Origin of the sequence: Flavobacterium salilacus subsp. salilacus, from assembly GCF_004634195.1 — a bacterium.
Classification (GTDB): domain Bacteria; phylum Bacteroidota; class Bacteroidia; order Flavobacteriales; family Flavobacteriaceae; genus Flavobacterium; species Flavobacterium salilacus.
Genome location: NZ_SKBP01000001.1, coordinates 346,028 through 576,713 on the forward strand (window position 1 = coordinate 346,028; position 230,686 = coordinate 576,713).

The window sequence follows — 230,686 nt, forward strand, 5'->3', positions numbered from 1 at the left end:
GAATATGCAGATAAACTTTACTTTGTGTACCTCAACCAAAAGCAGGACAGCCGTAAGGCAATAGTAACTTATCGTGAAAAGAAAGGTGATATTGCCGATGCTATTGGCAAAATAACCGTTATAACCGATGAAATATATCAGGCTAAAACCATTAATGATTTTTCTGTGCTACTGGAAGAACACGAAGCTGTAATGACCGAAATTTTGGGCATCCCTACAATAAAAAAATTGCTTTTCCCTGACTTTAAAGGCACACTTAAAAGCCTTGGGGCATGGGGCGGCGATTTTATTTTGGCTGTAGCCGAAGATAATCCTGCTGATTACTTTAAGAAAAAAGGATATGACACTGTTATTCCTTATAATGAAATGATACTATAAAACAAAAAATCCCGCCATGGCGGGATTTTTTATATACTGTCAGTACCTGAATTCATTAGTTAAACTCAGCTCTGTTATCTTCAATATCAGCTTTTTCTTTTAGTGCTGTAGTAAGTCGTGACTGTACTCCTGCTCTGCTTTGCGATTCTGTTCTGCTCATTATGGCATTATAGTTTGGCAGCTCAGCAGCTTTATTGATAGTTTTGGTTTTTACCATAAACACACCCATTTTACCCTCTATAAGTCCTGAAGTTTTATTATTGCCAAGAGCAAATGCTTTACCCACTACAGTAGGCTCAGAGCCTACACCTGTAATAAGCGGAGCAGCAAGCGAAACATCATTAGCCGTTGCAATACTGGAACCAACAGACTGTGCAACGCTTTCCAGCGTGTCACCTTTCATTTTCTCTTTTATCAGTACTGCTTTTTTCTCATTCATTAGTATTGCCGTTACAGTAGGCTTAGCTTCCTCTACAGGTTGTAATCCTTTTTCATTTCTGTTTTTAAGCTTTGCAACAACATGCCCTTGTGATACATCAAATTTCTTAACATCACCTTCTTTTGTATCGCTGTCAAATGCCCAACGAACAATTTCTCTCTGCGCTCCTAAACCTTGAATGTTTTCGTCATTAGCTCCCAGTTTGTTTGCCGGTTTAATTTCAGCACCTATTGCTTTAGCAAGGTCTTCAAATGGTTTTTCTTTTGCATCCATCTCCAGCTTAGTAGCTTTTGTAAACATGTCATCACTTGTTTTTTCAGAGGGTTGTATCTTTTTGGCAACTGTGGCAAGTTGTACAGCATCATATTTATCTAATACTTTTATAACGTGGTAACCAAATTCGGTTTCAACTACGCCTGTACTGCCTATACTGTTACCAAATAGAAACTTATCAAACTCAGGAACCATTTGCCCTTTAGATACATCATCATATATACCTCCGTTATTTTTAGATCCCGGATCATCACTGTTTTCTTTAGCTAAATCAGCAAAAGAACCCGGATTAGCTTTTACTTTGCCCAAAAGCTCATCAGCTTTGGCTTTGGCTTCTTCCTTCGTTCTTTTTATTTCTCCCGGAGATCTGCTGCCTTCATAAGCAATAAGTATATGGCTTACTTTTGCAGTACCTCCCGGTTTTCTATCGGTCATTTTACTAAGTTTGTAATACTCTCCGTCTTTATACGGACCGAAAACTTCTCCTTTTTGCAGGTTGAATAACTGCTCTGAATAGTCTGTAGGAAGATTCTTTTTAGCTACATAGGTAGTGTCATACGGAATATCAGAATTACTGTTTACATACTCCTGAATTTTAGCAATATCGCCTTTAAAACCGGGAATAGTATCGTTTGTTTTAGTCTGCTCGTTATATATTACTTTTGGTAAAAGCAGTGCGTTTATTTCTTCTCTTACATCAGCTTCGTCTTTTGCAGATGCGCTGTTTTCTATTAAAACATACTCAACATTAACAGTAGCTTCAGCTTTATATTTTTTTTCATTCTTCTTCATATAGGCTATAATTTCTTCATCCGAAACTTTTACCTCTTCATCATTAATGGTAGTATAAGGCACATATACATAATCAAAAGATGCTTTATCGTTCTCAAGACTGTATTTGGCTTTACCATCAAGTTTTGTAGTAACAAAACCTGCCTTTATCATGTTAATGTATAATTGCTTTTTGGCAGCATTTTCTGCCATTGGCGTACCTTTTTCAATGTTTGACCATCTTACAGGGTCGGTAACTTTTATATTTACCAGGTATTCATTGAATTTTGCTTTATCAAATTGACCAACAGCATTCTGGAACTGAGGGTTATTGGCAACAGAAGGGTCTTGAGACCACAGACTGTAAATGTGCTCACGACCTACACGTAAGCCTGCCGCTTCATAACGTGCCTCATAAAGTATGTTTTCTACTTCCTGATTCCAAACCATATTAGCAGCTTGTGTAGGGCTTATGCCTTGCTGCCTGCTTTGTGCATCACCTACTTTTTGCAAAAACTCCTGTACAGGAATATCTTTACCGTCAACGCTTCCTATATTTTTGGTAGTACCGAAACCTCCGTTACCTATCAAATCGGTGACGATGAAAGCAAGTAATGAAAAACCAATAACAAGTATAAGAAGTAGCGAACGCTGTCTAATTTTTGATAAAACTGCCATTTTATTGTTTATTAAATTTTATTTCAGTGGGCGAAAATACAATTATCTCTTTAATAATAAAAGTAGTGTACTTATATTTTCTAAACTTTTTTATTTCTCCTGCAATGGCTTCAATTTAATCAGTTCAATTTTTGTATGAGAAGCTGCTTCTATCACAATCTCAAAACTGTCTAACTTTATTTTTTCGCCCGTTTTAGGAATTTCTTTAGTATTATGCACTACAAAGCCTCCGAGTGTGGCATAAGAGTCGCCCTCAGGGAGTTCCAACCCATAGGTTTCGTTTATATATTCAACGTCAAGCCTTGCCGAAAACAGATATGCTCCGTTATCAAGTTTTTTTTCTATCAGTTCTTCCTCCGCATCGTGCTCGTCTTCTATTTCGCCAAAAAGCTGTTCTATTATATCCTCTACGGTTATAATACCCGAAGTACCGCCATACTCATCGAGCACTACAGCCATGCTTCGGTGCTTTCGGGTGAGTATATTAAGCAATTCTTTTATATAAATTGTTTCGGGTACATACTCAATAGGTATCATTACCTCTTTAATTGTTTTGGGTTTTTTAAACAACTCAAAAGAATGGATGTAGCCGATAATATTATCCAGTGTATCTTGATATACAATTACTTTTGAGTAGCCTGTTTCTACAAAAATTTCGCGCAATTCTTCTACCGTATCATTAAGCTCAACAGCCGAAATTTCGGTTCGGGGCGTCATTACCACGCGGGCTTTAAGGTCAGAAAACTCTAAAGCATTCTGAAACATTTGTATTTCGGAGTCCATCTCTTCCTGACTGTTCACTCCGTGCATTTGTTCGGTTATATAGTTACCAAGCTCTCCCCGTGTAAAATATGCCTGTTTGGTATCGCCTTTAGTGCGAAGGATTTTTAATAAAATAAAGTCGGAAATTTTTATAACAAAAAGTGATACCCAGTGAAAAAGAAAGCAAAAGACATAAGCAGGAAGCGCAAAAAACTTGATGAGTGTATTAGCATATATCTGAAAAAAAACTTTGGGTAAAAATTCAGCCGTCAGGAGTATAACAAACAGCGAAACTACTATTTGCAGCAATATGTTATAAAACACGTGTATGTGCCAGCCTGTAGCAGCAATCCAGCGCATTACTACATTGCCCATATTGTAGCCGTATATAACAAGTACTATACTGTTGCCTACCAGCATAGAGGTGATAAACTGTACAGGGTTTTCGGTAAGCTTGGTGAGTATTCTGGACATAAGGGTAGTTTGTTTTCGCTCTACCCCAAGATAAACTTTGTTGGAAGACACATAGGCTATCTCCATTCCCGAAAAAAATGCCGACAGGAAAAGACAGCTTATGATTACAATAACTTCCATAGTGTTTTAGTTTTCTTCTCTTTCCCTTCTGTCGCCAAATTTCTTTGCGTTACGCATCCTGAAGAAAAATAAAAATATTGATACAGCAGCAAAGAAAAACATTATAAAACTGTCTTCTCCCCTGTTTAGTGCCATAATGCCTTCATAAGTAAAAAAAGCGGCTACAGCCAGATATATATATGCTGTTATTTTAAGATAACCCATGATAAGTAATTTCTATTCCACATTATTAATTTCACCTGTATTACGCTGCATGTTAAAAACTTTAAAATCTTTACTAAAGTCTATGCCGGGTCCTTCCAGGTAACTTTCCTTCCCATCGGTAAATTTAAAGTTTTTTTCGGTATAAAACCATTCATTTTTTTGATCGTAGTATAACTGTGGGGCTTGAAGCTCTTTACCATCATAGGATGTTATCTTTACGTTGCCCTGCAAATCTATAATTTTAGTATCGTCATAACTTATGGCATAATCAGAAACTACATAGCTGCTCTTGCCTGCCTCATCAATAAGTGTAAGGTGTATTCCTTTCGGAAACTCGTTAAACTTGTATTTCATATTAGAATAATCGAGCATAAGCGGACTTACCAATATGGCTTTTACTTTACCGGAATCGGTATATTTCAAATTAATATTTTCAGATCGAGCGGCAGGCGCAAAAGATACTGTGTTTATACGCTGTACATCTTTTAAATTACTTTCGCAGCTTGAAAGGAAGCCCGAAAGGGTAATTATAACTAATGCCGCACCGCTCACAAATTGTTTCATCATTTACAATTTAGGGAGTTTAAGCGTTTCGTTTATCCAGCAGCCATAAACCACCTCATCGCCTTTACGGTAACCTGCATCCTTAGCTTCACTTTTAGTAGGCAAGCCTTTACTGTAACGCTCTGTTAAGGCAGCAACGGTAGGTTTATATTTAGGTTCGGCAACTTCTGCTTTTTTAACGGTTTCTATAGACAGAAAAAGTAATGCTTTGCGCTGAAAGTCGTTAAGACCGCACTCTCCCGTAACCGATGAATATAACTCGGCAAGCATAAGGTAGGGTTTTCCGAATTCAGGGTTAGCCTGTGTGGCTTTCAAGGCATACTCTTTGGTTGTAGCTTTATCTATATTTCTATATACAGAGGCTATTTCATAATATAAATTTGCTTTTTCCCTATTATCGGTTTCCATTGTTGCTGCCTTATCAAAATAGGCAATTGCTTCTTTTACATTCCCTCTACTCAACTCTATTTTGCCAAGCCTGTAGGTAGATTGTGTTGTAGGGTGTATTTTGTGCGCAGCGGCAGCTATAGTATAAAGCACATCACTGCTGTAGCATTTATTATTATACATTACATCGGCTACTGCTCCAAGCCATTCTGCATCTTCTTTATGGTCGTTGTAAACCTTACCATAGTATTCCGTGAGTATCTCGCACGAAAAATGCTTAGATGCCATGATATTTATATTATCTGCTACGGCATCCAAGGCATCTATAGCCGGTTCGGCATCGGCAAGAGCCTGTTTTTCTTCGTCAGTAAGTAACCCGGTTTCCTGTTTTTCCAGCAGAGCAGTTTTGTCGGCAGCAAATTTATTTTGTGCATAAGCCACTTGCGCTGCTATGGATGCGTATTTTTCTACAAACTCTTTTTGGGATATCCCTTTGTCTTCAGCTTCGTACTGCTCTAAGTATAGGGTAAAGTAAACCTGCAATGCATCATAATCGGTAAACTTTTTTTTGTGGGTTTTAAAAAAAGTATCCAGCATTTTATATACTTCGGCATCATCAGCCATTTCGTACTTTTTAAGCATCAGTGCTTTTCTTACTGTGCTGCCGTTACCGGGAAAGTTTTTTTCGTAATCGGCATAAAGCTCAAGGAGCACATCAATATTAGCCTGTTTGTCTTCGGGGTTGCGGGAAGCCTCTATTTTATAGTTATAAATTGCTTCGGCATAAGTATATAGTTTGGCATCATATTTCGGGCAGTCTTTTTTCAACACTTCCAAGAGGCTTTCGGCGTCGGCATAGTTGCGGGCTTTTACCTTCTCTTCATATATTTTAAATTGCTTTTCGCATTTATCTGTTTGGGCTACAGCAGTAACTGCAAACATATTTATGAGCATTGTTATTAAAAAGACAAGTTCCTTTTTCATAATCCAAAAATTTTAATTAGTCATACTTCCGCTTCACAAACCATCTGTCGTTTAGAGAAAGGCTGACATAGAAATTTACATAATTTTCCTGTATAAGGTTAGCATTCGTAGTACCCCTTTGCCCCCATTCAACACCTATATTCAGGCTGGATGCAGAGTAGTTTAACGGTAAACCCATACCCAATGAAAGACCATAATCGTTAATAGACTCATCATTAATTACAAGTCCTGTTTTTTCATACCTAAGTCCTGCTCTGTATGTTATTCTGCTGAAATAGCTGTTAAAAGAACGGTACTTTGGGGTATAATACCCACCTAAAGATATTTTATGAGCTGTTTCAAAACCGGCAGCCGTTATATCGTCAAAGCGGTTACCCAGTTCGTTACTTTCCTGAAATGTATATTCTAACCCTGCAAACCATTTGGTTTTTATGCCCAAGCCCGAACCTATTGTAAACTTGGAAGGAAGCTTTACATCGTTAGAAGAAACCAAAACATCTATTTCATCAACAATAAGCTCGTTTAGCCCGTTGCTAAAGGTAATGGTAGCTAACTGCCTCTCTGTTTCGCTGGACAATGTTGCCGAAGGCGCATAGGTAGCACTAGTGTACCAGTCATATTTTTCATTCAGTTTGGTTTGATATATCGCACCTATATTAAACGAAAAGCCTCTATAATCCGATTTATTTATTTCGCGTGTAGGGTACTGTATCGGTACACTTGGCAATGCAATTATCGATTTTGTTTCTATAGTACCAAAGTTGTACTGAATATCTGCCCCCAAACTCAGCTTTGGAGTAACTTTATAGGATGCTCCCGCAAAAACCCGGTTAAGCCCGCCTTCTCCGCTAAACTGAGTATATCGTTCAATATCATTATCTGTAACAGTATTCTCTACCCTGTATCCAACAGCCGAATAGGGCATTAACCCTACCGCAACACCAATTTTTTGGGAAACAGGAACTCCTATTGCAAGAAAATCAAGCGTGGTTCTGCTGGCATCACTCTCTTCTGAGTCTGTTTTTAAAGTTGTAGATGATGTACCGCCACCTATTGTAAAGGTAGTAAGAATAAGCGAACTGTATGAGGCCGGGTTTTGAAGATTAACATGCACACTATCAGGAATTATTCCTAAACCGCCCATAGACCGGTTCTCTGTAGTACCTTTAAACTTTACATCACCAATACCATAGTATGAATAGGGAGAGGAGTTATTTTGCTGCGAAAAAACCACTGCAGTACATAGTAGGCAGATGCTTACAATAAATCTTTTAATCATTTTCGATTTTTATAGTATATAAATATAATTTATTCAGACTTTCCAGCAGGAAATTTGAATTGGCAAATATGGTGTTTTTTAATCTTTTAGCCAAAAAATCAGTATCGCCCCCTGTCAATATTATCGACACGTTGCCATACTGCTCGATATACCGGCTGATAAACCCCTCAATTTCATAAAGTAAGCCGTTTACTGTTCCTGAATGCATAGCCTGTTTTGTGGTATTACCAATATAATCCGAAGGCATTTCCGGGTATAACAACGGAAGTTTTGCGGTAAAATTATGCATTGCCTCATACCTTAACCGCAGTCCGGGCGATATTGCCCCGCCAAGGTAGTGGTTATTGCTGTCAGTAAAATCATAAGTAACGCACGTTCCCGCATCAATAACGAGCCTGTTTGTATCAGGATATAACAGTACAGCTCCCGCCGAAAGCACCATTCTGTCTATACCCAGCGTTTCGGGGGTAGCATAACGGTTAACAAAAGGGAAATGCGAGGTGTGATTTATGAGGGTTAAACGGGTATGGTTTTTTAAAAGCGATAATAAACCGGCATCTTCTTTTGCTACTGATGATAGTATTGTTTGAGAAATACCGCTATGGGTTTCAAAAAGCTTTTTTATATTTTTTTCGGCATCGCTCCTGTCAAAAGTAAACCTGTCAATAAGGGCATGTTCCTCAAAAACAGCAGCTTTAATTTTTGTATTGCCAATATCTATAGCTAAAAGCATTTTCCCAGTATTAGTTGGGCAAAGATACAAATTGATTTTTTTTATATTTTGTTTTGGATAATATAAAAATGGTTCTATATTTGCACCCGCAATAACAGCAATACCAAACGGTACCTTAGCTCAGTTGGTAGAGCAATGGACTGAAAATCCATGTGTCCCTGGTTCGATTCCTGGAGGTACCACAAAAAACAAAATAAACCCTTGAATATCAAACGATTTTCAAGGGTTTTGTTTTGCATCACAAAAAACAACTTCTTGTAATTTGCACCTGCAAAATTTAATCTGTACAATTTACTGATTCAGATTTTTTTGAGTGCTGCATTTAACTAATTATATCTTTTGAGCTTTCCATAAAGTGTAAAACTTCTATTAAGGGTGCTGACTCCAACCCGCCGGCATCACGTTTTTCCTGAAAGGAAACAAATGAGCTTACACTTAACACTGCTTTTTGGATTTTTTCATCATTAAAATGTGACAAGTGTATAAATGTTTTCCTGTTTGAACTTCGATAAACATTATATTGGAAAAGAGAGGCATCTATACGCTTAAAATCGTTCATAAATGCTCTGATATTCTCTTGATTTTGAGATATAAAATCATCTGGCATGGTGTAGGTTACTTTATAAACTATCATAATTTTAAATTTTTTATTATACTGTATCTAAAACAATAAAGTATAATGAAACGTGACAAAAAAACTACCTAAAAGCAGGCATTGCATTAAGGCTTTTATTATATACTGTTTTGTTGTAATTAGTTTCTTAAATTTGAATACAAAACATACCTTTTACAAATGCATCTTAGGAAATATATATTCGCGCTGTTGTGCCTGCTGTTTGTTTGTAAACTTGGGGCACAGGAACTATTACCGTTTGTAAAAAACTTTTCAAAGTCTGAATATACGGGAGATAACCAAATATGGAGCATTACTCAGGCTGATGACAAGACCATGTATTTTGCCAATCACCATTATTTTTTGCGCTATAACGGGGTAAAGTGGGAAAAATATTCTTTACCGAATAAAACCATTATACGCTCGGTTTTTGCCGACGGTAACCGTATTTACTGCGGTTCTTATAAAGAGTTTGGCTATTGGGAGCGTGTAGGGGGCATTATGGTATATCAATCAATATCAAAAGATAAAGATCTTTTTACGGGCAATGCCGTGAACGAGGAAATATGGAAAATATTCAAACACAATAACACTATTTATTTTCAGTCTTTCAACCAAATATACCGTTACAACGGCAGCTCGGTAACTAAAATAGAGCTTCCTGCTCAAATTTCTTACTGCTATACGGTAGATGATGTAATTTATGCTGCCTCAGTAAGAAACGGGGTTTACAAAATGCACAACAGTACCTTTAGCTCAGTAGAAGAATGGGGCGAACTAAAGGATAATATTATACACGGCATTGTTAAGCACAATAATAAAATATATGTATTTACAAAAAGTAACGGCGTTTATGTAGGAGATAATAAAGGACTTAAACCTTGGAACAACCCTATAAATAAAATACTGAAAAACAATGTTATACTCTCTGTTAAGTTTGTAAACGACGGTATGCTGGCAGTAGGCACTTCGTTACAGGGGCTTTATCTTATAAATTTAAAAAACAATAGTTATAAAAATATAAACCGGCAAAATGCTTTAAGGAATAATGCGGTTTTATCTATAACATTAGACAGCGAGAAAAACCTATGGCTGGGGCTGGATAATGGGATCTCTCATGTGGAGGTTAACTCGCCAATATCCATATTTACAGACAATTCGGGGTTACTCGGCTCCGTCTATTCCTTAGCTGCCTTAAATAACAACAAAGGGTATGTATTAGGGTCTAACCATGGGGTTTTTACTTACAACGGACAACAACTGGAAGCCATACCCAACTCTCAGGGGCAGGTGTGGGATATATATCAGCATAAAAATGAATATATTATAGGTCATAACGACGGGACTTTTGTTTATCATGACAAGGGGCTAAATAAAATAAACAACATTAACGGTGGTTGGAATTTTTTAAACACGGGGTATGAAGATGCTTATTTTCAGGCAAATTATTCGGGCATTGTGGTTTATCCTGATATCAATAAACTGAGCCAATGGAAAATAATGGACAGTATTGCCAAGCCGATACGAAATATTGCGCAAAACAGAATAGGAGAATTATGGGCTGCCGATAGTTACAGGGGGCTTTACAGAATACTGTATGATGAAAACTTTGATGTTAAACAAGTAGATAACGTTTCTAAAAAAAATAATATAAACAATGACTACAGTGTAAAGTTGTTTAACTATAAAAATGAGATACTCTTTTTTATAGACAACATTTGGTACACGTATAACAAAATAGAGGATGATTTGGTAGAGAACAGTGTTTTTAATAAAGAGTTTAAAGACATTAACGATATTATACCTGTTAATAACGAGAGTTTTATAGTTATCAGAGAAGGATTTATATACTTAATAAATCAAACCGATAACAAGTTTTACTGGACATTACTTTCTGATAAATACTATCAAGGACGACTAATTGTTGAAAACACACAGGTATGTATAAAGGGCGACTGGTTATTAATAAATCTGGATGACGGCTTTTTAGCTTTTAACCCCAATAACAATACAAATAAAACTCCCGAAATAACTATAGAAGCGTTTTATAACGGGCAACTGATAACTGAAAGAACTCAGGTAAAATACAACCAGCCTATAGAAATAAATGTGATAAGCGGATATTATGGCTATAACCGACCGGATTTATTCTATAAATTGAATGACGGTAGTTTAGAACATATAATAGACGGAAAAACAATTCTTAACAACCTGAATAGCGGAACCCAACAACTTATATTGTATTACAACAAAGGCGGTAAGCAAATAGAAGCAGGCAGGTATGAGTTTAGTGTTGCTAAGCCCTGGTATTTTTCGACCCTTATGGTGATAGTATATATAGCCACAATAGCAGGTATTTTCTTTTTATACTACAGGTGGAATAAAATAAAATATTTACAAAAAATAAGACTTAATGAAGAAGAACTGAGACACCGGAGACAAATACTGGAGTTGGAGATGGAAGCCGAAAACAAACTGAGGGAACAGGAATATGAAAAGAAAAAACTTGAAGTCGAAATACAGACAAAAGCCTCTGAAGTAGCCGGAAAATCATTATCTATAGCAAAGCATAGTGAGATGATTGATAAGATACAGGAAGTTTTAAATAAAGAATCAGAAATAGACCAGCTTAAAACTAAAGTTAAAAAAGTTATCAGATCCAGCTCCATAAATAAAAATGAATGGCAAAGTTTTGAGAAAAACTTAATTAAAAGCCATGAAGATTTTGTAGGAAGACTTACCGAAAAATACCCGACTCTTACTCCTAAAGACATTAAGCTCTGCATTTACTTAAAGATGAATTTATCATCAAAAGAAATAGCTCCTTTAATGAATATTTCCTACAGAGGAGTTGAGCTTCACAGGTACAGACTTCGGAAAAAACTGAATATTTCGACAGATGAGAGTCTTTCCAAATTTATGATAATAATATAAAAATCTTTATTTTTTTATTAAAAAATCATTTATTTAGCTTATTCCTTTCCATTTTAAAATACATCATTACTACATCACAGCTATAATTTTTGATGTAATCATTTATCTTATAAAAAATTAAAAATCAACAATTTAAAAACTTTATTTTTTATTTTGATGTGGTTACGATAGGGTATATTATATGCTTCTATAACGTTTTAGTTGCTTACATTTGAAATACATTAATTTTATTTAAATACAATATGAGGAAAACATTACTCAATATTAGTTTTTGTTTAGTTGGCGCGGCAGCATTTGCCCAAGTGCCGCCAACACCTTTAGATTCCATTCCAAACGATTCTATCTTTTTTGAGAATCAAATGCAAGAAGTTATATTAATAGGATATGGTACAAAAAAAGCAGGAGCCATTACCGGTTCAGTAGCTCAGATAAAGGCTGATGATATTGTAAGAACTCCCGCACAATCGCCCATACAAGCAATACAGGGCAGAGCCGCAGGTGTAAATATTGTAACAAATGACGAACCCGGTGCAACTCCCACTATAAGGATAAGAGGCTTGGGCACACTTATAGGCGGTCGCGACCCGCTTTATGTGGTAGATGGTATAGAAACCTCAAACATTACAGGGTTAAACCCAAATGACATTGATAAAATAGATATTCTTAAAGACGCTTCTTCCTTAGCTATTTACGGACAAAAAGGGGCTAACGGTGTAGTGCTCATTACCACTAAAAAAGGTAAAAGAGGCGATGTAAAAATAAACTACTCCGGTTACTACGGTCAGAAATTTATACAAAGAGATGTAGAAATGGCCGATTCTTACCGATATGCCTATTATAACAATACCGCATTAGGGTCATCATCCTATTTTAGCTTCGACCAGCCCTATAATACGAACTGGCTGGACGAAATCACTGATACGGGAGAGGTTATGAACAATACCATTTCGATAGCCGGAGCAGGAGAAAACTCTTCCTATTACTTTAGTGCTTCGAATTATAAAGAAGAAGGTATTTTAAACGGATCAAAATATGAGCGAACCAACATCATCAGTAAAAATGAGTTCCGCATGCTGGATGATAAGTTAAAAATCTCCCCGTTCTTCAATCTTTCTTCAGCCAATACAACCCCAAAACCATTAAGTGCATTTACTAATGCCTACAAACAATCTCCCATTATGCCGGTAAGATATCCTAACGGCAGATGGGGCGCACCGTTAGTAAATGAAGACGGTGTTAACGACCTGACAGGCGACAGGTATAACAATGTGGCAAACCCTGCCGCTCAGTTATACTATTTTAACGAGAAAAATAAAAATGTAATGCTCATAGGATCGATAAAAGCCGAATTGGAGCTACTTGATTATTTGACAGTAACTTCAAATTTTGGGGCTACTTCCGAGTGGGCAAGAGGGTATAGCTTTACCCCTACCCGCGAGCTTTGGCTGGCTTCGAACCCAACAAGCACGGTTGAGGATTATATTGCCCAAAATCCTGAAAACCCGATTGTAAACACGCTGCAACAACGCAGAAGCACTAATTACAGATGGAACTGGGATAACTATATCACCTTTAGTAAATACTTTGGCGACCATAATGTAACAGCCGTGGCGGGTATGTCGCGAAGTACTTATAACATTTCAGAATATTTAAACGCCACAAGGTTTGACGTTCCTGAACAATCCAATTACTGGAATTTAAACCTTTCCAGTAATAATGTCGAAGTAGCACCCGGCTCTGTAGTGCAAAACAATTCAGGCACTCCTATTGTTTCTGTAGCCTACTTTGGTAGAGCGGAATATGAGTATAAAAGAAAATACCTGTTCTCCGCTTCGGTAAGAAGAGAAGGCATCAGTACTTTCCAGGGAGATAATAAATATGCCATTTTTCCTGCGGTTTCAGCAGGATGGGTTGTAACCGATGAAGATTTTATGAATAACGTAAAATTCTTAGACCATTTAAAAATAAGAGGTGGTTACGGAGAAGTTGGTAATGGTAACTCTTTAGCGCTAAATGCTATACTGTTCAATGTATCAAATTACCCGTTTGGTCCGGATCAGGTTATTAACCCCGGGCTTAATAATCCCGGACAAATAGACCGAAACCTGTCTTGGGAAACCATGAAAGAGTTTGATTTGGGTATTGATTTTGCCACATTACAAAACCGATTAACAGGAACAATAGATTTATACGATCGTAAAAATGAAGACATCATTCTGCCCATATCAGTACCTCCGGTACTGTCTCCTGAGCCCGTATTCCTTAATAGTGGTGTTGTTACCAATCAAGGTGTCGAGGTAAGCCTTAAATGGCAAGACCGCATAGGAGATAATATAAATTACTGGATAGGAGGAAACTTTTCATACAACAAAAACGAACTTAAAGAAGTATATAACCAAGAACTGTTTGGCGACTATATTGGTGGCGGACTGGGTAACGGACAGTACACAAAGCAAGTACTGGTAGGACAACCGCTGGGAAGTTTTTATGTATATGAAACCACAGGCTTTAACTCTGACGGTGCTTTTACCTATAGTGACCAGAGAGTTGTGGCAGGCTCTTATTTGCCTACTGCTACTTACGGTATCAACTTAGGGCTTACCTATAAAGGAATCGACTTTTCTGTTGATGCCTATGGTGTAGGAGGAAACAAGCTCTATAACGGTAAAAAAGCCCAACGCTTTGGGGGTGAAAATGTTGAATATGACATTTTAGACAGCTTCTATACGCCTTCAACCCCAAATGCCAGCAACCCAAAACCATCTAACGATGTACCTCGTGCCTCTACCTATTACGTAGAAAATGGTGATTACCTGAGAATCAACAACATTACTTTGGGCTATACAATACCATTAGACATTAAGGGTATAGACAGAGTAAGGCTATATGCAACAGCCATAAACCCGTTCCTGTTTACAAACTACAGCGGCTTCTCTCCCGAATTAAGCGGTAACAATAACGGAGACCCGCTGGGAACCGCAGGTATAGAGCTTGACGCCTACCCAACAAACAAGTCGTACTTGTTTGGGCTTAATATAGATTTCTAAAAAATTTTAAAAAGAAAAACAATTTGGTTATGAATAAAAAACTCAAATATGGAACAATAACAGGGATTCTTGCCCTGATGGCTTTCTTTATTACTTCATGTGACGATGATTTGAACGTTACCCCTCAGGATAACATAAGTGAAGAAGATTTGCTTAAAAACCCTGATAACGCAGTTCAGTTAGTAAATGGAGTGTACAGTAAAATGTTGAGTTTTAATATGTACTCATTCCCCTGGATAGGTATTACAAGCATTACATCAGATGATGCCGATAAAGGCTCAACACCCAGTGATACCGGTACCGATAAGCACAAAATGGATAACTTGACATTTGAAGCCTCCGATGTGTCTTTTAATGAAGTATGGAAAGGTCGTTATGACGGTATATACAGAGCCAACAATGCACTATACTACTTAGAGCAATTTCAGATAGATGAAAGCTTAAAAGCCAGACTTGTAGGAGAAGTGAAATTTTTAAGAGCCTTTTGGTATTTCGATTTGGTAAGATGTTTTGGCGGCGTGCCGCTTGTAGTGGGCAATATCGATTTAAACGATAATGAAACCATTAACAACCAAGTACTTACCAGAGCCACAAAAGAAGAAGTATATGCACAGATAGAAGCCGATTTGGATGAAGCTATAGCCATTCTGCCCTCAAAAACAGAATATTCACCGAACGATTTAGGTCGTGCTACACGAGGTGCTGCTCAGGCGCTTAAAGCAAAAGTACATTTATACCAGCAGGAATGGGACTTGGCATATAGCCTTGCAGGCGATGTAATGATGTCCGGGCAATATGACCTGATGGAAAATTATGCTGATGTGTGGCGCGAAGTAGGAGAAAACATGCAAGAATCGGTATTTGAAGTACAAGCCACACTTACCAATGGTTTAATACAATATACCGATGTACAGGGTCCTCGCGGAACACCCGACTTAGGGTGGGGCTTTAACACCCCTTCGCTTAACCTGACTAATTCTTATGAGGAAGGCGACCTTCGCAAAGAGGCTACAATCCTGTTCGTTCCCTCTACACTATGGGATGGTTTTGAAGCACCAACCACATGGAATAACCCTCGCTACAACTACAAAGCTTACCAAAGCAGTATAGCAGAGCCTTGGAATGGAAACAAAGCCGAAACAGCAAAAAACCTGAGACTTTTAAAATACAGCGATGTACTGCTTATAAGAGCCGAAGCAGCTTTTAAGATAGGAATGGTAAGCGAGGCAGAAGATATAATAAATCAACTAAGACTAAGAGCTGGGCTTGGCGAAATATCAGGAATAACATTACAGCAGATATATAATGAAAGACGCTGGGAAATGGCAATGGAACATGAAAGATGGTTTGACCTTGTAAGGACAGGACAAGCGCAGACAGCTATGGCAGCCGACGGAAAAACTTTTATACCGGGTACACACGAGGTATTCCCGATACCCGAACCGCAAATTACAGCCAGCGGAGGGAGATTAATTCAAAACAATGGATACTAATACTAACTTAAATTAAATTTTTTTACTATGAGAACAATCAAATTTGTTGCTTATTCCCTAATGATAACATCGGGAATATTATTAACTTCATGCGGAAGCGATGATGACGGAGGAAGCGAGCCACTACCACCAATAGGCGGTTATAACAGCGCTGACGAAGTGGGGGCTGATGATTTATTAGCTTACTTTCCTCTTAACGGAAACGGAGAAGAAGTAATTTCCGGCACAATGCCAAGTAATTCCTCAAATGTTAGCTATGTAGAGGCAATAAAAGGGGAGGGAGGAAGCTTTAATCAAGGATTTATAGCTTACCCATCAATTGCTGCTTTAAGTAATACCCTTAATGATTTTACTATTAGCACTTGGGCTAAAGTAACTAATAATGGAGAGTCTGGTTCTGTGTTTTTTACCTTATCAAGACCTAACGAATGGGCAGGTAATATCAACTTTTTAGCAGAAACAGGTTGGGGTCCTGCAACTTCAGATTCTATTACTGTAAAGGGTCAAATAGTTTCTAATAACGAACTTGCATGGCAGGATACAAGAAATACTATTAAATCTAGCCCGGAAGATATTGCAGATGGACACGTTCCTTTTCCTAACAAAGTTGGTGGGCAATGGATGCACGCTGTTTTAACATGGGAAGGGTCTACCAGAATGTTTAAAGTATATGTTAACGGTGTAAAAATCTCAAACCCTAAATGGGAAGAAAGAGGTACTGCTGAGTCACCTGCATTTATGTTTACAACACCAACTTTACCTGTAATAGGTGCTTTTGCCACTACAGCAAACGGTACAGCTACAGATGCTTGGGATAAAGGATTGACAGGGCAGCTTGATGAAATGAGAGTTTGGAAAAAAGCACTGAATGCAGCAGACATCAATGCATTATATGAACTGGAACTTGCCGGTAGGTAAATTTAAATTAATACAAGAGTGCTGTGATTACAGACAGCACTCTTCAATCTTATTCATTCAACAATTAATACATCCAATTTTATGAAATCTAAATTTTTAGTTTTTCTAGTTTTTTTTAATGTTTCTATAGTATTCTCACAATATCTTACATATAGCCCTACTAGTCAAACAGTTTCCGGAGAATCTGGACAGTTCATTACTGCTACAGTAGATATAGCTTGTCAAGGAGCATCAACACAATTTGCTTCCTATTTTTTAGGAGTATGTCAAGATGATGGGGGGTTTGATAGTATGAATTGGCAAAATGGCGATGTTTATGGAGGTACTTCTGTAACTGTAACATTCAAATTCAAAAAACCAGCGTCTACCACAGCATCCAGTTTTACATATAAATTTAAAAAAGATATTGGTTCAAATTGTAAAAGTGATTTAATATCAATTACAGTAAATTACCTTGCGGCAGAGTGTGCTTTACCATCACCAACCCTCTTAGCCCCGTCAACAACACCTACATCTTGTAGAGTTAATTGGATAAGAGACCCTAATGCAACATCATATGTTTTAAAATATAAGCCTAATAATACAGAAACTTGGTATACTATAAATGTCACTACAAATAATTCATTAGATCTTAATCAATATACGTTCTATAACTTACAACCATCTACTACTTATCTCTATACTTTAAAAGCAAAGTGCTCCAATGGAGTTGAAGGTCCATCTACAGGCTTACAATCGTTTAGAACTTCTGTATGTTCATCCAGCGCGCCAACAAATCTTAATGCTACTCCATGGAATTACAGTTATTATATATCATTTACTCCTGTTACTGGTACATCATCTTATATGCTCGAATGGGTAGATTTAGTTAACAATAACAACACTGGAACTACTACCATATATTATTCCTCTTCTCCTAACGAGGGCAATAATCTCGAATCTATACCCTCAGGGCACAGTTTTAAATTCAGATTACAAACACCTTGTTCCGGTGTTTGGTCTGATTGGAAAACTATTATAGTGGGTGATGTATGTACAGCATCTCCACCAACTACGATGAATTTGACAAATTATTGTAGTTATGGTACAGGAGGTCAATGTGGTTATGGAAAATTCACATGGAGTTCCGTTTCAGGAGCTGATAAATATGAAGTAGAGTATATTATATATACACTTACTCCCGGATATAACCCTATGACAGGAACATTTCAGGCAACAGGTACAACGTATGTTTATCCTACAGGTTATCCTCTTACAAGTGGAGGACAATGGTATGCTAAGTTTAGAATGAGATCTCGTTGTCCAAATGGTTCTTGGGGTAATTTTAGTGATTATACAACTCCTGTACCATGGTAAAATTATTTAAACATACAATTTTGGAATTAAAACAATAAACTGCACATATTTTAAATCCCGGCAGTTGATCCTGCCGGGATATTTTTCATTACATGATCATACCCCCCCTCTTTTAATACCGTCACACATATAAAATTTCGCATCAATCTAAAAAAACGTTTACAGTGAAAATATTACAATTACTTATCATTCTTACTTTTTGCATCTCGTGTTCTTCATGTGACTCGAAAGATGACAATGATAATATAATTACCGATGATAATCCGCCGATAACCGACCCTTTATCAGAAAATGAATTACTGGATCTTGTTCAAAAAGACGCTATAAAATATTTTTGGGATTACGCCGAAACTAATTCTAAACTGGCAAGAGAAAGATACCATACCGATGACCCGTCTAACGATGCCAACATTGTTACCACAGGAGGATCCGGATTTGGGCTTATGACGATACTTGCAGGGATAGACAGGGGCTTTATTCCCAGAGGAGAAGCAGTAGCAAGGCTACAAACAAACCTGAACTTTTTGGAAAATGCCGACCGTTTTCACGGCGCATGGCCACACTGGATGAATGGTACAAATGGCAATGTTATACCATTTGGCACTAAAGATAATGGCGGAGACCTCGTGGAAACCTCATTTATCTGTCAGGCACTCATCTGTATCAGAGAGTATTTTAAAGATGGTAATGACGAAGAACAGGCACTGGCACAACAAGCCGACGAGTTATGGAAAGGCGTAGAATGGGACTGGTACACAAAAGGTGGAGAACACGCTTTGTACTGGCACTGGTCGCCTGAATATGAGTGGGAAATGAACTTTAAACTCGAAGGTTATAACGAATGCCTTATTACCTATATAATGGCCGCGGCATCGCCAACCCACCCTGTAGGAGCAGAAGCTTACCACGAAGGATGGGCAAGAAACGGCAATATAGTAAATGGAGGACAACGCTATAACATTCCGGTTATATTCGATTATAACGGTGCAACGGGCAATGTAGGCCCTATGTTTTGGGCACATTACTCCTACTTAGGATTAGACCCCAGAGGGCTTACCGATATGTATGCCAATTATTGGGATTTAGTACATAACCATACCAAAATAATGTATGAATACTGTGTTGCCAACCCCTATCAGTACGAGGGTTATGGAGAGGACTGCTGGGGGCTAACCGCCAGCTATACCAGAAATAATGACGGAAGCACGGGCTATTCGGCACACCAGCCTAAAAATGACAGGGGCGTAATTTCGCCTACCGCAGCATTATCATCATACCCATATACACCGGAAGAATCGCTTAAGTTTTTAAGGTATTTATACGAACAAAATAAAGATAAACTGGTAGGCATAGCAGGTCCTTATGATGCCTTTTCGCCACACCATGACTGGGTAACACGCCGCTATTTAGCAATAGATCAGGGTACTATTGTTCCGATGATAGAAAATCACAGAACCGGGTTGCTTTGGAATTTGTTTATGCAAGCACCTGAAGTACAACAAGGATTATTAAATTTAGGCTTTAGTTCATCACAACATGGTTTTTAAATTTATGGAAAGAATTATTCTCACAGCAATTTTTTTGTTTTCATTACCGTCTTTCGCTCAAAAGGAGGAAGGCGGTTCTTTTGCTACCGAAATGACAGTCAAAAAACAACTGAACTACCTGCTTTATACCCCTGAAAGCACAAAGCAGCCAAAACCACTCATAATTTTCCTGCATGGTTCAGGAGAAAAGGGAGATGATTTGGAGAAGGTAAAGGCACACGGCCCTTTTAAATATTTAAAAAGCCATAAGCTCGATGCTTATGTATTAGCTCCACAATGCCCACAGGAGGAATATTGGGACGAAGAAGTACTGTACAGACTGATACAAAAGATAATTAAAGAAAATAAAATAGATACTGACAGAATATATCTTACAGGGCTAAGTATGGGAGCTTGGGGAGCCTGGAATTTGGCTTTTGCACATCCTGATACGTTTGCAGCATTAGTACCTATTGCAGGATTTGTGGACAGAGTACCTATGATAGAGAATTGTAAGATTAAAGACATTCCTACCCGTATTTTTCATGGACTGGTTGATGATGTGGTTGATGTGAGTTATTCCGTCAACATCTATAAAAAACTAAAAACATGCAGCGAGGATATTGAACTTACCATTTTTGATGATGCCAATCACGATAGTTGGACACGGGTATATGACGATCCTGCTATTTATGAATGGATGCTGCAACAAAAGAAGAAAAAATAAAAGAATTTCAGCTATTGCTGAAAAAACAAGCACAACAATAATTATAGAAATGAAGCATAATAAAGCACTGCTTTTACTGTTAGCCTGCTCTTTTAGCTTATATGCACAAAAAGGGAAGGACAAAAAAATAAAACCGCGTGATGAGTTTGTTCCCGAACTTATGGCAAAGATGACTATTGACGAAAAAATAGCACAATTGGTTCAATATACAGCCGATGGTACGGTAACAGGACCTAAAGCAGGAATTAATTACATAGAGGAGATAAAAAAAGGGAATGTAGGTTCGATACTTAACGCTACCTCAGTAAAATATACACAGGAACTACAGGAATTAAACCTGAAAAATTCAAGACTTAAAATTCCGTTGCTTTTTGGTTATGACGTAATTCACGGTTATAAAACCATTTTCCCGATAACACTGGGCGAAACGGCAAGCTGGGATTTAGAGGCTGCCGAACTTTCGGCACGCATAGCCGCAGAGGAAGCCTCAGCAAGCGGTGTGCACTGGACATTTGCCCCTATGGTTGATATCAGCCGTGACCCACGTTGGGGAAGGGTTTCCGAAGGTGCGGGAGAAGATACCTATTTAGGTTCTCAAATGGCAAAGGCAAGGGTAAAAGGATTTCAGGGAACAGACTTATCTTTAAACACTACCATTCTTGCCTGTACTAAGCATTTTGCGGCCTATGGCGCTGCCGAAGCCGGGCGCGACTATAATACCGTAGATATGAGCGAAAGAACGCTTAGAGAGGTTTATTTGCCCCCTTTTAAGGCTACTGTAGATGCAGGCGTAGGCACTTTCATGACATCGTTCAACGAAATTGCAGGTGTACCGGCAACAGGAAGTAAATTTTTACTTAGAGATATTTTAAAAAACGAATGGGGTTTTAATGGTTTTGTAGTTACCGATTATACGGCTATTAATGAACTTATACCACACGGTGTGGCTAAAGATTCTGCACAAGCAGGAGAACTTGCCATGCGCGCCGGAGTGGATATGGACATGGTGGGCGGTATCTATATGAAAAACCTTAAAAACCTGCTTAAAGAAGGTAAAGTAACCGAAGAACAGATAAACGATGCTTGTCGCAGAGTATTGGAAGCAAAGTATGACTTAGGGCTTTTCCATGACCCTTATCGATATAATGATAAAAAGAGGGAGAAAGAAGTGATCAATAAAAAAGAATACCTGGACGCTGCACTTGCTATCGCCAACAAATCGATGGTATTGCTGAAAAACGATAAAAATGTACTGCCGTTACGCAAAGAACAAAAAGTTGCTTTTGTAGGACCGTTAGTAAGTGACGAATGGAATATAATAGGCTCATGGGCTGCTTCGGGCGACCGATACGGTTATGCCGTAAGCGTTGAAGAAGGCATCAACAAAATAATATCCGATAAAAGTAAAGTAACTTTTGATAAAGGTGTTGAAATACTGAAGGATGACCGAAGCATGATGCAGGCAGCTATTAACAATGCCCGCAAAGCAGATGTTATTGTAGCCGTAATGGGAGAATTTGAAAATATGAGTGGCGAGGCTGCATCTCGTACTAATATTGACTTACCGGGAATACAAAAAGAGTTCTTAGCCGAACTTAAAAAACTGAACAAGCCTATTATACTGGTATTAATGAACGGAAGACCTTTAAACCTGACTTGGGAGAACGACAATATGGATGCTATTATTGAGGCTTGGTTCCCAGGGACTATGGGTGGCGATGCCATTGCACAAACCCTGTATGGTATGAATGTACCAAGCGGTAAACTGCCTATGACATTCCCGAGAAATGTAGGACAAGTGCCTATTTATTACAACCATAAAAACACAGGTCGTCCTTACTTAGGAGAAAAAGACCCAGAACAAAAATATAAGTCGCGTTACATAGATGTAGATAACAGTCCGTTATTTCCGTTTGGATATGGGTTGAGTTATACTACTTTCCAATATTCAAACCTGAAACTTTCTTCAAATACTATGAACATGAACGGCAGTATTAAGATAAGTGTCGATATAACCAATACAGGCAACTATGACGGAGAGGAAGTGGTACAGCTTTACGTTCAGGACAAAGTAGGCTCTGTTACACGCCCTGTTAAAGAGCTTAAAGGTTTTGAAAAAGTTATGATAAAGAAAGGGGAAAAGAAAACAGTAACGTTTACAATAACTCCCGAAAACCTTAAATTTTACAATATTGATATGATATTCACAGCAGAACCCGGCGATTTCGAAGTCACCGTTGGAAGCAATTCTGCCGATGGTTTACAAGATAAGTTTGTGTTAGTTAAGTGAGTTTTCATTTTTTGTGATCTTCGATCGAAAGACCCCGCCTATCGCGGGGTCTTTCATGTAAGCGAATTTAATTTCTTATTTTTACACTGTTCTCTGTATTCCTATCAATTAGAGCAACTTAACACCTGATAATGATGAAAAAATTTATACTGTTAGTTATAGCACTATCGCTTTTTACTGTGGCTTCGGCACAACAAAAAACGTACTGCAACCCCATTAATATTGATTACGGCTACTGCCCTATCCCTGACTTTGTAACCAAAGGAAAACACCGCACCACCGCCGACCCTGTAATTACTTACTTTAAAGACAAGTATTATTTATTCTCTACAAACCAATGGGGGTATTGGCATAGCGATGATATGCTTAACTGGAAGTTTATTTCGAGAAAATTTTTAAGACCTGAGCATAAGGTATATGATGAGCTTTGCGCCCCTTCCCTATCTTATGTAAATGATACGCTTTTGGTAATCGGTTCTACACACACTAAGGAATTCCCGATATGGATGAGTACCAACCCCGAAGTTGACAACTGGAAAGAACTCGTACACAAATCGGAAGCAGGGGCTTGGGACCCGCAGATATTTTGGGACGAAGATACCGATGAAGTTTACCTGTACTATGGTTCAAGTAATATGTACCCGCTATATGGCGTAAAACTGAACCGAAAAACATTTCAGCCGGAAGGCGAACCTATCCCCCTTTTAGCACTCAATGATTTTGAACACGGTTGGGAACGTTTTGGCGAGTATAATGACAATACCTTTTTACAACCCTTTCTTGAAGGGGCTTTTATGACAAAATACAAGGGTAAGTATTACCTGCAATATGCCGCGCCGGGCACAGAGTTTAGGGGATATGGCGATGGTGTGTATGTAAGCGAAAAACCTTTAGGCCCTTTCGAGTACCAGCCGTATAACCCGTTTTCGTATAAACCGGGTGGTTTTGCACGAGGTGCCGGGCATGGCGCTACCTATCAGGATGCTTATGGCAAGTATTGGCATGTATCAACTATAGGCATTTGCACTAAAAATAACTTTGAACGCCGTTTGGGTATATGGCCGGCAGGGTTTGATAAAGATGATGTATTGTATTCTAATACTGCCTATGGCGATTATCCTACCTATTTACCTTCTGAAAAGAAAAGCCACATGGATATGGGTTCTTTTACGGGGTGGATGTTGCTGAACTATAACAAATCTGTACAGGTTTCTTCGACATTAGGAGGGTTTCAGGCTAATTATGCGGTAGATGAGGATATAAAAACCTATTGGTCGGCTAAGACCGCTAATAAAGGTGAATATATTATTACCGACTTAGGAGAAAACAGTACCATAAATGCCATACAAATAAACTATGCCGACCAGGATGTGGAATTTATGGGCAAGCCGGAAACTACCACAGGGCACAAATACATCATATATACTTCGGATGATGGTAAAAAATGGCGTGTATTAATCGATAAAAGCAAAAATAGTAAAGATGTTCCTCACGATTATATAGAGCTTGATAAGCCTGCTAAAACACGTTATATTAAACTGGAAAACATACAAATGCCTACAGGCAAATTTGCCATAAGCGGATTGAGGATATTTGGTAAAGGCAGTGGTGAAAAGCCCGGAGCGGTTAACGATTTTGTTCCGTTACGCTCTGCTCCTAAAAAAGAAGGAGAAAGAAGAAATGTTTGGTTTAAATGGGCACAGGAAGCTAATGCCGATGGCTATGTTATCTATTTCGGCAAGTCGCCTGATAAACTATACGGTTCGATTATGGTGTATGGAAAAAGTGAATATTATTTTAACGGACTGGACAGAAGCGATGTGTACTACTTTCAGATAGAAGCATTTAACAATAACGGCATTGGTACTCGTTCAGAAATGAAAGAAGCTAAATAAAAGTTTATCATATAATTAAAATGGGCTGTCTCAAAAACGCTTAAACCGGCATTTTTGTCATTCTGACGTAGGAAGAATCTCTTGCTTATCTAATAAATTAGATTCTTCACTCCATTGCATTGCTTTCAGAATGACAATTTTGAGACAGCTCGTTTTTATTACCTATATTCAGGATTATCAAATCGCCATCGTTCGCCGTTATCCCAATCCTTTCGTGAGTTACCATAAGCAGGATAACCATTGTTGTTTTTCAGCATTTTGGCAAGATGTAGCAAGTTGTACGTCATAAAAGCAGTGTTACGATTGGTAAAATCGTTTTCCTTCGCATGCGATTCCTCGTCAAGATAGCTCGGTCCGGGTCCTGCCTCTCCTATCCAGCCGCAATCCGCCTGTGGCGGTATTGAGTAGCCAATATGCTGCAAAGCATATAGTATATCTCGGGCACAGTGTTTTATACCATCTTCATTACCTGTTATTACACAACCACCTACTCTGCCGTAATAGATGTACTGCCCTTTGTCATTCATCTCGCCACTAAGGCTGTACAAACGCTCTATCAGTTTTTGCGTGACTGACGATTTTTCGCCCAGCCATATTGGTGTACCTATTATAAGAATATCGGCGCCCAATACTTGTTTAGACAATGTTACCCAATCGTCTTTATCCCAACCTTTTTCGGTCATATCAGGATATACACCCGGCGGAACATCAAAATCTACAAAACGAATCATATCAACACTTACACCTTCCTTTTTCATTATATCCACAGAAAGTTGCATAAGCCCTTCGGTATGACTCAACTCCGGCGATTTTTTGAGTGTACAGTTTATATATAACGCTTTAAGTCCTTTAAAGTTGGTATCCATAAGGCGTATTACTTAGTAGACGGCAGGTTATCCAGTATTTCCTGAACCGAAGCACGCTCCCTGTAATTCGGGTTAAACTGTCGGTACACAATTTTACCGTCAGTATCTATGATATAAGTAGCCGGTACAGGCAGTACAGCCTCGCCCGAAGCATTGGTTTTGGCTACAGAGGCACTTAGTTTTTTCTCTATCATGTCCTGATAGTCGTTTCTTACTTTAAAATCCACATCAAAAGCATTCATGATTTTTCCGTCAGCATCAGATATTATGGTAAAATTAGCACCGGTGTCATCTTTTGTTTTAGCTACATTTTCATAGGTTTCCGGTGTTATGGCAACCAGTTTCACACCTTTATCTTCTATCTCCTTGGCTCTTTTTGCTAATTCCAATAGATGTTGGGTACATACCGGGCACCAGTATGCCCTGTAAAAAAGAACCACAACAGGTTGGTCTGAATACAAGTCTTTTAAATTCACTTCTTTGTTGTCGTCCGTCATCATTACCACATCCGGAACCTTATCTCCTACTTTCAGTCCTTGTGGCAAGTCGTCCTCTTCCATACCAAATCCTACATAATCAGGCTTTTCATCGGCAACTGCTACCTCTTCTTCCGCAACTATTGTCTCTTCTTCAGCCACTTTTTCTTTCTCCGATTTACAACTTGTAAATAATACTGCTGCGATGGCAAATACAAATATTGCTTTTTTCATGATATTAAGTTTTTATTAAAAAGTAAACTTAAAAAATAAATACCTCATCAATAGACCGATACCTTCTATTTTAACAAGAATTTAAAACAATATACATTATATACTGAAAATTAACCCAATAAAGAAGTTCTTTGTGCAAAGAAGATTAACAGGAATGTAACGGGTGTTACTATTGCCAACTTTATGCTTTTGAGTAACTTTACTTCTTTATAAAATTGATAAGATGAACGAGTTAAAACAGGAAACAAGCCCCTACCTGCTGCAACATGCCAATAACCCTATATACTGGAAGGCATGGAACGAAAACACACTGGCAACAGCCCGCCGTGAAAACAAACTTATGGTGCTTAGCGTGGGCTATTCTGCCTGCCACTGGTGCCACGTTATGGAGCACGAAAGTTTTGAAGATGAAGAAGTAGCACAGGTAATGAATGACCACTATATAGCCATAAAAGTAGATAGAGAAGAACGTCCCGATGTGGATGCCATATATATGAAAGCGGTACAGCTCATGACACGGCAGGGTGGCTGGCCCATGAATGTAGTTTTGCTGCCTGATGGCAGACCTGTATGGGGAGGCACTTATTTTAGAAAAGACGCATGGATATCAGCACTACAGCAACTACAACAATTATATACTACCGACCCGGCAAAAATGGAGGAGTATGCCGAGAAATTACATAGTGGTGTGGCAGCCATGAACCTAACGGCAGGGGAAAGTGAAGGCGCGCTGCCCGAACCCGGAAATATGAAGCCTATTGTAGAAAAATGGGCAACGAGTTTTGATGATGAATATGGGGGATATGCCCGCGCGCCGAAATTTATGATGCCGAATAACTATCTGTTTCTGCAACGATATGGCTATCAAACAAATAATACTGAATTACTGAATCATGTAGATTTAACATTAACACGCATGGCGTGGGGCGGGCTTTTTGATACTGTGGGCGGAGGTTTTTCGCGCTACTCGGTTGATATGAAATGGCACATACCGCATTTTGAGAAAATGCTGTACGACAACGGACAGCTTATGAGCCTGTATGCCGAAGCCTATAAGCGTACTAAAAATGTATTATATAAAGAAGTTATTGAAAAAACACATGCTTTTGTTGCCAAAGAACTCACTATGGATAACGGAGCTTTTTACAGCGCGCTGGATGCTGACAGCCTCGACGATAAAGGAAATCTGGAAGAAGGAGCTTTTTATGTATGGGAAAAAGAAGAGTTAAAATCGCTGTTGGGTAACGACTTAGAACTTTTTGCGGTGGTATATAACGTAAATGAGTTTGGATTTTGGGAAGATGGTAAATTTGTATTAATACAAAATAAGCCTCTGGAAGAACTGGCACATACAGCAGGTAGTACCCCCGAAGCATTACACCAAAAAAAACAGGAATGGGAGAGTCTGTTATATGAAGTAAGAGAGAAAAGAGAAAAACCCAGACTTGACGACAAAGTACTCACTTCATGGAATGCATTAATGCTTAAAGGTTATGTTGATGCCTATAAAGCACTCGGAGATAAAGTATATCTGGATGCTGCGCTAAAAAATGCTGAATTTATTACCAACACCATGTGGCATGAAAATGGGCACCTGTGGCGCACCTATAAAAACGGGGAAGCAAAAATTGCTGGCTTTCTGGAAGATTATGCGCTTACCGCCGATGCTTTTATTGCCCTTCACCAAGCTACTATGGATGAAAAGTGGCTACTGTATGCCAAACAACTTACGGATTACTGCCTTGATAATTTTTATGATGAAAAACAGCAGTTCTTCAGTTTTAATGCTGCCAACGGCGAACAGCTTATTGCACCCCATTTTGAAACAGAAGATAATGTAATACCCGCCTCCAACTCGGTAATGGGGAATGTGCTTTATACACTTAGCATACTATTCAATAATAATTACTATGAAGAAGTAGCATTACAAATGCTATATAACATTATACCAAGCCTTGATTATCCTTCGGCATTTTCTAATTGGCTTAACCTATGGTTAAGCTTATCTTCCGAAAACAGAGAACTTGCCGTATGTGGTATAAATGCAGAAAAAGCTGTTAAGGCTATAAACAGCGAGTACATGCCACACGTAATTATGGCGGGCTGTAAAGCGAAATCGGAGATACCTTTCCTCTCAAATCGTTTTGTTAAAGATGGTTTAATGTTTTATGTTTGTAGGAATAAGATTTGTAATTTGCCCACCTCTTCGGTAAATGAGGTACTTCATTCCCTCAAAATGTTTAATTCTTAAAAACCAATCATGAACGATTTTAATGACATTATTGACAAACTAAGCGATAGTCTGTTAAACTTTTTACCTAACGTAATAAAAGCTGTAGCTATTCTGGTTATAGGTCTCATTGCCATCAAATTTTTACGATGGCTGATGAAGCGTATTATGAACCGTAATCCCGATTCAGATCCTACTCTTATAAAGTTTGCCATGAATATTTTAACATGGGGGTTGCGTGTCATACTTATCGTAATGGTTGTTGGTGCATTAGGTATAGAAACATCCGCATTTGTAGCGGTGCTGGGTGCTGCAGGTTTGGCTATAGGGTTATCATTACAAGGCTCACTGTCTAATTTTGCGGGTGGTGTACTTATCATATTATTCAAGCCTTTCAGAGTTGGCGACTATATAGAAGCACAAGGCGAGGGTGGTACGGTAGTAGAGATACAAATTTTATATACCCAGTTAATAACACCTACCAACCAAGTTATCTATATACCGAACGGAGCCCTCTCTAACGGTAATATAACCAACTACTCTAAAGAGCCTATACGTAAAGCTGACCTTACCATAGGGGTAGCCTACGGCAGCGATATAAAACAAGTAAAAAATATACTTGCCCGTGTTATAGAAATGGATGAAAATATATTAAAAGAGCCTGCTCCGGTTATACGTGTAAGAGAGCTGGCTGATAGTGCTGTAAACTTCCAAATATTTGCGTGGGCAACTAATGAGACATATTGGCAAATGCTTTCTGACTTTAAAGAAAATGCTAAAATAGAACTTGATAAAGAGGGTATTGAGATACCATTCCCACAAAGAGATTTAAATGTTAAGTATCTTCCTGAAAAAAAATCATAGTACTTTACAATAATTTAACTGGCATACTGTTTGTTAAATAATAAAAGAAGTTAAATCATAAAAAATATTATTTATATTTTTGACCCTCTTAAAAAAACTATAAAATGAAATTTACAGGACTACTGGCATTTACTGCTTTATTAACAACAACATTTACAACTGCACAACAAACCTATGTAAATCAATCGGGACGTATGGATTTTGCATACACCAAAAAAGCTGCAAGCCAGCCGGCAGCAGGTACACAATATTTTATTGAATTGTTCAACCCTGCAAAAATAGATGACTCTAACGAGATTACGTTAGTGAGATATAATGCTTACTCTGACGAGATGGAGCTAAAAATACATGATGAAATTGTAGTGCTTGAGCCTAAAGAAGATATGATGATAAGGTTGGTTAACAAACAAGCTAATTATACTTTTACAAGATATACCAATAAAGAGGGAGTAGCCAGTCAAAACTACCTTGTCGTTATTAGTGATAACCCTAACCTAAAAATATTTAAGCGTGAGCGCATTTACTTACAGCCTGAGCAACAGCCGCAGGGTGGTTATGACAAATATAAAGCACCGCTATACAAAAAGCTAGACCCTGAGTATTATATTCAGATGAATGATGGTAGCATCGTGCCTATGTCTGACAGAAAAAAAGACATCATTGATCTTATAGCGGGTAAAGAAAAAGAAATTAAAAACTTTATAAAAGAGAATAGAATAAAAGTAAGTGATGATAAAGACTTACAATTATTAGGTAATTTTATGAGTACACTACTTTAAAAGTTAACTATCTGTTCATAACAAAATTTTTCAGATAAAAAGGTTCAAAATAAGCGACATCAACAGTGTCGCTTTTTTGATGCTTATCATAAGATAAAACAGCCATCTCTGCCGAAGAAGGAAAGGTAACATCACTATGATATACAAAATTACCCTCAGGCAATAATTCTCTGCATTTTTCAATACCATCGCCTGCCAAGTGGCATATACCGGTATATTCAGAAAAAGAATCTCCTGTGATAATCTCAGCCTTTGTATCCCTTACTTTGTTGTAATTGGCATCAAAAACAGCACTATATACCTCCATACGCCTTGCATCTATCATCGGGATAACAAAACCTTCGGTTATTTTTACCCTTCGGGCTAAAATCTCCAGCGTATCAATAGCCAATAACGGAATATGGAGTGCATAGCACAAACCCTTTGCTGCCGAAACTCCTATGCGAAGCCCTGTATAAGAACCGGGCCCCATACTAACGGCAACGGCATCGAGAGCCGAAAAAGTTGTTCCCGCCTCTTTAAGCACCTCTTCTATAAAAACGTGTAATTTTTCTGCATGACTATAGCCCTCGCCTGCAAATTCTTTTATTGCAACAACGTTCCCGGCTTGAGCCAACGAAACAGAGCAGTTTTTTGTTGCTGTTTCAATATTAAGAATAAATCCCATTAATGTTTACTTATCTCCTTTTCCTGTTACTCTTACTTTATCGTTTGCCGAAAGTTCTTTAGTAACGGTAGTATAAGGTCCTGTTATTACCTCTTCTCCCTTTTTAAGCCCCTTTATTACTTCAATATTAGTATCATCCTGTATTCCTGTAGTAATAGGTCGCAGTACGGCAACATCTCCTTTCTTCACAAAAACGCATTCAAATTTTTGATCGGCAGTACCCTCACCCTGCTGCTCTTTCTCTTGTTCTTCAAGCTCTTTTATAATATCTTTTTTAGTTGATGTGGTGTCTGATTTTACAACTACAGCACTAATAGGCACTGCTATGATATTTTCTTTTCTCTCAGTAATAATATCTACGGTAGCCGTCATTCCCGGTCTGAATGGCGAGTAGTTAGCAGGTTTACCCTCGGTCATATCTGCATATGAATCTTTGTTAATGCGTACTTTAACTTTAAAATTCGTTACCTGATCGGCTGTTAAATCGCTGCTTGCCGAATTGGATATACTGGTAACTTCTCCTTTAAACTTTCTTTTCAGGTAAGCATCCACCTCAATATCCGCTTGGTCGCCTATTTGGATTTTAACAATGTCGTTTTCATTTACCTCTACCTCTACTTCCATGTTGTTCAGGTTCGCTACCCTCAATATTTCGGTACCTGCCATTTGTTGTGTACCCACAACACGTTCGCCCAGTTCGGCATCAAGCTTAGAAATGGTGCCATCTACAGGTGAATATATAGTAGTCCGGTTCAGGTTATCCTGCGCCTCTGTAACATTTGCTCCCGCGCTTTGTACATTAAAGTATGCCGATTGTTTTGATGCTTGCGCCACTTCGTATGCAGAAACAATTTTATCCCACTCTGATTTTGATATTACGCCTTTTTCAAAAAGCGATTTATTACGGTTATAATTTGCTTTTGCTTCTTTAAGTTGTGCCTCTGCCTGGCTAAGTCCTGCTTTTGCTGTTGACAGCGACGCTGCTGTACGGCTAAGCCCCGATTCATAAAGATCTGGATTAATGCGTACTAAAAGTTGTCCCTTTTTAATAGCCTGTCCTTCTTTTATAGGCAACTCTATGATTTCGCCTGAAACTTCAGAAGATATTTTAACCTCTACTTCGGGTTGTATTTTTCCCGTAGCCGATACCGTTTCAGTAAGCGTTATGGTTTCTACCTTGGCTGTTTCTACCTCTTTGCCTTCCTCTTTATTTCCAATAGCTCCGCTTTTGGATAATACAACCAGTATTACGATTACTATTACTGCAATACCTATAATATAGTATAGTGTTTTCTTTGACATAACTGTTTTTGCTTATTGTTGTTGAATGATTGGAATACCGAAATAAAACTCAAGGATTTTAACCTTGAATATAAAGTCATATTTTGCTCTTATTACATCAGATTGTGCACTGACTGACAGTGCCTGTGCCTGATTAAAATCAAAGATATTAATGAGCCCTACATCATATCTTTCGCGGGCATATTCTAATGATTGTTCTCTGGCTTCTGCGGCAGCTACCGATGCGTCATATGCTTTTAATGAGCCCATTGCATCTGTATAAGCGGTATATATATTGCGCTCAAGATCAAGCTCCTGTTGTTCCAGAGTAAGTTTAGATCGCTCTACAGCTACTTTGGCACGTTCTACACTGTTTCTTACCGATAAACCGTTAAGTATGGGTATGGATAACTGGAAACCGAAGGAGTGCCCTTTGTTATCGGAAACCTGATTCCAAAAAGGAAGCGGTCCGGTAGTAACAATTACGGGTTGCTGTGTGTCAGGGTCTATTACCGGTTGCCCTGAATCATCAAATAAATAATTAGTATTATCGTTATGGCTTACTGAGCTATTAAGACTATAAAAACCTCGTAGTGAGGGCTGGTATGCGGAGCGGGCAACGGCAACATCCTGCATGGCAACTTCCAAATTGGCACGGGCAACTTTTATTACCGTTTGTTCCTCTTTGGCTTTGTTATAAATTGCTTCGGGGGTTTGGAGCAATACTTCACTTTCTTCCTTATTAAATTCTTCGTCTGCTATATCAAAATTCCTGAAATCTTCCAATTGCAGCAACTGTGCTAAACTCAATTTAGATATAAGCAACTGGTTCTCGGCTTCTATTATTCGTTGCTTGTCTGCAGCTACAGTTGCCTGTATGTCCAGCAGATCGCCACGCGGTATAAGCCCTCCTTCCAATAATTGTTCTGAACGCTCTTGCTGACTTTCGTCAGCCGCAAGTTGTTCTTTTTGTACTTTTAAGTTTTCGCGATTAAACAATATTTGCAAATAGGCTTCAGCAACATTTAACGCAATATCTTCCTGCATTTTTTTTATGTTGTACTGACTGGCAATGATATTTAGCTTGGCTCTGCGCATATTTTTTTGATTTCTGAGCCCGTTATAAATATCTATTCCCGAGCTTAGCCCTCCGTTGGTAAATTGCGAAGTAGTATTTTGTGCTGTATTGGTAATCGGGTTAACAACAAGACCTGTATTCCACGAATGGGTCGTACTAAAACTCACAGTAGGTAAAAAACTGCCAAAAGCATCTTTCTTGTCTATTTCAGACAATTTCATATCCAGTTCCGTTTGTCTTATCGATATATTATTTTCCAGTGCATACTCCACACACTCATTAAGTGTCCATTTTTTTACCTGAGCATTAGAAAGCGTAGTAAAAAGGGTAAAAGTAAATAAGAGTACTGCCGTTATTTTGCTTCTCATAATTGTAAGCTGATGGTTTTTACAAAGGTATTTAAATTATCTAAAGTAAGTAATTTATTATATATTCATTAGACCCTTGATGTTGTTTTTTGTTACAAATTAAATGCTAATTTTATCGCGATTTTTAATATCCCCACCTATGAAAAATAAATGCATACTATATGCAATAATCACCGTACTTCTTTTATCAGGATGCTCTACCACAAAAAGGATAGAGGCGCTGAAACCTGAACCGAGCAATGATGACCCTGTAGCTTTCGAAAATGCTACTTCGTTTATAAACCTCCCTGTTACTATTGGTATTGCCGATATTGAAACACAGGTAAACAAGCTGTTGAACGGTCTTATTTATGAAGATAAAGATATTAACGACGACAACATAACCATGAAGGTATGGAAAACAGCTCCTATAAAATTCAGCGAACAAAAAGGGAGGCTGCAAACCGTAGTACCTATTAAAATTACAGCTAAAGTGAGATACGGAGCATCTGCTTTGGGCGTAAGCCTGTATGATACCCGCGAGGTAAACATGAATGGTATTATAACTTTTAACAGTAAAATTGGACTTACCAATTGGAAAATGACTACCGTTACCAGTATAGAATCATTAGAATGGAAGGAAAACCCAAGTATAAATATTGGCGGGCAACAAATAAATGTAGGCTTTCTTATTAATCCTGCCGTAAAACTATTTAAATCTGAAATTGAGAGTGAGCTGGATAAAGCCATAAGCAAGACTACTGATTTTAAACCGCAGGTACTGGATGCTTTGGAAAAAATAAGCCAGCCTTTTCTTGCCAATGAGCAATATCAAACATGGTTTAAGCTAACCCCTATTGAACTATATGTAACCGATGCCCAGTTGTCTAAAAAACAAATAACAATGGAAATGGGACTAAAATGTACTATGCAAACGGTAGTGGGACAAAAGCCTGAAGGCATTTTTAAAAGGGAGGATGTTGTACTGAAACCCGTTAGCAAAATGCCTGATAAAATAAATGTTGTAGTCGCAGCAGTATCAACCTATGCAAGTGCTTCGGAAATAATTACAAAAAACTTTAAAGGACAGGAGTTTGGGAGCGGCAGTAAAAAAATAACCGTACAAAAAGTGGACTTGTGGAGCAAGGAAGGCAAAATGATTATAGCACTGGATATGACAGGCAGCATTAACGGTACTATATACCTATCGGGATACCCCAGTTATAATGCTGTAACTCATGAAATTTATTTTGACAAACTGGATTATGTTTTAAATACTAAAAGTGTACTGCTTAAAACCGCCAACTGGCTTGCCGAAGGTACTATACTGCGAAAAATACAGGAAAATTGCCGATACTCCATAAAAGAAAATCTTGATGAAGGCAAAAAGAACTTAATGCCCTATCTGGATAACTACTCCCCCATGCAGGGTATTTATGTAAACGGAACGCTGGATAGTTTTGAGTTTGACAAAATAACGCTTACTAATAAAGTTATTGTTGCCTTTATAAAAAGCTCAGGAAAAATGAACCTGAAAATAGATGGTATGAAATAATTACTCTGCTACCTCCGGCTCAGGTTTCTTTTTCCTCAATCGGTATATGGCATAACCTATCAAAGCCACAAGCAGGTACGGGAATATCATCAGGTAAACAATACCGTCATTAACCGCTTCGGGTTTTATACCGGTATCGCTACTCTCCAATGCCGCACGGCACATGGCACATTGTGCATTGGCAGCAACTACCGTAAAAAACACTATAAGTACATAAACAACATTTTTCATTATCACTTTATTTACAGCTTATTAATGCGCATAGTAAGGCGATATCATTAAATATACTATTACTCCTGTAACAGCTACATACAACCACAAGGGGTAAGTAATACGGGCTATCTTTTTATGTCTTTCAAATGAGTTTGTAATGGCTCGAACATAGGTTATCAATACAAATGGTATGATTACTACTGAAAGCATTATATGAGTAATAAGGATAAAATAGTATATATATTCTACTGCACCCTCTCCACCAAACTTTGTAGGGTCAGAAGTCATGTGATACGCTACATACATGGCAAGAAAAGCCACCGATAGCCCAATAGCAAACTTCATCAGGTTTTCGTGCAGCTTTCGCTTTCCGCTCTTTACTGCCCAAACAGCCGTTACCAGTACTATTGCCGTAAGCCCGTTTATGGTAGCATATATAGGGGGTAAAAAAGATAATGGTTCTACATCATACCCAAAGTCTTTTAGTTTAAAACCAAACAATAATGCTACAACCAACGGTATAGCTACAGATAGTATTACTATCCATTTGTTATATTTACTTTCGGCATTGCCGCTTTGTACTGTATTTTCCATTATTCTTCCAATAGTTTTTTAATATCTTCTTTTATTGCCTTGATACCTTCCTCTTCAAGCCCGTCATAATATAAAATAGGATTCCCGTATTTATCTTTCCTGCAACGGATTTTGCCGTCTTTATCAATTAATGCAAATAAGCCTGAATGCTCAAAACCGCCTGCTACATTTTTATTTTCACCGGCATACAGGTTAAAACCTTTTTGGGCAAGATTAAAAATATAATCTTTATCACCTGTAAGAAAATGCCAGTTATAATGCTTTACTCCCAAATGTTTGGCATGCGCTTTTAAAACTTGAGGTGTGTCATATTCAGGATTTATGGTAACGGATGCTATACCAAACTCAGGATTGCCATAAAACTCATCCTGAAGTTTTAACATATTTTGGTTCATGATAGGGCAAATGGTGGGACAGGTAGAAAAAAAGAACTCTACCACATATACCTTACCCAAGTAGTCTTTATCCGTAATTTTTTTCTCATTCTGATCCGTGAGTTCAAAAGACGGAACAGGTACTATTTCTACCAAATCAGATTTCTCAAATTTTGCAACGATTTTTGGCACTGCCCATATACCGAATATGAGTATAATAAAGGATATGCCTATGTAAGATTTGTTTTTCATTGAAATTTAAATTTGCCTTTTATTATTCTTTTTCAAGGCAAGGCGGTATTCGGCAAGGATTATTTTTACATCGTCTGACATTTCATTATGCAAATCAGCAGCCGATATCGTGTTATATCCTTCCTTATACTCCTCTTCTCCTTTTTTATTCTTGCCTTTCCTGCCACGCAGGTTTAAGTCCTTATCAATAATAAAAACATTCGGGGTACCATGTTTCTCATCCAGTTGCCCTACAAGTTGTAAGCCACCATAGTATTCCTGTATTTCCTGCGGCGATGCAAAAACAAAATGCCACCCGGACACATCTGTTATACGCCCCAGTTCTTCCAGCAATTCTTTTGCTTGGTTTTCTGTACCTATGGGAGCAACCATTACCATCTGGAAATCGGTAAACTCTTTATTTTTATTATAAATTTTCTGGTTCAGGTTAAAGGCATTGCCTTTATTGTATAAAACTCCCTCTCCCGGAAAACCGAGTATGGTTATTTTATCTTTCAATTTTATCTTCTCTCCCGAAAGCGATCTCCATTCCGGAAGTTCTTTAATCGTAGGAGTTACAATAGGCAGTTTAGCAAAAGTATTAATTCCTGAAGCAAAAAATAGGTAGGCTACAATGGGGAGGGCGAACAAAACAAAAAGTACAATCGTCTTTTTCATATCATGGTCTTTACAGTAGTGCAAAATTAAAAAAAGGCGGTTTAAAAAACCGCCTTTTTTATAATAATCTGTCTCTTAGAAAAGCCATTTATAATGAGAATCGTGAAATACTTCAAAAACGTAATTACCTTCCATAAGTAAAATGAATACTAAATAGATAATTAAGAATACCAATGGTGCTACAATAGACCATCTTAAGCTTCCTTTTTCTCCTTCAAGGTGCATAAAAGCCCACATAATATAGTATGCTTTTACTATTGTAAGTATAATGAACAGCCAGTTTAACAGGTTAAGTTTAAACAATTCTGTTCTGTATAATGCATCTGGTTTAAGAATACCGAATATAACCTCCACTATAGTTATTACCGACAGTATTCCGAAAACCACCCATATTCTTTTTGTATTGGATTCGTGTGAATGTGCCATGCTTTATATCGCTTTATTATTTTTATTAAACTAAGTAGAAGAATGTAAATACAAATACCCACACTAAATCTACAAAGTGCCAGTATAAACCAACTTTCTCAACCATTTCATAACTCTTTCTTTTCTCATAAGTACCTAAAAGTACATTGAAGAAAATAAGTATATTAATCATTACACCCGAGAATACGTGGAAACCGTGAAAGCCTGTAATAAAGAAAAAGAAGTTGGCAAATAACTTGTGCCCGTATTCATTTCTTATAAGGTTTGCACCTCTTACCACTATTGCAGCATCTTCAAGCCTTTTTATAGACTCTTCTCGAGATAATATCGTTTTTTGTTTGTCTTTATTTAAAACTTCTGTTCTTACCAAAAGATTTGGATTTGCTTTGAAGCCTTCTATTACTTCTTCTACAGAATATTCTCCAAGAGTGGCACCTTCTTCAAACCAAATACCGTTGCTTCTTGTTTTTTGTACCCTTTCGGTTGGCAGGGTAGCTGCAAACTCATCAAGGCTTACTCTTTTATGTTCCGGCGAAGCATCAACAAATTGCAGTATTGCACCACCTTTAGTTTCTACAGCGCCATATTCACCTTTTATAAAATTTTTCCATTCCCAAGCCTGTGACCCAAGGAATATAAAACCACCCACAATAGTAAGCAGCATATATATGGCTACCTTAGTTTTTTTCATCTGGTGCCCTGCATCAACTGCAAGTACCATTGTTACCGACGAAAATATAAGGATAAACGTCATTAATGCAACATAATACATAGGTGCATCCACACCATGCAAAAATGGAAAGTGGGTAAATACCTCATCGGCTATAGGCCATGTTTCAAGAAATTTAAATCGGGAAAAACCGTATGATGCAAGAAATCCTGAAAAGGTAAGAGCATCTGATACGATAAAGAACCACATCATCAATTTGCCATAACTCGCTCCCATAGGCTCGTTTCCTCCGCCCCAGGTCTTGCCTGTAGTAGCTGTTGTAGTAACTGTAGCTGCCATATAATGTTAAGTGTTAAAAAGTTCTCAAATTTACATTTTTTTTTATTAATAGAAATAGAAAAATAAAAACAAGTAAACCCACAAAATATCGAGAAAATGCCAAAACATTGCACCTAACTCTATTCCAAGGGTTTGAGAGGAACTGTATTTTTGTTTAAAATGATTATAAATTACAATAAGTAATACAATAATTCCTGCAAAAAGGTGTGCTAAGTGTACCACCGCAACTATATATAAAAACGATGTGGTTATGGTGCTCTCTGCACCTGTAAAATAAAACCCAGCTTCTATAACCTGAGAAAAACCATAAAACTGAGCTACTACAAACCCTATGCCCAAGGCAAGTGTAATTAACAATAATGATGTAGTAAGCGTTCTGTTATCTCTTTTCATGGCATTTTTAGCCATATGAAACGTTATACTGCTAAGTACAATAATAGCGGTACTTATCATAAAAGCATCGGGTAATACAAAATCATTAAGCCAGTCAGGACGTGAGGTACTTACCACATAGGCACTGGTAAGCCCTGCAAACATCATAAACATGCTTATCATACCAAACCATAAAAGCATCTTGTACGATTTGGCTTTTCTTTCATTATGCTCTTGTAGTGACATTCCCATTTCCATAACTTATCGGATAAATTTATCTAAAACATATATTACCTGCAACAATGAGATGTATGACACGCTTACAAGCATCAGCTTGCGTGCCGCTTTGGCATCCATTTGTTTATATAACTTTACGGCATATACCAACATCCATACCCCTAAGGCTAACACAATGCCGGCTGAAACGTAACTGAGTTGCAGCTTGCCTGTAAAACCGGTAACGGGCAGTAATGAGGCTATAATAAGCCATATTGTGTAAAGTATTGTTTGTAAAGCGGTTTTTTTATCTTTTTTACCCGTAGGCAACATAAAGAAACCTGCTTTTTTATAATCGTCGAACAAAAACCAGCCAATAGCCCAAAAATGGGGAAACTGCCAAAAGAATTGTATTAAAAACAGCGTTCCTGCCTCGATACCAAAATCATTGGTAGCTGCTACCCAACCCAACATAAAGGGTATAGCTCCGGGAAATGCTCCTACAAATACTGAAAGCGGAGTTATCCTTTTTAAAGGGGTGTATATACTGGTATATAAAAATATGGATATAGCGCCAAACATAGCCGTTTTGGGGTTAATGCCATATAATATAGCTATACCTGTAACGGTTAAACCCGAACCGAGCAAAAAGGCACTACGCACCGATATTTTACCCGAAGGTAACGGACGGTTTTTTGTCCTGTCCATAAGAGCATCGAGTTCTTTCTCTATAATCTGATTAAAAACATTGGATGCTCCCACCATACAATATCCACCAATGGTGAGCAGTATAAGTGTTGCCCAACTGAAAGGATAAAGCTCAGAAAAGCCTAAAAGGTATCCTGCAACAGATGAAAACACAACACTAACAGCAAGTCTGGCTTTAGTTATTGCAACAAAATCTGCAAAAATTGATTTTAGAGAAACCTTATTTTCTGTAGCGTTCAACGTAACTTTCATGGGTATTAAAAACTGGCGCAAAGATACTTTAAAAAAAACATTTCATCAACACGAATAATCTTAAAATGAACTCTTCTCAAAATATAATAAAAATATCTTCATCAACACGCAACCATTTTAAAAGCCATGCATCTTGTATATGTGACACTTTTTTTAAGTCGTTATAAAAAGAAAATTTGGGAAAATTGCTATGAAAGAGAGAACCTTCTTCGTTTTATGCGGGAAGGTTCTTTTGATTTTAATAGTATCAGTAATCATTTTTTCCGCTACCGCCTGTTACAATTGCTTTGGCTGATGACGTACCTATTCTTTTTACTCCGAGCATTATCATTTGTACAGCTTCGTCATACGTTCTTATACCTCCCGCAGCCTTTACCGGAAGCGGAAACGAATTTTCCAGCATTAATATAATAGCAGGAAGCGTTGCGCCATTAGACATCCCATCGTCAGTAACATAAAAGCCGGTAGATGATTTAACAAATACTTTTTGATAATTTTCTTCTTCAAAATTGGCAAGCACTACGTTTTTTATAAGAACACTCAATTGTACTATCTGCTGCTTGTTAAGTGCCGCAACCTCTATTATCCATTTTACAACTTTTTCGCTCTCCATACCCAACCGGGTACACTCCAGCACCTGTTGCTTCACTTCAGCAACTCTGCCTTCTTTAAATGCGGTATAATTCACAACAAAGTCAAGCTCATCAGCACCATCATTAATAGCGGTTTGGGCTTCCTGTAATTTTTCTTGGATTGTGCCCCTGCCTTCAGGAAAATCGATAACAGTACCTACTCCAACTTTTGAGCCGGCAGCTATTATCATCTCCTTTGCCATCGCTACCATTTCAGGTCGTATCATAACCAGTTTAAAATTTTCTTGTATGGCTTCGGCTACAACAGCCTTAACCTCCTCAAGGTTTTTAAGCTCTGTAAGTCCTGCCTGTACCGCAGTTTTTAAATAGGTAGAATCAAGATATTGTTTTAATTCCATAATAGTTTTAAAAAAAAATACCCCCCGCTATAAACGGAGGGGTAGTATATTATTTTTTGCTTTTTTGTATCAACCACATTCCTATTGCAGCGGTTATACTGCCAAGGGTATTAAACACAATGTCCATAACATCGGCTTCCCTGCCTTGTGTAAATAAGCCTTGAGATATTTCTACAAAAGTACCATATATAAAGGCTAAAGATATTGAAATAAGCCTTGCATGCTTAGCGCTGACAGTACTCCTGAAATTTAGGTAAGCATACCACAACAGGGTAAATATAAAATAGAATACAAAATGCCCGTATTTATCCTTATTCGGGAGTTCCACATCATTAACACCCCCTAATTTTTCTATGCTAACCAAGCATAAAACTGTTACAAACAGTGTCCATGCTATAGCAGCCCAGAAATAAATACTACGCACCAATAAGCTCTTTATATTGTTCGTCGCTCAGTAGCGCTGCTACTTCATCAGGGTTACTAATTTTTACTTTCACCATCCAACCATTACCATAAGGGTCGCTGTTTACATTTTCAGGTGTAGTTTCAAGTTCTTCGTTAAATTCGATAATTTCACCACTCAATGGCAAGAAAAGGTCAGACACTGTTTTTACAGCTTCAACTGTACCAAAAACCTCATCTTTATCAAGTGTTTGGTCCAGTGTTTCCACCTCTACATATACAATATCTCCAAGCTCTTTCTGTGCAAAGTCAGTAATACCAACTATTGCAACATCGCCATCAATTTTAACCCACTCGTGGTCTTTAGTGTACTTTAATTCTGCAGGTATATTCATGTTTTTGTTTGTTTTTAGCAAATGTATGTTTTAATACTATAATTTTAAAATGATTTTCTTCAAATTAATTTCCGAAATTATACCTCAATGTAAATCCTGTACGAATGTTGGTTAACGGATATGAAGTAGATATAACAGGCTTGGAGAATGAGTGATCATAATAGAATATAGCTGTGAGGTTTTTACTGAACGAATAATCTGCCGTAAACTTAATCGACCATATATTTTGCCCGCCGCCAAGCTGGTTATTATCATAATCCAGGTAGCGTACTATAGTTTCGTTTTTCCTTAAAGAAAAATCAGCTTTCAGGTTGATATCACTCTTAATTGTATTAGTAGGATTATCTGCCAAAGCCGAATTGATAGTAACATCTTTTATACGATAACCTAACCCTACTATATATTCATTGCCTTTTACCTCTGTAAGCAGGTTGTTATCAAAACTCATATTAAGCGTCCTGTCTTTTCTTACCTCTGCCAGTATCTTAATGGAGTTCTTCATTTCAAAATCTATCCTTATCAGCGGGTTAAACTGCTCGGTAAGGTTAATGTTCGATATAATATATTCAGAGTAATAATTTCCGGCACCATCATTATCCTGCCCCGAGGGATTTTGATCATACTCAAAATTAGATTGATAGGCGTTAATATTATATGTAGCTTGGTAACCATGTTGCAATGAGAATCTCCTGAATCTGTCTTTAAAGAACTTATAGCGCATAAGCCCTGTATATTTCACTATCCAGTTAGGCAGTGGTGTATCTCGAAACGGGCTTGTTGAAACCTTACCTGCATCCTGACCGGAATATGCCGCAAGGAAAGACGGTAAAAGTACACGCTGACTATTTTTACCAAAACCTACAGGATAGCCTGCATTAGCATCGGCAAAATCTCCTGTTGGCGTACCGGCACCCCCATCGCCATATCTGGCAAAATCAGTAGTGCCGTAAAAACTTTCGGCAAGCCTGTTGGCAATTACCAATCTGTTTTCCCTCATTTGGTCAAATGCTTCGGAGCCATTTACATCACTTGTGCTGAACGCTGTTTTTATAAGTATTGTTGATATCTGGAAATTACCATAATTATAGGGCGATCTTCCGTTATATATCCCGTCAGTAACATCATACTGCTCGGAATAATTATCCGATTGCATTTTATCGGCTTTAAGGTCTATTTTTAAATCTGGAAATAAATCTACAGAAGCAGTTATGTTAAGCAATTCGGTTTTAACCTGAGTAAAGTTTTGGTTATATTCAGGGTAGTTTGTAAGGTAGCCGTTTCTTGCGGCTTCATACCTCACATCGGCATCCTGACTACCTAAAATAAAACCTATTGAAGGTTTTGATGTTCCCAGGAAACCAATATTTGGCAAATAACCCGGCAGCACCGTCCCGTTCGTTTCGGTATAATTTACCTGAATGTTTTTTACACTTGTTACCACACCTATCAATCCATCTACAAATACATTGCCTCCCTGCGCAGCTGCCTGGTTTGATGTGATTTTTTCTCCCGGTTTCGGTGGTCCTTTCGGGGCAGCATTTTGAGCAGGCTTTTTCTTAACTCCAAGTCCTATATACTTGTAGAAAGTATCCATATTGAAAGTAGCATTCAGCTTATGCGAGTTTGAGTTTTGTATGGTGTTACCCAAATAATAACTTACATTATTTTCATCTACAACATATGCAAGCGCATCCGACGAGCGCTGCCAGTTGTATGTACCGGTATAGCTGTATGTCGATTTTATGAATTGAAGTGCCGGTATTTTGTTTATCGGCAAATCATAGTTAAATACATACTGCTGAGTATGTGTATTGGCTTCGCCTGTATCCCAGAAATCTTGCCATACATTATACTCATTTATAGGTACACCATCTTCATCAAGATAATTTCGCACTATATTGCTGGTTGATACGGTATAATTAAATTTAAGCGCTTTGGTAATATTATAATTAAGTCCGTACTGATAATTAAAGAAATAGTTTCGCCTGTATAACGGGTTTATAGGAATACCCTCTACATCTACATTTCTGTACTGTTGCTTGCTGTACTCCCTTACAATATTAGAGCTAAACGATATGTTTGACGGGAGATAGTTAAAGTTAAAATCGCGAAGCAGTTTCCAGTATTCGCTCTTTTTCATAAAGCCCGTGTTTTTAAGTGGCTCTATGGGTTTGTTAGTAAACGAATAGGTATAATCTGCACCAACCCTTACATTTTGCTGAAGCAAGTTTTCTATCTCATAATCATGGTGGTTTAATTGATTATAAGAGTAAGCCAATGTAACATTTTCAGGGTCATAAATATGTTTTTTCTGCTCGGGCGAACGCTCTTTTTTAACCCCTATAAAGTTAATACTCTTACGCTTGGTATAATCTATAGCTCTGGTACGCAGATTTTCTTTCTCATCTTCATCTTCCGTTTCATCTATAAGCTGATCGAGCCTCACATCCTGATAAAACGGATCGTACTCGGGCGTAATAATTTCTTCACCTACACTATAATTAAACGGAATATTAATAAGCCATTTGTTAGGGAGCAGTTTGCCAAGGTTAACATTGGTTACTACATCATACTGTTTGGAGTCTTCCCTGCTTCTTTCATTAGGGCTTTGCTCTACACTGCCAAAGCCTATAGTACTGATGCGCCCTGTTGCCGATATTGTTGCAAAATCTGCAAAGTTAGCATCCATATTACCCACAGCAGCCATACCGCCTTTATTATCCATATCCGAAAGGCGCAACTCGTTAAACCATACCTCTCCTCTAATGTTTTTTGCTCCGATTTCGCCCGGTTGATAACCGTTTTTAACTCCAAGCATTAATGTTCTTATATACCCAAAGTTAGGGTTACCCTTTATACCGATACGTATTCTGTTCTCTTCATCTGCTCCCGGACTGATATCATTAAGGTTTACATATACTATTCCAAACTCATCAGGTTCAGGAGCTACATTATTAAGTACATCTATTTTCAGGCTGGTAAGCGCATCAAGCGGCAGGAGTATATCATTTTCTTCAGGCCATACCTGTTCTGCCGTTCTTTCGTTTTGTCCTGTTACTTTCAGCCTGATCTCTACCTGATAAAAGTTATCTACAAAGTCATTACCAAATCGAAGAAAAGCTTTCATCTCATCATCTAACAGCGGACTGGTATCAGTAGGTAATGCTTCTGCATGCAAAAACATTCGCAGTTTTTTGTACTGACGCATATCCACATTTACATTTTTAAATACCGCACGCGAATCATCAGGTTCAAGCCCGCCGTCAGAAGCCCCGTCAGCCGAATATACTCGCAGAGATAATGACTGCTCATTTTGATTTATAATTGCGTTGTTGTTATACAATTGCTCTCTTTGTACGCCCGGTGGCGATACATAGGGAATGGGAGAACGGTCTCCGTTTTCCTGTATATTAAGTGCTACAACATCAAAACCGGTATTGTCAAGATCATTTTGGTCATTCGGCTCCTGAGGGTCTAATGTATTAGTATATCTTCTCCACTCTCCCCGAACAAGGTCTAAAGCACCAAAACGTAGTGTAATATCACGCTTAAAACCGGTAACAAACATTCTCATAAAACGAATGGAACGCACACTGCTTATACCTCCTACCTCTTCGCGAAGCGGACCATCAATAGGTACTTTGTACAATATCCATCTACCACTCGCGCTATCTCCGTTCGGCAGTTCCACATTGGTAAAAGGTCTTTCATCTACCACATAACCCTGACCAATAACGGCATTAGGCCCAATGGGTATTTGGTACCTGTAGTAGGCATCAATGGTATTCATGGTATTATCCCTGTTTATGTCTTCCGTATCAGGCAGGGTAGTATTACCCCTGTTGTTATCGCCTACATCTACAGGTGAGTTACCATCAACACCATTATAATTTTTATATCGGTTAAGTACGTCACCGTCAGCCCCCAAATAGAATTGATAGTTATCGGCAGAGGGGTCGGCAGGGTCAAAGCCCGGAAACTTAGCGGCTTCTTCCTCATCGGTAAGTCCGTCAAAACCCACATCCTGCACCGAACGGTTTCCTGTATTGGTGTCAAAAGCATATATTAACGATTGCGATACGGGCACATCTCCCCACACACTGCTAAACACAGGTTGGTTACCTGTGGCATCGGGCAAACCGTTTTCATACTGTTTTCTGTTATCTCTTAATATATCTTCTGAAATCTCACCAAGGTCAATTTCCAGCGTTCCCGTATTGTCTGGGTCTGCAGTACCCGGATTTCCGTCATAAGGATCTAATAGCCAAAATTGGATATACTCTACATTGGTTTGCTCAAAATTGGTAGAGTTTATAGAGCGCATTATACCTGCCCAGTTGGTTTCGGCTTCTGCCTCTGTAAAGGTATTGGTAGCCTGTGCCAGCGGGTTATAGTTATAAGGTCCGCGTTCCTGCGGATAGTATGTAAGGTCTAAAGTATTTACCACTGTGCTTTGCCCCACCACAACATCGGTATCAGGATAGAGTTCATCATAATAAACACGTCTTGTTCTGTTGGAAGAAAGGTCATTAGGACTAACTCCGTTCGGACGTTGATTACTGTAAAAAATAGGGTCTATACTATACCATGCAAGTTTTGCCCTTTTATAACCATACTCAAGGTCGTTAGTAGGCACAATATCATCTTGAAATAATGTAACAGGCGCACTGGAGAGTGTCCAGCCCTGAGAAGAACGCATATCGATATTGGTTTGAGAACCCTCAAAATCATCTACATAAGTAGTTGCTTCTCCGTTAAACTGGTCAGCCTTTGATGCTCCCGGTTTTAAAACGGCAACTTCTCCTCTGACAGATAGGTTAGATGGTACATCTGTATCTACATTGGGGAGTTTGTTTACTAATCGGGTAAAGAAGGGCACTTCTGTAGAATAGGCTGTATTTAACCCGAAAATGGTATTGTTTACGGATTCCTGCCCGTAATTCGTTTTTTGGGTAAATGGTCTTTCCGACATATTGATTAATGTACCACCCACTAAAAAATTCTCTGAAAATTTATGCTCGATATTAAATCCTGCAAAACGTCTTGTTTGTTGCCCGAAAGTTGAATTATTTTCTACCGAAACTTCTATAGGAGTGTTAGATGCCTGCAACGAAGGGTCAAGTATCTGCACCCTGCCCAACTGATAGTTTACGGTATAATCTACCCCTTCTACCAGTGTGCGTCCGCCGGCGGTTACCACAACAGAGCCCTGCGGAACGTTGAATGCGCCAAGCGATATACCATCGCCTCCTGTAGATTTAAAACGTCCTTTTAACTGAAATTTATTTTTTTGGCTATCTTGTAATGCATCAGCCTGTGTACTCTTGTACATGCTGCGATATACATATCGTTTTTGGTTTGCATTAAAGGTGTTTTCTTCTTCATCGTCTTGATAATCCTGTGAAGGGTCAGTAGTAAGTTTATCAAAAAGGTACTCACCGAAAGGCTCGGCAGTAGTAAATATTATTCGTCCGTATTGGGAGTCTACGGTAAGCCCCGGCACAAAATCAAAAAAACCATCGCCTCCTACCTGCGGATCATTAGTATAATTTAATCTATCTACATTAAACACGCGCAAAAGCGGTGTGTCGGCTACATCCTCCGGCAATGGCACGGCGGGGTTTCCAGGTGTAGCGGGTGCGGGTGTTATATAGTTTAACGGAGAGGGATCGGTATATAAGATATTAAATCTGAAATCTTCCTGCGATAGTTGATAGGCTCCGGGTATCTGATAAATGTTTTTCATCATAATATCCCAAACCGGCTCGTTTACATTAACCAAGTTACTTTTAAGCATTTTCAATATCAAACTTTGCGTTGCCACAGTTGCCTGTGTATCGGCATTTTCGCCTACTACAGTGGCATCAACCCCGTCTGTACCAAATTCACCCACTTGGTACACCTCGCTTCCTATGGTATATTGGTAAGCAACAGCTAATACTTCGTCGTTATTTAATCTTTGGTTAAGCGACACATATCCTAACTGCGGATGGTAGGTATATTCGCTTGGAGATAACTTTCGGGCGTTTTCCAGTTTGGAATAGTCTCTTCCTTCATTGGCATCAAGACCGTTGGTAAAACTTGCGTTGGATACTGTAACTATTTCCCTGATACTGGATGCAAGCCAACCGCCACCCGATGTTATTACTTCGGGGTTTAATTTGTTGTTTGCATTATCCGGAGGGCTATTGGGTTGTACATTAAAGAATCCTGAACCTGCAAAATTGGAAAAACCTACTGCTTCTTCGGTATAATCTTCTCCTGTATTACCATTAACAGTAAATTTTGTTAGCTGTGCTTCTCCTAAATCCTGAATGGCTATAATATTCCTTGAGTTATTTTCGGTGGCATTTATTCTGTTTTGCCTGTTAGTTACCCATACCTCAATACGCGTTATTTGCACCCTGCTGCTTATAAGGGGATAACTCCTCATAGCATAGTCATACTGGTTTCTGAAATATTGTGAAAGGAAAAAGTGCCTGTCGGCATCATAATCAAGGGCAAAAAGTTCAAAGTCCTGTATTGTACCGCCGCCTTCGGCAGTTACAGTTTTGGTTTGCGATTTTTGCTCGGAGAATATTCCCGTAAAGGTTGTCTTACCAAATTGAAGCTGCATCTTTACACCAAAAAGGCTCTGCGCACCTCTTATCAATGAGTTTGATAGCGGAAAGCTAACATTACCGACTTCTATTTTTTGAATAATATCATCCTCCGTAGGGGTATATTCCAGTTTAATTAAATTCTGGAAAGCAAAGGTAGATTCGGTATCATAATTGGCTGTTACGGCAAGTCTTGTACCTACTTTACCCTGAAGACTCATACTGATACGCTGGTCGAAATCAAATGTAAACGTTCGTCTGTTTCTTGGTGATAAGGAAGGATTATCCTGCTTAGTAAAACGCACGCCGAGATCCATTTCTACCGACCCTTGTGGTTTTATATCAATAGTATTACCTCCAAAGATTGTTTCAAAAAAGCTGGAATTAACGTAATAACGCGGTAAAAGGTTTTTCTTTTCTTCGTCGGTTCCTTTGCCGTCTATGGCATTGGATTTTTCCTGATAATATTCGCGCATTGCTTCTCTAAGCACCAACTCATCGTACTGCTCTGGAGTAAGTATAATGGGATAGGTTATATTAAAACCATCAAATGTACTGGTATATATATAACGATTGGTTACAGGATCGTAGGTATATGCATCTACAATACTTCTCGGATTATCAATTTCTACCTTACCGGTATTATAGCCTTTTATAGTATCTCGCGCCGCTTCTTCCTCTTCTTCAGTTATCTGTGCCTGCAATGTGACTCCAAAAAACATAAACATTGCATAAAGCGTAAATCTTAAGTTATTATAAAATTCTTTAGAGTATTCTGTTTTCAAGGATTATAAATTTTTTAATGCTTGTTTTATAATTGTCTCTACATTAGCATCAGGAGTTTCTTTAACAATCCTCTCCACCGCTTTCTCTGCTAATTTTTTGTTAAAGCCCAACACTTCTAAGGCAGATAACGCTTCATCTTTATTTGTATTGTAACCTGCAACAGAAACTTCCTCTAAATCGTATAGTTTTAACACTTTATCTTTTAAATCAAGTATTACACGCTGTGCTGTTTTTGTGCCTATACCTTTTATAGACTGAATAGTAACCACATCACCCGACCCGATAGCGTTTATAATTTGTTTTGGGTCTAACGAAGAAAGCATTGTTCTGGCTGTGCTTGCCCCTACGCCCGATACTGAAAGTAAAAGTTTAAAAAGCTCACGTTCCGCTTTTTCCACAAAACCAAAAAGTGTATGTGCATCTTCTTTAACCTGAAGAAAAGTAAACAGTTTTATATTTTCTGAATCAGGTAACATGGAAAATGTATGTAATGATATATTTACCTGATAACCTACCCCGTTACATTCTATTATCACTTCTGTAGGCAGTTTTTCTACCAGCCTTCCCTGAAGATGTGCTATCATATCTATTTTTTAAACTTTTCCAAAAATACTAAAATTCTTTAATCCTGTGCTATTATCTTGGTTTAGTTAATTTAAGGCGTTTTTCTTTTTCCTGAGCGTCCACAACCGCTACTGCCGCCATGTTTACCATCTCTTCAACACTCGCTCCTAATTGAAATATATGTACCGGTTTATCCATACCCAACATAATAGGTCCTATCGATACTACTTTGTCAAGTTCTTTCAACAGCTTGTATGTTATATTTGCTGCTTCAAGGTTAGGAAATATAAGTGTATTTACTTTTTTGCCTGCCAGTTTTGAGAATGGGAATTTATCTTTAAGCATTTCGGGGTTCAAAGCAAAATCTGCCTGTACCTCGCCATCCACAACCAAATCAGGATGATTTTTATGTAAAAATGCCACTGCTTCCCGCACCTTATTAGCACTTTTATCTGATGACGAACCAAAGTTGGAGAAAGACACCATTGCCAATACCGGCTCCATACCAAACATTCTTACGGTACGTGCTGTCATTAAGGCTATCTTGGCAAGGTCATCGGCAGTAGGTTCGGGGTTGATAGCGGTATCCGAAAGGAATATCGGACCACGTTTCGTCATCATCATATTGGTCGTAGCTATTCGTGTTACTCCCGGGGCTTTGCCTATAAGTTGCATAATTGGCTTTACTACCGACGGATAACTTCTTGAATATCCCGTAACCAAAGCATCGGCTTCGCCTTCGTTAACCATCATTGCTGCAAAATAGTTACGCTCACGCATCCACTTCTGAGCATCCAGCAGGGTTAATCCTCTGCGTTGTCTTGATCGCCAAAAGACATCGCTATAACGCTCACGCCTTTCTTTCTCATCATCTGTTTTGGGGTCTATAATAGTAATTCCGCAATCAGCAGCGTCAAAGTCAATTTCTTTCATCAACTCTTCTATAATCTCTTTGTTACCCAACAGTATAGGTTTACCTATTTGCTCTTCATATACTATTTGTGCTGCCTTAAGTACGTCCAGATGATCGGCTTCAGCAAAAACAATGCGCTTAGGGTCGGTCTTTGCCCTGTTGGTAAGCAAGCGTATCATTTTATTATCATTACCCAATCGCTCTAAAAGTTCCTCGATGTATTTATCCCAGTCGGTTATCGGGTTTTGTGCCACGCCACTATCCATGGCTGCCTTTGCTACAGCAGGCGGTACAACGGTAATAAGTCTCGGATCGAATGGTTTTGGTATGATATAATCTCTCCCAAAATTCAGTTTCGTTTCGCCATAGGCAATATTTACCTGCTCCGGCACATGGGCTTTGGCAAGTTCTGCAAGTGCTACCACAGCAGCCATTTTCATGGCTTCGTTAATTTTAGAAGCTCTTACATCGAGTGCTCCGCGAAATATATACGGAAATCCGAGTACATTATTTACCTGGTTAGGATGGTCAGACCTGCCCGTAGCCATAATAATATCATCGCGGGTAGCTATTGCAAGGTTATAATCTATTTCGGGAATAGGGTTTGCCATGGCAAACACTATAGGGTCGTTATTCATACTCAGGAGCATATCGGGAGTAAGTATATTACCTACTGAAAGACCGAGAAATACATCTGCGCCTTTTATCGCTTCTTCAAGCAATAGTGATTTGCTTTCTTTAGCATATTTTTGTTGTAATACAGAAAGGTCGGTACGGCTTTTTATCAGCATACCGTCTTTATCAAACATTACTATATTTTCGAGTTTTACACCCAATAGCAGGTATAAATTGGCACATGCCATTGCTGCCGATCCGGCACCGGAGACTACTACCTTTACTTCTTCTATTTTTTTATGGGCAAGTTCTACTGCGTTTAGCAATGCTGCCGAAGATATGATTGCTGTGCCGTGCTGGTCGTCATGCATTACAGGAATGTTAAGCTCTTCAACCAGTCTTCTTTCTATCTCAAAAGATTCGGGAGCTTTAATGTCCTCAAGGTTAATACCTCCAAATGTGGGTGCTATATTTTTTACGGTTTCTACAAACTTGTCAATGTCTTTGGTATCTACTTCTATATCAAAAACATCAATATCTGCAAATATTTTAAAAAGCAATCCTTTCCCTTCCATTACGGGTTTTGATGCTTCGGGACCAATATCGCCAAGCCCCAACACTGCTGTACCATTAGAGATTACTGCAACAAGGTTACCTTTTGCGGTATATTTATAAACGTTATTTACATCTTTGGCAATTTCCAAACAAGGTTCGGCAACACCCGGAGAGTAGGCAAGAGAGAGATCGCGCTGTGTAGCATATTTTTTGGTAGGTACTACCTGTATTTTCCCGGGTTGCGGTTTAGCATGATACAACAATGCTTCCCTGCGTTTACTATAGTGGTTCATGATTGTATTTTTTACTCGACTTACAAAGGTAACCTTATGAAGGAAATTTGGAAATTTTTAACGCTAATCTTTCAAAAAGTTTATATTGCGTTTTAATCCTTCAAATTTTGTTCTCTTTACAGCCGAATTTTTAAACACAGCCCGAAAAGTATCTTCGGTAATTTCTTCCCAGTCTTTCTTTGTCATCGCCAATAAATCGGGGTGCGGATTGAAGAGCGGTTCGTTATGCGATTTGGAAAAACGGTTCCAGGGGCATACATCCTGGCATACATCGCAGCCAAAAGCCCAGTCGTCAAACTTACCTTTCATTTCCTGCGGTAGGTTGTCTTTTAGCTCAATAGTAAAATAAGATATGCATTTACTGCCATCTACTACATAGGGTTCGACTATTGCCTGTGTGGGGCAGGCATCTATACAGGCGGTACAGGTACCGCAATGGTCGGTAGTAACAGTATCATACTCCAACTCAATATCCACAATTAATTCAGCAATAAAGAAGAAAGAGCCTACTTGTTTACTAAGCAGGTTACTGTGCTTACCCATCCAGCCCAGTCCGCTTTTGGCAGCCCAAGCCTTATCGAGCACGGGAGCAGAATCTACAAAAGCCCTGCCTCCTACTTCGCCAATGGTTTCCTGTATGGAGTATAGTAATTCTTTTAGTTTATGCTTTATTACAAAATGGTAGTCCTGCCCGTAGGCATATTTGGATATTTTATAGGTATTGTCAATCTGGGTTTGTTCGGGGTAATAATTAAGTAGCAGAGATATTACACTTTTAGCATCATCTACAAGCAGGGTTGGGTTAAGGCGTTTATCGAAATGGTTTTCCATATACTGCATCTGCCCGTGCTTGTTTTCATTAAGCCATTTTTCCAGTCGGGGAGCTTCTTCTTCCAGAAATCCGGCTTTGGATATTCCGCATGACAAAAAGCCGAGGCGTTTGGCTTCGGCTTTTATAAAGCTAGAATATTTTTTACTATATCCGACTTGCAATTTTTCGTAAATTTGAGTTAACTATTAATATTTTCTGCATTAGAAATCTTCAATATCAGCACCGAATTCCTGACAAATTGAATGTAGGTCATAACATATTTGAACAAATAATTCAGGAATAACCCATTCATCACATTCATTAATTGACACTTTGCCTTCCATCTCATCTAATCCTTGCATAATTCCATCTGTCATATCAGTAAATGAATCTAAAGCTATCATAAATATTTTTATTAAATCATAAATTGAAGGCTCAAAAGTAATTTGGTGGGCAAATTTATTCCTTACCTGATTTATTAATAGCAATGTTTCTTTCTGCCCTTCACTTATGTATTCCAGACCATAAACAAGATGAATTAGTTTAAAATGGTTTAATCCTTCTGCAAAATCTAGTAATTTTGGCTGAGCTAGTTCTATTATTTTTTTTAATAAAAATTCAACTGCTAAATGTCCTTTTACAAAGCTAGATAACAGAGTATTATCTCCTACTGTTTCTTCATAAAGGTCAGTAAAATTTTGGATTTTTGATTTATCTTTCATTAACTTCAAATTCTAGGTTTCTATTTAAATAAATATTATAAAAAATGTAAATACGAATGTAAGAATAGAAACTATTTCTAAAGTCAAATAGCTAATCAAAAAGACTTTGACCACCCGCTTTTATCTTACCTAAGTGTTTGTATGCTTTTTCGGTTACTTCTCTACCGCGTGGCGTACGCATTATAAAACCTTCCTGTATTAAAAAGGGTTCGTAAACTTCCTCTATTGTTTCACCACTTTCAGATACTGCTGTGGCAAGGGTTGAAAGCCCAACCGGCCCTCCCTTAAACTTATCTATAATGGTAGAGAGTATCTTGTTATCCATTTCATCAAGACCGTGCGCATCTACATGTAGTGCTTTTAGCGAATAGCGCGCTATTTCGATATCTATCTTGCCGTTGCCTTTTATTTGGGCAAAATCGCGCACTCGGCGTAACAGTGCATTAGCTATACGAGGCGTGCCCCTGCTGCGTCCTGCAATTTCTATGGCTGCCTCCATAGTAATGGGCATTTTTAATATTGCCGAGCTTCGCTGTACAATAGTAGTCAATAACTCGGTAGTATAATATTGTAACCTGCTGGAAATACCAAAACGCGCACGCATGGGTGCTGTTAGCAACCCTGATCGGGTGGTTGCCCCTACCAGCGTAAACGGGTTTAAATTTATTTGTACAGAACGTGCATTAGGTCCTGACTCTATCATAATGTCGATACGAAAATCCTCCATAGCCGAATACAGGTATTCTTCTACGATAGGACTAAGCCGATGAATTTCGTCTATAAACAAAATATCCCTGTCGTCAAGGTTGGTTAGCAATCCGGCAAGGTCACCGGGTTTGTCCAATACTGGTCCTGAGGTTATCTTGATACCCACACCAAGCTCATTGGCAAGAATATTTGCCAATGTGGTTTTACCCAAACCGGGAGGACCATGAAACAGCGTATGATCTAACGCTTCATCTCTTAAATTTGCCGCTTTTACAAATATCTGCAGGTTTTCGAGTACCTGATCTTGACCCGTAAAATCGTCAAACGAGAGCGGTCTGAGCTTTTTTTCAAGATCAAGTTCCTCCGCATTATAATTACTGTTAGTAGGATCTAAATTTTCGTTCATAGTGCAAATATACTTGAAAACGGGTAATTACATCTTGTAACCTTCGGTCAGTATGTCATACCATTCAGGATGGTTATTTATATACTTCCCCACATACGAACACAATGGTACTACGGCAAGGTTATTATCTTTAGCATACTGCATAGCCATCCCTACCAGCCTGGGTGCTGCACCTGTACCTCTCAATTCGTCAGGAGCTTCGGTATGGGTCATAAATATTTTATTGCCTTCCGTGTAATACTCTAAAAAAGCAATATGATCTCCTACTGCAAGTTCAAATTGATTTTGAGCTTCATTTACCGTAAAAACAGTTTCTGACTTATTATCCATATTTGTTTATCTTATCCTATAAAGATACTGTTTTGGTTGCAAATAAAAAGCCTCTCCGTTTTTGGAAAGGCTTTTTGATATTATGTAAAAGCGATTGTATTAATGATGTAATTGCTCTTCGCCATCTTTCATTGGTATATTTTGAGGTACAAAATCCTCATCATGTCCCGGTTTACTGTAGTCATAAGGCCATCTGTAAACTTCCGGTATTTCGCCCGGCCAGTTACCATGCATGTGTTCTACAGGAGCAGTCCACTCCAGTGTGTTAGACCTCCATGGGTTCATAGGAGCTTTTTTACCTCTAAAGATACTGTAGAAGAAATTCCACAGGAATACTAATTGGAATGCCGCACCTATAATGGCAAACATTGTAATCAGTACGTTTACGTCTTGTAAGTCATCAAACAGCGGGAATGCCGTGTTTGTATAATAACGCCTTGGTAAACCTGCCATACCTATAAAGTGCATCGGGAAGAAAACACCATAGGCACATACTGCTGTTACCCAGAAGTGAATATAACCAAGATTTTTATTCATCATTCTACCAAACATTCTTGGGAACCAGTGATAAATACCGGCAAACATACCGTATAATGCAGAGATACCCATTACTAAGTGGAAGTGAGCTACAACAAAGTAAGTATCGTGAACATTAATATCCAGCGTACTGTCGCCAAGTATAATACCTGTAAGACCTCCCGTTATGAATGTAGATACAAGACCTATAGAGAACAACATTGCAGGGTTAAGCTGCAGGTTACCCCTCCATAAGGTAGTGATATAGTTAAACGCTTTTACAGCCGACGGGATAGCAATTAATAATGTTGTAAAGGTAAATACTGAACCAAGGAACGGATTCATACCTGAGATAAACATGTGGTGACCCCAAACGATTGTAGAAAGGAATGCAATAGCTAATATGGAAGCAATCATGGCACGGTAACCAAAGATAGGCTTACGTGAATTGGTTGCAATAATTTCTGACGTGATACCCAATGCAGGAAGTAATACAATATATACTTCGGGGTGACCAAGGAACCAGAAAAGGTGTTCGAACAATACCGGCGAGCCTCCTTGATAATGCAATACCTCACCGGCAATGAATATATCTGAAAGGAAGAACGAGGTTCCGAAACTTCTGTCAAATATAAGCAGTAATGCTGCCGATAATAGTACAGGGAATGACAGGATACCTATTACCGCAGTAATAAAGAATGCCCATATTGTTAACGGTAGTCTTGTCATAGACATACCTTTTGTTCTCAGGTTAATAACTGTAACAACGTAGTTAAGAGAACCCATTAGTGACGAGGCAATGAATATTGCCATAGACACTAACCAAAGTGTCATACCCGCACCTGAACCTCCTATTGCCTGCGGCAATGCACTTAATGGCGGATAGATAGTCCATCCTGCAGATGCAGGACCTGCCTCAACAAAAAGCGATATTACCATTATTACTGATGATATGAAAAACAACCAGTAAGAAATCATATTCATAAAGCCGGATGCCATATCGCGTGCTCCAATTTGTAACGGAATAAGAAGGTTACTGAATGTACCGCTCAAACCTGCCGTTAGTACAAAGAATACCATTATGGTACCGTGTATGGTAACCAGCGCCAAATAAATATCATTACGCATAACCCCGTTAGGAGCAAAGTTATCACCCAAAAGAACCTTAAAAATTGTAAAAGATTCTTCGGGCCAAGCAAGTTGCATACGGAATAATATTGACATCATAATACCAATAATACCCATTATAATACCTGTAATAAGGTATTGCTTGGCAATCATCTTATGATCAATACTAAAGATATATTTTGTGATAAAAGTATCTTTATGGTGATGATCGTGAGCATCGTGATGATCGTGTTCTCCGTGTGTTTCGTGTCCTACTGCTGACATATTCTTTTAATTTGAAATATATTAAAAAAGATTATTTTCTTATCTGTTTTGTGCTACCGCTGTTGAATCTACGGTTGCTTTTATGGTGTCCTGATCTATATTATTTGCAGGATCAGCCATAGGTACTTCAACCTCGTGTGGCTCATCACCTGCTTGAGATTCTTTTACAGCAACACCAAGCGTTTTTTTCTCACTAAGCCACTTGTTAAAATCAGCTTCGTTATCTACAACTACTTTCATCTGCATATTGTAGTGCGATGCACCACATATTTTGTTGCATAACAGTAAATAATCAAAAGTATAAGGATCAAGTGCATTTCCTCCTTTTGCTATAAGATCGGCACTCTTTTTTGATCTGATATTGTTAATATTAGATACTTTATCCATAATAGCAGGATCTAATCGCATCTCGTCAGTTGTAATTGTAGGTGTAAAACCGAACTGTGTAACCATACCCGGCACAACATTCATTTGCGCTCTAAAGTGAGGGAAGTATGCAGAGTGCAATACATCCTGAGAGCGGAATTTAAATATAACTTTTTTGCCTTTTGGTAAGTGTAACTCAGTAGCAGTGATATCATCTTGTGCATTCGGGTCAGACATATCTACACCCATAGTATTAATACCCTCTATATACCTGATGTTAGCTTTACCAAGCACACCGTCTTCTCCGGCATAACGTACTTCCCAACCAAATTGCTTAGCATACACTTCAACATACAATGCTTCTTCTTTATCATCATCGATAAACATAATGTTAGTCCAAGCATATAATCCGTATAATATAAGACCCGCTAATACAACAACCGGTATAATAGTCCATATAAACTCAAGCTTATCATTATCTGCATAGTAATAGGCTGTATTGTCCTTTTTTCCTCTGTATTTGAAAGCAAAGTAATGTAACAGGAATTGTGTAATGGTTTGTACAATAAAAATAAGCCACATAGAGATAGCCATCAGGTTATCATATTGCGGACCATGTTCTGAAGCCGGAGTTCCTAAAACAAGGTGTCCCCACTTAACCATAGAATAAATTGTAAAAATATAGATGAAGCCCAAAAAGCCAAACATCAGATAACCATTAACATTATTATCTCTGTCATTAGCAACCTCTGTATTCTCTTCACGAACTGTAGCTCCTAACTGAGTAAGGTGGAATATTTTAGTTAATTGCCATATTGCAATGCCTAATAAAACTAAAACTGCAATTATCAATAAACTCGTCATTTGTTTATTTCTTTAAATATTAATAATGAAAATGCTTACTCTCTTCTATTAACGGATTACGTTTTGCTAAAAGAGGCGCTTTGGTTAAGGTTGTAAATACAACAAATATAAATAATCCTAAAAACAGCAATACAGATCCTATTTCGCCTGCACCAATAAACCATCTGTCACCCACCGTAGCCGGCATAATCATATTGAAGAAATCAATATAATGTCCGCACAGGATAACAATACCTGCCATAACTATAATCCAAGAAAGACGTTTAAAGTCAGTATTAATCAATATCAGTACAGGAAACAAAAAGTTCATGGCAAGCATCCCGAAAAACGGAAGATTATAATCCTCTATACGTGTTTTAAAATATACAACCTCTTCGGGTATATCAGCATACCACATAAGCATAAACTGAGAGAACCACAGGTACGTCCAGAAAATACTGATACCGAACATAAATTTTGCCAAATCGTGTATATGGCTTGTATTAACATACTCAAGGTAGCCTTTTCCTTTAAGGTAAACGGTTATTAAAGCAATAGCAGTAATACCGCTTACAAAGAAACTTGCAAATACATACCACCCGAATAGTGTACTGTACCAGTGCGGATCAACCGACATAATCCAGTCCCAAGACATAATGGATTCTGAAATAATAAAGAATACTAAGAATGTGGCAGATGCCTTAAAGTTTTTCTTATAGTGGGTATTATCATTGGCATCATCTTGCAATAATGAGTTTTTTCTTGAGTATTGACGATACCATATCCAGCCTCCCATAAAAATCGCTGCCCTTATAAGGAAGAAAGGTCCGTTTAAGTATCCCGATTTAGCTTGTATCAAATGATCGTGCGCTACAACATCTTCATCCATCCAGATGAATATGTGGTGCATATCCAAAACACCTAAAACCAACAATATAAATACTATAATTGCACCGGGCACTAAGTAACTGGAAATACTTTCCATAACCCTGAACAATACAGGAGACCATCCTGCCTGTGCAGCATTTTGTATTGCGTAGAACGTTAAAGCGCCAAGTGATATCAACATAAAGAACAAAGCTGCGATATATAGTGCTGACCAAGGCTTGTTTTGCAACTGATGCAACACATGCTCTAAATGCTCCTGGTGTTCATCATGAGCAGCATGAGCGTCATCTGCACCTGCATGATGGTCGGCTTCAGCGTGAGCATCATTACCGTGATTTGCATGAGAAGCTGCTGCTTCATCATGACTAACGGCATGATGACCATGCGCGTCTTCACCATGTGCATTACCGGCATCATGATGGGCTGCACCATGACCACCGTGTGCGTTTTCCGCCGCCAAAATTTTCTCTACGTCTTCAACGGTTTTTGGTGCAGTCAAAAAACTATAGCCTATACCAAGAATACCCAAGGCAATCAGGACAAAGGAAAAAGTTTTTAATCTACTTGAAAATGTGTACATATTATATGCTTTCAGTGTTCTACAATTATAATTCGCTCTTTAATTTCAGCACGTAGTGGGCAACTTGCCAACGCTCCTCTTGAGAAAGCTGATTAGCATGCGATCCCATTGAGTTTAAACCGTATGTTACTACATGATAAATACTACCTTCGGTAATTACCCTGTCTTTATAGTTAGGTACACCAAGAAACTTTTCTCTCTCTACAAGTTTTCCTTTACCGTCGCCTTTATCACCATGACAAATGGAACAGTATATCGTGTATAGCTCTGTAGCTCTTGGAAGATCTATAGATGCTGAATCAAGCGGCGATATCAGATTAGCCTTAGCAAGCTCATATCCCTCATTCGTATTTTCATATTCATAAGGCGTAAAACCTCTTGGTATAGAACCTTGCGCAGGAAACTGACCTTCTTTTCCATTTTGGAAAGCGGAAGACTCACCATACGTTTCATAAGATATTGGCTCATACATATCCGGGAAATACTGGTAATTAGGCTTCGACTTGTTAAAGCACGCGGTAAATACCGATGCTACAATTACCAATAATGCAATTTTATATAACGCTTTCATAATCTGTTAATGCTTTTCAATTACTTTTACTTCTACAGCTCCCGTATTCTCAAAGAATGAAATTAACTTATCTACATCTCCGTGAGCAGCAACTTCCATTAAGAAATGATCATCTGTGGTTCTTACATCAGGATTTTCGGCATCTTTAAATGGCCATAATTTACTTCTCAAATAAAAGGTAATAACCATTAAGTGAGCAGCAAAAAACACTGTCATCTCAAACATTACCGGTACAAAAGCCGGCATATTTTCTATATAACTAAAACTTGGTTTACCTCCAATATCCTGAGGCCAGTCTATAATCATCATGTAGCGCATCATTGTTGTTGCTACACTTAAACCAACCAAACCATATAAGAAAGAAGCAATAGCTATTCTTGTAGGTGCAAGCCCCATGGCTTTGTCCAATCCGTGTACAGGAAATGGGGTGTAAACCTCTTCAATGTGATGATGCGCAGCACGTGTTTGTTTTACTGCATCCATCAGGATATCATCATCATTGTATAAAACATGTATAACTTTATTACTCATGATCTCTTAATGATTATGTTCTGAATGTGAATGATTGTCGTTTCCGTGTTCTTGTTCTCTCTTCTTCTTATAGTTTTCGCTCGAAGTTTTCATTATCGACTTAACCTCTGCCTGTGCTATTACAGGGAAACTTCTTGAGTAAAGCAAGAACAACACAAAGAAGAAACCAATAGTACCAATAAAGAAACCGGCATCTACAAAAGTAGGCTGGAACATTGTCCATGATGATGGCAGGTAATCTCTGTGCAGCGAGGTAACGATAATTACAAAACGCTCAAACCACATACCTATGTTTACAACTATAGAGATAATAAACGAAGCCATAATACTGGTTCTGATTTTCTTAACCCACATTACCTGCGGAGAAACCACGTTACAAGTCATCATCAATAAATAGGACCACCAGTAAGGACCTGTTGCTCTGTTAAGGAAAGCATATTGTTCATACTCCACACCCGAATACCAAGCGATGAAAAGCTCTGTAATATAGGCACAGCCTACGATTGAACCTGTAATCATGATAATGATATTCATCAACTCTATATGTTGTACTGTAATGTAAGCCTCAAGGTGAGATACTTTTCTCATAATGATAAGCAGGGTGTTAACCATTGCAAATCCTGAGAAGATTGCTCCCGCAACAAAGTATGGCGGAAGAATTGTAGTGTGCCATCCCGGTATTACCGATGTGGCAAAGTCAAACGATACGATGGTATGTACAGAAAGTACCAGTGGCGTAGCTAAACCTGCAAGTACAAGAGATACCTCTTCAAAACGCTGCCAGTCTTTAGCTCTTCCGCTCCATCCGAAACTTAGTATAGAATAAACTCTTTTTGTAAAAGGAGTAATTGCTCTGTCGCGCAGCATTGCAAAGTCAGGAAGCAAACCTGTCCACCAAAACACTAACGATACCGAAAGATAGGTAGAGATTGCAAATACGTCCCAAAGCAGTGGTGAGTTGAAGTTTACCCAAAGCGAACCGAACTGGTTAGGTATTGGCATTACCCAGTAAGCTAACCAAGGACGCCCCATGTGGAATACAGGGAACATTGCTGCCTGTATTACCGAGAAAATTGTCATTGCTTCAGCGGAACGGTTAATTGCCATTCTCCATTTTTGGCGGAATAATAATAGTACGGCAGAGATTAGTGTACCTGCGTGACCGATACCTACCCACCAAACAAAGTTGGTAATATCCCATGCCCAACCTACAGTTTTATTAGATCCCCATGTTCCAATACCTGTTCCTACAGTATAGGCAACACAACCAACACCCCAAAGGAAAGCGGCAAGCGCAATAGAGAATGCAATCCACCATTGCCTGTTAGCCCTGCCTTCCACCGGTCTTGCAACATCAACTGTTACATCGTGATAATTTTTGTCACCTATAATTAAAGGTTTTCTAATGGGTGCTTCGTAATGAGACGACATATCCTTTATCTTGTTTCTTAATTAATATTAATTTTTAGGTATTCCTTACTTTAACTTGGTAGAATACATTTGGCTTAGTACCTATATGCTCCAGAAGGTGATACATTCTTTCATCTTCTTTAAGCTTAACGACTGTATCCTCTTCATTGTTAATATCTCCAAATACCATAGCTCCTGAGCCACATGCTTCGGTACAAGCTGTATAGAACTCGTCTTTTCTTACAGGACGACCCTCTCTCTTAGCGGTAAGTATAGTAGCCTGTGTCATTTGGATACATAGCGAACATTTCTCCATAACACCTCGTGAACGAACATTTACATCAGGGTTAAGCACCATACGTCCTAAATCATCGTTCATATGATAATCGAATTCCTCATTCTTGTTATATAAGAACCAGTTGAAACGACGCACTTTGTACGGACAGTTGTTAGCACAGTAACGAGTACCCACACAACGATTATAAGCCATATGGTTTTGTCCTTGACGGCTATGTGATGTTGCAGCTACCGGACAAACGGTTTCACATGGTGCATGGTTACAGTGCTGACAGAATACGGGCTGGAATGCTACCTGCGGATTCTCTGCCGGATCTTCCATTTGATCAAAAGTGCTGATTGAGTCTAAAAGACCCGAAGCGCTTTCTTTCAATTCAACATCTCCTGCAAAAGTATCCTCAGATGAGTAATACCTGTCAATACGCAACCAGTGCATATCACGGCTTCTTCTTACTTCTGATTTACCTACTACCGGTACATTATTCTCTGCATGACATGCTATAACACATGCCCCGCAACCTGTACAAGCGTTAAGGTCTATAGAAAGGTTAAAGTGATGCCCTGTAGTCCTGTCAAAAGATGTCCAAAGATCTACAGATGTAGCAGGAACTTCTTTATGATCTAAAGATACCACAGGCACTTCATTCCATACAGAAGCGTCTTTATCGTTAAATTCAGTAAGAGTAGTTTCTTTTATAATATCGCCTCTACCCATTAATGTTTTGTGTAGCTGTACACAGGCAAACTCATGATCGCCTGATGTTTTAGTAAGTTTTACTGACTGTAGCGAATTGAAGTTGTTGTATAATGTATATGCATTTACACCCACCTTCATTTCTTCTTTCATAGCAGCCGTACGACCGTATCCTAAAGAAAGTCCTACAGTACCTTTTGCCTGACCCGGCTGTACAATAACAGGAACATTCTCCAGTTTTTTACCATTTACTTCAAGTGTTACGATACTACCGTTCATACCACCATTAGCAACATTATAATTTTCAAGGTCAAGCCTTTCAGCATCCGCTTTAGAAACTGTCACATAGTTATCCCATGATACTCTTGTGATAGGATCCGGAAATTCTTGTAACCATGGGTTGTTAGCCTGCTGACCGTCACCCATACCAACTTTGGTATAAAGCACCAGTTCTAAATCGCCTGCTTTTTTAGCTCCTGCAAGTCTTGATGCCGCACCGCCAAAATCAGCAGGGGCAGCAGTAGCTACAGCGGTAGCAGCTTCATCACGGTGTACACCATCGTGCACCATCTGATTCCACGTTTTTCCTGTACCTTCAGAATTATGAGAGGCTTTAAGATAATCGTAATACGATTGTGGATTGCCAGACCATAGTAGTAATGAGTCTTGCAACTGTCTTGTTTTAAATAACGGACGTATAGTAGGCTGTGTAATACTATAATATCCTTTTGCCATGCTTACATCTCCCCAAGATTCTAAGTAATGGGGCGCAGCAGCAGCTATAGTAGTAAGGGAAGCCGTTTCATCTTCTTTCATAGAAAAGGCTACCGAGAATTTTACTTTTTTAAGTCCATCTACAAAATCAGCACTGTTTGGCAGTGTATATACCGGGTTAACACCACTCATTATAAGTGTATCAACCGTACCGGCTTTCATATCCTGTACCAGTTGCGCTACCGCTTTAGCATCACCCTTTCTTACAAGGCGTGCTCCGGCAGGATTAAATGCCTCTGATTGTAATGCATTGTTTATGGCTAATACTAATAATTGGGCATTTACATCATCAAGACCTGAAACTAAAACGCCTTTAGAACCGGCAGATTTTAATTGCTGTGCCGCTTTAGCAACTGCTTCTTTATTAGTAAATGCAGGTACACTTACCGACATACCCATTACAGCATTGTATAGCGTTACAAGCGCATATTTTTGTTCGGTTACTGTCATGGGGATACGCTTATCAGCGTTAGCACCACTTAGCGACATGTTAGATTCTATTTGTATATGCTTAGACATTTTACCGTTTTTTGGTATTCGTCCTTCTGCATATCCTGTATCGCAGCCACCGCCCTGCCAGTCGCCAAGAAAATCAGCTCCTACAGAAACGATAACATCCGCTTTAGAAAAATCATAATCAGCAAGTGCTCTTTCGCCATATACAGTTTCAAAAGCATCTAATGCTTCTGATGCAGAAACAGCATCATAAACTACATGCTTAAAGTTGCTGTAACGTGCTCCGAACTCAGCTATTATTTTATCTGTAGAGGGGCTAGCCATAGTGTTGGTTAACAATACTACCTGACCTCCCGAAGATGCAGCTTTAGCCAAGCCTGCTTTTACCTTAGCATCAACTTCTTCCCATGATGCAGGCTTACCCTGTACCATTGGCTCTTTTAAACGCATACTGTCATATAATGAAAGTACCGATGCATAAACCCTTGCATTAGGTTTTATTTTAGAACCGGGAAGGTTGTTATTCTCTACTTTAATAGGTCTTCCCTCGCGGGTTTTAACCAAAATATTTGCAAAATCGAAACCATCCGCTACAGTAGTTGCATAATAATCTGCAACTCCCGGAATAATTTCTTCCGGTTGAACTACATAAGGAATAGACTTAATAACCGGACCTTCGCAAGCTGCCAATGATGCAGCAGCAGTACTGAATCCAACATATTTTAAAAAGTCACGACGGCTTGTTGATGAAGACGACAAAGTTTCTTTATCACCAAGAAATTCATCAGTCGGAATCTCTTCAACAAACTCATTGTTTCTCAGCGTCTCAACAATAGAACTGTTTTCTTTCAGTTCCTCAACACTTTGCCAGTATTTTTTGTTTGATGCCATGTTATATATAGATATTAGCTTCTTAAAAATTTATTAATAGTGACATTTACCACACTCAGTACCGCCCATATTGGCAGCCGTAAGTTTAACTACGCCATACTTTTTAGCAAGCTCATCGTGGATTTTTTCGTAGTATTCGTTGCCCTCAACTTTAACATTGGTTTCGCGGTGACAGTTGATACACCAACCCATAGTTAAAGGAGCGTCTTGTTTCATAATTTCGAATGTTTCTACAGGACCGTGACATTTTTGACATTCGATACCTGCTACAGAAACGTGTTGCGAGTGATTGAAGTAAACAAAATCAGGAAGGTTGTGTATTCTTACCCATTTAACAGGTTTTTGTTTACCTGTATATGATTGGGTTGTTTTATCCCAACCTACTGCATCATATAGCTTTTGTATCTCGGCAGTATAGAATTCTTTAGAGTAATCTACATAGGTAGAGTCTTTAGAACCTTGGAATTCGGCAATGTTTTTATGACAGTTCATACATACATTAAGGGATGGAATACCCGAGTGTTTGCTTACTCTTGCAGAAGAGTGGCAGTATTTACAATCTACGCCGTTTTCGCCGGCATGTATTTTATGAGAGAAGTGTATTGGTTGTATTGGCTCATATCCTTTATCTACCCCTATCTGCATCAGATAGCCATATAAAAAGTATGAAGAAGACAATAATAACAATATTACTGTAACCAAAACCAAAAACTGATTTTTGGCATAAGCTTTCCATAAAGATACTGATGGCTCATTTTCAGCAACATCAATACCGTTTGCCTCAGCAACTTTTCTTAATGTTTTATTTACCAGAATAAGCATAACGATAAGCACCAGTAATACCAGTACAAGCGCACCAAGAACCAATGTATTGTTTACACCATTATCAGAACCCGCACCGGAAGCAGCAACATCACCTGATGGAGGTGGTGGCACATCTGCTTTTGGCTGTGAGGTATAAGCCAGAATATCATCAATATCTTTATCTGATAATTGCGGAAATGCTGTCATTACAGAATTGTTATACTCTGCAAATAATTTTACAGCATAAGGATCGCCTGATTTTATTACCTCGCTACTGTTTTTTATCCATTTGTACAGCCAGGCACGATCTTGCCTGTCTGCCACTCCTCTTAATGCAGGACCTGTAGCCCTTGCGTCAAGTTTGTGACATGCGGCACATAATGAGTTAAAAAGTTCTTTACCTTTTGCCGGATCACCCGCACCGGCATCGGGAGCCGCTACGTCAGCAGGAGCTGCAGCCGCAGTATCCTGCGCAAATGAAGTGAAGGAAAAAGACAGCGAGAACGCCAGGCAGAACAATAAAATTCTTGAAAACGAAGTATGGTTACCCACTTTTTTCATATTAAAAATGATTATCGACTATTTTTGGTATAGTTTTTAAAGTATCGCAATAAAACGTTATACTTTTTTAAAAACTCCCACAAAAATACGACTTATGAATTATTCTCAAACCTTAAATAAATGTTAAGAACCAATTTATAACAATTCTAAATAAATCTTAAAAGATAAGATAAAATAATATGTTGTATTTTTGTGCCAAACCCCGTTCATTATGAGAATTTTAAAGATGAAGCACATTTTATTTGTAGTACTTTTCCTTGCCCTTTCGACAGGTAAATCATTTGCACAAAATGAAAAAGTGAGTATTGAGCAAGATGAAAAATTTATGGAACTTTTAAATGAAAAACGAAGGATAAATTCTTCGATAGTTGTTAACGATCGTTATAAAATACAGATATTTTATGGCGAAAATGCCAAAGCGAGAAAAACTCTTGCTGAATTTAAAAAAGAATTTCCTGATTTAGACGGTACGATTGTATATGAAAGCCCTACGTATAAAGTATGGACAGGGAGCTTCGGGACACGTATTGATGCGGAGAGAATGCTGGAAAAAATAAGAGAAAAATATCCTTATGCATTATTGATAAAGCCCAATAAGTAGGCTTCTATATAGGTTTCGATTAAGATCCAAATTGTATAAAGCACAAAAAAAGCCCGTTTGTTATAACAAACGGGCTTTTTTATAGTGTATCAAACTTTTATTTAAGCTTCTTTTTAACTTCTACTTCCTGATACGCTTCAATTACATCAAGCTGTTGCAGGTCGTTATAGTTCTTAATCTGGATACCACAGTCATATCCTTTAGATACTTCTTTCACATCGTCTTTAAAACGTTTTAGGGCTGCAAGTTCTCCGGTATAAATTACTACACCTTCACGAATAAGTCTAATTTTAGACCCTCTGTATATTTTACCATCGGTAACCATACATCCGGCAATAGTACCCACTTTTGATATCTTAAACAGCTCTCTTACTTCGGCAGTACCGGTAATTTCTTCTTTTAACTCAGGAGATAACATACCCTCCATTGCATCTTTAAGGTCATCAATAGCATCGTATATAATAGAGTAGTTCCTGATATCAATTTCTTCTCGATCGGCAAGCTGTCTTGCCGAAGCCGACGGACGAACATTAAATCCTATAATAATAGCATCTGATGCCGAAGCAAGCAATACGTCAGATTCAGTAATTGCACCTACACCTTTATGTATAATGTTGATTTGAATTTCTTCGGTAGATAGTTTCGAGAACGAGTCGGATAATGCCTCAACAGATCCGTCCACATCACCTTTAAGAATGATATTAAGCTCTTTAAACTGACCAAGGGCAATTCTTCTGCCTATCTCATCAAGTGTAATATGGCGTTGTGTTCTTACCGATTGTTCGCGTATTAACTGTGTACGTTTTGCAGCAATTTGTTTTGCCTCTTTTTCATCTTCAAACACGGTAAATTTATCGCCGGCAGTTGGTGCACCATCAAGTCCCAATATGGATATTGGTGTAGATGGTCCTGCTATCTTAATATTATGACCGCGCTCGTCATGCATTGCCTTTACTTTACCATGGTGCTTACCGGCAAGTACATAATCGCCCAGCTTTAATGTACCGCCTTGTACTAATACTGTAGCAACATAACCACGACCTTTGTCCAGGAAAGCCTCTACTACAGTACCCATTGCATGTTTGTTAGGGTTGGCCTTCAAGTCTAATATCTCTGCTTCGAGTAATACTTTTTCCAAAAGGTCTTTTACACCCAAACCTGTTTTTGCAGAAATGTCGTGCGATTGTATTTTACCGCCCCAATCTTCTACCAAAAGGTTCATTCCTGCAAGCTTTTCTTTTATCTTCTCCGGATTTGCCGTTGGCTTATCCACTTTATTTATAGCAAATATAATAGGTACGCCCGCAGCTTGTGCGTGGTTGATAGCCTCTTTGGTTTGTGGCATGATGTCATCGTCTGCCGCTATTACAATAATAGCAATATCCGTTACTTGTGCACCACGCGCACGCATTGCGGTAAACGCCTCGTGACCCGGTGTATCTAAAAATGCTATTTTCTGACCGTTATCAAGCGTTACACCATAAGCACCTATGTGCTGTGTAATTCCTCCTGATTCTCCTGCAATTACATTTTCTTTACGGATATAATCCAGCAACGATGTTTTACCATGATCTACGTGTCCCATTACCGTAACAATGGGTGCTCTGAACATTAAATCTTCTTCTCTGTCTTCTACAACTTCCATCGATTCTTCGATATCAGTTGTTATAAATTCTACTTCATAGCCAAATTCGTCAGCAACTATACTAAGTGTTTCCGCATCCAGCCTTTGGTTCATGGTTACCATGATACCAAGCGACATACATGCCGATATAACTTTGGTAATCGGTACATCCATCATGGTAGCAATTTCACCTACGGTAACAAACTCGGTAACTTTAATAGTTTTACTGCCTTCAGTAAGCATACGCTGCTCATCGTCTGATTTTTGACGGTGGCTGTCTCGTTTATCTCTTCTGTATTTTGCCGCTTTGGATTTGCTTCCTTTACCTTGCAACTTCTCGAGCGTTTCACGGATTTGGTTTTTAACTTCTTCTTCTGTAGGCTCTACTTTAGCAACAATAGCGGGGCGCTTGCCTGGAGTTAGTTTACCTCCTCCTCCGGCAGGTCGGTTTCCTCCTTGTTGTTGCCCTCCGGGTCGGTTTCCTCCTTGTCCCTGTCCTTGAACTTTAGGAGTAATTCTTTTCCTTTTATTCTTGTTATTGTTGTTATTATTAGCGCCTTGATTGGGTCTTGCGGTATCGGCTTTTTTCGGTTCTTCTTTTTTCTTTTTCGGTTTTTGAAACTGAGAAAGATCTATAGTTTGACCTGTAAAAGTTGTTCCTGAAAGTTTTTGGTATTGTGTTTTTATTCTTTCATCCTGCTGCACCTGTTCTGGTGTAGGTTGCTGTTTAGGCTGTATTTTTGCATTAGGATTAGCAGCAGGGCGTATTAGTTTTGACTGTCTTGCTTCGGGCTGTACAGCATCCTTAGCGGTATTTTCATCTGCAGAGGCTGCTTTTGGCATTTCAGGTTTTTTATCCTCCGTTTCCGGTGCCTCTGCGGGTTTTGATTCCGGTGCCTTTGGTTCTTCCGCTTTTGGCGAAGCAGCTACTTTAGGCTCCTCGCTTTTTGGCTCTTCCGCTTTTGGGGCTTCTGTTTTTGTCTGTTCCGGTTTTTCAGGAGTATTATCTGATGAAGTCTCTTGAGCTTTTTTAGGATTAAGGTCTATTTTACCAACCGCTACCGGTCCTGACAGCGTAGTTTTGGCTTTGATAACTTCATGCCTTTGCTTTTCTTCCTCTTGCTTTCTTTTCTCCTCCATCTCGCGTTCTCTCACAATACGCAACGCTTCCTTCTCCTTCCTTTTCTCTTCACTCACCTCAAGAGATGCCTCTTTCTTACCTTTATCAGCAGAGAATTGATTGTAAAGGGCATTACGTTCATCGCCGGATATCTTGGCATTAGGGCTCGCATCTATAGTATAGCCCTTATCCTTAAGATATTCCACTGCTCTATCCAGCGAAATATTTAATTCCCTTAAAACTTTATTTATTCTTATCGCTCTTTCTTCAGACATACAATCTTTTTAATATTATCTTCTTTGTTGTGGTGTTTATATATTAAACTTATTCTTCAAATTCTTCTTTAAGTATTCTCATTACTTCAAGTACAGTTTCCTCTTCAAGATCGGTTCTTCTGACAAGATCCTGAACGTCCTGATTTAGTATACTTCTTGCTGTATCAAGTCCTATTTTTGCAAACTCCTCAATAATCCAGCTATCAATTTCATCCGAAAACTCTGTTAATTCAACATCCTCGTCTTCTACAGGGCTTCCTTCTCTGATAACGTCAAGCTCATAACCGGTTAAAAAACCTGCCAGTTTTATATTATGACCGCCCCTGCCTATGGCTTTGGAAACTTCTTCAAGTTTCAGGAATACTTCGGCTCTTTTGCTTTCTTCATCTATTTTAATCGATGATATTTTTGCAGGGCTTAAAGCTCTTGTTATATAGAGCTGTGTGTTTGATGTATAGTTGATAACATCTATATTTTCATTACCAAGCTCTCGTACTATACCATGAATACGCGATCCCTTCATACCAACACATGCTCCAACAGGATCTATCCTGTCATCATACGAATCTACAGCTACCTTTGCTTTTTCTCCGGGTATTCTTACTACTTTTTTAACGGTAATAAGACCATCAAACACCTCCGGTATTTCCTGTTCAAACAGTTTCTCAAGGAATAGTTCGGATGTTCTGGACATTATAATTTGTGGTTTATTACCCTTCAGTTCAACACTTTCTATAATACCTCGAACGTTATCGCCTTTCCTGAAAAAGTCTGACGGAATTTGCTTTTCTTTCGGCAATACAATTTCGTTGCCTTCATCATCCACCAAAATTACAGCTTTTGGGCGAACATGATGCACTTCAGCGGTATAAATATCGCCGATAATGTCTTTAAATTGCTTATAAAGGTTGGTGTTATCGTGCTCATGTATCTTAGATATAAGGTTTTGACGTAATGCTAATATAGCTCTTCGACCAAGTTGTATCAATTTTACTTCTTCCGATACATCTTCGCCTACTTCAAAATCGGGTTCTATCTTACGGGCTTCGGTTAAAGATATTTCCTGGTTAGGATCCTCAACTTCACCATCGGCAACTACTATCCTGTTTCTCCAAATCTCCATATCCCCTTTATCAGGGTTGATAATTATATCAAAATTATCGTCAGAGCCGTACTTCTTTTTTAAGGCATTCCTAAATACATCCTCAAGTATCGCCATAAGCGTAACACGATCTATTAGTTTATCATCCTTAAATTCCGAAAACGATTCGATTAATGCGATATTCTCCATACCAACTATCTTTTATTAAAATTTTATTACAACAACTGCTTCTTTTATATCATTATAAGGTATTTCGGCTCTTTTTTGCACTGTTTCCTTACCTTTTCCTATTTGTTTCGGCTCGCGGGCTTTCCACTCTAAAACAATAAACTCGTCATTTGTTTCGGTAAGCGTTGCTTCCAAATCCTGATTTTCGGTAACTATCTTTAGTGTTCTGCCAACATTTTTAGCATATTGCCTTTTGTTTGTAAGGGGCGTGGTAGCCCCTGCAGATGTTACTTCCAACGAGAAATCATGCTCCTCCCTGTCAAGATTGTGTTCTATAGCCCGACTTATGTCAATACAATCCTGCAGGTTCACTCCCTTATCGCCGTCCAGGGTTACCATGATTTTATTGGAATCTGTAATCTTCAGGTCAATAAGAAAGAGCGAAGGGCGTTCTTCCAGAGCCGCTTCAAGCAGGGTGCTTACTTTCTCTTTAAATGTCATATTCTTTATAAAAAGAGGGGACTATAGCCCCCTCATTATTTAGTTTTTCAATAAATAACCGCGCAAATATACTAATTATTTTTATATATTGAAAATCATTGGATAGTGTAAAATAAATTCTTACTTTTATAGTATTAAAACATTACACAAATTTGTCAATACTTTAAGATTTACTCCTAATTATTATGAAAAAAATCCTAGTCCCAACAGACTTTTCTGAACACGCCGAATATGCACTGAAAGTAGCTGCACAGATTGCCCGTAAAAATAACGGTGAAATTTTCTTACTGCACCTTCTTGAGCTTCCCAACCATGTAGCTGACGGTGTAGGCGAAAGCAACGCCGTAGGTGCAAGCGCAGGCATACCCGAGGTTATGTTCTTTATGAAAAAAGTACGTGAACGTTTCGAAGAGGTTGTAAATGCCCCATATTTACAAGGAATAAAAGTTGTTGAAGCAATACAATTTGAAAAAGCTTTTGACGGCATTATGAAACACAGCAAAGATCATGGCATAGACCTTATTGTAATGGGGTCGCACGGAGCGAGCGGTTTCAGAGAAATGTTTATAGGTTCTAATACTGAAAAAGTTGTAAGAACTTCTAATGTGCCTGTACTGGTTATCAAAAAAGATGAAGGAGAGTTTACACCGCAAAAATTTGTTTTTGCTTCTGATTTTTCTAAAGAAATAAAAGAGCCTTTTGCAAAAGTTGTTGAATTTGCAAACGCCTTCGATATGGAGTTGGATCTTGTTTATATTAACACTCCAAACGATTTTAAATCTACCCATGCAGCAGAGAAATTAATGCAGGAGTTTGTAGCCGGATTTAACATCAACAACCTTGATACTTACATTTATAATGATGTAAATGTAGAAAAAGGAATACTGCATTTTGCCAACAGCATTAATGCCGACATGATAGGCATGTGCACACACGGCAGACAGGGGCTTGCTCACTTTTTTAACGGAAGCATTAGCGAAGACCTTGTAAACCATGCGGTAAGACCGGTGGTTACCTTCAAAATATAAGCTACATATAGTGTAGAAACAAAAAAACCTCTCAAATTGAGAGGTTTTTTGTTGGCCTACTAGGACTCGAACCTAGAACGACTGAACCAAAATCAGCTGTGTTACCGATTACACCATAGGCCAATCTTCTTCATTGCGGGTGCAAATGTAGCATATAATTTTTTTATTGCAAATTTTTACATTAAAAAAAAGTAAAAAACTTATATATTACTGAGTATTAGGATGAAAAATCAGTATCGAATAACAGAACATTTAATGGCGTAAAACAAAAACACAATAAATACGTTAATGCCATAAACCATTACCATGTTTTTAACAAACAGGCATAAAAAACACACCGAACACCATTACCTTAAACAAAAAAATAGTTTCTTTGCAATACAAATAATCCGGTACAATTCATAATACATGATAACATTCAATTATAAGAAATGGAATACCCTGCTTGGCTGGTTCACTTTTGCCATAGCAATGATTGTCTATTCATTAACTGTTGAACCCACCCTTAGTTTTTGGGATTGTGGCGAGTATATTGCCACTGCTGCAAAGCTCGAAGTAGGTCACCCGCCGGGAGCGCCGCTTTTCCAGATGATGGGTGCTTTTTTTGCCATGTTTGCCATCAGTCCGGACAAAGTTGCCCTTATGGTCAATATGGTATCGGTAGTATCCAGTGCATTTACTATACTATTTCTGTTCTGGTCGGTTACCATTATTTTAAAAACCATGGTGTCCCGATTTTCAGAATTCAATAATAATAACGCTGTTGCCATACTGGGCAGTGCTTTTGTAGGTGCTTTGGCATTTACTTTTTCCGATAGTTTCTGGTTTAACGCCACCGAAGCCGAAGTATATGCTATGGCTTCACTCTTTATAGCGCTATTACTTTGGTTAGGATTACGCTGGGAGCAGGATATGCACACACCACGCGGCAACAAGTGGTTGCTTATCATATCACTTGTAGTAGGGTTATCCTTCGGGGTACACTTTATGGCATTGCTTGCCATACCTGCTATTGGATTTATCTATTTCTTTAAAAATTATGAAACCGTAACGGTTAAAAATTTCCTGATTGCCAATGTAGTTATTGTGGCGGTATTGCTTTTCATATTTAAACTGCTGTTACCCTATACCATGGCACTTTTCGGGAAAACCGAAATATTTATGGTGAATAGTTTGGGTATGCCTTTTAACTCCGGTACTATTTTTATAGCCTTACTTATTATAGCTTTCTTTTACTTCGGTCTTAAATATACCCACAAAAAGGGGCTTCCGCTATACAACACCATACTGCTTTGTACGCTATTTATCCTTATAGGTTTCTCTACATGGATGATGCTGCCCATACGCGCCAATGCCAATGTGGTAATTAATGAGAACCGCCCTTCGGATGCTGCCGAGGTGCTTGCCTATTATAACAGGGAGCAGTATGGAGAGCAAAAATTATTTTACGGCCCTATGTTCTCGGATACTTATGCAGGGCTTGATAAAAACAACCCGTATGAGGATGAAAAACCTAACTATCAAAGAGATTATAAAACAGGCAAATATGTAATTGTAAATAATTATAAAAATGCCAAGCAAAATACAGACGATAACCATAAAGGATTTATGCCGAGAATGTGGAGTACAGAGCATGCCGTTAACTATATGCGCTATACCAAACCTCTTGACTTCAGGCTCGACCCTGCTATTGATTATGAAAGAGAACTGCGTCAATATGGTATAGACCCCGAAATGATGAACGAGCAGGACTATGCAAACTATGTAAACGAAATAAGGGGCGAACTGGAAAATACTGTAAATAAATTTAAGGCAGATTATCGTTCAGGCAGAGCCGACCTGGAAGATTACAATAAATTCCTTAATTCATACGGGCAATATTTAATTATAGAAAAACCGTCGTTTTGGGATAATATGGATTACATGATAAACTACCAGTTTGGCTATATGTACGGCAGGTATTTTATGTGGAACTTTGCCGGAAGGCAAAATGATATACAAGGGCGTGGCGATAATATTGACGGTAACTGGATAAGCGGTATTAAACCGTTTGACGCCATGAGGCTTGGCTCCCAGGACAATATGACTTCTGACCAAAAAAATAACAAAGGGCGTAATATGTATTTCATGATTCCGCTTATATTAGGGTTTATTGGTGTAATCTATCATGCTTTTAAAGACCTGAAGAGTTTTTATGTACTGCTAATTTTATTCCTGTTTACAGGGCTTGCCTTAAAAGTATATCTTAACGAGCGTCCATTTGAACCACGCGAAAGGGATTATGCCCTTGTAGGTTCATTCTTTGTATTCTCTATGTGGATAGGATTTGGTGTATATGCTATATATGATAGTATTAAAAATTATCTGAAACCAAAAATTGCAGCACCACTGGTTATTGCAGTAACGTTGTTGGCAGCTCCTGTATTAATGGCATCGCAAAACTGGGACGACCACAACCGTTCAGGGCGTTACACCGCACTTGCCATGGCAAAAGCCTACCTGTCGTCCTGCGAGCCCAATGCTATATTGTTTACCATTGGAGATAACGATACCTTCCCGCTATGGTATGCACAGGAAGTAGAAGGTTTCCGTACCGATATCAGGATTGTGAATACCAGCTTGTTTATGACTGACTGGTATATTGACCAGATGAAAAGACAGGCATACGAATCGAAACCAATGCCTATTTCGTTTAAACACGAGCAGTATGTACAGGGAACAAGAGATTATATGCTGTACATACCTGAAACTGATGAACGATGGGATATTAAAACTTTCCTGACGTTTGTAGGCTCAGACGACCCCCGTGTTAAAAAGGAGCTTAATAACGGGCATATGGTAAACTATTACCGTACCAACAAAATAAGACTTACTATTGACAAGGAAAATATCATTAAAAACAAAGCGGTAAGCCCTGCACAATACGATTCTATTGTTCCTTATATAGATATCGACATTAAAGGTGACGCTTTGTACAAAAACCGTCTTATGATGCTGGATATACTGGCAAATAATAACTGGGAACGTCCTATATACTTTACCGGTGGCAGCTTTGGCGATGATGACTACCTGTGGATGAAGGACTACCTGCAACTGGATGGTATGGTATTTAAACTCGTACCCATACGCACCCCGATACCTGAAGATGGAAGCCCGTTGGATATGGGGTATATAGATGCCGATAAAATGTATGATATTGTAATGCAATGGGATTGGGGTAACAGCAACAGTCCTGATATATATCATGACCCTGAAACCCGTAAAAACAGTATTACTTTCCGTACTAACTTGGCAAGGTTGATGGAAAAACTGATTGAAGAGGGTAAAGAAGAAAAAGCGAAAAAGATAATAGACCTGGCAATGGAAAAAATGCCGTTAGAGTACTATGGCTATTACACCCTTTTAGAGCCTTTTGCTACCGGATATTACAAAACAGGCAATAAAGAAAAAGCGAGAGCAATGCTTGCTGAATTGATTAAGAAATATCAGGAAAACCTAACATTCTTTAAAGGACTCAAAATAAGCCAACAAGATGTTCATCATATTGATATTATTACAGATATTGAACGTTACAGAAGCCTACTGTGGATTATGAGAGAGCAAGGTGATACCGCACTTTACAATAAAGAAAAGCCTGCCTTTAATAAGTTTAACGAAATGTTTAAACGCTACGACAGGGATAACGAGTAATACTTTTAAAATAATATGTAATTTTGAGAGGCAGTATCATATAGATACTGCCTCTTTTACTTTACAAAAACACAGGGGCTATGAAAATGTATTGGGTAAAAACACGGTGGTTTATAAAGCGGATATTTTCGAGGTTTGTGTGGGATATTCCTAACTCAAACCAAACAATCTATCTTACTTTTGATGATGGCCCTACCCCCGAAATTACCGAATGGGTATTGGGCGTATTACGTCAACGCAATATTAAAGCTACCTTTTTTTGTATTGGTAATAATATAGAAAATCATCCGGACATCTTCAATACAATAGTTACCGAAGGGCATGCCATAGGCAACCATACCTACAACCATCTTAATGGCTGGCATACTAATGACAAGGTTTATATTGAAAATGCAGAGGCTGCGGAAACTTCTATCATTAAACGATATCCTGAATTTGAAAAGGTAAAATTGTTTCGTCCGCCTTATGGCAAAATGAGGCGAACACAAGCAAAACACGTGTGTAGTAAAGGCTACAGGATAATAATGTGGGATGTGCTGAGTGCTGATTTTGACAGGAATATAAGCCCTGAAAAATGCCTTAAAAATGTTATAGAAAACACACGCAACGGTAGTGTAATTATTTTTCACGACAGCATAAAAGCAGCTACCAATATGCAATATGCATTACCATTGGCAATAGACTACTTGACAGAAAAAGGATTCAGATTTGCAAAAATTAGCTCGCCTGTTCCTGTACCAATGCAATAATGGTATTAGCATCAAGCTCGCCTGATTGCCTCCATACCATTTGCCCGTCTTTATAAATCATAAGTGTAGGCAACCCTTTTATTCTAAGGGCATCGGCCAGTTCCTGATTTTTATCTACATCTATTTTTATAACCTTGGCTTTATCGCCCAATGCAGCCGCTACATCCCTCATTACAGGGTGCATGGATACTGATGGCTCATTCCATTCTGTATAAAAATCGATCAGTACTGGTACCGGGGAGTTAATAAGTTCTCCGAATTTTGACATAAATTAAAATTTAAACCGACCTAAAAGCTATTATAATTCCGCAAAAATTTACACAAATATAACAATTTTACTAATCTATGCTATCTTTTGACCCTTTTTTAGTTCCAAAACGGTAATTTCAGGCCATATCCCTACTCTGCCGGGATAGGCATGAAAACCAAAACCTCTGTTTACATAAACATAGCGACCCGCATTTTCATACAGCCCTGCCCATTGCTTATAGATATACTGTACAGGACTCCACTTTATAAAGCCCGGCACTTCTATCCCAAATTGCAGCCCGTGTGTATGCCCGCTCAGCGTAAGGTGGTAGTTATTATGATTGTCTTTCACCTCATATTCCCAGTGCGATGGGTCGTGGCTCATCAGTATTTTAAAATCTTCGGGAGTTAACCCTTCCGAAGCTTTAGGTAAATCGCCCGCTTTTTTAAAATTGTGTCCCCAGTTCTCTACTCCTACCAACGCTATTTGCTGTCCGTCCTTTTCAATTTTTACATTCGCGTTAAGTAATAGCTTGAAATCAATCTGACGGTGCAGGTCTTTTATTGCTTCAAAATTATCTTGTTTCTCCTTTTCAGTGTCCCAAGTAACATATTCGCCATAATCATGATTTCCTAACACCGAATATTTACCAAATGCGGGGGGAGCAATACGCTTAAAGGTCTCAACCCAGGGATGCATTTCAGTAGCGTGAGTATTTACAATATCGCCTGTAAAAAGTATAATGTCTGATTTTTGTTCATTAATAAGGTCAATAGCATGGCTTATTTCATCAGGATCGTCAAAACTACCGCTGTGCACATCAGATATTTGTGTGATGGTAAGCCCGTCAAAGTTATCCGGCAGGTCGGGAAAATAAATAGTTTTTTTTCTGACTTTAAAATTGTACTTCCCTTTAGTAACTCCGTACAGTAACGACAGAAACGGTATTGCTGCCAGCCCCAAGGCAACCTGACTCACAAACTTTCGCCTTTCGCTGAAAAAAGATTCGTTACTGTTGCCTAAAAATTCGCGCATCAATCCTGAAAAAATTCGGGTAACATCTTCCAAGAACATCATACTCGCTATAACTATTTTAGGAATAAATGTAATAAGCAGCAGCCCTATAGTAAACAGGCTTTGTTTATTTTGCCCCACACTCCTGTCAAACTGCGTAAATGAGTAGGCTATATATAATATGATAAAAAATGAAAGACCCTGATATGCCCACAACAACCAGCGGAGCTTGGTAACAGTGCGTAATGCCTGAAAGGCATAAATTTCTATCACTGCCACAAAAACGAATAATAATATCCAACGAAACATTTATATATAAATTTGATATACAAAGTAACGAATAATGAAGGTATTTGTTACAGAATAAATAACAGTTGCACAAATTAATCCTGATTAGCAGTAAGCCTCTTCCTATTCTGCATTGGTTTGTTTATTTTTACGGTCAAATCATTTTTTTATGTCACAGCAAAAACGACTTTTCCTGCTCGATGCCTACGCGCTCATCTTCCGTGGTTATTATGCCTTTATAAAAAATCCCCGAATCAACTCAAAAGGTATGGATACCTCTGCAATCATGGGGTTTATGAACTCATTACTGGATGTGATAAAGCGTGAAAAACCCGATCATCTTGCTGTAGCTTTTGATAAAGGCGGAAGCGTTGTGCGTACTGAAATGTTTACAGCATATAAAGCCAATCGTGATGAAACCCCCGAAGCCATAAAAATTGCCATCCCCTATATACACGATATACTAAAGGCAATGCACATACCCATAATAGAACTGGAAGGCTGCGAAGCCGACGACCTTATAGGTACTATAGCCAAGCAGGCGGAAAAAGAAAACTATCAGGTGTTTATGGTTACACCCGATAAAGATTTTGCACAATTAGTATCTGAAAATATATTTATCTACCGCCCTGCACGTATGGGCAACGGTATAGAGATATGGGGAGTGCCCGAAGTACTGGAACGTTTTGAAATAGAACGCCCCGAACAGATTGTTGATTTTTTAGGTATGATGGGCGATGCCATAGATAACATACCGGGACTGCCGGGTGTAGGCGAAAAAACAGCCAAAAAATTCCTGAAAGAATATGGTACTATGGAAAACCTGTTGGCGAATACCCATCAGCTAAAGGGAAAGATGAAAGAGAATATAGAGGCGAATAAGGAGAAAGGCATCATGTCGAAAATATTGGCTACTATCATGATCGACTGTGATGTAGTTTTTAATGAAACCGATTATGAGCTTTCCAAACCTGATACTGAAAAAGTAGAAGCACTATTTCAGGAATTGGAGTTCAGGAGGATGGCAGAGCAATTCCATAAAATATTTACGGAAGATGTGGATAGTACTGCACCTCCGCAAGGCATGCCCCCTTCAAAAAGTGTTGCAAAGCAAAAAGACGACTCACAGTTTTCGTTGTTTGGAGAACCGGCAGCAGGAGATGCCACAACTCCTCATACTGACTTTTATAAAAACCTTACTACTACCAACCACGTGTATCAAGCCATACAGGGCAGCATCGGTATAGGCCTGTTACTGCGCGATATGCTGCAACAAAGCACCGTATGCTTTGATACCGAAACCACAGGCATTGATGCCCTTACTGCCGAACTGGTAGGCATGTCTTTCTCTTGGGAAGCAGGAAAAGGCTTTTATGTGCCCGTACCCGAAAATCGTGAAGAAGCCCAGGAGTTAGTCAACAAGTTTGTTCCGTTTTTTGAAGATGAGAACATCGAAAAAGTAGGACAAAACTTAAAATATGATATAAAGGTGTTGGCTAATTACGGTATTACCGTAAAAGGAAAACTTTTTGATACCATGATTGCGCACTACCTCATTAACCCCGATATGCGACATGGTATGGATGTACTTGCCGAAACCTATCTGCAATACTCACCCATGCCTATAGAAAACCTCATCGGAAAGAAGGGTAAGAATCAGAAAAGTATGCGCACTGTGGAGCTCGACCTTATAAAGGAATATGCTACCGAGGATGCTGATATTACGCTACAACTAAAAGAAATTTTTGCACCGCAACTGGAAGCAACCGCTACCCGAAAATTATTTGACGAAATAGAAATACCCCTTATGCCTGTACTTGCCGCAATGGAGCGCGAAGGTATTAAGCTCGATACTGATTATTTAAAAAAATTATCAGAAGTACTGGCAAGCGACATAAAAGGTCTTGAACAAAAAATATACGAAACCGCAGGCGAATCGTTCAATCTTGCATCGCCAAAACAACTGGGCGATATATTGTTTGACAAACTAAAAATAGGTGGAGCAAAACAAAAGAAAACCAAAACAGGGCAGTATGCTACCGGTGAAGAGGTACTGTCGTACCTCGCAAAAGAACATCCCATAGTACAGGATATACTGGACTGGCGACAACTGGTAAAACTGCAAAATACCTATGTTGATGCGTTGCCGTTACAGGTATCTGAAAAAACAGGGCGTGTGCATACGGACTATATGCAAACGGTGGCTGCCACAGGACGCCTTAGCTCTAACAACCCTAACCTGCAAAACATACCGATACGTACCGAAAGAGGGCGACAGATACGTGCGGCATTTGTAGCGCGCGATGAAAATTACACCCTGCTTTCTGCTGACTACTCGCAGATAGAACTGCGCATTATTGCTGCACTAAGCGGTGACCCCGAAATGGTAAATGCCTTCAAAAACGGAGAGGATATTCACGCTTCTACCGCTGCCAAAGTGTTTAATGTGGCTCTGGAGAATGTAACCCGCGAACAGCGAAGCCATGCCAAAACGGTTAACTTTGGTATCATCTATGGTGTTTCGGCATTTGGGTTGAGTAACCAAACGTCGTTAAGCCGTTCGGAATCGAAAGAATTGATTGATGCCTATTACAAAACCTATCCTACACTAAAGCAATACATACAAGACCAAATAGAAATGGCGCGCGAACAGGGCTACGTACAAACCATACTGGGCAGAAGGCGTTACCTGAAAGACATTAACTCGCAAAACGCCGTAGTGCGTGGTGCTGCCGAGCGTAATGCCGTAAATGCCCCGATACAGGGCAGTGCTGCCGACATTATTAAAATTGCGATGATAAACATACAGCAAAAACTGGTTAGTGAAAACTGGAAAAGCAAAATGTTGCTGCAAGTGCATGATGAGCTTGTTTTTGACGTGCATAACAGCGAATTGGAAAAAATAAAGCCGATGATAAAACACGAAATGGAAAACGCCTTTAAGCTGGATATACCGTTAGATGTTGATATGGGTGCCGGTAAAAACTGGCTTGAAGCGCATTAATTGTAACAATTGTGTTTTATTACATACGTATTACTAAACCTAATTATTACTATGAAAAAATACTTTTTTATACTTCTTACACTAAGTGCTGCGCTAACTACTTATGCACAAAACGAACCTAAATTTCAAAAAATTGACAGTGTACTTAATTACTTTACTGCCAATGATAAGTTTATGGGATCGGTTACAATACGCGAAAAAGATATGGTTGTTTTTGAGAAAGCCTACGGGTATGCTGATGTTGAAAACAAGGTAAAAGCCAACGTTGACACTAAATATAAAATAGGCTCTATCACCAAGATGTTTACTTCGGCTATTATTTTTCAATTAATCGAAGAGAAAAAACTAACGCTTGATACTAAACTGGCAGAATATTTCCCACAAATAAAAAATGCCGACAGTATCAGCATAAAAAACCTTTTGAACCATAGCAGCGGTATCTACAATTTTACAAATGATAGCCTTTTTATGGATTATGCCGAGATACCGCAAACGCGTAAAGCCATGCTGCAACGCATTACCGATTATGGCTCGGTTTTTAACCCCAATGAAAAAGCAGATTACAGTAACAGTAATTACCTTTTATTAGGGTATATAATAGAGGACATTACTAAAAAACGTTATAAGGATGTGGTAGCGGAAAGAATTATAAAAAAAATCAATCTGAAAAATACCTACTATTATGGTAAAATAAACCCTAAGCGTAACGAGGCATACTCCTATTCATTTGACGGTACTGCCTGGGAGAAACAAGAAGAATGGCATGAGTCGGTTGCCTTTGCTGCGGGTGCGTTACAAAGTACTCCTACTGATTTAACTAAATTTATCAGGGCATTATTTGAAGGGGCTATTATAAAGAAAGAGTCACTTGAGGAAATGAAAATGATGGATTTCGGATACGGTAAAGGCATTTTTATATTCCCATTCGGCGAACGACGTTTTTACGGTCATGACGGCAGTATAGAAGGTTTTGCATCCATATTGGGTTATTACCCGAAAGATGAAATGAGTATTGCCATGACTATTAATGGCGAAAACTATGACTCTAACCAAATTTTAATTGGAGTATTAAGCAGTTACTACAAAGTGCCTTACCGCTTGCCAAATTTAAAAACAGCACAGGTAGCTACTGAAATACTTAAAAGTTATGAGGGTATTTATGCTTCGCCAACTATCCCGCTAAAAATAACTATTAAACTTGAAGATAATCAACTAATGGCACAAGCTACAGGGCAGGGTTCTTTCCCGTTAAACCCATTAAGCGATACTGAGTTTAACTTTGAACCGGCGGGTATTACCGTTAACTTTAAAGAAAATGGTTTTACCATACACCAGGGCGGTACTGTTAATGTGTTTACCAGAGAGTAATTTAATGTATATTCGTATTTTAAAACCATCCATTTATGAGAAAAAAATATGGTATAATTATATTTATGCTATTAAAATCATCTTAGCTCTATGTTTAAAATTACCCATTAATAGGTACTTTAATTTCTATTATTAATCATATATTCGCCATCGTTTTAGTCGACGAAAACAAATAAAAGTTTAATTTAAATTATTTAAAATCCAATGAAAAAATTTATTTTAGGTTCATTAGCCTTAGTTCTATTCAGCTCACAAATAAGTTGTGATTCTGACCAATCTAATCAGCAACTAGACGAAACAACTGTAAACTTTGGTGAGAATCACACTAAAAGTGCGTCAAACACACTAATGGATGCAGTATTAAAAGACCAAGAATTTAAAGACTTAATAGCAGATTATTATTCTTTTTTTAATCTGGAAAAAGATGTGGATAAACTTCATGTAATTTTAAACAAGTTTGAAACTAGTGATCCTAATTCAACAGCATCTCTTTCAGACAGAAATGATTTTGCTTTATCTTTAGGACTTAGCGATTTCAATGATTATGTTGAGTTTAATGATAAACAGCAAGAACGTATTAATTCACTTGACAGGCAATATGGCTTCAATAATTCTTTTACTGAAGGCGAAAAAATAGAACTTTTTATAATTGGTTTTGACCAGTTACTAGAGCCTACTGCCGATAACTGTAGAAGAAGACTTAGAAATTGCCGAAATACTGCTCATGCAGGAGCACTTGTAGCACATTTAGGATGCGGAACTCTCGATCTTACTGTTATTGCAGGACTTATCTGTCATGGTGCTGTTGCTGTAGGTCATTCTGCTGCGCTAGATGATTGCCAATTAGATTATGAAGAATGTATAAGTAAATAATAGCTTTATAATGAAATATAAAATTTAACATCTATTTAAATTTAGTCGGCTAATACGTATTAGTTGGCTAAATTTATTTAAAATAAGCACTAAAAATCCAATGAAAAAATTTATTTTAGGTTCATTAGCCTTAGTTCTATTCAGTTCACAAATAAGTTGTGATTCTGACCAATCTAATCAGCAATTAGACGAAACAACTGTAAACTTTGGTGAGAATCACACTAAAAGTGCGTCAAACACACTAATGGATGCAGTATTAAAAGACCAAGAATTTAAAGACTTAATAGCAGATTATTATTCTTTTTTTAATCTGGAAAAAGATGTGGATAAACTTCATGTAATTTTAAACAAGTTTGAAACTAGTGATCCTAATTCAACAGCATCTCTTTCAGACAGAAATGATTTTGCTTTATCTTTAGGACTTAGCGATTTCAATGATTATGTTGAGTTTAATGATAAACAGCAAGAACGTATTAATTCACTTGACAGGCAATATGGCTTCAATAATTCTTTTACTGAAGGCGAAAAAATAGAACTTTTTATAATTGGTTTTGACCAGTTACTAGAGCCTACTGCCGATAACTGTGAGGAAACCCTTAATGGCTGTTTAAATATAGCTAGTGCTACAGCTGTTATAGGAGGTTTAGGTTGTGGAATGGTAAGTAATGGCAATATTTCTGGTCTTAGTTGCTATAGCTTAGTAACGATTAATCATAATATCGCGATAAATTATTGCATTTCAGGATTTAATAGTTGTAAAGGGTAATAAATAATTTAATACTAAAATTGATGAAAAAAAATAAAAACAAATATGGTATAATGATACTCATACTTTTACTGGTATTTATATCATTTAGAAACAGGCTTATCGATTTAAGCACAAACGTTGTTTTGGTAATTACTATTAGTTTTGTTGCTCTAGTTTCTTTTATAGCTTATTTAAAGTTTAGAGAAGATAAAAAAGTTAGCACTGTAGATTATAGAAGAATAGCTATAGCCGGCATTTTTATAGCTTGGACTATAGGCTATGGTATATACAATTATGCAACATACCCATAATAATTGCCTTAAACACTATTAAGTAAAAATTAAAAACCGCTATATGCTTAAAAACATATAGCGGTTATTTTATTTATAGTTTTCTGGTCGATTCTCGTTGTCTCAACTCGGTTTTAATCACTTTAGTTACATATTCCGGTGCTTCCTCTTCTTTAGCTTCAAGACGATTAATAAGCATTTCGGCAGCAGCCTCGCCAATTTCAGGACCGTGCTGGCTCACTGTTGAAAGGCTTGGGGTGAGCCTCCTTGACCATACCCCATCGGCAAAGCCTATTATATTAAGCTCATCGGGTATTTTGATGCCTTTTTTTATAGCGTGTTTCATTGCCATTACTGAGGCATGCTCGTCAAGCGCGAAAATACCGTCTATATCATTCTCAAAAACAAATCCCAGCTTATTGTCAAATTCCTCTGTATTGTCGGTAAGGAGTATAATGTTTTCATCCACTTTATAATTGTTATCAGCAACCGCTTTCCTATACCCCTTAGCTCTTAACTTGCTCACACTTAGATTATCTATGGTAGAAAGTAACGCTATTCTTTTACAGTTTAGTTTTATCATGTGGTTTACAGCATGAACCGCCGAATCGAAATCATCTACAACAACTTTATCACAGCTTACTTCGTCGGATATCCTGTCGAACATCACAATCGGTATATCATCGGATATTGCTTCTTTAAAGTGCTTAAAATCCTGCTTAGTTTGCGTTTCTTCGGATATCGAGAGTATAAAACCATCTATAGTACCATTGCTCAGCATATCCATAGCATGAATTTCTTTTTGTAAAGATTCGTTAGAGATACAGGTTATTACATTATACCCTCTGTCGTTAGCGGCTTTCTCTATACCGCTGAATACTTTGGCAAAAAACGGGTTAAGTATATTAGGTATAATAACGCCTATAGTTTTGGTTCGTTTACTCTTTAGGTTTACAGCTATATTATTAGGCTTATAGTTTTTAAGCTTGGCAAACTCCTGAACTCTTATTTTGGTAGGTTCGCTAATTTCAGGACTGTTACTGAGCGCCTTGGACACTGTTGAAACGGAGACATTGAGTTCTTTGGCAATTTGCTTTAATGTAGCTTTCTGTTTCATATCCTGATAAATTTAAATTTAAGTAAAATAACGAAAAAAATACGAAAACTGTACACTCTACTTATTACTACTGCCAAAAAATATAAGAATTATCATGCTCAAAGTAACAATCAATACCTGCACAGCAGAGAAATAAGTATCCATACTGCTGTAATAAATTACTGTAAAAGTTAATGTTTTTACAAAATTTTAAACCAATAAGCAATGGGAATACAACCGTAAAATATCCTGTAATACTGCTTAAAGACTACAAGATACCTAAAAAAGATATGATTATATATTTTTCAAATTCTTATTAAACAAATCATAAAATTTAAAAATCTGTCAGATTGACTAAAAACCAACAGGAATAATACTGCGTAAATAAAGATACATCTGAAAAGCAGATTTGCCACACCTGTATATTATTAACCATAACGAATTAGTATTATGAACAAGAAAGTAGAAGTAAAAGAAGTAAGGAGCGGTCTTCATGACAGGCGAAGCTTCTTGAGGATTAGTGGTCTTGCAGTTGCAGGCACAGGTTTATTATTAGCCGGATGTAGTAGCGACGACGATGGCGGAACACCGCCGGTAGACAACCAGTTACCCGGTATAAGAAACGGCGTGTTCGACCTTGGTGGCGGCGATTTAGGGGTACTTACCTATGCGTATGCGCTTGAGCAACTTGAGGCTGATTTTTATACCAGAGTGGTAAACGGAAACGCTTTTGGATCAACTTTTAACAGCGAAGAACAACAAGTGCTTGAGGATCTGTACAATCACGAAGTGATACACAGAGAGTTTTTCAGAACAGCAATATCAGGGGCACTGGGCAATGATGCGCAGGACAGATTATTGCCGGATCTTCAGTTTGATTATGGTTCCCTGAACTTTAATAACCGAATGAGTGTACTTACTACTGCAAAAGCACTGGAAGATACCGGAGTATCGGCATATAACGGTGCGGGCAGGTACATTACTACGCCTGATTATCTTGTTATAGCAGGAAAAATCGTATCGGTTGAAGCCAGACATGCCGCTGCAATAAGGGATTTACTTAACCCGGGGTCTGCCGATTTTGCAGGCGATGATATTGTGGATGCCAATGGTTTGGACCCGGCACAGATGCCTTCACAAATATTGAGTGCGGTATCTAACCTCAACTTTATACAAACCAATTTTACGGCAATGTTCTTACCATAAATTAACCCTTTAAAAACGACATTATTATGAATATTATAAAATTTATAGAGTCATTTACAGATGATAATCTGTATAATGCTAAAGGCTCACGAAGAGAAAGTTTAAGCCAGTTTGGAAAAATAGGTGCTAACGCTGCAAAAGCGGCAATACCTTTCGGTTTAGCATCGGTATTGTTTTCACAAAAAGCCAATGCGGCAACTGCTGCCTCTATGGCGGCTGTGGCAGACACTCCAACATCGGCATTACAGTTAGCACTTACGCTAGAGTATCTTGAAGACGAGTTTTACGCTATGGCGCTTGATATGAACGGGCTAATTCCTGCTGAAGACAGAGCAATTTTTGAACAAATAGGACAGCATGAGTCGGCACACGTACAGTTCTTGATGTCAGCATTAGGAGATGCAGCTCCCGAAAAACCAAACTTTGATTTTACCGTAGGCGGTGCATTCAATACATTTGGCGACTACCCAACCTTTTTGGCACTATCACAAGCGTTTGAAGATACAGGAGTACGCGCCTACAAAGGTCAGGCAGGAAACCTTATTACCACCCCCGACTTGCTTACGGCTGCGTTACAAATACACTCTGTAGAAGCACGCCATGCATCGCAAGTAAGAAGATTAAGAGGATACAAAGGATGGATTGAAGGCAATAACCGCGATGGGCTTCCTGAAGCTGCACAACCGGTATATGACGGTGAAGAAAACATACTACAAGCAGGTTTTAATACCTCAACAGTAAATGGTATCCCATCGGGAGCAGGTTCTGAATCATTTGATGAAATACTGACAGGCGACCAGTCGGTAAGCATTGCAAGCCTGTTTATCGTATAAAAATATGATTGTCATGTTAAGTTAGGTTAGTCTTACTGCCCGCTGATAGTATCAGCGGGCAGTTTGTTTTTATATATACAGTACTATAAAAACAAATCCTTTTCACTATAATTTGGGTGACTTCGGGGTTCGAACCCTGTTTTCCTCATCCACAATGAGGTGTTTTACCACATAAACTAAAGCCACCATTTTAGAAGACCTGACAGGACTTGAACCTGTACTCCAAGAATCAAAATCTTGTATGCTAACCATTACATTACAGGTCTGTTTGTACTCCACCTCGGATTCGAACCAGGATTACACATGGTTTAAGCCTGATGCCTCTGCCTATTGAACCAGTGGAGCTTTTAGTACGGGAAGGGAGAGTCGAACTCCCAAAATCTTGGTTCTAAGCCAAGCGCGTCTGCCGGTTCCGCCATTCCCGCGTTTTAATTCATCCTGTAAACTAGTCTGGGAAGCAGGACTCGAACCTGCAACCTCCTGCATCCAAAGCAGGTAAACTTCCAATTGTTATATTCCCAGTTTTGCAGTACTGACGGGATTTGAACCCGCAACCTTCCGAGAGACAGTCGGGTGCACTAGCCGTTGTGCTACAGTACTCTATTTTAATATTGAGGCGAGGATGAGATTCGAACTCATGAATAACAGATTTGCAGTCTGCCGCCTTAACCATTCGGCCACCTCGTCTTTTTTGCGGAGAGCAAAGGAATTGAACCTTCATCACTTTGCAGTGAACTTGCTTAGCAGGCAAGCGTAACAAACCAATATTTACCTACTCTCCTTTTTCAATTTAAACCATAAAAAAAGCATCTCTTTGCGGGAGATGCTTATGAATACTATGGTATGCCTATACATTTAGGTCATTACATATATCATCTCCTTTTGGGTTGAAACAAGTTGCTCGTCACTACATAATAATGCCATGGGCTGCGGCAGACAGAGCTGCTGACTTATATATATACTATGTAGTATTTGATGTTTCATTTTTATAGTATTTGTTGTTGTTTTTACTGATGCAAATATTGAACGTTTTTTTGAATTACACAAGAAAAATTTTAATTTATTTTATTGACTATCAGGTATTTATGTTTAAATAAAGGCAATAAAATCCCTGTCCGTATTACACGGATATTTGTGATTTGCAACAATCGTCTGTCTCTCAATTGTTTTCTGTTCAATGCTTACTTTTTATGCTCTTGTTTACTCGGTTTCATATCGTTTAAAAAATTTCATAAAAAAAGCGCCCAATGTTACTTGGACGCTTAAATTGTATATAGATATTTTAGTTATTACCTCTAAAAATCATTTAAAATTACCACATAGCGTCCACCACGCTCAATATCTGAGCGAGAAATACAGAGACTTAGTCTCGGCTGTTGAATGCTATGTAATCTGTTTGAATTCATTTCGATTGCAAATATTATAATTTTTTTCAGTTATATTGCCTGATTATAAAATTTTTAAATCATTTTCTGTAAAAACTTTTATAAAGCTGTCTTTCTCTAAGTTATTTAAAGAAAAGTTATAATCAGCCTTGTCCTCTTCGGTAATTATTTCTCCACCTAATAATTCAATAATGTTATTAAACATTAAAGGGTTATGCCATTGCTGGTATAATGCCTGTGTGGCAAGTAAATACACTTCTGAATTACCGGAAACCCTCGCATTACCCGAACCAAAGTTCAACAATACAAAACTTTGTCGTTTACCTTCGGGTATTAGCATACCTAATACGGTTCCTCTTTCTACAGACTGGCATTTAACCTCTGCAAAAAGTTTATTAGGATCCATCATATAGTTATAGTTTACACTATCGCCCTTACCAACAACTATTTTATACTCACAATTACCGGAACCTGAAAACACATTACTCATAATAAGCGTTGGCATACTCAAGCCCTTATTAGCATACAGGTATTCTACCGCTCCATTAGGTGCACTGGTAATATCACCTGAATATAACAAATTGTTTGCTTGATTATAAGCTGAATTCCAGCCTACTTTTCCGCCAATATTTAAGCCTGATAAGTCTATATCATGAGCTCCCCATGCGTTTTCCCAATATACACCAACTGCCAGAGCATCGCCATAAAACTTAGTACCCGTAGGAATGTTTCCTATATACATTTTCTCAGAAGTTGGTAAAGCAAACTGTACATCATTTGGTATAAAAAATGTTTTACCTGCTATATCAAACCTTGTTTTTATATAATTTTCCAGGAATTGATAATTATTCCAAACGACATGCTTTGCGTCTCCTTTTTTAACGAAGGATTTACCATTTCTTATACGGTACAAAAATGCATCCTGACCATTCATCCTTGTATAACAGGCTGAAATAGCTTTGAACAATGCAAAAGGGGTGGCATTATCTAACCAATACATATCTGTTTTTGACAAGAGCATACTGGTAACATAGTTAAGCGGATTTACAACTAATGGTTTATGATGTGTTTTAGACAGCTTAGTTATTTTATTAATTGTTTTACCGCACTTAGGCTTAAACGCTAAAAACAAAGGTTTGAAACGGTTAAATATCTCTGCCATTTTTTCTAAACCAAACTGTTCTAACTGAACTGCCGGATTATAATTGGACGCTGCAATAGCTGTTATCGTTTCATCATTTTTAATCAATAATGATTCACCGGTAGCCCTGTAAATAATATAGCGGAAAAACTCCATCGTATCTGTAGGTAACACACCATACATATCGGCAAGTTTTATTACTGCCTCTTTATTTTTAATGTTCTCGTTACCTGTAAATTTAAAACCAAGTTCATCTACTAAAACAGATAAAATATCATTTACGGTTTCCTCTTTTAAAGCAATGCCCGACTGCAATAACGCTAAGCTTTTACTAGTCATTTCTGCTTTTGTGTAAGCTTTAACTACTTTAAAAGTAACTTTAAGTCCCGGTACGTTTAGTACCTCTTCCGGTATATAAATTTCACTTTGAAAGTTACTGCCGTAAGTAGAGACATAATGTGTTATTTGCTCCATTAACAAACTCTCACGAGAACTGAATAAAATTTTGCTCCAGGATTTATGAAATGTTTTGTTTAAGCCATAACCATCAAGCTTTTCATCCTTATAAAAGTTAATAATTTCTTTTTTAGCCCATAGCGCACTTGGTTCTATTATAAAACCTTGTTGAGATACAAACGGCTTTTGTGTTGATTCTTTAGCAACAACGGCATTGAATAATTTTAATGTTTTCATTTTTATAAAAAATAAGTGGGAAGTATGTCAAGTAAGAGTTGATAAATAGGAACTTCCTTTACCTATTTTAAAAAGACGAAGAGTAAAATCAACCACGACTCTTTCGAGCACTGGAGTCGAACCAGTATATAGGAACTCTTTCTGTCTTTTATTTATCAGCGGGAAGTAATCGTGGAAAATAAATAGGAACTTCCTTTGCCGATTTTTACTATGTTTTTTTAATTACACTTCAAAAGTATAGTTGTTGTGCGCGGTCATTTTGCGCAGTATAAAATTTTTTATTTATTTTTTCTTCTTTTTCTCTTCCAAGGAGCATTTTTTTCCCAGTCGCCTGCCATAATACAGCCGTAAGGCAATACCTCATCGATTACTTTCCCTAAACCGAATTCTTCCATTTGGTTTCTCACGGTTTCTGCATTTTTATACGCACTCGGTAATTCTGTAATATCAATCTCGTTTGAGAAGAATCGAACATCAAGCCCTTGTGTTTCCATTTCGAAAATTTCCTGAAATGTGCCTTCTTTACTCTTTCTATGCTGAGTACGGCTTATGTTTCTACCCGCACCATGAGGGGCAAAGCCAAGGTTACCTTCGGTTGTTTCACCTTCAACAATCAAAACGGGTTCAGACATATTTAAAGGAATCAATCGCGGTCCTGTAATATCGGGCATAAACTTCTTATCAAGCGGCGTAGCACCCTTAGCATGGTAAAACAAATCACCATCTTTAAACACAAAGTTATGCTCATTCCAAAACCTGTTTTGTTTATCGATACCTAATTTCTCCAGCGTAGCGTCATGAATGCACTCATGGTTCATCTTAGTCCATTTACGTACAATCTGCAATGCTTCCCAGTATTTCTCACCTTCTTCGGTATCAAAAGGAATCCATGCATTTTGCTTTAAAGTTTCAGGCGATAATTCTTTCCTAAAACGCTCTGCTACTTTCATACCCTTATCATATAAGTTAGCTCCGAAACCTCTGCTTCCGTGATGCGTAACCATCATAGTATTCCCTGTGTTTTTAGAGATTCCTATGAATAAGAAGTGATTTCCGTCACCCTGAGTTCCTAAATGTGACCTCGCTGCCGAGATACATTTCTGATCGTTTAAAAAGAAGTTAGCTTCAATCTCAGCAAGTAAATCCATCGGAAACCTGAATTGGTTTTCTCGTGAACGTCCGCCCGGACCGAAATGTGTAATACTATGTGCAGCATCTAAAACTGCTCTCGGGTCAGTTTTTCCAAAATCGGTTAACATTACAGAGCAGCAAATATCTGCACTGTGCATACCCGGATGGATTGCATTTTTTGCCACAGCTACCCCGCCCACAGGAATTGTACCTACAGAACCTGTAGGACAGGCATCGGGCATTATAGCTCCTTTTACTAATGTTGGAGTTCGCATCAAAGCATCCATAGTTTCAACCACACTATTTACATTAAATTCTTCCAATTCATTTTCAGGTTTAATATTAACCGAAAAAGGTATAGCTTCGCGGTGTAAATTTATTGGTGGAGGCGATTTAAACTGCTCTAAATAATTAGTTAATGCATCGTCTTCCAGTTGATTGGTATTAATATGTTCCAGAGCTTCTTTCATCCATTTTCCTGACCTGAAGCCCATCTCGATAAGTTCGTTTCCTGTAAGGTTTGTTTTGTTTTCCATTTTTTAATCCTTTTTGTGAAGCTCCGCCGACTCCCCGTTCGACGGAGCACTACTGTTTAATCTTTTGTATAGATTGTTTTGATTCCGATACAAATATTTTAACCCAACTGCGCATTCTTTTTGCGTAGTAAAAAATAATGTCTATTTTTCCTGAAATTTTATACTATGGCTCTTAATAAAAATGCTTTAATTCGCTATAAAACCATTGATAAATGCCTGCAAAACAATTACAGGGAATGGACTTTAGATGATTTGATTGAAGCCTGTTCCAATGCATTATACGAATATGAAGGCAGGGAGGTAAACGTGAGCAAACGTACCATTCAGCTAGACATACAAATGATGCGCAGTGACAAACTGGGCTATAATGCCCCTATTGTAGTGTATGATAAAAAATTTTACCAGTATGAAGACCCTGCTTATTCTATAACCGACATCCCCCTGAATGAAAATGACATGAGTGTGCTTACCGAAACGGTAGAAATGCTGAAACAGTTTAAAGATTTTTCGCTGTTTTCGGAATTGGGGGGTATCATTCAGCGACTGGAAGACAAAGTATATACCGAAAAAACAAAGCGGTCAGCAATAATACATCTCGACAAAAATGAAAATTTAAAAGGATTAGAACATCTTGATACGCTCTATCAGGCCATACTTAAAAAAATAGTATTACACATTACCTATAAATCATTTAAAGCGCGAAAGGCTTCAGAGGTGGTTTTTCATCCTTTTATTTTAAAAGAGTTTAATAACAGATGGTTTTTGGTGGGTAAAACTTCTGAAAAAAAACCAATTGCTACTTTTGCTTTAGACAGAATAGAGAAAGTAGATTATGATTTAAACATTCCCTACTTAGACATCGATTTTAATGGTGAAGAATACTATAAAAATACTATTGGAGTAACTGTATTAAACGAAGAACATGTACAGGAAATCCATTTAAAAGTAGATAAAAGCAATGCTCCTTATGTACTTACCAAACCTTTACACCACACTCAGGAAATTACAGAAAAGCTGAATGATGGAAGCATTATAATAAAACTGGATGTACATATAAATTTTGAACTGGAAAGAGTAATTTTAGGCTTTGGTGAATGTATCGAAGTTATCAAGCCCCGACTATTGCGAAAAAGAGTCAAAAAAAATCTGCAAAACGCTGTTAAGCTATACAAATAAAAAGGCCTCTGATTTTCAGAGGCTTTTTTTGTGCGGGTGATAGGACTCGAACCTACACACCGTGAGGCACCAGATCCTAAGTCTGGCGTGTCTACCAATTTCACCACACCCGCAGGTAATAACAAACTTGATATGTGTTTCATTATTGTGGGTGCAAATATACGCATAGTTTGATATAATGCAAGAAAAAAATTGAAAAAAATAATAAATATTTTTATGTAATTTTGACTGTAAACCTATATCATTAATTTTAAAATGGATAACATAAAAAGCTACGTAGCGGAGCATAAAGAGCGATTTATAAACGAGCTTATAGAATTATTAAAAATACCTTCGGTAAGTGCCGACAGCGCCTACTCTCAGGATGTAATAAATACTGCCGAAGCCGTAAAAGAAAGCCTTGAAAAAGCAGGCTGCGACTTAGTGGAGATTTGCGAAACTCCGGGCTACCCCATAGTATATGGCGAAAAAACAATAGATAAAAACCTGCCTACGGTTTTGGTTTACGGACACTATGATGTGCAACCTGCCGATCCGGTTGAGCTTTGGACATCGCCACCATTTGAGCCGGTTATTAAACCTACCGAGATTCATCCTGAAGGAGCTATTTTTGCGCGTGGTGCCTGTGACGATAAAGGACAAATGTATATGCACGTAAAGGCATTGGAATATATGGTTAAAAATAACACCCTGCCCTGTAATGTGAAATTTATGATTGAGGGTGAAGAAGAGGTAGGATCGCCAAGCCTTGGCTGGTTTGTAGAACGTAACCAGGAAAAACTTAAAAACGATGTGATATTAATTTCCGATACAGGAATGATATCTAACTCACAACCTTCTATCACCACAGGACTAAGAGGACTTAGCTATGTAGAAGTAGAGGTTACAGGTCCTAACCGCGACCTGCATTCAGGTTTATACGGAGGTGCAGTTGCCAATCCTATAAATATATTGGCAAAAATGATAGGGCAGCTTCATGACGAGAATAACCATATAACCATACCCGGATTTTATGATAAAGTAGAGGAGCTTTCGCGTGAAGAACGTGATGAAATGGCAAAAGCGCCTTTCTCGCTTGAAGCATATAAAAAAGCATTAAATATTGAGGACGTATATGGCGAAGCTACTTATACTACAAACGAGCGCAACTCTATCCGCCCAACGCTTGATGTAAACGGTATATGGGGCGGTTATATAGGCGAAGGAGCTAAAACTGTTATTGCCAGTAAGGCGTACGCCAAAATATCGATGCGTCTTGTTCCTGACCAGGACTGGAAAGAAGTTACTGAATTATTTACTAAACATTTTGAGAGTATTGCTCCTAAAGGCGTTAAAGTAAAAGTAACACCGCATCATGGTGGGCAGGCTTATGTTACCCCTATAGACAGCATTGGTTACCGGGCAGCAGCAAGTGCTTACGAAGAAAGCTTTGGTATTAAGCCAATACCGGTACGTTCAGGTGGTAGTATTCCTATTGTAGCATTGTTTGAAAAAGAACTCAAAAGCAAAACTATAATGATGGGCTTTGGGTTGGATAGCGATGCCATCCACTCCCCTAACGAGCATTTCGGGATATTCAATTACCTGAAAGGAATCGAAACCATCCCGTTATTCTATAAGTATTTTACTGAAATGATTAAATAAAAATATCGGCCTAAACCCTTTGTATTTGGGATTTTAAGATATAACATATTATAAAACAGTTAAATCCGCCTATAATAGGCGGATTTTTTTATTCCAAAAATTTGCACGTTTAAATTTTTATTCTACATTTGTAGAAACAAATCTATTTTTGTAGAAATGAAATTAACAAAAACCGAAGAACAGCTAATGCAATTACTGTGGAAACAGGAAAAAGCATTTATGAAAGATTTGCTCGAGTTATTCCCGGAGCCCAAGCCTGCCCCTTCTACCGTAGCTACATTACTGAAACGAATGGCAGACAAAGGCTTTGTAGGGTATAAAGAGTACGGCAATTCAAGGGAATACTACCCTTTGGTAGAAAAATCGGATTACTTCTCAAAAGAAGTAAACGGAATGATAAAAAGTTTCTTCAACAATTCGGCGGCACAGTTTGCTTCTTTCTTTACGCAGGAAACCAACATGACTGCAGCAGAACTGGAAGAACTGCGAAAAGTGATTGACAAAGAAATTCAAAAGAAAAAGCAATGATTGCATTTTTAATAAAATCAGCCATAAGTATGGGTGTACTACTGGGAGTATATCATCTTTTTTTGGAGCGCGAAAAAATGCACCGTTTCAACAGGTTCTATTTGTTGTTTAGTATTGCCTTCTCATTGGTGTTGCCCCTCATCATCATCCCGATATATGTAGAAGCGGAACCCATACAGGAAGTGATGTATAACACCATACCCGCTACGGGGGATACTGCTGCGCCTGTTGTACAGCCCATTAATTATTTACCTGCAATCCTCTGGTCATTATACGGACTTTTTACCGCTGCTTTTCTATTCAGATTTATAAGAAACTTATTGCTTTTTAAGCAGAAAATCAATTCCGGTAAAATAATTCGGTATGAGAATACCAATCTTGTATTGATAGCCGAAAAAACGTTACCCCACACTTTCCTGAACTATATTTTTATAAATGAACAGGATTACGAAGCAAAAAGTATAGAGAGTGAGCTTTTTACGCACGAACTTACTCACGTAAAACAAAAACATACACTTGATGTTTTATTTATAGAAACGCTTAAAACCATCTTTTGGTTTAACCCATTGTTGTACTTGTACGGGCAGTCCATCCGGCTTAACCACGAATTTTTGGCAGACGAAAAAGTAGTAGGCACAACACAAAATGTAATTTCCTATCAAACTATTTTACTACAAAAAACATCAGGGTTAATTCCCGCATTTGCCAGCAACCTGAATTTTTCTTTAACTAAAAAACGATTACTCATGATGACAAAAACCACCTCCCGAACCAAAGCATTGCTTTTGCAAATAGCAGTTACACCTGTTATGGCAATTCTATTAATGTTGCTTTGCACAGAAGAAATTATTGCACAGGAAACTAATTCCCTTAAAGACATCCCGGCGAATAACATTAGGGGTATAGAAATCAGAAAGGACATATCACAATTTCAAATCGACTCTTTAAAAAAAATTGACCCTGTAAAATACCGTAATTTAAACACAAAGGATTACTATATTATGAAAATAACCTATGTGGATGAAAATGGTAAAACTGCTGTAAAAAGAAGTTTTGAACCAAACCCTGCTCAGGCAGAACTGACAAAATTATCAGATTCGATTAAAGAGGCTAATACGATAGACCCGCTCAAAATAAGAAAAATAGAATATGTAACAATAGAAGGTGAAGAATTAGCCAAACTTAAACAAGATGTACCATTACTCTTTAAAGATCCTAATACTAAATATCGTAAAAAGATAATAACCTATGTTGCAGAAGACGGCTCTGTGAAAGTAAAAACAACTTTCGAAAATGTTAATGGCGAAACTACAACCCTGCCAATGAAACTGGGACCTCTACAGCCTCCCTTTGAAATAGAGCAAATCACAAATACAGAAGAGGATGTTGTTTACAATTCATCGAAATTAACAAAAATGTCGGAGTATAGCGAGGGAGGTATGAGTGGTTTTTATAACTACATCAATCAAAACTTTAAAATTCCTGAAACAAAAGAAGATATTACTGCCAGAATATATGTTTCCTTCATAGTTGAAAAAGATGGCTCTATGTCGAACATAAAAATACTGAGAGACCCCGGACATGGTTTGGGCGACGAAGCTCTGCGAGTGCTTAAAACAATGGATAAAAAATGGATTCCGGGAGAGATGGACGGTAAACCAGTACGTGCCAGCTATAACCTTCCTATAACCATAAATATTAAAAATTAAATTGCATAATTTGTTGTTTATAAAAGTCCGTCCCTTGTGGCGGACTTTTTCTATTAAAACCAGACGTATCAGCCATTTATAACATTGTAGCAAAAAACACGTTATCTTTGTAATCATCATCAATCAAATCAATCATCATGTTAAAACGTTTTTTCATTACCTGTTCAGGGGCAGACAAAGCCATCATCTACAGTTGCTCCAATGGTGAGCAAAACAAATATGCCGGCATCGGGGCTACTGTTTTCTTTACCGCCCTCCTGGCATGGATTGCTGCTTCATACGCACTTTATACCGTATTCGATACTATTTATGCCGCTGCCTTTTTCGGGCTGATATGGGGATTACTTATTTTTAACCTCGACCGTTTTATTGTATCTACCATCCGCAAGCGCGATCGTTTCAGTCAGGAATTATTACAGGCAACTCCGCGTATCGTTCTTGCCATTATAATTGCCATAGTAATATCAAAGCCTCTGGAAATTAAAATTTTTGAAAAGGAAATTGACACCGTACTGGTTAAAGAAAAAAATGAAATGGCGCTTGCCAATAAAAAACAGGTAGCCGACTATTATGCAGGCGACCTGAGCAAAAATAAGGCTTCGATAGACAGCTTAAAATCTGAAATTGCGCAGAAAGAAAAAGAAGTAAACGCCCTTTATGCCACTTACATTACCGAAGCCGAAGGGACAAGCGGTACACTAAAACTGGGCAAAGGCCCTGTATATAAAGAAAAGCGTGAAAAACACGATGCTGCACTGGCACAACTGGACACGCTGCGAAAAAACAATATGGCAAAAATTGCCGCGAAAGAGACAGCAGCAGCAGATTTACAAACAGATCTTGACAAAAAAATTGCCGATACCCAACCCGTAATTGACAACTTTGACGGACTTATGGCGCGCATCAACGCTTTGGGAAAATTACCTTTACTGCCATCGCTGTTCATCATGTTGCTGTTTTTGGCAATAGAAACCTCCCCCATTATAGCCAAATTGCTTTCGCCAAAAGGGGAATATGACTTTAAACTGGAGGAAGGCGAAATGGCGGTAAAAACCGGTCTTACCCAAAACAATTATCAGCGCGAACTGATGCGCACTACCGATGCAGCCATTTATGATGATGTATATGGCGAGATAAGACAAGATAAAGAACTGTACAATTACAAAAAGAAAAAAGCTATCGAACTGCTGGAAATGCAAGCCGACAGTTTCTCGAACAAACAGAAAAACGCTATGTAATTTCTGCCTGTATTTTCTTGGTAAGGCTTTTGAAAACCAATTCGTACGAATGGTCTATCAGCTCTTTTAAAAGCGATAGCGGTACATCGCTGTTTACTGATACGGTATTCCAATGCACTTTACTCATGTGATATCCGGGGGTTATGCCCTCATATTCCACGCGAAGTTCCATAGCTCTCTCCGGGTCGCATTTCAGGTTGATGGAAGGCTCGTTCTTTTCCCACTGCGAAAGCGAGGAAAGAGCAAACATTTTTCCGCCGACTTTAAATACCAGTGTGTCTTTCTAAATCAGGGGGTGTTGGTTCACCTTTGATTTTATTATTGATAGTATTAATATTATCCTTCTTCATTTTATGCTCCAAGCTAAAATCACTATTTTCATCTTCATTCAAACGATAATAAACAGCACCCTCGCTGCTGTGATGCTGAGCATAAATGTTACTTGGGATATCAATTGTATAATGTATCTCAATATAATACTCCTGCCAATGACTATCATACTCAACCATTATCTTCTTAATCATCTTAGTAATAATTGACCTCTTTTCCTCAAAAGATGTTTCCTCAGAAAACTTTTCAAACAAAGAAGTATATTGTTTTACCAAGTCAGTATTGCTTGTGATGAATGAGAGCATCTTTTCAGATTCATCCAAACTTTTCTTATACTTCTTAATCTTCCTGTCAATAGAAGCTAGCTGAACAGCAATATCATCTTCTGTTAATGTACCTTTAATTACAAGTGATATAGCCCTGCTTCTTTCTTTTTGAAGTGTTGCCAGTTCATCTTGCAATGTATCAACTTTGCATTCATATTTCTCAACTTCCTTTTGCTTATCCTCAAAAGCAAAGTGTTGTTCAATATTTTGTTTAAGACCATCATTTAAAAATAAATGTTCCCAAATAAAAGCATCAAGCTTACTAATATTGATTCCTTTATTATCACAGCCTTCTCCCTTATACCGTTTACTACTGCACAAATAACTATTCTCACTTTTTTTCTCATTACGCCTCCCATACATCCTACTAACCTTATTGCGTTGTACAGCACAACGATTACAATACAGCACATTTGAAAGCAGGAAACGATGTGATATTTTCTTACCGTCACTATTTGCATTGAGAGGTAAATGGTCATTAACCTGTTGCCAAACAATAGGGTCAATTATCGCAGGTACAACAAGTTTTTCACCGTTATAAATCCGCTCTCCTTTATAGAAAGTATTAACTATAAGATTTCTAATGCTGCTGGGTGACCATCTGTATTTATTATTAAGCCCCTTTTCTTTTGCTTTTCGGGAATAAACAGTTGGAATGTTATTTTCATTGAAGTAATGCGATATACCGTTGCATCCCATGCCATCATTGGATAACTGATAAGCCTTTTTTACATGGTGTGCTTCTTCTTCATTTATAATAATATACCCCTTATTATCCATCTTATAACCAAAAGGCAATGTACCCTTACCCTTACCCTCCTTGGCTCTCATGGTTAAAGCACTTTTCACCTTTATTTTGGTAGTGGTTACATGGTACTTATTTATAACAGAAAGCAAATCACCAAAGAACTCCTGCTGAGGGTCATGCAAATCAACCTGACCATCTAAATGCGTAAAGTATTTAATGTTATGCTTTTTAAATAGGTCTAATATCACAAATCTTATTTGCGGATTACGCTCAAAGCGTGATTGGTCATAAGCATACACATGGGTAAGTTTACCGATGCTCACATCAGCAATGAAACGTTGAAATTCTGGTCTGTCTTCAATCTTTTCACTTGCACCTGATAATCCCTCATCAATGTAAAGTTGATAGCTTAAACCCAAAGCTTTTGCTTTTGCCACCCCCTTTTGCTTTTGGTCTTCTATCGATAAATCGTTGCCATCTTTTATTCTGCTTATCCTGCAATATATACCAATCATAAATTCTATATTTTTTTACAAATATATAAATAATATTTAATAACAGTGTCTTTTTTTATGTGGGGGTAAATATTTTTATTTAATAATTTATTGATAGATTATAATACTATAAGTATATATACAATATTTTTATAACTATTTTCAATATTTATTTGCAATATAATTAAATAAGACATATATTTGCATCATCAAAATAATCAAATCTCTCATTATGACTTCATGCTTGGCAAAGGCATTGGAAGATGGTGAAGCTTTGATTATTTTTTTTATAAACATTTTAAAAGTATAAGTATATGAAGATTATTGATTTCAATTGGTTGTGTAACGGTGTAGATTACAAGTATTCTATAAGTATAGAAAATAGGGACACCCATTATAATTTAAATTTCCTAGCAGAGGATGAGAGTGTAATAGAAAGCTTCGAAGGTTCGGAACAGGAATGTACAGATAGTATTATGAAAATGCTAAGACATTTTCATGTACAACCTGAGAATTTGGTTATCACTGACATTGACCCAAAATTTATTGGATTTGAAAGTTTGATAGTAGCATTAGAAAATTGAAAATAAATTAGTCTTTTTTCATAGCTAGATATTTATATTAAACGCTGTTTCCGAAATGGGTAGCCTGGGATGGAATATTTCTAGGATGCCCCTAACAATTTTAAATTTTATACAAATGGAAACAAAAAAAATGATTGAGTTTTTTAAGAATAATAAAAATGCCATAAATACATATGAATGGGACTTTATTGGGTCACTAGTAGATTTCTTTGAAAAAAAGGGTTATCTAACTAGTAAACAAGAATATTACGCTCATTGTAATTTAACAAAAGTACAAGAAAGATTAGATTTTTTACTTGAAGAAAAGAATAAAACAAAAGAAGTAGATGGTTTTCTTCTTACAAATGATAATGTTACTTTCTTTGAAGATGAGGACGGTCTTACACCATGTTATACAACAAGGGTAAGGCATATAGCCACGGGTAAAGAGTACGTGTTCCAAACAAGAAAAATTTTCGATTTTGGTCATACTGTTAACCCAGCCTATTCTATTGCGGAGGGAATAGAAGGTGGTTTGTGCTATAAAAATAAAGACAATACATGGACATGGAAATCTTTCTCAGAAGATAATGGTTGGTATGAAGTAAGACCAATAAAAGATTTAGAGCTTGAATGTTATTTAATTGCTGAAAAACATTCCTTTAGTGATAAAGAAATGGTTATGTAATAATAAAAAAAGTATCCATAATGGATACTTTTTTGTTTTACAACATATTTATATATATGAACAATATAGAAACAATGTATTCCGATAGCGGAAAAGAAATATTTAAAATACTCTACAACAATAATCACCAAATAAAAAAGGTTTGGTTAAATGGTCAACTGGTTATGAGAATAGAATATAATGCCGATGGAAATATAATCAAATATGAAGATAGTAATGGTAATTGGTATGATGAGAAGTTTCTAGATTCCCCTTGCTACTACCCTATTGATATTATAATAGAAGGTTATAGACATGAAACTGATAAATTACTACGGAAAGAAACGGGAAGGAATGAACAATTAAATAGTTGGGGAATTGCTGAATAAATTACTATTCAGCTTTCACAGTAATAATTTCATTTATATTGGTGGTAAAGCGTTGACTTAAAAAATCCTGTTTCATCTTCCATTTTCTGCTCAAATCATTTCTACCAAACTTTATTTTTTCTCCCAGCATCTTTTTATTTACACTGTCAATTACATTCATCAATACCTTATGCTTGGGATTCTCATATTCAAACATACTAAGTTGTTTCGTTTCATCCTTGGTAATTCCCATCAGAATAACCCCAGCTTTCTTATAATGATACCCTTCTTTGAAAATCAATTTTAAGGCTTTCTGAGCGTGTTTGTTTAACTCAAATGTACTTGATGTAGGATAGGGTAATTTTATGCTGTAACCAGTATTATATTGAGCCAAATCGTGCCGATGTCTGTTGCTCCTAATAAACACATAAATCACCTCGCAATTGCTACCCTGCTTTCTCAACTTTGCTGCTACCGTAGTTGTAAATGTGCTTATACGTTCCTGCATTAATTCATACTCAGTAATCATATAATCGAATGAACGGGTGCAAGCAATATTTTGTTTGTCTTTTACTTCCTCTTGCTGTATTGTTGGTATTCCTCTAAGGTCATGCAATAGCCTTAAACCTACAACGCTAAAATATTTTCGGACATAATTATCATTGAGTTGGGTAAAATCATAAGCAGTATTAGCACCGATGCTCATCAGCTTCTTTGCATGCTGTCTGCCGATACCCCAAACATCTTCTATTTTAGTCCATTTAAGGGCTTTCACACGCTTATCTTCATTATCAATAATATAGTAGTTACCTGTATGTTCAGGGTACTTCTTAGCTATCCTATTAGCTATCTTTGAAAGTGCCTTTGTGGGTGCAAAACCAATACTTACGGGTACACCAACCCCTTTTAATAAATCTTGATGAATTTGTTTTCCTATATCATATAGTGAAAAATTATCGAACCCCTTAAAATACATAAATGCCTCATCGATACTGTAAACTTCAACATCGGGAGTATAATTTTCAAGCATAGTCATAAGCCTATTGCTCATATCAGCGTACAGCGTATAGTTGGAGGATAATACACGGATATTATGTTCTTTGATTTTATCTTTTATTAGGAAATAAGGTTCACCCATCTTTATACCCAAAGCTTTTGATTCATTGCTTCGGGCAATAACACAACCATCATTATTAGAGAGAACCACTACAGGAACATTTTGCAATTTAGGATTGAATACCCTTTCAAATGATGCGTAGCTATTATTACAGTCAACAAGAGCATACATTTTATCTTCTTTTTTTACGGTGATTCTTTAATGTATGTGTTACTATACCCCATATTTCAAAACCTTCATTATCATTAACCAAAATTGGTTTATAATTATCATTTTCAGGCATAAGTAAAACACAGTTTTTTTCAACTCTCAACCTTTTAAGAGTAAAATCATTATTAATAACAGCAACACATATATCACCATCTTGAGCTTTAAGTATTCTGTTGATGGCAATTATGTCACCATCTTCGATTCCTGCATTAATCATCGAATTTCCTGACACTTTCGCACAAAATATAGTGCTGGGTGAAGTCCCAAATACCTCCTCATCGAAACTAATTCTTGTTTCTTCAAAATCCTGTGCAGGTGAAGGGAAACCTGCACTAATAAAAACATCAAAAAATGGGGCTTTCGTAGTTGGATGGAGTTTTTCAAATTTAAAAAATTCCATACGTAAGATTATTTTCTACAAATATAGTAATATTTTCTAATATGAGGGAAAAAATATTATTACCGTTGGAATAGTTCATTCATATCAACATCCAAAGCTTCCGCTATTTTATATAGCTTATCAACACCCATAACGAAATCGCCATTCATGTATTTTCTAAGGGTACTTGGTTCAATATTCAATTCCCCAGCGATGATGCGAGTTTTTAAATCCTTCTCAGCGATAATACGTTTGATATTATTCCCAAGCAGTACAGCTATTTCATTCTTATTATCCATATAAGCAAAGGTAATTTCTGCATTATTGATAATCAACGATATATATTGCGCTCAAAATATTGCATTCAATATATATTTATTAGTATATTTGCACTATAACATATAAATACTTTACAATGAAAAAATTACTATTACTATTTATTGGAATGAGCTTATTATCATGCTCAAGCGATGATTCATCAACAGTTCAACCTCCAACTGAACAACAGTACATACCAGATAATATTTTATATTTCTATGCTGATGAAAATGCATTACATGGAAACTATAAAATGCAATTTAATGGAGCTGAAATTGATGGTTACTTAACCACAAGTACGACAGGCTTTTATAAAATAATCAATGCTGACCTCATTACTCATCTTGATATACAAGCGCACAATGATTCCCCGCTTTCAATGAAATTCAATCGTTCAAATATTAATGTTGAAGGAGGTATATATGCAGGTAAGCACTATCTAATAACATTTACAACAGACCAAGATGGTTATAAAATACTTGACCAAATAAACGAATTATAAAAAATGAATATGAGAAAAATAATACTATCACTTAGCTTGGCTCTAATGAGCCTATACGGTTGCTCAAATGATGATTCAGCAACATTAACAGAAAATAACAACATACCCAGTGAGGAAATAGTTGATACCGTACAACAGCCGATTGATTATAAAATGTGGTTGGATAGTAGCATAAATAGAGATGATTTGCTGGTAAGAAAAAAGACGGGTAATGAAAGCTGGATAGAAATAAACAGAAACCAATTAAGCCGTTATACTATTAAAAATAATGATAGCATTTGGATAACTGCCAATGTTACGGTACAAGGAAATAATTATGTTCGTGGTTATGTTCATAACAGGGCGCACTATTTACAAGGTGAACTTAATAACTATACATTTTATTATTCAGTTGGTAATAATAGGCTAGAATTCAAAAAGAAATTGGAATTTGAGGAAGTTGAAAATCCACCAAAATGGAATGAGGATGGCACACCCATCTTTGAATAAAGAAACAGGTTGGATGAAGTGAGTGAATTTTATTCACTCAAAATTAAGGATAGCTTTTATGCTATCCTTTTTTTATTTACATTAGCAGTCATTCAATTAATAACTAAAAAATTATGAACACAGTAACTACTATTACCTACGATGTATTAATTAAAGATACTCAAGAAGATAAAGAACAAACAATCCTAATCGAACTACCTTATCTTGGTAAGTATATTATTGAACTTAAATCTGAAAACTTAGACCGTATAGGAGTTAATTTAATTTTAGGAAGTGGAAATTATACCCAAACATTAAAGAGTATAAAAGAAGCCATCCAAAAAGATGGCTACGAAATAATAGAAATACGGGAAAGAGTTGACTCATACCCTTCTAAACATGACCCTGATTGGGTTAAAAAAATAAAAGAGCAAATCACCCCCCTAGAGAATGATTGAAATAACTCAACAAGATAGTTTATTGATGATAGTAAGAGTACATCAATACTATCGATGTAAGACTTCTTTTAACAACTTTGCAGAAGCAACAATACAACTTAATAGAAATCATAATACAGAATTACGTATAATTTGTTTTGAACATTATAGCAGTTTTTTATCTCATCTATATGAATACTATTTAAGCTTTATTGAGCAAAGTGACCAATTCAAAAGAAAAGGTAGGTATGTTGATTACCCAAGTGAAAAACCACATATCGTTTCAGATAGGATGTTTAATGAAGAAGTTAACAAGTTGTGTCGGAATCACAAAGCTTCCATTGAAAGAGGTGAAAAGTCTGCTCAGGGATATACAGCCGAATACTATGATTGTACAGTACCAGTAAATTTTGGTGAACATTTCAGAGCAATAAGAAATAGAACAAATCATACTAGTATAAAGAGAGTTTCCTCAACCGATATAAGTTTAAGCAAATTCTTTAAAGAGTATCATAAGTTCATACTAATATTATACTATCAAGCAGGTTATTTATGGAATGTTAATGTAGAGACATTCTGCTGGTTGGAAGTTAAAGATTTTGCTGATGAAGTAAATTCATATATAAATTCAAAAATCACTTAAACAATTTTATTACTCTAAGATTTTCTTTACCCTCTGTACGGTGCTAACTGAGACATCACAAAGCTTTGCAGTTTTCCTGATACTTGTACCACCCCTTAACTCCTTTACAACCGCCTTATGTTTGGATAAGAATTCATTATCTGACAATGTTGTACCCTTTGCCCTACCCTTAAACTTACCTTGTGCTTTAGCTATTTTAATGCCCTGCTCTTGAGATTCCCTTATACTATCCCTCTGCATTTCCGCTACATTTGCAAGTACTGCCGTAATCATTTTAAATGTGGGTGAGGGCTTTCCTCCTACTAAGCTTTCGATACCAAGATTATCAATCTTTAATATTACTCCCATCTTATTAAAGTACTCACAGGTCTCAATAATATTGAAACTATCACGTCCCAATCTATCCAGTTGCGAGGTGCTTATATAATCGATTTCCTTGGCTTCTACTGCATCAATTAATGCTTTGCCTTGCTCGCGTTCATTGAAGGGTACTGCACCGCTTACAACGTCTATAAATACCCTTTCATCGGGGTGTGCTTTTTCAAGCTGTCTAATGTTGTTTTGAGTTGCTGATGAAACTCTTATATACCTGGCTTTTTTCATAGTCTTAAAACGCTTTAAAATGAATATTATATTGATATAACCACCAGCACCAAAGCACTAGATTAGAACCGTTTGTTAATATTTAAAATTCGTAATTATCTAATTTCTCTATCTTATCATCAATGGCTTTTAAAAGCTGGTCAAAGTATAACCCTTTAATCTCATCTTTTATCTTTTCATCTTCAAATAAATACACATCGTAAAGGTCACTAAATGAAAGGCTAATCAATAGCCAGCCTGTATGCCTATGAGCATTGACTTTTAAAAGCAATCCCATATTCTTATAATTCAATTTCAATTCAACACCCCAACTCCAAAATATGGAAGGGGTTGGTTGATGAAGTAACATTAGTGTTTCCGCAACATCGAATGTTCGGCAACAAAGCGTATCCAAGTTTGGATAAATTTTTATTACATTTGTCATAACTAAATAGTATTAGAGGTTCGCTTCTAATGCTTTGGAAGGGATGTTGGTAGCATCCCTTTTTTTATTGGTGGTAATCTCAATATTTCAATGTACTTGTATTCCTTCTTTTGAACAAGACAAATATACAAAATAGTTTTAATGTATTCAAAATAAAGTATAGTTATTTTTGAATACAATTATAATTTTTTTCTTAACCTATTCATTGAGCTACAAGTGTATTCTTTAATGGGTGTCTAAAATGAATACATTAATCGGTACTGGTTTAATGTGAGGTTGTAAGATTGGTGGTTATCTTTGGGGTGAAATTGGGAGGTCTGTTTTGTTATAGTATTTATCTATAATAAATATTTTTATAATAAATAATATTGATTGTTTTTAGTGGGGATGTTTTTATGCGTGATTCATACTATTTGGACTATTTCGGATATTATTATGAAGATTATTTGGACTATTTCGAATATACTATTTGAAGATTATTTGATAATATTTATTGGATGAAATAAATAGTAATAATCTATATAAAAACATTAAACCATCAATATTATTGATGGTTTAATTATTAGGTAGTTACCCTGTTCATTTGGTATATTATCCTCTCTATTGTTTTTTCTGAAAGGTCAAATTCTTCACTCAATATAATATATTTTAGTTGGTTATTATTTACATCATCCAACTCATTATACCTTTCATATATACTTATATCTCTTATAGCTTGATAAGAGAGTATTCCGTTTTTTACGAATTGGAATATTATATCTTCATTGTTTTTTAGTAGTTGGTATCTATTCATTTCGCATTATTTATTCTTAGAGTAAATTCATCAACAGATAAATGTAAATAACTTATTAATTGGGATAATAAATTTGTTTGCCTTATAATAAACTTATCTTCGCTTACTCTTTGATAGTATTCATATTTATATACATTTTCATTCTTGTATAAAATATTATATTTATTATTTGTGAAGTATTTTTCGGTTAATAACACTTCATCTTTAAATTTATATTTCATTGTCTTTTTTCCCTCGGCTTTTGTTATTTTTTGATGAATGCCAGCATTATGGCTTATTAGCCAGCAATTTCTTTATTTTATTGAGAGCTTTATATTTCACTTGCCCTACCCTTTGTTTTGTTATCCCCAGCTTTTCAGCCAGTTCGAGCATTGTTAGCTTTTCCTTATCATCCAACTCATAAAAGTGTTCAATAATAGCCCTCTCATTCTTATTCAGATGTGGTAAGCATGCCTTTATCTTTTCCAATTGTTCTTCATCATAATTATAATCATCCTCATCGGCAGGATTGAAATATTCTGGAAATCTTTCTGTTGTTGTTTTATTAAAATAGTGTTGTACTTCATCCTCTGTAAATAGTCCCGATTCTACAACATCATCTTCACTTATTTCAGTCATCATTTCACCTTCCAACTGCTCTATAAGCTTGTGTATTTTGTAATCGCTTTGCATTTTATGAAACGGGCTTCTTATCAAGTTAACATTAGCTAGTATAAAGTCCATCAGGCTTCTTTTCATGGCGTGTGCTGCATAATATTTGAAAACTGTTCCCCTATCCTCATCATAGCTTTCAATTGCCTTTAGAAGCCCTGTATTAGCTGCTGATATAAGGTCATCCAGTTCAATCATTGGATGGTTCTGTAGGCTGTTGTAATACTTCCTAGCATAGTATCCAACAAGTGGCTGATAACTGATTACAAGGGTGTTTTTTGCCCTGTGTTTGCCCTGCTTATATTCATTTATAAGCAGGAGGGCTTGCTCGTTGGTAATCATTTAGATATGCGCCCATGTTTTTCTTCTTATTATGCTGCTGATGCTTGAAGCTGATACTTCAAACATTGCAGCTAATTTCTTTTGAGTACCAACATCATCCTTATGTTCTGCCAGTAAAGCCCTAATTAATTTGACCTTGGAATTTGATAGCTTTGATTTTGGATGAGCTTCACCCTTGTGTGAACGGTTCTCACTCTTTAAAACCCATCTAAGGTTATCGATAGTGTTATTTTTAGGGTCGTTATCGATATGGTCACACTCATATTCTGATGATGGTCTTTTACATTGGAATGTGAATAACACTAGGTGATGTACATATATCTTTACATCATTTATTATATAGAATAAATACTTTCTTTTACCTCCATTTGAGGATGGCTTAATTATTTTGGTATTACCATTTTTATAGGTATGTCTTAACCTTCCAAGGCTACTTATCTCATAGTTGTTATTCATCTTTACAGCTAGCCATATTTCATTTTTAAGTTGGTCTTCTGTAATGGCTAATTCTCTTTTTTCATTGTTTTTTGTTTTCATTTTTAATTTTCTTTTAACTACTCTTGTACTTTTCAGTACTTATTATTCTTCTTCCCCGCGCTTTCATCTTTTAGTGGCGGGTAATGTAATAGGCATTGTAGCCATGCGGGAAACGAGTTCTTTTTATTTAACTCCCTCAATGCTCGTTTCTTTAGTTGGTAACATTGGAAAAGGAAATCTGTTAGTTCCTCATCCAAATGTTCTTCTTTATTGTCTTTCATATTGTCCGTTTATTATAAATATCATCAAGTTTTGAAAAAGACCATTTTTATTGAAAAAAAATTGATATAAAATGAAAAACCCCAGCAATTGCTGGGGTTCTCATGTGAAAAAAAATAATATTAAAGTGATGCTCCTTCTACTATTCTGCTATTTGAAGCCTGAGCTGTAGTAATGTCATCTAATACAGTTATCGGTGCTGGCAGGTTGAGATTAGCTTTTCCAACGCTCTCTCCAATTTTTTCTGCTAATAAATCATAATCTATATTCCTATTCATATTATTGATGTTACTTATTGATGCTCCTACCAATCCACCGCCTGCGAAGCCTGGTACGCCAATGCTTCTAAAAAACCTGGCTCCACCTGCTCGTTGCTGTTGGTCTTTGTTAAGGATAACTTCACCCTGACCAACATACGCCAGCGTGTCGTCACCGTTTGAAAGCGGTATAGAAAGGTTAGCACCGTTGTTAATTATACCACTAGAAAGCCTTGGGATTTGCCCACCTTCTGCTGCTCGTGGAATAGATATACCAGTTATTTTTTTAACAGCACCAAGTCCACTTGCAATAACAACACCAGTATTCACACCCTTTGCAATAGTAGCAAATGGTTCGGGTAAAACACTTTCAGCAGCCCAAACTTGTGACACCCCTAGGAACGTATTTATCGTTGCTTGGGCAATCGCTGCTGCTTTTCCTGCTGCTGTGTTTTCACCAAGGAGTGTAGCTATATTTCCGAACATATTTGCATAAGCTGATAACTTAGCATTCAGATAAGCGTTTTCAATTTTCTCCTGATTCTTCTTATGTTTTTCTTCTATTAATGATAGGTCAGCCCCATTTTTTTCTGCTGCTTTTTTCTCAGCTTCATACCTATCATTTTCTCTTGACATCTGTAACTCAAAATCATTGGCAAACTTTTCCTCATCCAATATTTTTTTATTCTCAAGGTCAATTGCTTCCTGCTCTTTCTTTGCTTCATCCCTCCTTTTTTGGGCTTCCTCATTGGCTATCCTATTGGCATCATTCAGGGCATTTACAGCATCATTATACTGCTGTTGGTTGATAACTCCTTGCTCTTTTTGAAGTAGAGCAAAATCCAATTCCTTCTTTAAAAGAGCATCATTTTCAGCTACCTTATTATTTAGCTTTTCCTGAGTGAAAAATGAATCATCTGCTTTCTTTTGTTCAAGCGTTTTTTTATAATTTTCAAGTTCTGTTTCCGCAATGGCAACGGTGGCTTCTGCTTGTTTTTTTAAGTAAGTATTTGTTATATTATTTTTATCCGTTTCATATTCGGTGTTGCTCTTTTTCTTTTTTCTATATTCTAGTTCGTTAAGTGCCAACCTTTTTTCCATTATTTGTTTTTCAAAGGCAAGCTGGTCTTGGATACTTTTTTTCTTAAAATCTTGCTGGCTTATGAAAAGGTCAATTTCCTCTTGATGTTTTTTAATAAGGGCGTCAACAGCTTTAGCCTGTTTTTCCAGTGCTTTTTTTGTTTTCTCGGCAGCATTCGGGTCAACATCAGCTACAATATTTCTCTGCTCATTCGTTGTTGATGTATCAACATTTGTTGTTTTTGTACTGGCTTCAACCTCAACGCTTTTTGATTTAAGACTGTCAAGTGATTTATTAATGGCTTCGACATTACCACCAAAGAAATCAATCAATGGCGCAACATTTTCCAATACCGTTTTTATCCCGTCAATAATAGTATTCTTTATTTTCCCGAATACATCATTAACGATATTTAATAAGCCAACAAAACCGACTTTTAAAGCATCAATAGCACCTTGGAAGTCTCCCTCAAATATTTTTTTGAAGAAGTTAACAAATGTGCTGATAGTGTTTGTTATTATCTTAAACTGACCTGTGATAAATTGGAACACAACACCTATTGTTGTTTTGAGCTGAACCCAAGCATTTGCCAGCACAACGCCAACAAAATCAATTAGCGGTTCTAAATCTTCCTTAACCTCATTTATGTACTCAAGCATTGAAACTAATGCTTCGGTAGAAACGATTTTAATATTTGTCCATATATCTCCAAATTTCTCTACATCAAACAGTTCAGCTTGTGCTTTATTAAGTTTTTCTGTTGCTTCAACAAGTTCCAATTGTTTTTTGGCTGTATCATCCAACTGTTTATTACTTGCTTTATTAACAGCCTCAAAAATTTTCAAAGCCCCTCCAGCATCCTCACCAGCACCTTTAAATAAATCTGCCGTTAATTGCGCTTGTTGCTGCTGAGTAAGTTGGGCTTCTGTACTTTTTTGAGCTATTGCATTTAGGGCTTCACTCGTTGTTTTTTCTCCCGTTCTTACCTGTTTTAAAATTTCATTCGTGAATGTTGCACCGAAGGCATTTATAAGTGCATCCCTTGTTGCCTTCCCTTGTTCCTTTAATGCCAAATCAGCTTCTTTGATAGCATCGGGCAACTTATCTGAATATATACCAAGTTCATACCCCTGATTAACTATATTCACAAACTCTTGAGCCGAATATCCAGCATTGGCAAATAGCTGGTCATACTCTCCAATGCTGTCAAGGAACTCTTCATTTTGCGCCCCACCTGCTGCAAGACCCTCGGCTATTATCCTATTGGCTTCACTTATTGAAATTCCATAACTTTTTGATAGGGAATTTGCTTTATTAGCTATATCAGTGAACTCTTTATCAAATGTATCAGCCGTAGCTGTTATTTCACTTCTAACACCAGAAAGAGCCCTTTCGTTCAAAATAACCCGTTGTATCTTCTGCGGAAGCGGGATATATGGGTTCATCAAAGGCAAAACTAACAGGCTCTAATTGTATATTGCTTGTAAAGCGGGTTAGGCTTTTTACGGTTTTAAACTCGGCTGCCAATGCAGCCAGTTCGGCATCTTTTTCAATAAGTTCCTTTTGTAGTTGCTGTTCCGTTAGCTGTAAGGTTTTTATGCTTGCCGTTACCGTGCCTAGTTTGTTTTTATAATGTTTTACACTGTCGGCTAACGCTTCTTCGTTTTGCTTGGCAATGTTTCTATCATAGTTATTCTTTTCGCATTGTAAAAACAGAGCCACGATAAGGAATATAATAACTCCGTACGGTAAATATTTTTTTATAAAGAAACCCATTTGTAAGTTACACCATCTATTACTTCTTCAAAGGTTTCACCCTTGTTATACTTAGCTTGGAGTGTTCTCCACGTATGACCAAATGTCTTCTCAAAATGTGGTCTATCTTTAAAGCTAGTCCAATCACCTCCCCATGTCCATCCCTTTGACTTGAAATAGTTGGTTACTTCCATCCAATCGGCAGTACCGTCTTTATCAAAGTCAGCTTTAGTGTCCCATGATGCAGCCTCAAATATTCCATCACCGTTTTTGTCTAATAGTAGAACAATGTCAAGAGCAAGACCATAGTTGTGTATGGACTGACCACCCTTAGCATTGGTCACCTTACCAAGCCTTTTACCGTTATTATCAAATAGTTTGGTTCTACCTTGAGCATAAAGCTCATCTTGTTCTTTGGTAGTTCTAAGAGTATATGCGAATCTCAGCCTTACACCCTTGCCTAATAGTTTATTATTGGCATAGGTGTACATATCCAGTACTTCATCCCTTACTTTGGGATGAAGTAATTTGATTCTATCTAAAGTTATATTATCCATAAATAATATATACCGGTGACAGATAATAATGTAAAGGGGTATTTTAATTATTTTTATGTGCGGAATTTATAAATCTCTGTTAACCTCTGTATTTACTGGTGTTATAGAGTATTATTTTCATAAAACATACAGATATGACACCGTGAGGTTGATTTACCCAAGGCAAGCCTGTCATATCTGTATGTTTTCATTAATTTATCTCTGTAAAGCCTTGAATTTACTATGCTTTACAGATATTTATAAATTCCGCATTGTATAAAATATACAATTAGTTATTACATTAACCAGAAGGTTAGGTTCATTTTGCCCCTATGCTACTAAAATATATCAAATTGAAAACTTGCAACTAGCCAAAAAAATGTGTATTTTTACCTTATTACCACCCATCATAAAAAAAGTTGAAAATATTTTTCAAAAAAAGTTCACTTTTTGAATAATTAGACTATTTATAGATAACAAGGTCAGCATAGACCTTTAAAAAGCCTCGGTTTCCTTTAGGGTAGCTCCCTAAAGGTTTCTGTACCGAGTAAAAAAAACAGAAATAATTATCTCTATCGTGGGATAAAGGGCAAAAACAGAAATAATTGAAAAGCCTTAAAAATGAGAAAAGGTACATACCACAACCTTTAAAAGAATTACTACTAAATAGCCAATACAAGAGAAAAGATGACTTGTATTGCATTATTGACCTTATTTACAGAAAACAAGTTTACTTTAAAAATGACCTTCAAAAACAATATGGATATTGTGAGATTGCAAGAGCATCATTTTTAAAATTTATTCCCGACCCACATAACGTTAAAGCTGCCATTGATTACCTTGTAGAGCAAGGTTATATAATGCGTAATGACTTCTTTGTATATGGTGTGAAAGCGAAAGGTTATAAGGTATCTAAAGAATACCTTGGAACTAAGGTAGCGGTTGAAATAACAGACCCTAAAATGAATATTAGAATTAAAAAAGAAAAATTATCATTGCGAAAAAAGAGGGTTACGAATCTTGAATTTCAAAAAAGTAGATATTATAAAACATTCAAGATAAATGAAAATGAAGCCCTACAAGCTGCTAAAGATAAAGCGATGGGTCAAATCAAAACATTGCTTTTAAACATCAAATATAGGCTCTCAGATAGTCAAATAAGTGATGTTATTGATTGTAAAGGGAATCACATTAAAAGTAGAAATATGATTCTTCAATGTGAGGGTGGTAACCAACTTCATTCTATATTGCACCGCTTGATGATTCACCAACAACAAATATATGCTATTGCTGACGGTTGGTTATACTTCAAAAGGAACAGCACTAACGGACGTTTGGATAGCAATCTAACATCATTACCATCTTACTTGAGAAAGTTCATTATAAGCGATGAAACGCTTTATAACATTGATATAAAGAACTCTCAACCTTACTTTTTATACACTAGATTAAGGAATGAGCCAACAGTTGATAAAAACGAGGTTGAACATTACGGTGAACTTGCTGTAAGTGGTCAATTATATGAATATATAGCTGATAAATTTAAAGATATAACAGGTAAAACAAAGGATAGAGAGCAGACAAAAAGAATGCTATTTAAAATATTCTACTCAAAAATAACCAGCTTTCAATCCTATAAAAATGTTTTCAGAAATATATTCCCTTCAATAATGGAATATATTGATACCACCAATACTGATAAGCATAATACATTAGCCGTAGCTATGCAAACAATGGAAAGTCACGCTATATTGGATGTTGTTATGCCAGCCTGTAAAGCAGTTGGAATTACACCTCTGACAATTCATGATAGTTTTATAGTAGCAGAAAGTGAAGCATCAACGGTAAGGGATATTTTTGAAAATGAATTTAAAAAGATGTTTGGATTAGTTCCAGCATTGCATTATCAAAATATTTTTGAAACAGAAAACGATGATTGTGAAGACGATATTGATTTTGAGGATATTTTAAGTGATTTTGATGATAAACACGACAATAACGAGATAATTGAAACTATTTATTTAGATGATAGACAAAAGAGTGCATAAGCATTTAAAGAATAGTAAAAAAGCTCACACTCTTTATCTGGTAGCATTACAACACCCAATTACAAAAGAGATATTCTGCAAAGTGGGTATCACAGCGTATTCGATTCAAATGAGATTTATTGATTGTGACTATGAAATAAAATACAGTAAGGAATACCCCTTTTCTAATGGCATTGAGGCGAGAGGTTGGGAAAGCCTTTTACTTGAAAAGATTATACCTTATGATTGGCACTATTATCCAAAGCTTAAAAGCTTTGCAGGAAAAACAGAATGTTATGAGTTAACGAAAATAAGGCAAATTGAAAGCCTTATGGATGATGTCCTTATTCCAAAAAAGAGAGGTAGGAAAAGTAAAAAAAATAAAACTTCAATTGTTCTAAAAAGCATACCCAGCTATAAAAGTATGGTAATAGATTATGGAATTGCAATTGAGTATATTGATAATAATGATGAGTACGATTGTGTACCTGAATTAACTGAAAAACTCATCCTTTGGGGTGATGAATGGGAAATATGAAAGAAAAAATATCTAAAAATAAACTTACTACAGTTCACAAATGGGTGTACAATGAACGGAAAATGACAATTGAACAATATAAGCACGCGCCCGACTATATTACATTTTTTGGTGGTGTGTATGTTCCTGTTGAAAAAGCTGAATATTCCCTTACCAAAATTAGCCGATTGCAGAAACAACTGAGACAAATGTTGTATAATTATCTATGTGGAAATGGATTGGATAGTGATAATTATATACTTAAAATAGACGCTCCTGTGAAGCCAACTAAGGAAAAGGTGTACTTAGAGGTGGGGATGACATTTAAACCCCTTAAAACGGATGATTTGGCTTCATTTGAGGGGCTTTGCGAAATGTTTATGGGTGAAATAGAAGAAGGGGTGAATCAAATCACCCCTTCTTGATACTTCATAGTTCAGTATATGGAAAATATAATGCTCCTTTTAGCCTTATCGAAATATGTTGCCAGTACTTAGATTCAAAAGTCCACCCATTACTCCTTAAATATAGTGCTATTGAATGTAAAGAAGTTACTTTTTCAAATCCATCAGCGGGTTCTTCTAAAAATTGAATATATGGTTTATGTTTTTTATTTACAAGAACATAAAGAGGATGTTCCCTGAGATTCCAATAATCTTCAAATTCGATTCCTCCGAAAAGTTTTATATCGTAACTCTTTTTCTCCATCATAAAGTGTCTGTCATGTTATAATATTTAGAAATAAATGTATAAAAAATAACTACTAATAAGCTTAATTAGGTTCTAGCCACCTTTGGTTCTTTCTTTGGTAATCTCAGTTTCATTTTGAGGTCGAGATTCATTACCCCCGAATTGTAAAAGTTACCAGTGTGTCTTCATCAAAAGGAAAATGTTCGGTAACGCCTTTTTTGGCAAGGCAGTAATCATAAAAGTTTTGTATATCCATGATATATTAATTTCCCGATTGTTTATCCAAATTTCCTAAATGGGTAAATTTAAAGCCCTTTTCATATTTTAGTCCGTAGCCGGCAAGCCTATCCATTCGGGAATGAGAGAATAGTATTACCCCCGCTAACTGAACTATTTGATTATTTAAATAAACACCCGCTAAATATACCGCTATGGCAACACCGGTATGATGAAAAAAGTTATAACTCCACGCACCTGCTTTGTTACCCAGCGCATAACCCAACATACTAACATCAGGCGCAAGGATGAGCACTAAAAACCACCACCAGTCAAAACCGAGCAGGCTGAAAAGATATATTCCCAGCCCGAATAATGCTAACTCTTCAAGTTTTAATAATAGTTTCATTGTATTACATATAAAACAGGTTTACTTGGCGAAGCATCATTTACAAATGATGCTATTTGAAGGTTAAGCAAATACATACCATCAGTAACCGAATCAGGCACAAAAACCATTTCGGTTATAGTAGCATCATGTCGCGCATCTGTATTCAGGTTGTTTACATCTTTTACATTCCAAAATGCCTTGTGTGCTAACAGCTTGCCTTCGTCTTCTTCCTTATCCACGCTCGGCAAGTCTATCAGTAAGTGCTTAATACCGCATTCACGTATGTGCAATGCTGCTGCTGCTTCAAGATAAGGCGGATTGCTGTTACTATAGTTTTTGGATTGTTTTGCAGTATCATTAGGTAAGGTTCGAATTACTATTGCTTCGGGCGTTTTACCGTTTAAAGCATTTTCAATTTGCGATTGGGTTATAACCAAATCCTCTCCCTGCGCCTCCGGTATTACGGAAATTAGTTCGGCTATAAAAAAGAATTTTTTTAGCGCATCATTTATACTGTAAAAATCTTTTGTAATATGCCCCAAACATTCGGTGTGCGTACCGTGACCGTGCGGGTTAAAGCTGATATTGTTAAAGTTGGTAGATGAGCCTTTGCCTACCTTACCTACCCAGTCGCCCATCGTTACAGGTTCGATAACAGGTTTATCAATGTACCACGCAATCGGGTTGTTATCATCTGCCGAAAGCGGAATGGAAATATCTATAGGATTGGAAAAATCGGTGGTATAGGTAACGCCGTTGTGCGTTATAGTAGTTTTCATGTGTTGCTGCGTTATACCGCCAAAGCGGAATTGGTTGTTATTCCAAATTTATGAAAAACAAATCGCTGGCAATGCCATCGGCTAAAAATTTACCTTTTCGGGTAGTTTTTATAATACCCTGCTCAAAAGACAACAGTCCGTTATCTGTAAACACTGTCATTTCTTTAAGAAGATGGTTATAATACACCTCGCCAAACTCCTGCTGTACGCGCTCTGCCGAAACGCCCCAAATGGTGCGTAAACCTGTCATGATATACTCATTATATCGGTCGGTTATGGTAAGTTCTTCTCGTTCCAATGGCAATTCATTATTCCCAATAGCTTTTAAGTATAAAGCATTGTTAGCAATATTCCAGCTCCGGCTGATACCATTATAACTATGCGCCGAAGGACCTATGCCCAAGTATTTTTTACCCAGCCAATAGGCAGTATTATTTTGCGAAAAATAACCCGTTTTACCAAAATTAGAAAGTTCATAATGTACAAAACCATTGGCTTCGAGGGTATCAACTAACAATAAAAAATGTTGTTGGGCAACCTCATCATTAGGCTGAGCAATAATTCCTTTTTGTATAAAAGTGTGCAATGCTGTTTTGGGTTCTACCGTAAGGGCGTAACTGGAAATGTGCGGTACTCCGAATGCCAATGCTTTTTTTATATTTTGCTGCCAGCGCTCATTAGTCATTCCGGGAATACCGTATATCAAATCGATGGAAATATTATCGAAATGTTTAATGGCTTCAGCAATACACTCGGCTGCCTCTTGGGCATTGTGCGCACGATTCATCAGCTTTAAATCTTCTTCAAAAAAGGATTGTACCCCAATACTCAATCTGTTGATCGGGCTTTTGGATAATTCGATTATTCGGTTGCCTGATAAATCATCAGGATTAGCCTCTAAAGTAATTTCAGGATTGGGAGCAATAGTGAAGTTTGCATAAACGGCATCGATAATGCGCTGTATTTCAACATTTGATAGAACCGAAGGCGTGCCTCCGCCAAAATAGATGGTTTGTATAACCTCATCCCCCAATTCATTTTTACGGATGCTAATTTCATTGGCAATAGCCGCAATCATTTCATCTTTCTTTTTTAGTGAAGTAGAAAAATGAAAATCGCAATAATGGCATGCCTGTTTGCAAAAGGGTATGTGGATGTAGATACCTGCTCCTTTTTTGTTGAGCAAAAAGGATAAAGCATCATGAGCGGTATGTAAAGACTTAGCTGTCATTATTTTGAAACCCTGCCTTCATTTTGTTTTATAAAAGCATCCCAACCTGTATAGCTTTTGCCTACTGTTGTTTTATTGGAATTGAAAAAATGGCATACGGCTGCTGCCAATCCATCAGTACTATCGAGGTTTTTGGGTAATTCGCCAATATCTAATAGCTGTTGCAGCATTTTTGCCACTTGCTCTTTGCTGGCATTACCGTTACCGGTAATAGCCATTTTTATCTTTTTGGGTTCATACTCGGTAATGGGTATCTGGCGCGACAGTCCTGCTGCCATAGCCACACCCTGCGCCCTCCCCAGCTTGAGCATCGACTGTACGTTTTTACCAAAAAACGGGGCTTCTATAGCAATCTCATCAGGATGGTGGGTATCTATAAGCTCGATGGTGCGCTCAAAAATTATCTTGAGTTTAAGGTAGTGATCGTCATATTTTTTAAGTTGCAGCTCGTTGAGTTGTATAAACTCCATCTTTTTATTTACCACCTTTATAAGCCCAAAACCCATAATGGTAGTACCGGGGTCGATACCTAATATAATACGTTCGTTTGCCAATGTAATTTCTTTGTTTTACGCAATACGCAAAGCTAAACAATTCCGAACGGTTTTTGGGCAGATTGCTACTCTACATTAATAATAACAGGAAGTATAAATTTTGTGGTAACAGGTATTCCTTCTTTCTGTGCCGATTCGATTTCAGGAAAATCAACTAATCGGCTTTTCAATATACTGTCTATGGCAATACTTGCAGGGCTGAGGCTGTCCTGTTCAAATTGCGGCTTAAATTCCAGATGAGAATCGGCAAACACGGTAACCTCAACATTAATAGTATCTATTTGCGGGTATAGTATTGCTATGGTATCGGCATCCAGTTTTTCCTGTACCAGTCTTGCCATGGTTTCGAAAAAGCATTCTTTGCGCTGTTGCTTGTCAGTTATCGCCTCGCACCCTGCTATGGATGGATAGCTGGTTACTTCTTTCCAATCAATCTCTTCCAATCGTTTATCTACCAGCTCTTGTTTATCGGGTACTTGCCCGCCAAACCACCGGCAGGAGCTTATAAGAAACAACGAGAATATAATAATTACTTTTTTCATTACCGAAAGGCAGGCTATGCTATTGACTGCCAAAAGTAAGGAAAAAATAAATGACGGTAAGAATATGAAAAGGTTAAATCAAAACCTTAATAACCCTTTACTACTATGGGTTTTCTTTTATTTAAGGCTTTATGTAATTTTTGAATTCCTGTTAAAAAAAACTTACACACCTGATTTTAAGCATTTTTTGACCTAAAAAAAACATTCATATTGTTTTTTTCTTACATTTGCCGATAAATATTTATTTTTTAAATAAACCACCCTCAATATGCTTAAAAAATTACCTCAAATTACGCTTGCTATTATAGCGTTTTTACTGTTATCCAACAGCTCTGCTTACTGTCAGAGTCCCACAAATCCTGCCCTTGGGTTTAATGTTTTTGCCAAAAATAATTTAAAATTAGTAACCAACGAATCTGAAGGACCTGTTGCCTGTGGCGGAGACCTTACGATTGCAGGTAACTACCAGGCAGCTATAGGCGATGCGGGTACATTTACGGTAAACAATGTTAAAATAGGTCTTTTGGTAGGCGGAAAAGTAAATTACCAGTCCGGTAATGCTTTACAGATCAATCAAAATGCTTATGTAAAAATAGGAAACGGTAGCGGTTCCTACGTTTGGTATTATGACCAAAATAATGCTGCCTCACCTATCAGGATTACACCAAGTTCAGATTACAACTCATCGCCCAGAATTATGCTTCAGGCTAATGCTAACCAATTGGGTGTTGGTGTAAATAACAACCCTGTTATTCAGAGTAATTTAATTGATTTTGCAAGTGCATTTCAAACTATGGAAGCTTCTTCTTTAAGCATCTCGCAATGTACCGGTAATGCACAATTAACTAACGCAAATGGGCAAACTATACCAAATACCGGTTTGCCAAATCAGGTTAAAATCAACTTGCAGAATGGTATCAACTACCTGAATGTAACAGGAGCGGACATGAACAACGTACAGACGTTTACATACAACCAGCAGCCAAGCGCATCAAAAATTCTGGTAATTAATGTAGATGCTCCCGGTACTTTTGTTTGGAATGTTTGGAATCAGTCAGGGGTAGGTTTTAGCCAGTGCCCGTACATATTATATAATTTTTACAATACTACAGAGTTAAAAATTGAAGGAAGCTCAACTATTGAGGGAACTGTTTATGCTCCTTTTGCCGATATTATTAAAACTGTTAACCAATCGAACATTGAAGGTCAGGTTATCGGTAAGTCGTTTTATCAAAGTGGCGGAGAAGTGCACTATGCCATTTTCACGCCAAGTCTTACAGGTTGTGCTCCTGTGGCAGGTGTACCCCCTACAGCAGGGTTTAATATAAATGATATTGCCCAGTGTTTGGCTAATAACGAATTTGTTTTTGGCAATACATCAAACACAGGTAGCGCGGTACAGCCCGAAGCGCCGTTAAGCTACTCATGGGATTTTGGCGACAGTACAACCAGTACTGATATGAACCCTGTTAAAGTTTATACTGCGGCAGGAACGTATGATGTAACGCTTACTACTACAAACACCTACGGTTCGGACACCGAAACTATACAGGTTATGGTTTACCCTTCGGTTGATGCAATAGTTAATCAATCCACTCTAAGTTCAGGTTCAGGCTCCATTACCAAGCAATTTACATTGACTAACAGTGCTGATTTTACAAGTTACTCATGGGCTTTATCAGGAGGTGGTTCCGGTTTATTTGCAAATCAAAATACAGTAAACTTTGAGTTTACCCAAGCAGGTTATTATGAAGTTACCGTTACAACTGTTGATGCTAACGGATGCGAAAACACTATTGTTATTCCTGTAGTAATTGCTTCGGAAGATGTAAATACAGGTAACGACGGAGGCTTGGAAAGCGAGAGCTTAGGCGATGCGGTATCTAAAAGATATGTTCAGCGAAAAATGAAGAGCGTTCGTACAGCCTTTATTAAAACCGATGCCCTGCTGTATAACAAAACCGGTAACGAGTTTATGGCACGTTCTTCAAGCGGACAGACGCTTGCAGATATGTTCCCTGCCCAGTTAGTATCGGGTAATGTGGCTCACGTTACTTCTCCTACCGATATTTTAGATTATACCGTTGCAGAAGAAGTACTGAGTGTTGACTTTTCATTAGAGGAAAAAACTAAGGCGGTTGTATTAGGTGTCAGGACATCCAATAAAGTTTATAACCACACCAAAGCATCTTGCGACAGGCTTCGCGGTGCGGAAATACTGAATGTGAAAACAATTGAGATTAATGGCTACAACTTCCTGATACAGGCTATAAAACAACGAAACGGAGTGGTAGAATATGCTATATCTTTTGCTGTTGGTAAAAATAACAACGAACATAAATATTCGCTGCAAACCAACTGGTTCGTAAAAGAATATACTCCGGCAAACGATGTATATAACTTTCAGGTTTGGGCTACCACACCGGAAGATACTCAAAAACTGGTAAAAGATATTTTGAACAATCTTAACTCGTATGCTCCTTTGCAGCAAACAGAGGTACAGAAAATGCCAAAAACTTATGCTGCAAAAGTATGGAGAGAGGGCATTGATATGGTACTGAAACTGAGAAGCACTAAAGAGGCAAAAAGTATAGAGATTTCTATGGACGAGGTTTACAGCGAAACTAACGGTTTTGCCCTACGCTATAACCCATTTATTCCTGAGGCAGAACAAACCGTAAGGCTGGAAATAAAAGACGGCTATGAGTATGACGGAATAATCAGAGTAAATGGTGAAATTCAGGATGTTTTCTATCATGCTGATGGTAACTGGGGCTTGGATTATGATGCTGCCTATACAACCATAAACAAATATGTAGTTTCTAACAATTTTGACAGAGTTTATGAAGATGACGAGATGCCCGTTCACAGAAATGTGCAGTTGCAAGCGCATAGCGAATATGACTATTTAACGCTATATAAATCGTTATTACCGGGCAACCTGCCTGCCGATTATACCGAATACGGGTTCTTGTCCTTTAAAGCCAAAGGAAGCGGTTTACTGGAGTTGGGCTTGGTAAAATCATCCGTAGAAGAATGGAAACATCAATACAGAGCCATTATTAATGTAGGAGAAGAAGAACAAACCTACTACGTTCCTTTTGATTTCTTTACATCAACAGGCACAAATAAGAAAATTACTGCTGATGATTTGTCTATGATTACTTTTACTTTCTTGCCTGTAGAGGCAGGCACTAACGACTTGGATTTAACCATTGAGAATGTACGATTTACTAAATCTGCTCCCGAAGGTTATAAAGAGTTGTTAAACACTATGAAAAACGAGTTTATGGTATATCCTAATCCGTCTATTGGCAATGTAAACTGCCTGCTCTATAGTGATACCGCTACACCTGCTACGGTAACACTTTATGACATTACAGGAAAAGTAATTTACACTGCTCCTGTTAGCCTGGAAGAAGGCAGAAACGAATTGAATTTTAATTTTAATGTTCCTTCAGGGTTAATGTTCCTTAACGTTACAAGCCCTACAATGGATTTCGGAACTTCTAAAATTATTTTCCAATAAAACAAACACCATACTTTAGTTGTAAAGAGCTACCCATAGGTAGCTCTTTTTATTTCCATTAACCTCAGCTTTTTCATACAAACGTGAAGTAAGAACAAGTTTCAAATAAAGTATATAAATCAAAAAAGCCCTCCAAATAAATGGAAAGCTTTTCATTGGTCTAACTACTAAACCTACCGCTCTCGCGGCATAAACAACACAACTAATCTTAAATATTTTTCGGCGAAAAAAGCCTTTCGTTTTTTATCGAAAGGCTTCCTCAACTTTTAACTGGCGGTCTGGACGGGACTCGAACCCGCGACCCCATGCGTGACAGGCATGTATTCTAACCAACTGAACTACCAAACCAGTGCTTTATTGCGGTTGCAAATATACAACAGATTTTGATTTCACCAAATATTTCAACATGAAAAAATAAAAAAATTTTATACACATCACCCAAACTTTTGTTTCTCAACAAGGTAGGTTGTCAAAATTTTTTCAAATTTTTCATCAACCGAAACAGGCACATATTTAATTCTGTATTGCATACAGGTTTCGGCAACCTTTTTAAAATATAAATCTACCTGTTTCTCGTACTCTTCTTTTACATTTTCGGCAAAAAGGTTTACTTCCTCTCCTGTTTCCACATCTATAAATTTTCTCGGGGCATTATCAAAATCAAAGCTAAACTCTGTTTTTTTATCTGTTACATGAAAAAGTACTACTTTATGTTTATCATGTTTTAAATGTTGTAATGCATTAAACAATTCAGTAGTATCGCCTAATTGAAACATATCTGTAAACAGAATAATCATCGAACGGCGATGCATCTTTTGCGCTATTTGGTGTAAAAAGGTGGTGGTATCTGTTTGCTTTGCCGTTTTGGATGCCGTAAGAGTACCTTCCAGCTTATTTAAAAGCATTCTGTGATGCCTGCCACTGCCTTTTTCAGGCGCATAGAACTCATAACTGTCCGAATATATACTTAACCCTGCCGCATCGCGCTGTTTCTTTAATAGCTCCATTAATACTGCCGATGCAAGTACTGAAAAGCCTATTTTATTTTCATAAAACTGTTGCCCCTCTTTCAGCTTGGGGTAATGCATCGATGATGAGTTATCGAGTATTATATGGCAACGCATGTTTGTTTCTTCTTCAAATCGCTTTGTGTACAGCCTGTCTGTCTTTGCATACAGCTTCCAGTCTATATGCTTAGTACTTTCGCCCTGATTATATAGTCTGTGTTCGGCAAATTCAGCCGAAAATCCATGAAAAGGGCTTTTGTGCATACCTGATATAAAACCCTCTACTATTTGGTTAGCCAACAATTCTAAATGCGAAAACGCCGATATTTTTTCTAACTGATTCTCTATCTTCATACTTTCAAATGTAGGGAAAATGTAATTATAAATAAAAAGCCCTGACAATTATTGTCAGGGCTTTTTATTTATATAAGTATAAATTGTTGGTTATAGTAATGCATCAATAGCATCAGTATATGTTTTTTTCTGAGCAACACCTACTTGCCTACCCACAACTTCTCCATTTTGGAAAACTAATACTGTAGGTATATTTCTGATGCCATATTTTGAGGCAAATTCTTGGTTAGCATCTACATCTACCTTGCCCACTACAGCCTTGCCTTCATATTCATTACCTATTTCTTCAATGATAGGTCCTACCATACGACAAGGACCGCACCATGCTGCCCAAAAATCTACTAATACCGGTTTATCTGATTTTAATACTACTTCTTCAAAAGTAGCGTCTGTTATTTCCTGTGCCATAGTTATGTATTCTTTTAATTATGATAACAAATTTAGGTATTAAATTTTAATTGTACTCTTAAAGATATATTAGATTTAGTTATACATCTATAAAGAAATCTTATAGTAATGTTAATTCAGCTTGAAATTGAGTTGCAAACGCTCAAGTTCCTGGAGCAACTCGTTAGATATTTTTATTTTAAGTTTACGGCTCGGCATCGTTAGTTTTGTTACTACCTGTACATCTTCTACACTGGTTACTACAGTTTCCGCAATTTCCTGCTCTGTATCAGCATCTCCGTATGCCACAGTAGGTTCATTTACCATACCTGCACTTATTTCGACCTGCTTGGTTACTTTTTCTAACTCCATAACTTCAAACATAACTGCATGGTCACCTTTGTTACTACGGAATAAATGCTGTAACCCACCAATAACATTCTCTTTTAAGTCGCTTACGCTAAACTGAATAACTATTTTTTTAGCAAAGGTGGTAAGTACATCCTGCAAATATTGTATCGCTATAAACTGCAATCTGGGTTCTCCCCGCTTGCCTTCCTGGTTTACCCAACCTTCACGTACCGTTACCTTCATATAAGTAAAGTTATTAGCTATCAAAAAGTGCCTGAATTTTAAATATTCTTCTCCATATATCCTAAATTCATGGCTTTCATCATACCCTTCAAGCACGAAAGATGCCCATCCTTTACCATTTTTGGCAACTCTGTGCTGTACATCAGTTATAATGCCCCCAAAGGAGAGGTTTTTACCTACATGCTGTTCTAAGTTCTTAAGTGCATCAAGTTTTGAATTACAGAAATATTTCATTTCAAATTTATAATCATCCAGCGGATGCCCTGATATGTATATACCTACAACCTCTTTTTCTTTAGCCAGCTTTTCCATAGTGCTCCACTCTTCGCAAGGGGGTACTACGGGTTCGGGTATTTGTACTTCGCTGGCTTCTCCAAACAGGCTAACTTGTGATGAGTTTTCGTTTTCCTGAAACTTAGCACCGTAACGAATTGCTTTTTCTAAAAAAGTACTATTCTCCCCATCGTCATAAAAATATTGTGCCCTGTGGGTATCATTAAAACAATCGAACCCTCCTGCCAAAGCAAGGTTTTCAAATGCTTTTTTATTTGCAGCCCTAAGGTCTATGCGTTTGGCAAGGTCAAATATTGATTTATATCTTCCTGTTTTTCTTCCTTCTACAATGGTTTTTACTGCTCCTGAACCTACTCCTTTAACCGCTCCCATACCAAAACGTACCGCATTTTGGTCGTTAACTGTAAATTTATAGAACGACTCATTTACATCTGGCCCTAATACTTCCAATCCCATACGTTTACATTCTTCCATAAAGAAAGTTACCTGTTTAATATCGTTCATATTGTTCGATAGTACTGCCGCCATGTATTCGGCAGGATAGTGTGCTTTCAGATAGGCTGTTTGATAGGCTATCCATGCATAACAGGTAGAGTGCGATTTATTAAAAGCATAACTTGCAAAAGCCTCCCAGTCTTTCCATATTTTTTCTAAAACGGTAGCATCATGCCCTTTTTGGGCTGCTTGTTCTATAAATTTGGGTTTCATTTTGTCCAGTACATCCTTCTGCTTCTTACCCATTGCTTTTCGCAACACATCGGCTTCACCTTTAGTAAAGTCTGCCAGTTTTTGCGACAGTAGCATCACCTGCTCCTGATATACTGTAATACCGTAGGTTTCTTTCAGATATTCTTCACAGGCATCGAGGTCATATTTTATTTCTTCTTCACCGTTTTTCCTGCGAATAAAGCTTGGTATATACTCCAGTGGTCCGGGTCTATACAGCGCGTTCATAGCAATAAGGTCTGCAAATACAGTAGGCTTCAAGTCCTTCATGTATTTTTGCATACCGGGCGACTCGTATTGGAATATCCCTACCGTTTCACCTCGCTGGAAAAGCTCGTATGTTTTAATGTCATCTATCGGGAAATTGTCAGGATCCAGGTCAATACCTTTTTTATACTTTACAAGCTTTACCGTATCTTTTATCAAGGTAAGTGTTTTAAGCCCCAAAAAGTCCATTTTAAGCAATCCTGCGCTTTCTACTACCGAGTTATCAAATTGTGTAACATAGAGGTCAGAATCTTTTGCTACCGATACCGGTACAAAATTGGTAATATCATCAGGAGTAATAATAACCCCGCAGGCATGTATGCCTGTGTTCCGAAGAGAGCCTTCGAGCACTTTTGCCTGTTGAATGGTTTCCGACTCAAGGTTAGTACCTTCTGCAATTGATAGTAACTCCTGAACTTTTTCAAACTCTTCAGAGCGCAAAGCACCCCTGAGCGCATTGACATCCATATTGAATATTTTTGCCAATTTCATATTTGGGATAAGCTTAGCTATCTTGTCGGCTTCAAACAACGGCAAATCGAGCACTCTGGCGGTATCTCGTATAGATGATTTTGCCGCCATGGTACCATAGGTAATAATTTGCGCTACTTGGCTGGCTCCATACTTATTAATGACGTAATCCATAACACGTCCACGACCCTCATCATCAAAATCAATATCAATATCGGGCATAGACACACGATCGGGGTTTAGGAAGCGCTCAAAAAGTAAGTCATAAGCAATAGGGTCTATATTGGTAATTCCTAAGCAATATGCCACAGCAGAGCCTGCTGCGGAACCACGCCCCGGTCCTACCGAAACATCCAGATTTCTGGCCTCGGCAATAAAGTCTTGCACAATAAGAAAATAACCCGGATATCCTGTGTTTTCTATCGTTTTAAGTTCAAAATCGAGTCGTTCTTTAATGGCATCGGTTATTTCTCCATAACGTCGCTTAGCTCCTTCATAGGTAAGATGCCTCAGGTAGTTATTTTCACCTCGCTTGCCTCCGTCTTCATCATCTTCAGATACTAAAAACTCTTCGGGAATAGTAAACTTAGGAAGTAATACATTACGATACAGAGAATATATCTCTATTTTATCTACAATTTCTTGAATGTTTACAATAGCATCGGGGGTATCCTCAAAAAGAGATTTCATCTCATCTCCCGACTTAAAATAATATTCTTGATTGGGTAAACCGTATCGAAACCCACGTCCTCGACCTTTTGGGGTTGCTAATTTCTCACCATCTTTTACACACAATAAAATATCATGGGCATGAGCATTTTCCTTATGTATATAATATGTATTGTTTGTAGCTACCAGCTTTACCTGATGTTTCCTTGCCAGTGAGATTAGTGATTGATTTACCCTATCTTCATCTTCCTGCCCATGCCGCATTAATTCTATATAAAAATCTTCGCCAAAGGTTTCTTTCCACCACAATAGTGCTTCCTCTGCTTGGTTTTCTCCTATATTAAGTACTTTACTGGGTATTTCTCCATAAAGGTTGCCCGATAGTACTATAATATCATCTTTATATTGCTCTATTACTTTTCTGTCTATTCTTGGCACATAATAAAACCCTGCAGTATATGCTATAGAAGACATCTTGGCAAGGTTATGATATCCGTTTTTATTTTTAGCTAAAAGAACTATTTGATAACCGTTATCCTTTCGGGATTTATCTTTATGATTTTCACATACAAAAAACTCACAGCCAACAATAGGTTTTATAATAACCTCCTGCGGTTCTTCTCCGTTTTCAACAGCCTCTTTATTTTTAGCTTCGGCAGCCTTATTATGATTAAGAACATTACTCACAAAATGAAAAGCTCCCATCATATTGGCATGATCAGTCATGGCAACAGCAGGCATTTTGTATTGAGCGGCAGCCTTAACTAAGTCAGGAACAGAAATAGTAGATTGTAATACCGAAAACTGAGTATGATTATGCAGATGAACAAAATCAACTTCTTTAAGCTCCTCCTTTATCTTTTGCGAAGGTATTTCGGGTACATCGACTTGCTTTAACTTATCCAGGCGCTTACGTATGGCATCCGAAGCGGCTTTTAGATTTATGTGTTTAAGACCTATAAGCTGAATCGTCTGCGGGTTGCTTTCTCTAAAATTATGAAAGTAAGTTGGCGGTACGTCTAATTCTTCATGGGTATAAACTTCGCGCTTTACAAGCTCCAAAAAACAACGTGTTGTAGCCTCTACGTCTGCCGTTGCGTTATGAGCTTCTGCAAAAGGTTCTCCAAAAAGGTACTCATGCAACTCTGTAAGTGTAGGTAATTTAAATTTACCTCCTCGCCCCCCCGGCAACTGTAACATTTCGGCAGTAGTCTCTGTACAGGTATCCAGCACCCTCATTGATGCTAATGGGCTTTGAATACCGTAACGATGAAATTCGGATCCTATGATATTTATATCAAATCCTACATTTTGACCAACTATAAATTTGGATTTGGCGAGTGCTGTATTAAATTTTTCAAGTGCTTCTTGTATAGAAATACCTTCTTCAATGGCGAGTTCTGTAGATATACCATGAATACGCTCTGCATCATACGGAATATTAAATCCATCGGGGTTTATAATATAATCCTGATGCTCTATCAGCCTGCCCATCTCGTCATGAAGTTGCCATGCTATTTGTATGCATCGCGGCCAGTTATCAGTATCGGTTACAGGAGCATCCCACCGTTTGGGTAATCCGGTTGTTTCAGTGTCAAATATCAGGTACATAACAAGCTATGGATTTGGAAATTAAGGTTGCATGGCAACAAAAGTGTATTTACCAAAAATACAATATTTTTACTCTTTTACTAAAACCTTTTATTAACAAAAAAACCACCCGAAGGTGGTTTTATAAATTTTTCTGCCGATAGTATATCTTAGTATCCGCCACGGTTGTTACCTCCACGGTAACCACCTCCGCCACCACCTCTGTTATTGTCTCTGCTAAAATTACGATTGCCGCCTCCAGCACTTCTCCTGTCACCTTCCGGTTTCGGTTCAGATTTGTTAACAACTATTGTTCTTCCCATAACAGTGGCTCCATTTAGTTCATCGATAGCCTTTTGGGCTTCGCTGTCATTTGGCATCTCTACGAAACCAAAACCTTTACTTCTACCTGTAAACTTATCTGTAATAATTTTTACAGAATCAACTGGTCCATAAGCCTCAAAAGACTCTCTTAAATCTGCCTCCTCTATACTAAACGGAAGGCTTCCAACAAATATATTCATAAAAAAAGTTTGAATGCAATTGTAATTGCATTGATGTTACCGTACAAATGTAGTCTTATTTATCTACAAAAAACTGTTTTATTGATAATTAATGTAATAGTAATATTAAACAAACAAAAAAGCCCTGCTTTTACAGGGCTTATATATTTTGTAAGTAAATCTTTTTATGGGGCTATTTGAATAGGAACTTTATAGAAAAAACCATTTTGAAAGTTTACTACCTCGCCCGACTCATCTAATGCATTAAAGCGGAAAGTTCCTGAAATGAAACCTCTTGTTATATCTGTCTCGTCAGGATTATCACTAATCTCAATAAGCCCATCGCCTAAATCAGTGCCTGTTTGGTATTCGAATGATATACCGTCAGCATCCAATGAATAGGTAGCCTTATTACTTTCATTTTCTCCTAATTGGAAAGACATACCCGGTGTTGAGGATGCTGTTCTTAATACTACAGTCTCAAAACCATTGGTGGCCTCTATAATAAGAGAACCGCCGCCGCCCAATATAGCTTTATATTCTGTCGCTTTCCATAATTCATTATCTTTTAAACCTTGAACTGCCGGAGTGTTGAATTGTATATCTTCTTCACATGAGCTTAAACCCACCAACAACACTAAAAGTGATAAAAATTTTTTCATTATTATATAGTTAGAAAAAGGTAAACCAAATTTTTACAACGACAAAAATAGTTTTTTATGGAATATATCCTAATATAAATAATAGAAATCATAACAAAAATTAATAATCAGGCATATTCAAAACATAAAAAATATTAAATTCTTTCATTTAAAACGCAAGTATAATAAACTTTCTTATATTTGCAGCCTTAATTAACAGAGGTCGGGTACCTCAAAATTTAATCTAAAGATTATGCCTGTAAAAATCAGATTGCAAAGACACGGTAAAAAAGGTAAACCTTTTTACTGGGTAGTAGCGGCAGACAGCCGTTCTAAAAGAGATGGTAAATTCCTTGAAAAATTAGGAACTTACAACCCTAACACTAATCCTGCAACTATAGACTTAAACCTTGAAACTACTGTACAGTGGTTACACAATGGTGCACAGCCTACAGATACTGCAAGAGCTATCCTTTCTTACAAAGGCGCGCTACTAAAACATCACCTTGACGGCGGTGTACGTAAAGGCGCAATTACACAAGAACAGGCTGACGCTAAACTTACTGCATGGATGGAAGAGAAAGCAGCCAAGGTAAATGCTAAGAAAGAAGGTCTTACTAATGTACAGGCTGAAGAAAAAGCAAAAGCACTTGCTGCTGAGAAAAAAGTTAACGAAGAGCGTATTGCTGCTGCCAAACAAGCAGAAGCTGACGCTATTGCTGCCGAAGCACCAGCTGCTGAAGGAGAAGAAGAGGCTGCTGCTGAAGAACCAACAGCTACAGAAGAGAACAACGAGGAAACTCAAGCTTAATTTAAATTAGCGATATGCGTAAAGAAGATTGCTTCTATTTAGGTAAAATCGCTAAAAAATTCAGCTACAAGGGCGAAGTTCTGGCTTATTTAGACACAGACGAACCCGAATTGTATGAAAACATGGAATCAGTGTTTGTTGAAATAGACAAACACTTGGTTCCATTTTTTATTGTAAGCAGTTCTTTGCATAAAAATGACTTTTTACGAGTTCGTTTTGAAGATATCGATAACGAAGAGGAAGCCGACAAAATAATGGGATGTGAATTATATCTCCCTTTATCCCAATTACCCAAACTGGAAGGAAACCAGTTTTATTTTCACGAAATTATTGGTTTTATAGCCGAAGATGAGCGCTTAGGCAACATCGGTAATATTACAGGTATAAACGACAGTTCGGCACAACCGCTTTTCGAAATAAAAAAAGGCGATATCGAAATATTAGTACCCATGATAGACGATTTTATTGTAAAAATAGATCGCGAAAACAAAAAAGTACTCCTAAATACTCCCGAAGGACTTGTTGACCTTTATTTAAATGAATAGCTATTGAGTTTAGGGTTTTAACGTTTATGTAATCCTAAAATACAATCTTCCAAAAAATTTAATAATCTGAAATGTCTAATTTCCAATTCAAACAGTTCAGCATCCAACAAGATAAGTGCGCTATGAAGGTAGGGACAGATGGTGTATTGCTTGGCGCATGGGCAACTTTGGAAAATAATCCTGAAAGCATATTAGACATTGGGGCAGGCACAGGTATTATTGCCCTTATGCTGGCACAACGCAGTAATGCAGGGCAAATAGACGCATTAGAAATTGATGATGACGCTTATGAACAGGCGGTAGATAATTTTGAAAACAGTCCCTGGGGCGATAGACTTTTTTGCTATCATGCAGGACTGGATGAATTTGTTGAAGAAATGCAGGATGAGGAATATGATTTGATAGTGTCGAACCCTCCTTTTTACAGCGAAGATTATACTACCGGAAACAAGCAAAGAGACAAAGCTAGATTTATTGATGCGATGCCTTTTGAAGAGCTCGCAGAAGCCGCTTCATTACTATTGCATTCACATGGTATTTTTGCCGTAATACTACCTTATAAAGAGGAGCAAAATTTTATTACTATTGCTAATAAATTTTCGCTGTTTCCGTGCAGAATAACTCGTGTAAAAGGCATGCCTGAAACAGCAATTAAACGCAGCCTCATAGCTTTTAAAAAACAGGCTGCTGAAAAACCTGTTATAGATGAATTAATCATAGAAACCGCTCGCCATCAGTACACTCCCGAATATATTGCTTTAACAAAAGATTTTTACTTGAAGATGTAGTTTTATACCCGCCTCTTACACTATTGCTAAAAAATACAACAAATTTTTATTGATTTGTTAGTTTTCTTCTTTACTTTTGTTGCTACTAAAATCAAAAATAATATGAAACCCGACTTATTTCAGGCACCTGACTATTACCTTTTAGACGAGTTACTAACTGATGAGCACAAAATGGTGCGCGACGCTGCCCGCGAATGGGTTAAGCGTGAAGTTTCTCCCATTATAGAAGATTATGCCCAAAAGGCTGAATTTCCAACACAAATAATCAAAGGACTTGCCGATATTGGTGCATTTGGTCCATACATACCCGAAGAATATGGCGGAGCAGGTCTTGACCAAATTTCTTACGGACTTATTATGCAGGAAATAGAACGAGGCGACAGTGGCGTGCGTTCTACCGCATCGGTACAATCGTCATTAGTAATGTATCCTATTTGGAAATATGGTAATGAAGAGCAACGCATGAAATATTTACCAAAACTGGCTTCGGGCGAATTTATGGGCTGCTTTGGTCTTACCGAGCCTGATTATGGGTCAAATCCCGGTGGTATGGTTACCAACTTTAAAGACATGGGCGACCATTACCTGCTTAATGGTGCTAAAATGTGGATAAGCAATGCCCCATTTGCAGATATTGCCGTAGTATGGGCAAAAAATGAAGAAGGCAGAATATACGGGCTTATTGTAGAGCGTGGCATGGAAGGCTTTACAACACCTGAAACTCATAATAAATGGTCGTTAAGAGCTTCTGCTACAGGAGAGCTTATTTTTGATAATGTAAAAGTTCCTAAAGAAAATCTATTACCAAATAAATCAGGTCTCGGAGCACCGCTTGGTTGTCTGGACTCTGCCCGTTACGGTATTGCATGGGGAGCCATTGGTGCTGCTATGGATTGTTATGACACGGCACTGCGTTATGCACAAGAGCGCATACAGTTTGATAAGCCTATTGCCGCTACACAGTTACAGCAGAAAAAACTTGCCGAGATGATAACCGAAATTACCAAAGCACAATTACTTACCTGGAGGCTGGGTGTATTAAGGAATGAAGGTAAAGCTACAACGGCACAAATATCTATGGCGAAAAGAAACAATGTGGATATGGCTATAAATATAGCTCGCGAAGCACGCCAGATATTGGGTGGTATGGGTATTACGGGCGAATATTCTATAATGCGCCACATGATGAATTTAGAAAGTGTTATTACTTATGAAGGCACTCACGATATTCACTTGCTTATAACAGGTATGGATATCACCGGGCATGCCGCCTTTAAATAGTATCTTACTGTATAAACCACAATGTAAATCCCGACACACAACATGTCGGGATTTTTTTTGTAATAAAATTATAATATCGTAAACCAATAACAACATTTTTTACGTTTATTTACTATATAGCATAATTGATAAAGCAATTATACAGGAAACAACAGGCATTATTATTGTATAGATAAAAACAATATGAAAACAGCCTTTTAACAAGATAGCTTTTTTAATTTTGTAAAAAATAAATGCGATGAATACGGAAACTATTAACAAGAGCATTCTGCCACAAAAAGAAGACTTATTACAACACTCACTTTACGCAAAAGTGAAAACTGTGGATGACCTAAAGTGTTTTCTGCAAGGTCATGTATATGCCGTGTGGGATTTTATGTCGCTGCTAAAAGCGTTGCAAACGAAACTTACATGTACTACTACCCCATGGATGCCTACAGGAAATGCAGAAACAAGGTATTTAATTAACGAAATTGTACTTGGCGAAGAAACCGATATTGATGCCGAAGGTAAAAGAATGAGCCACTTTGAAATGTATATAGAGGCTATGGAAGCCTGTGGTGCTGACACATCGGAAATTAAAAATTTTTTGGATAATGTAGTAACCACACAAAATATTTTTGTATCCATAAAACAGAGCAACCTGCATGAGGATATTAAGGCTTTTCTTGACTTTACCTTCAGGATTATAGAGCAGGGCAAACCCCATGAAATAGCTGCTGCCTTCACCTTTGGTCGTGAGGATTTAATTCCGGAAATGTTTACCGAGATTATAAGGAATTTTCAGGAAAGTTTTCCCGGAATCAATCTTGACAAACTGATATACTACTTTGAAAGGCATATAGAGCTTGATGCTGATGAACATGGCCCTATGGCAATGAAAATGATTACCGAGCTTTGTGGTAATGATGAGGAAAAATGGACAGAGGTAGAAGAGGTTTCAAAAATGGCATTAGAGAAACGATTAGGTCTGTGGAATGCGATTGAAGAAAATATACTACACCTTGACATGGCTTCTATATAAATAAAGTCTGCAAAAATTTAACGCAAAAGCCCTTATAAATCAGGGCTTTTTTTATTTCTAATATCAAATAATTGATTACTTTCGGGGCATTAAAATTATTAATCACGACTAATGAAAAAAATTATAACTAAGGCTGCATTTTCATTTATTGCCCTAACTTTTGCATTTATCGGTAATGCACAGGAAAAGCAAGGCAAAAAAGCACGAATATTCGGTAAAGGTATAACCGAAGTTAAACGATGCGGTACAACGGAGTATGAAGCTCTTTTACAACAAAAGTATCCTAAACGCGCTACAACTGAAAAATTTGAGCAATGGCTTGCTCCAAAAGTAAATGCTATAAAAACACAACGCTTGGCTTCGTCGGGGGTAACACCGCCATCTACCAATGTTGTTGTAACCATACCTGTTGTAGTACACGTTATACACAACGGAGATCCTATTGGTACTGATGAAAACCTTGCAACAGCACAAATACTTTCGCAAATTACAGTATTAAATCAAGACTTCAGAAGAAAGATTAATACTCCCGGATACAATACTAACCCTGTAGGGGCAGACATGGAAATAGAGTTTTGCCTGGCGCAACGCGACCCTGACGGAATTGCAACAACCGGTATAGTGCGTTATAACCTTGGCGGAAATGACGGATGGGATATAGAAGATATCGAATCGACATTAAAGCCACAAACGCAATGGGATCCTGAACAATATTTAAATATCTGGATAGTAGATTACATGTACGTTTTTGGAGGCGAGCTTGCCGGCTATGCACAGTTTCCTACCAACTCCGGGCTTGAAGGTATTGACGGACTCGGTCAGGCTGATGCCGCAGAAACAGACGGTGTAGTAGTAGGTCACAGATACTTTGGGTCAAGCGATATTTACCCTGAAGGAACTTATGATAGCGAAGGCAGAGATAAAGGTCGTACTTCATCTCATGAAATAGGACACTTTTTCGGTCTAAGACATATTTGGGGCGATGGTGATTGTAGTGCGGACGATTTTTGTGCTGATACCCCTGTTGCAGCAGGACCTAATCAAGGTTGTCCTTCCGGCACGGACTCTTGCCCGTCATCTCCCGGTAATGATATGATTGAAAATTATATGGATTATACTGATGATGTATGTCAAAACATCTTTACTGTAAACCAGAAAGACAGAATGGCAGCAGTATTGCTTAATTCACCCAGAAGAGTGTCACTAATAACCTCTTTAGGTTGCGTTCCCGGTATGGTTTATGAGCTTGACGGTTCGCTTGACATGAACGGCATACAAAACACAGCCTGTAACAACATTATTACTCCTTCGGTAATATTAACCAATACGGGTAATGCCCCTATAACTTCGGCTACAATATCTTATAATATGGATAACGAAGAGACCGCTGAATATAACTGGGAAGGTAACCTTGCCAATAATGAGGATGTGACTATAGAGCTGCCTGCCTATACGCTTACTTCGGGACAGCATACATTTACCGCTACGTTAACAGCCGTAAATGAAACTACTGATGATATAAACACTAATAATACAGCTACGGGTAGTTTTGATATAGCCAACAGCTTTGATACTGAGCAAATAATAGTAACGGTAATGACTGATGGATTTGGTGATGAAACTGTATGGGCTTTACTGGATAGTAATGATGAACCTATTGTTAGTAACATTAATTTAAACGATCCTTTTAACTCCGAATTTTATGGCAATAATCAATTATATACACAAACTATAAATGTTGAAAATAATCAATGCTATTCTTTCGCGATATTGGATTTTGAAGGAGACGGAATATGCTGCGAGTATGGAAACGGTTATTATACCGTAACAACCCCAAATGGTGATATTATAGCACAAGGCGGCGATTTTACCGACAGTGAAACAACTCCTTTTGGTATTAATACAATTTTATCTGATAATACCCCTGTAAATAGTGCAAAAACAATAAAGCTATATCCTAACCCTGCTAACAGTGTAATTAATATTGCTGTATCTGAAAGTGCTTCTTTACCGGAAAGCTATTCGATATATAACAGTTTAGGACAACTTGTAGGCAATGGTATAATTACATCTGCCAACACGAATGTTAACATATCAAACTACGCTGATGGTATGTACTTTATAAAAGTTAATAAAGGCAGTACCGAAACAACTTTACGATTTATAAAATACTAAACAGGTAACTTCTTTATACAAAATAGTCCTTGCAAAATGTAAGGACTATTTTTTTTAGGATATAAACGATAGGACTACAGGGCTATGTGTTTCTAAAAGCGGGTTAATCTATAATTAAAAAAGCAGATAATTGCTTATATTTGATGCTGTGGAGCCTGTTACAAAAAATCAATCGCCATAACCATAATGATAAAAGCTGTTGCCATAGACGACGAACCCCTTGCTCTAAAAGTAATTGAACATTTTTGTGAGCAAACAGAAAATATTGTACTGGAAAAGGCTTTTACTAAAACCGAAGAAGGAATAAAATACTTAAGAAAGTTCCCTGTAGATCTTTTATTTCTGGACATACAAATGCCCGGTAAAAACGGTATTGATTTTTACAAGTCGCTTAGTACCGATGTAATGGTAATTTTTACTACTGCCTATAGCGAATATGCTGTAGAAGGTTTTAACCTTAATGCAACCGACTACTTGTTAAAACCAATATCATATGAGCGTTTCATAACGGCGGTAGAAAAAGTACAAAAAGAAAAATCGCTCAGAATTGCAGACCCCGAAAATAAATACCTCATGATTAGGGCAGATTATAAGTTGCATCGAATAGAATATGATAACATATTACTTATAGAAGGGCTTGACGACTATATACGAATACACCTGAAAGATAAAAACGCCATTGTTACCCGCCTGTCTATGAAAGGTATATTAGAAAAACTCCCTTCCACTGCCTTTATTCGTGTGCACCGCTCCTATATTGTGCCTGTTGGTAAAATAAAAACAGTTCAGAATAAGACAATCACTATCGAAGAGTTTGTTATTCCCGTAGGCGATGTTTTTAAAGAAGAACTCAACAAACACCTATAGAAATTCTGTTTACCGCAGTTATTCTGTTATTTACCTATATTTTTTTTATTAAAAATAACATGTTTATACTTTTATACTCACAGATTAGAAATCTGGAGTGTAAAAGAGCATACCACTAATGTTAATTTTAAAACTGTTTCACTAATAGCTATTTCTTAAATCGCCCCTAACTACTATGAAATATATAAATACAAAAACACTATTTTTCACTGCATCCTTACTTTTAGGAGTTATTGCGGTAAATGCACAACAATCACCAAAAGTATTTGGAAAAACTATCAGCGAAGCTGCAATAAACAGTGAAACAGGCACCATACGTTGTGTTACCACCGAGTATGAGGAATATTTGAAAGAAAAATTTCCGCAAAGAGCAACCAATAAAGAATTTGAAAACTGGATTGCACAAAAAATACTTAGTAATAAAACTAAAAGTAATGCTTCGGCACAAAACACAACCCAAGTAATAACGATACCCGTTGTAGTACACGTTATACATAACGGAGATTTTATAGGTAACAACGAGAATATAGCCGATGAACAGGTAGAGTCGCAAATTACAGTACTTAACCAAGATTACAGAAGAATGCTGGGCACTCCCGGCTATAACACAAATGATGTTGGTGCGGACGTTGAAATAGAATTTTGTTTAGCACAGACAGACCCCGACGGTTTGCCTACAAACGGCATTGACAGGGTTGATTTAGGACAGGCAAGCTGGGGCGAAAGTGATATTGAAAACACATTAAAACCTTCTACGATTTGGGATCCTGCACAGTATTTCAATATCTGGGTGTGCAACTTCGGGTCTGACCTTTCGGGTGTATTAGGGTATGCACAATTTCCGTCAGCATCAAGTCTTGACGGGCTAAATAACAACGAGGGCAGTGCCGATACCGATGGTGTTATTATTGGCTATGAATATTTCGGCTCTATTAACATATACCCGCAAGGAAACTACTCCTACCCCTACGATGAAGGAAGAACCACTACCCATGAAATAGGGCATGCATTGGGGTTATTGCACATTTGGGGCAACAGCTACAATAATAACTCTTGCAGCTATAGTGATTATTGTGATGATACACCGGCTTCAAACGGACCTAACTCTTCTTGCTCATCTCATTATAGCTGTACAAGCTATGATATGATTGAAAACTATATGGATTATACTAACGATGCTTGTATGAATATTTTTACGCAAGATCAAAAAGAAAGAATACTTGCCGTAATGGAAAACTCTCCTCGAAGAGCTTCTTTAAAAACATCGACTGTATGTCAAGTAACAGCCGGAAGAGAAGATTTTGAATTATTAAACGGCATTAACCTGTACCCTAACCCTGCACAGGAGGTACTGAATATAGCAACTACAAATAATGAGTTGCCCGATAGTTACATTATTTACAATAGTCTTGGGCAAACTATGGCTGCCACAAAAGTAAATACTGCGGCGAACCTTAGCATAAATATATCAGCCTACAGCAGTGGTATTTATTTTGTAAGTATCGAGAAAGGCAGCGAGTCCAAAGTGCTTAAATTCATTAAAAAGTAATTCCTTCCTTTTTTATAAATCATAAGAAATAAGCCCCCGCTTTCTTATGATCAACAAAGCCCGTAAATAATGCGGGCTTTGTTTTTTTATGATTCAGGAGCAAGCTCAATTTCAAGCCCGTCCAACGCTTCGGTTATAGGTATCTGGCATCCCAGCCTACTATTGGGTTTTACATGAAAAGCTTCAGAGAGCATCGCCTCTTCATCTGCCTCCATATCCGGCAAAGGCACATCATTCAGTACATAGCACTGGCAGGAAGCACACATAGCCATACCTCCGCAAATACCTATAGTGCCTTCGGGTGCTAATTCATAAGATCGGCAAAGCTCCATAATATTCATAGCCATATCAGTAGGCGCCTGCACCTCGTGCATTACCCCTTCCCTGTCGGTTATTTTTATGGTTATATCCTGTGCCATATTACTCTATTGCTTTTACTACCTGTTTTTCGGCTTCTTTGCGCGTACCGTCAAAACCATCTACACCGCTCACGGTAGTATATTTAAGCACATATTTTTTACCGGGATTAAGGCGGTTATATACACTTTGGCACATAAGGGTAGCTTCGTGAAAACCGCATAAAATCAATTTTAATTTCCCGGGATAGGTATTAACATCGCCAATGGCATATATACCCTCTATATTGGTTTGATAATCCAACGCATTATTAACCTTAATGGCATTTTTTTCTATCTCCAACCCCCAATCGGCAATAGGGCCAAGTTTTGGCGTAAGCCCGAAAAGCGGTATAAAATAATCTGTTTCTATAGTTCTGTGTCCGCCCTCTTGTTGTATATCCAGAGCTTCCACATGTTCAGCACCTCGAATACCTGTTACCTCAGCAGGAGTTATCAGGTTTATTTTGCCTAATTTCTTTAATTCCTGCACTTTCTCTACAGAATCCAGTGCACCTCTAAACTCATTTCTCCTGTGTACCAGTGTCACCTCTGAAGCAACATCAGAAAGGAAAATACTCCAGTCTAATGCCGAGTCGCCTCCTCCGGCAATTACAATTCTTTTATTTCTAAAAAGTTCAGGATCTTTCACAAAATACTCTATCCCTTTATCTTCATAAAAAGTAATTCCCTCTATCAACGGTTTACGGGGTTCAAAACTGCCCAGCCCTCCGGCTATTGCCACAGCTTTTGCGTGGTGTTTTGTTCCTTTATTGGTAGTAACTATAAATGTACCGTCTTCCAACTTGTCTATTGTTTCGGCTCTTTCGTTAAGGGTAAAACCCGGTTGGAACTGTTTTATCTGTTCCATAAGGTTATCCACGAGTTCACCTGCCATTACTGATGGAAAACCGGGTATGTCGAATATTGGTTTTTTAGGATATAATTCTGCAAGTTGCCCGCCTTGTTGTGGCAAGGCGTCTATAATATGGCATTTTAGTTTTAATAGTCCTGCTTCAAAAACGGCAAAAAGCCCTGTTGGGCCTGCGCCTATTATAAGTATATCTGTTGTAATCATTTTTCTCGTATGTTAAAAAACAGTTTCAGGGACAAAATTCCTTAAAACTGTTCTTTATTTCTATGATAATTGTCAGCAAATATATCCTGACAAAAATTATTCTGCTGTTGTAGCTGTTATGCTACATTTATTACTGTTTCTATTTGCGGAACGTATTTTTTAATCGTTGTTTCTACGCCGGCTTTCAAAGTCATCTGGTTTACACTGCAGCCCACACAAGCCCCTTCAAGACGCACTTTTACATGCTTATCTTCGTCTATAGCTATTAATGAAATATTCCCGCCGTCAGATTCAAGAAAAGGGCGAATCTCGTCGAGTGCCTTTTCTATGTTCAGTCTAATTTCTTCTGTTGTCATGTTATTTCTTTTTAACTGCTGAGCAGCCAGCCATTGTTGTTATTTTAATTGCCTCCGTAGGCGGTAAATTATCATTTCTGTTCACAGTTTCCTGTACTACAGAGCGTGCCAGCTCTTCAAAAGCAGCTTCCAGCGGGGTTGCTGTTTGCAATGCTGCCGGACGACCGTAATCGCCTGCCTCGCGTATGCTTTGTACTAATGGTACTTCGCCAAGAAAAGGTACATCTAAATCTTCTGCTAAGTTTCTTGCACCTTCTTTACCAAAGATATAGTATTTATTATCAGGTAGCTCTTCGGGTGTAAAATAAGCCATATTTTCTATAATACCCAATACCGGTACATTAATACTCTCCTGACGGAACATTGCTACACCTTTTTTGGCATCTGCCAGTGCAACAGCCTGTGGCGTGCTTACTACCACAGCTCCCGTTACGGGCAGCGACTGCATTATTGAAAGGTGAATATCTCCTGTTCCGGGAGGGAGATCTACCAACATAAAATCAAGCTCTCCCCAGTCGGCATCAAATATCATTTGGTTCAATGCTTTAGATGCCATCGGTCCTCTCCATATAACAGCCTGCTCCGGGGTGGTAAAAAAGCCTATGGATAGTATTTGGACGCCATAGCTTAATATCGGTTTCATTTTCGACTTGCCATCTACTTCTACCGATATGGGTCGTTCTCTTTCCACATCAAACATTATGGGCATAGAGGGTCCGTAAATATCGGCATCGAGTATGCCTACTTTAAAGCCCATTTTTGCCAATGCTACGGCAAGGTTTGCGGTAATGGTAGATTTACCCACGCCTCCTTTGCCTGATGATACGGCAATTACATTGCTTATGCCGGGTATTCCTTTACCTTTTATTTCAGGTTTTTCGGGAGTCTCCAGCTTAATATTTACTTTAACCTTAGCTTCGGGAGCTATAGTATCGTGTATGGTTTTTACAATATCGGCTTCCGCGCGTTTACGAATGTGCATTGCCGGATTGTGCATTACCAGCTCTACAACAACTTCGTCGCCAAAGGTAAGCACATTGCGTACTGCTCCGCTATCTACCATGTTTTTGCCTTCTCCGGCTAATGTTATGGTTTCAAGAGCTTTCAGTATTTCTTTTCTATCGAGTTTCATAGGTATTATTACTTTGTTTTTCAGCCTTTTAAATAAGGTTGCTTTTAAATTACAAAGATAGTGTGAAAAGCTGATATCTAAAAGTTTTGATTTGCTTAAAAGCTCTCTTGATTTTTTTATAAATCTAACTCTTTTGCAGGATCCCAAAGGTGTTTTTCAAAATCTATTATTTTGTTTTCTTTTACTTTTATACCCTCGCTTTCAAGAAGCTGCTGCATGAGGCTTGTGCCTTCAAAGTGGTGCTTGCCTGTTAGCAGCCCAACGCGGTTTACTACTCTGTGTGCCGGTACATCGTCAATACCATGGCTGGCATTCATAGCCCAGCCTACCATTCGGGCAGACCGCCCTGCTCCTATAAACTTTGCAACAGCACCATAGGTTGTTACCCTGCCGTAGGGCACCTGCCTTACTACCTGATATACCCGCTCAAAAAAACTATCGTTGTTTGCCATGACAGAAGTTTTTTTAGTTCCTCATCATTTTTATAATGGTAATGATACACACCACTCCTGTTATACCTCCCATAAAGTAATTAATGTTACAAAGAAAAAAAGCTGCTTTATGCTCAAATTTTTTAAACGATATGATGTACAGATAAAAAACAGAAAATGAGCCTATAACTGCCCCCATAACAAACAGGAATATAAATAAGGGATTAAAATAAAAGTATTCATGCTTAGAGAGTGTAACGCTCATAAACACATAATAGGGCACCGGAAAAAAGTTTAATGCGGAAAGCAAGACCCCGAGAAAAAATTTACTTTTTCGGCTTTTAAGACTGGTTACCGCAACCCCGTTTTTCGGTTTTGGCTTTTTGGCAAAAAACAGGAAATAAATGGTAAGCACAGCAAATATTCCCAAGCCCATTTCTTCGAGCAGGTATATTATATCCGGTCTGCTGTTTATAAATTTTGCAAAAGAAACGGCAATATAGGTTTGCACAAAAATGATGCTTGTAGCTCCAAGTGCAAAAATTACTGCCCTTTGCCTGCCCTCGTTAAGACTGATTTTTGCAGCGGTAATGTTTAAAAGACCGGGCAGTGATATACCTGCCGCAGCTAAAACAATACCTAATACAACGGGCAGGACTAACTCCATATTATTTTATTTTAAACTGTATATAGGTAATAGGTTTTTCTTTTTCCAAATATTGCTGTTCATAAAATGTTTGTATAGCCGTAACAATTTCCGGAGAACCGGCATTATGATATACATTATGGTTAGCATATATAACCTCGTGTCCTTCGCCATGCAGCAACCCCAGCGTATAGCCATGCATAAACTCACTATCCGTTTTTAGGTTTACCACACCATCGGGCGCAAGTATTTTTTTATAACGTTGCAAAAACTCCGAATTGGTTAAACGATGTTTTGTGCGTTTATACTTTATTTGCGGATCCGGAAACGTTATCCATATCTCGGCGACTTCGCCGGGAGCAAAAAAATATTCAATAAGTTCTATCTGCGTTCGTAAAAAAGCCACATTATCAATATTATTTTCTATTGCTGTTTTTGCACCACGCCAAAAACGCGCTCCTTTAATATCAATGCCTATAAAGTTTTTATCCGGATAGCGTTGTGCCATACCTATACTGTACTCGCCTTTACCGCATCCAAGCTCCAGTATGATAGGGTTTTGATTTTTAAAAAAAGTACTCCCCCAGTTTCCTTTTAACGAAAAATTGTCCGATACTGCGTCTTCTCTTTCGGGCTGTATAACGTTTATAAAGGTTTCGTTTTCCTTAAATCGTTTTAATTTATTTTTGCTTCCCACGACTAAACTTAAAATTTTGGTAAAATTAGGGAAATATACGAAACCTGAAATAGTTTTAGATTGCACTTATTAAATAGTTATCAAAAAACCACGTTTTGCAAAACAGGAAAAGAATTTTGGTGGCTCCTTTAAACTGGGGCCTGGGTCATGCTACACGCTGCATACCCATTATTGAGGCATTGGAAAATCATGGTTTTGAACCTGTAATTGCATCAGACGGCATTGCGCTTGCATTATTAAAAAAAGAGTTTCCTGCCCTTACTGCTATAGAACTTCCGCCATACCAAATAGAGTATGCAAAAAATGGTGCATTTTTCAAACTAAAGCTCATTACACAGATTCCTAACATGATCAAGGCCGTAAGGCGTGAAAACAGTATGGTTCAGGAGCTTATTGAAAAACACAACATCCAAGGCATTATATCAGACAATCGATTGGGGGTTTATTCTAAGAAGCTGCCTTGTGTGTTTGTTACCCATCAGCTTAATGTGCTTACCGGCAACACCACCTGGTTTACCTCCAAGATACACCAGATGTTTATCAGAAAGTATAATGAATGTTGGGTTCCTGATGTACAAACCACGCCTAACTTATCGGGCAAACTGGGACATATTGACGGCAACAGCCTTAAGGTGAAATATATTGGCCCTTTAAGCCGACTACACAGGAAACCTATGGAAAAGAAGTATGACTTAATGGCAATACTATCCGGACCCGAACCGCAGCGCACCATGCTGGAAGAAAAGCTAAGCGACGAGCTTAAACGTTATAAAGGCAAAGTAATTTTTGTAAAAGGAGTGGTAGAGCCGGAAGAAAAAATAACCGTAAAGGATAACATTACTTATTACAATTTTATGAATACTGCGGCATTGGAACAGGCTTTTAACGAAAGTGATAAAGTATTGTGCCGCTCAGGATATACTACAATAATGGATTTGGCTCAGTTAGGCAAAAAAGCCTTTTTTATACCTACTCCGGGACAATATGAGCAGGAATATTTGGCTCATAAATTAAAGAAAACGGGGCTGGTGCCTTATGCACGCCAACACAGTTTTAAAGTGGAAGATTTAGAAAAAATATCTTTGTATAAGGGGCTTAAAAACTTGGGTAGCGATATGCGGTGGAAAGATTTATTTAGTCTTTTCAAGGGTGAATGAAAATTCTGAACCTTCGCCAAACTTGCTTTCTACATATATTTTTTCGTCATGCCCTTCTATGATGTGTTTCACGATAGCAAGCCCCAGTCCTGAACCGCCTTCGGAGCGGGCACCGCTTTTATCTACTCTGTAAAAACGCTCAAAAAGGCGTGGTATGTGCTTTTGCTCTATACCCTCGCCGTTATCTTTTACTCTTACAATAATTTTATTGTTAACAAGATCTTCTATGCTCACTTCGGTAGTACCGTCTTCTTTGCCATACTTTATGGAGTTAACAACAAGATTGGTTACTACTTGCTGAATTTTATCCCTGTCAGCATAAACCATTATAGGCTTCAGGTATTTCATCTCAAACATGAGTATGATGCCTTTTTTATCTGCCCTCATCTCCAGCATATCAAAAACATTCTGTACCACTTCAATTATATTAAACTTGGTATAGTTAAGGTTAAGGTCGCCCAGTTCAAATTTAGAAATCATGTCTAAATCCTGTACGATATAAATAAGGCGTTCAACTCCTTTTTCGGCACGTTGCAAGTATTTTTTACGCAATGTTTTATCATTCATTGCACCATCAAGCAGCGTTAGTAAATAACCTTGTACTGTAAATAAGGGTGTTTTTAGCTCATGAGATACATTACCCATAAACTCACGTCGATATTCTTCACGAACTTTAAGGGTTTCAATCTCTATTTTTTTATCACGGGCAAATTTTTGCACTTCGCGGGTAAGGGTTGCCATATCAGTAGTGATGGGCTTGTTTCTGAGGGATGCTGATTCGAGCAGCGAAACATCGTCATAGATCTTTTTTACACGCCTGTATATAAAGTGTTCTACCCTGTATTGCAGTACAAAAAAGGAAAAAACAAAAAAGGATGTAGAGAATATAAAAATAAACAGGAGGTTTATTTCAGCAAAATAATATAGCAGCACCGTTATTAAAATAGCGGAGAAAACAGTGATGTATGAAGCTGATTTTACAGCAAACCGATATGATTTCTTAAAATTTATTGCCACTAAATTTCGAGCTTATAGCCTACTCCCTTTATAGTTTTAAAAAGTTCGTCACCTATTTTTTCGCGTAGTTTTCTTATATGAACATCTATTGTTCTGCCGCCTACTACTACTTCGTTACCCCAAACTTTATCAAGTATTTCTTCTCTCTTAAACACTTTTCCTGGTTTGGAAGCTAACAAATAAAAGAGTTCAAACTCTTTTCTTGGCAGCACTATCTCGCGATCTTCAAGTACAATTTTATACTCTTCGCGGTTAATTTCTATATTACCTACTCTAAGTACATCACCTTTTGCCTCATCATCCTTAAGCCTTCTAAGCAATGCTTTTACTTTGCTTACAAGTAGTTTCGGCTTAATAGGTTTTGCAATATAATCATCAGCCCCTGCGTCAAAACCTGCAACTTGAGAATAGTCTTCATTGCGGGCTGTAAGGAATGTGATTATTACATTGCTTAGCTCCGGGAGTTTTCTGATGTTTTCACAAGCTTCCATACCATCCATTTCAGGCATCATTACATCCATAATAATAAGGTGCGGAAGTTCTTTTTTAGCTTTAGCTATGGCGTCTCTTCCATTGCTTGCAGTAATGACATGATAGCCCTCCTGGCTTAGGTTGTAACCTACGATTTCCAGAATATCCTGTTCATCATCAACCAGTAAAATCTTAATGTCTTTTTTTTTCATAATGACAGCTCACATGTTGTTTAACGGTTGTAAAGGTAAAGATAATACAAAACCCGTAAACACATTAACTGTAATTTAATCTATTAACAATTTTGTAACATAAACCAAATACAAAAGTAACGTTTTGATAACATGGCTTTTGAAAGGTTGAGGTTTCTTTGCATGAAAAATAAACAACACACAAACAACACACAATGAGAATTAAATTTCTACTTATCTCTCTGTTTATCTTTACGTTAGGTTTTTCGCAAAATACTGCAACCATAACCGGAACTGTAACTGATAAAGACATGAACAATGAAACACTGCCATTTGCCAGTGTAGCCATTAAAGGAACAAATATTGGTACAAATACCGATGAGAACGGTAAATACACCCTAAAAGTTCCTGCCGGAAGTCACACTTTAGTATTCGGGTTTTTAGGATATGAAAATATCGAAGTTCCTGTTACTATAGCTGCGGGTGAGACTAAAACTATAAACAAAGCAATGTCATCTACAAGTGTGCAACTTCAGGATGTAGTTATAGAACAGCAAATAAATCGTGAAAAAGAGTCGGCATTACTTGTTGAACAGAAGAAAGCTGTAGAAATTAAGCAAAGTATAGGTGCTCAGGAACTAAGCAGAAAAGCAACTACTACTGTAGAGCAGGGGTTAACGAAGATATCGGGTATTACTAATGTAAAAGATCGTGGTATATTTGTGAGAGGACTGGATGACAGATATAACTATCTGCTCATTAATGGTCTTCCTGTAGCCTCTCCTGATCCGGATAAAAAAATTATTCCACTTAACTATATATCAACCAGTATAGTTGAGTCTATAGATGTTTTCAAGACCTTCAACAGTAACCTTTACCAAGACTTTGCAGGAGCTACTTTTCAAATAAATACCAGAAAAACGCCTTCAAAATCTACAACAGTTCTTAGTTATGGTGTTGGATACAATACCAATACTACGTTTAATGATTTTTATACTGACGATGCAGGATCCGGATTTCAGAATTTTGCAGGATATACAGGGAATAGCAGGGAAATACCTAATGTATATTCTAAAGATAATCGCTTAGCTTACAGTGCAACACCTGAAGAATCAGCAAATTTATTTGAAACTTCTTGGACTCCTAAAAAAACCAATGCACCACTTAACACTAAGTTTGGCATAAGCCACGGTCAAAGAATAAAAGAATGGGACAAAGGAAACTTAGGTGTGTTTTTGAGTTTGAATTACAACAATTCATACCTTTTCCAGTCAGGACAAGAAAGAAGGCTTAGCTCAGAAGGAAATGCGCAGCAAGACTTTGAATCGAAACAATATGATTTTTCAACACAAAAATCCGGTTTATTTGCCCTTAACTACAAAATATATGACAAGTTAGATTTAACTTTTAATACTATATACCTACAAAACAGTAGTAACACTATTGCTGAAGGTTTGGGGCTTAATAATTCATATACCCAACTTAATGAGACTCCGTTTTTTATAAGAGATACTAAATATACTGAAAACAGGGTAGCAGTTTTTCAAGTTTTAGGCGATTATGAATGGATGAACAAGAAACACGTGCTACATTTCGGGACATCTTATTCTGATGGTAAAAATAATGTGCCCGACAGGAGAGTTTTAGTTACTGCAGACAGCGGAGAGAATGCAGAATATATTACTACAAACGGGATAAACCCATTTAAGTTCTATCAGGAACTGGATAATTCAAATATTAACGCTCTTGTAGAATACAAATTAGGTTTTGACCATAATGAAGAGAATGACCGATATCAGTCAAATATAAGAATTGGCTATAATGCAGATTTGATTGATTATGAATTTTTTAACAGAACAATATCTGCCAGTTTTGACGGTACACCCGATCAAACTATTATAAATACCAATGATCCTGAAGCATTTTTCCAAAATGGTTTTGCAAACGGATTTTTAAGATATAGAAATACACCTGACCCAACAATGGACAGTTATATAAACCAGCTTATTAATGCATCCTATATTAATTATACTAAGCAATGGGAAAAGCTTTTAATAGAGGCAGGCATCAGGGCTGAATATGCCGTAAGAGAAATAGAATATCGATTACAAACTGATAATATATTTTCTCCTCATCGTGTAGAGAAATATGACCCTTTCGACCTTAGCCCGGCATTAAATATAAAATACAACCTAAACGATGATACAAACCTGCGTTTTGCAGCGTCAAAAACTACAACCAGACCAAGACTAAGGGAAATTCTTCCAACAGTATATCAAGGCGGAGATGGTAACCAAACTGTGGGTAACCGATTGTTGGAAAACTCAACTAATTATAATGTTGACTTAAAGTACGAAGTGTTCCCCAGCAATTCAGAAGTACTGGCAATAGCTGCATTTGGTAAATTAATACAAAATCCGATAGAGAGAATTTTCCGCAGTACATCGGTAGGTTATCTTGAAAGTTTCGGTAATTTCGATGAGGCGTATTTATATGGTATAGAATTGGAAGGAAAGCTGAATATAGGCAGTGTTTTTAAAGCTGATGCTCTTAACGATTTTTCCTTAGGATTTAACGGTATCCTTATGCAGTCAGAATCTAAAACAGATAATGAAAGCGGTGAATTTGGACAAGTTACCAATAAGAACAGGGATCTTCAGGGAGCCTCAAATTGGGGTATAAATGCAGATATATCTTATCAACTTAAAAGAGGTGAAAACTTTAATTCAACTTTCACGCTAATATTTAATACCTACGGAAAAAGAATTTATGCCGTGGGTGTTGAAGGTGCTGATGACATATATGAAAAACCAATCAATCAGTTAGACTTAGTATGGAATACAGAATTTAATGACCACTGGGGCTTAAGGTTTACCATACAAAACATATTAGACGAAGAAACACTGTTTACACAGGATGCTACCAGAGAAATTCAGTTTCCTGACAGGTATAGCAACATTTATGAAAGCTATAATTTAGGCGTAAACTTTGGACTAACCCTTACTTACAAGCTTTAACTCAGTTAATATTTAGACAACATTGAAGGTGTTTTTGATTAATATATTTAACAATCCCTTAATGTTGAAATAAGCGCCGATTAATTAAATACAAATATTTTTGCCACAGAAATTTATATATACTTAACTTAAAAACACAACAAATGAAAAAATTGCTTTTATCTATGCTGGCAATATCAGCATTGGCAGTTACATCATGCAGCAGCGATGATGACTCAAACAACAACAATAACAATGGTAATGTTATTGAGGGTACTGTAATTACAGGTACTATAACAGAAGATCTATTTGTTCCTAAAGGCGATTACACGCTAAGAGGTACTGTTTTAGTTGAAGATGGCGCTACGCTAACTATCGAAAAAGGTTCAACAATTACTGTTACTTCAGCAGATGAGTCGACAGGCATAAACGTTTTAATGGTAAAACAAGGCGGTAAACTTGTGGCGGAAGGTACAGCTCAAGAGCCGATTATCTTTACTTCTGAAGGTCAAGGTGCTGGAGAAGGTGGAGATTGGGGCGGTATAGTACTACATGGTAGAGCTACTATTAATGGTACTGATACTAACCCACTTTCAGAAGCTGGTCAGCTTCCATACAGCGGAACTAACGATGCTGATAGTTCAGGTTCTCTTAAATATGTTCGTGTTGAATATGCAGGTGTTCCATCTTCTGATGGTCAATTCGAATATAATGCATTCTCTTTCTTTGCTTGTGGTTCTGGTACAATAGTTCAAAACTGTGAAGCTTATAAAGGTGCTGATGACGGATTCGAATTTTACGGTGGTACTGTAAGTGCTACAAACCTTATCGCTATAGATATGGAAGACGATTCTATTGACTGGGATCAAGGATACAGAGGTACATTAACAAACATTGCTGTTTATCAGTCTAATAACATTGGTGATTTTGCTTTTGAACTTTCAAGCCGTAAAACAGAATGGAATCTTGAGCCAAGATCTAACCCGACTGTAAAAAATGTAACGATAAGAGGAAACATGAAAGCTGGTAAATCTGCTTTTGACCTTAAAGAAGGTACTGCAGGTGACTTTGATAATGTAAAAGTTTACAATGTTGAGTATGTAGCTTTCGTAAACAACCAAGTTACTCAAGTTGAGGATGGTTCATTAAAAATGACAAATGCTAATTTGGTAGCTTCAATTGGTCTTGTTAAAAACAACGTACCGGATAATACTACTGATTTAACTGACATGTTGTTTGTACAAAACTCGAATGCAGTTGGTGCTAACTTATCTGCTTTTGACACTTGGTCTCACAATTCTGAACTTACTTGGTAATCAAAAAATAAGTTTATTAAATAAGCAAACAACCCCTCAAAATAATTTTGAGGGGTTGTTTTTTTGGTACACTATTTGAAATATATTTTATATATTTACCAAATCAATCATCACCATGGCAAAAAAATATTTTTATATCATATTGTTTTTCTTCTCTTTATTAAGCCTTGGCGCATATGCCCAGGAAAATAAGGATCTATCTGCATTTGGCACTAATCAAGCCATAGAAGGACTTAATATATACCCTAACCCTGTAAGCGCAGACAGGATATATATTACTTCTAAAAACATGCAGAGTAAAGAAATTCAGATATATGACGTGCTTGGCAAAAAGATATTACAAACTGTAATAAGCGGTAAAGAACTTGTCATCTCTGCACTTACTCCGGGTGTATATATCATCAAAATTAAAGAGGGCGAGGCTACTTCTACCAGAAAACTTATTGTTAAATAGGTACTACAATAAGGACTTCACCTTAAAACTATCTTAATTTTATTGTATTTTTTTATTATATATAGTATTTGTTAGTATATTTGTTATACAAAATAACTAAATTACTACGAATATGAAAAAACTTTACACATTATCATTATTAATGATTGCAGGCTTGTCTTTCGGACAAACGCCAATAATTACAGGTATCCTTGATGGAGATTGTAGCGGAGGAAACCCGAAAGCCATAGAAATTTATGCAAACGGTACTGTTGACTTTGCAAACTATTCTTTAGAAAATCAAACTAATGATAGTAGTTCTTGGGGCAACACCTTAAGCCTTGCTACTTTTGGCACAATAACAAATGATTTTATTTATGTTGTAAATGGTGACGCAAATTCATCATTTTCAAGTGAATTTGAGGGAATACCATCATCCAACGTTTTATACACAAGTACAGAAAATGATGGAACCCCTAAACCACTTAATATTAATGGTAATGACAGGGTAAGAATTATTGATGGTTCGATGACTGTTATAGACCAATACGGTTTGGACGGTGTAAATCCTGAAGGCGATTTTCCTTTAACAGAAGAAAACCCAGGTTTGGTATGGTGGCATATAGACTCTTGGGCAAGAAGAGCAGATAATACCGGACCGGATGGCGCAGCATTTAATGTTGATAATTGGATTTTTGGAGGCCCTACCGCATTAGAAGGACTTGGCGAATGCCAAGGAGGTAATCCTTTCTCTACAGTTGTTCCATTTGGAGAATATAATGCTACTGCAAGTATTAAACAAAATAATATTTCGACATTAAAAATATTCCCGAACCCACTTTCAGGAAATATCCTTAACATAACATCTGATGCTAATGCTGCTAAAACAGTTGCTATCTATGATGTATTGGGCAAACAGGTAATAAATACCGTAACTACAACCGGAACAGTAAATGTTTCAAATTTAACTTCGGGCATATATATTGTTAAAATTACTGAAGAAGGTAAAACAGCCACAAGAAAACTTGTTGTTAAATAGTTTGCATATAAAACATACAGTAAAAAGCACCTAAAATAGGTGCTTTTTTTTGTTAAATAACAATTTAGAAACATAAGGTAGCTAACCGTTCAATACATTTGTGCCGAATTATAAAAAACATGAATAATAAAAACATTTTGAAAATGAAAAAATTTTACTTTTTATCACTAGTACTTTTCTCTGCTGTTACTTTCGGTCAGAGCGTTGTAATAACAAGAGTAATAGATGGTACGCTACCACATGATGGATGTGATGGTTCTGAAGGCACATTTAGTCCTAAAATTATTGAAATGTATGTTTCAGGAACAATCGATTTCGGGGCAGACGATTACAGACTGCAAGCAGAATCAAACGGTGCTGCAAACGAAGGTGATATATACTGGGGTGGTATTGGTTTATACTTGAGCGACCTTGGTGAAGTGACTGACTCTTTTGTTTATACAGTTAATATCCCAACAGATAATGGAACACCTGCACAACCATTATACGATAATACACTACCTATTTTCACTGATATGTATGAAGAAATTCCTGCTAACAAAGTAATCTTTAGCAGATACGCTCCTAATATGAATGGTAATGATGCTATAAGAGTTGCTATTTATGATGGAGATAACTTAGTAGAAGTTATAGACCAATTTGGAAACCCACTTGATGTAGTTGACGGTGATGACTACACTGCTACTTGGGCTTATCAGGATAGTTATGCAACAAGAAATTATGCTGTAGCTCCTAACGGAGGTAATTTCGACAATACTACCTTTACTTATGCAGGTAATAACGCTTTAGACGGTGTTACTTGTACTCAATTTGTTGATGCAATTGGTTTAGGAGTTTTATCAACTAAAAACTTTGATGCTATTTCAGGTCTTACAATGTATCCTAACCCACTTTCAGGAAACATCCTTAACATAACATCTGATGCTAATGCTGCTAAAACAGTTGCTATCTATGATGTATTAGGTAAGCAAGTAGTAAATACTGTAACTACAAACGGAACTGTAAACGTTTCAGGTTTAACTTCAGGCGTGTATATCGTAAAAATTACTGAGGAAGGTAAAACAGCTACAAGAAAACTTGTTGTTAGATAATTACTTTTTTAAAAAAATAATAGTGAAAGCACTGCCTAAGGCAGTGCTTTTTTAGTTAACAGTTTCTTAAAGTGTGTTGTGTTTATAATTAATTATATTTGATTTCATCTAACATTAAAAAAATTATTAAAATGAACACAAAAATCTTTTTTGCAAGTGTACTACTTGCAGGTTTCTCTTTTACAGTAAAAGCACAAATTATGACAGGCTCTATAACAAGTTACGGGCTTGATGCAGGGGCTTCAGGCACAGAAAACACATTTTATGGCTATAGAGCTGGTCAAGGAGTTCCTCAATATGGTTCTGCTAGATATGGCACCTATATTGGTCATCTAGCTGGACCTGGTAATGTAGGGTTTAGCAATACTTTCTTAGGGCATAAAACAGGTAGATTGAATTTTGACGGGAATGAAAATGTATTTATAGGCAGTTTGGCAGGAGAAGAAAGTTCAGATAATTCAAAAAATGTATTTATAGGCTTTAGTGCAGCAAGGTACAACAATGGAGTAAACAATACTATAATCGGATATAAAGCAGGATTTTATAATAATAATGGAAATAATATATTTTTGGGATATAATGCAGGCTACAATGAAACTGGAGGAAATAAATTATATATAGCAAATAGTGACACGCCTACCCCACTCATATGGGGTGACTTTTTAAGTCAATTATTAAAGTTTAATGGCAAAGTAGGTATTGGTATGGGTACTATGGCTTTCCCCACAACGGCGTCAAGTTACAATGTTTCGTCTTATAAGTTAATTGTAAATGGCGGTATTTTAGCTAAAGAAGTAAGAGTATCGACAAATTGGGCAGATTATGTTTTTGAAGATGATTACAAATTACCTTCGCTTGAAGAAATAGAATGCTACATTGAAGAAAACGGTCACTTGCCGAATGTTCCATCTGCAAAAGAAGTTGAAGAGCAAGGCATAGAAGTAGGAGAAATGGCAAAAATACAGCAGGAAAAAATTGAAGAATTAACGCTGTATATTATAGGACAAAACAAGCAACTTGAAAAACAAGGAGAAGAAATTAAGGAACTAAAAGCGGCAGTACAGCTTTTATTAGAAAGACAGTAATATAAGTTCAACTTAAAATTTATAAATTATGAAGAACTTATATAAATTTATTTTGTGTTTCACAATAAGTACTTGTTGTGCACAAAATGCAGTTTGGTATTTTGGTAAATCGGCAGGTTTACGCTTTAATAACATCTTCAATACCACTACAGAGGTTACTGACATGCCTCTAAATAATGGCTTTAATGATGGTGGCACACTGGAAGGAGTAGCGACAGTATCATCATTAGAAGGGCTTTTATTATTTTACACCAATGGAACTGAAGTATTTTCACATAACCATCAAATCATGGATAATGGGGCGGGATTATATGGACATTATTCCAGTAGGCAGAATGCTGTTATTATACCTCGACCTGAACACGAAAATGAATTCTATGTTATTACCACAGATGTAATGGAGCAAGGCAAAGGATTACATTATTCAATAGTGGATATGAGTTATAATGGTGGTTTAGGGAAAGTAATAACTAAGAATACTGTTTTAAAAGATCATTTGGGGGTCGCCATAAATCAAACTTATAATTATGGTAGCTATCCAAGAACTGAAAGGATAACTACAACTTTTAACAGTGATGGCATAAACTATTGGGTAGTTACAAAGATCAAGAATTATATATATTCATATAGTGTAACAGCTAGTGGGATATCATCATTACCAGCATATTATTATTCTCTACCCGCAGAGAATTCCATCTACGCCTCTGCCAGTCAATTTATAAAGATATCTCCATATGGTAATAAAATTGTTATTACCCACAGTGATAATACTCTAGGTATAGCTTATAAACTAGGAGATTTTAACCCTGCAACAGGACAAATATCAAATGTTAATGTTAATATTACAAAGAATAGTTCTGATGAATTCTCAATGGGAATCGAATTTTCCGGTAATAATCAAAACTTATATTTCTTATTGAATAACAGTTTCGATTATAGCTCTAATTTATACAAGTATAATATTCAAACATCAGAAAAAACCTTAATATCTACAACAACTTCGAACCAAGTTTATATGCAACGTGCGGCAAATGGTAAAATTTATATACCAAGCGGAGGCAGTACTAAAATTTCAGAAATTTCTACTCCTGATAATTTTAGTAATCCTAATTATAGCTTTCAAAACATCACATTATCACGCAATGTTAATTCAGGACTACCCCAATGGGTCTACTGGCATAATAGCGGTGGATTTTGCCAGCCTTTATATCTTACATCAGAACCAAATTTTTCATATAATTATTCCTTTAATAAAAGTATAACAACATATGCGGGGTATACAATTAATAGCGGACAAACAATTACCATGTCAGCAACAGACTTCATTAGTTTAGAACCCGACACCTACATAGGAGAAGGTTCTGAGTATTGGGCTATACTAGGTTCTTGTTTAACTCCACGTCCTAAAAATAATGATGAAATACCTTTTGATTTAACTGAAACAAAAAATACTGAAATAGAAGAATTTATACTTTTCCCCAACCCCTCTAATGATATCGTGAATCTGTACCATCAACAAGGTATTAAAATCCTAACAGTTGTATCAATAGACGGAAAAGTTATTTATAGTACGACTATAAATGGAGATAAAGAATATATACTTGACGTTAAAAGTTTTAGCAAAGGAATATACTTAATTAATATACAAGGTACTGATGGTAAAATTTTTACAGAAAAACTTATTGTAGAATAAAGCTTTCAGCCAAATTATATTATACTAAGCACCGCTATAAGCGGTGCTTTTTTATTTTATACCTTTGCGATATAAAATAATTGCTTTGATTACCGCATCAGATATATTTAATATCGCTTCAAAAAAAGAATTTGAAAAAATCACGCTAAAGGTATTTCGCCAACAGTATGATAATAATTTGGTATATCAGGCATTTTGCAGCTTATTGAAAAAGGACAAACAGAATGTTAAGGCTATTAAAGATATTCCTTTCCTGCCCATCCAATTTTTTAAAACGCATACGGTAATAAGCAATACACAACCCATACAGGTAACCTTTACCAGTAGTGGTACTACTGGGATGACAACCAGCAGCCACCATATTATTGATTTAAACCTTTATGAGCAAAGTTTCCGGCAGGCATTCTCGCAGTTTTATGGGAATATAGAAGACTATACTGTACTGGCACTCCTGCCCTCCTATCTGGAGCGCGAAGGTTCATCGCTTATCTATATGGTACAAGACCTGATTGAAGGCTCTAACAACCCTGATAGTGGCTTTTACCTGCATAATTATAATGATCTTATTGATAAACTTGTACAGCTTGATAAATCAGGAAAGAATATATTGTTAATAGGCGTTACCTATGCCCTGCTCGACCTGATTGAGATGCAGCAGTTTCAGCTAAAAAACACCATTGTTATGGAAACGGGCGGTATGAAAGGCAAACGCCGGGAAATGATACGCGAGGAGCTACATGATATATTATGCAAAGGTTTTGGTGTAAGTAAAATCCATTCGGAGTATGGTATGACCGAGCTGTTATCGCAAGCCTACTCTTTGGGCAATGGTATTTTTGAATGTCCGCCTTGGATGGACATACTTATCCGAGATACCGAAGATGCCCTGAGTTATGTAGATTATGGCAAAACAGGCGGTATTAATGTAATAGACCTTGCCAACATCAATTCCTGCTCGTTTATAGCTACGCAGGATTTAGGCAAAAAATACTCCAATCAATCCTTTGAAGTATTGGGGCGTTTTGATAATTCTGACATTCGCGGATGTAACCTTATGGTTTTATAACATTCTGAAAATAAGGAAGAAGATATCTCAAAAGTGTCATTCTGAACGCAATGCAATGAAGTGAAGAATCTCAATCATTTAATAAACAAGAGATTCTTCCTTCGTCAGAATCACAAAAATGCTTGGTTAAACACTTTTGAGACAGCCGCTTCTCATTATTTTACTCGTAGTATGTAGTAATTTTTCTTACCCTTCTGTAATAACACAAACTGGTTATTAATCAAATCTTCTTTAGTAATAGTATAATCTTCCTTAACCTTCTCCCTGTTTACAGATATCGCATTTTCTTTCAGTGCACGCCTCGCCTCACTGTTGGATGCCAAAAACCCTGTGCTTCCGGCTAATGCATCAACAATACCTATGCCTGCCTCTATATCAGCCATTGCTACTGCTGCCTGCGGTACGCCTTCAAAAACGTCTAAAAAAGTTGTTTCGTCAAGCTGTTTTAAATCATCTGCGGTAGCATTACCAAACAATACCTCTGATGCTTTTACTGCTTTTTCCAGTTCTTCCTGCGAGTGTACAAATACAGTCACCCCTTCAGCAAGTTTTTTTTGCAATAACCTCATGTGCGGTGCTTGCCTGTGTTCTTCTATCAGTTGCTCTATTGCGTCTTTTGATAAAAAAGTAAATATCTTGATATACTTTTCGGCATCTGCATCAGTAGTATTAAGCCAAAACTGGTAAAACTTATATACCGATGTTTTGTCGGCATCCAGCCACACATTACCGCCTTCTGACTTACCGAATTTAGAACCATCAGCCTTGGTAATAAGTGGGCAGGTCATGGCGTAAGCCTTTGCCCCTTCATCGTTCATACGGCGCACCAGCTCTGTACCTGTAGTAATATTACCCCACTGGTCGCTACCGCCAAGCTGTAGCATACAGTTATAATGCTTATGTAAATGGTAAAAATCATACCCTTGTATCAACTGGTAGGTAAACTCCGTAAACGACATTCCTGACCCGGCTTCGCCTGTAAGACGTTTTTTAACCGAATCTTTAGCCATCATATAATTCACCGTTATACGCTTCCCCACATCGCGTACAAACCCGATAAAAGAAAACTCTTTCATCCAGTCATAATTATTTACCAATACAGGTGCATTGGCATCTGTAGCATTAAAATCGAGAAAACGTGACAATACACGTTTTATACCTGCTACATTTTTCTCTAAAGCTGCTTCATCCAGCAAATTTCTCTCATCCGATTTACCCGAAGGGTCGCCTATCATACCCGTAGCCCCACCTACAAGAGCAATGGGTTTATGACCGCATTTTTGTAAATGAACCAAAATGATAATAGGCACAAGGCTACCGATATGTAACGAATCAGAAGTGGGGTCGAAGCCTATATAGGCAGTCGTCATTTCTTTATTCAGTTGTTCTTCAGTTCCCGGCATAATGTCGTGCACCATACCTCTCCATTGTAATTCTTCTACAAAATTTTTCATGCTTATTGTTTATTGAGTTGCAAAAATACAAACTTGTATTAACATGAGTCAAAAAAAGCAAACATCTGCCCTATATTTATGCTGTAAAAAGTATTTTTGTACTATGATATTAGTAACCGGCGGAACAGGTTTGGTAGGTGCACACCTGCTGCTACAATTAGCAGAGGGCAAAAAAGCCATACGCGCCCTGTATCGAACAGAAACGGGTAAAATAAAAGCTAAAAAGCTTTTTGAGCATTATAACAAAGCAAACTTGTTTGATACTATTGAATGGGCAGAGGGTGATATTACCGATATTCCGTCACTTGAAGCTGCTTTTGCAAACGTTACTCACGTTTACCACTGTGCCGGGTATATTTCTTTTGATCCGGGTGATGAGGAATTATTACGAAAAGTAAATATAGAGGGTACTGCCAATGTGGTAAATTGTGCATTGGCTTACGGGGTGCGCAAGTTATGCCATGTAAGCTCTGTTGCTGCACTGGGCGACCCAAGAGAAGATGAGAGCGTTATTACCGAAGAAACGGAATGGAATCCTGAAATAACACACAGCGATTATGCCATAAGCAAACACGGAGCAGAAATGGAAGTGTGGCGCGCCCGGCAGGAAGGGCTTGATGTGGTAATTGTAAACCCCGGAATTATATTTGGCTATGGATTTTGGGCACAGGGCAGCGGAAGAATGTTTAAAGCTGTAAACAACGGGCAATACTTTTATACCAAAGGCAGTTGTGGGGTTATAAGTGTAGAGGATGTTACAACTATTATGACAGAGCTTATGAACAGTGATATATCGGGTGAAAGATATATACTTGTAGCAGGGCAATTGTCTTATGACGAAATGCTGTTTGCTATTGCCGATGGTTTGGGCAAAAAACGCCCTGCTATATATGCCTCTCGTTTCTTAACATCGGTTGCCTGGCGTTTGGATTGGTTACTGTCAAAGTTAGTAAGACGAAAACGATTAATGACTCGTGCTATGGCAGCGGCTTCGCATAATCATGAAAATTATGATAACAGTAAAATTAAAGGGGTACTTAATTTTAAGTTTAGAGATGTAAAGCAATACTTGAAAATGTTGGCAGAAACGCTACTATCATCGGGGCATTTGCAATAAAAGCTTACTTATCTTTATTTTCCTTCCGGTCATTAAGTTTTTTTAAGGCATTCTTACCTAACATTTTCTTTTTATCTTCTTTAAGAGAATCTTTTTCTGTTTTAGGCTGTTCGGGGTCAAAAGGTTCCTTTTCCTTTTTTACCCTATCGGTTACCCTGTTATGGATTTGCTCATATACATCTAACTGGGCAGCATAATAGGCATGATTTTGCGCAAAAACGGTACTGTCTATATTATACTTATTATAAACATAGTCCGGAAGGTCTATTTTATTTTCTCTTAACACCTTTGGGTTAAACGACTTTACAGACTGTAATATGGTAATATCATACAACACATCAACCATCTCATCTTCAGTAAGCAGTTTTTCGGGTTTTTGCGGAGTATCGTCATTACATGCCAAAACTAAAAATGCCAGTAGTATAAGTGCTGCTTTTCTCATAATTATTACCTGTCAAAAAGTAAACGTTCGCCACAGCGAATATCTTTTACTTTAAAGTTATTATAAACCAGTTGACCGTTTACAAAGGTATGGGTTATTCTCGATTTGAAGTTAGTTCCTTCAAAAGGTGACCATCCGCATTTGTATAAAATATTTTCCTTCTTCACATTCCAAGGCAGCCCGGGGTTTACCAATACTAAGTCGGCATAGAAACCTTCTTTGATAAAGCCTCGTTTTTCTATCTTAAATATTTTGGCTGGGTTATGCGCCATTTTCTCTACAATACGCTCTACCGATATTTTCTTTTGATGATAGGCTTCAAACAAAGCCACTACAGCGTGTTGTACCAATGGTCCGCCCGAAGGCGCGCTTGTATAAGGGTTTTTCTTCTCATCCAGCGTGTGGGGCGCATGGTCGGTAGCAATAACGTCTATCCTGTCGTCCAGCAGCGCTTTCCAGAGTCCTTCCCTGTCAGCTTCGGTTTTAACCGCAGGATTCCATTTTATTAACGAGCCTTTTTTCTCATAATCAGCATCGGTAAACCAAAGGTGATGTATGCATACTTCGGCAGTAATTTTCTTTTCTTCCAACGGAATTTTGTTGGTAAACAGCTCTGTTTCTTTAGCTGTAGATATATGAAATACGTGTAGCCTTGCACCTGTTTTTTTAGCCAGTGCAACAGCTTTTGATGACGATATATAACATGCCTCGGCACTACGTATTAAGGGGTGATATTTTACAGGAATATCATCGCCATATTCTTCCTTATACTTTTCAAGATTATGCTTTATGGTAGCTTCGTCTTCACAATGGACTGCTATAAGCATTGATGTGCTCGAAAATATCTTTTCAAGTACTTCCTCATCATCTACCAGCATATTACCTGTTGAAGAGCCTAAAAACAGCTTAATTCCCGCTACGTTTCGGGGGTTGGTTTTTAGTACCTCTTCCAGGTTATCGTTTGTACCTCCCATCATAAACGAGTAGTTGGCATACGATACTTCTGCCGCCCTTTGATACTTTTCTTCAAGCAGCTCCTGCGTTACGGCATTGGGCACTGTATTGGGCTGCTCTATAAACGAGGTTATGCCTCCGGCTACAGCAGCACGCGATTCGGTTTCTATACTACCCTTATGGGTAAGTCCGGGCTCTCGAAAATGTACTTGGTCATCTATCATGCCGGGTATGAGGTAGCTGCCTTCGGCATCAATAATTTTTATGTCGGATGTTTTCGGGCTTATGCTTTCGCCAATTTCTTTTATATACTTGTCTTCAATTAAAAGATCGCCTTCAAAAACGTTTCCTTCATTTACAATTTTGGCATTCTTTATTAAAATCCTGTTCATGTTATATTTATAGCCTGTTTAGCATTTTTTTTATCCTGAGTGCTACAACCCCTAATATAGCTTCTTTTATAATAGCATTACTCATTTTTGATTCCCCTTTTGTACGATCGGTAAATATTATGGGTACTTCTACAATTATAAAACCATTGGCAAAGGCGCGGTATTTCATTTCTATTTGAAAAGCATAACCTACGAATTTTATTTTATCAAGGTTTATTATTTCCAATACTTTTCGTTTGTAGCAAATAAATCCTGCTGTCGCATCGTGTATTTGCATACCGGTTATTATTTTTACATATACTGATGCGTAATAAGACAGTAACACCCGGCTCAACGGCCAGTTTACTACGTTTACTCCTGTACTGTAGCGCGACCCTATGGCAACATCCGCACCGTTAATGCAGGCTTTGTATAAACGTTCCAGATCTTGGGGATTGTGCGAAAAATCGGCATCCATCTCAAAAACATATTCATACTTCCTGCTTATTGCCCATTTAAAACCATGCACATAGGCTGTACCTAAGCCTGATTTGCCCGCTCTGACCTCGAGATGAAGCCTGTCTGCAAATTCATCCTGTAATGCTCTTACCTTTCCTGCTGTACCATCGGGCGAATTGTCATCTACTACCAACACGTCAAATTGAGTATCCAGCGCAAACACCGCCCTGAGTATGGTTTCAATATTTTCAATTTCGTTATACGTAGGAATTATAACAATGCCGTCATTCATTTAGTACTTGTTAATTTTGATGCAAAAATAATGCAATTCTAACGTCAGTTTCATAATTAAATTATAATAAATTTTTGACTATAAAAATTAGTAATTTTACACCCTATGGTTGATTTGATATTTAACGAACGGGGTACAGACGGTAAAGATTGGGCAACAATTCTTTTTGTCCTGTGCCTTGCATTGATAGCCGTAAATAAAACGGTATCGGGAAATCGTTTTAATGAATTTATCAAGCTTGGATATTCTGACAAATATATGAAGATATATAAAGACAGCAGCAATATACTGAGCGGGTTTACTATTTCTTTCTTTTTTATACAGCTTATATCCTTTACTTTCCTGGTGCAGTTCCTGCTGAGCTACTACGGTCTTGCCGAGAAAACAAGCTGGATTACCTTTATTCAGATACTTACTTTTATTGCTGTTTTTATACTTTCTAAATATCTTATTGAAAAGATAATAGCAACTTCATTCAATATTGAAGAGTTTAGCGAAACGTTTAATCTGCACAAGGTTAGTTACAGGGCTTATATAGGGCTTATATTGCTGCCTGTTAATATTACGCTTTTTTACAATAATGATCCTCAACCTTTTGTGATATATATCATTTTAGCCCTTATATTCATTACAAGTATTATTTCTTATTCCGTATCGTTAAGGTTACATCAAAATTTGATACTTGGCAAATTGTTCTATTTTATTTTATATCTTTGCACTCTTGAAATAGCACCCTATTATTTCATGTATTATTGGTTTACAAATAGTAAGTAAAAGAACACATTAAAATATGAAAGTGAAAACAATTTTGGTTTCACAACCGGAACCTAAAGTAGAAAATTCACCGTACTTTGAATTACAGCAAAAGCTGAAAGTGAAAGTAGATTTTAGGCCGTTTATTCATGTAGAGGGTGTAAGCGCAAAAGATGTGAGGCAACAAAAAATTGACCTTAATAAATATACCGCAATCATTCTTACAAGTAAAAACTCTATCGATCATTTTTTCCGTGTAGCAGAAGAAATGCGCTACAAAGTACCGGAAACCATGAAGTACTTTTGCCAGAGCGAAGCTGTAGCTTTTTACCTGCAAAAATATGTAGTGTACCGAAAAAGGAAAATTTATGTGGGTCAAAAAGACTTTGCCGATATGGCTCCGCTTATCAAAAAGTACAAAGACGAGAAGTTTTTACTCCCTGCATCCGACCAGATGAATGATGATATACCTCATACATTGGAAACTTTGAAAGTGAGCTGGACTCCCGGTATATTTTACCGCACTGTGATGAGCGACCTTAGCGACCTGAAAGATGTATATTATGATGTGTTGGCTTTCTTTAGCCCTACAGGTATTAAGTCGTTATTTAAAAACTTTCCTGACTTTCAACAAAACGATACCCGTATAGCCGTATTTGGCAGTACTACCCAAAAAGAGGCGCTTGACCATAACCTGCGTATTGATATTATGGCTCCCACACCGGACACGCCGTCTATGACAATGGCATTAGAAAAATATATTATAGAAGCTAATAAAGCAAAATAATTGCCTTATGATACAATATAAAAAGAGCTGCCTCTGTTGAGGCAGCTCTTTTTATTTTTGGGAAGTTCTGTACAATAAAAAACCGCCCCATCACAGGCGGTTTTTCGCATCTATTCTAAAATCACACTTATGCCAGTGGGGCACCTGCCAGAATTTCTTCATTGGCAAATTCCTCAAACTTGGCAAAATTTTTCCTGAATGCCTCAGCCAGTTCTTTCGCTTTAGCATCATAGGCATCTTTATCTTCCCATGTATTACGCGGATTAAGTATCTCTGATGGTACATTAGGGCAGCTTTGCGGTTTTGAAAGCCCAAATACTTTATGAATTTCAAAACCTACATTATCAAGCTCGCCGTTTAGGGCTGCTGTAATCATGGCTCTTGTATATTTTAATTTCATTCTGCTTCCGGTGCCATATGCGCCACCTGTCCAGCCTGTATTTACAAGCCATACATTAACGCCCGATTCTTTCATTTTAGCACTAAGCATCTCTGCATATTTTGTAGGGTGCAATGGCATAAACGGTGCCCCGAAACATGCTGAGAAGTTAGGTTGTGGCTCGTTTACACCCGCCTCTGTACCGGCAACCTTAGCAGTGTAGCCTGATATAAAATGGTAGGCAGCCTGACCCGGAGTAAGTTTAGATATCGGGGGCAGTACACCAAAAGCATCAGCAGTAAGGAAGAATATATTTTTAGGATTCTTACCTATAGAGTCCGGCTGTATATTATCAATATGATATATTGGGTAACTAACCCTTGTGTTTGGTGTTATAGAAACATCTTCGAAATCTACCTCGTTAGTACCTTCTTTAAAAATAACATTCTCTAATATTGCACCTCTTTTTATAGCTCTGAAAATGTCCGGCTCGTTCTCCTCCGTAAGATTAATTACTTTGGCATAACAACCGCCTTCAAAGTTAAACACAGTATTTTCATTCGTCCAGCCATGCTCATCATCACCAATCAGTTTACGCTCAGGATCAGCAGAGAGCGTTGTTTTACCCGTACCTGAAAGTCCGAAGAATATCGCGGTATCGCCATTCTCGCCCACATTAGCACTACAGTGCATTGGCAATGTATTTTTATCTACCGGCAAAATAAAGTTTAAGGCTGAGAATATACCTTTTTTCATCTCTCCTGTATAGCCCGTACCGCCTATAAGCGCTATTTTACGTGTAAAATCGAGTATTGCAAAGTTGTGTTGGCGTGTACCGTCTGTGGCAGGATCTGCCATAAAGCCGGGAGCACATACCACATGCCAGTCAGCAGTAAAATTTTCAAGTTCCGATTCGTCAGGACGAAGAAACATATTATAACAAAACAGGTTTGACCAAGGGTATTCAGTAACTACCCTTACATTAAGCCTGTAGTTAGGGTCGGCACACACATAGCTGTCGCGCACAAAAACCTCTTTATGAGACAGGTAGTCAGTTACTTTATTATAAAGAGCATCAAACTTATCACTGTCAAACGGGATATTCACATTTCCCCACCATACTTTATCTTCAGTAATACTGTCTTTAACAATAAATCTGTCCTGAGGCGACCTTCCGGTAAACTCTCCCGTATTAACTGCAAGAGCACCGGTAGAACTTTCTACCCCTTGTCCTTTTTCAATCGATATATCATGTAACTCATCGGGAGTTAACTGATACTTAACATTCGCGTTCTTAATTCCCATGCTTTCTAACGAAATCGTTTTCGTGAAAAGACCGTAATTCTCCATAACTTTAAGATTAAGTTGCATTGTTTCAAAGGGCAAATGTAAAAAATAATTTTATAGAATGTGTAGAATTACAATTAATTTATCCTTTTCGTTTAATTAAGTTTAATAATAATACTCCCCAAGCGGCAATTAATAATAATCCTCCAACAGGAGTAATAATACCTATTTTCCTGAAATCGAAAGAAAAAAGGGTGTTACAGGCTAAAAAATAAATAGATACCGAAAAGAATAATACTCCTGTTAACGTTAATATAAAAACGATTTTCTTTGTTTTTTCTGAAACCAGCGGGGTAGTACCTACAAACAATAAAAAAAGTGCATGATACATTTGGTATCGCACACCGGTTTCAAAAGTTATAAGCATCTCAGGTTCAATCAGTTTTTTTAAACCATGAGCACCAAAAGCGCCCAATGCTATTGCAATTATGCCTAACACTGCGGCTGCGACTAAAATTTTTCTGTTCATTTTCTTAGTAATTATACAGTAAAATTAAAAAGTTTACAGAAATTTACCCCATAAATATTTATATAAATATAACAAATTATTACTTTCGTGTTATAAATAGAAAGCTATGAGGAATATCTTAATTATTGGCGCAGGACGTTCGGCTACGTCATTAATAGAATATTTGTTGCAAAAATCGGAGTCCGAAAACTTGCATATCACCATTGCCGACCTTTCGGTAGAACTGGCACAAAAGAAAACTAAAGATCATCCGAGAGCTACTCCTGTTGCCTTTGATATTTTTAATGAGGCACAGCGCAATACTTATATAGGCAATGCCGACATTGTAATATCAATGCTGCCGGCGCACCTGCACTATGAGGTAGCAAAAGACTGCATTAAGCACAAAAAAAACATGGTTACGGCATCATACATCAGCCCTGCCATGAAAGAGCTTGATGCACAGGTGAGGGAAAATAACCTTATTTTTATGAATGAGATAGGTTTAGATCCCGGTATAGATCACATGAGTGCCATGAAGGTATTAGACGAAATAAGAGCTAAAGGTGGAAAAGTACTACTGTTTGAATCGTTTTGCGGCGGGCTTGTAGCACCGGAATCGGATAACAACTTGTGGAATTATAAATTTACATGGAATCCGCGCAACGTAGTATTGGCAGGGCAAGGTGGTGCTGCCAAATTTATTCAGGAAGGCAACTATAAATATATACCTTATAACAAACTGTTTCGCCGAACAGAGTTTATGGAAATAGAGGGTTTTGGTCGTTTTGAAGGCTATGCCAATCGCGACTCGCTAAAATACCGCAGCTTATACGGGCTTGACGATGTGCTTACACTCTACAGGGGCACAATGCGAAGAGTAGGCTACTCTAAAGCATGGAATATGTTTATACAACTGGGCATGACGGATGATACATATATAATGGAAGACTCTGAGAATATGAGTTATCGGGAATTTACCAACTCGTTCCTGCCCTACCACCCTACAGACTCTGTAGAGCTGAAATTAAGGCATATTTTAAAAATAGATCAGGATGATATCCAGTGGGAAAAGCTAATGGAACTCGATATTTTTAACCCTGATAAAAAAGTAGGGCTTCGGGATGCCACTCCGGCACAAATACTTGAAAAAATACTTTCGGACAAATGGACATTAAGCCCGGAGGATAAAGATATGATAGTAATGTATCATAAAATTGGTTATGAACATAACGGGATAAAAAAACAAATAGATGCCACTATGGTATGCATAGGCGAAGACCAAATTCATACCGCTATGGCAAAAACCGTAGGACTGCCCGTAGCCATGGCTGCACTGCAAATACTAAATGGCAATATTACTCTGAAAGGGGTACAACTCCCTATATATAAAGAAGTGTACGAGCCTATATTGAAAGAACTTGAAGAATTTGGAGTTATTTTCCATGAAAAAGAAGTTCCCTACATGGGGTATAACCCCAATAATGTAGCGAGCTGACTCTGATAACTAACCCGGCTTTTTTTAAACCTCCCAGTATAAATACTCGGGAGGTTTTTTTATAGAATTGAATGTATTTACGTGATTAAAAATACGGTATTTACACCTGATTATTTTCAATAATTTCGTCCTACCTTGCTGTTATCAATATATTGATTTTCAAAACAGTGGAAACAGAAACCACTTAAAAAAACGGGCGGTATCCGAAAAGCCACATGAGTAGGAAAAATTTAATTCAACAAAAAATTATGTCAACTAAAGAAGCAACAGAAACCCATGTTCTTGGAGGATGGTCTGCGTACCACAAATTAACTCCGGAAGACCGAAAAGTATTTGATGAAGCAATGCATGGCTTTGTAGGAGTAAAATACAATCCAATAGCTGTTTCAACACAAGTTGTAGCAGGAATGAACTATCGTTTTAAATGTGAAGCGTCTATGCCTCCTTCAGATGTGATTTGGGAAGCTATTGTAGAAATTTTCAAGCCTTTAAACGGTGCGCCATACGTTACCGGTATTGTAAGGCTATAATTAGTATCCATACATCCTTTATCGTTAACCGCCCTTTTGGGCGGTTTTTTTATAATTATCTCCCAAACACACATTACACTTTATATTATGTAAGTAAAAAATGTATTTTTACATAAAAACAGTAAGAGTATGAAAATAAATTCGCTGCAAATTGAAATAGATGGCATCGATAAAGAGATATTACGTAACCTGATGGAAGATGCCCGCAAGCCCATACTGCAAATAGCGGGAAAAATAGGAATATCTGGTGCAGCGATACATCAGCGATTACGAAAACTGGAACAGGCAGGAGTAATTTCCGGCTCTAAATTTATTGTAAACAATAAAGTGTTAGGTTACAGCACTATGGCGTTTGTAGGTATTTATCTGGATAAAGCCTCCAGCAACCCCGAAGCGGTTAAAGAACTCCGCAAAATACCCGAAGTACTGGAATGCCACTATACTACGGGCAACTGGTCGATACTCATAAAAATAATATGCCGCGATAACGAACACCTGATGCACCTGCTGAACACTAAAATTCAGCCTATTGATGGCGTATCGCGTACAGAAACCTTTATATCACTCGACCAACAGATAGAACGGCAGATACAACTGTAAGCCCCCTAAATCCGCAAAGGGGATTTTTCCCCTCCTCTGGAGGGGTTAGGGGTGGCCTAATCCCTCCTTCCGCCAAATACTAAAAACGCCCAGTATAACAGCGAGGCAAGTGCGCCAATTGCAGCCACTACATAGGTGCGTGCCGCCCATTTAAGCGAATCTTCCGCGCCGGAATATTCCTGCTGCGTAACCATATTATTGGTTTTTAACCATTTTAATGCTCTGTTACTGGCATCATACTCTACCGGAAGAGTTATAAAACTAAACAATGTGGCAAGCCCCATAAGTACCAATCCTGCAATGGCAATATAATAGCCAAAGCCCAGTTGCGAGCCTGCTCCCAGTATCAGCCCCACTATAATAAGCGGTCCTGCTAACTGTGATGACACACTTACCAGAGGCACAAGATTGGAACGAAACTGTAACATACCATATGCCGTAGCGTGTTGCACGGCATGCCCTACCTCGTGGGCAGCAACGGCAGCCGCAGCCGCATTGCGCTGGTTATAGACTGCTTCACTAAGGTTTACCGTTTTATTGGCAGGGTTATAATGGTCGGTAAGCCTGCCGGAGGTAGAAATTACCTTTACATCATAAATACCGTTGTCATGCAACATTTGTTGTGCAATCTCCGCTCCGCTCATTCCGTTGCGCAAGTGTACTTTGGAGTAATGTTCAAATTTTGATTTAAGCCTCGAGCTTACCGCAAAACTTACAAGGGCAATAAGCCCGAGCATTATATAATATCCTATCATTTTTAATTATTGTTTTTACAGGATATATATCAAATTTAAAGCCAATCTGTACAGATTGGCTTTAAATGAATTTTTGTCATAATTACCTATTGTTATAGTAAAAATGTAAGCTTGGCATAAAAACGCCCCTGCCCGTTTTCCTTAACAGTGTTTGTCACATCAGCTACTTCGCTGTCCCAGCTACCGCTTACTACCGCCCATTGATACCCTACATTCAGTTTTAAAGGGAATTCTGAGTTTTGAAAAGCTGCTACAGATACAGATGGACCCATAAACAATTGCTGGTTACTCAGGCTTATATGCCCTGAATGGAAAGCAGGATCAAGGTTATTAAGGTCTATTTCGTTGCCACGCGTGTAAAGGTCGAAAGTATTGGTGGTGTAAGAAATGTCAGCACCGGTACCTATGTAAAACCCGTTACTCCTAAAAGGTATGTACTGTGGTCTTAACGTTACACCTGCTACAACACCTCTTACCCTGTCGGTACTGGTTTTCTTATCAAAGTAATCCGTATGAAATTCCGTATCAAGCAATATTTTTTCCCAAGTCAGGTTATAACCGATACCGACCTCAAACATAGCATCCGGCAACTGTGGCATGCCTGAAGCCACAAGCTTATCGTTAATGTTGTAGTCATTCATGGTTCCTACACCAAACGAAATATAAAACCCTTTTCTGATAGGTTCTCCCGATTCTGTTGTTACTGCGTCTGTTTCCTGTGCGAATGCCGAGAAGGATGCAAGGCATATTGCTGTAAGTAAGATTTTTTTCATGTTGATTTTGTTTTAACTGTTATTTTTTGATTAATGATTTGATTCCCCATAACCAAACCCCGTGCCAAAAAATTCGTGTTAAATGTGTTAATTTAAAAAATAAAAAACGGCATGTTGATTTTCAACAACATACCGTTTTAAAATAATTTTTAAGGTGTACTATTACATCACAATATTAATAATCTTGCCGGGAACAACAATTACTTTTTTAGGCTGCTCTCCGTTTAGCTGCTGCGCTGTACGCTCATCGGCAAGGATTGTTTTCTCAATTTCATCCTTCGGCATATCCATAGGCAACTCTATCTTAAAGCGGGTTTTACCGTTAAACGATACCGGATATTCCTTACTGCTTTCTACCAGATATTGCGGGTTAAACTCAGGGAATGGTACTCTGGCAATACTGCCCTCATTACCTAACTGACTCCAAAGCTCCTCAGCAATATGGGGCGCATAAGGCGATATGATAATTGCCAATGGCTCCAGTATAGCGCGCTCGTGGCAGTTGGCAGCCGTAAGCTCGTTAACAGCTATCATGAATGAACTTACCGAAGTATTAAAAGAGAAATTCTCAATATCGTCCTGTACTTTTTTGATGGTGCGGTGCAATATTTTGTAGGCTTCTTTGCTTGGTTCGTTATCGGTAACAATAAGCCCGTTATCATCAAAGTATAACTTCCATAGTTTTTTGAGGAAACCGCTAACACCCGTTATACCTGCGGTATTCCAGGGTTTTGCCTGCTCTAACGGTCCTAAAAACATTTCGTACAAACGTAACGTGTCTGCACCATACTGCTCGCAAATATCATCCGGGTTTACTACATTATATTTCGATTTCGACATTTTTTCGACTTCGCGACCTACAATATATTTGCCGTTATCTTCAGTAATAAATTCGGCATCTTTAAACTGAGGCATCCAATTTCTAAGCTTTTCTAAATCAATTTCATCTGAAGCATTTACAATATTTACATCAACATGAATTGGATTAAAAATTATTTTACCTATTTCTATATTTCGCTCATACTTGAAAGTTGAATTCTCAAAAGGAGACAATGAAACTACTTTATCAAGAGTTTCTATAATTTCATTCTTTATTCTGCTTTGTAAATTACTAAAATCAATATCTATTATATTAAATGAACCATTTGTTAATTCGATCATTTTATTCTTTGAAAAGTAATATTTTGTCCCTAACGTCCCTTCTTGATAAGCCTTTAAAGGTGCTACTAAATTATCTTTAACTGCTAATTGGCGAGATTCTTCTGTAATATTATATTCTGCAACATACTCAACTGCTAACCTATAAACAAAAGCACTTTGCCCCAATATCATCCCTTGGTTAATCAGCTTTTTAAAAGGTTCATCTTGGTGTATAAAACCCCTGTCTTTTAAAAACTTATTCCAAAAACGGCTGTATAGTAAGTGCCCTGTAGCATGCTCGCTACCGCCTATGTATAAATCTACGTTTTGCCAGTATTGCTCTGCCTCCGCCGATACAAATGCCTCATTATTATGGGCATCCATATAGCGCAGCCAATACCACGAGCTGCCTGCCCATCCCGGCATAGTGTTTAACTCTAATGGGAAAACGGTTTCAGCATCCCCCGTGCCCTCCTGCGGAGGGGCTACTACGGTGTTGGTTTTGGTGTCCCAATACCATTCTTTGGCGTTGCCTAATGGCGGTTGCCCGTCTTCGGTTGGCAAATATTTTTCTACCTCCGGTAAGCGTATGGGTAAATGTTCGGCAGCTATCATTTGCGGTAAGCCGTTTACATAATATACCGGAAACGGCTCTCCCCAATAACGCTGACGGCTGAATACGGCATCGCGCAGGCGGTAGTTGGTTTTACCCTTGCCCTGCCCTATGGCTTCCAGCTTTTCAATAACCTTTTTAGTCGCTGTTTTATAGTCTAACCCATCCAAAAAATCAGAGTTCTTTAGTGTAAAGCCTCCTTTTTCGGTAAAAGCACCATCCTCAAGCGAGTAGGGCTTTTCCTCCCCCTTCTGGGGTTGGGGGGCAAATATATCTTTTATTTCAATATCAAAATGTTTCGCAAAGTCATAATCGCGTTGGTCGCCCGCAGGTACCGCCATAACTGCTCCTGTTCCGTAGCCTGCCAGTACATAATCGCCTATCCAAATCGGCACAGGCGCTTTGGTAAACGGATGCTCGGCATACGCCCCTGTAAATACCCCTGATATGGTTTTTACATCTGCCATACGCTCGCGCTCGCTACGCTTTGCCGTTGCTTCTATATATTGCGTTACTGCTGCTGCCTGTTCGGATGTGGTTATTTCGGCAACCAGTTCGTGCTCTGGTGCAAGTGTCATAAAACTTACGCCAAAAATGGTATCAGGGCGGGTGGTAAACACCTCTATTTGCCTCACCCCCAGCCCCTCTCCGGCGGAGAGGGGAGCCGGACTGTCTTTATACGATTTTCTTTCGCTTAATACTTCTTTAATTTTTGAGGTTACCGCATCTATATCATTCAGTACCTCATCATTAGTAAACCGAATTACTTTGAAGTTGTACTTTTGTTCCAGTTCCAACGTGCGGGTTTCATCCAGTTCAGCTTGTTCGTCAGTACTATGATAAACGCCATCAACTTCAATTATCAGTCGCTTTTCAAGGCAAACAAAATCGGCTATATAACTCCCAATAGGATGTTGCCTCCTGATTTTATAATCTAATTTCCTGTTACGCACAGCTTCCCAAAGTAATGCCTCGGCAGGTGTAGCCTCTTTTCGGTTATTACGCGCATTGGCTACAAGTTGTTTTGCCATGCTGCCATCGGCAGTCATATATCCGGGTGTCTTTTGGACAGATGGGTTGCTCGTTCCCCTCTCCGTTGGAGAGGGGTTAGGGGTGAGGATGTTAAATGTAACCGATGCTCCTACCGATTTTCCTATCCAGTTACGCTGACTTTCTTTAAGCGATTCTGTCCAGTCGATAGTATCTAACCCCTGCAACAACCTTTCGGCATACGCTGATATGCGCATGCTCCATTGTGTCATCTTTTTACGGATAACAGGATACCCTCCCCTTTCGGATACTCCGTTTACTATCTCGTCATTGGCTAAAACCGTTCCCAGTGCAGGGCACCAGTTTACTTCGGTTTCGGCAAGGTAGGTAAGCCTGTATTGTAGTAGTATTTTTTCTTGTTGCTCCTTGCTGTAACCGTTCCATTCGTCGGCTGTAAAAGCAGTAATGTTATCATCGCATACGGCATTGATGCCTGCATTACCATTTACCTCCAACTTGGCAATCAGCGTACAAATACTTTCAGCTTTATCGGTATCGTTATTATACCATGAGTTGAACAACTGGATAAATATCCATTGTGTCCATTTATAATATTCAGGGTCAGAAGTACGTACCTCTCTGTCCCAATCGAATGAGAAACCAATCTTGTCTAACTGCTCGCGGTAACGGGCAATATTGGTAGCGGTGGTAACCGCCGGATGCTGCCCCGTTTGTATGGCATACTGCTCGGCAGGAAGCCCGAAACTGTCATACCCCTGCGGATGCAACACATTAAAACCCTGATGGCGTTTGTAACGCGCATAAATATCCGATGCGATATACCCCAGCGGATGCCCTACGTGCAGCCCCGCCCCTGATGGGTAAGGAAACATATCGAGCACATAATATTTCGGTTTATCCGTGTTGTCCTCTGCTTTAAAGGTCTTGTTGTCTGCCCAGTATTTTTGCCACTTGGCTTCTATCTCGTTGGGATTGTATCGCATATTGAGTTGTAAAGTTGAAAGTCATAAAGTTTTAAAAGCTGCCTGACAGCTTAAAAAAAAGCAAATTTACGTTTATTGTACGAAAGTCAAAACTTTGCCCGTTATAAACTATGTTTAACAAATTTCTTTATTATTTTTACCGCTAAATTATAAACTATGGCATCATCTTTTGAAAAATTCCAAAAAAGACGGCTTATTTCTTCTTATTTTTCTGTGGTACTCAGTATTTTCATTGTGCTTACGCTCCTGGGAGCTTTAGGGCTTTTTGTTATTAATACCGAAAAGATATCCAGCTATGTAAAGGAAAACATCCCGATGACGGTATTTTTTAAAAAAGAAGCTAACGACAGCATCATGCAATCGTTTGGCGAAGAGCTTAAAAATGCTCCTTACATTAAGGATTATGTTTATGTTTCTAAAGAGGAGGCTGCACAGAACAATAAGGATATTATGGGCGACTATGAAAACCTGCTGGACAGCAACCCGTTACTCAACTCTTACGACATTCACCTGAAAGGTGGTTATGTACAAACCGACAGTATTAAAAATATTGAAGTAGCCCTGAGAACTAACCCTATGGTAGCCGATATTACCTATGATCTTGTACTGGTAGAAATGGCTAACGATAATATAAAAGTTATTACCTTCTGGATATTGGTTATAAGCGGCATCCTTGCCTTTATAGCCATGCTGCTCATCAACAGTGCATTAAGGCTATCCATATACAACCATCGCTTTACAATAAAAACTATGCAAATGGTAGGTGCTACCAAATCATTCATTCGCAGACCGTTTGTATGGCGAGGCATTAAGCTGGGGCTTATAGGCTCTTTACTTGCTATTGGCGTGCTTATGTGGCTTGTGTATTATGTTGATGCGGCACTGCCGGTGCTCAACATTTGGGAAGACTGGATGCCTACAGCTATTGTATTTGGCGGAGTGCTTGCCTTTGGTATTATCATTACCGCAATAAGTACTTTTTTTGCCACCCAGCGTTTCCTGAATTTAAGAACAGATGACCTTTATTAAGGCAATAGCCATAAGCAAAAAGGCAATAGTAAAAATCTAAAAACGAAACTGATGAAAAACAACAACGAGATAAAAACCCATTTCCTTTTTGAGAAGGTTAATTATAAAATATTACTGATAGGTTTAGGCGTAATTGCACTTGGTTTTATACTTATGGCAGGCGGGGGCAGCGACGACCCAAAAGTTTTCAGCGATGCTATCTTTAATTTCAGGAGAATACGCCTTGCGCCTACAGTAGTAATTATAGGCTTTGGTATTACTATTTATGCGATACTTAAAAATCCGTACGGGAAAAACGTTCCTGAAACAGAAGTAGCCGAAACTTTCCCCGAAGATAAAGCCATTAAGAACTTTAAAAATAAGAAAAAATAAATGGAGTTTTATCAGGCTATTATCATTGCAATTATTGAAGGACTTACGGAGTACTTACCTGTTTCATCTACCGCACACATGATTTTTGCCAGTTCGTACTACGGCATACAGGAAGACGATTACGTAAAACTGTTTCAGGTATCTATACAATTTGGCGCCATACTCGCAGTAGTGGTTTTATACTGGAAAAAGTTTTTCGATTTTACCAAATTCAACTTTTACATAAAACTGGCTCTGGCAGTAGTACCCGCTCTTGTATTGGGACTTTTGTTTGACGACCTTATAGAAGAAGCTTTGGGCGACCCTATACCCATTGCCATAGTACTTATTGTGGGTGGTGTGATACTCCTGTTTATCGAAAATTTCTTTATCAACCAACCCATACAAAAGGAAGAAGATATAACCCGAAAGAAAGCCATAACCATAGGTTTTTGGCAGTGCCTTGCCATGATGCCCGGCACGAGTCGTTCGGCTGCCTCTATTATCGGCGGTATGCAACAGGGGCTTACCCGCGAAACCGCAGCAGAGTTTTCCTTTTTTCTTGCAGTACCTACTATGGCTGCTGTTACTATCTATTCCGTTTTCCTGAAAACGTATGAGCAAAGTCAGCTAAAGGGTTATGAATTACTAATGGAGTCGCCGGATAATCTTAAAATGTTCCTTGTAGGTAATGTAATTGCTTTTATTGTGGCTATTATTGCTATAAAAGGCTTTATAGGCTTTATCAAAAAATATGGCTTTAAACCTTGGGGCTGGTACAGGATAATAGCAGGCGCACTGCTGCTTGCCTACTTTACAACATACAAATAATCCCGAATTGACGACACCCGAAGCATTTACCGAAGGAAAAATACTGCTTATAGACAAACCGCTAAAGTGGAGTTCTTTTCAGGCGGTTAATAAAATAAAATGGAGCTTAAAAAAACATTTGGGCTTAAAAAAAATAAAGGTAGGACACGCGGGTACGCTCGACCCTCTGGCAACGGGGCTACTGATAGTTTGCACCGGTAAATTTACCAAACGCATTACCGAGTTGCAGGGCATGGAAAAGGAATATACAGGTACTTTTTACATGGGTGCAACAACTCCGTCTTATGATTTGGAAACCGAAATAGATGCTACTTTTCCTACTGAACATATTGATGAGAACCTCATCAACGAAACAGTAAAACAATTTTTAGGAGAAATAGATCAAAAGCCTCCTATTTTCTCCGCTATAAAAAAAGATGGTAAGCGACTGTATGAACACGCCCGTAAAGGTGAAGAAGTGGAAATTGCCTCGAGAAAAACTACCATACACGAGTTTGAAATTACCCGTATAGCATTACCCGAAGTAGATTTTAGAGTAGTTTGCAGCAAAGGTACTTATATTCGCTCGCTGGCACATGATTTTGGTATAGCCTTACAATCGGGTGCACACCTTACAGCGCTAAGACGTACTAAAATTGGCGAATTTTCGGTTACAGATGCAATAGATCCTGAAACGTTTGAAGATGAAGTTAAAAGCTAAAATAGTATCACTTTTTTTGATTGCGGTTGCTTTTTCTGCTTTTTCACAAAAAGTGGATTTGCAGGATGGCGATCTTCTTTTTCAGGATATGGATTGCGGTCCGCTATGTGATGCTATAGAAGCAGTAACCGAAGGTTATAACGGGAATGATTTTAGCCACATGGGCATGATATATCATAAAAATGATATGCTGTATGTTATAGAAGCAGCAGGCAGCGCAGTACGGCTTACTACACTCGAAAAATTTTCAGAGAACACCGCAAAACCCATGTATGTAGGCAGGCTGAAAAAACAATATAATAACCTGATACCTTTAGCTATTTCATTTTCATTACAGCAAATGGGTGTACCCTATGATGATGAGTATGTATATGATAATGGTAGCTATTATTGTTCCGAGCTTATATATGATGCATTTTTGTTTGCCAATTCAGGCAAGCCGTTTTTCAGGCTCTACCCCATGACGTATAAACAACCTGATACCAACGAGTTTTTTCCTGCGTGGGTAGAGTATTATAAAAGCATCGGTGCGGCAATACCCGAAGGCTTACCGGGATGTAACCCCGGTGGTATATCGGTTTCTGATAAAATTGAGATTATCGGTACAATACCAACAGGTAATAATTAATTCTTTTCTGCTTCTTCCAGCAACTCTATTATTTCCTGCATGGTACTTATACCTTTATCATGCAAATACCATTTTTGCAACTCAGTTTTAGCCTCTTGGTTAATTACACCATGCTTTGCCTTATAATCTTTTATCAGTTGCGTGGCTCCTGCCGGGCGTGGTCCCCAATTGCCCAAAACAGTATTATTTTCAGGATCTACCAGTATTAATTTTGGTATAGACCTGCTGCCGTTAGTAAGAAAACCATCCATCAATTCGCTATTCTCATCTCTAAGCACAATACGCAAATCTATCAAATCATTTTCCTGCGCCATCTTTTCCATAATAGGCAATATTTGGGCAGCGTCGCCACACCAGCCTTCGGAGAGCACCAAAAAAATGTAATTCTTTTTAATTGCTTTTAACTTCTCTGTTATTTCAGGCGTTATTTTCAGGGTTTTCTCCAGTCGGTTCATACGGACTTCATTCAGAGTACTGTAATGGGTAAGGTCTTCAGATTGTGTATTGCCCGTAGATAAACCTTCTAATAGTAACTGTGCAATATGATTTCTATATTCAGAATAAGAGTAACTTTTCTCTAAGCTGTTAGTAATAAGCGGGGTTTGCATGGTGTTATCTTTTAACTACAAAGCTACAACCAAGTTTTAACAGAAACAAAAAAACACAATTAAGAAAAAAATGTATTTTAGTAGGATAAATTGTAACAATGAAATTTGACGGCAACACTATTGGGCTTACACTTTCCGGCGGAGGCACTAAAGGCATTGCCCATGCAGGAATACTTAAATTTTTTGAAGAAGAAAACATAAAACCTTCGCATATTGCAGGCACCAGCTCCGGGGCTATTGTGGCAGCACTATATGCCTGGGGTAAAAAACCTCATGAAATATTGGAGTTTTTCAAATCTATTTATTTTTTCCACTGGAAACATTTTACCTTCCGCAAAGCGGGGTTTATTGACTCCGGTGCTTTTAAAAACTACTTCGAAGCTATTTTTAAAGATGCCCTGATAGGCGACCTCCCTTACAAAGTGCATATTACCGCTACCAATATCGTATCGGGCAAACTGCATATATTTGGACCTGAGGTAAAAATTATCGATGCCATACTTGCTTCGGCTGCTTTTCCCGGCATTATCAGCCCGTATGAGATAGACGGCAAGCTGTATAGCGATGGCGGCATACTAAACCACTTCCCCTCTGATGTGTTGCAAGGCAGGTGCGAAGTGCTGATAGGGGTATATTTAAGCCCTATACAAAAAATTAAAGCGAGCGACATGAGGAGTATAAAGGCCGTTACCACCAGGGCTTATGACTTGCTTACGGCTAACACGAATATGCAAAAATTCAGCCTTTGCGACTGGGTAATCAGCCCTGACGAATTAGCTCCCTATAATACGTTTGAAACGAACAAAATTAAAATGGGTGAAATTTTCGACATAGGCTATAATGCTGCCAAAAAATCGTATGATGAACTTATAGTATAGGGTTGGTATTACAAAACTCTTTTTCGGAAAACATTTATTACTATATTTGCATCATTCAAGAAAATCCCTATGAAATATAAAAGAATTCTGCTAAAGCTAAGTGGTGAAGCCTTAATGGGCGACAGGCAATATGGTATAGACCCTAAACGACTTGCCGAATATGCTTTGGAAATTAAAGAAATACATGACAAAGGTGTAGAAATTGCCATTGTTATAGGCGGTGGTAACATTTTTAGAGGAGTTGCCGGAGCCAGTAATGGTATGGACAGGGTTCAGGGAGATTATATGGGTATGCTCGCTACCGTAATAAACGGTATGGCGCTGCAAGGAGCACTTGAAGACGCCGGTATGCAAACCCGTTTGCAAACAGCCTTAAAAATCGAAGCTATTGCAGAGCCTTATATAAAAAGAAGAGCAGTACGCCATTTAGAAAAAAGGCGTATCGTAATTTTTGGTGCCGGTACCGGTAACCCCTATTTTACTACAGATACCGCTGCCGTACTGAGAGGTGTAGAAGTAAATGCCGATGTGATACTGAAAGGCACACGTGTAGATGGTATTTATACTGCCGATCCTGAAAAGGATCCCAATGCGGTAAAATATGATACGCTCACTTTTGAAGATGTATTGAGCAAAGGGCTTAATGTAATGGACACCACTGCATTTACATTAAGTCAGGAAAATGAATTGCCTATTATAGTTTTTGATATGAACAAAAAAGGTAATCTTATAAAAGTTTGCGAAGGCGAACCGGTGGGAACTACAGTAAACGTTTAATTTTTTAAAAGTATAATATTTATACTATGGAAGAGATTGATTTTATCTTAGATAGTACAAAGGAGTCGATGAACGGTTCTATAGCGCATCTTGAAAAAGAATTTTTAAATATTCGTGCAGGAAAAGCCAGCCCTGCTATGTTGGGTGGTGTAATGGTAGATTATTACGGTTCACAAACACCGCTTTCGCAGGTAGCGAATATCAACACTCCTGATGCCCGAACTATAACCGTGCAGCCTTGGGAAAAGAACATGCTGCATCCTATTGAAAAAGCCATTATGGTTGCCAACCTTGGTTTTAACCCTATGAATAATGGCGATAACATTATCATCAGCGTACCGCCACTAACGGAGGAACGCAGGAGAGACCTTGTAAAACAAGCCAAAGCTGAAGCTGAAGATGCTAAAATAGGTATAAGAAATGCACGTAAAGATGCTAATACCGAAATAAAAAAACTGGAAAAAGACGGTATGTCTGAAGATGTTTGCAAGAGTGCCGAAGATGAGGTGCAGGAGCTAACCAACAGTTACATAAAAAAAATTGACGAGCTATTATCGCACAAAGAAGCCGAGATAATGAAAGTATAATTTAAAGTCCGCCGTTAAGGCGGATTTTTTATTTATATACTATCTTTGCCGAAACAAATTACCGTTTCTTTCGTTTAGCATAAAAAGGTACATGAAAACCCTTACATTGTTGCTTTTCTTTTTTGGCTTGTCCTGCCAGGCACAATTTACCGTTACAGGCGTTGTAAGGGAAAGTGAGCATAATAACCCCCTGCCCTTTGCCACTATTACTACTGATAAAGGAAAAACACTGGTTGCCGATGTTGACGGTAAATTCAGTACTGATGCTACCGAATGGTTTACCGTAGGCTATATTGGCTATACAGAACAAAAAAGAGCAGTAATACCCGGCAAAAAAAGCTACACTATACTCCTGGCGCAAAGTAATGAGGAGCTTAAAGAAGTAGTCATAGAGCAACACAATAAGGTTAATGCTTTAATAAGAAAAGTAATTTATAAAAAACCAGACAACAACCCCAGAGAAAGACTGGAAAGTTTTCAGTATAAAACTTACAATAAACTACTGGTTACCGCTAACCCGGATTCGATAGTGGGAAAAATTGACTCAATTTATACTTACGAACGATTAGGCAAACGCTTTGATAAATTAGACTCTACCGACTTTAAATTTAAAAAGTTGATAGAGCAAAGACATCTTTATCAAACAGAAAAAGTTTCAGAATTTAAATTCAACAAAAAACAAGGATTAAAAGAAAATGTGCTTGCCACACGCATGGCAGGTTTTAAACAGCCGCTGTATGAAGTAATAGGGCTAACCCTCCAGTCATACTCCGTATACGGCAATAATATAGAACTTGTTGAAACCAAATATGCGGGGCCGTTAGCCGATGATGCCCTTTTCAATTATCAATATAAAATACTCGATACCGTAGCTATAGACGGGCGAAATGTGTATGTAGTATATTTTACCCCGAAAAGAGAAAAGAAAAAGCGAAAACTGGAGGGGCTACTGTATATAGACAGTGAGAATTACGGCATTGCAAAAGCTATTTTCAGAGTAAAAAATGTGCTTGATATTACTTCTACTCACGTATTTAAGCACAACAAAGAATTAAACTTATGGTTTCCTGATGAGAAAAAACTGAAAATTGTAAAAGGAAACAACAAAAATGATATTAAAATACTGGGAGAAACGATAAAGTTTGACGGAACAGATAACAGTAAAAAAACTAATCGTGAAAAAGATGCTTCAGATTATTTATACCTCATTTCAGAGTCCGTTAACTTCGAACAGGAATATAACATTCCTGTAAAAATAAACCATCCCGATGTAGCCATAGAAATAAAAGAAGAAGCCATAAACAGACCGGAAAGCTACTGGAATCGTTACCGTATAGATACTATGGACAACCGGAGCATAGAAACCTATATTGCTCTGGACAGCCTTGTAGCCAAAGAAAACTGGGAGAAAAAAATATTTTTGGGTAAAAAAATAATCAACGGTTATGTACCCTTAGGGATATTTGACCTCGACCTCAGAGACATTATCCGGTATAACAACTACGAAGGGTTCAGGCTGGGCTTGGGCGGTACTACCAACAATAAACTTTCTGAATATTTCAAGGTTAACGGTTATGGTGTGTATGGTACTAAAGATGGGGCTTTTAAATATAGCTTGGGCACGGCGGTGCGAATAGGCAAGTTTTCAAACTCATGGATAGGAGGCTCTTATACAGAGGATGTTCGGGAAATTGCAAGTACATCATTTGCTACTGACAAAAAAACGTTTAAGATATACGACCCTCGCCCTATAAACATCTCTACTTTTTATGGGCACAAAACATGGCAAGCCTACTTAGAGTCTAAATTATTGCCAAAAACCGAGAGCCATTGGCAAATTTCCCACAGTAGCATTGATCCAAAATTCAATTATGTATTCAGCCCCGACGGAAAGACCTACAACCAGTTTAATCTTGCTACGGCTACGGCAGCTATACAATGGAATCCGTTTAGCGATTTTATGCAAACGCCCGCCGGGCGTATAGAGGTAGATAAACGCTTTCCTAAATTTACATTCCAATACACACAGGCTATTGCAGGCATTCTGGATAGCGACCTTACTTTCGGGAAACTCGACTTTAGGGTAGAGATGGAAAAAAATTATCTTAACGGGCAAAAAACATCAGCACTTATACAAACAGGAATTGCCATAGGCGATACGCCCCTTACCCATCTTTACAGTACTTCGCCCAATAACCTTGATAAGGACGGAGTTTTGGAACGGATTACTTTTGCCGGAAAAAACAGTTTTGAAACCATGTATTTTAATGAGTTTTTCTCAAGCCAGTATGCAATAGTACAACTAAAGCATGGCATGAGCCGTTTTACCGTTTTTAATGCCATAAAACTGTCTCCCATGTTCGTTACCCGCTTTGCGTGGGGTAATATGGAAAACAAGGACGAACATGGAGGCATTGAATATAACACCCTTGAAAAAGGATATTATGAAAGCGGTATAGAGTTTAATGAAATTTATAAAGGGCTTGGTTTTACTGCCTTTTACAGATATGGTCCTTATCATTTGCCGCAGCCGGACAGAAATATCTCAATTAAGGTATCTTTTGTATTGAATTTATTTTAATCGGACACAAGCTTTAACCCAATTAAAGAAGCGATTAGCGTAGTGAGGAAAAACAACCGCCAAAAATGCGAAGGCTCCTTAAAAATAAAAATTCCAATCAGTACGGTGCCCACAGCCCCTACGCCCGTCCATACCGCATAAGCGGTGCCTATGGGTAGTGTTTGTGTGGCTTTATATAACAAAAACATACTTATGGCAAGACAGGCAAAAAAGCCTCCCATCCAGTAGGTTGACGTTATCCCTGTTGTTTCTTTAGCTTTCCCGAGGCATGAGGCAAAGCCTACTTCAAACAATCCTGCTATAATGAGTAATAACCAGTTCATTACGCAAATGTAAAGTTTTCCAAATATTACGACTTAATATTTAACTTTTTTGTTGTTTTTAGTACATTTGCAGGCATTTACTACCTCACTACGTTATTATACAAGGCAGGTAGCTGTAATAAAATGATTTAAATTATTTACAATGAAAAACACCAAAGTTAAAGACCTGTTAAACAGCACAAAGCCTATTGACGGCATATTAGTAAAGGGATGGGTTAGAACTTTTAGAAATAACCAGTTTTTGGCTCTCAATGATGGCTCCGTTATACATAATATACAGTGTGTGGTAGATTTTGAAAACACACCTGCCGAAACGCTGAAAAGAATTACCACCGGAGCTGCGGTTTCCATAAACGGTAACCTTGTAGAAAGCAAAGGCTCCGGGCAGCAGTTTGAAATACAGGTAACACAACTTGAAATACTGGGCGACAGCGACCCGGAAAAATATCCTATGCAGCCTAAAAAACACTCTCTTGAGTTTTTAAGAGAAAATGCGCATCTAAGGGTACGCACTAATGTGTTTGGCGCCATTATGAGGGTACGCTCGGTACTGTCATTTGCCGTACATCATTATTTTCAGGACAGAGGGTTTGTATATGTAAACACACCTGTAATTACAGGAAGCGATGCCGAAGGCGCAGGCGAAATGTTTCAGGTTACATCATTACCGCTGGGCAACCCGCCAATGACTGAAGATGGAAAAATAGATTATAAACAAGACTTTTTCGGGAAAGAAACTAACCTTACCGTATCAGGACAGCTTGAGGCAGAAACATTTGCTATGGCGCTGGGGCAGGTATATACCTTTGGCCCTACCTTTCGTGCAGAGAACAGCAATACCTCACGCCACCTTGCCGAGTTTTGGATGATAGAGCCCGAGGTTGCTTTTAACGATCTTGATGCCAACATGGACTTGGCAGAAGATTTTATAAAATACGTTATCCGTTACGCATTAGAGAAATGTCCTGAAGATTTGACTTTCCTTGACCAAAGGCTTAAAGATGAAGAAAAGAACAAACCGGAGGCAGAGCGCAGCGAAATGAGCCTTTTGGAAAAATTACGATTTGTTCTGGAAAACAACTTTAAGCGTGTAAGCTATACCGAAGCTATTGACATACTGAGAAACTCTAAGCCAAACAAAAAGAAGAAATTCAACTATATTATTGAAGAATGGGGTGCTGACTTACAGAGTGAGCATGAGCGCTACCTTGTGGAAAAACACTTTAAATCGCCCGTAATATTATTTGATTATCCTGCCAAAATTAAAGCTTTTTACATGAGGCTTAATGATGATGAGAAAACGGTACGCGCTATGGATATTCTTTTCCCGGGTATCGGCGAAATTGTAGGCGGTTCGCAAAGAGAAGAACGTCTTGATGTACTGCAACAAAAAATAGCCGAGCTTGGTATTGACGAAGAGGAGCTATGGTGGTATTTAGATACGCGCCGTTTTGGTAGTGCAGTACACAGCGGTTTCGGGCTTGGTTTCGAACGCCTTGTATTGTTTGTAACGGGTATGGGTAACATTCGTGATGTGATACCTTTTCCAAGAACACCGCAAAACGCAGAATTTTAAAAAAATAAAAAAAGGGCTTTATTGTATAAAAGCCCTTTTTTGCATCTGCCGGGATATAAAAACTAAAACTATTTCCTGAATATCCTAAACAGGGCTATTCCACCATCGTCAAAGGTTGCTTTTACAAAATAATTCCCCGGCTGTAAAGCTGTAAAATCTATAAAGCTATTAGTATCCGTATTTTTTTCCAGCACTGTCTGACCTAATACATTGATCACTTTCAGAGTTACAATATTTTTTTCCGAACGGATATTCAATATGTCATTCACAGGGTTTGGGTAATATACTAATTGATCTTTGACTGCTGTCTCTACACTCATAGTTAAAGACCCAAATTGGAGGTCGCCAATTAATTCACCTGAATCATTCACGTTTTTTACTTCAACCCACCCAATCGGTTCCGTGCTTATTACACCATAAAAAGCACTGTAAGAAACCGTTTGATCATAAATCAGATTACTGTTCTTATCGTACACCTTATAATTAAAATCGTCATTATTATCAATGTGTAATGAATGACCTACTGCATATACATCTTCTTCACCGGTAAAAGTGATAATTGTAACCTCAGCTCCGCTATTTGCTCCAAGTCTCGGAGTTGTATTTGCAGAAGGAAGGAAATCAGCAGGAAGAAAAACAATCGGACTGTCGTTTGATGCCGAAAGTTCAAATCCGGGTATTACTTGTCCTGCCGTAAAGCAATCATCTCCCCCATTACTAACCACCATTCCGCAAATAGCCGGTTCATTAGGTCCTGTTAAAAAAGCTTCTGTTTCAAGCTCCCCTTCAAAATCACTTTGAAAGGAATCAAGGTTAGTGTAAGGAGTAACTTGCGCGAATAATTTTAAAGAAAGGATAAAAGAAGTAAAGATTAAAGTAATTTTTTTCATACTGATCTTTTTTATTTGGTTAATAATAGTCAGGATAAAAGTAAGTGCATTTGTATGGCAAAAAAAATGTATTACTTTTAAAATCCCTGATTTTTTAAGTCTAAAAACCCGTTAAAACAGATAAAAATCAAAACATTACACACAACCCTCATAATTTCTTACCCCTGGTTATTGCAGCCTGTTTTAAAAAGGCGGAAGGCGATATTCCGGTTATACTTTTGAAAACAGTAGCAAAAGCGCTATGCGAACTAAAGCCGCACGTTTCGGCAAGATAGCTGATCTTATAATTAAGATATTCGGGATTGGAATGAATCAGGCTACAGATATAATTAATGCGAAGCCCATTTATATATGCGTTAAAATTTTTGCCTTTCTCCCTATTTATAATTTCTGAGAGGTAGCTCGTGTTGGTTTTAAATTGTACTGCAAGTGTAGCAATAGTGAGTTTTGCGTTTGTGAATCTTGTGGAGTTTTCAAATTGCTTGAGCTTATTTAAAATATCCTGTTCAACAGAAGGCATAATTGAAAGATGGGATTCAGGAACTGTTTCAGGCTCAACAACATTAGTCAGAGGTATTATAAGCCTGCTCTCCAAATTATCTATTATCGATTTGTAAATGGACTGCTCCTTCTTTTTCTTCCTGTATAGTATAAAAATATAAATACCGCTTGCCACTATAGCCAAAAGAGCACCTCCAATAAACAAATAGCTTTCCTTCCTCGATTCTGAAATAATTTCATATTGCTCAGCATTGAAAACGGTGTTGATGGCATTCAGGTCTTCACTTTTCACTAAGGGAGTTAAGGTCAGGTATTTTTCATTATAAAGTGCATAATTCGACATATCGCCAATAGCCTTATAATTACTTGAAAGCTTCAAATATACTGATGACTGTAATTCAGGGATATTGAAATTTTTGTCTTTCAGCATTACTTGTAAGGTGTCAATAGCACGGCGATAACTGCCTTTTGCTGTATAGGCTTCAGAAAGGTCGTTATAAATAAGGTATTTTAAATTCGGGTACAGCGTATCATTAACAATCAGGGCTTTATTAAGGTATATTTCTGCAGAATCAGGCTCATTAAAGTGTAAAAATGACTTGCCGTAATTGTGCAGCAACGATTTATAATAAAAAGGAGTATTTGCTGCCTGTGATTTTAAAGTTTTACGAAACTCCTCTATAGATAGTTTATAATTATCATTTGCCTGTTTATACTCTTTATTGTTAAAGTAAAAATTGCCCTGCTCATTATATAAAAAAGCTGTGATACTGCTTCTTTTTTCACCAATGGGCAATTTTTCTGTTTCTTTCCACGCATCCTGAAGGTACATCATTGCTTTTTCGTTCAGATTGAGTGATGTATAAAGGCTGGCGATAGTAACATATACTTTTGTTATAAGTTCAGCATCACCTATATCTTTTGCAATCTTTTTGGCGCGGAATAAGTACTTAATTGATTTTTCTTTATCGCCTTTTGTTGCATAGGAAGAGATAATAATCCCTAAAAAATAGTATTTCTTTTCATCAGAATCAGTATGAGCTATAAGATACTCGCCCAGTTTTACAATCTCATCCGTATCATTTCTATTCATCCTTACCAAAACCTGTTCAAGACTATCAATCTTTCTTTGAGGCACAGCTTGGGAATATGCCGAAACAGCAATTAACAGGAAAATAAATTGAGCAATCAGAATTTTCAATGGCAGGGGTATTAAGCAGATTATATCTTGCTAAAATAATCATTTAACGCAATAAATTAAGGAACAGCATCCAATAAAGCCATTACAGCGCATTTTTATAATTTTATCCAAAAACGCATCAATTATTATGCCTGTTTTTGTATTTTTATACTGGAAAACCACCCAATTATATATGCTTAAACAGAACTTACAATTAAAGCTATCTCAAAAGTTATCTCCACAGCAAATCCAACTGATGAAGTTGATACAATTGCCTACGCAGGCATTTGAGCAACGCCTGAAAGAAGAAATGGTGGAGAACCCCGCTTTGGAAAGCGGGAAGGAAGACGAGTATGAAACGGATGAATTTACCGCAGACGAGTTTGACGACTATGATGATTATGATAACGAAAGGATTGATGCTGATGAGATAAATATTGACGAATATCTTAGCGACGACGAAATACCTAACTATAAAACCCAAGCCAATAACTATAGTGATGATGACGAAGACAGGACTATGCCTTTTGCGGCACAGGTTAGTTTTCATCAAAGCCTTACAGAGCAGCTAAATACTTTTATACTTAGTGAAAACGAAAGGGATATAGCCGAGTTTCTTGTGGGAAGTATTGACGATATGGGTTATATTCGTCGCAGTATCCCCGAAATTGTAGATGATATGGCGTTTACTCAGGGTATTTATACCGATGAGAAAACGGTAGAAAACATACTGCACGTTATCCATCAGTTAGAGCCGGCAGGTGTAGGCGCACGCGACTTGCAGGAATGCCTGCTGCTGCAACTGAAACATAAAACTCCTACTGAACCGATAGACCTTGCTATAAACATACTGGAAAATCAGTTTGATGCTTTTACCAAAAAGCATTATGACAAGCTGATGCAAAAGTTTGACATAAGCGAAGACCAGTTGCGCAAGGCTATTGATGAGATTGAGAGGCTAAACCCGAAACCCGGCGGATCTTATGATAATAACAGTAAAACTGTAGAACACGTAGTACCCGATTTTGCCATTAAAATAAGGGATGGCGAACTGGAGCTTACACTTAATGGCAGGAATGCACCGGAGCTTCATGTATCTAAAGATTATCAGGAAATGCTTCAAAGCTATAAACATTCCAGAGAGAAATCGAATGCGCAAAAAGATGCGGTACAATTTATAAAACAAAAACTCGACTCTGCCAAGTGGTTTATAGATGCCATCAAGCAACGACAGGAAACCTTGTATGTAACCATGAATGCCATAATGCACTATCAGGAAGAATATTTTTTGGATGGCGATGAGGCGAAGCTAAAGCCCATGATACTTAAAGATATTGCCGACCTTGTTGGGTTGGATATTTCTACAGTATCGCGTGTGGCAAACAGTAAGTATGTAGATACTCCTTATGGTACTAAACTGATAAAAGAATTTTTCTCGGAAGCCATGAAAAATGATCAGGGTGAGGATGTATCGACTATAGAAATTAAAAAAATACTACAAAACGTTATTGAAGAGGAAGACAAAAGAAAACCGCTTCCTGACGACAAGCTTGCCGAAATACTGAAAGACAAGGGCTACCCGATAGCCCGGAGAACTATCGCAAAATACAGGGAACAACTGGATATACCTGTAGCAAGGATGCGAAAGAAAATATAGAGCATGAAAAAACTCCTTCTTTTCTTTTCGTATGCTTTTAACCCGCTGCTTATTCCACTATATGCTACCTTGTTTTATTTCCTGGTAACGCAAAATTATTTTTATAAGCACGAAATTTATCTTGTATTTATACAAGTGCTTATATTAACCATGCTGTTGCCCATATCATTATTTTATCTTTTACGTTCGTTGGGGCTTATACGTACCAAAATGCTGATTGATAAAAAAGAGCGCAAACTTCCGTTAGCGTTTTATGCTGTGCTGCTGCTGGTATTAATAAAACACAGTTTTTCCGTATTGGTTATACATGAACTGTATTATTATTTTTTGGGCAGCCTTATCAGTATAATGATTGCTTTAACCCTGATACTTTTTAAACAGAAAATAAGCCTTCATGTAATGGGGATATCCTCATTAACGGTATTTGTAATAAGCATATCGGCATATTACCATATCTCTTTTCTCTACCTCATCGCTTTTTTAATACTGTCTTCGGGGCTTGTCGCTTCTTCACGATTACAGGAAAAAGAGCATTCGCTGAGCGGCATTTTTTTGGGCAGCATTGCAGGTATATTACCTCAGGTATTATTATGGTTTGTATGGCTGCTTTAGGTATAATTAAAACACACTAAGGGGCTGCCTCAAAAGTACTTAAATAAGCATTTTTGAGGCAGCCTCTTTTGTATCATCACTAAGCTTTAATGAGCTGTTAAGCCTCTAATATTGCAATCATCTTTTCTGCAACACCTTTTGCCGAAGCAGGATTTTGTCCGGTTACTATATTACCATCAGCGATACTGTTTGCAGACCATGGTGCTGCCGCATGAAATATAGCTCCCTGACGGGTAAGAGCCGTTTGCAAATCAAATGGCACATCTGCTTTGGCATACTTATCTTCTTCTTCCGAAGTAAACGAAGCTATGTTTTTACCGTTTACAAGATAGGTGCCATCGCTAAGCTTTACATTAAGCAACGATACGGGACCGTGACACACAGCGCCCACTACTGCATTGCGCTCATAAGTTTCTTTAATTACTTGTTTAAGTTGTGGGTTTTCGGGCATATCAACCATTGGGGCAAGACCGCCGGGAATAAAAATAGCATCATAAGCGCTTACATCTATATCCGACAGTTTTACTGCTTTTTGCATGCTTTCCCATCCCTTACCTGTTAAAAAAGCAAGGTTATCCGGGTCATCAGCAAGGTTAAGGGCATCAAGATACGGAGTATCTCCGGTAAGGCTGGCAAAGTCTATTTGATAGTTTGCTTTGTCAAATTCGGCATAAGGGTGTGCCACTTCAGGTAAAAAAGTACCTGTTCTTCTGTTGTTTGGTCCAATTCCATTGGCATTCGAAACAATAATTAAAACGTTTTTCATGATATAAAAATTTACAGATTAATAATAAGTTGCTGTTTAATAGATTTGTTTTACGATAGTCAGCTCACGGGTTTCGAGGTGAGGTATTATTTTTTTAAACACGATGTTCTGATAATGCTCAGAAAGCTTGTGTGCGTTTAAAGCCTCTTCATCCGCATAGCGTTCATGCAGTATTAGCTCGTTCGGGTTGTTTTCTGACCGGTAAATGTTGTACAGGATATTTCCTTCTTCGTTTCGGGTTTTTTCAACCAGTTCAGGCAACAGGCTCAAAATTTCGTCTCTTTCACTCTCCCTGATGTTCCATTTTACTAAAAGTTCTTTTTCCATGATTTTGTATCTTTATCGGGTTACTATTTCCTTTTATTTTATACTCCAAAGTTCCGTTGTTATCCCTACTTAAAAATTGATGTATGATAATAAATGAGATAACTTAAAAGAGGGCTAAGCAATAAAAAAGGATGGTAAATACCATCCTTTTTTATAAATGCTTTTTATTTCGATAAATTTATTTCTTAGCCAATTCCTTCCTCACCCTGCTAAGGCTTTCGGTAGTAATACCCAGATAGGAAGCAAGATGATAGTTTTTTATATGCTGCTCAATGTTGGGATAGGCTTTTAAAAACCTAAGGTATTTCTCTTCGGCAGTGAGAGCCAAATCGCTCAATATTCTTTTTTGGAAACTGGCAAAAAAGCGTTCCATTTTTATCCTGAAAAAACTTTCAACCTGAGGTACTTGCTTATACAACAGCTCCATATCCTCTTTTGAAATTTTATAGATAATCGAGTCTTTAACGCAATCTATATAAAACATAGAAAGCCCTCCCGTAAAAAAAGCAGTATAATCGCTAATCCACCAATCGTTAACGGCAAATTGCATGGTGTATTCTTTACCGATTTCCGAAATGAAATAGGTGCGCAAACAACCGTCACAAACAAAATACTGATACGGTACAGGTTGCCCCGGCAATAACAGTATCTCGCCTTTTTTAGGATAAATTTCCTCAAATTTTTCTTCTACAATTGCAAGTTCGCTTTCAGAAAAATTAATCTCTTTAAAAATATCCTTAACAGTACATTTTTGCATCGTAATGTGATTTAACTTACATAAATCAGGAGAGTTACAGTATATAAAAAATAAGTCCTAAACTTACCGTGTTGAGGTTTATTTTCTGCCCATCATCATTCAGCCTTGCTTCTTGTTTGTATAAAGGTGTTATACCATAATAGGCATATAAGTTCCAAGTATTCCAGCCTGCAGAAATATAGGCACCGTAAACAATACTATTAAGGTCGCCATTGCTTTTTACTTTTGTACTTCCTCCTGAAAGTGGGTAGTATTGGGCTTTATCAGCAAAAAGATAACTTATCTTAAAACCTGTATAAACACGCCAAAATTTATGGCTGACGTCATCAGAGTTACGCCAGCGTAATTCTATAGGCAATTCGAGGTAATGGAGTACTTGCTTATTTTTGTCAAAATCGGCAGCATCTTCCTGTTCATAAAATACCGCCCCGGCACTTTCGGTTACTTTAAGGTCATGTTTTATGTTATAATAAGCATACCCCAGTCCCACAGCTATAGCATACGTTCTTTTTTCGTTAATTGGCATATCTCGTAAAAAACCCATAGTCAATCCGGTAGAAACAGAGTTTTGGTCGTAACCGTCAGGCTTATTTTGCATAAGCACATAGGATATCGAAGCATAAAACTGGTCTTCTCTATACAAGGGGTCAGGCTTAACAGTAATGCTATCGGTTTTTTCCTCAGCTACTTCGTCAATGTTTTGAGCAAATGAAGTACTGATAACAAAACCGAGCATAAATATAAATAGTGACCGCATAGTAGTATATAACCGTTAGTAGTACAAAGATGCAAAAGTTTACCTATACTTTATTACTGACTGCCTATCTTTTTCGCCGGCAACAACCATTATGCCTTTATGCATCACTCAATGGCAGCATCCTTCGGATTAGCTGTATTAGGTTCTGCTAACGATACCCTTGTTCTGGGTAAACTCTCAGGATAATTTTTTTGCAGGTACTCTATAAGCTTTTCTCTTACATATACACGCAAGTCCCACGATATTGAGGAGTCGGCAGAGCTCATCAGGGCACGTATCTCCATAACATCTGCCTTAGCATCGGTAACCTGCAATACGTTTACTTTACCATCCCACAAGTCAGAGCCTTCCAAAAGACGAGTAAGCTCTTCGCGCAGCTTATCTATAGGAACACGAAAATCGGTATAAATAAAAACTGTTCCCAAAATTTCGGCAGTACTCCTTGTCCAGTTCTGGAAAGGTTTTTCTATAAAATAGGTAGTTGGCACTACCAGCCTGCGTTTATCCCAAATACTTATTACTACATAGGTAAGCGTAATTTCTTCTACACGCCCCCACTCGCCTTCTACAATCAGTACATCATCTAACCGTATGGGTTGTGTTATCGCTATTTGTATTCCTGCCAGCAGTGTACCCAATGCTTTTTGTGCCGAAAAACCAATAATGATACCGGCAATACCTGCCGATGCCAAAACACTTGCGCCTACGGCACGGATGCTCTCAAAACTCATAAGGGCAATACCTATGGCAAGCACAATAATAATAAATACCGCTACCCGCTCCAGTATGTTAAACTGGGTATATACCCGCCTTGCATTTAAGTTGTCCGAAGCGGTAATATCATACTTTCGTATAAGCCTTGTTTTTGTAACCCGGAGTACAATAATTAAAAACCATGTTATGCTTATTATAAACAGCAATGTACCTATGTGCCCGATAATGCTTAATTGAGGCTCTGCAAAAATATTGCTCGACACGCCTATACGTAATACTAAGGCAATTATAAACAGAATAAGCGGAACTTTAATGCGGTGTGCAAAGTTGACGGGTAGTATATTTTTAGGATTTTTGCCTATTTTATTTAAAACAAAAAATACTACTGCAAATGTAATTATGAGCCCCAATGCTCCAAAAATGATGTATCTGATAAGACCGGGGGCTATAGCTATAAAATTCATAGTAAGGTATTTATGGTTTTAACCCTAAAGTTATAAAATCAAATCGGTGTATTACTGCAATTAAAGATTACATTAACTTATATCGTTATAATAGAAAGTAACGAATAGTATAAATACTTAATGTTACGTTAACTATGACTAATATCATAACAAAAGTGCGGTTTTGTTGTTATATTTGTGTTATAACTAAATTGATATATATCATGCTAATACAAATTAATACCGATAATAATATTGAAGGTCATCACAGACTGGAAGAATACTTTACTACACAATTGCAAAACTCATTAAAAAAATATGAGGAAAAAATAACTCGCCTTGAAGTATATCTTGGGGACGAGAATAGCGCTAAAGGTGGGGAGAACGACAAACGTTGCAGTATAGAGGCACGCATTGCAGGACTAAAGCCAATAGGTGTAGTAAATCATGCTGATACGATTGAAAAAGCCGTATCAGGCGCAACTGATAAAATAAAAAGTGCCTTAGAACATACTTTTGGCAAATTGAACGCCCACTAAACCGGAGCAACTCAACAAAAAACTCCCGATGCAAAACATCGGGAGTTTTTTTATATCGTTTTCACTGATTATAATGGCTTACAGCGTACCCAATATGGTATCTAAAACCCATGAGGTATGAGCTCCTGTATTTCCTGTTGACGGGTGCCGGGCATTACCCATAAGATGCTCTCTCATATTTTGCACATGGTATAACTGGATATTCTCAGGATTTTCTATAAACAATTCTTTACGCCCCGCTGCATTGGTAAGTATAACCGGTTCTTCCTCAAAAACAGAAAAATCAATTTTACCTTCGCTGCCATGTATGGTAACACTATCTTCTCTGGTACTGCTGCCAAAATTCCATGTAGCCGAACCTGTTACACCTGTATTGTGCAACCAGCAGGCAGCAACGGCATCTTTGGCGGTATAAAGCCCTTGCTGGTTGGTTGTTATGCCCTGTACCATAGTTATGTTACCCAGCATTTGTATAAATAAATCGAGCCCGTGACTGGCAAGGTCGTCAAAATACCCGCCTACGGCAATTTTGGCATCTGTTCGCCAGTTATATTCACCTGACTTATCTATGGGCGATGGTGTTTTGGTAAGCAGCCAGTTGATGTGGCGTGGCTCGCCAATAGCACCCGCGTCAATCCATTCTCTTACTTGCTTAAAGCGAGGTAAGGAGCGACGGTAGTATGCTACAAACAACGGAAGGTTTTTATCTTCAAAAGCCCTGCAAATCGTTACACACTCAGCATAGTTTGGTGCCATGGGTTTTTCTATACAACAGGGTTTACCCGCATCGGCAACTTTCAGGGCATAATACATGTGGGTATCAGGAGGGGTTGCTATATATACCGCATCTACTTCGGGGTCGTTTATCAGTGCATCTGCATCATTATAATAAGCAGGAACGCCGTGCCTATGGGCATAATCTGCAGCTTTTTCCATATCTCGGCGCATTACCGCCTGTAGTTTAAATCCCTCTGTTTTGGTATATGCCGGACCACTTTTGCGCTCTGTTACATTACCGCAGCCAATAATTCCCCATTTTATAACTGAATCCATTTGTACTTACTTTTAAAGGATAAAAATATTTATTTTTATTGAATAAGTTATACTCATTAATGCAAAGAAAAAGTAAAGCCCTCACAATAAGTGCAAGGGCTTTGATATATTTGGTGAATGGTTAGTTCCTTTAAAATGCTGTGCTTAAAGATACTGTAAAGCCTGTACTTTCGGGCACAAAACGACATACACCTCCCACACACACAAGTCCGCCACGCTGCCTGCCATAGTTTAGTGCCATTCGCGTAGCTCCGTAACGATAAGCACCGCCCACATTATAATAGTGGGTTTGCTGGTCGCTATCATCATTGCCATAGTTATAAATATCCCATACGTACAATGAATATTTATCATTAAGGTTAAGTTCTACAGTAGCGCCTGCCCAGTTTTTTCTGTCGGCATCAGCCCACATGTGCTCACCTTCAAAACGTATTGACTTGGTTGTATCAAAGTTATATACTGCTTCTCCTGTTACAATGTTTGTATTTACTTCTTCGCCGCCTTGCAGCCACAGGGTGTTATAATACTGGCGAACGTAATAAAAATTAGTAAGCCATGTTTCTGAAAATCTCTTTTTTATCTCAAGGTTGTAATCAGAAAAATATTTCTCGCCTACGCCAAAAAGATCTGTTTCATACTCCGCAGGGGCAAACCTGTACTTACCGGGCAGGTTATACCAGCTGGAAGCATTAAGTCCTACTTTTGTACCATACTTACCACCAATGGCTGTTTCTTTGGCAAACTCATAAAAAATATCTATCTGCCCGCCTGTTTCTCCCGCTTTCATTATGGATTGGTCTATAAAATCGACTTTTCCCTGTGCCTGAAAAACATAAATGTTAGCCAGGTTAGAGTGATGCTGTTTGGTTAAAGCCGGTACAAAGTTGAGTACTTTATCATTATAGTTAAGACTCGAAGAGGTGGCATCTACAAAAGAGGGTTCTCTTTCGGAGAGGAAACTCATGTTTTCCATCCTTCTTACAGTGGCATCTATACCAAGCCCTGTACCTGTATATCCGAAATTGAGAAGAATAGCATTTCCGGGTTTTATAAAATCATTGTTAATACGGTTTTGTACATCCAGTACTGCATCTTTTTGTTTATAATCGTATTCGCCGGAAATGTAAAATGAGTTGTGTATAAAATTAATTCTTCCCGCAAAAGCATTGGTAAGTTCATCAAAAGCCGGATTGGGAATGGTTACTTTTTCATACCTGCCTACATAGCTTGCTCCAAAAGAAAGATCGGACTCTTCAAATTTAAACAGGTTGCTTAGGTTAATATCCGAATCAAAACCGTATATCCTTCCGTCAGATACATCAAAACCGGTACGCTGCTGCCCGAAAAGGGCTGTTAGCCTAACGCTGTTGCTGGGTCTGAAAAGTACGCGCCCGCCTCGCAGGGCTGTATTGATACCCAGGGCGCGGTCTTCCCATGCGCGAAGTAACAAACCGCTGCCAAACTGCTCGTAAAAATATCCGGCAGTAAGTTCTATTTTTTCAGTTTTATAGTTCAGGTAATAGGTGCCTACACCTCCTCCTTTAAATTTAGGGTTGTAGTTAAGCAGTGCATTATCTTCGTAGGCTTCTATCTGAAAACCGGCTGTAAACCTGCCGTACTGATAGTTTGTTAAAAAATAATTATTGGATCGTAAAGGGGTTTCGGGATGTTCTATTCCTCTCCCTTTATCATTTAAGTACCACTGTATGTTCGATTCAAATCCGCCATATACCCTTACTTCCTGTTTTTCTTCAGTTTCCGTTTCGGTATCCTGAGCATATAATGATCCTGCTGCCAAAGGCAGTAACATAAAAAGTAATTTTCTTTTCATTGGTTACAGTTCCTTCAGTTTATTGTACAGTTCTATTTCGGCTCCCTGACTGTACCCATTGTGTACATACACCACTTTTTTGTTTTTTACTACTACAGTGTATGGAGGATTTGCAATGGCAAGTGCCCTTTTAAGATCCTGATTGGTATCTAAAAGAACGGTGTAATCCCAATTTTTACCATTAAGTAATGGCTTTACTCTTTTTTGGGTGCGTGTATCATCTATAGAAACAGCAATAACCTCCATATTAAGCTCCTTAGACCACTGTGCATAATGCTCTTTTATAGCATCAAGCTCATTGATACATGGTGCACACCATGTAGCCCAAAATGTAAATACGTATAGCTTGTCCTTTTCGCTAAAATCGTTTTTTACATTATATGTTTTATTATTTACCGATTTTAAGGTTACGCTGGGCATTGCTTTTTGCGCATTGGCAGAAAAAGTAATTAGTAATAACAGTACAAGTAAATTTTTCATGTTATAAAATTATAGGTAATATTTATTATGTTGTTTGAGTGGCAATATTAAAAAAATTTTGACAGTATCCCGCATTTTTTTTAAATAGAATAAAAAAGACTCAATTTAAGAGTAAAATACTTATTATATATAACGTATAAGTAATCTTTAATTACGAAAATGAGAATAGAATAAGAAAAATTTTGAAATATATTTTGGGGGTATCATTTTTTTATATATTTTCGGGTAAAATTTACTTTTCCTTTTTATATCTGTTAAAAGTCAAACAATTTAAAAGAAAAACGTTACATATAAAACAAAACTAACTTTTCAAAAAGAAAAAACATGAAAAAAACATTACTATTAGGCTTATTCCTGTTTGGAGGAATTATTGCCAATGCACAGATTGCTGACGGATCTGATGCTCCCGACTTTAGCGGGACAGATGTAGTAACGGGAGAAACCGTTTCATTACAAGACTACCTTGACCAGGGAAAAACTGTAGTAGCATATATGTCTGCTGCATGGTGTGGTCCTTGCTGGAGTTTTCACAACACACATTACCTTTCTGACATCCATTATGCTTATGGAGAAGACGGTAGTAATGAGGTAGTGGTTATTTACATCGAGTCTGACCCAAGAACTATGGAAGGAGAAATTTTCGGAGAAGATTTACCGCCGGCTCCGGGATATCAGGCTGCACCGTCTCCGCTTGGCGACTGGACTCTAGACACTCCATACCACATTATTAATAATGACATTGTTAGCTCGAGTTATGATATTCCCGGATATCCTACTATGTTTGCCATTTGCCCGCAAGGTGCAGGACAGCCGGGTATTGTACATGAAATTGACAGAGGGACTCCGGAGCAACTTACACAGTATATTGGTACATCTTGTACTGCTGTTGAAGGTATTGCCAATTTGGGTAAACCTCTTGCTGAAAACCTAAGATTTTGCGAAGGTGAAGGAAGTATTTCCGGAAGTTTTAAAAGCTATGGCAGCAACACTATTACCAGTGCTACCGCTCAACTTAAAAAAGACGGAACAGTTATCGCTACAAAAACTTTTGAAGGTTTAAGTATAGCGCAATTCCAAACAACCGAGTTGGCATTTGACAGTATGGAACTTGACGGACAGGCTACTTATCAAATTGAGTTAACACAGTTAAATGGCGCTACTCCTGCAAATACATCACCTGAATTTATAAATTCAAAATCGTTTACTATTGTTCCGAATGCTGCAACAGAGTCATCTCAAAACATTAAAGTAACACTTTACACAGATGAATTCCCTGCCGAGATGAAAGCATATATTCTTGATAGTAACGACAATACTGTATGGAGCAGTCCTGATTATACTGCCGGTAATGCCGAGCAAATGTTCCATTATGAAATTACATTAGATTTAACGGATTGCTATACTGTAGCTCTTACTGATGCTTATGGCGATGGATGGACATGGAATCAAGCCGGCGCAGAAGTTCCTCACGGTATATTAATAGAGTCAGCAGACAATACTGTGTTATTCTATAACAATGGAGATTTTGGTCAACTATTCTATCAAAATGCAACATTTACAACTAACGGTACTCTTGCAGGAGAAAAATTCAATGATGCAGGTTTTGGAATATATCCTAACCCATCAACCGGAATATTTTATTTAAGCTCGCAAGATGCAGTTGATGTTACTGTACTTGACCTTACCGGTAAAATAATACATACACAAAACGGTGTTACTAACGGAGATGCTATCGACTTAAACAAAATTCAATCAGGTATATACATTGCTAAGGTTGTAAGTGAAAATAACACTGAAAAAGTTGTAAAACTTGTAATCGAGTAATAAGAAACATAATAAACAAAATAATATTTTTAAAGCTATCGGAGATAAGTAATTTATTTCCGATAGCCTTTTTACTTAAAATACAATTATAATAATACTATCATGAAAAATTTTATAATCGCTGCCATAACACTATTCGCTATTACATCACAAGCACAGGATATTACCGTAACCGGAAAAGACGGTGTAGTAATTACAGACGGATATACTTACTCTACCAACTCTCTTGACACTGAGAGCGGAGAGGGCGGATATATGCCAATACAAGTAACTAACAATACTGCTGAGGATATATATGTGAAGCTAAAAATGGACTCTTTTGAAAATGCCAGCGGAAACGAAAACTTTATATTCTTTTGTTTTGGGGAGCAATGTTATTTCTCTGTAAGTGAAGGAAGTACAGTTCCTGAAGACATTAATGCAGCCAAAATTGGCGCTGGAAGCCACAACCCTAACGCAGATCATTTTGCCAATGCTTATGGAGGTGATGTAGCGGAACAGGATGTTATTTACAATATGTCATTAGTACAATATAACCCTGATGGTACGGAAGGCGATGTAATCATGAGTTTTTCTTTCCGTTACACTACAGCAGCAGGTATTGAAGATGTTACCGGTCTTAAAAATATTGGTATAACTCTTAACAGTACTATTGTTACTGACAATCTTGATGTTGATGCAAAAAATAATGGTAAACTGGAGATATACGACCTTAATGGCAAGCTGGTAAAAAATACCACTATTAAAAGTGGCACACAGTCTATAGATTTTTCAAACTTATCATCATCTATATACATAGCTCGATTTACAAATTCAGAAAATAAAGTATCTCAAGTTAAGCTTGTAAAAAAATAATTTGACGCATTCTATATATTTAGATTCAATTACTAAAAATGAAAAAGAACCTTATACTGATATTTATTGCCTGCATAACCCTTATGGGGTGTAACAGTAATTATGAAATATTACAATCCCAAGGCTCTGTTATCCTTACTGCAGATAGCTCCATAAAAGTTGTAGGCGAAACAATAACTTTTACCGTAAAGGATAATGAAGGTAATGACCTGACTGAAGAGGCTGTATTTTATGTTGACGGTGAGATGATGGGAGATAATACATTTACATCGGATGTTGTAGGAAATTTTGAAGTAAAGGCTTCCTATCTCAATATAGAATCAGAACCCCTAATCGTTAATTTTAATGACGGGTCAGGAATCAACTTCAGAAAAAGAGTACTTATAGAAGATTATACAGGCACATGGTGTGGCTGGTGCCCCAGGGTTGCCTATGGTATTGAGTTGGTACATCAACAAACTAATGATGCCGTAGCCGTAGCAATACACAGACCAAGCTCTAACCCATCAAGTCCGGTTTATGATCCTTATAATTATGACACGAGCGAATTAGAAAATTCACTTGGCGGATCCGGAGGGTATCCTAAAAGTTACCTGAACCGCATGACACAATGGGAGTATCCTGAGCCAAACAATCTTAACCAAGTAATTGCACTTACGCAAGGCGAAAACCCAAAGTTAGGTCTTGCCATGAAATCATCACAAGATGGTAACAATCTTACTATAGATATAAACGTAATGTTTGGTAAGGATTTCGGAAATAACATGAAATTAGTAGTTTATATATTGGAAAACGGTTTGATATACAAACAACATAATTACACCACTTACTATGATGGTATCGATATCCTTGAAAATTTTGAGCACAATCATGTGCTGAGAAGTTGTATTACTCCTCTTATGGGAGAGGATATACCAAGCAGTCAAACTACAATATTTAATACCTATACAAAAACATTTAATGTTACAATACCTTCATCTGTTGAAAACACAAACAATATAGAATTTGTTGCGTTTGTAATTGATGAAGCAGGTAATGCAATCAATGTGAGAAGCTCACATCCAGGCGAAGAGCAGGAATTTGAAATGTTGTAAAAATATTTTTTCTTCAAAATAAAAGCTCCTTAAAAATTTAAGGAGCTTTTATTTTTTAGCAGAGAGGAAGGGATTCGAACCCTCGATGCCCTTTTGGAGCATACACACTTTCCAGGCGTGCGCCTTCGACCACTCGGCCACCTCTCTATAGTTTATTGCGGGTGCAAAAATAGAATATTAAAACGGATTTATGAAAATTTATGGAGATAATTCACCACATAGTGATGTTTCAAAAAGAGCTTTAAATTCATGGGTAGATACACGTTGCCCCAACAAGTACATTAGTTTTGTTATTGCTGCCTCTGTAGTAATATCTTTACCCGATATTATCCCTATTTCTTTTAGCAAAGTACTGGTTTCATAATGCCCCATATTAACACTCCCTCCCGAACATTGGGTTACATTTACTATATGCAATCCCTGCTCTATAGCTTTTTGCAATATTGATATAAAATAAATATCAGTGGGCGCATTTCCCGAGCCATACGTTTCTAAAACTACACCTTTAAGTCCGGGAATACTGAGTATGGAACTTAATACCTGATGGCTTATTCCAGGAAACATTTTTATAATAACTACATTATCATCAAAGTCCTTTACTACCGTAAAACTCTTGTTTTCCTGCTTTTGCAGTAAGACATCCTTATTTATACGAAGATGCACGCCAGACTCTGCCAAGGCAGGATAATTGGGCGATGCAAAGGCGTTAAAGTGTTCGGCACTTATTTTTACGGCACGATTGCCTCTATATAGTTTATACTCGAAATAAAGGCATACTTCCTGTATTACTGATTGTCCTTTATATTTTAACGAAGCTATTTGTATAGCAGTAATAAGATTTTCTTTAGCATCGGTACGCAAATCGCCTATAGGGAGTTGAGAGCCGGTAAAAACCACAGGCTTATCAAGATTTTGCAGCATAAAACTTAATGCTGATGCAGAATATGACATGGTATCAGAGCCATGTAAGATTACAAACCCGTCAAAGCTGTTATAATTCTCTTCTATTACCGATGCTATTTTACCCCATTGCGGAGGTGTCATATTTGATGAATCGATAGGCGTTTCAAACGAAACTGTTTTTATAGTACAATCCAGGTGCTTCAACTCCGGGATACTTTGCAGCAGTTTACTAAAATTAAACACCTTTAACGCTCCGGACCCAAAGTCTTTAACCATACCAATAGTACCGCCGGTATATAAAAGTAAAATGTTGGGTTTAGACTGCATTTTGGTACTTCATTTTGTTTACCACAGGGTTAGCATACATTGCCAGAAACCCATCGCGTAAAACTTTATTTTCTATATCTATCCGCATTTCCAGCCTGCGTTCAAAAAGCTGTTTTTCCTTTTCGGTATATTTTGCATTAAAACGATCTGTTTCATTCAGCAAGTCATAAGCAATATAGTTGGTAGGCCAAAGTTTATAAGTACTCAGTATAGCATCGTCCAGCACTTGTGCCAATGCTTGTATCTGTTTGTTTTGATTATCAAAATCAGCAGCTATTTTATCCAGTTCACTGTCCAGCACATCACATACATGAATATGTATATGCTTTTTTTGCCCCATTATACCACTTAGTAATGTATTAAAATCTTCGTTTTTCTCTTTAATATATACCTCATCATTGGCCTGTGCCATAAGCATTGGCATTTTTAATGCATCCGTAGGGTCGTACTCATACGATATAGAAACTGGTACAATTTTAACAGCTTTAAAATATTCCATCAGGCTGTCGCCCTCCGCACCCATAGCCAGCATTTTTAACACACCCTGATGGGTGGCATCATTCCCGTCTTTAGTACGCCCTTCACGTTGTGCTATCCATACCGAACGATTTTCGCGCAGTAATAACTGGCAAACGTATTCGGACATAAGGCGCGAACTTTGCAACAATTCTCTTGGCGGAAGCGCTCTTTGTACTAAAAAATTACGGTTAAGCCTTGAAAGGGTGTGCAAAAAAGGTTTCTGAACCAGGTTATCACCTATTGCCGAGGCAGTCATTATTTGCCCATGATCATAGAGCGAAACATTAAGCAATGAGGTGTCGAGTATAATATCCCTATGGTTCGAGATAAAAAGATAGGGCGTATGCTTGTCAAGCTTCTCAAACCCTGATGTAGTAAGCCCTTCTGAGCTTTTTTGGAGCACTTTTTGTACGGCAGGATATATAAAGTTAACCTGAAAATCGCGTTTGGAATGTGTTTTTTGCAGTTGCTTTTCCCACACCTTTTGGTCAACATCAGGAAATGCAAAACTCATAAGCGCCTTCATCATCGGATGATGTAAAACACCACATATAGCCTCATTTACCTCACTGTCATAAAAAGGCCGGATATGATCAAATTTTGACATGCACTTCTTAATGTTAAAAACAATGCCACAAATGAACAAAATTTTTGTGAATTTAACGGGGATTCTTTGTTAAAAACCAAAAATTGATTTAGAATTTTCGGTAGTTATGGCAGCAATATCCTCTATACTCATGTTATATATCTCAGAAAGCTTTTCAGCAACCAGTAAAGTATAACTGCTTTCGTTGCGCTTACCCCTATGTGGTGCAGGAGCAAGATAGGGCGAATCGGTTTCCAGAACAATATGGCTAATATCTATCTCCTTTAAAAACTGATCTATTTTACCATTTTTAAAAGTAGTTACCCCACCAATGCCCAGTTTCATACCGTAGTGAATTGTTTTTTGGGCTTGCTCAAAATCGCCTGTAAAACAGTGGAAAATACCATATAACCCATCCCCTTTTTCAGATTCCAGCACTTCAAAAACCTCATCAAAAGCATCTCGGCAATGAATATTGATGGGCAAGCTGTATTTTTTAGCTAATTGTATTTGATACTTAAAAGCGTGCTGTTGTTCTTTCAGGTGGGTTTTATCCCAATACAGGTCGATACCTATTTCGCCTACGGCGGCAAACTTGCGTTTGGCAAGCGCTGCTTCTACATGGGCAAGCTCTACCTCATAGTTATCCTTTACATGGGTAGGGTGCAATCCCATCATCAAAAATACATTTTCAGGGTATTGTGCTTCCAATTCATACATCTGCTGTGTGTAGGCAGAATCTATAGAGGGTACAAACATGCGGGTTACACCCGCATCTATAGCGCGCTGTATCATACTTTCTCTGTCTTCTTCAAATGCTTCGCTGTATAAATGGGTATGTGTATCTGTCAATGTCATGTTTTAGTTCTTTTTTTTGCCCGGTAAAATTACAAAGTTGCAAATGTTTTTACCTCCTTTATCGAATATTTTAAAGTATTTTTGGGTAGCAATTAACATTTAATAATGGAAAATCTGTATAATAGCCTGAAAGAAAAAGGTTATAAACGCATCAAATTTAAAATATCAAAAACGCAGCATTTGCTTATTAAAGCAAAAATAAATGACATTCAGGGCAACTTTATACTCGATACAGGAGCATCTAACAGTTGTGTGGGTTTTGACAGTATAGAGTATTTTGAGCTTTTAGCTGCGGATTCGGATACTAAAGCTGCCGGAGCGGGCGGTACAGGTATGAATACACAAACCTCTCTGAAAAACAAACTAAAAATTGGACGATGGACCAGCAAAAATTTCGGATTGATAATTTTTGATATGTCGCACGTAAATGAGGCTTTGCGGCAATATAAAGCAAAACCCGTACACGGTATTATAGGCGCTGATATACTAATGCAGGGTAAAGCAATAATAGATTATTACAATAACTGCTTTTATTTAAAATAGTTAGAGTAAAAAACAGCACTCTTATGGGAATTATTTTTGATACTTTAGTAGCTTTAAAACCACCAACCTTATTTTTTATTTAAAATACTCATACCCCAATACCGTCAGACAAAAACTTTAAAAAACCTAAAAATTTGCTGAATTTTTTATGTTAAAATATACTTTATCTACATTTTAACATAAAAAATTTACTTCTCATCGAAAAAACACCCAAAAAAGCATCAACATATACCAGTTTAGTAACTTTAGTAAAATCGAAAGGGTAAATATGCTAGCTACTACTTATTTCGATTTACATATTAACTTAATCCAATTAATTTATTATTATGAAAAACAAATTATTATTTACAAGTGCTTTTTTAGCACTGATTTTCGCTGCATGCAGCAGTGAAGATAACACGGTAACAGACAATAAGAGTGCTCAACTGAAATCTTCAGAAAATCAGGAGGGCGGACTGTATGCTTTAGAGCAAAACAATAGAGAAAGCTTAAAGCAATTTTTCAAATTTGAAACAGGAAGAAAAGAGGTTAAATTCAAATCGGAAATGGGTGTTGAGGTGAGTTTTACTCCCAGCAATTTAACGGTGAACGGAAATCCGTATAACGGAACTGTTACTGTAGAATTTATAGAGATATTCGGGATAGGCAATATGGTAGCCACGGGCATGCCAACTATGGGAGTTCCTGAAGGTGAAGCAAACGAAGAGTCTGTTTTGGCACCACTTATTACCGGAGGTGAGTTTTATGTAAATATGACTACCGAAGAAGGTGAGGATATAGACGACGGTGTGCCTTATACACTATCTGTCCCAACAGAACTGTCGGGAAGTGAAGGAGAAGACGCTGAGAACATGATTGTATGGACCGGCGAAGAAGATGAAGACGGAGATGTAGTATGGGAAAAAGACACCGATGACGAAGGGAATGAAAGAGAAGTAACCGAAGAAGGCGGAAGATTTATTATGGAAATGCTAAGCTTCGGGTGGTGTAATATCGATAAACTGGACGCGCTCGGTTTTGATGAATATACCGGAATTTGGGTTGATGCTCCTGACGGATTTGACGACACCAACTCAATGGTATATATGTCTTATCAAGGGCAAATGAACATGCTTACAGGGTTTAACAATTTTGATTACGGAGCACAATTATTTGATGACCCGTATGACAACATTCCTGTTGGAGCACAATTTAATGTAATATTTGTTTCCTCACAAGGAGGACAATGGTTAGTAGGTGTACAACAAGTAACTATAGTGGGTAATGACGTTATTGTTTTCACACAGTCAGACCTTGCTATAGCAACAGACCCCGCACTTATTAACATGTTAAACAGCCTTCCTTAAGTAAAAAGTCTATATAAAAACAAAAGTGCCCGCCGGTTAGCGGGCACTTTTTTATATGCCGGTTTCTCTATAAGCCCTACTATTTTTTTTAGGATTTCCTGTGCTACTTTTACAAATACAATAAAAACCGCTTTACCGGAGTTATTAAACCTGATAAAAAAACAGGTATGAAAGTCCGGAAATTTAAGAATGACCCAAAAGAAAAAGAATTTTACAAAACGCTGCGGTCTAAAGCTTTTGAAGAGTTGGGAGAAAACATTGCTAAACATGGCAATACCAACTTTTGGGCTAAAGGTATTTTTTGGGCTGCTATCTGCTACGCCTCCTACTATTTACTTTTAAACTCAGGCAATACCCTTGTTTTTTGGTTTTTATACCTTGCTTTTCAAATTTCCGGTCTGCTCATGGGCTTCTGCCTGGGGCATGATGCCTCTCATAACACCGCTTTTAAAAACAAATCTGCTAATCAGGTGCTGCACTTCTTCAGTTTTTTAACGGTTGGTATCGACCCTCTTTTGTGGGGTTTGCGGCATATTCGCTCCCACCATCTGTATGCTAATGTTGAGGGAAGCGATATTGATATTGATAAAAATCCTTTCCTTAGGCTGGCTCCCTCACATCCATGGTCAGCAAAACATAAGTATCAACATCTTTATGCCCCGTTTGTATATATGCTTGCATTACTGCATTCTGTGTTTATGGGTGACTGGATATACCTGTTTTCAAAAGAGTATAGCTGGATGAGAAAAGGGGTGGCTAAGCCGGAGTTATATCTTAGGTTTTTCCTGTTTAAAATTTTTTATTTTTTCTTGGTACTTTACATACCCATACAGCTAACCGATTTTTCAGTGGGGTTTATTTTTCTTACTTATGTATCTGCCTCAGCCTTTACCTCTTTGCTTTTTGTAATTATGTTAGTGGGGACTCACTTTTTTGAAGAAGCCGATTATTTTGAACCGCAAGACAATACCCTCGATTACTCATGGGCGGTGCACCAGCTCAGAACAAGCTGTGATTGGAATCCTGAAAGTAGAATTGCCCGGGTGCTTAGCGGAGGTGCCAACTGCCATGCAGCCCATCATTTATTCCCCAATATATGCCATACCAATTATGACCTTATTAATACTGTTATAGAACAAGTTACCGCAGAGTATGATTTCCCCTACCATAAAATGTCGCTATGGCAAATGATGAGATCCCATTTCAGGCATTTAAAGAAAATGGGCATACCCGGCTAAAATCATATCCCTTTAAAATAAAAACACATGCTCTCTATTACTATACCTCATGTTTGAAAGGTTTTATTATAAAAATTTTAGGACAATGTAAAATTTTTATATCATTGCACTTAATTAATTTCTAACTTAAACAAATTACAAAATGAAACAATTATTTTTATTATTATCGCTTTCAATATTAACACTATCAATCAGTTCTTGTTCTGACGACGATTCAAACTCAACCGACGACAACACTACTTCTTTCGTAAAATTTAAAGTTGATGGTGTACAGAAAACATTTAACCATGTTATAATCAACACAGGAACACCAGAAGACGGAACTGTATTATTAACAATAATAGCATCTGAATCAGAAAACTCAGAAGAATCAATTTCTTTTGAAATATATCAAGGAGAAACAGGAGGTGAAGAGGTAGATGTTAAATGGCTGTATGAATTAGGAAATAAAGTTTATGATGAAGGTGGCTATAATGATGAAGAACTAATACAGATAGATCACATTGTACAAAAAAATAATATCGAAAAGCTGTCCGGTACTTTTTCGGGAGAATTGTCAAGATATGATATTCAACAAGGTTTATATTTACTTGAAATAACTGAGGGTACATTTAATATTAAACGTTAACAACCAAAACTACATTTCTAAAACAAAAAACGCCCGCTCAATGATGAGCGGGCGTTTTATATATAATTGCTTTATCCTAAAGTTCAAATGCTTTTTTAGGATTGTTGTCCATAAGCAGCTCTACAGGGTTTTCAAGCCCTTCTTTTACTGCTACAAGGAAACCTACTGACTCACGACCGTCGATAATCCTGTGGTCATAAGAAAGTGCTACATACATCATAGGGTGTATTTCCACTTTGCCATCTACGGCAATAGGACGCTCGATAATGTTGTGCATACCCAGGATACCTGATTGCGGAGGGTTAATAATTGGGGTAGATAGCATACTGCCAAATACACCGCCGTTAGAAATGGTAAATGTACCGCCTGTCATATCATCTACAGTTATCTGACCATCGCGTGCGCGAATAGCAAGACGTTTTATTTCCGACTCAATGCCTCTGAATGATAGTGTTTCTGCATTACGTACTACAGGAACCATCAATCCTTTTGGTCCTGATACTGCTACTGAGATATCGCAGAAATCGTAAGTAATTTTATAATCGCCATCTATCATAGAGTTAACATCAGGATATAATTGTAAGGCTCTTACAACTGCTTTGGTAAAGAACGACATATAGCCAAGGCTCACACCACCGTGTTTTGCCTTAAACTCTTCTTTATATTCGTTTCTTACTTTGTTTATGGGCGTCATGTTTACTTCGTTAAAAGTTGTAAGCATCGCTGTTTCGTTCTTAGCCGAAACCAAACGCTCTGCCACTTTTCTGCGAAGCATTGATAATTTGTTACGCTCAGAACCGCGGTTACCGCCTGTTGGCGTGCCCATAGATGGTTTTGCATTAACAGCGTCATCTTTCGTTATTCTGCCGTCTTTGCCTGTACCGTTTACAGTAGTGGGATCTATATTTTTTTCGTCAAGTATTTTGCGTGCCGCAGGCGATGGAGTGCCTGTAGCATACGTTTTTTCTTCTTTTTTAGGCTCCTCTTTAGACTCCTCTTTTTTAGGTTCTTCTTTCTTCTCTTCGGCTTTGGGCGCTTCTTCTTTTGCAGGAGCGGCACCATCAGGCTTAGCGGCATCGGTATCTATAAGGCATACTACCTGACCCACGGCTACAGCGTCACCTTCTTCTGCTTTTAGGGTAATAATACCCGCAGCTTCGGCAGGAAGCTCAAGGGTTGCTTTATCTGAATCCACTTCGGCAATAGCCTGGTCTTTTTCTACATAGTCGCCGTCTTTTACCAGCCATGTTGCAATTTCTACTTCGGTAATCGATTCCCCGGGAGAAGGAACTTTCATTTCTAAAATCATCTCAGTATAATTTTATTTGGTGTTGTTAACTCTATTGTTAAATCAAAAATACGATATTAATTGATTAAATCTTTATCAAAAACCATGGCTATGGCAGCAGCATGACGTTTTTTGGAACGTGTATAGCTTCCTGAAGCAGGTGCACTCGAGGCTTCGGGTGAAGCCAATCTTAGTTTCACTTCATTAAAGTTCATAAGCATATAGCTGTAAGCACCCATATTTTTAGGTTCTTCCTGTGCCCATACATAGTCATCAACATTTTTATATTTAGCTATCACTTCTTTAAGCTGCTCTACAGGCAACGGGAAAAGTTGTTCCAGTCTTACAAATGCTATATCATTTCTTTCGATATTTTTCCTTTCCGCCACAAGATCATAGTAAAACTTACCGGTACAGAAAACGAGTGATTTTACCTTGTCAGCATTTACTGCAGAATCGTCAATTACCTCTTGGAAAGTTCCGGTTGCCAGTTCTTCAACGGTAGATACCGCATCAGGATGGCGCAATAAACTTTTTGGTGTAAATACAATAAGTGGTTTACGGAAATTGGTTTTCATCTGCCTTCTTAACAAGTGGAAGAAGTTTGCCGGTGTAGTACAATCGGCAATATACATATTATTGTTGGCACAAAGTTGCAGGTAACGCTCCATGCGTGCGCTGGAGTGCTCTGCCCCCTGCCCTTCATAACCGTGTGGCAACAACATCACTAAACCGTTTTGGTTGTTCCATTTATCTTCGGCTGACGAAATATATTGGTCTATCATTATCTGTGCACCATTAGAGAAATCTCCAAACTGTGCTTCCCAAATAGTAAGTGTTTTTGGGCTTGCAAGGGCATAACCATAATCAAAACCAACTACTCCGTATTCTGAAAGTAAGGAGTTATATATATTAAATTTCCCTTTCTGGTCGTTAAGCCTGTTTAGCAGTACCACTTCTTCTTCAGAGTCTTCTACTTTAATAACAGCGTGACGGTGTGAGAAAGTTCCTCTTTCCACATCCTGCCCGGATATACGTACATCAAACCCTTCGGTAAGCAATGTGCCATAGGCAAGTAATTCGCCCATAGCCCAATCCAGTTTGTTGGTTTCATACATATTTTTCCTGTCATCAATAAGCTTCTGTATTTTCTTGATGAATTTTTTATCCGAAGGCAATTGGGTAATAACCGATGCAATATCGTCAAGCATTTCTTTAGAGAAGGTAGTATTTACCTTTTTCAGCATTTCTTGCTCGCACACCTTTTCATAACCCTCCCATTCATTTTGCATAAAAGGAGTGATGATGGTTAAATCTTTTTTACGCGAAGCTTCAAGGTTTTGCTCAAGCATAGCCTTATACTCTTTTTCAAGTCCGTTCACATATTTATCATCTATTACGCCCGAAGCAATAAGATTTTCGGCATATATATCTCTCGTATTTTTATGTTTAGCTATTAGCTTATACAAGTTAGGTTGTGTAAAGCGTGGCTCATCACCTTCGTTATGGCCATATTTCCTGTATCCTAAAAGGTCGATAAACACATCGCTGCCAAACTCCATTCTAAAGTCTAATGCAAAAAGCATAGCATGTACAACTGCCTCAACATCATCAGCATTTACGTGCAATACCGGCGAAAGGGTTACTTTGGCAACATCAGTACAATAGGTAGAGGAACGTGCATCCAGATAATTGGTTGTAAAGCCTATTTGGTTGTTAACCACTACGTGTATAGTACCGCCTGTTTTATAACCGTCCAGTTTTGCCATCTGTACAATTTCGTACACAATGCCTTGCCCTGCAATAGCAGCATCGCCATGCAGTGCTATGGGCAATACTTTCGAATAGTCTTCGGGGAAATGTCTGTCCTGTTTTGCCCTGGCAATACCTTCTATAACCGCTCCTACCGTTTCTAAATGTGACGGATTAGGCGCAAGATTAATGTTTATGCTCTTACCATTTTTGGTAAGCTTATCTGATGTAAGACCAAGGTGATATTTCACATCTCCGTCAAACATACCATCGTCGTCATAATCTTTACCGTCAAACTCGCTGAAGATATCGGAAGTCGATTTTCCGAACACATTGGCAAGCACGCTAAGGCGACCTCTGTGTGCCATACCCATCACAAACTGTTCTACACCTTTATCGGCGGCTGCCTCAATAAGTGCATCCAAAGCAGGTATGAGCGATTCGCCACCTTCGAGCGAGAAACGTTTTTGTCCAACATATTTGGTATGCAAAAAGTTCTCGAAAGAAACGGCTTCATTAAGTTTTGCTAATATATTTTTTTTCTGTTCGGCTGAAAATTTTGGTTGATTTTCGCCGTCCGAAAGTCTATTTTGTATCCATTTCCTCACCTCCGGGTTACGGATGTACATATATTCGATACCAATATGGTCGCAATATACTTTTTTAAGATGATCTACTATTTGCTGTAGGGTAGCTTGGTGAAGCCCCACTTCTTTACCGGCATCAAAAACGGTATTGAGATCAGCATTTGATAACCCGAAATTTTCCAACTCAATAGTCGGGGTATAATTCCTGCGCTCGCGCACCGGGTTAGTTTTGGTAAATAAATGCCCGCGTGTTCTGTAGCCTTCAATAAGGTTTAGCACGCTAAACTCTTTTTGTAGTTTTTCAGGAAGTCCGGAATAATCAGATACCGACTGTACTGTGGCACCTTGTGGTGATGTGGCAGTTTCAGTAAGTTCGTCTCCGTAACCGGAATTGGCGAAATCAAATCCTTGAAAAAAGCTTCTCCAGCTTGGTTCTACACTATCAGGATTTTCTATATATTGATCGTATAAATCTGCAAAAAAAGCAGTATGTGCTGCGTTTAAAAAGGAAAACCTGTCCATACTTATGTCTTTATGACCTTTTGGTTTAAAAAATTTTATGCAAAAGTACAATATTTGTAATAATCTTTCAGTGTTTTTTATATATTTATACTTAGTAATTATGTATTAATTAACAGTTAGTAAAATGCCCCTTTTCAATTTTTTAACAAAATGCGTGGCAATTATAGCACTAATAACCTGCTACTGCTCTGCCAATGCGCAAAACAGCAATAGCTTTTGGGATAATGTAAGATTTGGCGGTACGGCAGGGGCAGCTTTTGGCAATAATTATACTGATGTTACCCTCGCCCCGGGGGCATTATATGAGGTTAATGAATATGTAGGTGTTGGTGTAGGCTTGCAGGGCACTTATATAAAATATCGCGATTTTTATGAGTCTTATATTTATGGTGCATCAATTATAGGGGTGTTTAACCCTATACCCGAAGTGCAACTCTCTGCCGAGTTGGAACAACTGCGTGTTAACCTTACTTATGATGAGGATTATTTTGGTCAACCCTCTTATATTAATGACTCTGACAGGAAACGGAATTTCTGGAACACCGCCTTATTTTTAGGAGCAGGCTACCGTATGGAGAACGTAACCGTAGGTGTGCGTTATAATGTACTGTTCCGCGAAAGTGACAGGGTTTACAGCGATGCTTTTATGCCTTTTATAAGGGTTTATTTTTAAGAAAAATTGACAATAAAAAAAGCTCCTCAAAATTAAGGAGCCATTATATATATTTTAAAGTGGATAAGCTAAGCAGTTCTTTGTTTTTTTATTATTTGTATTATAATTCTCACTAATATTTGTTTTATCCATAACTACCTCCTCATTTTTTTTATATTGATTATTGATATTTTCCCCTTCACAAGAGACTTCAGATTGTACAAAAAGACGCACAAGTAAACTATTCCAATTCTTATAATTGTGAATTCCATGCACTATTAAAGAAATAGTAATTATTATTAAAACAAAGAACTTACTAATGTTAGCCATCACATTCTTGATGTCAAACTTTATATGCACAAATATACACAAAATATCAACACATTGCAAGGTATTTAAGAAAATCAATACCTATTCCTAAACCAAACCTTTTGCCATTCTCTTTTTAGTATCAGGAACGCAACCTGCTCGCTAAGTTCAGTTATGTCGTCACCATTCAGCGCTTTTATTTCTTTTTCTGATACATCTATTATATACAAAAGGTTGAGATATTCGGCAAAGCGGTGTTGTATGAGGGTATAAATTTTTTCGCGCAGCCCCAGTTTTAAATCAATCGGGGTAATATCCACAGCAAAATCCAGCAACTCATTTGCAAGCGTAAAATCTTTATTCAACTGCTCTACCAGTTTTATATAAAGTTGTTCTTTTTGTGCTTCACTCAGCAGCAGGTCGGTATTTATGGGTGCTATATACATTATACTTTTCGTTGCATCAGGTATTGCCCAAATTGTTCCAATATTTGCTTTTTATCTGTAGCTATATCCAGTTTTTTTAGCGTTTCAAAGGCTTTTTGGGTATAGGCTTCAATAGCTTCTTTGGTAGCAGTATCAGCTCCTGTATCCTGAAACAGTTGTTTTACATCGGCTACTTTTGTAACAGCATCCTCCGGGTGTGAGGTAAACCATTGTAAAAGGGATTCTTTTTGGTATGGTGTGCACTGCTGTAATGCTTTCAGGTATAAATACGTTTTTTTATTCTCTATAATATCGCCCCCTACTTGCTTACCAAAAGTTTCGGGGTCGCCAAAAGCGTCAAGGTAATCATCCTGCAACTGAAAAGCAATACCAAGATTTAGCCCGAAATTATATATCAGGTCACAATTTTCTTTGGTTGTTTTGGCTACAATACCGCCCATTTTCATGGCTGCTCCTACCAATACCGCCGTTTTATATTCTATCATTTTCAGATATTCAGGTATGGTAACGTCATTACGCTGTTCAAAATCGACATCCCATTGTTGCCCTTCGCAAACTTCGAGAGCCGTTTTACTGAATAGCTTTGCCAGCTCCCTGAATATTTCAGGTTCATAATTCTCAAAATATTGGTATGCCAGTATCAGCATGGCATCGCCGGAGAGTATGCCGGTGTTTATATCCCATTTTTCATGCACGGTTTCGTTACCGCGACGCAGGGGTGCATCGTCCATAATATCATCATGTACTAACGAGAAGTTATGAAACATCTCTACCGCTATTGCCGCAGGCAATGCCTCTTTACAATCGGCATCAAAAACATCGGCTGCCATAAGGGTAAGCACCGGGCGCATGCGCTTACCGCCAAGTAATACTATGTACTGTATGGGGCGATACAGGTTTAGGGGTTCTTTCTCTAAAGATACATTGGTAAAATACTCCTTAATTATTTGCTGATAGTGCGCTATGGCGTGCATCGGTTGTTTTTTTTGCTAAAGTAAACTTTTCGCTTTTTATAAGCAACATGAAAAATAATTTAAAAACTAAGGAAACTTTTTTGGTGTTAAAAGTTTCCTCTCTATATTTGCATCGAAATATCAGGGATTTTTAATATGAGAGAGACTATTGTGAAGAAAGCTACCGAAATGTTTATGTCATTTGGGTTTAAAAGTGTAACAATGGATGATATTGCCAATGAACTTGGTATTTCTAAAAAGACGATATACCAGCATTTTTGTAACAAACATGATTTGGTAGAGGCAAGTACTCTGAGCGTTTTTGAAACTGTTTCGTGCGGTATAGACGGTATAAGGGAAATGGGCAAGAACTCTATTGAAGAAATTTTCATTATACGCAGTTTTATGATGCAGCATTTAAATAACGAATCGGCATCGCCTTTTTATCAACTGCAAAAGTTTTTCCCAAAAATATTTTCGTGTTTGCGCGCAAAACAATTTGAGAAAATGAATGGCTGTATGAAAGAAAACCTGCAAAAGGGTATTGACAATGGCTTATATCGCGATACTATTAATGTTGATTTTATATCGCGCATCTACTTTACAGGGCTTACCGGAATTAAAGATCAGGATATATTTCCTGCCACAATGTTTAATGTTACTGATCTTACCAAGCAGTTTTTGGAATATCACCTACGTGGCATAGTAACCGCAAAGGGGCAGGCTATATTGGAAAAATTACTGGAAACTGACAAGATAAAATTAACATAAATTTATTTTGTATGATTGGAGAAAAAGCATTTAAATTTGCATTGACAAAAATGTCAAACAAATAAGTTAAACAAAAATGTCAGATAAAAAAGATATTGATACGGAGCAATTGATAAAAGATACTGCCAAAAAGATTTTTTTTGGCGAAGGTCGTTTTAATGCTACCACACAGGAAATTGCCGATGCCGCAGGAGTGAACCGAACATTGATAAACTATTATTTCCGATCCAGAGATAACCTCTTCAATATTGTTTTTGAAGATGCACAACAACAGGAGCATGACCGTACGGAATCGATTGTTTTTTCTGACCTGCCTTTGAGAGAAAAAATAGAGCAGCATTTGGATATGTTTTTTGAGGAATCTAAAAAATATCCCTACCTGGAAATTTATATGGTTACCCAAATGAATCAGGGAAATTGTCATAAGGATATCGAGGCGATGAACAGGCTGTTGGATAAATTTTATCTGGAAATAGGCATTGAAATGGAAAAAGGCAACGTGCCGAAAATGCGTCCGGAGCAATTTGTACTCAATTTTATTTCGCTCATGTCATTTCCTGTATCCATGCGCCCGTTACTGCAGGAAACAATGGGGTTTAGCCAGGAAAGTTATGACCGCCTGCTCGAAGAACGCAAACAAATTATTTTAAATATTTTATTCAATCAATAAATCATCAATCAATTAACAATAGTTCTATGAAGAAAAACCAAAATCAACTTACAGGCAACCTTTTTACGGTGCTCGGTTTACTATTGGTTTATCTTTTTGCACCGCAGCTAAGGGCGCAGGAAGACACCAACAGTTATCGTTACAGCCTGGAAGAAGCCGTACAGCACGCCATGCAGTATAACTACTCGATTATTAACTCGGGGCGGGATATACAGGCATCTGTTAAAAAGAAATGGGAAACCATTGCAAGCGGGCTACCGCAAATAAGTGCACAGAGTAATTATCAAAACAATTTTTCCATACAGCAGTCCATCATTCCCGCAGAGCTGTTTGGCGGTACTCCCGGAGAGTTTATGGCAGTAGCCTTTTCTACCAGGCACAGTGCCACCGCAAGCGCCACTTTAGAGCAGCTTATTTTTGACGGTAGCTATATAGTGGGCGTTAAAGCAGCAAAAACCTATCTTGATTTCTATGAAACATCGAAAAAGAAAACGGATATAGAAATAAAAGAACAGGTTATTAATGCTTATGGTAATGTGTTGCTGACTCAGGAAAATATTGCTATTCTGGAAAGAAATAAAGCTACGCTGGAAAAAAACAAATTTGAAATTAGCGAAAACTTTAAAAGCGGATTTACTGAAGAAGAAGATGTAGAGCAGATATCGATAACGCTCGCTTCTGTAAACAGCTCTTTAAACAATGCAAGACGCCTTGAGCAAATTACCATTAATATGCTAAAGCTGGTGTTGGGTATCGATCTGGAAGACAAGCTGGAGGTCACTGACAAACTGGAAGACCTTACTATGGCAAACCTTGATGCTGCCATTACAGGAAGTGAATTTAACGTACAATCGAACATTGATTATAAACTGGGCGTTAATAACCAAGAACAAAAAAGATTGTTATTACAACAGGAAAAAAGCAAGGCTTTACCCACACTTTCTACAAGCCTTTCGTTTGGTTACAATGGGTTTAACGACGAGTTTAAGTTTACAAGCAGAGATCAAATGTGGTTAGACTACTCCTACCTGTCGGTAAACCTCAATGTTCCTATTTTCAGCAGCCTTGCGCGCAGTGCCAGAACACAACAAGCTAAAATAGCGCTGGAACAGGCTAAAACTGAGCTTACAGAACTGGAGCAAAACTTAAAGCTGCAATTTCAGCAAGCCAAAAGCGAGTATGAATATAGTGTAGAAGAGTACACAACCTCTAAAAACAATATGATACTTGCAGGGCGCATTGAGAACAAACAGCAGATAAAATTTCGCGAAGGACTTTCATCAAGTTTCGAACTTTCAGAAGCACAAAGGCAGCTATATGCTGCACAACAAAGTTATCTTCAGGCTATGCTGAATGTAATAAACACAAAAGCTGCCTTACAAAAACTAACCGCTCAATAATTATTAAAGAAAAAAGAAATGAAAAAAGTATTATATATATCAGCCCTTTCGCTTGTTTTATTTTCATGTGGCGAAAAAGAAGGAAAAGTGAATGTTGATGAGGTTATAGAATCTAAAGACCTTACCAAAATTAAAGAATCGCGCAATGTAATACACAGCGAATATGAGAAACTGGCTGCCGACCTTGCGCGTCTTGATGCTGCTATAGACTCGCTTGACCCTAATAAAAAGTTGCCTTTAGTACAATCTTTAATTATAAAAGATACTGCCTTTACCCACTATATCGAAATACAGGGTAATGTAGATACTAAGCAGAATATTATAATATACCCTGAAATGTCCGGAGTATTACAACAACTTAATGTAAAAGCAGGTCAGAAAGTAGCAAAAGGACAAGTTCTGGCTATTATAGATGATGGCGGAATCGGGTCGCAAGTAGCACAGGCAAAAGCACAACTTTCATTAGCGCAAACTACTTTTGACAGGCAAAAAAGACTTTGGGATCAAAAAATAGGTTCGGAAATGCAGTTCCTGGAAGCACAAACCAATTTAAAAAGTCAGCAAAAAGTTGTAGCGCAACTACAGTCGCAACAGGAAAAAACAATTATAAAAGCACCTTTTAGCGGAACTATAGATGAAGTAATGACTGAAAGAGGCAAAGTAGTAAGCCCGGGGCAAGACCTCTTCCGTATAGTAAGCCTTAAAGATATGTATGTTAGCGCCACAGTTCCGGAAACTTATCTTGAGCAGGTAAAACTTGGTGCTGATGTAAATGTATATATCCAGTCAATAGGAAAAACATATAAAGGAAAAGTACGCCAGGTAGGTAATTTCATCAACCCAAACAACAGAAGTTTCGGTATAGAGGTAGCATTACCAAACCCTGAAAACCTGCTTCGTCCTAACCAGGTAGCTACACTAAAAATAGAAGACTATACAAACAAAAAATCATTACTGGTGCCCGAAAATATTGTTCAGCAAAAAGGCAACGGAAGACTTGTAGTATATACCGTTGGAAAGCAAGAAGGTAAAAAAGAACTTGTAGCGGTAGAGAATGAAATAAAAACAGGCTACACATCAGGAGCTTATGTAGAAATAAAATCAGGACTGAAAGAGGGTGACGAGGTTATAACCGAAGGTGCAAAGGCTGTAGAAAACGGTACTGAGATAAAAGTTATCAAATAAAAAAACAACTCATAAAACCAATATATAATGAGTAACAAAATAGAAAAAAGTTTCGGTATATCTACCTGGGCAATAAACAATAAAATGACGGTATATGTTATTACCGCCATACTGCTCTTTGGGGGACTTATTACCTACTACTCGATGCCTCGGGAGAGTTTTCCCGAAATTATCGAGACTAAAATATATGTGAGCTCTATAAACCCCGGTAACTCGGCGGTAGATGTAGAAAAGCTGATTACAAAACCACTCGAAGAAGAGTTTAATAATATATCGGGAGTTACTGAAATAACATCGAATACACTGGAAGACTATTCGATGATATTAGTAGAATTTGACGAAGATATAAGCGTTCAGGATGCCAAGCAAAAGGTAAAAGACGAAGTAGATAAAGTAAAGGCAGATACTGAATGGCCTACTACAGATGGCGGAGCAAAAGTAGAACCTAATATTTTTGACCTTAACATTGCTGAGGAAACGCCTATACTTAATATTAACCTTACAGGCGATTTTACTTCTGAAAAACTGAAAGAGTATGCAGAGTATCTTGAAGATCGTATAGAGCGCCTGCCTCAAATTAAAGAAGCTGCCATTCGTGGTGCCGAAGAAAAAGAGGTAGAAATAGCTGTAGATATGTATAAAATGGCTGCTGCCATGGTAAGCTTTGACGATATTATAAACGCGATAAAGTTTGAAAACAAAACAGTATCGGGTGGTAATGTAACACGAAACGGTATTAATAAAAACATAAGAGTAATAGGTGAAATTGATGAACCATCGCAACTGGAAAACATCATTGTAAAAAAACAAGACGGTAATGTATATCTTAAAGACATTGCCACAATTACCTTTAAAGAAAAAGAAAGAACCACGTATGCCAGAGAGTACGGAGAGCCTGTAGTAATGCTCGACATTAAAAAACGTAGTGGTAAAAACATGGTTGAGGCAGTAGATGGCGTTAGAGCGATTATTGCAAAAGCACAGGACGATTATTTCCCGAAAGGGCTTAAAATTACGTATGCCAACGACCAGTCTTCACGTACTATTGCACAGGTTGACGACCTTGTAAACAACATCATCTTCGGGGTACTGCTTGTGGTTATTGTATTAATGTTTTTCCTTGGTTTAAGAAATGCGCTGTTTGTGGGTATTGCCATACCGCTATCCATGTTCATGTCATATATGATACTGGGAGCAATGGGCATTACATTAAATACTATGGTACTTTTCGCCTTAGTAATGGGGCTTGGTATGCTGGTAGATAATGGTATTGTGGTAGTAGAAAACGTGTACTCGCTCATGAGTCAGGGCATGTCGCGCAAGCAGGCAGCCATAGAAGGTATTGGCGAAATTGCATGGCCCATTATAGCCTCTACCGCTACTACACTAGCCGCATTTTTCCCGTTAGGGCTATGGCCGGGCACTATGGGTAAATTCATGATATACTTCCCCATGACGCTCTCTATAGTATTAGGCTCTTCACTATTTGTGGCATTGGTTATTAACGCCATGCTTACTGCTGACTTTATGAAGCTGAAAGAAAATGAAATGTCCCGCAAAAAAATGGTGCGATTAAGCCTTATCATTGGCGGTATCGGTTTAATAGCCCTTATCGGAGGAATAAGTACCGGCTCCGGAGCATTAAAAGGAATGGGCAACCTGATGCTTTTCTTTGTAATAATGCTTTGGGTATATAAATTTTTCCTTGTTAAAAGAATGGAGCGTTTTCAAAATAACGGGCTTGTTTGGCTGGAAAACAAGTATAGAGATTTTCTTCAATATGCTTTAGGAGGAATAAAACCGAGACTTTTCTTTATCGGTACTTTTGCTCTGCTTATACTTTCATTTTTCGCCGTAGGAATGCGTGAGCCAAAAACACTGTTTTTCCCTGAAAATGAACCTAACCAAATTATGGTTTATATCGAATTTCCCGAAGGGACTGACATTGACAAAACCAATGCATTTACAAAAATAATAGAAGAAAAAGTATATGCTGTTGCCCATAAATACATTGAAGATGGCGAAAACTACATGATAGAAAGTGCCATAGCTCAGGTAGGGCAAGGAGCAGGTAACCCGCAAACGGACAGTGGCTCTGAGAGTGAAATGCCACATCGCGGAAAGGTAACCCTAACAATGCGCGAGTTTAAATATCGTAAAGGTGTAAAGAGTACCTCTGTTATGGAAGAAATCCGCAAAGCAGTACAGGGTTACGCAGGCGTATCGGTAGTTGTAGAGAAAGATGCGGCGGGACCTCCGGCAGGATATCCTGTAAACATTGAAATTAAAGGAGAGGATTATGACGAAATGCTTGCTCAGGCGTATAAACTGCGCGACTTTATAAACGAGAAAAATATTCCCGGTATTGAGGAGCTTAAAATAGATGTAAACAAGCAAAAACCGGGTGTAGATGTTACTGTAGATATCAACAAGGCGGGAGAACTGGGCATTACATCGGGCAAGGTAGGAGAAACTTTGCGCAGAGCTATATATGGCGAAAAAGCATCTACCTACAAAGAAGGTAAGGATGATTATGAAATTAATGTAAGGCTCGAAGAAGAGCAGCGAAATAATAATAGTATATTGTATAATCAGCCTGTTACTTTCAGAGATCAGGCAACAGGTCAACTGGTACAAGTCCCTATTTCTGCCATAACCACTTCCGAAAACACCGTTACTTTTAACATGATTAAAAGAAAAAACCTTAAAAGGGTTATCACAGTATATTCTAACGTAGTAAGTGGTTATAACGGTAATGAGATTGTAGAGAAAATAAAGAGCGAACTTACCAATTACAAAATGCCCGGCGAGATAAACTATGCCTTTACAGGAGAGCAGGAAGAACAATCTAAAAATATGGGGTTCCTGGTAAAAGCCCTGCTTATAGCACTGGGAGGTATTGTATTGATACTTGTGGCACAATTTAACTCAGTATCTAAACCTGTAATTATTATGGTTTCGGTACTGTTGAGTTTTGGAGGTGTATTTTGGGGAATGGCTATATCGGGTGACGATTTTGTAATTATCATGACCATGATGGGTATTATATCGCTCGCGGGTATTGTAGTAAATAATGCCATTGTGCTTATTGACTATACGCAGTTGCTTATAGATCGTAAACTTGCCGAAAAAGGGCTTGAAGATAAAGCATTACTTACAAAAGAAGAATATCGTGAACTTATTGTAGAAGGAGGACGCTCACGCTTAAGACCGGTATTGCTTACCGCAATTACTACAATACTGGGACTTATACCGCTGGCAATAGGGCTTAATATTGACTTCTTTAGTCTGTTTATTGAATATAACCCTAAAATTTATTTAGGCGGAGATAACGTAATCTTTTGGGGGCCGCTGGCTAAAACAGTAATTTACGGACTTATTTTTGCCACTTTCTTAACACTGGTAATTGTACCGGTAATGTTCTTTATGCTTCAAAAGATAAAGATCCGATTAAAGAAGAATCCTGATAATGTTACCACATAACAAATATTATCATTAAAAATTAAGCAGGTTATTATTAATATAAAAACTCCCGGTCGCTTTTGCAATCGGGAGTTTTTTATGACATTTATCAATCGGAATTTCCTGTTTAACGACAAAATAAACCGATATAAACCATCTGAAAACCCTTATGGATACCAATTATCATACATCATTACAAAAACAATATTAACCATTGAAAAACAGCATCTTAACATCAAAAATAAATCATACTATTCTGAAAAAATATATAGACAAAGTATAGACAAGGGTATTTTATAGCAATTTACTATGTAATGATTTTATAAATTGCACTCGGTAATGCCCCCCTTTACCATCTTTATATCGCCCCCAAATTAACCTAAAAAAATATGTCTGCCTTACTGGATCGTATTTTATTTCGTATCGGTATTTTAAAACGATTTCTTTTAATTTTATTCAAGCGTAAAAAAGAAATTAAGCTGGTACATTTTAATTATGCATGTGACAGAGATAGCAACGATACCGTTATTATCCGCTACAACTTTGAAAATGTTTTATGGTATGAGTTTAATGACCAAAAAACATTTGAGAAAAGACAAGTAATATGTCGCCCGGATAATGGCGAGAAAGAATTACAGCTAACAGTGCGGGGATTGTATAATAAAAACAATTATACCGTAGTATTACAACCCAATAAAGTGAGCATTTTGGGCATGGTTAATTGTAAAAACCGAAACAGGATAATTTACGACCATGCAAAAATAAAGTCTTAATTTTAGCCTGGAAACTCTCTAAAATCGAAACCTCAATCAATCTTTAATTTTTTGTGCATTTGTATATCAATACCTTACAAAATATTATTACAGGCATAAAAAATATATTCAAAAATCACTTGCACTAACCAAAAATTAGTAGTAATATTGCAACCTCAAAAGCGGTCCTATAGCTCAGTTGGTTAGAGCACCTGACTCATAATCAGGTGGTCCCTGGTTCGAGCCCAGGTGGGACCACAACTAAATGTAAAAGCTTTGAAAGATAAAACTTTCAAAGCTTTTTTTATTTATACTCAAAATCTATTTAATTAGCCTAAAACTCTTTAAGCCTAAAATAGTACAATTAAATTGTATTTACTACGGCTTTGTTTAAAGCAGAAATGATTTACCTCTGTTCTAAAACCAAAATCAATTTTATAATATTATCCTACACCAAACTAAAAAAGGCTGTAAAAAAATTACAGCCTTTCAAATAACAAGAAAATTCTATTATTTATTAACTACTACAGCCTCTCTGGACCACCTTTTAATATCGGCAATCCTGCTGTCAGTGTAATCTACTTCACTAAGTGTCGCATCACTCCAAAAGAACCACTTTCCGGTTTTTACACCATTAGCATATTCTCCTATAGATTGTTTTGTACCATTTTCGTTAAAAGCCACCCATTTTCCGTGCAGCTTACCATCTTTATAAAAGCCTTGTTGTTTTATATTACCATTGTCGTAATAATATGTTGCTTTTACCATTTGGCTTTCTATCTCATATTTTGGCTTTATTTCCTGTGCTGATAGCATACCAGCCGACAGCATTAATGCTGCAATAATTATCTTTTTCATATCCATTCGTGTTTAGTTTTTTAATAACCTATTACAAAGATATGAAATTAATTTACATTAAAAATACAATTTAGTAACAATTTAGTAACATTAAAATTTATTTGGTTATTATGAAATAACTCAAAACAAAGATGTCGGGCTAATCAGCTTTATTTCAGCAAATTATCCAGAAGCTCCGTAATAGCAGGCTCAGAAGGTCTTGGCGCATTAGCTTTTACTACATTGCCTTTAGGGTCTATCAATATAAATCTTGGTATTGATATTACATCATAAGCCTGAATAAAATCCGACTCCCAATCCTTATCCGCAATAAGCTGTATTCCGCCCAACGAATTCTCCTTTACCATTTGTTCCCATTTTTCGTGATCCTTTTGCTTATCTATCGATATACTTACAAAAGCAATATTTTTGTCTTTATACTTTTCTTCCAATTCCTGTAAATGCGGTATTTCCTTACGGCACGGGGCGCACCATGTAGCCCAAACATCTATATACACATATTTACCTTTCAGGTCGCTAAGAGCGGTAGTGCCTCCGTTATGATTCTCATAGGTAAACTGAGGCGAAGGCTTGTCTTCGAGCTTATTGGCATTGGATTGTTTACGGATTTCTATGGGCAGCATTTGCTTTTCAGAATATTTTAAAATAGAACCTATAGTGTTCTTAAACATAAAGTTATACTCACTCCTCTTGAGTCTTTCTTCAAAATCTGCAATAAGCTTATCTATATCTTTACTTATAGCTTCTTTTTCGCCACTATCCTCATATTTCTTCATTAAGGTTTGCCTCCCCCTTGCATAATCTGCCAAAAAATTATTTTCATCAGCGCCCTTACCGGTATATTTAATTGTTTCAATAAAATTATCACCATTCGCAGTAATGGTAATGTCTGAATCGTTACCCAAATACATATTGATTTCCTTATCACCATAATGCAGCGTAAACATACCCAAACCTTGTTGCAGCTTGCCCGAAAACTCTCCTCCCTTGTTCAAAACATAGGATTTGTTCCAACTTCCCGGTTGCTTTTTAACCACTATAGAGTCAGCCATGCTGTTTTTAATTACTCCTTTAAAGTTCTGAATTTCCGATTGCGCATATACACCCGTACAAGCCAGCAATAACCATAGTGCTTTTTTCATTTGAATTAAATAGTATAAAAATCGTTTATTTTAAAAGTTTGTCAAGTAATTCCTGTAATGCAGGGTCAGAGGGGCGGGCAGCATCAGAGTGCACTACATTACCCTTAGGATCTATCAGTAAAAAACGCGGTATGGAGTGAATTTCATAAGCAGCAATAAAGTCCGACTTCCAGTCTTTATCGGCAATAAGCTGTACACCGCCCAATGCTTCTTTTTCTACAAATTTCTTCCATTTATCATGGTCTTTTTCTTTATCTACAGAGATGCTTACAAACACTATGTCCTTATCATGGTATTTTTTTTCTATTTCCTGCAAATGAGGTATCTCTTTACGGCAAGGGCCACACCATGTTGCCCAAACATCTATATACACATATTTACCCCTCAGGTCCTTAAGGTTGGTAATACCTCCATTATAATTTTCGTAAGCAAAAAGTGGCGATGGCTTACCTTTCATTTTCTGAGCATCTTGTGCCCGCTTTGCTATAGCTTCCAGTTGCTTCTGCTCTTGGGTAAGCACATTTATCATAAGGTTTTTAAACGTCTCGTTTATTGCAGGATTCTCCAGTGCCGAGCGTAACTCTTTTGTCCGCTCTCCCACTATTTTCTGGGCTGCTCCCGGTTCGTTAGGCAAATCATCAAGGCTTTTCCGGAACTCTTTATCGGCAAGCAGTTTTTTAGTCAGAAAATTGTTTTCGGCTGCCCCCTCACCTGTAAACTGTAAGGTTTCAAGGAATTTGCCCCCGGTTACTGTCATGGCAAGATTATAGCTGTTATCCAGGTACAGCACGCTATATTCTTTTCCATCATATATTTGATATAAACCGGCATTTATGGGAAAAGCTTCTTTAAAGTGCCCCTGTTTATGAGCTTTAATAACTTTCTGCATTGATTTGGAGCGTATAACCAGCGAATCGCTGTTGGGGTTTTGTATTACGGCAGAGAACGTAAACTCGTCCGTTTGGGCATAAATACTGCCAACTGCAAGCAATAATATGATAAGTAAATTTTTCATATCGCAAATTTAATAACTGTAAAAATAGAGTTTTTAAACTTTTTAACTTACTTGCAACCGTTAAAAAAGACTATAACTAACCAAAACCCTTTTTTAGATTATACAATGAAGAAAAACATTTTAATAACCTTACTTGGTGCACTGGCACTGCTATCTTGCGGGCAAGGTAAAGAAAAAACCCAAACCGTAAGAGTAAAACAATTATATACCATAGAAATCCCTGATTTCCTTAGCGAAGCAAAGTACCTTGACAAAGAAGCTTCGTTACAATACCAAAACTTAGTAAAAGAGGTATATATAGTAGTGCTTGACGAACCTAAAGAAGTACTGGAAAAAACAATTGCGGATAATGGACTTGAGGATTATTATACCCTTGACATAAACGGGTATGCCAGCCTACTGACAGACAGTATGGAAGAGTCAGTAGCTTTTGACAGCATCCCTGTGTTACAACCCGAAAAAATAAATGGACTTAATTCGCAAATCTTAAATTTTACAGGTAAAATAGAGGGTGTTCATATCTACTGGAAACTTGCCTATATAGAAGGCAGAAACAACTACTATCAGGTAATGACATGGACGCTTGCCAGCAGGAAAGAAGAATATCAGAATATAATGGATGCTATGGTAAATTCATTTAAAGAGATTGACAAACATAAAAAATAAGCCCGCACAAATATTTAAATGCATAAGTAAGCATAATACGTAATAGTTGCTAAATTTGCACTCTAAAATTGAACACAATGTACAGAAGCCATAATTGCGGCGAACTAACCGCCGACAATATTAACCAGGAAGTAACTTTAGCCGGATGGGTACAAAAAACACGTAACAAAGGTTTTCTTATATGGGCAGACCTTAGGGATCGTTACGGTGTTACCCAACTTATATTTGACGAAGAGCGTACCAACAAAGATGTATTTAAGCTTGCCGAAACACTGGGCAGAGAGTTTGTAATACAAGTAAAAGGAACTGTTATAGAGCGCGAGTCGAAAAACCCGAATATGCCTACCGGCGATATAGAAATACTGGTAACAGCACTTACTATACTTAATGCTTCAATTACTCCGCCGTTTACTATTGAGGATGAAACCGATGGCGGTGAAGACATCCGTATGAAATACCGTTACCTCGACATCCGTCGTAATCCGGTAAAAAACAGCCTGCTGTTTCGCCATAAAGTAGCAATGGAAGTACGCAACTACCTGTCTCAACAAGGCTTTATAGAGGTAGAAACCCCTGTATTGATAAAAAGTACTCCCGAAGGTGCGCGCGATTTTGTAGTGCCAAGCCGTATGAACGAAGGACAGTTTTATGCCCTGCCACAATCACCCCAAACCTTTAAACAGTTGCTAATGGTGGGCGGTATGGATAAATATTTCCAGATTGTAAAATGTTTCCGTGATGAAGATTTACGTGCTGACCGCCAACCGGAGTTTACACAAATAGACTGCGAAATGGCTTTTGTAGAGCAGGAAGATATTATACAAACTTTTGAAGGGCTTGCCAGCCATTTACTAAAAGAGCTTAAAGGCATAGAAACTGGAACATTCCCAAGAATGACCTATGACGAAGCCATGAAAAAATATGGTAACGACAAACCGGATATACGTTTCGGGATGGAGTTTGGCGAACTGAACGAAGTAGCACAGCATAAAGATTTTGGGGTATTCAACAACTCCGAATTGGTTGTGGGTATTGCTGCCCCGGGATGCGCCTCCTACACACGCAAAGAAATAGATGCGCTTATCGACTGGGTAAAACGCCCGCAAGTAGGCGCAAGCGGTATGGTATATGTAAAATGCGAAGCCGATGGTAGTTTTAAATCATCAGTAGATAAATTTTATGATCAGGAAGATCTCAAAAAATGGGCAGAAGCTACAGGTGCAAAACCGAGCGACCTTATACTGGTACTAAGCGGTGATGCGCACAAAACCCGTACCCGCCTTAGCGCACTGCGTATGGAACTTGCCACACGATTAGGACTTAGAAATCCTGAAGTATTTGCACCGCTTTGGGTTATGGACTTCCCATTATTAGAGTGGGATGAGGAAACCGAAAGATTCCACGCCAT

General features: G+C 37.7%; 202 protein-coding genes, 13 tRNA genes and 3 pseudogenes (2 of these 218 cut by a window edge). 95 read left to right on the forward strand and 123 right to left on the reverse strand.

The window, feature by feature from the left end:
- Window positions 1-378 carry the end of a GYDIA family GHMP kinase gene (locus E0W68_RS01700; protein ID WP_135217674.1) on the forward strand. It extends 528 nt beyond the left edge of the window, so 378 of the gene's 906 nt are visible here — the last part of the coding sequence; its start codon lies off the left edge, out of view; it ends in the stop codon at window positions 376-378.
- 55 nt (window positions 379-433) lie between these two features.
- On the opposite strand, the gene E0W68_RS01705 is transcribed toward E0W68_RS01700, so the two are convergent.
- The 7 genes from E0W68_RS01705 to E0W68_RS01735 all read right to left on the reverse strand — a co-directional run bounded on the left by E0W68_RS01705 (window position 434) and on the right by E0W68_RS01735 (window position 8,046).
- Window positions 434-2,539 carry a peptidylprolyl isomerase gene (locus tag E0W68_RS01705; protein ID WP_135217675.1) on the reverse strand — a complete coding sequence of 702 codons (2,106 nt, stop codon included), beginning with the start codon at window positions 2,537-2,539 and terminating at the stop codon, window positions 434-436.
- 90 nt (window positions 2,540-2,629) lie between these two features.
- A complete protein-coding gene (locus E0W68_RS01710) occupies window positions 2,630-3,895 on the reverse strand; it encodes a hemolysin family protein (RefSeq protein ID WP_135217676.1) in 1,266 nt (421 codons plus the stop codon).
- A gap of 6 nt (window positions 3,896-3,901) precedes the next feature.
- Window positions 3,902-4,099: a hypothetical protein gene (locus E0W68_RS01715; protein ID WP_135217677.1), complete on the reverse strand. Its 198-nt coding sequence runs from the start codon at window positions 4,097-4,099 to the stop codon at window positions 3,902-3,904.
- Window positions 4,100-4,111: 12 nt separating this feature from the next.
- Window positions 4,112-4,666, reverse strand: a complete 555-nt coding sequence (gene lptC, locus E0W68_RS01720; RefSeq protein ID WP_225990309.1) for an LPS export ABC transporter periplasmic protein LptC — start codon at window positions 4,664-4,666, stop codon at window positions 4,112-4,114.
- Window positions 4,667-6,034 (reverse strand): tetratricopeptide repeat protein, encoded by a 1,368-nt coding sequence (locus E0W68_RS01725; protein ID WP_135217678.1) that lies wholly within the window; start codon window positions 6,032-6,034, stop codon window positions 4,667-4,669.
- A 16-nt stretch (window positions 6,035-6,050) separates the two neighbouring features.
- Entirely contained in the window at window positions 6,051-7,313 is a 1,263-nt protein-coding gene (locus E0W68_RS01730; protein WP_135217679.1) for an outer membrane beta-barrel protein, read from the reverse strand.
- Complete coding sequence (locus E0W68_RS01735) at window positions 7,306-8,046, reverse strand: type III pantothenate kinase (RefSeq protein WP_135217680.1); 741 nt, start codon at window positions 8,044-8,046, stop codon at window positions 7,306-7,308. The genes E0W68_RS01730 and E0W68_RS01735 overlap by 8 nt, the downstream gene beginning before the upstream one ends.
- A 109-nt stretch (window positions 8,047-8,155) precedes the next feature.
- On the opposite strand from E0W68_RS01735, the gene E0W68_RS01740 reads away from it, so the two are divergent.
- A tRNA-Phe gene (locus E0W68_RS01740) sits at window positions 8,156-8,228 on the forward strand.
- 140 nt (window positions 8,229-8,368) lie between these two features.
- Here the strand turns inward: E0W68_RS01740 and E0W68_RS01745 are convergent.
- Complete coding sequence (locus E0W68_RS01745) at window positions 8,369-8,680, reverse strand: hypothetical protein (RefSeq protein ID WP_135217681.1); 312 nt, start codon at window positions 8,678-8,680, stop codon at window positions 8,369-8,371.
- A 159-nt stretch (window positions 8,681-8,839) separates the two neighbouring features.
- Here E0W68_RS01745 and E0W68_RS01750 point away from each other — a divergent pair, with 159 nt between their 5' ends.
- The 9 genes from E0W68_RS01750 (at window position 8,840) to E0W68_RS01790 (ending at window position 24,845) form a co-directional block, all read left to right on the forward strand.
- Window positions 8,840-11,593 carry a LuxR C-terminal-related transcriptional regulator gene (locus tag E0W68_RS01750; RefSeq protein WP_135217682.1) on the forward strand — a complete coding sequence of 918 codons (2,754 nt, stop codon included), beginning with the start codon at window positions 8,840-8,842 and terminating at the stop codon, window positions 11,591-11,593.
- 242 nt (window positions 11,594-11,835) lie between these two features.
- Complete coding sequence (locus tag E0W68_RS01755) at window positions 11,836-14,640, forward strand: SusC/RagA family TonB-linked outer membrane protein (protein WP_135217683.1); 2,805 nt, start codon at window positions 11,836-11,838, stop codon at window positions 14,638-14,640.
- Between the two features lie 29 nt (window positions 14,641-14,669).
- Window positions 14,670-16,133 (forward strand): RagB/SusD family nutrient uptake outer membrane protein, encoded by a 1,464-nt coding sequence (locus E0W68_RS01760; RefSeq protein WP_135217684.1) that lies wholly within the window; start codon window positions 14,670-14,672, stop codon window positions 16,131-16,133.
- A 27-nt stretch (window positions 16,134-16,160) separates the two neighbouring features.
- A complete protein-coding gene (locus E0W68_RS01765; protein ID WP_135217685.1) occupies window positions 16,161-17,051 on the forward strand; it encodes a LamG domain-containing protein in 891 nt (296 codons plus the stop codon).
- Window positions 17,052-17,132: 81 nt separating this feature from the next.
- Window positions 17,133-18,407, forward strand: coding sequence for a fibronectin type III domain-containing protein (locus E0W68_RS01770; protein WP_135217686.1), 1,275 nt, complete (start codon window positions 17,133-17,135; stop codon window positions 18,405-18,407).
- 164 nt (window positions 18,408-18,571) lie between these two features.
- Complete coding sequence (locus E0W68_RS01775; protein ID WP_135217687.1) at window positions 18,572-19,954, forward strand: glucoamylase family protein; 1,383 nt, start codon at window positions 18,572-18,574, stop codon at window positions 19,952-19,954.
- Between the two features lie 4 nt (window positions 19,955-19,958).
- Window positions 19,959-20,660: a carboxylesterase family protein gene (locus E0W68_RS01780; protein ID WP_135217688.1), complete on the forward strand. Its 702-nt coding sequence runs from the start codon at window positions 19,959-19,961 to the stop codon at window positions 20,658-20,660.
- A gap of 49 nt (window positions 20,661-20,709) precedes the next feature.
- On the forward strand, window positions 20,710-22,950 hold the full coding sequence (gene bglX, locus E0W68_RS01785; RefSeq protein WP_135217689.1) for a beta-glucosidase BglX: 2,241 nt from the start codon (window positions 20,710-20,712) through the stop codon (window positions 22,948-22,950).
- Window positions 22,951-23,081: 131 nt separating this feature from the next.
- Window positions 23,082-24,845, forward strand: coding sequence for a family 43 glycosylhydrolase (locus E0W68_RS01790; RefSeq protein WP_225990308.1), 1,764 nt, complete (start codon window positions 23,082-23,084; stop codon window positions 24,843-24,845).
- A gap of 158 nt (window positions 24,846-25,003) precedes the next feature.
- Here E0W68_RS01790 and E0W68_RS01795 read toward each other — a convergent pair whose 3' ends face one another.
- On the reverse strand, window positions 25,004-25,711 hold the full coding sequence (locus E0W68_RS01795; protein WP_135217690.1) for a flavodoxin family protein: 708 nt from the start codon (window positions 25,709-25,711) through the stop codon (window positions 25,004-25,006).
- An 8-nt stretch (window positions 25,712-25,719) separates the two neighbouring features.
- Window positions 25,720-26,421 carry a peroxiredoxin family protein gene (locus E0W68_RS01800; RefSeq protein WP_135217691.1) on the reverse strand — a complete coding sequence of 234 codons (702 nt, stop codon included), beginning with the start codon at window positions 26,419-26,421 and terminating at the stop codon, window positions 25,720-25,722.
- Window positions 26,422-26,644: 223 nt separating this feature from the next.
- On the opposite strand from E0W68_RS01800, the gene E0W68_RS01805 reads away from it, so the two are divergent.
- The 3 genes from E0W68_RS01805 (at window position 26,645) to E0W68_RS01815 (ending at window position 30,294) form a co-directional block, all read left to right on the forward strand.
- Window positions 26,645-28,672 (forward strand): thioredoxin domain-containing protein, encoded by a 2,028-nt coding sequence (locus tag E0W68_RS01805; RefSeq protein WP_135217692.1) that lies wholly within the window; start codon window positions 26,645-26,647, stop codon window positions 28,670-28,672.
- A gap of 9 nt (window positions 28,673-28,681) precedes the next feature.
- Entirely contained in the window at window positions 28,682-29,515 is an 834-nt protein-coding gene (locus E0W68_RS01810; RefSeq protein WP_135217693.1) for a mechanosensitive ion channel family protein, read from the forward strand.
- A 104-nt stretch (window positions 29,516-29,619) separates the two neighbouring features.
- The gene (locus E0W68_RS01815) at window positions 29,620-30,294 is read left to right on the forward strand and encodes a hypothetical protein (RefSeq protein ID WP_135217694.1); all 675 of its coding nucleotides are present in this window, start codon (window positions 29,620-29,622) and stop codon (window positions 30,292-30,294) included.
- 7 nt (window positions 30,295-30,301) lie between these two features.
- On the opposite strand, the gene tsaB is transcribed toward E0W68_RS01815, so the two are convergent.
- Genes tsaB through E0W68_RS01830 form a run of 3 tightly spaced genes read right to left on the reverse strand, consistent with a single transcriptional unit; the run spans window position 30,302 to window position 33,688 of the window.
- Window positions 30,302-30,961 (reverse strand): tRNA (adenosine(37)-N6)-threonylcarbamoyltransferase complex dimerization subunit type 1 TsaB, encoded by a 660-nt coding sequence (gene tsaB, locus E0W68_RS01820; RefSeq protein WP_135217695.1) that lies wholly within the window; start codon window positions 30,959-30,961, stop codon window positions 30,302-30,304.
- Between the two features lie 6 nt (window positions 30,962-30,967).
- Window positions 30,968-32,263: an efflux RND transporter periplasmic adaptor subunit gene (locus tag E0W68_RS01825; protein WP_135217696.1), complete on the reverse strand. Its 1,296-nt coding sequence runs from the start codon at window positions 32,261-32,263 to the stop codon at window positions 30,968-30,970.
- A gap of 12 nt (window positions 32,264-32,275) precedes the next feature.
- Window positions 32,276-33,688 (reverse strand): TolC family protein, encoded by a 1,413-nt coding sequence (locus E0W68_RS01830; protein ID WP_135217697.1) that lies wholly within the window; start codon window positions 33,686-33,688, stop codon window positions 32,276-32,278.
- 139 nt (window positions 33,689-33,827) lie between these two features.
- Here E0W68_RS01830 and E0W68_RS01835 point away from each other — a divergent pair, with 139 nt between their 5' ends.
- Window positions 33,828-35,222 carry a DUF4403 family protein gene (locus E0W68_RS01835; RefSeq protein WP_135217698.1) on the forward strand — a complete coding sequence of 465 codons (1,395 nt, stop codon included), beginning with the start codon at window positions 33,828-33,830 and terminating at the stop codon, window positions 35,220-35,222.
- Here the strand turns inward: E0W68_RS01835 and E0W68_RS01840 are convergent, their stop codons facing one another.
- From E0W68_RS01840 to E0W68_RS01965, 26 genes are all read right to left on the reverse strand, one after another.
- A complete protein-coding gene (locus E0W68_RS01840; protein ID WP_135217699.1) occupies window positions 35,223-35,453 on the reverse strand; it encodes a hypothetical protein in 231 nt (76 codons plus the stop codon).
- Between the two features lie 21 nt (window positions 35,454-35,474).
- Window positions 35,475-36,029: a DUF420 domain-containing protein gene (locus E0W68_RS01845; protein ID WP_135217700.1), complete on the reverse strand. Its 555-nt coding sequence runs from the start codon at window positions 36,027-36,029 to the stop codon at window positions 35,475-35,477.
- Window positions 36,029-36,655 (reverse strand): SCO family protein, encoded by a 627-nt coding sequence (locus E0W68_RS01850; RefSeq protein ID WP_135217701.1) that lies wholly within the window; start codon window positions 36,653-36,655, stop codon window positions 36,029-36,031. The genes E0W68_RS01845 and E0W68_RS01850 overlap by 1 nt, the downstream gene beginning before the upstream one ends.
- Window positions 36,656-36,661: 6 nt before the next feature.
- Entirely contained in the window at window positions 36,662-37,312 is a 651-nt protein-coding gene (locus E0W68_RS01855) for a hypothetical protein (protein ID WP_135217702.1), read from the reverse strand.
- 75 nt (window positions 37,313-37,387) lie between these two features.
- Window positions 37,388-37,738, reverse strand: coding sequence for a cytochrome C oxidase subunit IV family protein (locus E0W68_RS01860; protein WP_135217703.1), 351 nt, complete (start codon window positions 37,736-37,738; stop codon window positions 37,388-37,390).
- A 25-nt stretch (window positions 37,739-37,763) separates the two neighbouring features.
- Window positions 37,764-38,747, reverse strand: a complete 984-nt coding sequence (locus E0W68_RS01865) for a cytochrome c oxidase subunit 3 (protein WP_135217704.1) — start codon at window positions 38,745-38,747, stop codon at window positions 37,764-37,766.
- Window positions 38,748-38,792: 45 nt separating this feature from the next.
- A complete protein-coding gene (locus tag E0W68_RS01870) occupies window positions 38,793-39,377 on the reverse strand; it encodes a cytochrome c oxidase subunit 3 (RefSeq protein ID WP_135217705.1) in 585 nt (194 codons plus the stop codon).
- Window positions 39,378-39,380: 3 nt separating this feature from the next.
- Window positions 39,381-40,283 (reverse strand): heme o synthase, encoded by a 903-nt coding sequence (cyoE, locus tag E0W68_RS01875; RefSeq protein WP_192824551.1) that lies wholly within the window; start codon window positions 40,281-40,283, stop codon window positions 39,381-39,383.
- 259 nt (window positions 40,284-40,542) lie between these two features.
- Window positions 40,543-41,286 (reverse strand): deoxyribose-phosphate aldolase, encoded by a 744-nt coding sequence (gene deoC, locus E0W68_RS01880; RefSeq protein WP_135217707.1) that lies wholly within the window; start codon window positions 41,284-41,286, stop codon window positions 40,543-40,545.
- A gap of 49 nt (window positions 41,287-41,335) precedes the next feature.
- Entirely contained in the window at window positions 41,336-41,710 is a 375-nt protein-coding gene (locus E0W68_RS01885; RefSeq protein ID WP_162845787.1) for a VanZ family protein, read from the reverse strand.
- On the reverse strand, window positions 41,703-42,083 hold the full coding sequence (gene gcvH / locus E0W68_RS01890; protein WP_135217709.1) for a glycine cleavage system protein GcvH: 381 nt from the start codon (window positions 42,081-42,083) through the stop codon (window positions 41,703-41,705). Before gcvH ends, E0W68_RS01885 begins: the two co-directional genes overlap by 8 nt.
- Before the next feature lie 64 nt (window positions 42,084-42,147).
- Window positions 42,148-49,410, reverse strand: a complete 7,263-nt coding sequence (sov, locus tag E0W68_RS01895; RefSeq protein WP_394346279.1) for a T9SS outer membrane translocon Sov/SprA — start codon at window positions 49,408-49,410, stop codon at window positions 42,148-42,150.
- Between the two features lie 60 nt (window positions 49,411-49,470).
- The gene (ruvA, locus tag E0W68_RS01900) at window positions 49,471-50,052 is read right to left on the reverse strand and encodes a Holliday junction branch migration protein RuvA (protein WP_135217710.1); all 582 of its coding nucleotides are present in this window, start codon (window positions 50,050-50,052) and stop codon (window positions 49,471-49,473) included.
- Window positions 50,053-50,104: 52 nt separating this feature from the next.
- Window positions 50,105-52,408, reverse strand: coding sequence for an NADP-dependent malic enzyme (locus E0W68_RS01905; RefSeq protein WP_135217711.1), 2,304 nt, complete (start codon window positions 52,406-52,408; stop codon window positions 50,105-50,107).
- Between the two features lie 63 nt (window positions 52,409-52,471).
- A complete protein-coding gene (gene queG, locus E0W68_RS01910; protein WP_135217712.1) occupies window positions 52,472-53,401 on the reverse strand; it encodes a tRNA epoxyqueuosine(34) reductase QueG in 930 nt (309 codons plus the stop codon).
- A gap of 39 nt (window positions 53,402-53,440) precedes the next feature.
- Window positions 53,441-53,941 carry a hypothetical protein gene (locus E0W68_RS01915; protein ID WP_135217713.1) on the reverse strand — a complete coding sequence of 167 codons (501 nt, stop codon included), beginning with the start codon at window positions 53,939-53,941 and terminating at the stop codon, window positions 53,441-53,443.
- 91 nt (window positions 53,942-54,032) lie between these two features.
- Window positions 54,033-55,055, reverse strand: a complete 1,023-nt coding sequence (gene ruvB, locus E0W68_RS01920; protein WP_135217714.1) for a Holliday junction branch migration DNA helicase RuvB — start codon at window positions 55,053-55,055, stop codon at window positions 54,033-54,035.
- Window positions 55,056-55,082: 27 nt separating this feature from the next.
- Window positions 55,083-55,385 (reverse strand): GNAT family N-acetyltransferase, encoded by a 303-nt coding sequence (locus E0W68_RS01925; RefSeq protein ID WP_135217715.1) that lies wholly within the window; start codon window positions 55,383-55,385, stop codon window positions 55,083-55,085.
- Window positions 55,386-55,484: 99 nt separating this feature from the next.
- A complete protein-coding gene (locus E0W68_RS01930; RefSeq protein ID WP_135217716.1) occupies window positions 55,485-57,293 on the reverse strand; it encodes a cytochrome c oxidase subunit I in 1,809 nt (602 codons plus the stop codon).
- 39 nt (window positions 57,294-57,332) lie between these two features.
- Window positions 57,333-58,523 (reverse strand): cytochrome c oxidase subunit II, encoded by a 1,191-nt coding sequence (locus tag E0W68_RS01935; protein WP_135217717.1) that lies wholly within the window; start codon window positions 58,521-58,523, stop codon window positions 57,333-57,335.
- A 19-nt stretch (window positions 58,524-58,542) separates the two neighbouring features.
- Window positions 58,543-59,970 carry a quinol:cytochrome C oxidoreductase gene (locus E0W68_RS01940; protein ID WP_135217718.1) on the reverse strand — a complete coding sequence of 476 codons (1,428 nt, stop codon included), beginning with the start codon at window positions 59,968-59,970 and terminating at the stop codon, window positions 58,543-58,545.
- A gap of 25 nt (window positions 59,971-59,995) precedes the next feature.
- Window positions 59,996-60,541 (reverse strand): c-type cytochrome, encoded by a 546-nt coding sequence (locus E0W68_RS01945; protein ID WP_135217719.1) that lies wholly within the window; start codon window positions 60,539-60,541, stop codon window positions 59,996-59,998.
- Between the two features lie 6 nt (window positions 60,542-60,547).
- Window positions 60,548-61,072, reverse strand: coding sequence for a DUF3341 domain-containing protein (locus E0W68_RS01950; RefSeq protein WP_135217720.1), 525 nt, complete (start codon window positions 61,070-61,072; stop codon window positions 60,548-60,550).
- Window positions 61,073-61,078: 6 nt separating this feature from the next.
- Window positions 61,079-62,503, reverse strand: coding sequence for an NrfD/PsrC family molybdoenzyme membrane anchor subunit (gene nrfD / locus E0W68_RS01955; RefSeq protein WP_135217721.1), 1,425 nt, complete (start codon window positions 62,501-62,503; stop codon window positions 61,079-61,081).
- Window positions 62,504-62,537: 34 nt separating this feature from the next.
- Complete coding sequence (locus tag E0W68_RS01960) at window positions 62,538-65,594, reverse strand: TAT-variant-translocated molybdopterin oxidoreductase (protein ID WP_135217722.1); 3,057 nt, start codon at window positions 65,592-65,594, stop codon at window positions 62,538-62,540.
- 33 nt (window positions 65,595-65,627) lie between these two features.
- Window positions 65,628-66,959, reverse strand: a complete 1,332-nt coding sequence (locus E0W68_RS01965; RefSeq protein WP_135217723.1) for a c-type cytochrome — start codon at window positions 66,957-66,959, stop codon at window positions 65,628-65,630.
- A gap of 211 nt (window positions 66,960-67,170) precedes the next feature.
- Between E0W68_RS01965 and E0W68_RS01970 the strand changes: the two genes are divergently transcribed.
- Window positions 67,171-67,560 carry an SPOR domain-containing protein gene (locus E0W68_RS01970; RefSeq protein ID WP_135217724.1) on the forward strand — a complete coding sequence of 130 codons (390 nt, stop codon included), beginning with the start codon at window positions 67,171-67,173 and terminating at the stop codon, window positions 67,558-67,560.
- A 97-nt stretch (window positions 67,561-67,657) separates the two neighbouring features.
- Here E0W68_RS01970 and infB read toward each other — a convergent pair whose 3' ends face one another.
- From infB to rimP, 3 genes are read right to left on the reverse strand one after another with little or no spacing between them, the layout of a single operon-like run.
- Window positions 67,658-70,579, reverse strand: coding sequence for a translation initiation factor IF-2 (infB, locus tag E0W68_RS01975; RefSeq protein WP_135217725.1), 2,922 nt, complete (start codon window positions 70,577-70,579; stop codon window positions 67,658-67,660).
- Between the two features lie 49 nt (window positions 70,580-70,628).
- The gene (gene nusA, locus E0W68_RS01980; protein WP_135217726.1) at window positions 70,629-71,870 is read right to left on the reverse strand and encodes a transcription termination factor NusA; all 1,242 of its coding nucleotides are present in this window, start codon (window positions 71,868-71,870) and stop codon (window positions 70,629-70,631) included.
- Window positions 71,871-71,885: 15 nt separating this feature from the next.
- Window positions 71,886-72,350 carry a ribosome assembly cofactor RimP gene (rimP, locus tag E0W68_RS01985; RefSeq protein ID WP_135217727.1) on the reverse strand — a complete coding sequence of 155 codons (465 nt, stop codon included), beginning with the start codon at window positions 72,348-72,350 and terminating at the stop codon, window positions 71,886-71,888.
- A gap of 185 nt (window positions 72,351-72,535) precedes the next feature.
- Here rimP and E0W68_RS01990 point away from each other — a divergent pair, with 185 nt between their 5' ends.
- Complete coding sequence (locus E0W68_RS01990; RefSeq protein ID WP_135217728.1) at window positions 72,536-73,378, forward strand: universal stress protein; 843 nt, start codon at window positions 72,536-72,538, stop codon at window positions 73,376-73,378.
- Window positions 73,379-73,429: 51 nt separating this feature from the next.
- On the opposite strand, the gene E0W68_RS01995 is transcribed toward E0W68_RS01990, so the two are convergent.
- A tRNA-Gln gene (locus E0W68_RS01995) sits at window positions 73,430-73,501 on the reverse strand.
- Between the two features lie 285 nt (window positions 73,502-73,786).
- On the opposite strand from E0W68_RS01995, the gene E0W68_RS02000 reads away from it, so the two are divergent.
- Window positions 73,787-77,068: a glycosyltransferase family 117 protein gene (locus E0W68_RS02000; RefSeq protein WP_135217729.1), complete on the forward strand. Its 3,282-nt coding sequence runs from the start codon at window positions 73,787-73,789 to the stop codon at window positions 77,066-77,068.
- Window positions 77,069-77,148: 80 nt separating this feature from the next.
- Window positions 77,149-77,817: a polysaccharide deacetylase family protein gene (locus E0W68_RS02005; RefSeq protein WP_135217730.1), complete on the forward strand. Its 669-nt coding sequence runs from the start codon at window positions 77,149-77,151 to the stop codon at window positions 77,815-77,817.
- Here E0W68_RS02005 and E0W68_RS02010 read toward each other — a convergent pair.
- The gene (locus E0W68_RS02010; RefSeq protein WP_135217731.1) at window positions 77,786-78,085 is read right to left on the reverse strand and encodes a thioredoxin family protein; all 300 of its coding nucleotides are present in this window, start codon (window positions 78,083-78,085) and stop codon (window positions 77,786-77,788) included. The genes E0W68_RS02005 and E0W68_RS02010 overlap by 32 nt on opposite strands.
- A 75-nt stretch (window positions 78,086-78,160) precedes the next feature.
- On the reverse strand, window positions 78,161-79,390 hold the full coding sequence (locus E0W68_RS02015) for a metallophosphoesterase (RefSeq protein ID WP_135217732.1): 1,230 nt from the start codon (window positions 79,388-79,390) through the stop codon (window positions 78,161-78,163).
- A gap of 148 nt (window positions 79,391-79,538) precedes the next feature.
- Between E0W68_RS02015 and polA the strand changes: the two genes are divergently transcribed.
- The 5 genes from polA to E0W68_RS02040 all read left to right on the forward strand — a co-directional run bounded on the left by polA (window position 79,539) and on the right by E0W68_RS02040 (window position 85,673).
- Window positions 79,539-82,373, forward strand: coding sequence for a DNA polymerase I (gene polA, locus E0W68_RS02020; protein WP_135217733.1), 2,835 nt, complete (start codon window positions 79,539-79,541; stop codon window positions 82,371-82,373).
- Between the two features lie 51 nt (window positions 82,374-82,424).
- Window positions 82,425-83,741 carry a serine hydrolase domain-containing protein gene (locus tag E0W68_RS02025; protein WP_135217734.1) on the forward strand — a complete coding sequence of 439 codons (1,317 nt, stop codon included), beginning with the start codon at window positions 82,425-82,427 and terminating at the stop codon, window positions 83,739-83,741.
- 204 nt (window positions 83,742-83,945) lie between these two features.
- Window positions 83,946-84,614: a hypothetical protein gene (locus E0W68_RS02030; RefSeq protein WP_135217735.1), complete on the forward strand. Its 669-nt coding sequence runs from the start codon at window positions 83,946-83,948 to the stop codon at window positions 84,612-84,614.
- Between the two features lie 100 nt (window positions 84,615-84,714).
- On the forward strand, window positions 84,715-85,380 hold the full coding sequence (locus tag E0W68_RS02035) for a hypothetical protein (protein WP_135217736.1): 666 nt from the start codon (window positions 84,715-84,717) through the stop codon (window positions 85,378-85,380).
- A gap of 53 nt (window positions 85,381-85,433) precedes the next feature.
- A complete protein-coding gene (locus E0W68_RS02040) occupies window positions 85,434-85,673 on the forward strand; it encodes a hypothetical protein (RefSeq protein ID WP_162845788.1) in 240 nt (79 codons plus the stop codon).
- Window positions 85,674-85,746: 73 nt separating this feature from the next.
- Here E0W68_RS02040 and E0W68_RS02045 read toward each other — a convergent pair whose 3' ends face one another.
- Window positions 85,747-86,769 (reverse strand): LacI family DNA-binding transcriptional regulator, encoded by a 1,023-nt coding sequence (locus E0W68_RS02045; RefSeq protein WP_135217738.1) that lies wholly within the window; start codon window positions 86,767-86,769, stop codon window positions 85,747-85,749.
- A gap of 429 nt (window positions 86,770-87,198) precedes the next feature.
- Between E0W68_RS02045 and E0W68_RS02050 the strand changes: the two genes are divergently transcribed.
- Both E0W68_RS02050 and E0W68_RS02055 read left to right on the forward strand, forming a co-directional pair.
- Window positions 87,199-87,954 carry a ferritin-like domain-containing protein gene (locus E0W68_RS02050; RefSeq protein ID WP_135217739.1) on the forward strand — a complete coding sequence of 252 codons (756 nt, stop codon included), beginning with the start codon at window positions 87,199-87,201 and terminating at the stop codon, window positions 87,952-87,954.
- Between the two features lie 26 nt (window positions 87,955-87,980).
- Window positions 87,981-88,787 carry a ferritin-like domain-containing protein gene (locus tag E0W68_RS02055; protein WP_135217740.1) on the forward strand — a complete coding sequence of 269 codons (807 nt, stop codon included), beginning with the start codon at window positions 87,981-87,983 and terminating at the stop codon, window positions 88,785-88,787.
- Between the two features lie 115 nt (window positions 88,788-88,902).
- Here the strand turns inward: E0W68_RS02055 and E0W68_RS02060 are convergent.
- The 9 genes from E0W68_RS02060 to E0W68_RS02100 all read right to left on the reverse strand — a co-directional run bounded on the left by E0W68_RS02060 (window position 88,903) and on the right by E0W68_RS02100 (window position 93,673).
- Window positions 88,903-88,973: transfer RNA gene (locus tag E0W68_RS02060), tRNA-His, on the reverse strand.
- 8 nt (window positions 88,974-88,981) lie between these two features.
- Window positions 88,982-89,053: transfer RNA gene (locus tag E0W68_RS02065), tRNA-Gln, on the reverse strand.
- An 85-nt stretch (window positions 89,054-89,138) separates the two neighbouring features.
- A tRNA-Leu gene (locus E0W68_RS02075) sits at window positions 89,139-89,212 on the reverse strand.
- A 24-nt stretch (window positions 89,213-89,236) separates the two neighbouring features.
- Window positions 89,237-89,309: transfer RNA gene (locus E0W68_RS02080), tRNA-Pro, on the reverse strand.
- 5 nt (window positions 89,310-89,314) lie between these two features.
- Window positions 89,315-89,387, reverse strand: a tRNA-Asp gene (locus tag E0W68_RS02085).
- 14 nt (window positions 89,388-89,401) lie between these two features.
- Window positions 89,402-89,474 (reverse strand) — tRNA-Cys (locus E0W68_RS02090).
- Window positions 89,475-89,481: 7 nt separating this feature from the next.
- Window positions 89,482-89,568 (reverse strand) — tRNA-Ser (locus tag E0W68_RS13820).
- Between the two features lie 668 nt (window positions 89,569-90,236).
- Window positions 90,237-92,006, reverse strand: a complete 1,770-nt coding sequence (locus E0W68_RS02095; RefSeq protein ID WP_135217741.1) for a hypothetical protein — start codon at window positions 92,004-92,006, stop codon at window positions 90,237-90,239.
- Window positions 92,007-92,284: 278 nt separating this feature from the next.
- Window positions 92,285-93,673, reverse strand: coding sequence for an RtcB family protein (locus E0W68_RS02100; protein ID WP_135217742.1), 1,389 nt, complete (start codon window positions 93,671-93,673; stop codon window positions 92,285-92,287).
- 165 nt (window positions 93,674-93,838) lie between these two features.
- On the opposite strand from E0W68_RS02100, the gene E0W68_RS02105 reads away from it, so the two are divergent.
- Complete coding sequence (locus E0W68_RS02105) at window positions 93,839-94,849, forward strand: helix-turn-helix transcriptional regulator (protein WP_135217743.1); 1,011 nt, start codon at window positions 93,839-93,841, stop codon at window positions 94,847-94,849.
- 31 nt (window positions 94,850-94,880) lie between these two features.
- Here E0W68_RS02105 and E0W68_RS02110 read toward each other — a convergent pair.
- A tRNA-Leu gene (locus E0W68_RS02110) sits at window positions 94,881-94,962 on the reverse strand.
- Window positions 94,963-95,104: 142 nt separating this feature from the next.
- On the opposite strand from E0W68_RS02110, the gene E0W68_RS02115 reads away from it, so the two are divergent.
- From E0W68_RS02115 to E0W68_RS02130, 4 genes are all read left to right on the forward strand, one after another.
- The gene (locus E0W68_RS02115; RefSeq protein WP_135217744.1) at window positions 95,105-96,493 is read left to right on the forward strand and encodes a dipeptidase; all 1,389 of its coding nucleotides are present in this window, start codon (window positions 95,105-95,107) and stop codon (window positions 96,491-96,493) included.
- A 156-nt stretch (window positions 96,494-96,649) separates the two neighbouring features.
- Entirely contained in the window at window positions 96,650-97,021 is a 372-nt protein-coding gene (locus E0W68_RS02120) for a BlaI/MecI/CopY family transcriptional regulator (protein WP_135217745.1), read from the forward strand.
- The gene (locus E0W68_RS02125) at window positions 97,018-98,730 is read left to right on the forward strand and encodes a M56 family metallopeptidase (protein ID WP_135217746.1); all 1,713 of its coding nucleotides are present in this window, start codon (window positions 97,018-97,020) and stop codon (window positions 98,728-98,730) included. Before E0W68_RS02120 ends, E0W68_RS02125 begins: the two co-directional genes overlap by 4 nt.
- 137 nt (window positions 98,731-98,867) lie before the next feature.
- Window positions 98,868-99,968 (forward strand): DUF4407 domain-containing protein, encoded by a 1,101-nt coding sequence (locus E0W68_RS02130; RefSeq protein WP_135217747.1) that lies wholly within the window; start codon window positions 98,868-98,870, stop codon window positions 99,966-99,968.
- On the opposite strand, the pseudogene E0W68_RS02135 reads toward E0W68_RS02130, so the two are convergent.
- Both E0W68_RS02135 and E0W68_RS02140 read right to left on the reverse strand, forming a co-directional pair.
- Window positions 99,961-100,251 (reverse strand): annotated as a pseudogene (locus tag E0W68_RS02135) (MmcQ/YjbR family DNA-binding protein); the annotation flags it as partial. The gene E0W68_RS02130 and the pseudogene E0W68_RS02135 sit on opposite strands and share 8 nt — an antisense overlap.
- On the reverse strand, window positions 100,232-101,887 hold the full coding sequence (locus E0W68_RS02140; protein WP_135217749.1) for a recombinase family protein: 1,656 nt from the start codon (window positions 101,885-101,887) through the stop codon (window positions 100,232-100,234). The pseudogene E0W68_RS02135 and the gene E0W68_RS02140, both read right to left, overlap by 20 nt.
- A gap of 293 nt (window positions 101,888-102,180) precedes the next feature.
- Here E0W68_RS02140 and E0W68_RS02145 point away from each other — a divergent pair, with 293 nt between their 5' ends.
- From E0W68_RS02145 to E0W68_RS02155, 3 genes are all read left to right on the forward strand, one after another.
- The gene (locus tag E0W68_RS02145) at window positions 102,181-102,450 is read left to right on the forward strand and encodes a hypothetical protein (RefSeq protein WP_135217750.1); all 270 of its coding nucleotides are present in this window, start codon (window positions 102,181-102,183) and stop codon (window positions 102,448-102,450) included.
- Window positions 102,451-102,565: 115 nt separating this feature from the next.
- Entirely contained in the window at window positions 102,566-103,117 is a 552-nt protein-coding gene (locus E0W68_RS02150) for a hypothetical protein (protein ID WP_135217751.1), read from the forward strand.
- A gap of 56 nt (window positions 103,118-103,173) precedes the next feature.
- Window positions 103,174-103,485, forward strand: coding sequence for a hypothetical protein (locus tag E0W68_RS02155; RefSeq protein WP_135217752.1), 312 nt, complete (start codon window positions 103,174-103,176; stop codon window positions 103,483-103,485).
- A 4-nt stretch (window positions 103,486-103,489) separates the two neighbouring features.
- Here E0W68_RS02155 and E0W68_RS02160 read toward each other — a convergent pair whose 3' ends face one another.
- From E0W68_RS02160 to E0W68_RS02170, 3 genes are read right to left on the reverse strand one after another with little or no spacing between them, the layout of a single operon-like run.
- Window positions 103,490-104,752 (reverse strand): Y-family DNA polymerase, encoded by a 1,263-nt coding sequence (locus E0W68_RS02160; protein WP_135217753.1) that lies wholly within the window; start codon window positions 104,750-104,752, stop codon window positions 103,490-103,492.
- A gap of 1 nt (window position 104,753) precedes the next feature.
- Window positions 104,754-105,191, reverse strand: coding sequence for a LexA family protein (locus E0W68_RS02165; protein ID WP_135217754.1), 438 nt, complete (start codon window positions 105,189-105,191; stop codon window positions 104,754-104,756).
- 59 nt (window positions 105,192-105,250) lie between these two features.
- Complete coding sequence (locus E0W68_RS02170) at window positions 105,251-105,469, reverse strand: helix-turn-helix domain-containing protein (RefSeq protein ID WP_135217755.1); 219 nt, start codon at window positions 105,467-105,469, stop codon at window positions 105,251-105,253.
- Between the two features lie 116 nt (window positions 105,470-105,585).
- Between E0W68_RS02170 and E0W68_RS02175 the strand changes: the two genes are divergently transcribed.
- From E0W68_RS02175 to E0W68_RS02190, 4 genes are all read left to right on the forward strand, one after another.
- Window positions 105,586-105,990: a hypothetical protein gene (locus E0W68_RS02175; protein ID WP_135217756.1), complete on the forward strand. Its 405-nt coding sequence runs from the start codon at window positions 105,586-105,588 to the stop codon at window positions 105,988-105,990.
- 9 nt (window positions 105,991-105,999) lie between these two features.
- The gene (locus tag E0W68_RS02180) at window positions 106,000-106,479 is read left to right on the forward strand and encodes a hypothetical protein (RefSeq protein WP_135217757.1); all 480 of its coding nucleotides are present in this window, start codon (window positions 106,000-106,002) and stop codon (window positions 106,477-106,479) included.
- A gap of 113 nt (window positions 106,480-106,592) precedes the next feature.
- Window positions 106,593-106,916: a hypothetical protein gene (locus E0W68_RS02185; RefSeq protein WP_135217758.1), complete on the forward strand. Its 324-nt coding sequence runs from the start codon at window positions 106,593-106,595 to the stop codon at window positions 106,914-106,916.
- Window positions 106,909-107,538 carry a hypothetical protein gene (locus E0W68_RS02190; RefSeq protein WP_135217759.1) on the forward strand — a complete coding sequence of 210 codons (630 nt, stop codon included), beginning with the start codon at window positions 106,909-106,911 and terminating at the stop codon, window positions 107,536-107,538. Before E0W68_RS02185 ends, E0W68_RS02190 begins: the two co-directional genes overlap by 8 nt.
- A gap of 9 nt (window positions 107,539-107,547) precedes the next feature.
- Here the strand turns inward: E0W68_RS02190 and E0W68_RS02195 are convergent, their stop codons facing one another.
- The 8 genes from E0W68_RS02195 to E0W68_RS02230 form a co-directional block, all read right to left on the reverse strand.
- The gene (locus tag E0W68_RS02195) at window positions 107,548-108,141 is read right to left on the reverse strand and encodes a recombinase family protein (RefSeq protein ID WP_135217760.1); all 594 of its coding nucleotides are present in this window, start codon (window positions 108,139-108,141) and stop codon (window positions 107,548-107,550) included.
- An 82-nt stretch (window positions 108,142-108,223) separates the two neighbouring features.
- Window positions 108,224-108,565 (reverse strand): hypothetical protein, encoded by a 342-nt coding sequence (locus E0W68_RS02200; protein WP_135217761.1) that lies wholly within the window; start codon window positions 108,563-108,565, stop codon window positions 108,224-108,226.
- A gap of 562 nt (window positions 108,566-109,127) precedes the next feature.
- Window positions 109,128-109,358 (reverse strand): hypothetical protein, encoded by a 231-nt coding sequence (locus tag E0W68_RS02205; RefSeq protein WP_135217762.1) that lies wholly within the window; start codon window positions 109,356-109,358, stop codon window positions 109,128-109,130.
- 267 nt (window positions 109,359-109,625) lie between these two features.
- Entirely contained in the window at window positions 109,626-110,351 is a 726-nt protein-coding gene (locus E0W68_RS02210) for a sigma-70 family RNA polymerase sigma factor (protein WP_135217763.1), read from the reverse strand.
- The gene (locus tag E0W68_RS02215) at window positions 110,352-110,888 is read right to left on the reverse strand and encodes an HNH endonuclease (protein ID WP_135217764.1); all 537 of its coding nucleotides are present in this window, start codon (window positions 110,886-110,888) and stop codon (window positions 110,352-110,354) included.
- 341 nt (window positions 110,889-111,229) lie between these two features.
- Window positions 111,230-113,845, reverse strand: a complete 2,616-nt coding sequence (locus E0W68_RS02220; protein ID WP_135217765.1) for a phage tail tape measure protein — start codon at window positions 113,843-113,845, stop codon at window positions 111,230-111,232.
- Entirely contained in the window at window positions 113,817-114,221 is a 405-nt protein-coding gene (locus E0W68_RS02225; protein ID WP_135217766.1) for a DUF6549 family protein, read from the reverse strand. Before E0W68_RS02225 ends, E0W68_RS02220 begins: the two co-directional genes overlap by 29 nt.
- On the reverse strand, window positions 114,206-114,757 hold the full coding sequence (locus tag E0W68_RS02230; protein WP_135217767.1) for a M15 family metallopeptidase: 552 nt from the start codon (window positions 114,755-114,757) through the stop codon (window positions 114,206-114,208). Before E0W68_RS02230 ends, E0W68_RS02225 begins: the two co-directional genes overlap by 16 nt.
- A 584-nt stretch (window positions 114,758-115,341) precedes the next feature.
- Between E0W68_RS02230 and E0W68_RS02235 the strand changes: the two genes are divergently transcribed.
- From E0W68_RS02235 to E0W68_RS02245, 3 genes are all read left to right on the forward strand, one after another.
- Window positions 115,342-116,784 (forward strand): hypothetical protein, encoded by a 1,443-nt coding sequence (locus tag E0W68_RS02235; RefSeq protein WP_135217768.1) that lies wholly within the window; start codon window positions 115,342-115,344, stop codon window positions 116,782-116,784.
- A complete protein-coding gene (locus E0W68_RS02240; protein WP_135217769.1) occupies window positions 116,762-117,301 on the forward strand; it encodes a hypothetical protein in 540 nt (179 codons plus the stop codon). Before E0W68_RS02235 ends, E0W68_RS02240 begins: the two co-directional genes overlap by 23 nt.
- Window positions 117,302-117,363: 62 nt before the next feature.
- A complete protein-coding gene (locus E0W68_RS02245) occupies window positions 117,364-117,705 on the forward strand; it encodes a hypothetical protein (RefSeq protein ID WP_135217770.1) in 342 nt (113 codons plus the stop codon).
- A gap of 4 nt (window positions 117,706-117,709) precedes the next feature.
- Here E0W68_RS02245 and E0W68_RS02250 read toward each other — a convergent pair whose 3' ends face one another.
- From E0W68_RS02250 to E0W68_RS02280, 7 genes and pseudogenes are all read right to left on the reverse strand, one after another.
- Window positions 117,710-117,991, reverse strand: coding sequence for a hypothetical protein (locus tag E0W68_RS02250; RefSeq protein ID WP_135217771.1), 282 nt, complete (start codon window positions 117,989-117,991; stop codon window positions 117,710-117,712).
- 151 nt (window positions 117,992-118,142) lie between these two features.
- Window positions 118,143-118,226: pseudogene (locus tag E0W68_RS02255) on the reverse strand (MmcQ/YjbR family DNA-binding protein); the annotation flags it as partial.
- Between the two features lie 6 nt (window positions 118,227-118,232).
- Entirely contained in the window at window positions 118,233-118,595 is a 363-nt protein-coding gene (locus E0W68_RS02260) for a DUF4260 domain-containing protein (RefSeq protein WP_135217772.1), read from the reverse strand.
- Complete coding sequence (locus E0W68_RS02265) at window positions 118,592-119,356, reverse strand: cyclase family protein (protein WP_135217773.1); 765 nt, start codon at window positions 119,354-119,356, stop codon at window positions 118,592-118,594. The genes E0W68_RS02260 and E0W68_RS02265 overlap by 4 nt, the downstream gene beginning before the upstream one ends.
- Window positions 119,357-119,393: 37 nt before the next feature.
- A complete protein-coding gene (hemW, locus tag E0W68_RS02270; RefSeq protein WP_135217774.1) occupies window positions 119,394-120,587 on the reverse strand; it encodes a radical SAM family heme chaperone HemW in 1,194 nt (397 codons plus the stop codon).
- On the reverse strand, window positions 120,587-121,141 hold the full coding sequence (gene ruvC, locus E0W68_RS02275) for a crossover junction endodeoxyribonuclease RuvC (RefSeq protein WP_135217775.1): 555 nt from the start codon (window positions 121,139-121,141) through the stop codon (window positions 120,587-120,589). The genes hemW and ruvC overlap by 1 nt, the downstream gene beginning before the upstream one ends.
- A gap of 65 nt (window positions 121,142-121,206) precedes the next feature.
- Complete coding sequence (locus tag E0W68_RS02280; protein WP_135217776.1) at window positions 121,207-121,683, reverse strand: hypothetical protein; 477 nt, start codon at window positions 121,681-121,683, stop codon at window positions 121,207-121,209.
- 268 nt (window positions 121,684-121,951) lie between these two features.
- Between E0W68_RS02280 and E0W68_RS02285 the strand changes: the two genes are divergently transcribed.
- Window positions 121,952-125,212 (forward strand): collagen-binding domain-containing protein, encoded by a 3,261-nt coding sequence (locus E0W68_RS02285; protein WP_135217777.1) that lies wholly within the window; start codon window positions 121,952-121,954, stop codon window positions 125,210-125,212.
- 271 nt (window positions 125,213-125,483) lie between these two features.
- On the opposite strand, the gene E0W68_RS02290 is transcribed toward E0W68_RS02285, so the two are convergent.
- The 6 genes from E0W68_RS02290 to E0W68_RS02315 form a co-directional block, all read right to left on the reverse strand.
- Window positions 125,484-125,560, reverse strand: a tRNA-Asp gene (locus E0W68_RS02290).
- An 86-nt stretch (window positions 125,561-125,646) separates the two neighbouring features.
- Window positions 125,647-126,573 carry a DUF58 domain-containing protein gene (locus E0W68_RS02295; protein ID WP_135217778.1) on the reverse strand — a complete coding sequence of 309 codons (927 nt, stop codon included), beginning with the start codon at window positions 126,571-126,573 and terminating at the stop codon, window positions 125,647-125,649.
- Window positions 126,574-126,663: 90 nt separating this feature from the next.
- Complete coding sequence (gene trxA, locus E0W68_RS02300) at window positions 126,664-126,981, reverse strand: thioredoxin (RefSeq protein WP_135217779.1); 318 nt, start codon at window positions 126,979-126,981, stop codon at window positions 126,664-126,666.
- 111 nt (window positions 126,982-127,092) lie between these two features.
- Window positions 127,093-131,592 (reverse strand): DNA polymerase III subunit alpha, encoded by a 4,500-nt coding sequence (gene dnaE / locus E0W68_RS02305; RefSeq protein ID WP_135217780.1) that lies wholly within the window; start codon window positions 131,590-131,592, stop codon window positions 127,093-127,095.
- Window positions 131,593-131,741: 149 nt separating this feature from the next.
- Window positions 131,742-132,095, reverse strand: a complete 354-nt coding sequence (locus E0W68_RS02310; protein WP_135217781.1) for an RNA recognition motif domain-containing protein — start codon at window positions 132,093-132,095, stop codon at window positions 131,742-131,744.
- 164 nt (window positions 132,096-132,259) lie between these two features.
- Window positions 132,260-132,736, reverse strand: a complete 477-nt coding sequence (locus E0W68_RS02315; protein ID WP_135217782.1) for a DUF6252 family protein — start codon at window positions 132,734-132,736, stop codon at window positions 132,260-132,262.
- Between the two features lie 232 nt (window positions 132,737-132,968).
- Between E0W68_RS02315 and E0W68_RS02320 the strand changes: the two genes are divergently transcribed.
- From E0W68_RS02320 to E0W68_RS02355, 8 genes are all read left to right on the forward strand, one after another.
- Window positions 132,969-133,526 (forward strand): 30S ribosomal protein S16, encoded by a 558-nt coding sequence (locus E0W68_RS02320; RefSeq protein ID WP_135217783.1) that lies wholly within the window; start codon window positions 132,969-132,971, stop codon window positions 133,524-133,526.
- Window positions 133,527-133,540: 14 nt separating this feature from the next.
- The gene (rimM, locus tag E0W68_RS02325) at window positions 133,541-134,071 is read left to right on the forward strand and encodes a ribosome maturation factor RimM (protein WP_135217784.1); all 531 of its coding nucleotides are present in this window, start codon (window positions 133,541-133,543) and stop codon (window positions 134,069-134,071) included.
- Between the two features lie 71 nt (window positions 134,072-134,142).
- Window positions 134,143-134,859 carry a tRNA1(Val) (adenine(37)-N6)-methyltransferase gene (locus tag E0W68_RS02330; protein ID WP_135217785.1) on the forward strand — a complete coding sequence of 239 codons (717 nt, stop codon included), beginning with the start codon at window positions 134,143-134,145 and terminating at the stop codon, window positions 134,857-134,859.
- A 102-nt stretch (window positions 134,860-134,961) separates the two neighbouring features.
- Window positions 134,962-136,140 (forward strand): acyl-CoA dehydrogenase family protein, encoded by a 1,179-nt coding sequence (locus E0W68_RS02335; RefSeq protein WP_135217786.1) that lies wholly within the window; start codon window positions 134,962-134,964, stop codon window positions 136,138-136,140.
- A gap of 238 nt (window positions 136,141-136,378) precedes the next feature.
- Window positions 136,379-137,164 carry a DUF3050 domain-containing protein gene (locus tag E0W68_RS02340; RefSeq protein ID WP_135217787.1) on the forward strand — a complete coding sequence of 262 codons (786 nt, stop codon included), beginning with the start codon at window positions 136,379-136,381 and terminating at the stop codon, window positions 137,162-137,164.
- Window positions 137,165-137,275: 111 nt separating this feature from the next.
- Window positions 137,276-139,339, forward strand: coding sequence for a T9SS type A sorting domain-containing protein (locus E0W68_RS02345; protein ID WP_135217788.1), 2,064 nt, complete (start codon window positions 137,276-137,278; stop codon window positions 139,337-139,339).
- 186 nt (window positions 139,340-139,525) lie between these two features.
- Complete coding sequence (locus tag E0W68_RS02350; RefSeq protein WP_135217789.1) at window positions 139,526-140,206, forward strand: LytR/AlgR family response regulator transcription factor; 681 nt, start codon at window positions 139,526-139,528, stop codon at window positions 140,204-140,206.
- Between the two features lie 175 nt (window positions 140,207-140,381).
- Window positions 140,382-141,755, forward strand: a complete 1,374-nt coding sequence (locus E0W68_RS02355; protein WP_135217790.1) for a T9SS type A sorting domain-containing protein — start codon at window positions 140,382-140,384, stop codon at window positions 141,753-141,755.
- An 86-nt stretch (window positions 141,756-141,841) separates the two neighbouring features.
- Here E0W68_RS02355 and E0W68_RS02360 read toward each other — a convergent pair whose 3' ends face one another.
- From E0W68_RS02360 to trmB, 7 genes are all read right to left on the reverse strand, one after another.
- The gene (locus E0W68_RS02360) at window positions 141,842-142,174 is read right to left on the reverse strand and encodes a 2Fe-2S iron-sulfur cluster-binding family protein (protein WP_135217791.1); all 333 of its coding nucleotides are present in this window, start codon (window positions 142,172-142,174) and stop codon (window positions 141,842-141,844) included.
- 1 nt (window position 142,175) lies between these two features.
- Window positions 142,176-143,228, reverse strand: a complete 1,053-nt coding sequence (locus E0W68_RS02365; protein ID WP_135217792.1) for an NAD(P)/FAD-dependent oxidoreductase — start codon at window positions 143,226-143,228, stop codon at window positions 142,176-142,178.
- Between the two features lie 116 nt (window positions 143,229-143,344).
- Window positions 143,345-143,584, reverse strand: a complete 240-nt coding sequence (locus E0W68_RS02370; RefSeq protein ID WP_135217793.1) for a NifU family protein — start codon at window positions 143,582-143,584, stop codon at window positions 143,345-143,347.
- 1 nt (window position 143,585) lies between these two features.
- Complete coding sequence (locus E0W68_RS02375) at window positions 143,586-144,716, reverse strand: Mrp/NBP35 family ATP-binding protein (RefSeq protein WP_135217794.1); 1,131 nt, start codon at window positions 144,714-144,716, stop codon at window positions 143,586-143,588.
- 116 nt (window positions 144,717-144,832) lie between these two features.
- On the reverse strand, window positions 144,833-145,168 hold the full coding sequence (locus E0W68_RS02380; protein WP_135217795.1) for an MGMT family protein: 336 nt from the start codon (window positions 145,166-145,168) through the stop codon (window positions 144,833-144,835).
- Between the two features lie 13 nt (window positions 145,169-145,181).
- Entirely contained in the window at window positions 145,182-145,814 is a 633-nt protein-coding gene (locus E0W68_RS02385) for a LysE family translocator (protein ID WP_135217796.1), read from the reverse strand.
- Window position 145,815: 1 nt separating this feature from the next.
- On the reverse strand, window positions 145,816-146,490 hold the full coding sequence (trmB, locus tag E0W68_RS02390) for a tRNA (guanosine(46)-N7)-methyltransferase TrmB (protein WP_135217797.1): 675 nt from the start codon (window positions 146,488-146,490) through the stop codon (window positions 145,816-145,818).
- Window positions 146,491-146,585: 95 nt separating this feature from the next.
- Here trmB and E0W68_RS02395 point away from each other — a divergent pair, with 95 nt between their 5' ends.
- The gene (locus E0W68_RS02395; protein WP_135217798.1) at window positions 146,586-147,647 is read left to right on the forward strand and encodes a glycosyltransferase; all 1,062 of its coding nucleotides are present in this window, start codon (window positions 146,586-146,588) and stop codon (window positions 147,645-147,647) included.
- On the opposite strand, the gene E0W68_RS02400 is transcribed toward E0W68_RS02395, so the two are convergent.
- Together E0W68_RS02400 and E0W68_RS02405 are read right to left on the reverse strand one after the other, a co-directional pair.
- Window positions 147,621-148,664 carry a sensor histidine kinase gene (locus E0W68_RS02400; RefSeq protein ID WP_135217799.1) on the reverse strand — a complete coding sequence of 348 codons (1,044 nt, stop codon included), beginning with the start codon at window positions 148,662-148,664 and terminating at the stop codon, window positions 147,621-147,623. The two genes, E0W68_RS02395 and E0W68_RS02400, sit on opposite strands and share 27 nt — an antisense overlap.
- Window positions 148,664-149,347 carry a response regulator transcription factor gene (locus tag E0W68_RS02405; protein ID WP_135217800.1) on the reverse strand — a complete coding sequence of 228 codons (684 nt, stop codon included), beginning with the start codon at window positions 149,345-149,347 and terminating at the stop codon, window positions 148,664-148,666. Before E0W68_RS02405 ends, E0W68_RS02400 begins: the two co-directional genes overlap by 1 nt.
- A gap of 194 nt (window positions 149,348-149,541) precedes the next feature.
- Here E0W68_RS02405 and E0W68_RS02410 point away from each other — a divergent pair, with 194 nt between their 5' ends.
- The 8 genes from E0W68_RS02410 to E0W68_RS02445 all read left to right on the forward strand — a co-directional run bounded on the left by E0W68_RS02410 (window position 149,542) and on the right by E0W68_RS02445 (window position 160,045).
- The gene (locus E0W68_RS02410) at window positions 149,542-152,343 is read left to right on the forward strand and encodes a TonB-dependent receptor (protein ID WP_135217801.1); all 2,802 of its coding nucleotides are present in this window, start codon (window positions 149,542-149,544) and stop codon (window positions 152,341-152,343) included.
- Between the two features lie 143 nt (window positions 152,344-152,486).
- A complete protein-coding gene (locus E0W68_RS02415; RefSeq protein WP_135217802.1) occupies window positions 152,487-153,638 on the forward strand; it encodes a hypothetical protein in 1,152 nt (383 codons plus the stop codon).
- 115 nt (window positions 153,639-153,753) lie between these two features.
- Window positions 153,754-154,092: a T9SS type A sorting domain-containing protein gene (locus E0W68_RS02420; protein WP_135217803.1), complete on the forward strand. Its 339-nt coding sequence runs from the start codon at window positions 153,754-153,756 to the stop codon at window positions 154,090-154,092.
- Between the two features lie 112 nt (window positions 154,093-154,204).
- Window positions 154,205-155,110, forward strand: a complete 906-nt coding sequence (locus E0W68_RS02425; protein WP_135217804.1) for a T9SS type A sorting domain-containing protein — start codon at window positions 154,205-154,207, stop codon at window positions 155,108-155,110.
- Window positions 155,111-155,253: 143 nt separating this feature from the next.
- Window positions 155,254-156,201: a T9SS type A sorting domain-containing protein gene (locus E0W68_RS02430; protein ID WP_162074833.1), complete on the forward strand. Its 948-nt coding sequence runs from the start codon at window positions 155,254-155,256 to the stop codon at window positions 156,199-156,201.
- A 131-nt stretch (window positions 156,202-156,332) separates the two neighbouring features.
- Complete coding sequence (locus E0W68_RS02435; RefSeq protein ID WP_135217806.1) at window positions 156,333-157,286, forward strand: hypothetical protein; 954 nt, start codon at window positions 156,333-156,335, stop codon at window positions 157,284-157,286.
- A 28-nt stretch (window positions 157,287-157,314) separates the two neighbouring features.
- Window positions 157,315-158,979 carry a T9SS type A sorting domain-containing protein gene (locus E0W68_RS02440; protein WP_135217807.1) on the forward strand — a complete coding sequence of 555 codons (1,665 nt, stop codon included), beginning with the start codon at window positions 157,315-157,317 and terminating at the stop codon, window positions 158,977-158,979.
- 85 nt (window positions 158,980-159,064) lie between these two features.
- A complete protein-coding gene (locus E0W68_RS02445) occupies window positions 159,065-160,045 on the forward strand; it encodes a LuxE/PaaK family acyltransferase (protein ID WP_135217808.1) in 981 nt (326 codons plus the stop codon).
- A 155-nt stretch (window positions 160,046-160,200) separates the two neighbouring features.
- On the opposite strand, the gene tyrS is transcribed toward E0W68_RS02445, so the two are convergent.
- Window positions 160,201-161,499, reverse strand: a complete 1,299-nt coding sequence (gene tyrS / locus E0W68_RS02450; protein ID WP_135217809.1) for a tyrosine--tRNA ligase — start codon at window positions 161,497-161,499, stop codon at window positions 160,201-160,203.
- 103 nt (window positions 161,500-161,602) lie between these two features.
- On the opposite strand from tyrS, the gene E0W68_RS02455 reads away from it, so the two are divergent.
- Window positions 161,603-162,616, forward strand: a complete 1,014-nt coding sequence (locus E0W68_RS02455; RefSeq protein WP_135217810.1) for an NAD-dependent epimerase/dehydratase family protein — start codon at window positions 161,603-161,605, stop codon at window positions 162,614-162,616.
- Window positions 162,617-162,620: 4 nt separating this feature from the next.
- On the opposite strand, the gene E0W68_RS02460 is transcribed toward E0W68_RS02455, so the two are convergent.
- The 3 genes from E0W68_RS02460 to E0W68_RS02470 are packed head-to-tail and all read right to left on the reverse strand — an operon-like array spanning window position 162,621 to window position 165,134.
- On the reverse strand, window positions 162,621-163,058 hold the full coding sequence (locus E0W68_RS02460) for a DUF4296 domain-containing protein (RefSeq protein WP_135217811.1): 438 nt from the start codon (window positions 163,056-163,058) through the stop codon (window positions 162,621-162,623).
- Window positions 163,059-163,063: 5 nt separating this feature from the next.
- Complete coding sequence (locus E0W68_RS02465) at window positions 163,064-164,404, reverse strand: dihydroorotase (RefSeq protein WP_135217812.1); 1,341 nt, start codon at window positions 164,402-164,404, stop codon at window positions 163,064-163,066.
- Between the two features lie 7 nt (window positions 164,405-164,411).
- Window positions 164,412-165,134, reverse strand: coding sequence for a polyprenol monophosphomannose synthase (locus E0W68_RS02470; protein WP_135217813.1), 723 nt, complete (start codon window positions 165,132-165,134; stop codon window positions 164,412-164,414).
- A 105-nt stretch (window positions 165,135-165,239) separates the two neighbouring features.
- Here E0W68_RS02470 and E0W68_RS02475 point away from each other — a divergent pair, with 105 nt between their 5' ends.
- Window positions 165,240-165,908, forward strand: coding sequence for a DUF4271 domain-containing protein (locus E0W68_RS02475; RefSeq protein ID WP_135217814.1), 669 nt, complete (start codon window positions 165,240-165,242; stop codon window positions 165,906-165,908).
- 16 nt (window positions 165,909-165,924) lie between these two features.
- A complete protein-coding gene (locus tag E0W68_RS02480) occupies window positions 165,925-166,674 on the forward strand; it encodes a uroporphyrinogen-III synthase (RefSeq protein WP_135217815.1) in 750 nt (249 codons plus the stop codon).
- A gap of 127 nt (window positions 166,675-166,801) precedes the next feature.
- Here E0W68_RS02480 and pckA read toward each other — a convergent pair whose 3' ends face one another.
- Together pckA and E0W68_RS02490 are read right to left on the reverse strand one after the other, a co-directional pair.
- The gene (gene pckA, locus E0W68_RS02485; RefSeq protein WP_135217816.1) at window positions 166,802-168,403 is read right to left on the reverse strand and encodes a phosphoenolpyruvate carboxykinase (ATP); all 1,602 of its coding nucleotides are present in this window, start codon (window positions 168,401-168,403) and stop codon (window positions 166,802-166,804) included.
- A 79-nt stretch (window positions 168,404-168,482) separates the two neighbouring features.
- Window positions 168,483-168,869: a DUF423 domain-containing protein gene (locus tag E0W68_RS02490; protein ID WP_135217817.1), complete on the reverse strand. Its 387-nt coding sequence runs from the start codon at window positions 168,867-168,869 to the stop codon at window positions 168,483-168,485.
- A 106-nt stretch (window positions 168,870-168,975) separates the two neighbouring features.
- Between E0W68_RS02490 and E0W68_RS02495 the strand changes: the two genes are divergently transcribed.
- The 3 genes from E0W68_RS02495 to E0W68_RS02505 all read left to right on the forward strand — a co-directional run bounded on the left by E0W68_RS02495 (window position 168,976) and on the right by E0W68_RS02505 (window position 171,476).
- Entirely contained in the window at window positions 168,976-170,346 is a 1,371-nt protein-coding gene (locus E0W68_RS02495) for a saccharopine dehydrogenase family protein (protein WP_135217818.1), read from the forward strand.
- Window positions 170,347-170,594: 248 nt separating this feature from the next.
- Window positions 170,595-170,876, forward strand: coding sequence for a hypothetical protein (locus tag E0W68_RS02500; protein ID WP_135217819.1), 282 nt, complete (start codon window positions 170,595-170,597; stop codon window positions 170,874-170,876).
- A 129-nt stretch (window positions 170,877-171,005) separates the two neighbouring features.
- Window positions 171,006-171,476, forward strand: a complete 471-nt coding sequence (locus tag E0W68_RS02505) for an Lrp/AsnC ligand binding domain-containing protein (RefSeq protein WP_135217820.1) — start codon at window positions 171,006-171,008, stop codon at window positions 171,474-171,476.
- 56 nt (window positions 171,477-171,532) lie between these two features.
- On the opposite strand, the gene E0W68_RS02510 is transcribed toward E0W68_RS02505, so the two are convergent.
- The 3 genes from E0W68_RS02510 to E0W68_RS02520 all read right to left on the reverse strand — a co-directional run bounded on the left by E0W68_RS02510 (window position 171,533) and on the right by E0W68_RS02520 (window position 176,751).
- On the reverse strand, window positions 171,533-172,231 hold the full coding sequence (locus E0W68_RS02510; protein ID WP_135217821.1) for a zinc metallopeptidase: 699 nt from the start codon (window positions 172,229-172,231) through the stop codon (window positions 171,533-171,535).
- Window positions 172,232-172,323: 92 nt separating this feature from the next.
- A complete protein-coding gene (locus tag E0W68_RS02515; RefSeq protein WP_135217822.1) occupies window positions 172,324-173,004 on the reverse strand; it encodes a hypothetical protein in 681 nt (226 codons plus the stop codon).
- Between the two features lie 162 nt (window positions 173,005-173,166).
- Window positions 173,167-176,751 (reverse strand): leucine--tRNA ligase, encoded by a 3,585-nt coding sequence (locus E0W68_RS02520; protein WP_135217823.1) that lies wholly within the window; start codon window positions 176,749-176,751, stop codon window positions 173,167-173,169.
- A 156-nt stretch (window positions 176,752-176,907) separates the two neighbouring features.
- Here E0W68_RS02520 and E0W68_RS02525 point away from each other — a divergent pair, with 156 nt between their 5' ends.
- From E0W68_RS02525 to E0W68_RS02545, 5 genes and pseudogenes are all read left to right on the forward strand, one after another.
- Window positions 176,908-177,780 (forward strand): cell division protein FtsX, encoded by an 873-nt coding sequence (locus E0W68_RS02525; RefSeq protein WP_135217824.1) that lies wholly within the window; start codon window positions 176,908-176,910, stop codon window positions 177,778-177,780.
- Window positions 177,781-177,831: 51 nt separating this feature from the next.
- Window positions 177,832-178,065: pseudogene (locus E0W68_RS02530) on the forward strand (DUF3098 domain-containing protein); the annotation flags it as partial.
- A gap of 87 nt (window positions 178,066-178,152) precedes the next feature.
- The gene (locus E0W68_RS02535) at window positions 178,153-178,962 is read left to right on the forward strand and encodes an undecaprenyl-diphosphate phosphatase (protein ID WP_135217826.1); all 810 of its coding nucleotides are present in this window, start codon (window positions 178,153-178,155) and stop codon (window positions 178,960-178,962) included.
- Window positions 178,963-178,969: 7 nt separating this feature from the next.
- A complete protein-coding gene (truB, locus tag E0W68_RS02540) occupies window positions 178,970-179,662 on the forward strand; it encodes a tRNA pseudouridine(55) synthase TruB (protein WP_135217827.1) in 693 nt (230 codons plus the stop codon).
- Window positions 179,646-180,290, forward strand: coding sequence for a YiiX/YebB-like N1pC/P60 family cysteine hydrolase (locus E0W68_RS02545; RefSeq protein ID WP_135217828.1), 645 nt, complete (start codon window positions 179,646-179,648; stop codon window positions 180,288-180,290). Before truB ends, E0W68_RS02545 begins: the two co-directional genes overlap by 17 nt.
- Here the strand turns inward: E0W68_RS02545 and E0W68_RS02550 are convergent.
- Window positions 180,287-180,898, reverse strand: coding sequence for a thioredoxin family protein (locus E0W68_RS02550; RefSeq protein ID WP_135217829.1), 612 nt, complete (start codon window positions 180,896-180,898; stop codon window positions 180,287-180,289). The two genes, E0W68_RS02545 and E0W68_RS02550, sit on opposite strands and share 4 nt — an antisense overlap.
- 98 nt (window positions 180,899-180,996) lie before the next feature.
- On the opposite strand from E0W68_RS02550, the gene E0W68_RS02555 reads away from it, so the two are divergent.
- The 4 genes from E0W68_RS02555 (at window position 180,997) to E0W68_RS02570 (ending at window position 185,721) form a co-directional block, all read left to right on the forward strand.
- The gene (locus E0W68_RS02555) at window positions 180,997-181,776 is read left to right on the forward strand and encodes a patatin-like phospholipase family protein (protein ID WP_135217830.1); all 780 of its coding nucleotides are present in this window, start codon (window positions 180,997-180,999) and stop codon (window positions 181,774-181,776) included.
- A 69-nt stretch (window positions 181,777-181,845) separates the two neighbouring features.
- Window positions 181,846-182,553: a UMP kinase gene (gene pyrH / locus E0W68_RS02560; RefSeq protein ID WP_135217831.1), complete on the forward strand. Its 708-nt coding sequence runs from the start codon at window positions 181,846-181,848 to the stop codon at window positions 182,551-182,553.
- 26 nt (window positions 182,554-182,579) lie between these two features.
- A complete protein-coding gene (gene frr, locus E0W68_RS02565; RefSeq protein ID WP_135217832.1) occupies window positions 182,580-183,140 on the forward strand; it encodes a ribosome recycling factor in 561 nt (186 codons plus the stop codon).
- Between the two features lie 91 nt (window positions 183,141-183,231).
- Window positions 183,232-185,721, forward strand: a complete 2,490-nt coding sequence (locus E0W68_RS02570) for a DUF5686 family protein (RefSeq protein ID WP_135217833.1) — start codon at window positions 183,232-183,234, stop codon at window positions 185,719-185,721.
- Here the strand turns inward: E0W68_RS02570 and E0W68_RS02575 are convergent.
- Window positions 185,718-186,044, reverse strand: a complete 327-nt coding sequence (locus E0W68_RS02575; RefSeq protein ID WP_135217834.1) for a DMT family transporter — start codon at window positions 186,042-186,044, stop codon at window positions 185,718-185,720. The genes E0W68_RS02570 and E0W68_RS02575 overlap by 4 nt on opposite strands.
- A gap of 142 nt (window positions 186,045-186,186) precedes the next feature.
- Between E0W68_RS02575 and asnS the strand changes: the two genes are divergently transcribed.
- Window positions 186,187-187,620, forward strand: a complete 1,434-nt coding sequence (gene asnS / locus E0W68_RS02580) for an asparagine--tRNA ligase (RefSeq protein WP_135217835.1) — start codon at window positions 186,187-186,189, stop codon at window positions 187,618-187,620.
- A gap of 68 nt (window positions 187,621-187,688) precedes the next feature.
- Here asnS and E0W68_RS02585 read toward each other — a convergent pair whose 3' ends face one another.
- Together E0W68_RS02585 and E0W68_RS02590 are read right to left on the reverse strand one after the other, a co-directional pair.
- The gene (locus tag E0W68_RS02585) at window positions 187,689-188,510 is read right to left on the reverse strand and encodes a T9SS type A sorting domain-containing protein (RefSeq protein ID WP_135217836.1); all 822 of its coding nucleotides are present in this window, start codon (window positions 188,508-188,510) and stop codon (window positions 187,689-187,691) included.
- A 148-nt stretch (window positions 188,511-188,658) separates the two neighbouring features.
- Window positions 188,659-190,212, reverse strand: coding sequence for a helix-turn-helix domain-containing protein (locus tag E0W68_RS02590; RefSeq protein WP_135217837.1), 1,554 nt, complete (start codon window positions 190,210-190,212; stop codon window positions 188,659-188,661).
- A gap of 172 nt (window positions 190,213-190,384) precedes the next feature.
- On the opposite strand from E0W68_RS02590, the gene rpoN reads away from it, so the two are divergent.
- Both rpoN and E0W68_RS02600 read left to right on the forward strand, forming a co-directional pair.
- Window positions 190,385-191,848 (forward strand): RNA polymerase factor sigma-54, encoded by a 1,464-nt coding sequence (rpoN, locus tag E0W68_RS02595; RefSeq protein WP_135217838.1) that lies wholly within the window; start codon window positions 190,385-190,387, stop codon window positions 191,846-191,848.
- A 3-nt stretch (window positions 191,849-191,851) separates the two neighbouring features.
- Complete coding sequence (locus tag E0W68_RS02600; RefSeq protein WP_135217839.1) at window positions 191,852-192,460, forward strand: hypothetical protein; 609 nt, start codon at window positions 191,852-191,854, stop codon at window positions 192,458-192,460.
- A gap of 97 nt (window positions 192,461-192,557) precedes the next feature.
- Here E0W68_RS02600 and E0W68_RS02605 read toward each other — a convergent pair whose 3' ends face one another.
- From E0W68_RS02605 to E0W68_RS02625, 5 genes are all read right to left on the reverse strand, one after another.
- A complete protein-coding gene (locus E0W68_RS02605; RefSeq protein WP_205435312.1) occupies window positions 192,558-193,226 on the reverse strand; it encodes a type 1 glutamine amidotransferase domain-containing protein in 669 nt (222 codons plus the stop codon).
- Between the two features lie 36 nt (window positions 193,227-193,262).
- Window positions 193,263-193,553: a putative quinol monooxygenase gene (locus tag E0W68_RS02610; RefSeq protein WP_135217841.1), complete on the reverse strand. Its 291-nt coding sequence runs from the start codon at window positions 193,551-193,553 to the stop codon at window positions 193,263-193,265.
- 178 nt (window positions 193,554-193,731) lie between these two features.
- On the reverse strand, window positions 193,732-194,310 hold the full coding sequence (locus E0W68_RS02615) for a Crp/Fnr family transcriptional regulator (RefSeq protein WP_135217842.1): 579 nt from the start codon (window positions 194,308-194,310) through the stop codon (window positions 193,732-193,734).
- Between the two features lie 34 nt (window positions 194,311-194,344).
- Window positions 194,345-195,067: a porin family protein gene (locus tag E0W68_RS02620; protein ID WP_135217843.1), complete on the reverse strand. Its 723-nt coding sequence runs from the start codon at window positions 195,065-195,067 to the stop codon at window positions 194,345-194,347.
- A gap of 104 nt (window positions 195,068-195,171) precedes the next feature.
- Window positions 195,172-196,245 carry a mechanosensitive ion channel family protein gene (locus tag E0W68_RS02625; protein WP_135217844.1) on the reverse strand — a complete coding sequence of 358 codons (1,074 nt, stop codon included), beginning with the start codon at window positions 196,243-196,245 and terminating at the stop codon, window positions 195,172-195,174.
- A gap of 203 nt (window positions 196,246-196,448) precedes the next feature.
- Between E0W68_RS02625 and E0W68_RS02630 the strand changes: the two genes are divergently transcribed.
- Window positions 196,449-196,763, forward strand: a complete 315-nt coding sequence (locus E0W68_RS02630) for an HPF/RaiA family ribosome-associated protein (protein ID WP_135217845.1) — start codon at window positions 196,449-196,451, stop codon at window positions 196,761-196,763.
- A 78-nt stretch (window positions 196,764-196,841) separates the two neighbouring features.
- Here E0W68_RS02630 and E0W68_RS02635 read toward each other — a convergent pair whose 3' ends face one another.
- The 3 genes from E0W68_RS02635 to E0W68_RS02645 form a co-directional block, all read right to left on the reverse strand.
- Window positions 196,842-197,816 (reverse strand): Gfo/Idh/MocA family protein, encoded by a 975-nt coding sequence (locus tag E0W68_RS02635; protein ID WP_135217846.1) that lies wholly within the window; start codon window positions 197,814-197,816, stop codon window positions 196,842-196,844.
- Between the two features lie 130 nt (window positions 197,817-197,946).
- Window positions 197,947-199,647 (reverse strand): DUF6029 family protein, encoded by a 1,701-nt coding sequence (locus tag E0W68_RS02640; RefSeq protein WP_135217847.1) that lies wholly within the window; start codon window positions 199,645-199,647, stop codon window positions 197,947-197,949.
- 3 nt (window positions 199,648-199,650) lie between these two features.
- Window positions 199,651-200,127, reverse strand: coding sequence for a TlpA family protein disulfide reductase (locus E0W68_RS02645; protein WP_135217848.1), 477 nt, complete (start codon window positions 200,125-200,127; stop codon window positions 199,651-199,653).
- Window positions 200,128-200,451: 324 nt separating this feature from the next.
- Here E0W68_RS02645 and E0W68_RS02650 point away from each other — a divergent pair, with 324 nt between their 5' ends.
- The 3 genes from E0W68_RS02650 (at window position 200,452) to E0W68_RS02660 (ending at window position 203,900) form a co-directional block, all read left to right on the forward strand.
- Window positions 200,452-201,951, forward strand: coding sequence for a T9SS type A sorting domain-containing protein (locus E0W68_RS02650; RefSeq protein ID WP_135217849.1), 1,500 nt, complete (start codon window positions 200,452-200,454; stop codon window positions 201,949-201,951).
- 102 nt (window positions 201,952-202,053) lie between these two features.
- Window positions 202,054-202,806 carry a T9SS type A sorting domain-containing protein gene (locus E0W68_RS02655; RefSeq protein WP_135217850.1) on the forward strand — a complete coding sequence of 251 codons (753 nt, stop codon included), beginning with the start codon at window positions 202,054-202,056 and terminating at the stop codon, window positions 202,804-202,806.
- A 38-nt stretch (window positions 202,807-202,844) separates the two neighbouring features.
- Window positions 202,845-203,900: an Omp28-related outer membrane protein gene (locus E0W68_RS02660; RefSeq protein WP_135217851.1), complete on the forward strand. Its 1,056-nt coding sequence runs from the start codon at window positions 202,845-202,847 to the stop codon at window positions 203,898-203,900.
- A gap of 59 nt (window positions 203,901-203,959) precedes the next feature.
- Here the strand turns inward: E0W68_RS02660 and E0W68_RS02665 are convergent.
- The 4 genes from E0W68_RS02665 to E0W68_RS02680 form a co-directional block, all read right to left on the reverse strand.
- Window positions 203,960-204,047 (reverse strand) — tRNA-Ser (locus E0W68_RS02665).
- Window positions 204,048-204,098: 51 nt separating this feature from the next.
- Window positions 204,099-205,130, reverse strand: a complete 1,032-nt coding sequence (locus E0W68_RS02670) for an asparaginase (RefSeq protein WP_135217852.1) — start codon at window positions 205,128-205,130, stop codon at window positions 204,099-204,101.
- Entirely contained in the window at window positions 205,120-206,256 is a 1,137-nt protein-coding gene (locus E0W68_RS02675) for a 1-acyl-sn-glycerol-3-phosphate acyltransferase (protein WP_135217853.1), read from the reverse strand. The genes E0W68_RS02670 and E0W68_RS02675 overlap by 11 nt, the downstream gene beginning before the upstream one ends.
- A 69-nt stretch (window positions 206,257-206,325) precedes the next feature.
- Complete coding sequence (locus E0W68_RS02680; protein WP_135217854.1) at window positions 206,326-207,093, reverse strand: TatD family hydrolase; 768 nt, start codon at window positions 207,091-207,093, stop codon at window positions 206,326-206,328.
- 105 nt (window positions 207,094-207,198) lie between these two features.
- Between E0W68_RS02680 and E0W68_RS02685 the strand changes: the two genes are divergently transcribed.
- The 4 genes from E0W68_RS02685 (at window position 207,199) to E0W68_RS02700 (ending at window position 210,848) form a co-directional block, all read left to right on the forward strand.
- Window positions 207,199-207,636, forward strand: coding sequence for a retropepsin-like aspartic protease (locus tag E0W68_RS02685; protein WP_135217855.1), 438 nt, complete (start codon window positions 207,199-207,201; stop codon window positions 207,634-207,636).
- Window positions 207,637-207,962: 326 nt separating this feature from the next.
- On the forward strand, window positions 207,963-208,982 hold the full coding sequence (locus E0W68_RS02690; RefSeq protein ID WP_135217856.1) for a hypothetical protein: 1,020 nt from the start codon (window positions 207,963-207,965) through the stop codon (window positions 208,980-208,982).
- 167 nt (window positions 208,983-209,149) lie between these two features.
- Window positions 209,150-210,220, forward strand: coding sequence for a fatty acid desaturase family protein (locus E0W68_RS02695; RefSeq protein ID WP_135217857.1), 1,071 nt, complete (start codon window positions 209,150-209,152; stop codon window positions 210,218-210,220).
- Window positions 210,221-210,362: 142 nt separating this feature from the next.
- Window positions 210,363-210,848, forward strand: a complete 486-nt coding sequence (locus tag E0W68_RS02700; protein ID WP_135217858.1) for a hypothetical protein — start codon at window positions 210,363-210,365, stop codon at window positions 210,846-210,848.
- A gap of 76 nt (window positions 210,849-210,924) precedes the next feature.
- Here the strand turns inward: E0W68_RS02700 and odhB are convergent, their stop codons facing one another.
- Together odhB and E0W68_RS02710 are read right to left on the reverse strand one after the other, a co-directional pair.
- A complete protein-coding gene (gene odhB, locus E0W68_RS02705; RefSeq protein ID WP_135217859.1) occupies window positions 210,925-212,157 on the reverse strand; it encodes a 2-oxoglutarate dehydrogenase complex dihydrolipoyllysine-residue succinyltransferase in 1,233 nt (410 codons plus the stop codon).
- 56 nt (window positions 212,158-212,213) lie between these two features.
- On the reverse strand, window positions 212,214-214,997 hold the full coding sequence (locus tag E0W68_RS02710; RefSeq protein WP_135217860.1) for a 2-oxoglutarate dehydrogenase E1 component: 2,784 nt from the start codon (window positions 214,995-214,997) through the stop codon (window positions 212,214-212,216).
- Window positions 214,998-215,151: 154 nt separating this feature from the next.
- On the opposite strand from E0W68_RS02710, the gene E0W68_RS02715 reads away from it, so the two are divergent.
- Window positions 215,152-215,670, forward strand: a complete 519-nt coding sequence (locus E0W68_RS02715; RefSeq protein ID WP_235831818.1) for a hypothetical protein — start codon at window positions 215,152-215,154, stop codon at window positions 215,668-215,670.
- A 383-nt stretch (window positions 215,671-216,053) separates the two neighbouring features.
- Here the strand turns inward: E0W68_RS02715 and E0W68_RS02720 are convergent, their stop codons facing one another.
- Together E0W68_RS02720 and E0W68_RS02725 are read right to left on the reverse strand one after the other, a co-directional pair.
- A complete protein-coding gene (locus E0W68_RS02720) occupies window positions 216,054-216,404 on the reverse strand; it encodes a hypothetical protein (protein ID WP_135217862.1) in 351 nt (116 codons plus the stop codon).
- A complete protein-coding gene (locus tag E0W68_RS02725; RefSeq protein WP_135217863.1) occupies window positions 216,404-217,378 on the reverse strand; it encodes a polyprenyl synthetase family protein in 975 nt (324 codons plus the stop codon). Before E0W68_RS02725 ends, E0W68_RS02720 begins: the two co-directional genes overlap by 1 nt.
- Window positions 217,379-217,513: 135 nt before the next feature.
- Here E0W68_RS02725 and E0W68_RS02730 point away from each other — a divergent pair, with 135 nt between their 5' ends.
- The 7 genes from E0W68_RS02730 to E0W68_RS02760 all read left to right on the forward strand — a co-directional run bounded on the left by E0W68_RS02730 (window position 217,514) and on the right by E0W68_RS02760 (window position 225,855).
- Entirely contained in the window at window positions 217,514-218,128 is a 615-nt protein-coding gene (locus E0W68_RS02730) for a TetR/AcrR family transcriptional regulator (protein WP_135217864.1), read from the forward strand.
- Between the two features lie 76 nt (window positions 218,129-218,204).
- Complete coding sequence (locus E0W68_RS02735; RefSeq protein ID WP_135217865.1) at window positions 218,205-218,798, forward strand: TetR/AcrR family transcriptional regulator; 594 nt, start codon at window positions 218,205-218,207, stop codon at window positions 218,796-218,798.
- Between the two features lie 26 nt (window positions 218,799-218,824).
- Window positions 218,825-220,198, forward strand: a complete 1,374-nt coding sequence (locus tag E0W68_RS02740; RefSeq protein ID WP_135217866.1) for a TolC family protein — start codon at window positions 218,825-218,827, stop codon at window positions 220,196-220,198.
- An 18-nt stretch (window positions 220,199-220,216) separates the two neighbouring features.
- The gene (locus E0W68_RS02745) at window positions 220,217-221,383 is read left to right on the forward strand and encodes an efflux RND transporter periplasmic adaptor subunit (RefSeq protein WP_135217867.1); all 1,167 of its coding nucleotides are present in this window, start codon (window positions 220,217-220,219) and stop codon (window positions 221,381-221,383) included.
- A gap of 27 nt (window positions 221,384-221,410) precedes the next feature.
- The gene (locus E0W68_RS02750) at window positions 221,411-224,866 is read left to right on the forward strand and encodes an efflux RND transporter permease subunit (protein ID WP_135217868.1); all 3,456 of its coding nucleotides are present in this window, start codon (window positions 221,411-221,413) and stop codon (window positions 224,864-224,866) included.
- A gap of 368 nt (window positions 224,867-225,234) precedes the next feature.
- Window positions 225,235-225,618 carry a hypothetical protein gene (locus E0W68_RS02755; RefSeq protein ID WP_135217869.1) on the forward strand — a complete coding sequence of 128 codons (384 nt, stop codon included), beginning with the start codon at window positions 225,235-225,237 and terminating at the stop codon, window positions 225,616-225,618.
- A gap of 163 nt (window positions 225,619-225,781) precedes the next feature.
- Window positions 225,782-225,855, forward strand: a tRNA-Ile gene (locus E0W68_RS02760).
- Between the two features lie 252 nt (window positions 225,856-226,107).
- Here the strand turns inward: E0W68_RS02760 and E0W68_RS02765 are convergent.
- The 3 genes from E0W68_RS02765 to E0W68_RS02775 form a co-directional block, all read right to left on the reverse strand.
- Window positions 226,108-226,455: a toxin-antitoxin system YwqK family antitoxin gene (locus E0W68_RS02765; RefSeq protein WP_135217870.1), complete on the reverse strand. Its 348-nt coding sequence runs from the start codon at window positions 226,453-226,455 to the stop codon at window positions 226,108-226,110.
- A gap of 149 nt (window positions 226,456-226,604) precedes the next feature.
- Entirely contained in the window at window positions 226,605-227,597 is a 993-nt protein-coding gene (locus tag E0W68_RS02770) for a TlpA family protein disulfide reductase (RefSeq protein ID WP_135217871.1), read from the reverse strand.
- A 25-nt stretch (window positions 227,598-227,622) separates the two neighbouring features.
- Entirely contained in the window at window positions 227,623-228,612 is a 990-nt protein-coding gene (locus E0W68_RS02775) for a TlpA family protein disulfide reductase (protein WP_135217872.1), read from the reverse strand.
- Between the two features lie 105 nt (window positions 228,613-228,717).
- Between E0W68_RS02775 and E0W68_RS02780 the strand changes: the two genes are divergently transcribed.
- Entirely contained in the window at window positions 228,718-229,278 is a 561-nt protein-coding gene (locus E0W68_RS02780) for a hypothetical protein (protein WP_135217873.1), read from the forward strand.
- Between the two features lie 77 nt (window positions 229,279-229,355).
- Window positions 229,356-230,686, forward strand: partial view of an aspartate--tRNA ligase gene (gene aspS, locus E0W68_RS02785; RefSeq protein WP_135217874.1) — the 5' portion only. The gene runs 418 nt beyond the window's last position; the window shows 1,331 of its 1,749 coding nt (coding positions 1-1,331); its start codon is at window positions 229,356-229,358; its stop codon lies off the right edge, out of view.

What these genes read in the sequence shown, in the direction of transcription:
- E0W68_RS01705 (WP_135217675.1), bottom strand. Translation starts at nt 2,539, where the DNA reads ATGGCAGTTTTATCAAAAATTAGACAGCGTTCGCTACTTCTTATACTT.
- E0W68_RS01710 (WP_135217676.1), bottom strand. Translation starts at nt 3,895, where the DNA reads ATGGAAGTTATTGTAATCATAAGCTGTCTTTTCCTGTCGGCATTTTTT.
- E0W68_RS01715 (WP_135217677.1), bottom strand. Translation starts at nt 4,099, where the DNA reads ATGGGTTATCTTAAAATAACAGCATATATATATCTGGCTGTAGCCGCT.
- lptC (WP_225990309.1), bottom strand. Translation starts at nt 4,666, where the DNA reads ATGATGAAACAATTTGTGAGCGGTGCGGCATTAGTTATAATTACCCTT.
- E0W68_RS01725 (WP_135217678.1), bottom strand. Translation starts at nt 6,034, where the DNA reads ATGAAAAAGGAACTTGTCTTTTTAATAACAATGCTCATAAATATGTTT.
- E0W68_RS01730 (WP_135217679.1), bottom strand. Translation starts at nt 7,313, where the DNA reads ATGATTAAAAGATTTATTGTAAGCATCTGCCTACTATGTACTGCAGTG.
- E0W68_RS01735 (WP_135217680.1), bottom strand. Translation starts at nt 8,046, where the DNA reads ATGCTTTTAGCTATAGATATTGGCAATACAAAAATTAAAGCTGCTGTT.
- E0W68_RS01745 (WP_135217681.1), bottom strand. Translation starts at nt 8,680, where the DNA reads ATGATAGTTTATAAAGTAACCTACACCATGCCAGATGATTTTATATCT.
- E0W68_RS01750 (WP_135217682.1), top strand. Translation starts at nt 8,840, where the DNA reads ATGCATCTTAGGAAATATATATTCGCGCTGTTGTGCCTGCTGTTTGTT.
- E0W68_RS01755 (WP_135217683.1), top strand. Translation starts at nt 11,836, where the DNA reads ATGAGGAAAACATTACTCAATATTAGTTTTTGTTTAGTTGGCGCGGCA.
- E0W68_RS01760 (WP_135217684.1), top strand. Translation starts at nt 14,670, where the DNA reads ATGAATAAAAAACTCAAATATGGAACAATAACAGGGATTCTTGCCCTG.
- E0W68_RS01765 (WP_135217685.1), top strand. Translation starts at nt 16,161, where the DNA reads ATGAGAACAATCAAATTTGTTGCTTATTCCCTAATGATAACATCGGGA.
- E0W68_RS01770 (WP_135217686.1), top strand. Translation starts at nt 17,133, where the DNA reads ATGAAATCTAAATTTTTAGTTTTTCTAGTTTTTTTTAATGTTTCTATA.
- E0W68_RS01780 (WP_135217688.1), top strand. Translation starts at nt 19,959, where the DNA reads ATGGAAAGAATTATTCTCACAGCAATTTTTTTGTTTTCATTACCGTCT.
- bglX (WP_135217689.1), top strand. Translation starts at nt 20,710, where the DNA reads ATGAAGCATAATAAAGCACTGCTTTTACTGTTAGCCTGCTCTTTTAGC.
- E0W68_RS01790 (WP_225990308.1), top strand. Translation starts at nt 23,082, where the DNA reads ATGATGAAAAAATTTATACTGTTAGTTATAGCACTATCGCTTTTTACT.
- E0W68_RS01795 (WP_135217690.1), bottom strand. Translation starts at nt 25,711, where the DNA reads ATGGATACCAACTTTAAAGGACTTAAAGCGTTATATATAAACTGTACA.
- E0W68_RS01800 (WP_135217691.1), bottom strand. Translation starts at nt 26,421, where the DNA reads ATGAAAAAAGCAATATTTGTATTTGCCATCGCAGCAGTATTATTTACA.
- E0W68_RS01805 (WP_135217692.1), top strand. Translation starts at nt 26,645, where the DNA reads ATGAACGAGTTAAAACAGGAAACAAGCCCCTACCTGCTGCAACATGCC.
- E0W68_RS01810 (WP_135217693.1), top strand. Translation starts at nt 28,682, where the DNA reads ATGAACGATTTTAATGACATTATTGACAAACTAAGCGATAGTCTGTTA.
- E0W68_RS01815 (WP_135217694.1), top strand. Translation starts at nt 29,620, where the DNA reads ATGAAATTTACAGGACTACTGGCATTTACTGCTTTATTAACAACAACA.
- tsaB (WP_135217695.1), bottom strand. Translation starts at nt 30,961, where the DNA reads ATGGGATTTATTCTTAATATTGAAACAGCAACAAAAAACTGCTCTGTT.
- E0W68_RS01825 (WP_135217696.1), bottom strand. Translation starts at nt 32,263, where the DNA reads ATGTCAAAGAAAACACTATACTATATTATAGGTATTGCAGTAATAGTA.
- E0W68_RS01830 (WP_135217697.1), bottom strand. Translation starts at nt 33,688, where the DNA reads ATGAGAAGCAAAATAACGGCAGTACTCTTATTTACTTTTACCCTTTTT.
- E0W68_RS01835 (WP_135217698.1), top strand. Translation starts at nt 33,828, where the DNA reads ATGAAAAATAAATGCATACTATATGCAATAATCACCGTACTTCTTTTA.
- E0W68_RS01840 (WP_135217699.1), bottom strand. Translation starts at nt 35,453, where the DNA reads ATGAAAAATGTTGTTTATGTACTTATAGTGTTTTTTACGGTAGTTGCT.
- E0W68_RS01845 (WP_135217700.1), bottom strand. Translation starts at nt 36,029, where the DNA reads ATGGAAAATACAGTACAAAGCGGCAATGCCGAAAGTAAATATAACAAA.
- E0W68_RS01850 (WP_135217701.1), bottom strand. Translation starts at nt 36,655, where the DNA reads ATGAAAAACAAATCTTACATAGGCATATCCTTTATTATACTCATATTC.
- E0W68_RS01855 (WP_135217702.1), bottom strand. Translation starts at nt 37,312, where the DNA reads ATGAAAAAGACGATTGTACTTTTTGTTTTGTTCGCCCTCCCCATTGTA.
- E0W68_RS01860 (WP_135217703.1), bottom strand. Translation starts at nt 37,738, where the DNA reads ATGGCACATTCACACGAATCCAATACAAAAAGAATATGGGTGGTTTTC.
- E0W68_RS01865 (WP_135217704.1), bottom strand. Translation starts at nt 38,747, where the DNA reads ATGGCAGCTACAGTTACTACAACAGCTACTACAGGCAAGACCTGGGGC.
- E0W68_RS01870 (WP_135217705.1), bottom strand. Translation starts at nt 39,377, where the DNA reads ATGGAAATGGGAATGTCACTACAAGAGCATAATGAAAGAAAAGCCAAA.
- deoC (WP_135217707.1), bottom strand. Translation starts at nt 41,286, where the DNA reads ATGGAATTAAAACAATATCTTGATTCTACCTATTTAAAAACTGCGGTA.
- gcvH (WP_135217709.1), bottom strand. Translation starts at nt 42,083, where the DNA reads ATGAATATACCTGCAGAATTAAAGTACACTAAAGACCACGAGTGGGTT.
- sov (WP_394346279.1), bottom strand. Translation starts at nt 49,410, where the DNA reads ATGTTTATGTTTTTTGGAGTCACATTGCAGGCACAGATAACTGAAGAA.
- ruvA (WP_135217710.1), bottom strand. Translation starts at nt 50,052, where the DNA reads ATGATAGCACATCTTCAGGGAAGGCTGGTAGAAAAACTGCCTACAGAA.
- E0W68_RS01905 (WP_135217711.1), bottom strand. Translation starts at nt 52,408, where the DNA reads ATGAACCACTATAGTAAACGCAGGGAAGCATTGTTGTATCATGCTAAA.
- E0W68_RS01915 (WP_135217713.1), bottom strand. Translation starts at nt 53,941, where the DNA reads ATGAAAGATAAATCAAAAATCCAAAATTTTACTGACCTTTATGAAGAA.
- ruvB (WP_135217714.1), bottom strand. Translation starts at nt 55,055, where the DNA reads ATGAACGAAAATTTAGATCCTACTAACAGTAATTATAATGCGGAGGAA.
- E0W68_RS01925 (WP_135217715.1), bottom strand. Translation starts at nt 55,385, where the DNA reads ATGGATAATAAGTCAGAAACTGTTTTTACGGTAAATGAAGCTCAAAAT.
- E0W68_RS01930 (WP_135217716.1), bottom strand. Translation starts at nt 57,293, where the DNA reads ATGTCAGCAGTAGGACACGAAACACACGGAGAACACGATCATCACGAT.
- E0W68_RS01935 (WP_135217717.1), bottom strand. Translation starts at nt 58,523, where the DNA reads ATGACGAGTTTATTGATAATTGCAGTTTTAGTTTTATTAGGCATTGCA.
- E0W68_RS01940 (WP_135217718.1), bottom strand. Translation starts at nt 59,970, where the DNA reads ATGTACACATTTTCAAGTAGATTAAAAACTTTTTCCTTTGTCCTGATT.
- E0W68_RS01945 (WP_135217719.1), bottom strand. Translation starts at nt 60,541, where the DNA reads ATGAAAGCGTTATATAAAATTGCATTATTGGTAATTGTAGCATCGGTA.
- E0W68_RS01950 (WP_135217720.1), bottom strand. Translation starts at nt 61,072, where the DNA reads ATGAGTAATAAAGTTATACATGTTTTATACAATGATGATGATATCCTG.
- nrfD (WP_135217721.1), bottom strand. Translation starts at nt 62,503, where the DNA reads ATGTCGTCTCATTACGAAGCACCCATTAGAAAACCTTTAATTATAGGT.
- E0W68_RS01960 (WP_135217722.1), bottom strand. Translation starts at nt 65,594, where the DNA reads ATGGCATCAAACAAAAAATACTGGCAAAGTGTTGAGGAACTGAAAGAA.
- E0W68_RS01965 (WP_135217723.1), bottom strand. Translation starts at nt 66,959, where the DNA reads ATGAAAAAAGTGGGTAACCATACTTCGTTTTCAAGAATTTTATTGTTC.
- E0W68_RS01970 (WP_135217724.1), top strand. Translation starts at nt 67,171, where the DNA reads ATGAGAATTTTAAAGATGAAGCACATTTTATTTGTAGTACTTTTCCTT.
- infB (WP_135217725.1), bottom strand. Translation starts at nt 70,579, where the DNA reads ATGTCTGAAGAAAGAGCGATAAGAATAAATAAAGTTTTAAGGGAATTA.
- nusA (WP_135217726.1), bottom strand. Translation starts at nt 71,870, where the DNA reads ATGGAGAATATCGCATTAATCGAATCGTTTTCGGAATTTAAGGATGAT.
- rimP (WP_135217727.1), bottom strand. Translation starts at nt 72,350, where the DNA reads ATGACATTTAAAGAGAAAGTAAGCACCCTGCTTGAAGCGGCTCTGGAA.
- E0W68_RS01990 (WP_135217728.1), top strand. Translation starts at nt 72,536, where the DNA reads ATGAAAAAAATCCTAGTCCCAACAGACTTTTCTGAACACGCCGAATAT.
- E0W68_RS02000 (WP_135217729.1), top strand. Translation starts at nt 73,787, where the DNA reads ATGATAACATTCAATTATAAGAAATGGAATACCCTGCTTGGCTGGTTC.
- E0W68_RS02005 (WP_135217730.1), top strand. Translation starts at nt 77,149, where the DNA reads ATGAAAATGTATTGGGTAAAAACACGGTGGTTTATAAAGCGGATATTT.
- E0W68_RS02010 (WP_135217731.1), bottom strand. Translation starts at nt 78,085, where the DNA reads ATGTCAAAATTCGGAGAACTTATTAACTCCCCGGTACCAGTACTGATC.
- E0W68_RS02015 (WP_135217732.1), bottom strand. Translation starts at nt 79,390, where the DNA reads ATGTTTCGTTGGATATTATTATTCGTTTTTGTGGCAGTGATAGAAATT.
- polA (WP_135217733.1), top strand. Translation starts at nt 79,539, where the DNA reads ATGTCACAGCAAAAACGACTTTTCCTGCTCGATGCCTACGCGCTCATC.
- E0W68_RS02025 (WP_135217734.1), top strand. Translation starts at nt 82,425, where the DNA reads ATGAAAAAATACTTTTTTATACTTCTTACACTAAGTGCTGCGCTAACT.
- E0W68_RS02030 (WP_135217735.1), top strand. Translation starts at nt 83,946, where the DNA reads ATGAAAAAATTTATTTTAGGTTCATTAGCCTTAGTTCTATTCAGCTCA.
- E0W68_RS02035 (WP_135217736.1), top strand. Translation starts at nt 84,715, where the DNA reads ATGAAAAAATTTATTTTAGGTTCATTAGCCTTAGTTCTATTCAGTTCA.
- E0W68_RS02040 (WP_162845788.1), top strand. Translation starts at nt 85,434, where the DNA reads ATGATACTCATACTTTTACTGGTATTTATATCATTTAGAAACAGGCTT.
- E0W68_RS02045 (WP_135217738.1), bottom strand. Translation starts at nt 86,769, where the DNA reads ATGAAACAGAAAGCTACATTAAAGCAAATTGCCAAAGAACTCAATGTC.
- E0W68_RS02050 (WP_135217739.1), top strand. Translation starts at nt 87,199, where the DNA reads ATGAACAAGAAAGTAGAAGTAAAAGAAGTAAGGAGCGGTCTTCATGAC.
- E0W68_RS02055 (WP_135217740.1), top strand. Translation starts at nt 87,981, where the DNA reads ATGAATATTATAAAATTTATAGAGTCATTTACAGATGATAATCTGTAT.
- E0W68_RS02095 (WP_135217741.1), bottom strand. Translation starts at nt 92,006, where the DNA reads ATGAAAACATTAAAATTATTCAATGCCGTTGTTGCTAAAGAATCAACA.
- E0W68_RS02100 (WP_135217742.1), bottom strand. Translation starts at nt 93,673, where the DNA reads ATGGAAAACAAAACAAACCTTACAGGAAACGAACTTATCGAGATGGGC.
- E0W68_RS02105 (WP_135217743.1), top strand. Translation starts at nt 93,839, where the DNA reads ATGGCTCTTAATAAAAATGCTTTAATTCGCTATAAAACCATTGATAAA.
- E0W68_RS02115 (WP_135217744.1), top strand. Translation starts at nt 95,105, where the DNA reads ATGGATAACATAAAAAGCTACGTAGCGGAGCATAAAGAGCGATTTATA.
- E0W68_RS02120 (WP_135217745.1), top strand. Translation starts at nt 96,650, where the DNA reads ATGAAATTAACAAAAACCGAAGAACAGCTAATGCAATTACTGTGGAAA.
- E0W68_RS02125 (WP_135217746.1), top strand. Translation starts at nt 97,018, where the DNA reads ATGATTGCATTTTTAATAAAATCAGCCATAAGTATGGGTGTACTACTG.
- E0W68_RS02130 (WP_135217747.1), top strand. Translation starts at nt 98,868, where the DNA reads ATGTTAAAACGTTTTTTCATTACCTGTTCAGGGGCAGACAAAGCCATC.
- E0W68_RS02140 (WP_135217749.1), bottom strand. Translation starts at nt 101,887, where the DNA reads ATGATTGGTATATATTGCAGGATAAGCAGAATAAAAGATGGCAACGAT.
- E0W68_RS02145 (WP_135217750.1), top strand. Translation starts at nt 102,181, where the DNA reads ATGAAGATTATTGATTTCAATTGGTTGTGTAACGGTGTAGATTACAAG.
- E0W68_RS02150 (WP_135217751.1), top strand. Translation starts at nt 102,566, where the DNA reads ATGGAAACAAAAAAAATGATTGAGTTTTTTAAGAATAATAAAAATGCC.
- E0W68_RS02155 (WP_135217752.1), top strand. Translation starts at nt 103,174, where the DNA reads ATGAACAATATAGAAACAATGTATTCCGATAGCGGAAAAGAAATATTT.
- E0W68_RS02160 (WP_135217753.1), bottom strand. Translation starts at nt 104,752, where the DNA reads ATGTATGCTCTTGTTGACTGTAATAATAGCTACGCATCATTTGAAAGG.
- E0W68_RS02165 (WP_135217754.1), bottom strand. Translation starts at nt 105,191, where the DNA reads ATGGAATTTTTTAAATTTGAAAAACTCCATCCAACTACGAAAGCCCCA.
- E0W68_RS02170 (WP_135217755.1), bottom strand. Translation starts at nt 105,469, where the DNA reads ATGGATAATAAGAATGAAATAGCTGTACTGCTTGGGAATAATATCAAA.
- E0W68_RS02175 (WP_135217756.1), top strand. Translation starts at nt 105,586, where the DNA reads ATGAAAAAATTACTATTACTATTTATTGGAATGAGCTTATTATCATGC.
- E0W68_RS02180 (WP_135217757.1), top strand. Translation starts at nt 106,000, where the DNA reads ATGAGAAAAATAATACTATCACTTAGCTTGGCTCTAATGAGCCTATAC.
- E0W68_RS02185 (WP_135217758.1), top strand. Translation starts at nt 106,593, where the DNA reads ATGAACACAGTAACTACTATTACCTACGATGTATTAATTAAAGATACT.
- E0W68_RS02190 (WP_135217759.1), top strand. Translation starts at nt 106,909, where the DNA reads ATGATTGAAATAACTCAACAAGATAGTTTATTGATGATAGTAAGAGTA.
- E0W68_RS02195 (WP_135217760.1), bottom strand. Translation starts at nt 108,141, where the DNA reads ATGAAAAAAGCCAGGTATATAAGAGTTTCATCAGCAACTCAAAACAAC.
- E0W68_RS02200 (WP_135217761.1), bottom strand. Translation starts at nt 108,565, where the DNA reads ATGACAAATGTAATAAAAATTTATCCAAACTTGGATACGCTTTGTTGC.
- E0W68_RS02205 (WP_135217762.1), bottom strand. Translation starts at nt 109,358, where the DNA reads ATGAATAGATACCAACTACTAAAAAACAATGAAGATATAATATTCCAA.
- E0W68_RS02210 (WP_135217763.1), bottom strand. Translation starts at nt 110,351, where the DNA reads ATGATTACCAACGAGCAAGCCCTCCTGCTTATAAATGAATATAAGCAG.
- E0W68_RS02215 (WP_135217764.1), bottom strand. Translation starts at nt 110,888, where the DNA reads ATGAAAACAAAAAACAATGAAAAAAGAGAATTAGCCATTACAGAAGAC.
- E0W68_RS02225 (WP_135217766.1), bottom strand. Translation starts at nt 114,221, where the DNA reads ATGGGTTTCTTTATAAAAAAATATTTACCGTACGGAGTTATTATATTC.
- E0W68_RS02230 (WP_135217767.1), bottom strand. Translation starts at nt 114,757, where the DNA reads ATGGATAATATAACTTTAGATAGAATCAAATTACTTCATCCCAAAGTA.
- E0W68_RS02240 (WP_135217769.1), top strand. Translation starts at nt 116,762, where the DNA reads ATGATAGACAAAAGAGTGCATAAGCATTTAAAGAATAGTAAAAAAGCT.
- E0W68_RS02245 (WP_135217770.1), top strand. Translation starts at nt 117,364, where the DNA reads ATGACAATTGAACAATATAAGCACGCGCCCGACTATATTACATTTTTT.
- E0W68_RS02250 (WP_135217771.1), bottom strand. Translation starts at nt 117,991, where the DNA reads ATGATGGAGAAAAAGAGTTACGATATAAAACTTTTCGGAGGAATCGAA.
- E0W68_RS02260 (WP_135217772.1), bottom strand. Translation starts at nt 118,595, where the DNA reads ATGAAACTATTATTAAAACTTGAAGAGTTAGCATTATTCGGGCTGGGA.
- E0W68_RS02265 (WP_135217773.1), bottom strand. Translation starts at nt 119,356, where the DNA reads ATGAAAACTACTATAACGCACAACGGCGTTACCTATACCACCGATTTT.
- hemW (WP_135217774.1), bottom strand. Translation starts at nt 120,587, where the DNA reads ATGACAGCTAAGTCTTTACATACCGCTCATGATGCTTTATCCTTTTTG.
- E0W68_RS02280 (WP_135217776.1), bottom strand. Translation starts at nt 121,683, where the DNA reads ATGAAAAAAGTAATTATTATATTCTCGTTGTTTCTTATAAGCTCCTGC.
- E0W68_RS02285 (WP_135217777.1), top strand. Translation starts at nt 121,952, where the DNA reads ATGCTTAAAAAATTACCTCAAATTACGCTTGCTATTATAGCGTTTTTA.
- E0W68_RS02295 (WP_135217778.1), bottom strand. Translation starts at nt 126,573, where the DNA reads ATGAAGATAGAGAATCAGTTAGAAAAAATATCGGCGTTTTCGCATTTA.
- trxA (WP_135217779.1), bottom strand. Translation starts at nt 126,981, where the DNA reads ATGGCACAGGAAATAACAGACGCTACTTTTGAAGAAGTAGTATTAAAA.
- dnaE (WP_135217780.1), bottom strand. Translation starts at nt 131,592, where the DNA reads ATGTACCTGATATTTGACACTGAAACAACCGGATTACCCAAACGGTGG.
- E0W68_RS02310 (WP_135217781.1), bottom strand. Translation starts at nt 132,095, where the DNA reads ATGAATATATTTGTTGGAAGCCTTCCGTTTAGTATAGAGGAGGCAGAT.
- E0W68_RS02315 (WP_135217782.1), bottom strand. Translation starts at nt 132,736, where the DNA reads ATGAAAAAATTTTTATCACTTTTAGTGTTGTTGGTGGGTTTAAGCTCA.
- E0W68_RS02320 (WP_135217783.1), top strand. Translation starts at nt 132,969, where the DNA reads ATGCCTGTAAAAATCAGATTGCAAAGACACGGTAAAAAAGGTAAACCT.
- rimM (WP_135217784.1), top strand. Translation starts at nt 133,541, where the DNA reads ATGCGTAAAGAAGATTGCTTCTATTTAGGTAAAATCGCTAAAAAATTC.
- E0W68_RS02330 (WP_135217785.1), top strand. Translation starts at nt 134,143, where the DNA reads ATGTCTAATTTCCAATTCAAACAGTTCAGCATCCAACAAGATAAGTGC.
- E0W68_RS02335 (WP_135217786.1), top strand. Translation starts at nt 134,962, where the DNA reads ATGAAACCCGACTTATTTCAGGCACCTGACTATTACCTTTTAGACGAG.
- E0W68_RS02340 (WP_135217787.1), top strand. Translation starts at nt 136,379, where the DNA reads ATGAATACGGAAACTATTAACAAGAGCATTCTGCCACAAAAAGAAGAC.
- E0W68_RS02345 (WP_135217788.1), top strand. Translation starts at nt 137,276, where the DNA reads ATGAAAAAAATTATAACTAAGGCTGCATTTTCATTTATTGCCCTAACT.
- E0W68_RS02350 (WP_135217789.1), top strand. Translation starts at nt 139,526, where the DNA reads ATGATAAAAGCTGTTGCCATAGACGACGAACCCCTTGCTCTAAAAGTA.
- E0W68_RS02355 (WP_135217790.1), top strand. Translation starts at nt 140,382, where the DNA reads ATGAAATATATAAATACAAAAACACTATTTTTCACTGCATCCTTACTT.
- E0W68_RS02360 (WP_135217791.1), bottom strand. Translation starts at nt 142,174, where the DNA reads ATGGCACAGGATATAACCATAAAAATAACCGACAGGGAAGGGGTAATG.
- E0W68_RS02365 (WP_135217792.1), bottom strand. Translation starts at nt 143,228, where the DNA reads ATGATTACAACAGATATACTTATAATAGGCGCAGGCCCAACAGGGCTT.
- E0W68_RS02370 (WP_135217793.1), bottom strand. Translation starts at nt 143,584, where the DNA reads ATGACAACAGAAGAAATTAGACTGAACATAGAAAAGGCACTCGACGAG.
- E0W68_RS02375 (WP_135217794.1), bottom strand. Translation starts at nt 144,716, where the DNA reads ATGAAACTCGATAGAAAAGAAATACTGAAAGCTCTTGAAACCATAACA.
- E0W68_RS02380 (WP_135217795.1), bottom strand. Translation starts at nt 145,168, where the DNA reads ATGGCAAACAACGATAGTTTTTTTGAGCGGGTATATCAGGTAGTAAGG.
- E0W68_RS02385 (WP_135217796.1), bottom strand. Translation starts at nt 145,814, where the DNA reads ATGGAGTTAGTCCTGCCCGTTGTATTAGGTATTGTTTTAGCTGCGGCA.
- E0W68_RS02405 (WP_135217800.1), bottom strand. Translation starts at nt 149,347, where the DNA reads ATGAAAAAAAAAGACATTAAGATTTTACTGGTTGATGATGAACAGGAT.
- E0W68_RS02410 (WP_135217801.1), top strand. Translation starts at nt 149,542, where the DNA reads ATGAGAATTAAATTTCTACTTATCTCTCTGTTTATCTTTACGTTAGGT.
- E0W68_RS02415 (WP_135217802.1), top strand. Translation starts at nt 152,487, where the DNA reads ATGAAAAAATTGCTTTTATCTATGCTGGCAATATCAGCATTGGCAGTT.
- E0W68_RS02420 (WP_135217803.1), top strand. Translation starts at nt 153,754, where the DNA reads ATGGCAAAAAAATATTTTTATATCATATTGTTTTTCTTCTCTTTATTA.
- E0W68_RS02425 (WP_135217804.1), top strand. Translation starts at nt 154,205, where the DNA reads ATGAAAAAACTTTACACATTATCATTATTAATGATTGCAGGCTTGTCT.
- E0W68_RS02430 (WP_162074833.1), top strand. Translation starts at nt 155,254, where the DNA reads ATGAAAAAATTTTACTTTTTATCACTAGTACTTTTCTCTGCTGTTACT.
- E0W68_RS02435 (WP_135217806.1), top strand. Translation starts at nt 156,333, where the DNA reads ATGAACACAAAAATCTTTTTTGCAAGTGTACTACTTGCAGGTTTCTCT.
- E0W68_RS02440 (WP_135217807.1), top strand. Translation starts at nt 157,315, where the DNA reads ATGAAGAACTTATATAAATTTATTTTGTGTTTCACAATAAGTACTTGT.
- tyrS (WP_135217809.1), bottom strand. Translation starts at nt 161,499, where the DNA reads ATGAAAAATTTTGTAGAAGAATTACAATGGAGAGGTATGGTGCACGAC.
- E0W68_RS02455 (WP_135217810.1), top strand. Translation starts at nt 161,603, where the DNA reads ATGATATTAGTAACCGGCGGAACAGGTTTGGTAGGTGCACACCTGCTG.
- E0W68_RS02460 (WP_135217811.1), bottom strand. Translation starts at nt 163,058, where the DNA reads ATGAGAAAAGCAGCACTTATACTACTGGCATTTTTAGTTTTGGCATGT.
- E0W68_RS02465 (WP_135217812.1), bottom strand. Translation starts at nt 164,404, where the DNA reads ATGAACAGGATTTTAATAAAGAATGCCAAAATTGTAAATGAAGGAAAC.
- E0W68_RS02470 (WP_135217813.1), bottom strand. Translation starts at nt 165,134, where the DNA reads ATGAATGACGGCATTGTTATAATTCCTACGTATAACGAAATTGAAAAT.
- E0W68_RS02475 (WP_135217814.1), top strand. Translation starts at nt 165,240, where the DNA reads ATGGTTGATTTGATATTTAACGAACGGGGTACAGACGGTAAAGATTGG.
- E0W68_RS02480 (WP_135217815.1), top strand. Translation starts at nt 165,925, where the DNA reads ATGAAAGTGAAAACAATTTTGGTTTCACAACCGGAACCTAAAGTAGAA.
- pckA (WP_135217816.1), bottom strand. Translation starts at nt 168,403, where the DNA reads ATGGAGAATTACGGTCTTTTCACGAAAACGATTTCGTTAGAAAGCATG.
- E0W68_RS02490 (WP_135217817.1), bottom strand. Translation starts at nt 168,869, where the DNA reads ATGAACAGAAAAATTTTAGTCGCAGCCGCAGTGTTAGGCATAATTGCA.
- E0W68_RS02495 (WP_135217818.1), top strand. Translation starts at nt 168,976, where the DNA reads ATGAGGAATATCTTAATTATTGGCGCAGGACGTTCGGCTACGTCATTA.
- E0W68_RS02500 (WP_135217819.1), top strand. Translation starts at nt 170,595, where the DNA reads ATGTCAACTAAAGAAGCAACAGAAACCCATGTTCTTGGAGGATGGTCT.
- E0W68_RS02505 (WP_135217820.1), top strand. Translation starts at nt 171,006, where the DNA reads ATGAAAATAAATTCGCTGCAAATTGAAATAGATGGCATCGATAAAGAG.
- E0W68_RS02510 (WP_135217821.1), bottom strand. Translation starts at nt 172,231, where the DNA reads ATGATAGGATATTATATAATGCTCGGGCTTATTGCCCTTGTAAGTTTT.
- E0W68_RS02515 (WP_135217822.1), bottom strand. Translation starts at nt 173,004, where the DNA reads ATGAAAAAAATCTTACTTACAGCAATATGCCTTGCATCCTTCTCGGCA.
- E0W68_RS02520 (WP_135217823.1), bottom strand. Translation starts at nt 176,751, where the DNA reads ATGCGATACAATCCCAACGAGATAGAAGCCAAGTGGCAAAAATACTGG.
- E0W68_RS02525 (WP_135217824.1), top strand. Translation starts at nt 176,908, where the DNA reads ATGGCATCATCTTTTGAAAAATTCCAAAAAAGACGGCTTATTTCTTCT.
- E0W68_RS02535 (WP_135217826.1), top strand. Translation starts at nt 178,153, where the DNA reads ATGGAGTTTTATCAGGCTATTATCATTGCAATTATTGAAGGACTTACG.
- E0W68_RS02545 (WP_135217828.1), top strand. Translation starts at nt 179,646, where the DNA reads ATGAAGTTAAAAGCTAAAATAGTATCACTTTTTTTGATTGCGGTTGCT.
- E0W68_RS02550 (WP_135217829.1), bottom strand. Translation starts at nt 180,898, where the DNA reads ATGCAAACCCCGCTTATTACTAACAGCTTAGAGAAAAGTTACTCTTAT.
- E0W68_RS02555 (WP_135217830.1), top strand. Translation starts at nt 180,997, where the DNA reads ATGAAATTTGACGGCAACACTATTGGGCTTACACTTTCCGGCGGAGGC.
- pyrH (WP_135217831.1), top strand. Translation starts at nt 181,846, where the DNA reads ATGAAATATAAAAGAATTCTGCTAAAGCTAAGTGGTGAAGCCTTAATG.
- frr (WP_135217832.1), top strand. Translation starts at nt 182,580, where the DNA reads ATGGAAGAGATTGATTTTATCTTAGATAGTACAAAGGAGTCGATGAAC.
- E0W68_RS02570 (WP_135217833.1), top strand. Translation starts at nt 183,232, where the DNA reads ATGAAAACCCTTACATTGTTGCTTTTCTTTTTTGGCTTGTCCTGCCAG.
- E0W68_RS02575 (WP_135217834.1), bottom strand. Translation starts at nt 186,044, where the DNA reads ATGAACTGGTTATTACTCATTATAGCAGGATTGTTTGAAGTAGGCTTT.
- asnS (WP_135217835.1), top strand. Translation starts at nt 186,187, where the DNA reads ATGAAAAACACCAAAGTTAAAGACCTGTTAAACAGCACAAAGCCTATT.
- E0W68_RS02585 (WP_135217836.1), bottom strand. Translation starts at nt 188,510, where the DNA reads ATGAAAAAAATTACTTTAATCTTTACTTCTTTTATCCTTTCTTTAAAA.
- rpoN (WP_135217838.1), top strand. Translation starts at nt 190,385, where the DNA reads ATGCTTAAACAGAACTTACAATTAAAGCTATCTCAAAAGTTATCTCCA.
- E0W68_RS02600 (WP_135217839.1), top strand. Translation starts at nt 191,852, where the DNA reads ATGAAAAAACTCCTTCTTTTCTTTTCGTATGCTTTTAACCCGCTGCTT.
- E0W68_RS02605 (WP_205435312.1), bottom strand. Translation starts at nt 193,226, where the DNA reads ATGAAAAACGTTTTAATTATTGTTTCGAATGCCAATGGAATTGGACCA.
- E0W68_RS02610 (WP_135217841.1), bottom strand. Translation starts at nt 193,553, where the DNA reads ATGGAAAAAGAACTTTTAGTAAAATGGAACATCAGGGAGAGTGAAAGA.
- E0W68_RS02615 (WP_135217842.1), bottom strand. Translation starts at nt 194,310, where the DNA reads ATGCAAAAATGTACTGTTAAGGATATTTTTAAAGAGATTAATTTTTCT.
- E0W68_RS02620 (WP_135217843.1), bottom strand. Translation starts at nt 195,067, where the DNA reads ATGCGGTCACTATTTATATTTATGCTCGGTTTTGTTATCAGTACTTCA.
- E0W68_RS02625 (WP_135217844.1), bottom strand. Translation starts at nt 196,245, where the DNA reads ATGAATTTTATAGCTATAGCCCCCGGTCTTATCAGATACATCATTTTT.
- E0W68_RS02630 (WP_135217845.1), top strand. Translation starts at nt 196,449, where the DNA reads ATGCTAATACAAATTAATACCGATAATAATATTGAAGGTCATCACAGA.
- E0W68_RS02635 (WP_135217846.1), bottom strand. Translation starts at nt 197,816, where the DNA reads ATGGATTCAGTTATAAAATGGGGAATTATTGGCTGCGGTAATGTAACA.
- E0W68_RS02640 (WP_135217847.1), bottom strand. Translation starts at nt 199,647, where the DNA reads ATGAAAAGAAAATTACTTTTTATGTTACTGCCTTTGGCAGCAGGATCA.
- E0W68_RS02645 (WP_135217848.1), bottom strand. Translation starts at nt 200,127, where the DNA reads ATGAAAAATTTACTTGTACTGTTATTACTAATTACTTTTTCTGCCAAT.
- E0W68_RS02650 (WP_135217849.1), top strand. Translation starts at nt 200,452, where the DNA reads ATGAAAAAAACATTACTATTAGGCTTATTCCTGTTTGGAGGAATTATT.
- E0W68_RS02655 (WP_135217850.1), top strand. Translation starts at nt 202,054, where the DNA reads ATGAAAAATTTTATAATCGCTGCCATAACACTATTCGCTATTACATCA.
- E0W68_RS02660 (WP_135217851.1), top strand. Translation starts at nt 202,845, where the DNA reads ATGAAAAAGAACCTTATACTGATATTTATTGCCTGCATAACCCTTATG.
- E0W68_RS02670 (WP_135217852.1), bottom strand. Translation starts at nt 205,130, where the DNA reads ATGCAGTCTAAACCCAACATTTTACTTTTATATACCGGCGGTACTATT.
- E0W68_RS02675 (WP_135217853.1), bottom strand. Translation starts at nt 206,256, where the DNA reads ATGTCAAAATTTGATCATATCCGGCCTTTTTATGACAGTGAGGTAAAT.
- E0W68_RS02680 (WP_135217854.1), bottom strand. Translation starts at nt 207,093, where the DNA reads ATGACATTGACAGATACACATACCCATTTATACAGCGAAGCATTTGAA.
- E0W68_RS02685 (WP_135217855.1), top strand. Translation starts at nt 207,199, where the DNA reads ATGGAAAATCTGTATAATAGCCTGAAAGAAAAAGGTTATAAACGCATC.
- E0W68_RS02690 (WP_135217856.1), top strand. Translation starts at nt 207,963, where the DNA reads ATGAAAAACAAATTATTATTTACAAGTGCTTTTTTAGCACTGATTTTC.
- E0W68_RS02695 (WP_135217857.1), top strand. Translation starts at nt 209,150, where the DNA reads ATGAAAGTCCGGAAATTTAAGAATGACCCAAAAGAAAAAGAATTTTAC.
- E0W68_RS02700 (WP_135217858.1), top strand. Translation starts at nt 210,363, where the DNA reads ATGAAACAATTATTTTTATTATTATCGCTTTCAATATTAACACTATCA.
- odhB (WP_135217859.1), bottom strand. Translation starts at nt 212,157, where the DNA reads ATGATTTTAGAAATGAAAGTTCCTTCTCCCGGGGAATCGATTACCGAA.
- E0W68_RS02710 (WP_135217860.1), bottom strand. Translation starts at nt 214,997, where the DNA reads ATGGACAGGTTTTCCTTTTTAAACGCAGCACATACTGCTTTTTTTGCA.
- E0W68_RS02720 (WP_135217862.1), bottom strand. Translation starts at nt 216,404, where the DNA reads ATGTATATAGCACCCATAAATACCGACCTGCTGCTGAGTGAAGCACAA.
- E0W68_RS02725 (WP_135217863.1), bottom strand. Translation starts at nt 217,378, where the DNA reads ATGCACGCCATAGCGCACTATCAGCAAATAATTAAGGAGTATTTTACC.
- E0W68_RS02730 (WP_135217864.1), top strand. Translation starts at nt 217,514, where the DNA reads ATGAGAGAGACTATTGTGAAGAAAGCTACCGAAATGTTTATGTCATTT.
- E0W68_RS02735 (WP_135217865.1), top strand. Translation starts at nt 218,205, where the DNA reads ATGTCAGATAAAAAAGATATTGATACGGAGCAATTGATAAAAGATACT.
- E0W68_RS02740 (WP_135217866.1), top strand. Translation starts at nt 218,825, where the DNA reads ATGAAGAAAAACCAAAATCAACTTACAGGCAACCTTTTTACGGTGCTC.
- E0W68_RS02745 (WP_135217867.1), top strand. Translation starts at nt 220,217, where the DNA reads ATGAAAAAAGTATTATATATATCAGCCCTTTCGCTTGTTTTATTTTCA.
- E0W68_RS02750 (WP_135217868.1), top strand. Translation starts at nt 221,411, where the DNA reads ATGAGTAACAAAATAGAAAAAAGTTTCGGTATATCTACCTGGGCAATA.
- E0W68_RS02755 (WP_135217869.1), top strand. Translation starts at nt 225,235, where the DNA reads ATGTCTGCCTTACTGGATCGTATTTTATTTCGTATCGGTATTTTAAAA.
- E0W68_RS02765 (WP_135217870.1), bottom strand. Translation starts at nt 226,455, where the DNA reads ATGAAAAAGATAATTATTGCAGCATTAATGCTGTCGGCTGGTATGCTA.
- E0W68_RS02770 (WP_135217871.1), bottom strand. Translation starts at nt 227,597, where the DNA reads ATGAAAAAAGCACTATGGTTATTGCTGGCTTGTACGGGTGTATATGCG.
- E0W68_RS02775 (WP_135217872.1), bottom strand. Translation starts at nt 228,612, where the DNA reads ATGAAAAATTTACTTATCATATTATTGCTTGCAGTTGGCAGTATTTAT.
- E0W68_RS02780 (WP_135217873.1), top strand. Translation starts at nt 228,718, where the DNA reads ATGAAGAAAAACATTTTAATAACCTTACTTGGTGCACTGGCACTGCTA.